A 230,686-nucleotide genomic window follows, 5' to 3' on the forward strand; every position below is an offset into this window, starting at 1 on the left:
AGACGACAGCCAAGACTTTGCATCACTCTACCGACATGCCGACACAGCCATGTACCAGGCGAAAAAACTCGGCCGTAATCGCTATCGTTTCTTCTCTCAGGGGCTTGAAAACAGCTCGCGCGCGCGCCACTTGCTTGAAGGACATATGCGCAGCGCCTTGGAGCATGGCGTCTTCGAGGTCTTCTACCAGGCTAAGTACGATGCGCAGAAAAAGAACATCTGCGGCATGGAAGCGTTGATCCGCTGGCGAAAGGCTGATGGTTCGCTGATTTCCCCGGCAGACTTCATTCCTCTAGCTGAAGAAACCGGCCTGATCGTCCCCATCGGCAAGTACGTGTTGTTGCAGGCCTGTAACGATGCTCAGCGATTACAGCTGCTCGGCTTTGCAATTCCAGTGAGTGTGAATATCTCGGCGGTCCAGTTTCGTGAAGAATCGTTTCTGGAAATGGTCAAGGATGCACTAGAACAGTCAACCCTGCCGCCGACTATGCTTGAGCTGGAGATCACCGAAGGCGTGTTGGCCCACGATATTGTCATGGCCAGCGATGTGCTGAATGAGCTCAAAGCCATGGGCGTACATATTGCTATCGACGATTTCGGTACTGGTTACTCCAGCCTCACCTACCTTAAAAGTCTGCCGATTGATGTGCTGAAAATCGACCAGAGCTTTGTCCGCGATATGCTCACTGACAGCAGTGATGCTGCAATTATTGAAGCCATAATACGAATGGCTCAAGCGCTGGGGCTTTCGTTGATTGCCGAAGGCGTCGAGGAGATTGAGCAATCGAACAAACTATTAGCCCTTGGCTGTCCAGTCATGCAAGGCTATTTGTACTGTCGGCCCATGCCCTTTAACGCGTTATGCGAATTCCTAAATACCACTGCGTCGGTCAACTCTCTTTTGACAGAGAACCAAGGCTCACACCGATAAAGGCATATTTTCCTTGAATAAAAAAAAATTTCGCCTTTCGTCTTCGTTCAGCATATTGATGGTGCTGGCTGGCGGTTTAGCACTCACGTTACTGAGCACAAGTTGGCTACAAAAAAATAATGAAACCCAAGCCCGGGCGGCGTTAGAGCAAGATAACGAATTGATCGCCGATGCGGTGGTTAGGCGCATTCGTCTCTACCAATATGGCTTGCGCGGTGCCCGCGGCGTTGTGCTGAGCCGTGGCGAGCATGGCATCACTCGTAAGCTGTTTTACAACTACAGCATTACCCGCGACTTAGATGCTGAGTTCCCCGGTGCACGGGGCTTTGGCTTTATTCGCCGAGTATCGCCACGTGATGAAGTCGAGTTTCTTCAGCAAGCTCGAAAGGATGACAAAGCTGATTTCACTATTCGCCAACTGTCCCCCCATGATGGCGAACGCTATGTCATCCAGTACATTGAGCCTGAGGCGCTTAATTTTTCGGCTATCGGCCTCGATATTGCGTCGGAAAATGCTCGCCGCGAAGCTGCATTTAATGCTTTGAAAACGGGCACCGTGCAACTTTCCGGGCCTATCACGCTGGTTCAAGCGACCGGCAAGCCGTTGCAGTCCTTTCTTATTCTGCTACCGGTTTACCGTGGCAACACCACCCCAGCCACAGAGGCCGAGCGCCTAGAGCAAGGCTACGGCTGGAGCTATGCACCTCTGATAACAGAGGAAGTACTCAAGGGTTTACCGCTAAGCACTAAGGATGTAGACCTTGGTTTGCGCGACATCACGACCCCTGAAAACCCCACCCTGTTCTATGAAGAGCATGAGCTTGACGATAACCAGACCGCCCATTTGACCAGCCGTGTAGAGCGAGATGTTTTTGGCCGACGCTGGGAAGTCGCGCTGACCGCCCACCCTGAGTTCGTCGAAAATCTCTACCAAACCTCACCGCAATTAGTTCTCGGTGTGGGTGTACTGCTCAGTGTACTGCTTGCCGCGTTGAACGCAGTTCTGAGTGCCAGCAGTTACCATCGGCGCCAGGTTGTAGCTGAACAAGCTAAGCAGGCAGCCATTGTCGAAAGCTCTAACGACGGCATCATTGGTAAAACGCTTGAAGGGACAGTCACCAGCTGGAACAAAGGAGCTGAACATATTTTTGGCTTCCGCGCCGAGGAAGCCATAGGCAAAAGTTTGCTCGAACTCATTGTGCCAAGTGAGCGTGCCCAAGAAGAAAATCATAACTTGCAGCGAATTAATGCTGGCGAGCCTATTGATCACTTTGAAACATACTGCCAGCGTAAAGATGGAAGCTTGGTCGACGTTTCGGCGGCCATTGCTCCAATCTTCAATGCTCAGGGGGTGGTTGTCGGCATATCCGAAACGATACGTGACATCACCCAGCAAAAAGCCGCCGAGACACAAATTAAAGAACTAAACGCCAGTTTAGAAAAACAGGTAGTTGCACGAACAAGTGAACTCAATGAGCTCAATCTCCTGCTCAATACCGTGCTGGATTCTGCTTCTGAGGTGTCGATTATTGCGACTGATGCTCAAGGGATTATCAGCCTGTTTAATAAGGGTGCCGAAGACCTGTTGGGCTATAGCGCTGAGGAAATGATCGGCGTGCAAACCCCTGCCCTTATCCATTTGGCAGAAGAAGTACAACAGCGTAGTGATGAACTCAGCCAACAATTCAATCAGCCCATTAAAGGCTTCCAAACCTTTGTGCATCTCGTTGAACTGGAGGGGTCTGAAGTTCGCGAATGGACCTATGTACGCAAAGATGGCGTGAGGCTGAAAGTGACCCTGATGGTAACCGCCATGTACGGAGGCACCGGCGAGTTGATCGGCTATTTAGGTATCGCGATTGATATCACCCAGCGTAAAGCGGCTGAGGCAGAGTTAGCGGCCAGCCTTGAGATGACTCGAGCTATTCTGGACACCGCGCTCAACCCGGTGGTGACCTTGGACACAGCTGGGCAGATTCATACGCTCAACCCAGCAGCACAAAAGAGCTTTGGCACTGCTCACTATGAACATGAGCATGAGCAACTGTCACTGCAGGCATTACTTAGCCCGAGTTCACGCGACCGTCTTGATGAACTAATCAAGCATGCGGCGGCAGGTGATCGTGAGCACGACAAAGTTTCGGCCGAGTTGGTCGGACAAAAAGCTGATGGTACTGAGTTCCCCATTCAGCTTTCGCTTGGCCTTATGCATGCCGACAAACAACTACTGGTCTGTGTCATTACTGATCTTAGCCAGCAGTTGCAATTGCGACGTGAGCTGCTGGCTACCCGAGATCAGCTTTTGATGGCCGCCGATGCCGCAGAGTTGGGGATCTGGTCATTGACCCTGGTCGATTACAGCGTGGTGTGGAATGAGCGCATGTACGAGCTGTTTCAACAGCCTGTATCGCTTCGTGAGACCGGCCTTACTTATGATCATTGGCTCGCTCGTGTTCACCCCGAGGATGCGCCCATGGCGGTTGCTAAGCTTGAGGCCGCTATCGCGGGTGACGGCATCTTTGATCCCGTGTTCAGAATTATTCGGCCCGACGGTACTACGCGGATTATCCAAGCCGCCGCGCGAATTGAAATTGACGGCAATGGTAAGCCGGTCAAGGTGACCGGGATCAATCGCGATATCACGACTCAACACGAGCTGGAAGCCTCCCTGCGCTTGGCTAAAGAACAAGCTGACTCTGCTAGCGCGGCCAAAAGTGCTTTTCTTGCCAATATGAGCCACGAAATCCGCACGCCGCTCAATGCGGTTCTCGGCATGTTACAGCTGGTGCAAGGCACTGAATTGAATCAGCGTCAGCTCGATTACATACAGAAAGCCTATGGTGCATCGCAGTCGTTGCTGGGGTTGCTTAATGACATTCTTGATTATTCGAAAATCGAAGCCGGCAAGCTGCAATTGGATTTACATCCCATAGAGCTAGAGCCCTTGATGTGCGACCTGGCGGTTGTACTAGGCGGTAATCATGGCCATAAAAATGTTGAGGTGATGTTTGATATCGATCCCTCGCTACCTGAGGTGTTGGTGGGCGACGCCCAGCGCTTACAACAAATCCTGATTAACCTGGCGGGTAACGCGCTCAAGTTCACCGCCGAGGGCAGCGTGATTGTAAGCCTGCGCCAGCTGGAGCGAAGCCAAGAGCAGATAAAAATCCGTATAGCTGTTGCCGATACCGGCATTGGTATCAGTGAGGAGCAGCTCAAGCGTATTTTTGAGGGTTTCGCCCAGGCAGAGGCTTCCATCAGTCGTCGTTATGGCGGCACAGGTCTGGGCCTGGTGATCAGCACCCGTCTCATCGCGTTGATGGGCGGCGAACTGCAGGTGGAAAGCCGTATTGGCGAAGGGAGTCGCTTCTGGTTTGATCTCGAGTTAGCCATCGCCGAGCCCACCCCTTTCAAGCAAGTAGTTGCCAGCATCGGGAAAAAATTGCACATCCTCGTGGTGGATGACAACGCCATGGCCCGTGAGTTGATGGCCCAGATGACCAGCGAACTTGGCTGGCATGCCGAGACCGCCAGCGACGGTAGTCAGGCGCTTGCCTGTGTTGAAGCCGCCATAGCCAAAGGGCAACCCTTCGATCTAATTTTGATGGACTTACTGATGCCCGGCATGGACGGTCTCAATGCTGCTCGTCTGGTGCGCGACTCGATGGGTGATGCACGCGCGCCTCTGGTTGTAATGGTGACTGCACATGGCCGTGAAGCGCTGGCTGATAGCCAGCAGCAAGCTGATACCCCGTTTGCTGCATTTTTGACCAAACCGGTAACCCCCAAACAACTGGCCGCGACTATAACCCGGGTGCTCAGTGGTGAGCCGGTAAGCCACATCAAACCTAACTACCAAATATCGCAACGCTTACAAGGTCTGCGTTTATTGGTCGTTGAAGACAACGCGTTAAACCGCCAGGTTGCTCAAGAATTGTTGATGGGTGAAGGTTCCGAGGTGGCGTTGGCGGAAGGGGGGCAACAGGGCATCGACAGTGTTATGAGCGCTCAAGAGCGCGGATTTGATGCCGTGTTGATGGATATCCAAATGCCCGGCATTGACGGAATTGAAGCCACCCGACTGATTCGCCAAGACAACCGGTTTAGTGACTTACCCATCATCGCGATGACGGCCAATGCCTCAGCGGCGGATCGGGAGATCTGCTTAGCAGCTGGCATGAGCGATCATATTGGCAAACCTATCGACCTAGAGAAAATGGTCGCCACCCTGCTGCATTGGACGGGGCGGCCCGCTCAGGTAATGCAGACCTATACAGAGCCCGGCGACCCGGCAACCGAAAACACCGAGGCGGTATTGCGCCGCTTTGGCGGGAACCTGAAGCTACTGCAACGCATGCTCAGCAACTTCGAGCCGGAAATGCGTAAGCAGCTAGAGCAGCTTAATGCGCATGCTGAGCAGCAGGACGTTAGCGCCGTGTTAGCGCAGCTGCACATGCTCAAGGGCAGTGCCGGCACAATGGGCGCCCAGCTGCTGGCCGATAAAGCCGCAAAACTTGAGCAGCAACTCCATCAGCTTGAGGGCACGCAAGCAGTTGATTTTTTGCTTGAGAAAAACTGGCGGGATGATTTAGTCGAGGTGTTAAACCGCAGTGTCGTGGAACTGCATAGCGCCTTTCTAATCACGGATGAGAGTAAAACCCCGACACCGGTACAGGCACCCGCAGTTAAATGGAAGGAGTCGCTGCACACTATTCTTCAGCTGATTGCAGCCGGTAACCTGAAGGCCATTGAACAAACTGAAGCCTTGCTGGGCGACATCCCACGGCAATGGCAAAGCCATTTCGCCAAGTTTTGCCAAGCCGTCGATTGCTTAGACTTTCCCACTGCAAGCGCCCTGGGTAATGAATTACTCACTCTGGCTGAAGAGGATTGATATGAGTTTCTGGATAGAACAGTACCAGAGGCGCCCAAAATTACTGGTGGTGGACGACCAGCCCATTAATATTCGCATTATCAACGAGCTGTTTCGTGCAGATTGCGACATGCATATGGCCACCAGTGGCGAGCAAGCCGTTGCAATCACCCACGCCTTGCAACCCGACCTGATCCTGCTCGACATCATGATGAGCGGAATGGATGGCTTGGAAGTATGCCGTTTATTGAAAAGTGATCACGCAACAGCCGCTATCCCGATTATTTTCATTACCGCCAAAAGCGAGGAAAGTGAAGAAGCTTTTGGCCTAGAGCTGGGTGCTGTTGATTACATCAGTAAGCCGCTCAATGCCGCGATCGTCAGGGCCAGAGTTAAAACCCATCTAACCCTCAAAGCACAGAGTGACTACCTTAAAAAATTGGTCAGCCTGGATGGCTTAACTGGTATTGCCAACCGTCGAGCCTTTGACCTGCGCCTCACTGAGGCCTGGGGCCAAGCAGCTCGCGAAGAAGAAACAGTATCGCTGCTGATGATCGATATCGACTACTTCAAACGATTCAATGATCATTTTGGCCACCTTAAAGGCGATGAGTGTTTACAGCGCGTCGCCACAGCAATCGCTGGCTCAGTTAATCGTCCGTATGACATGGCGGCACGCTACGGGGGTGAAGAGTTCGCCTGCATTCTGCCGGACACAAACCAGCAAGGTGCATTGACGCTGGCAAACGTGATACGCGCCAACATAAGTGAACTCAGGATCGCGCACCCTGCCTCTGACGTCAGTGAGCAACTCACCCTGTCCATTGGTGTAGCGAGTCTGCAACCGCGAATTGGTAGCGATTCGGCTGAGCTTATCGCCTTGGCTGACGAACAGCTCTATCAAGCCAAACACAACGGGCGCGATCGGGTACAGAGTCAAACGAATTAAATCCGTACGAGGACATTACCAACCGTTTGGCTCATAAAAACAGCGCCACAGCCCGCGATTAAACGAACGACTGTGTGCCTAACGCCAAACTGTTTGTCCGCTCTGTTTTAGTGCCCCGGCAGTTCATCCACGCAGAGCTTTTATTTGGCCATTGCGCCGGTGTTGTGGTGAATTGTTTCTGGAGGCTGACGTAAACTCGCCCTGCCGGTGGCTATGCAGTAGCAGGTCAAAAAATAATTAAGGGACTTACAAGCACATGATTACAACGCCACATACAACACCGCCTAAATCCGCCCACTGGCGGTTCAAGTTAGGCATCGCGATTATCTGTTTGATCCCCGCGTTGTGGCTTTTGGTGCCGCTGGCGGCCGCCGCAGATATGCCTGGCTCTAAGGTTGCGGCGCTCTCAGGGGCGTTGTTTATTCTTAATAAAATACTCCTGCTGCTGGTTATCACCATCATGGGCAAGGCCGGCTTCCAAGAGTTGAAGCAACACATCTATGGTTATGTGTCTTCGATGGCTCCGAGTACCGACGTTGATGTGGGGCCGGTGCGTCATCGCATTGGCGTGGTGATGTTCTGTTTGCCGTTACTTTCGTCCTTTCTCGAACCCTATGTGGATGCCCTTGCTCCGGGCCTGCGCCCCAATAGTTGGGCGTTACAGATGCTTGGCGATGCTCTGCTGGTTGGCAGTTTCTTCGTATTGGGCGGCAATTTCTGGGAGAAGCTGCGGGCGCTGTTTATTCGCTCGGCACGCGTCACTAACGCCGCCTAATCCTGCACGCGAATGTTTTCTATCAGACCGCGGCCATGCATTCTCCAGCTAACGGCAGCAGCTGCCTTTGCTCCACTTTACTTAGCGAGTCTTTATGTCTGAAGCACTTGAGCATCCTGACAACACGCCGCCAGCCCCTGCCGAGCCTCAGTCCCCTACCCCGAATCCGTTAAGACGCATTGCGTTGACGGTGGTGCTTATCGTCAGCGTGCTGTTTGTGTTGTCCATTTTGATGGAGCGCAGCACCCCTTCTACCTCACAAGCTGTGGTTCAGGGCTACGTGGTGCAGATGGCTTCCGAAGTGGGTGGGCGCGTGGTGGAAATCGCGGTGCTCGACAATGCGCGGGTAGAGGCTGGGCAGTTGCTGTACCGCATTGATCCGCAACCCTACAAAATTGCGATTGCTGAAGCAGAAGCCCGCCTCGAAGAAACGGGCCAGGCACTCGGGGCCAATACCGCTGCGGTGGATGCGGCGCAGGCTCAAACAGTGTCTGCACGTGCCCAGCGCGACAATGTGCGCGAACAGGCCCGCCGGGTCAGGCAGCTGGTGGAGCGAGGCGTGTATGCGCGGGCGCGCCTTGATGAAGCCACTGCTTCGCTGAGTTCTGCCGAAGCCGCCGTGGTTAAGGCGCAGGCGGATTTACAGCGCGCACGCCAGGAACTAGGCCCAACGGGTACCGATAACCCGCAGTTCAAACAAGCCCTGGCGCAACTTGAGAAAGCCCGACTCGATCTGGTGCGTACTGACGTTACTGCGCCTGCCGATGGTGTTATCACTAACTTGCAGCTCGCCGTTGGCCAGGTGGTCAGCGCCGGTCAACCGGCATTGACCTTTATCGACAGCGGGACCATTTGGGTTTCCGCCGCGTTCAAAGAAAACAGCCTGGAGCATGTGCAGGCCGATGACACCGCTGAGGTGGTGTTTGATGTCTTGCCCGGTCGCACCTTCAGCGCGCGGGTCGAGAGCGTGGGCTGGGGTGTTGCTCAAGCAGGCAGCAGCGCCTCCACCTTGCCCTCAGTGCGCAACCAGAGCGGCTGGGTACGTGAGCCGCAACGCTTTCCCGTACGCTTGGTGATGACGGAGCCTTACCCGAAAGGCCTGCGCTACGGTTCACAGGCCACCGTCGTGATTTATACCGGGGAAAAACCCGTGGCCAATTTCCTCGGTGCATTCACCGCACGGCTTGTTGCGCTGTTGACCTATGTCAGCTGACGCCACGGCTAACGCCTACTCGTTAGTGGATGTGGCACGCGCCAAGCGCCAAGGTTTACGCGTTGCCCTGGCGGTCACGGTAGGCTTCAGCATGGCGTTGGTAAACGGCAGCGTGTTGCCGTTTCTAGCGCCGTTGTTCGCTGCCCAGTTCTTGCTTGCAGGCTACAGCCCGCCTGGGGTACGCCAAGGGTTGGGCACCGTTGTGTTGATTTGTATTGTCGGGGCGTTGTTGGTTTTCCTGACGGGCCTGCTCGGCGAGCGTCCATTGGTTCTGCTGCCGCTGCTGTGGCTGTGCTATTTCTGTTGTTTTTACGCTCAGGGCCGCCAGATAGGTGGCGCTGGCCCAGCCTTGATGCTGGTGATTGGCATTGTGGTGCCCTTACTCGATATTTTGCAGCGTGACCTGGGTGAATCAATCGTGTGGGTTCTGGCCAAGGCCGTGAGTGTCGGCTTACTCCTCGCCTGGGGGGCTCATGCCGTATTCCCAGATCCGGGCCAAGGTGATGCAAACAGCCCCGCTTTATTACGCGCTGAGTCTGGCATCGTGACGCAACAAGCCATGGTCAGTGGTGCTATTTTGCTGGCGATCGTCACGCTCTGTTTGATCGACGCACGCCTCGCAACGGCGATGGTTATACCTATTACTGTGGCCTCTCTGCTCAGTCAACTTGAGCTTGGGATGAGCAAGCGAGCCGCGGTCGCGCTGATCGTGATCAACCTGCTCGGTGGAGTTGCGGCATCGCTGGCATTCACCTTTATCGAGTTAAGACCCAGCCTCTGGCTGGTGACACTCACCCTGCTGCTCATCAGCCTGCTGTTTGCTGGGCAGGCCGTGATGGGCACTCTGACGGGAAAGGTGTTTGGCGGTGGGCTTACGACATTTTTGATTCTCTTCGGCTTAGGCGTTTCGCCATTGCCAGGCGAAACGGCGGAGCTGTTTTCGACACGAATGGCCTATGTACTGCTCGCGGTTCTGTATGCCCTGTGCATGGCCAGCCTGTTCTGGCCCAGACCACGCAATGTCAGTTTTTAAGCGCTGTACTACTGATTCGCGCTGCACGCAGCGCCTACACTTATGGACGTTGGGCGCATTGGTTCAGCTGGTTTGCGTGCAGCTCGGTTGCCCTGCGGAATAACGAACCCCGGGGCTAACTGCAGCGTTGAACTCTTTTAACGCGGATGAGCCAATCAACAGCGGGAATTCAAACGCACTGCGATCCGTCAGATTAACTTCGATGTTCTTCAGTTCATCGCCTACACAGATGTCCATCGCAACCACTGGACGAGCTGTATACAGCTGTTTATCACCTGGTTTGCGGTCATCGGCGCGGCGTTTGATGTAGCTCATCCGCGCCAACGGCTTTTCGATAACCTGTGCTTGTTTGGGGTTTTCCATACCTAACTGGAAACGTACCCACTCACCACCATCGCGCTTGAACATTTCAATATTTTTGGCGCTTAACGAAGCGGTTTCGGCACCGGTGTCGAGTTTTGCGGGAAGGTTTAACGCCAGTTCCTGTAACGCAACCTGTTCGTGCAGACCGTAAATCTGTGGCTGGTTTGCCATCGCACCGGTTGTAAACAGCGCGGCGCAGAGTGTCACTGCAGCCGTGATCTGCTTGCGGGGTACGAAGGTAAAAATTGGCATAACGAGGCTCCGTTTCGGCTAGAAAGTGAAGCCACAGTAACGGGGCTGGCTGAACTGAACCTGAATCAGCCATGTGCACAGAAAATCGCCCCGCCACGGGTAACCGTAGCGGGGCGAGGTTTGTTGCGTTAAAGCGTTCTATCCGGTCACTTGAGATCGAAACGATCCAGGTTCATCACTTTGCCCCAGGCAGCGACGAAGTCGTGAACAAACTTCGCTTGTGCGTCATCGGTGGCGTAAACCTCTGCCAGCGCGCGCAGTTGGGAGTTCGACCCGAACACCAGATCCACCTGGGTAGCTGTCCATTTCAGGTCGCCTGTTTTACGGTCGCGGCCTTCCAGCACACCGTCAGTAGTGGACTTCTGCCATTTAGTGCTCATGTCGAGCAGGTTGACGAAGAAGTCATTGCTCAGGGTTTCCGCACGTTTACTGAACACGCCATGCGGCGTTTGGCCGACGTTGGCATTCAACGCCCGTAGACCGCCGATTAGTACGGTCAGCTCAGGTGATGTCAGCTCCAGCAGTTGCGCTTTGTCGATCAGTATCTGCGCGGCAACGTCTTCGTAGCCTTTGCGGGCATAGTTGCGGAAGCCTTCAGCGTTAGGCTCTAGCGCCTCGAAAGACTCAATATCAGTCTGTTCTTGTGTGGCATCAGTGCGACCCGGCGCGAACGGCACTACTGCATTCACACCGCCCTTCTTCGCGGCGGCTTCCACCGCTGCCGAACCGGCTAGAACAATCAGATCCGCTAAAGATACTTGCTTGCCGCCACTGGCTGAGGCGTTGAAATCCTTCTGGATGATTTCCAGTGCCGCCAGCACCTTGGCCAGCTCAGCCGGCTGATTGACCGCCCAATCCTTTTGAGGGGCCAGACGTATGCGTGCACCATTAGCACCGCCGCGTTTGTCGCTGCCACGGTAGGTGGATGCCGAGGCCCAGGCGGTGTTGACCAGCTGGCCAATCGACAGGCCCGACGCCAGTACCTTGGCTTTGAGGCTGGCGATGTCCTGTGCATCGATCAGTGCATGATCGACGGCTGGGACAGGGTCTTGCCAGATCATAACTTCAGCAGGCACCAGCGGACCAAGGTAACGAGCCCGTGGGCCCATGTCTCGGTGGGTCAGTTTGAACCAGGCGCGTGCAAACGCATCGGCGAACACCTGTGGATTCTGGTGGTAATGGCGCGAGATTTTCTCGTAAGCCGGGTCCATGCGTAATGACATGTCAGCGGTGGTCATCATCGGCGGGTGCTTAATTGCCGGGTCATGGGCATCGGGAATCAGATGCTCTGGCTTGCAATTGATCGGGGTCCATTGATGGGCGCCGGCTGGGCTTTTGCTCAGTTCCCACTCGTAGCCAAACAGCATGTCGAAATAGCCGTTGTCCCAGGTGGTGGGGTTTGGCTTCCAGGCGCCTTCGATACCGCTGGTGGTGGTGTGCACGCCGATACCGCTGCCGAACTTGTTGATCCAGCCAAAGCCCTGATCTTCGATGCTGCCGGCTTCTGGCTCGGCACCAACCAATGTTGGATCGCCAGCGCCGTGCGCTTTACCGAAGGTGTGACCGCCGGCTACCAGCGCCACGGTTTCTTCATCATTCATCGCCATGCGGGCGAAGGTTTCACGTACATCACGGCCCGAGCCAAGTGGGTCGGGGTTACCGTCTGGCCCTTCTGGGTTTACATAGATCAACCCCATCTGCACGGCTGCCAGCGGGTTCTCCAAATCACGGTCACCAGAGTAACGACTGTTTGGCTTGTCGCTGGTGGCCAACCACTCTGTTTCCGAGCCCCAGTAGGTGTCTTCTTCCGACTCCCAGATATCTGGGCGGCCACCGGCAAAACCGAACGTCTTGAAGCCCATGGATTCGAGCGCCACGTTACCGGTGAGCACGAACAGGTCTGCCCAGGACAGTTTACGGCCGTACTTTTGTTTGATCGGCCAAAGCAAGCGACGCGCTTTATCCAGGTTGCCGTTGTCCGGCCAGCTGTTCAGCGGAGCAAAGCGCTGATTGCCTGAGCTTGCACCGCCACGGCCATCATGGATGCGGTAAGTGCCTGCCGCGTGCCAAGCCATGCGGATCATCAGACCACCGTAATGGCCCCAATCGGCGGGCCACCAGTCTTGCGAGTCGGTCATCAACGCAGTGAGGTCCTTGATAACGGCATTCAGATCAAGGCTGTTGAATTCATCGGCATAGTTGAAGCTCGCCCCCATGGGGTCCGACTTGGAAGAATGCTGATGCAGAATTTTCAGATTGAGCTGGTTGGGCCACCAATCAGCGTTCTTACGTGCGCCACTCGACATACTCGTTTTGCCGGCAGCACCCGAGAACGGGCATTTCGCATCATTTGACATGACTATCTCCAGTTGAATTCACTTAACGTGTTGCACCTAGCTTGGTAGCTGGACTGAGAACGAGCCAATAGGATTTAGGTATGACCTTTATAGTAGTCGCGGTCTATAACCTTGTGGTGATAGCGGGCGGCCCGCAGACATACTGTTTGTTTGCCAGCGCTCAGCAAGATGCGCTGGCAAAGTAGCGAACGCCTGCGCTAACACAGCCGAATTTATATGGCCTTATTTCACCAACAGTGAGCGCCCATAACGTGGAAGAATCCAGCCAAACAGAAACTGCCAGCGACGCCGAAGTGCTGGCGTATATGCAACGTCAACTACGCTCCGGTCGAGTCAAACCTGGCGTGCTGGTGAGCCTGACGCAAACGGCATTCGCCGATGTCAGCCATGAGCGCATCGTGGAGTGTTTCAAGCAGTTGGACTCAACGCTGCTCAAGCGTTGAGCGCGGCGCAATCACAGGGGCAATCATGTTGGCTAAATGGCTGGTGAGTATTGGTATCGTGTTTTATGCCGTCGTGGTGCCGATTTTTGAGCTCAATGACTCCCACGTATTCAACCCCAGCTGGCAAGCACATGCGCGCTTGCATGAGGTCTGGCAGCTGGCGACCAACTGTGCGATAGGTGCGTTCTCATTCTGGCTGGTGTGGTTTAGGGCCAACCTGCACCTGAGCAGCCTGATGACCGTCTTCGTCACCGGCGGTTTTCTCGTGGCCTATGTTTTGCGCGGCGCCTACGGCGGCTCAATGCAGTTGTCCGATGGTTCGGAAAAAATGGTTCTGGGAATCAATCTAGGCTCGTTTGCCTATTCGCTGGCGATCATTCTTGCGCTGCTGGCGCTGTACCTGGATCGCTCGTCCAGGGTCAGAACTTAAGCCGACGCTTGTCGGCACAGTATCTGCCTTGGTCAATGCACCAGGCTTTTTCGGAGATTCAGATGTCCCGCGTTCCTTCACTCAAAATCCTGCTCGCCCTGATCGCCCTCGCCTGTTTTGCCATGCTCGGTGGTGCTTTACTGCTTCAGCATCTGGCCGGTTGGGAGCCCTGCACTCTGTGTATCCAGATTCGCCTGTGGTTGCTCTGCGGTGGCGTGCTCAGCCTGCTGATTCTGGCCCTAGAAGCGGCCGGTCTGCGCTGGCTAAGCCTGGTGCTGTGGCCGCTGTTACTGGCTGCTGCGGGCATAGCGGTGTATGACAACAGCCATTTGGTGCTGATCGAGACTGGCGTGTTGGAGAGTTCAAGCTGCTCGCCCTTCCCTTTCTATGCCTTCTACCTGCCTCTGCATGAATGGCTGCCCAACGTGTTTATGAGTGCCGGTGTTTGTGGGCAGAACGACTACAGCATTCTTGGCCTGTCATTCACCGTCTGGACGTTGCTGAGCGTCACTCTGCTGTTGGCATTCTGCCTGTTCACGGCCTGGCGCGCTGTGCGTCGTTAATCATCCACTCAGGCGCTTTGTCCTAACAAAGCGCCTGAGAATAAGCGGATTTCCGCCTGATTTCGGGTCGAGATGGCGACTTTCCGCCGCGCGCTGTGCGTTAAGTCACATGAGTTTGCTGAGCGTTCAAGCCCTTTAGCGCACATGCCGCTCTGGCATAAGCATTGCGATACAGCCCTGGCATTGCTCATAGCAATGCAGTGACCGCCAGCACCCGCTAGATAGCAGATATATCGCCTGGCAGGCCGTCACCACAACCACATAAGAAAAACAGGGACATCGTTATGTTTAAGTCGATCTGCGCTATCGCCGCCGGCAGCCTTCTGCTGGCGTCTACCACGCTTCACGCGGCAACCGACAAAGGGCCAATCGTGATCAAATTCGCCCACGTGGTTGCAGACAGCACCCCCAAAGGCCAAGGCGCGTTGCTGTTCAAGAAGCTCGCCGAAGAACGTCTGGGCGACAAGATCAAGGTTGAGGTCTACCCCAACTCTACGCTGTACGGTGATGCCAACGAGCTTGAAGCCTTGGCCAACAATGATGTGCAACTGCTGGCGCCGTCGCTGGCTAAGTTCGAGAAATACACCAAACAATTGCAAGTATTCGACTTGCCGTTCCTGTTTGATGACCTAGACGCCGTTAATCGCTTTCAGAAACGCGCCAAAGGTCGTCAGCTACTGCGTTCCATGGAAGACCACAACATCGTCGGCTTGGCATACTGGCACAACGGTATGAAGCAGTTGTCTGCAAGCAAAGCGTTGCGGGTACCCGGCGATGCAGCCGGTTTAAAATTCCGCATTCAACCCTCGTCGGTGCTGGAGGCGCAGTTCAACCAGCTTGGCGCAACACCCTTGGTGCTGCCTTTTGCTGAGGTGTTCGAGGCTCTGAAAAGCGGCAAGGTGCAGGGTGCTGAAAACCCCTGGTCGAATCTTTACAGCAAGCAGCTGTTCAGCGTGCAACCGTTTATCACCGAAACCAACCACGGCGTGCTCGACTACATGCTGGTGAGCAATCCGCGCTTTTGGTACGCCATTCCGCATCAGATCCGCATGGAGCTGGAAGGCATCATTGACGAAGTAACCTTTGAGGTGAACCGCCAGGCCGAAGCGGCTAACCAATCCGACCGTGCGCGCATTGCCGCGGCCACCGGGACCCAGATTATTGCCCTCAACGACGAAGAACGTGATGCCTGGCGTAAAGCGATGCAGCCGGTGTGGCAACAGTTTGAAGGGGTGATTGGCGCTGATGTGATGAAAGCGGCCCAAACGGTCAACCGCAACAAGCGCAACTGACTGCAAAGCCTGTGTAGCTGCTCACGTGCAAGCGGTAGCGATGAGTCGTGACGGGCGATTGATGAGATGTGCCCCCCGGTGGCACATCCACTACCCCGTCAAGGCGCAGTTACAGCAGGTGTCTCTGGCAAAGCGCCAGGATTGCTTTCTAACAGCTCCTGTTGCAGCCAACCGCCGCCCAGTGCAGCAATCAACTGTACGCTGGCGGTCAAACGGCTGCCGAGCAGGCTGAGATTGGTGCGCTCATTACTCAGTGCTGTCGCCTGCACGCTGACCACGCTATTGAAGTCCACAGTGCCGGCGCGGTACTGATTTTCGATCAGGCGCAGGGATTCACGAGCGGCGTCCAGCGCCTCCTGCTGCACCACGGCCTCCTGCTGCAACACACGCAGTTGCACCAGGTAGTCTTCCACCTCGCGGAAGCTATCGAGCACCGCTTGGCGGTATTGCGCCACGGTCTGATCATAAGCCGCCTCAGTGCGCTCCAGCTCTGCGCTACGCGCGCCGCCATCGAACAGGGTTAGCGCCAGCTGCGGGCCAAGAGACCAGAAGCGGTTAGGTAGATCGAACCAGTCAGCAAAGCTGCTGCCACGGTAGCCGCCGCTGGCGGAAATAGTCAGATCCGGGTACCACGCGGCTTCGGCCACACCGATATTAGCGTTGGCGGCGATTACCCGGCGCTCGGCGGCGGCGACATCCGGGCGGCGCTCCAGCAGCTGCGACGGCAAAGCCACGGGGATTTCGGGCAACACTGGAAGTTGCTCGCGCACGGCGATGCTGAGCTCGCTGGGCGGCACGCCGATCAAGACGGCAATCGCATGTTCGAGCTGTGCGCGCTGCCATTTCAGGTCGATAGCCTGAGCCTGGGTGCTTTTCAGTTGGGTAAGCGCCTGGCTGACATCTGATTTCGGCACGATGCCGGCGTTATATTGATTTTCTGTGAGTTTCAGTGAGCGCGCATAGGCTGCGACTGTGGCATCGAGCAAGCGCTGCTGATCATCCAGCACGCGCAATTGCAGGTAGTTCTGCACCAACTCCGACTGCAGGCTGAGTTTCAGTGCCGCCAGGTCGGCGGCGCTGGCCTCAACACCGGCGCGACTGGACTCCAGCGAGCGGCGCAACTTGCCCCAGATATCCAGCTCCCAGGCAGCATTCAGGCTGAGGTCATAGCTGTTGCTGATACCGCCCGTGCTGGTGGTTGTGCTGCTGGAACCACTGCCTTGGCTGCTGCGAGTGGCTCCGGCGCTGCTCGACAGGCTCGGGTAGAACGCAGCGCGTGCGCCGCGCACCAACGCGCGGGCCTGACGATATTGCGCCTCGCTGGCGGCGAGATTCTGGTTGGAGATATTCAAACGTTCGGCCAGGGCATTCAGCTCGGTGTCGCCATACAGCTGCCACCAGTTGCCGCGTTCCAGTGCATCGCCGGGCTTGGCCTGGGTCCAGCCTTCGATCTGTTTGAACTGCGCCGGAGCTTGCAGCGGCGGGCGTTGGTAGTCCGGGCCGATGGCGCAGCCACCTAATAATAAGCTGAGTGCAAGCAGCCCCATGTAGGAGCGGGCCATCCCCGCGAATGGCTTCGCAACAGAAAAGGTCTCGCGAGCATGGCTCGCTCCTACGGGCGTTGGCAGCAGAGTCATAACGGGGTTTCCAAGGCAGCGTCGGTGCGTACGCCACGCCAGCGGTTGACCCGGTGGCGCAGGCGGTCGAAGTACAGGTAGATCACTGGGGTGGTGTACAGGGTCAGCAGCTGGCTCAAGACCAACCCGCCAACAATGGTGATGCCCAATGGCTGACGCATCTCCGCGCCTTCGGCGCTACTGAACATCAGCGGTAGCGCGCCGAGAATGGCGGCCAGGGTGGTCATCATGATCGGGCGGAAACGCAACAGGCAGGCCTGGCGGATCGACTCCTGCGGGCTCAGGTGCTGCTGGCGTTCCAACTGCAGGGCCAGGTCGATCATCAGAATGGCGTTCTTTTTCACAATGCCAATCAGCAAAAACAGCCCGAGGAGCGAGATCAGGCTGAATTCGATGCTCATCAGTTGCAGCGCAAGCAGCGCGCCGACGCCGGCCGAGGGCAAGGTGGAGAGAATGGTCAGCGGGTGGATATAACTCTCATAGAGCACGCCGAGAACGATATACACCACCACCAATGCCAGCAGAATCATCCACGGCTGGTTCTGTTGAGTTTGCTGGAACGCCCCACCGGTACCGCCCAGCATGCCTTGCACCTCGGTCGGTAAACCGACCCGCGCAATGGCGTTGTTGATGGCTTGGGTGGCTTGATCGAGGCTAACGCCTTCGGCCAGGGCAAAGCCGATATTTTCCACGGCAAACTGGCCCTGGTGGCTAACGCGATCCTCTTCCAGGCTGCGCTCCCAACGCGCAAAGCTGGATAACGGCACGCGCGCACCTTCTGCTGTAATCAATTGAATCTGATCAAGCGTCTCGGGGTATTGGGCGAACTGCGGATTGATCTCCATGACCACGCTGTATTGGTTAAGGCTGTCGTAAATGGTGGAAATCTGCCGTTGGCTGAAGGCGTTGTTGAGCACCGCAGTGATCATGTTCATATCCACGCCCAGGCGCTTGGCTACATCACGGTCCACCACCAGACGAATCTGCTGCGTACCCTCAACTTCCTTCGCATCGATATCGGTCAGCTCCGGCAGTGCGCGCAGTGCTTCGCGCACCGGAGGCAGCCACTTGCGCAGCGCATCCAGATCACCGGACAGCAGCATGTATTCGTTTTCCGAGCTACGCCCTTCCCGCCCGCCGATCTGCAGATCCTGATCGGGCATCAAAAACATCCGCCCGCCTGGGACTTTTGGCACGGTCTCGCGCAGGCGGCTGATCACCGCTTGCGAGCTGATCTTGCGTTCAGTTACCGGCTTGAGACGCACGATCATAAAGGCGTTGTTGATCCCGCCACTGCCGCCGATAAAGCCGGCCACACTGTCCACCGCCGGGTCAGCCAGCACGGCGCGGCGGTAGATCTCCATTTTCGGCTGCATAACCTGAAACGACAGACCGTCATCGCCACGGATAAAACCGATCAGTTGGCCGGTGTCCTGCTGCGGCATAAAGGTTTTCGGCACGCTGACAAACAGGAAGATATTCAGTGCGATGGTCGCCAACAGGCTGAACAGCATCAGCAAGGAATGCTTGAGTGCCCAGTCCAAACCCCGCGCGTAAAACGCCAACACCCTCGTTTGCACAGCACCGCCCCAACGCTGCATGGCGCTGGGGCGGTGTTCGGAAGTTTCAGCTTTGAGCCAGCGCGCGCAGAGCATCGGCGTCAGCGTTAGCGACACCAACAAGGAAATCACGATGGCCACCGCCAGGGTGATGGAAAACTCGCGAAACAGCCGCTCGACAATACCGCCCATAAACAGGATCGAGATAAACACCGCAACCAAGGAGAGGTTCATCGCCAGTAAGGTAAAGCCCACCTCACGCGCGCCCTTGAAGGCCGCCGCCATCGGCGTCTCCCCGGCCTCGATATGCCGCGAGATGTTCTCCAGCACCACGATGGCATCGTCCACCACCAGGCCGGTGGCGATGATTAGCGCCATCAACGACAGGTTATTCAGGGAGAAATCCAGCAAGTACATCACCGCAAAGGTGCCGACCAGCGACACTGGCACCGCCAATGCCGGAATCAGCGCCGCACGCCAACGGCCGAGGAAGGCGAACACCACCAGAATCACCAGCACCACGGCGATCAGCAGGGTCTGCTCGGCCTCATGCAGGGTCGCGGTGATCACCGGCGAGCGATCCATCGCCACTTGCAACTCGATGCTGGCGGGAATCACCGCGCGCAAAGCGGGTAACTGCTCGCGAATGCCGGCGATGGTTTCGATGATATTGGCGCCGGTCTGGCGGTTGATCACCAGCAGCACGGCCTGTTCATCATTGAAAAAACCACTGTTGTAGCGGTCCTCGACGCCATCGGTGACGGTGGCTACATCGCCCAGGCGTACCGCAGCGCCATCCTGGTAGCGAATGATCAGCGGCAGATAATCGGCGGCTTTCTCCAGCTGGTCGCTGGCCTGCACCTGCCAGTGCCGCTCTGCATCTTCCACGGCGCCTTTTGGCCGTTTGGCGTTGGCCGCACTGATGCTCTGGCGCACTTCATCCAGAGCGATGCCGTACTGATCGAGCAGGCGCGGCTCCAGGGCCACACGCACGGCGGGCAAGGAGCTGCCGCCAATCTGTACTTCGCCGACGCCGCTTACCTGGGCAAGCTTCTGCGCCAGGATGGTCGAGGCCACGTCGTACAGCTGGCCTTTGTCGAGCACCTCGCTGGTCAGCGACAGCACCATGATCGGCGCCTGCGACGGGTTGACCTTGGCGTAGGTCGGCATGCTGCGCATACCGCTGGGCAACAGCTCGCGCGAGGCATTGATCGCCGCCTGTACTTCCCGGGCAGCGGCGTTGATATCTCGATCCAAGTCGAACTGAATCATGATCCGCGTGCTGCCCTGGCTGCTACGGCTGTTCATCTGGCTGATGCCGGCGATGGTGCCGAGCGAGCGCTCCAGCGGCGTGGCCACACTGGAGGCCATAATCTGCGGGCTCGCGCCGGGCAGGCTGGCCTGCACGGTGATGGTGGGAAAATCCATCTGCGGCAGTGGTGCTACCGGTAGCAGGCCGAAGCTGACGCCGCCGAGCAGCAGAATCGCCAGGCTCAGCAGCAAAGTTGCCACCGGCCGGCGGATAAAGGGCGCGGAGAGGTTCATGCCGCCCCCCTTATAGAAGACCGTTCACTTAAGACCTGCGAGTGACCTTTTTTTGTAGCCCGGATGTAATCCGGGGAAACGTATAACAGCTGGTACCGTTCCCGGATTGCATCCGGGCTACGATTCGGCCCTTTGCTTGCGATAAACACTTCGCTAGCAAGTTGGCCCTTACACACAGTACTCACGCCGCCACCCCAGCCGCGCTACGGCCACTGATGCGCCGCGACAGGCGATCAAAGTACAGGTAAATCACCGGTGTGGTGAACAGCGTCAGCACCTGGCTGAGTAACAGCCCGCCGACCATCACCAACCCCAATGGCTGACGCAGTTCGGCCCCGGAGCCGGTGGCCAGCATCAGCGGAATCGCGCCAAACAGCGCCGCCAAAGTGGTCATCAAAATTGGCCGAAAACGCAGCAGCGCCGCCTGGTAGATCGCCGCCTCAGGCGCCATGCCCTGATTGCGTTCGGCGTCGAGGGCGAAATCGATCATCATGATCGCGTTCTTCTTAACGATGCCGATCAGCAAGATGATGCCGATGATTGCAATCAGCCCTAGCTCGTTGCCGCTAATCAGCAACGCCAGCAGCGCACCAACACCGGCCGAGGGTAAGGTGGAAAGAATGGTGATCGGGTGGATATAGCTCTCGTAGAGCACCCCGAGCACGATGTACATGGTGACGATGGCCGCCAGAATCAGCAGCAAGGTGCTCGACAAGGACGCGCGGAAAGCCTCTGCCGCTCCCTGGAAGCGGCTCTGCACAGCAGCCGGAATGCCGATCTCCTGCTCGACCCGCTCGATCACCGCTACGGCCTCACCGAGCGACACACCGCTGGCCAGGTTGAACGACAGGGTTGCCGCCGGGAATTGGCCAATATGGTTGATCAGCAAGCTGGCGGCGCGCTCCTCAATCCTCGCCAGGGTCGACAGCGCGACCTGCTGGCCATCGGCGGCCTTGACGTGAATCTGCCGCAGCGCCGCCGGGCCGATGCTGCCGGCATTCTCGCTTTCCAGTACCACGCGGTACTGGCTGGCCTGGGTGTAGATGGTGGAAATTTGCCGCTGACCGAAGGCGTCGTACAGCGCGTTGTCGATGTCCGCCACACTCACACCGAGACGGCCGGCTAGGTCTCGGTCGATTTGCAGAAACACCTGTAAGCCCCGGTTTTGCAGGTCACTGGCCACGTCACGCAGCTCCGGCTGCTCGCGCAGAGCGCTGACCAGTTTGGGCACCCACGCTTCTAACAGGCTGCTATCGGGCGATTCCATGCTGAACTGAAACTGGGTGCGGCTGACTCGATCCTCGATGGACAAGTCCTGCACCGGCTGCAGGTACAGCTCGATGCCGGGAATCCGCGCCAACTCGGGGCGCAGCCGTTCGATGATCTGGCTGGCGCTGACATCGCGCTCAGCCCGTGGCGTCAGGTTGATCAGCAGGCGGCCGCTATTGAGCGTCGGATTGTCCCCATCGACACCGATATAGGACGACAGACTGGCCACGGCCGGGTCCTGCAAAACCACCTCGGCCAAACGCTGCTGGCGTTCGCTCATGGCCTTGAAGGAAATTGACTGCGGCGCCTCGGAAATGCCCTGAATCACCCCGGTGTCCTGCACCGGGAAGAAACCCTTGGGTACGGCCAGGTACAACACCACCGTCAGCGCCATCGTGCCAATGGCGACGAACAGCGTGAGCGGCTGATGCTTAAGTACCCAGGTCAGCCATACGCCGTAACGGGCGATCATGCCGTCGATCACCGCCCCGGCCGCGCGGTAGAAGCGCCCTTCTTCTTCGGGTTTTTCTGCCTTGAGTAGGCGCGCGCACATCATCGGCGTGAGGGTTAGCGACACCACCAGGGAAATCAGAATAGCTACCGCCAGGGTGATGGCGAACTCGCGAAACAGCCGCCCGACCACATCGGCCATAAACAGCAGTGGAATCAGCACGGCGATCAGCGAGATGGTCAAAGAGACCAGGGTAAAGCCGATCTGCTTAGCACCTTTAAGCGCGGCATTCAGCGGGGTTTCACCCTCCTCCAGATGCCGCGCGATGTTCTCCAGCATGACGATGGCATCGTCCACCACAAAGCCGGTGGCAATGGTCAGCGCCATCAGCGTCAGGTTATTGATGGTGAAGCCGGCCAGGTACATCACGCCGAAGGTGCCAATCAATGACAGCGGCACGACGATGGACGGAATGAGAGTCGCCGAAACCTTGCGCAGAAACAGGAAGGTCACCAGCACCACCAGGGCGATGGCCAGCAGCAGTTCGTGCTGCACACCCTTGACTGCGGCGCGGATGGTCTCGGTGCGATCGGTCAGCACACTGACCTCGACGCTGGCCGGCAAGCCCTGGGTTAGGTTGGGCAACAGCGTCTGGATACGGTCGACCACATCGATCACGTTGGCACCGGGCTGACGCTGCACGTTGACCAGTACCGCTTCGTTACGGTTGGCCCAGGCGGCCAGGCGCTGGTTTTCCGCGCCGTCGATGATGCTGGCAACATCCTTCAGGCGCAGGGCGGCGCCGTCCTTGTAGGCGAGGATCAGCTCGCGGTATTCGTCGACGGATTTCAGCTGGTCGTTGGCGTCCAGTTGCGACACCCGGGTTGGGCCGTCGAAGTTGCCTTTGGGCTGGTTGACGTTGCTGGCGGTGATCAGCGTACGTACATCACTGAGGTTCAAACCATAGGAAGCCAGCGCTTCAGGATTGACCCGCAACCGCACCGCCGGCCGCTGGCCTCCCGCGAGAGTAACCAGACCGACGCCGCTGGTTTGCGCCAGTTTTTGCGCGAGACGAGTGTCCACCAGATCGAACACTTCTGGCAGAGGCAGGGTGTTCGAGCGGATGGCCAGGGTCAGTACCGGGGTGTCGGCTGGGTTGACCTTGTTGTAGACCGGCGGCGCCGGCAGATCACTGGGCAACAAATTGCTCGCGCCATTGATCGCCGCCTGCACTTCCTGCTCGGCGACATCCAGCTTCACTTCAAGGTTGAAGCGCAGGGTAATCACCGAGGCGCCGCCTGAGCTGGTCGAGGACATCTGTTTCAGTCCGGCCATCTGGCCGAACTGACGTTCCAGTGGCGCGGTGACGGCGCTGGTCATCACGTCCGGGCTAGCCCCTGGATACAAGGTCAGCACGCGGATGGTCGGGTAATCCACTTCCGGCAACGCCGAGACCGGCAGCAGCCGGTAAGCAATCAGGCCGCTCAAGAAGATCGCCAACATGATCAGCGTGGTGGCGACCGGACGCAGGATAAACAGGCGGGAGGCGTTCATTCGGCGCGCGGCGCTCGTTTGCGCTCAGCCGTGGTCGGCTCGGTCTCAGTAGCGGCGGGTTTGTCGCTGATCACCTCGACCTTATTACCCGAACGCAGGCGATCGGTGCCTTCCTGCACCAGGCGATCACCCGGCTTGAGGCCCTGCTCAACCACCGTGACCACGCCATCGCTGGCGCCAATGCTGATGGGCGTCAGTTGAACCTTATCGTCTGCGTCTACCACATAGGCGAAGGTGCCAGTGGCGCCGAATTGCAGCGCTGCCGAGGGCATTAACGTGACGTCCTGCAAGGTCTTCACCCTGAGGCGCACGTTGACGAACTGATTGGGAAACAGCAGCTCTTCGGCGTTGGCGAAACGCGCCTTGAGCTTGATCGTGCCGGTGGCTGTATCGATCAGGTTGTCGACGCTCTCCAGCTCGCCTTCTGCCAGTTTTAGTTTTTCACTGCGGTCCCACGCCTCGACGGTGAGGGTTTCTCCGCCGCGCAGTTGTTGCACCACCGCCGGTAATTCGGCCTCCGGCAGGGTAAACATCACGGCTATTGGCAAGGTTTGCGTGATGACCACCAGCGGCAGCGCATCGCCGGAGCTGAGCAAATTGCCCACATCGGCCTGGCGAATGCCTAAACGACCACTGATGGGCGCACGCACCTGGGTGAAATCGAGGTTCAAGCGCGCGGTGGCTACATCAGCCTGCAAGCTCTTGAGCCCACCGCGGTATTGGTTAACCAAGGCTTCCTGGGTATCGAGGGTTTGCTTGGCAATCGAGTCTTCGTCATACAGCCCGCGGTAACGTTTTAGGTCCAGTTCAGCATTGCGCAGCTGCGCCTGGCGCTCTTGCAGCGCTCCTTGAGCCTGCTGCAGGGCAATTTCATATGCGCGGGGGTCAATCACTGCGAGCAAGTCACCAGCTTTAACCTGTTGGCCATCCTTAAACAGCAGCTTGACCAGCTCCCCGTCCACTCGGCTCCGTATATTCACCGTGTTGTAAGCCGTCACAGTACCCAGGGCTTTGAGCTCAACGGGAAAGTCGCCCTGGTTGACCGTCGCCACGCGCACCGGCACCGGCCCCATGTCGCCGAAACGGCCACCGCCCATTTGCGCCGAATCCGGTTTGCTCGGCCAGAACCACCACAGCAGGATGATGAGCGCGGCGAAGAGCAGCAAGCCGATCAGCCATTGGCGCGGCAGATTACGAGAACGGGTGGATAGCTGTGTATCAGGCATGGCAACGATCACTGACGTGGGAAGCGTGAACGATATTCACTATCAGCCAGCCTGCAAAGCGTCTTTACCGCCTATTTACCTTTCTCTTACGTAACTAAATATATGATCCACATATAAAAATATTCACTTCGTGGCATCTGCGGGCGCATTCGAATGCCGCGTTCATGTCATCAACGGGTTTCGGTCACGGCGAAGAGCTCAATAAGCCAGTCGATAAAAACCCGTACACGCGGGGAAAGCTGGCGATGAGGCGGATACAGCGCGGTGAGCGGTAAGTCTGGCGGCGCAAACCCAGCCAGTATCTCGTGCAAGCGCCCCTGCTCGAGCTGCTTGCGCACGTGGTAGTGGGGAACCTGGATAATCCCCAGCCCGGCCTCACAGGCGGCGACATAGGCTTCAGCACTGCTGGTGCTGATACGAGCCGGCAGCGACATCTCGACCAGCGCGCCCTCCACGATGAATTCCAGGGCAAAACAGCGCTCCGTCAGTGCCGAGAAAAAGTTCACCGCCTGGTGCCCTTGCAGCTCAGCCAGGCTGGCGGGTGTGCCGTTTTTCTGCAGATAGTCTGCACTGACACAGGTGACCTGACGCAAGTTGGCAATCGGTCGCGCAGCCAGGCGGGTGTCATGCACCTCACCGGCGCGTAAAACACAGTCAACGCCTTCGCGAATCAAGTCCACCGGGCGGTCATTGGCGCCCAGCATCAGTTCAATCTGTGGGTAGCGCTGCACGAAATCGGCCAGTGCCGGCACGATCACACGCTGGGCCAGTGAAGCCGGCAGATCGACCCGCAATTTGCCATGGGGGTTTGTTCCGCCTTCGGCAAATGCCCCTTCAAGCTCATCCAGCTCGGCGAGCAGCGCCACGCAACGCTGGTAGTAAGCCTGGCCATCGAGTGTCGGACTGACATGTCGAGTCGTGCGATGCAATAACGCCGCCCCAAGGTGGGCCTCTAACTGCTTGATCAGTTGCGTCACGGATGCACGCGGCAATGCGAGGCTGTCAGCGGCTTTACCGAAAGCTTGTAATTCAACAATGCGGGTAAACACACGCATGGCTAACAATCGATCCATGAATCACCTGATTGTTTAGATAATGCAAATAGTGAAAGACCTTTTACCCGGTTTATTCAGCGTTACTCAAGCTGCAAGCTGATTCCTCTATCTACCGATGAGGACATTTCCATGAAAACCCGTTTGCTTGGCCGCAATGGCCCTCAGCTTTCTGCCATTGGTTTGGGCTGCATGGGCATGAGTGAGTTTTATCTGGGTAACGTCGATGAGGCAGAGTCGATTGCCACCTTGCATCGGGCTCTGGAGCTGGGTCTGAACTTCTTCGACACAGCCGATGCGTATGGCCCACACAGTAATGAGCAGTTACTGGGGTGCGCGCTGGAGGGCAAGCGTCAGGACGCTTTTATTGCAACTAAATTTGGCTTGCTGCGTGACCCTGCTGATCCGCAAAAGCGCGGTGTCAGCGGCCGCCCCGAGTACATCAGGCAGGCGATTGTCGGCAGCCTAGAGCGCCTGAATACCGATTATGTCGACCTGTATTACCAACATCGCATCGACCCCAGCGTACCGATTGAAGACAGCGTCGGCGCCATGGCAGAGCTGGTGCAACAGGGAAAGGTGCGTTATCTCGGTTTGAGTGAAGTGGCCGCAGAAACACTGGAGCGCGCTCATCGCGTGCACCCGATCAGTGCGGTGCAGAGTGAGTATTCACTCTGGACGCGAGACCCAGAGCAGAATGAGGTGCTCGCCACCTGCCGTCGTTTGGGGATTGCCTTCGTGCCTTACAGCCCCTTGGGTCGGGGCTTTCTCACCGGTGCGTTTAAAAGCCCGGAGGATTTTGCTGCAGACGACTATCGGCGTTTCAGCCCACGGTTCCAGGGTGAAAACTTCACGCGCAACCTGCAATTGGTGAAACAGGTGGAAGCCCTCGCCGCCGACAAAGGTGTCAAAGCGTCGCAACTGGCACTGGCCTGGGTATTGGCTCAGGGTGATGATCTGCTGCCCATTCCAGGTACCAAACAGCGGCGTTATCTAGAGGAAAACATCGCGGCATTGGAGATCAGTTTGAGCCCGGACGAACTCGCAGCAATCAGTGCGATTTTCCCTCCACAGGCGGCGGCAGGTGAACGCTATTCACCTGAGTCAATGGCCATGCTGACCCAGTAACCCAGGTTATTTGCGCCATAAAAAAAGCGGCCGGTAGGCCGCTTTTTTATAACGTTATGCTTTTACTTGAGCACAGCCATGGCTGCGTCGTAGTTCGGCTCGTCGGCGATTTCGCCAACCAGCTCGCTGTGCAGCACCTTGTCATTTTCATCCAGTACCACAACCGCGCGGGCAGCCACACCCACCAGCGGGCCGCTGGCGATGGCCACACCGTAGTTAGCCAGGAAGTCAGCACCGCGCATGGTCGACAGGTTCACTACGTTTTCCAGGCCTTCGGCGCCGCAGAAACGTGCCTGAGCAAACGGCAGATCAGTGGAAATGCACAGCACCACAGTGTTGCTCAGCTTGCTGGCACTGGCGTTGAACGCGCGTACCGAGGTGGCGCAGGTCGGGGTGTCAACGCTTGGGAAAATGTTCAGAACTTTACGCTTGCCGGCCAAGCTGGCCAGGCTGACATCGCTCAGATCACCGGCAACCAGGCTGAACGCCGGTGCTTGTTGACCAATCTGTGGCAGTTGACCGGTGACTTCAACCGGGGAACCTTTAAGGGTGACTTGTGCCATGGAAAAAATCCTTTCAGCGAAAGTGGAGAGGGTTAACTAGTAAGGGCGCGAACCCGCCAAATGGCAAGTGCGCGCCCCATGATGAGCGGCAAGCATTGCTGACCAGAAAGTCAGACTACCCTGCCCGCCCGTACGGCACATCAATTTTTAGCGAAATAATCCTTGGTCAATTTAACTACGATCGGGCTGAGCAACAGCAGCGACAACAGGTTCGGAATCGCCATCAAACCGTTGAGGGTGTCAGCCACCAGCCAGGCGAAGTCCAACTGAGCAATTGCACCGAACGGTACTGCTACCACCCAGAGAATGCGGAACGGCAGGATCGACTTGGTGCCGACCATGTATTCCCAGCACTTCTCACCGAAGTAGCTCCAACCGAGGATGGTGGTAAAGGCAAACACCACTAGAGCGATGGTCAGAATGTAACCACCCACGCCTGGCATGGCTGATTCAAAGGCCGCCGCCGACAAAGCTGCACCGCTGACACCGCTGGTCCATACACCGGAGGTGATGATCGCCAGACCAGTCATCGAGCAGATGATGATGGTATCGATAAAGGTTCCGAGCATGCCGATCATCCCCGAACGTACCGGGCTATTGGTGGTGCCGGCCGCTTGAGCGATACCGGCAGTACCCAGGCCTGCTTCGTTGGAGAAAATACCGCGCGCCACACCAAAGCGAATCGCCGCCATCACCGCAGCACCGGCAAAACCACCGGTCGCAGCCGCTGGGCTGAAGGCATAGGTGAAGATCATTTCAAAAGCGGCTGGAATTTCTGCGGCGTTAACCACCAGCACCACGGCGGCAGCAATGATGTAAGCCACACACATAAACGGCACCAGGGTCGCGGCAACTTTACCGATACGCTTGATACCGCCCAGGATCACCATGCCAACGAAGACCATGGTCACCACACCGGTAACCCACAGCGGCACATTGAACGTGGTTTGCAGGGCGGCGGCCATGCTGTTGACCTGCACCATGTTGCCAATGCCGAAACCTGCAAAACCGCCGAAGATGGCAAACGCAGTACCCAGCCACAGCCACTTTTTGCCTAGGCCGTTCTTGATTGCGTACATCGGGCCGCCAACGTGCTCGCCGCGCTCATCCTTCTCGCGGTAATGCACCGCCAGCACCACTTCGCAGTACTTGGTGGCCATGCCGACCAGTGCGGTACACCACATCCAGAACAGCGCGCCTGGGCCGCCGAGGAAGATGGCGGTGGCAACACCGGCGATATTACCGGTACCGACGGTGGCGGCCAGGCAGGTCATCAACGCCTGGAACGGGCTGATTTCACCACTCTCGGCCTCGCCTTTCTGGCGGCCTTGCCACATTAACTTGAAGCCTGCACCGATCTTGCTCAGCGGCATAAATTTCAGGCGCAGCATGAGGAACAGACCAGTGCCGAGAATCAGCACCAGCATGGGCGGGCCCCAGACCACGCCATTGAGTTGATTAACCAGGGTGTTGACGAATTCCATGCTCTTTTCCTTATTCTTGTAGTGAACGCGAGGTGGGTACCCTTCGCTTGTCCGATTGCCGGGTAGGCATGCTGTTACACAGAAAACGCGCTGGGTCAGCACGTCTGCAAACAGTGGATCGGGCTATACCAGCCAGCACAATAACTGCCCAGTGGTCAGCGGCGGTCAGTATATGAAGACTGTGATAGGGGTTTTCACTGTTTAGATTTAAACGCTCAGACGTTTTGAGCGATGGCCGCAATTTAAACGCGAATTAAGTAGGTTAATCCAGCGCTGCCCCGCAGAAACATGGCCTAGAAATCGCGCCGATAGAATAAATCCAGCGAACTGGCCAGACCGCTGGCGGCTTCAAGATAGAGGCGTCGGCTCAATTCGTAGCGTAAAGCAACGGTATTCGCCGGCTCGAATACGCCCACGCCGTAGCGCAGGCTCAAACGCTCAGACAGGTTGCCGCTGGCCACCACTTGCGTGGCAGCTCCTGAGCCTTGGGTGTCGAGCTGAAAATCACGGATGCCTATACCCTGAGCAAGGCTGTTAACCCGTGGTGCAGTGTTCGCCATGCCCAACGCCAGTGCCGCCTGAGCTAGCATGTTGTTATCGCCCCCCTGCCCCAGCGGACGGCCCATGACCAAATAGGACAGCGCCTGTTCCTGACTCATGGCTGGCTCGGAAAACACCGTGCTGGTGGGTTGCGCCGCATTACCGCTCAAGCGTAGGCCGGCAGTCACGTCGTCGACCTGACGCACGGCTTCGATATCGAGAAACGGCTGATCGATGGGCCCGGCGAACAACAACCGCGCGCGCCGCACATCAAGACGCTGGCCATAGGCACGAAAGCGCCCTTTGTTCAGGTTCAACTCACCACGGGTGTCCAGGTCATTGCCGATATGCACACGCCCTTGAACCTCCGCGTTCAGACCGAAGCCACTGAAGGTCAGGCGCTGCTGGCCGACATCCACCTCGACATCCATGGCGATTGCTGTGGCCTGTTGCTGCTCGCTGGTTTGGCCGACCACCTGAGCGTCGCTAGAAATCTGCACCGTTGAGGGCGGCAGCTCACGCACGCTGATCGAACCGCTGGGGATCAGCACCTTGCCGGTCACCGAAAGCTGCTCATTACGCGCACTCAGGCGTAGATCCGGCGCGACTTCCAATGCGGCGTAGGGCTCCACCGTGACGGGCAAGCGACTGCCGCGCAGTTGCATATCCGCTTGCAATCCATCGGTCCAACTTACTTGGCCGTTCAGGCTGCCCTGGCCCTGCTCACCGCTGCGCCAATCAGCCTCCAGCTGCAGCTGCTCACCTTCAATTTTCGCCTGCAGTTGCAGCTGCTCGATAGTCATCGGCAGCTCGCCACCGCTTATTGCGCCACCCTGCACGCGCAGGCTGCCCTTGATCTGCGGCGCTAGCAGCCCACCTGACAAAGTGCCGGAGCCATTCAACTGCCCGGCGATACGCTCGACCCTCGGTACAAACGGGCGGGCCAAGGCCAGGTCCAAGCCATTCAGACGGAAGTTGCCGGACAGCGGCTTGCTTGCTGGGCGTGGATCTAGCTGAGCCTGAAGTGACAGCTCGCCAATGGCTGGGCCGTGTAACTCCAGCAGGCTGTCGATACGCTGCGGGCGCAGTTGGGTACTCAGGCGCAGGCTGTCGTAGGCAAACTCCAGCCACTGTTGCTGATCACGGATGCGCCAGATGCCGCTGCCGGCATCCAGCTCCAGGCTGCCATTCGGCCCGCTGGCCGGCAGATCCAGCTGCAGCCGACCGTTAAGCTGGCCCTGCCAGGCGAAGTCTTTAGGCCACCACTGCGCCAGGCTGTCCATAGGGAAGTTGCTCAGCTGGTAGTCCAGCTTGGGGTGCGGCAGCAGGCGCTGCTGCGTGCCACACAGGCTGGCATCACCAGAGCGCCAGCAATGCGCACCCAGGTTAAGCTGCCCATTGGCCAGCCGCACCAGCGTGGCCGGCTGTTGCAGGCGCCAATCCTGGCCACCGCTTTGCACCTCGCCACGGCTCAGGCTGCCGCGCCAGTTGCCTTTGTCCAATTTGCCGGCCAGGGCCAGCTGGCTTTGCAGCAAGGGGCCTTGCAGCTGCAATTCGAAGCTTTGTTGTTGCAGGTTACCGGCGGCATTGGCGGTGAGGCGGCCCAGGTTGGTTTCACCGAGCTGAATGCCCTGTGCCTCCAAGGTTAACTGGCCACGTTGAGCGCTGTTCAGGCTGGCGTCGAGTGTGAGCTGTTGCAGGCGCTGGTCGTCAAAGGCCAGGCGTTGGCCTTGCAGTTGCAGCTGACCTTGGGGGGCTTGCAGGTTGCCGGCCAGATCCAACTGGCCATTAAGCTGGCCTTGCAAGCCTGGCCAAAGCTGACCCAGTCGCGGCATCGCCAGCAGCAACTGGCCGTTCAGCTGTTGACGCAGCGTAGCTTGGCCGCTGATGCGGTTATCACCCAGGCGCACATCCAGCGCACTCAATTCGCCCTGCTCCAGGCCACCGGCAAACTTCGCCTGTAACTTGGCCGGTTGCCCGCGCAAACGGCCGGCGAGGTCGATATCGGCGTTAAGGTTGAGTTGCTGATTGATCAGGCTGCCAGAGCTGTTTAACGGACCGGCCAGACTGCCAGGTAACTCGGCCAGCCAGTAAGCCGGGTCAAGCTGACTCAACTGCAATCGCACATCCCAGCTCAGTTGCTCGGCAAACCCCAGGCTCACCTGACCTTCGGCACGACCCTGGCCGGCTTGCAGGCGCAGCTCGGGTAAATACAGCTTCTGCAGGTCACCACTCAGCGGGCTCTGCAGGCTAAAGGCGCCAGCTGGGCCATCCAACTCGGCGGCGAAATGGCCGAGGTAATTACCATCCTGATAGGCCAGCTCGCCTTTGAGCGTTTGCAGCACCACAGGCGAGGGTTGCGCCAAGGGATATAGCCGCTGCCAGGGAAAGTTCTGCCAGTTAAAGCGGCTGTCCAGGCTCAGGCCCTGCTGCCAGTCCAACTCGCCGCTCAGTTGTACCTGCTGCTCGGGGCTGGCGGTCAGGCTCAGGTTGCTGATCGTTGCGCCGTCGGCCTTGAGCAACCCCGCCAACGCCAAGGCAATTGGCCCCTCGGTTGCCGGCAGTTTGGCACTGCCGATGACCTGATAGCCGGCCTGCAAGTCGCCTTGCGCATTTAGCTCAAGCTGCTCAAGGCTCAGGCTATCTGGCAGCTCGGCGCTGGCTTTGAAGGCGGCGACCTGTAAACGCAGTTGCGCGGGCAGGTGCTCGGCTAAGGGGTGTAACCAGCCGCTTAGTTCGCCGCTCAGGTAGCCGCTGCTGCGGGCCGTGATCTGCACCCGCTCACGCAGTTCGCCTTCAAGCTGCAACGCCAGCGGCCAGGCCTGCTGTTCGGGTGCTGGTAATTGCAGTTCCCCGCTCAGCCGCAGCGGCCAGTTGCCAACGGTTTGCAGCTGACCCTGGAGCGCCAACTGCAGATCAGCAGTGTGCAGGCTGAGGTTGTCGATCTGAATGCCCTGCGCCGTCCAGCGCGCGGCCAGTTGCAAGCCTTGCAACTGCTCGACACTATTAAGCTGCAGGCTGTCGATCTGCACCTGCCCAAATTGCAGTGCCAACGGCAGGCTCAGGTCCGGCAGACTGAACGGCTCGTTGCTGGGCTGGCCATCATCGGGGAATATCAGGCTGATCGGCCCGCTGTGCAGCTGCTCGATACACAGAGTCAGACGCAGCAGGCAGGTTGGCGACCAATCCATGCTAGGTGTCATCAGCAGAACACTGTCATCGCCCTGTTGCCAGCGCAGCTGCTGTGCGCTCCAACTGCCGCCCAGGCGGCCATTGAAGTCATCTACCTGCAAACCTGGCACCTGCGCTAATAACCAGCGGCTACCGCCTTGGGTGCCTAGCAGCAGGCTTAGGCTGATAGCCAGTGCAAACAACAGCCCAAGCAGACTGAACAGCCCATAACGCAGCCCGCGCTTCACAGTTCCGGCCCCATGGAGAAATGCAGACGCACACCGCCCTGATCATCCAGCGGATGCGCCAGGTCGAGGCGCAGCGGCCCCAGCGGCGACACCCAGCGCACGCCAACGCCCACTGCGCTTTTCAGCGAGGGAATTTCCAACGAGTCGAAGGTATTACCCTGATCGAAGAAGCTCGCCAGGCGCCAGCGCTCGGTGAGGCTGTATTGGTATTCCAGACTGCTGGTAAACAGATAACGCCCGCCAATTTTGTCGCCGGCGCGGTTTTCCGGCGACAGGCTCTGGTAGTCATAACCGCGCACGCTCTGGTCGCCACCGGCAAAGAAACGCAGCGACGGCGGCACCTGAGCAAAACCATCAGATTCAGTACCACCCACCTGTACACGCCCCAGTAAACGATGGTGTTCGAACAAGGTTGTCAGCCCTTTGAGCTGAATAGAGCCGTGCAGCACATTGGCATCGGACAACAACCCTTCGGCCGCGCCAGACAGATCGAGCTGCAGGCGATAACCCTGGTTGGGGTCAATTTGATTGTCGCTGCGTAAGTAGGAATAGCTGATGCCGGGCATCAACAGCGTGCTGGTGCCGGCGTCATCGCCGAGCTCGTATTGCTCATGCCGCCACTTCAGTGACAGCACCCGCTGCCAGCCGCTGTCGAGCTTGCTGTGCCATTCCGGGCCGACGGTCAGCAAGCGGCTGCTGCTGTCGGTATCGGCCAGATCTTCGGCCTGATAGCCGCCGGCAATCCGCAGTTTATCGGTGAGTGGTGGATCAAGCGGCACGTCGTACCACAGACCGACATTCTGCCGTGGCGCCGACAGCTCAAACTCGGCGCCATAGCTATGCCCCTGTGGATTGGCCCAGTGCCGTGTCCAGTTAGCCCGTCCGCGCGGGCCTACATCGGTCGAAAAGCCCAACCCCAAGCCCATGCTGCGCGGCTTGCGCGCCTGCAGCTGAACCTGCACCGGAATCTGTTCGGCGGCCGCGCTGCCGGGGTTGGCATCCACCTGCACCGATTCGAAATAACCGCTGGAACGCAGCGCCTGGTACAACTCGGCAATCAGTGCCGAGTCATAGGGCGTATCTGCGGGGAACGGCACCATGCGCTGCAGTAACTCTTTATCAAACGGTGCGTCACCGAGAAAACTGACCTTACCCAGTTGATAGCGCGGCCCACTGAGATAGACCAGCTCGATATCGGCAAGCCCGGCTGCGGGGTCGATAGTCAGTTGTTGACGGCTAAAGCGCCCGGCGAAGAAACCATAACGCGACGCCTGGTTCTGAATTTCGCGCTTGGCCGCATCGTAGCGGCCGTGATTGAGCTGTGCCCCGCTGCGCAGCTGCGGGTCACTGGGGGTACGAAAATCGCGTAACTGCGCGGCAGGGCCTTCGACGCGCACCAGCACATGACGCAGGCGCACGGGCTCGCCAGGCTGAACACGCACGGTCAAACGCGGTGTGGCGCCTTCACGAATTTCGCTGCTGATCTGCGCCTGGTAGTAGCCCAGTGCCTGAGCGGCTTTTTCCGCCTGGCTCTCGGCCACTCGGCGAAAGCGTTGCAGGGCTTCGCCATCACGCTCACCCAAATTACCGATATGGCCCTCAATATTGCTTTTTAGCGCGTTATTGGACGGTTCAACGCGCACGCGCAACTGTGCTTCGGCCAGGGCCGTAGCACTCAATAGAAGCAGCAATAGCCCGCTGAACAGGTTGAAAAATACTGACATGTGGCGATGCTAGCACGAGCTCGTGGCCGATTTAGAGCGCCTAGCCGTGGATGAGTTGCGACTCGATGTGTACCCGCCACACCGAGCGCGCAGCGATCAGGCGCTGGCCTTGATCGCGGTTTGAGGGTTGGGGTGAAAAAATACGTGCTCGATGATCGGGCCGATGGCCACTTCGCCGATTTCTTCATAGCCCTGACGCTTGTAGAAGTCCAAGTAATGCGCGTTGCCGGTATCGAGTACCACGCCTTGTGAGCTGGCATCTTCGGCACACCAGTTGTGCAACGCCTCCAGCAGCTGTTCGCCCAGATGCTTGCCCTGGTACTCCGGGTGCACGCCCAGCAGCGGTAACACGTGGTAAGGCCCAGGCGGCAGGCAGGCGATCACCGCATCGTGATACTCCAGATAGCGTTTGGTGCATCGAAAACCGGTGGTCAGCAGCATGCGCATGCGCCAGCCCCAGCTTTCGGTGATGTCCATACGCCGTTGCGGCGGTGCGATCAATGCCATGCCCACCAGACGGTCATCAATCAGCAGGCCGATACCCGGCAGGTCTTCAGAAAAGTGCTGCTGCACCAGCTCACGCACTGTGGCGCGCACGCGCTGGTCGTAACCTGGCCGCTCGGCTTCAAACAGGTAGGCAAAGGTCGGGTCATGACGATAGGCGTGATACAGCAGAGAGCGCGCTTCACGGGCATAACCGCCATCAAGCATACGAACTTCAGCGGGGCTGTTGGGCATAGGGCTGACCTCTGTTTTTATTGGTTTATCGAGCCTTGCGCCACGTTAGCACCGCCGCCCGGTAGCCGCCACAGGCTGGTCGGCGCGCGGTCTAATCGGCTAGCATCACGGGCTATCCAACGCCTCAGTCAGGACTGCCGCCCATGAAGATCGTTTCCTTCAATATCAATGGCCTGCGTGCACGCCCACACCAATTGGCAGCGCTGATCGATAAGCACCAACCCGATGTCATCGGCCTGCAAGAAACCAAAGTCTCAGACGAGCAGTTCCCCGAAGCGGAAATCCGTAAGCTCGGTTACCACGTGTATTACCACGGCCAGAAAGGCCATTACGGCGTCGCCCTGCTCTCGCGCCAGGAGCCGCTAAGCCTGCACAAAGGCTTCCCCGGTGATGCCGAGGACGCCCAACGGCGCTTTATTTACGGCACCTTCGCCGATGCCCAGGGCAACCCAGTCACGGTGATGAATGGCTACTTCCCCCAGGGTGAAAGCCGCGACCATCCGACCAAGTTCCCGGCCAAGCAGCGCTTTTACGCCGACTTGCAGCAATTGCTGCTAAGCCAGTTCAGCCCCGAACAAGCGCTGGTGGTGATGGGTGATATCAACATCTCAACCGAGGACATTGATATTGGCATCGGTGAACCGAACCGCCTGCGCTGGCTAAAAACCGGTAAGTGCAGCTTCCTGCCGGAAGAGCGTGAGTGGCTAGCCACTCTGAAAAGCTGGGGCCTGGTCGACAGCTTTCGCCAGCTCTATCCGCAGGTGAATGACCGTTTCAGTTGGTTTGATTACCGCAGCCGTGGCTTCGAGGATGAACCGAAACGCGGGCTGCGTATTGACGTGATCCTCACGTCACAAGCGCTGCAGGCCCGTATCAAAGAGGCGGGGGTCGATTACGATTTGCGCGGCATGGAAAAACCCTCGGATCATGCGCCTATTTGGCTTCAGCTTGGCCAGTAAGCCCGGAATAGAAACCTCATCCGTATAAGTGACTGTCATATTGCAGTCACTTTTTTGTCTTATCGTCGCGGCACTTTCACTCACCCATACAAGGTGTTTGCCGCATGCTGCGCGCCCGCTCTGCTTCTGATCGTGAAACCTGGACCCGTGCCTTTAGCTTCCTGCTGCTGGGTTCTATTTGCTATGCCTTGCCCTGGTCTGTGTTCGCTGCGCTGCCCATCCCTTATGACGACAGCAGCGTGTTGCGTATTCAGGGCTCCAATACCATCGGTGCGCGGCTAGGTCCGGCCTTGGTCAAGGGCTTGTTGGAAGAACAAGGCCTGAGTGCGATTCGTATTGAAGCCGGCGCAGCCGAAAACGAGCAGAGGATCATTGGTAAGAGCGCCGATGGTCGTACGGTGAGCATTGAGGTAGCCGCCCACGGTTCGGGCACCGGCTTTACTGCACTGGCCGATGGCAGCGCCGAATTGGCCGCTTCGTCACGACCGATCAAAGACAGCGAAGCCGCCAGCCTGCAAGCGCTGGGTGATCTTAAAAGCGCCAGCGCCGAGCAGATTATCGCCCTCGATGGTCTGGCTATCATCCTGCACCCAGGCAACCCCCTCTCCGCGTTAAGCACCGTGCAACTGGCGCAAATATTTGCGGGCGAAATTACCGACTGGGCACAGCTTGGTGCACCAGCCGGCGCCATCACCTTGTACGCACGTGATGACAAATCCGGCACCTACGACACCTTTAAGGAGCTGGTGCTCAGTGCCAACGGCAAAGCTCTGGCCCCTGGCGCCAAGCGTTTTGAGTCCAGCGAAAAACTTTCCGACTTGGTCAGTCAGGACCCTAACGGCATCGGCTTTATCGGTCTGCCCTATATTCGCCAGGCCAAAGCCGTGGCAATTGCCGCCGGCGAGTCGCAGCCCATGCTGCCAAGCCTGACCCTGATCGCCACCGAAGACTATCCGCTGTCACGCCGACTGTTTTTGTACAACCAACCGGACTTGAATAATCCGTGGGCCCGCGCCCTGGTGAAGTTCGCCCACAGCCCGCGTGGCCAGGCGATTGTCGACCAGAACGGTTTTATCGCGCAGACCGTGCAGGCGGTAACAATCGCGCAGAATCCGGACATGCCGCCGCGTTACCAAGCTCTCGCCAAGGCTGCACAACGCCTGTCGGTGAATTTTCGCTTCCAGGAAGGCAGTGCCAACCTTGATAACAAAGCCTTGCGCGACATCAAACGACTGATGAGTTACCTGAATGCCCAGGATAAGTTGCGCAATAAGGTGGTGCTGGTCGGCTTTGGCGACGCCAAGACCGATCCAGCCCGTGCCGAACTGCTGTCCAAGCTACGCGCCATGGCCGTGCGCCGTGAGCTAAGCAAGCAAGGCGTGATCTTCCGCGAGATCATCGGCCTTGGCGACGAACTGCCGGTGGCCACCAACAGCGCCGATGACGGGCGGATCAAGAACCGCCGAGTGGAAGTCTGGGTGTACTGATGACGTAGCGCCAGAATGCACAAGGCCCGCTATCGCGGGCCTTGTGCTGTAGTAAGCCGGCGCTTTAGCGGCTGGCGTTCATCACTTCTTTCGAGACGTACTTACCGATCTCGAACTTGCCGATGGCCGCGCGGTGTACTTCGTCCGGGCCGTCGGCCAAGCGCAAGGTGCGCTGCATGGCGTACCAGTAGGCCAGCGGGAAGTCGTTAGAGACCCCAGCACCACCGTGAATCTGGATAGCCCGGTCGATCACCTTGAGTGCCACGTTCGGTGCGACCACCTTGATCTGGGCGATTTCACTGGCAGCGACTTTGTTGCCGACGGTGTCCATCATATAGGCCGCGTTGAGGGTCAACAGGCGCGCCATGTTGATCTCCATACGCGAGTCGGCGATCAGGTCGATATTGCCACCCAGACGCGCCAGCGGCTTGCCGAAGGCAGTGCGGTTGATCGAGCGTTCGCACATCAGTTTCAACGCGCGCTCAGCCATGCCAATGGAGCGCATGCAGTGATGAATTCGGCCTGGGCCAAGGCGGCCCTGAGCGATCTCGAAGCCACGGCCCTCACCCAGTAACACGCTGTCGTAAGGCACTCGCACGTTCTCGAACAGCACTTCGGCATGGCCATGCGGTGCGTCGTCGTAACCGAATACGGGCAACGGACGCAGTACTTTCACCCCAGGCGTGTCCATTGGCACCAGAATCATCGAATGCTGGGCATGGCGTGGTGCATCGGGGTTGGTCAGGCCCATAAAGATCATGATCTTGCAGCGTGGATCGCACGCGCCGGAAGTCCACCACTTACGGCCGTTGATCACCCACTCATCACCCTCGCGCACGGCGCTGGCTTCCATATTGGTGGCATCGGAGGACGCAACGCCCGGCTCAGTCATGGCAAAAGCCGAACGAATGGTGCCGTCCAGCAACGGCTTGAGCCATTTCTCTTTCTGCGCCTCATTGGCATAACGCACCAGCACTTCCATATTGCCGGTGTCGGGCGCTGCGCAATTGAACGGCTCTGGGCCGATCAGCGAGCTGCCCATGATTTCGGCCAGCGGCGCGTACTCGCTGTTGGTCAAACCAGCACCCAGCTCGGAATCTGGCAGAAACAGGTTCCACAGACCTTCGGCTTTAGCCTTGGCTTTCAGCTCTTCCATGACCGCAGTCGGCTGCCAACGGTCGCCTTGGTTGACCTGCTGTTCAAACACAGCTTCCGCTGGGTAGACATGGGTTTCCATAAACGCAGTGACGCGTTCACGCAGTTGCTGAACCTTGGGGGAGTAGGCGAAATCCATGGATGGCTACCTTCTGACGCTGATTTTTAGGGAATTCGGTGAGGTGCAAATGATGCTAGAGCAGGGATTAAGATTTATCTAATCTATTCTCACCGTGTATAAACATTCATCACCGATATATGATTCACTAATACCGACAACCTGCGGAGCGAGCGTGTAATGAATCTCAACAAGGTCGATCTCAACCTGTTTGTCGTCTTCGATGCCATCTACACTGAAGCTAATCTGACCCGCGCAGGGCAGATCGTCGGCATTACCCAGCCCGCAGTGTCTAACGCCCTCGCGCGCCTGCGCGAAACCTTTAATGACCCGCTGTTCGTGCGTACCGCTCAAGGCATGGTGCCCACACCGATGGCGCAGAACATCATCAGCCCGGTACGCAATGCCCTGCAGCAGCTGCGCATCTCGGTGCAGGAAAGCCGCATCTTCAACCCTGCCCAAGCCAACAAAACCTTTCGCATCAGCATGACTGACCTCACCGAGGCCATCGTTTTGCCGCCACTGTTTCAACGTCTGCGCCGCATGGCGCCGAACGTGAATATTGAAAGCATGTTGGCGCGCCGCCGTGAAACCACCAAGGAACTGGCCGCCGGTCGATTGGATTTTGCCGTGGATGCACCGCTCAACACCGATCCGCAGGTGCGCCACGTTAAGCTGATGGAAGATCGCTACGTCTGCGCCATGCGCCGTGGTCACCCCATGGCCAAGGACAAACTTAGCCTGGACGAATACATGGGCCTGACCCATATCCATATTTCCAGCCGTCGTAGCGGCTTAGGTCATGTCGACCTGGCACTGGGTCGCATGGGTATTCAGCGCAAGATCGCCCTGCGCTCGCAGCATTACTTGATGGCCACCACCGTGCTGCAAGGCACCGACATGGCCATGACCGTGCCTGAGCGCTTTGCCCGGCGTAACGACCTGCATTATGTGGAGCTGCCGATTAAGGACATGACACCGCTGGAAACCCATCTGTACTGGCACGAAAGCACCGACCAAGACCCGGCCAACCGTTGGATGCGCGAGCAGATCATCGAAATATCTCAGCAAGCCACGGCTCAGGAAAAGAAAGCCTAACGGCGAATGCGCCACGCTATTTGTGAGCAAGTAAATCGCCTGCTAGAGGCCAGCACTATGCTTCAATGACCTGGACGGCCCTGCCTTTGAAACCGCTGGCGATGAGCTCAGGTGCCGCACGAGGAACACAGCATGAATTCAATCCGGATTATCTCCATCGCCCTGATCGTGGCAGGCCTATTAGGGCTGCTGTATGGCGGCTTCAGTTACACCAAGGACACCACCGCAGTGAAGCTCGGCCCGATCGAACTCTCGGTGCAGGAGAAGGAAAGAGTCAACGTGCCAGTTTGGGCGGGTATCGGCGCCATACTCGCCGGCGGTTTGCTGTTCGGCTTTGCCGGCAGAAAGCCTTAGGCCTTCCGTTTACCCCAAGCGCTTAGCTCGGGACCGATCAGGGACGATTGTTTGCCACTTAAACTGCTATTTATCTGCGCCAAGAACCGCCTGCGCAGCCCGACCGCCGAACAGTTGTTCGCTGACTGGCCTGGCGTGGAAACCGCATCGTCCGGCGTCAATCACGACGCTGACACGCCGGTCTGCCCAGAGCTATTGGCCTGGGCGGACCTGATTCTGGTGATGCAACGGATTCATCGCAGCAAACTCACCCGCAAGTTCAAAGCTCAGTTGGGTAGCAAGCGCATCGTCTGCCTGGATATCGCCGACGATTACGCGTTTATGGATCCGGCGCTGATTGACCTGCTAAACACACGGGTACTGCGCTATTTGCCTATACAACAGCCCGCCAGCTAACCGCTTATCCCTGGTCAGCCAGCTTTCGCTTGTATTCTCGGCTCAACACTTCATGGCGTGTTGAGCTAAAAGCGCTAAGCAACTGTTTTTAAAGTGATCATGCCCCGCTAGAAATCCCCCTCACTCGGTGCTTAATTAAGTGAGTTGACTAAATGGGCTCGCAGCTTTACGTTAACGTAAAGGTAAGCAAGAGCGTTGCGCATGTCTGTCATCACCTACTCCATTTCTGAACTGGCCCGCGAGTTGGATATCACCACTCGCGCCATCCGCTTCTATGAAGAACAACAGATGCTCAGCCCTGAGCGGCGTGGCCTTGAGCGTATTTACACCGCCAAGGACAAGGTCACCCTCAAGCTGATCCTGCGCGGCAAGCGCATCGGTTTCTCCCTAGCCGAATGCAAAGAGCTGATTGAGCTGTACGACCCCGTGCACGGCAATCACAAGCAGCTACACACCTTTATGAGCAAGATCGCCGAGCGTCGTGCGCAATTGCAGCAGCAGCTTCTGGACATCGAACAGATGCAGCTTGAGCTCGATACCGCCGAGGAGCGCTGCCTCGCAGCCTTATCCGAAACCGATAAAAAACAAGTGTTTACCTCTTAAACCTAAGAACAATTAATACAGGTGGAACCATGAGCTATCCGTCCCTCAACTTCGGCCTCGGCGAGACCATCGACATGCTGCGTGACGCGGTGCGTCAGTTCGCCCAAGGCGAACTGGCTCCACGTGCCGCGCAGATCGACCGCGACAACGAGTTCCCCATGGACATGTGGCGCAAGTTCGGCGACATGGGCCTGCTCGGCATGACCGTCGCCGAAGAATACGGCGGCACCAACATGGGCTACCTGGCCCACGTGGTGGCCATGGAAGAGATCAGCCGCGCCTCGGCCTCGGTCGGTCTGTCCTACGGTGCTCACTCCAACCTGTGTCTGAACCAGATCCACAAGAACGGCACACCTGAGCAAAAAGCCAAGTACCTGCCCAAGCTCTGCTCCGGCGAGCACATTGGTGCCCTGGCGATGAGTGAGCCTAATGCTGGCTCCGACGTGGTGTCGATGAAACTGCGCGCTGACCGCAAAGGCGATCACTACGTGCTTAACGGCAACAAGATGTGGATCACCAACGGTCCGGATGCCCACACCTACGTGATCTACGCCAAGACTGACGTCGCCGCCGGTTCCAAAGGCATGACCGCCTTTATCGTCGAACGCGACGCCAAAGGTTTCTCCCGCCACCAGAAGCTTGACAAGCTGGGCATGCGCGGCTCCAACACCTGCGAACTGGTGTTTCAGGATTGTGAGGTGCCGGCGGAAAATATCCTCGGAGCCGAAGGCCGTGGCGTGGCCGTGCTGATGAGCGGCCTGGATTTTGAGCGCACCGTGCTCTCCGGCGGCCCGACCGGGATCATGCAGGCCTGTATGGATGTGGTCGTGCCCTACGTGCACGAGCGCCGCCAGTTCGGCCAGTCGATCGGCGAGTTCCAGCTGATCCAAGGCAAGCTGGCCGACATGTACGCCGGGATGAACGCGTCCAAGTCCTACCTGTACAACGTGGCCAAGGCCTGCGATCGCGGCGAAGAATCGCGCAAAGACGCCGCTGCGGTGATCCTCTACACCGCCGAAATGGCCACCAAAATGGCCCTAGATACCATCCAGATCCTCGGTGGTAACGGCTATACCAACGAATACCCGGCGGGCCGCCTGCTGCGTGACGCCAAGCTGTATGAGATTGGCGCTGGCACCAGCGAAATTCGCCGCATGCTGATCGGTCGCGAGCTGTTCAACGAAACCAAATAGCACTAACTCGTAGGGTGGAAAACCGCGAAGCGTTTTCCACCAGAGCCGGTGGATGGACAAAGCGCCATCCACCCTACGGACTGAACCGGAGCCAACTCAATGGCCATCCTGCACACCCAGATTAATACCCGTTCGCCGGAGTTCGCTGCCAACACCGCCGCGATGCTCACCCAGGTGAACGACTTGCGCGCCCTGCTCGCCCGCGTTCACGAAGGCGGCGGGGCCAAGGCCCAGGAACGCCACACCTCACGCGGCAAGTTGCTGCCCCGCGAGCGTATCAACCGCCTGCTCGATGCCGGCTCGCCCTTCCTCGAAATCGGCCAGTTAGCCGCCTACGAGGTGTATGGCGAAGACGTACCAGCAGCCGGCGTGGTGGCGGGCATTGGCCGGGTTGAAGGCGTCGAATGCATGATCGTGGCCAACGACGCCACGGTAAAAGGCGGCAGCTACTACCCGCTGACGGTGAAAAAGCACCTGCGTGCGCAAACCATCGCTCAGCAGAATCGCCTGCCGTGCATCTACCTGGTCGACTCCGGCGGCGCCAACCTGCCGCGCCAAGATGAAGTATTCCCGGATCGCGAACACTTCGGTCGCATCTTCTTCAATCAGGCCAACATGAGCGCCATGGGCATTCCGCAAATCGCCGTGGTCATGGGCTCTTGCACCGCGGGCGGCGCTTACGTGCCGGCCATGGCTGATGAAGCGATCATGGTGCGCAACCAGGCCACCATCTTCCTCGCCGGCCCGCCGCTGGTAAAAGCGGCGACTGGCGAAGTGGTCAGCGCCGAAGACCTCGGCGGCGCCGATGTGCACTGTAAAACCTCAGGCGTGGCCGACCATTACGCCGACAACGATGAACACGCCCTGGCATTGGCGCGGCGCAGCATCAGCAATTTGAACTGGTGCAAGCTCGGCGTACTCAACAAGCGCGCGCCGATCAACCCGCTGTACAACGGTGACGAGCTGTACGGAGTGATCCCGGCCGACGCCAAGCAGCCGTTCGATGTGCGTGAAGTAATCGCCCGCACCGTTGACGGTAGCGTGTTCGATGAATTCAAAGCGCTGTTTGGCGCAACCCTGGTCTGCGGTTTTGCACATATCCACGGCTATCCGGTGGCGATCCTCGCCAATAACGGGATTTTGTTCGCTGAATCGGCACAAAAAGGCGCGCACTTCATCGAGCTGGCCTGCCAGCGCGGCATTCCACTGCTGTTTCTACAGAACATCACCGGCTTTATGGTCGGGCAGAAGTACGAAGCCGGCGGCATCGCCAAGCACGGCGCCAAGCTGGTCAACGCCGTGGCCTGCGCCAAGGTGCCGAAGTTCACCGTGATCATCGGTGGCAGCTTCGGCGCCGGTAACTACGGCATGTGCGGCCGCGCCTTTGAGCCACGCTTTCTGTGGATGTGGCCGAATGCGCGCATCGGCGTGATGGGCGCCGAACAGGCTGCCGGCGTGCTGGTGCAGGTTAAGCACGAGCAAGCCGCCCGCGCCGGGCATGAGTTCTCCGCAGAGGATGAGGCCAAGCTCAAGCAGCCGATCCTCGAGCAGTACGAGCGCCAGGGCCACCCCTACTACTCCAGCGCCCGACTGTGGGACGACGGCGTGATCGACCCGGCGCAAACTCGCGATGTACTGGGCCTGGCGCTGTCCGCCAGCCTCAACGCGCCAATCGAGCCGACCACCTTTGGTGTGTTCCGCATGTGACCTGCCTATGTGGGAGGGACTTTAGTCGCGACAAGTTGAAAAGAATCGCGGCTAAAGCCCCTCCCACAAGAATTGGATAATCTTTTGAGTCAGAACTCCATGACCGATTTCACCACCATCCAGCTCGAAACAGACCCACGCGGCTTCGCCACGCTATGGCTCAATCGCGCCGACAAGAACAACGCCTTTAACGCCGAGATGATTCGCGAACTGATCCTCGCCCTCGATGCGGTGATGGCCAACAAGTCCCTGCGCTTTCTGCTGCTGCGTGGCCGCGGCAAGCACTTCTCCGCTGGCGCTGATTTAGCCTGGATGCAACACGCCGCTACACTCGACTACACCGCCAATCTGGCTGACTCGCGCGAGCTGGCCGAGCTGATGCACAACCTTTACCAGTTGAAGATCCCGACCCTGGCCGTGGTCCAAGGTGCGGCCTTCGGCGGCGCGCTGGGCTTGATCAGCTGCTGCGATATGGCCATTGGCGCCAGCGATGCGCAGCTGTGCCTGTCGGAAGTGCGCATCGGTCTAGCGCCCGCTGTAATCAGCCCCTTCGTCGTGCAAGCGATTGGCGAGCGCGCGGCGCGGCGATACGCGCTAACAGCCGAGCGTTTTAGCGGTGAACGCGCGCAAGAGCTGGGCCTGTTTGCCGAAAGCTACCCGCCTACCGAACTCGACACCCAGGTAGAAAACTGGGTCGCCACCCTGCTGCTCAATAGCCCGCAGGCCATGCTGGCCAGTAAAGACCTGCTGCGTGAAGTCGGCAGTGGCGTACTGACCCCGGCCCTGCGCCGCTATACCGAAAACGCCATTGCCCGTATCCGCGTCAGTGCGGAAGGTCAGGAAGGTCTGCGCGCTTTCCTGGATAAACGCAAACCGAGCTGGCAGGAGTAATGACCATGATCATCGTCCTTGACGCAGTGGTTATTTTCGCCCTGCGCGGCCAGCTGCTCGATAAACCTAAGCCCGCCTGGCAGGAGCCATCCGCATGAGCCTCAAGCCTATCGACACATTGCTGGTAGCCAACCGTGGCGAAATCGCCTGCCGGGTGATGCACACGGCCAAAGCCATGGGCATTCGTACGGTGGCGGTACACAGCGCCATCGATGCAAACGCGCGCCATGTGCGCGAAGCCGATGTGGCAGTAAACCTCGGCGGGGCCAAGCCGGCAGACAGTTACCTGCTGGTGGATAAGCTGATCGCCGCCGCCCAGGCCAGCGGCGCCCAAGCGATTCACCCTGGCTATGGCTTTCTTTCGGAAAACGCCGGCTTTGCCCGCGCCATTGAAGCCGCTGGGCTGATCTTTCTCGGCCCGCCTGCCTCAGCCATCGATGCCATGGGCAGCAAATCCGCCGCCAAAGCCTTGATGGACGCCGCCGGCGTACCGCTGGTGCCGGGTTATCACGGCGAAGCGCAGGATGCGCAAACCTTCTGCGACGCGTCTGCGCGTATCGGCTATCCCGTACTGCTCAAAGCCACGGCAGGTGGCGGCGGCAAGGGCATGAAGGTGGTTGAACGCGAAAGCGAACTGGCCGAAGCGCTGGCCTCGGCCCAGCGCGAAGCGCAGTCGTCGTTTGGCGACTCGCGCATGCTGGTAGAGAAATACGTGCTCAAGCCACGCCATGTGGAAATCCAGGTATTCGCCGACAGCCACGGTAACTGCCTGTACCTGAATGAGCGCGACTGTTCGATCCAACGCCGTCACCAAAAAGTGGTCGAAGAAGCACCCGCACCGGGGCTTACGCCTGAGCTGCGCCGCGCCATGGGCGAAGCCGCGGTAAAAGCCGCGCAAGCCATCGGCTATGTCGGCGCTGGCACCGTGGAGTTCCTGCTGGATGAGCGCGGCGACTTCTTCTTTATGGAGATGAACACCCGCCTGCAAGTCGAGCACCCGGTCACCGAACTGATCACCGGCCTTGACCTCGTCGCTTGGCAGATCCGCGTAGCCCGTGGCGAAGCACTGCCGATCAGCCAAGAGCAAGTACCACTGATAGGCCACGCCATCGAAGTGCGCCTGTACGCCGAAGACCCGGACAACGACTTTCTCCCGGCTACCGGCACCCTGGCGCTGTACCGCGAAGCAGCAGCGGGCCCAGGCCGGCGCGTCGACAGCGGCGTCAGTGAAGGCGATGAAGTCTCGCCGTTCTACGACCCTATGCTCGGCAAGCTGATCGCCTGGGGCGAAAACCGCGAAGAGGCACGCCTGCGCCTGCTGGCCATGCTCAAGGAAACCTGCGTGGGCGGCGTGCGCACCAACCTGACATTCCTCACCCGCGTACTGGCCCACCCGGCCTTTGCCGCAGCGGAACTGGACACCGGCTTTATCCCGCGCCATGAAGCACAACTGCTGCCACCAGTGAGCGAACTGCCTGCCGAGTTCTGGCAGTTAGCCGCCGATGCCTTCGTGCAGAGCGAGGCGCCGCAGCAGCGCCATGACGACTACCACTCTCCGTGGGCCAGTAACAACGGCTTGCGCCTGGGTTTACCGGCAGAAACCGACCTGCATCTAAGCTGCCAAGGCGAACGGCAGGTGGTGCGCCTGCGTCACGCGGCCGCCGCAACGGTGCAGTTGCACGGCGAAACGCTGTCGGTGACCTGTGATGGTTTGCGCCAGCAGCATCAGGCGATCCGTCGTGGGAATACGTTGTATCTGCACTACGCCGGCGAACTGCGCAGCATTCAGCGTTTCGATCCCATCGCCGAAGTCGAAGCCAGCCACAGCCAGCACGGCGGCCTTACCGCCCCCATGAACGGCAGCATCGTGCGGGTACTGGTCGAAACCGGTCAGCAGGTCGAAGCCGGCACCGCACTGGTGGTGCTGGAAGCAATGAAGATGGAGCACAGCATCCGCGCCGCCCATGCCGGAACGATCAAGGCGCTGTATTGCAACGAAGGCGAGATGGTCAGCGAAGGCGCGGTGCTGGTCGAACTCGACGAAGCAAACACATCGGATGACGCTGTTTAAAGGATGATCCGTGGGAGGGGCTTTAGCCGCGAGCGGTATATCGCATGTCGCGGCTAAAGCCCCTCCCACAGCCCAGTGACACCAGATCAAACCATTGCAACGTAGGATGGGTTGAGCGCAACGATACCCATCAATAGGCACAACGAGGCAGCCATGAACCTACCCAAACAAGTGCGCCTGGTCGAAGTCGGCCCGCGCGACGGTTTGCAGAACGAGAAACAACCGATCAGCGTCGCCGACAAAGTGCGCTTGGTCGATGACCTGTCCGCCGCTGGGCTGGGTTATATCGAAGTCGGTAGCTTCGTCTCGCCCAAGTGGGTGCCGCAGATGGCCGGCAGCGCCGAAGTGTTTGCGCAGATCCAACAGCAACCCGGCATTACCTACGCAGCCCTCGCCCCCAATCTGCGAGGCTTTGAGGCCGCGCTTGAGGCCGGGGTAAAAGAAGTCGCCGTATTTGCTGCTGCTTCTGAGGCCTTCTCGCAAAAGAACATCAACTGCTCAATCGCCGAAAGCCTTGAACGTTTTGTGCCGCTAATGGACGCGGCCAAGCAGCACGGTGTGCGCGTGCGTGGCTATGTCTCTTGCGTACTGAGTTGCCCCTATGACGGCAGCGTGCCGCCCGAGCAGGTCGCCAGCGTAGCTCGCGAGCTGTACAAGATGGGTTGCTACGAAGTCTCGCTGGGCGACACCATCGGTGCCGGCACCGCAGGTGCAACCCGTCACCTATTTAACGTGGTTGGCCGTGAAGTACCACGCAACTTGCTGGCCGGGCATTTCCACGACACCTACGGCCAGGCCCTGACCAATATTTACGCCAGCCTGCAGGAAGGCATCAACGTATTCGACAGTTCGGTCGCCGGTTTGGGCGGTTGCCCTTACGCCAAAGGCGCAACTGGTAACGTCGCCACTGAAGATGTGTTGTATCTGCTCAATGGCTTGGGCATCGCCACTGGCATTGATATGGACAAGCTGATCGACGCTGGCCAGCGTATTTGCACGGTGCTGGACAAAGCCAACGGCTCGCGAGTGGCACGGGCCAAACTGGCCAGCCAATAACAAGCCCACAGCGGCATGGGCGGTGTCAGGCTTTCTTTACATACTGTAAAGCCCCGCCTTCAAGCACGCTGCCGATTGCCCGAGAGCGGTGCGCGCCGGCTACAGCAGCGCGGCAGGTGTGCCAGCAAAGCCACCGCCGAGGCCCATTCACGCATCCGGCGACCCGCTAGGCTTGCAGCAATAAGCCGGCTTATCGCGCCGGCATAACAAGAACTGAGGAAGCATGATGCAACAGCCCCTATGGACGCCTTCTGCCGAACGTATTGCAGCGACGCGGATGGATGCCTTCCGGCGTTTCGTCAATCAGCGCCACAATCTGCAACTGGCCGATTACCCAGCCCTGCACGCCTGGAGTGTGGATCAGCGCGAGGTGTTCTGGCAGGCCATCGTCGAGTTCTTCGAGGTTCGCTTCAGCGGCAAAGCCGAAGCTGTATTGCGTGAAGACCCAGCCATGCCCAGCGCCAATTGGTTTCCCGGCGCCACGCTGAACTTTGCCGAACACCTGTTGCGCCGTCGTGACAACCACCCTGCCTTGGTCGCTATTGGCGAAGACGGCTCACGCGAACAACTGAGCTACGCCGAACTGGCCGCCCATGTCGCCGGCCTGCAAAAAGGCCTGCAACAAGCCGGCGTTGGCATAGGTGACCGCGTTGCCGCATTTATGCCCAACACCTGGCAAACCCTGGTCGGCATGCTGGCCGCCAGCAGCCTCGGCGCCACCTGGTCGAGCTGTTCGCCGGATTTTGGCACCCAGGGGGTGATCGACCGTTTTGGTCAGATCGAGCCCAAGGTACTGATCGCCGCTGCCGGTTACCGCTATGCCGGCAAGAACCTGGACCTGACGGCCAAGCTCAATGAAATTATCGAGCGGCTGCCCACGCTTGAACAACTACTCGTAGTGCCCTATTCCAATGCCCAAGCCAAAGCCGCCGATTTCCATTCAACGGCCAAAGTCGCGCTGTGGCAGGACTTCTACCAGGCGGGCGGCGAGCCCCAATTCACGCCCGTAGCGTTCGATCACCCGCTGTACATCCTCTATTCCAGCGGCACCACCGGCGTGCCCAAATGCATCGTTCACGGCACCGGCGGCACCTTGCTGCAGCACGTCAAGGAACTCGGCCTGCACACCGATCTGACGGCTGACGACACGTTGTTCTACTACACCACCTGCGGCTGGATGATGTGGAACTGGCTGGTTTCAGGCCTGGCCTTGGGCGCGACCCTGGTGCTGTTCGACGGCTCGCCCTTTCATCCAGACGCCGAGCGCTTGATTGATCTGATCGACGCGGAGGACATCAGCATCTTCGGCACCAGTGCCAAGTTTATTGCGGCGCTGGAAAAAGCCGGCGCCAAGCCCGGCAGTACGCATAAGCTGCAGCGCCTGAAAGCCATCCTCTCGACCGGTTCACCGCTGTCCCACGAGAGCTTCGAGTACGTCTACCGCGATATAAAAGCGGATGTTTGTCTGTCGTCGATCTCCGGTGGTACCGACATAGTGTCTTGTTTTGCTTTGGGCAACCCGGTGCTACCGGTGTGGCGCGGCGAGCTGCAATGCAAGGGCCTGGGCATGGATGTGCAGGTGTGGAACGAAACCGGCCAAGCGGTTAGCGGCGAGAAAGGCGAGCTGGTCTGCGCGCAGCATTTTCCGTGCATGCCGGTGGGCTTCTGGAAGGATGCAGACGGCAGCAAGTTCCAGGCGGCCTATTTCGATACCTTCCCCGGTATCTGGGCCCACGGTGACTATGCCGAGGTTACTCAGCACGGCGGGCTGGTGATTCACGGCCGCTCTGACGCGGTGCTCAACCCCGGTGGTGTGCGTATCGGTACAGCGGAAATTTATCGCCAGGTGGAAAAGGTCGAAGCCGTGCTGGAGTCCATCGCCATTGGCCAGGAATGGGACGACGATGTGCGCGTGGTGCTGTTTGTACGCCTGCGTGATGGTGTGCAGCTTACGGACGAATTGCAGGCGCAGATTCGCCAGGTCATTCGCAGCAACACCACACCCCGCCATGTGCCGGCCAAGATCATCGCCGTGACCGATATACCGCGCACCATCAGCGGCAAGATCGTCGAACTGGCGGTGCGTAACGTGGTGCACGGCAAACCGGTGAAAAACACCGACGCCCTGGCCAACCCGCAGGCGCTGGAGTTGTATCGCGACCTGGTGCAACTGCAAAACTGATAAAACTCAGATGCCTTTGCGCCCTGGGTCTTCAGGCGGCAGTGGCTCCTCTTCGATATCCTCCAGCGTCAGCTCCAGCCCCCACTCGCCCGCTGAAGCGGCTGGGGTTGTCGGCCGTGTCTCGGCAGCCGCTGGAGCGGGTGCCGAGGCTGCAGCGGCCTGCACCGGCGCAGCTGGATTGTCGCGATACAGTTTGAGCTTCAATCGCACGTTGTTTGCCGAGTCGGCATTTTTCACCGCTTCGTCTTCGTCAATCGAGCCATCGTTGACCAAGTCGATCAGCGCTTGATCGAAGGTTTGCATGCCGAGGTTCTTCGATTTCTCCATGATCTCCTTGATCTCGGAAAACTCGTTGCGTTTGATCAGGTCGCGAATGGTCGGCGTGCCCAGCAGTACTTCAACCGCCGCGCGGCGTTTACCGTCGATGGTTTTCACCAGGCGCTGCGAGACGAACGCTTTGAGGTTGTTACCCAGGTCGTTAAGCAGTTGCGGGCGTCGGTCTTCCGGGAAGAAGTTGATGATGCGGTCCAGCGCCTGGTTGGCGTTGTTGGCGTGTAGCGTAGAAATTGCCAGGTGGCCGGTGTCGGCAAAGGCCAGGGCATGTTCCATGGTCTCGCGGTCGCGAATTTCCCCAATAAGAATCACGTCCGGGGCCTGGCGCAGGGTGTTCTTCAGTGCAGCGTGAAAACTGCGGGTGTCCACCCCCACCTCACGCTGGTTGATGATCGACTTTTTGTGCTTGTGTACATACTCCACCGGGTCTTCGATGGTGATGATATGACCACCGCTGTTGCGGTTACGGTAATCAATCAACGCGGCCAGCGAGGTCGATTTACCCGAGCCCGTGCCGCCAACGAACAGCACCAGGCCGCGCTTTTCCATCACCGTCTTGAGCAGCACCTGCGGGAGTTTAAGGTCTTCAAACTTGGGGATGTCCAACTTGATATTGCGCGCCACAATCGACACTTCGTTGCGCTGCTTGAAGATATTGATACGAAAGCGCCCGACGCCAGCAATGGAAATAGCCAGGTTCATCTCCAACTCGCGCTCGAACTCTTCACGCTGCGCCACATCCATCACCGCGTCTGCAATATCCGCCACCTCGCCGGCTTTCAGCGGTTCAGCACTCAACGCCTTGAGCACGCCATTGAACTTGGCGCACGGCGGTGCTCCAGTCGAAAGGTAAAGATCAGACCCGTCCTGACTGGACAGGATTTTCAGCATGGCGTTGAGATCCATAAGGCGCTATCCCACAAGTTGGATGTATTACGTTAGGCCAAAATCGACCAGCCTTCCCGGGAAAATATCCAAGCCTTGAAGGCCGGCGCTAAGCGTTTGAAAATACTGGCACAATAGCCCTTCACCATACCGAGGACTGCGTCATGGCAAAGGCAATGGCCCGCCACATTCTGGTTAAAACCGAAGCAGAGGCCGCTGCGCTAAAAAAACGCATTGCCGCCGGTGAGGCGTTTGATGTGCTGGCGCGCAAATACTCGACCTGCCCGTCTGGTAAAAAAGGCGGCGACCTCGGCGAGGTGCGTCCGGGGCAGATGGTGCGCGCCATCGACCAAGTCATCTTCAAAAAACCGGTGCGCGAAGTTCATGGGCCGGTGAAAAGCCAATTTGGCTATCATCTCGTGCAGGTTTTCTACCGCGAGTAACAAGCATGATGACTGCTGAACAGGTCGCCACGTTCTGCCTGAACCTGCCGGGCGCGCGTGAAGACATCAAATGGGGTGGCGTGCGGGTGTTCTCGGTCGCCGAAACCAAGATGTTTGCGCTATTTCACCTAAGCGGCCGCGACGGCCTGGCATTCAAAGTCGATGCCGATCTGTTTCTTGGCTTCTGCGACCGGCCAGGCATCCGCCCTGCGCCTTATCTGGCCCGCGCACACTGGGTCAGCATGGCTGCGCCCTACCCGCTAAGTGATAACGAACTGCAAGCGCTGCTGACACGCTCCCATCAGTTGGTGGTCAGCAAGCTACCCAAACGCCTGAAGCTGGCCCTGTTACTCGACCCTCCAGCAGCAGATTCGTAACAACCTCGTCATGCCGATGTAACCCGCTCAACGCAGACTGCGCTGGCGCTGGTCTAGCCCACCCACCTTTCGATCATTCTCGTAGTTAACGGTGACTGGAAGACTGGCCATTCCCCTACCTGGAGGCCACCCCATGTATCGCTGCCTGCTGCCACTGCTGTGTTTCAGTACGCTTGCCCTATCCGCCCCGTCCTTTGCCCAGGCAAATCCGGATGAGCAGTTCAAACTGCTGGCACATAACGTGTTTCTGCTGCCCAGCACGATAAAACCGGGTTGGGGCCAGCAACAGCGCGCAGCGTTGATCGCTGAGGCGGCGTATATCCAAGGCCAGGATGCGGTGATTCTCAACGAGCTGTTCGATAATCCGGCGTCGAACATCCTGCTCAATGGATTAAAAAGCCAATACCCATTCCAGACGCCTGTGCTCGGCCGTAGCCGCACGGGCTGGGATGCCACTCTGGGCGCCTATTCGGATACCACGCCAGAAGACGGAGGCGTAGCCATCGTCAGCCGCTGGCCAATCGAGCAACGCGTGCAATATGTCTATAGCCAGGGTTGTGGGGCGGACTACCTGTCGAACAAGGGCTTTGTCTACATCAAACTCAATCGCAATGGACAGGCCGTGCATATCATCGGCACCCATGCGCAGGCGGCGGATACCGGCTGCCCGGATGGCAAAGGCACGGCGGTACGGGCCAGCCAGTTCGATGAACTGCAGAACTTCATCAACGCGCGCGGCATTGCCCTCGATCAGCTGGTGTTTGTTGGCGGCGACTTCAACGTAATCAAGGACAGCAGCGAGTACTACGACATGCTCGCCCGTTTGCAGGTCAACGCACCGGACAGCTATGCCGGCAGCGACACCACCTTTGATACCCAGCGCAACGGTATCGCCAACTACCAATACCCCAACCATGCTCCGGAATATCTGGATTACATCTTCGTTTCGCGCAACCACCGGCAACTGCCGTTCTGGCACAACCAGGTCCTGGATACCCCGGCGCCGCGCTGGACGGTCAACCTGGCGGGCGCGACCTGGCAATTCCAGGACTATTCCGATCACTCGCCGGTAGCCGGCTTTAGCCGCGCCGACAGCACGACGCCAACCCGCGCGAGCAAACCGCAGCAAAACCTCTACGGCGAAGTGGTCTTGCAAAGCACCAGCACCGGCAAAACCCTGCGCGCCGGCAGCAGCAAAGCCAACGACTGGGTGAAGATCAACGGCAGCGGGCTGGAACCGGAAAGCCTGTTCAGTCTGCGTAACTGGTACCACCCGGAAAGTTTCTGCATCCGCGATGGCGACTACATTGAAGTCGAATCTCGTCGCCATCCCGGCTATTGGCTCAACTGGTGGCTGGGCGGTGGCGGCGGTAACTACGCCTACTACATGAAGGCAGGCGACTCATCCAACCAGCTACGTATCGAACTGCCCAACAACAGCGGCTGCCTCAAGGATGGTGACAACATCCGCCTGCGCGACCGTGACACCGTGCGCGGCAGTGACTACTACCTGCAGAACTGGGCTTCCGGCAGCTGGAAAGAGCATCTGTACCTGTGGAGCAGCTCACCTGCCAGCGCCGAACAGTTCCGCGTGCACCTTAAGCGCCCTGCGCACTACCCGGACTGGAGTAGCAAGCTGCACTATTAATAGGCAGAAGGCGGTTGGAATAAACCGCCTTGAAACTGCACCCGCAGCCTTCAGTGATCAGCTGGGTTAACGCTGCTCAGCGTCCCCATCGCGATACAAGGCTGCCGTGTGTTCTCATCTGAGCGGTTGAAAAGCTCGGCGGTGAGCAAAGGCATTGCAACCGCCTAGGCTTTCGTCTTTTTGAACGCTCCACGCGCCGGCTGACGTTGAGAGATGCGGCTGTGGCCGGTATTGCACTAGTGTTGGTGCCGTTGCTGAGTCGCCTGGCAACACCCAAATAATGTGCCGAGAGGCGGAGTGGGCTTCCCAGCGCCCCAATTCCGACCTTCCATGTCAGCGAGCTCAACGCACAAGCATGGTTCCGAAGAACGGCTAAACCCCTTGAATAGAAACCCCGCCTGTCCCATACCCTGCCCTTTACCGGCGTAAACCGCTACAATCGCGCCCCTTTCGCGCCCGTGCGCCCGCTCAACTGGACCAAGATTCGTGATCTCCACCGCTAATATCACCATGCAATTCGGCGCCAAGCCGCTGTTCGAGAACGTGTCCGTCAAGTTTGGCGGCGGCAACCGTTATGGCCTGATCGGGGCTAACGGCTGCGGCAAGTCGACTTTTATGAAAATTCTCGGTGATGATCTGGAGCCGTCCGGCGGCCAGGTGATGCTGGAGCCGAACGTGCGCCTGGGTAAGTTGCGCCAGGATCAGTTCGCCTACGAAGAGTTCACGGTGATCGACACCGTGATCATGGGCCACGAAGAGCTGTGGAAGATTAAAGCCGAGCGCGATCGCATCTATTCGCTGGCCGAAATGAGCGAAGAAGACGGCATGAAGGTCGGCGAGCTCGAAGGTGAATTCGCCGAGATGGACGGCTACACCGCCGAGTCCCGTGCCGGTGAATTGCTGCTGGGGCTGGGTATTCCGCTGGAGCAGCACTTCGGCCCGATGAGTGAAGTCGCGCCAGGCTGGAAACTGCGTGTGTTGCTGGCACAGGCGCTGTTCTCAGACCCTGAAGTGTTGCTGCTCGATGAGCCGACCAACCACCTGGACATCAACACCATCCGCTGGCTGGAAAACATCCTCACCCAGCGCAACAGCACCATGATCATCATTTCTCACGACCGTCACTTCCTCAACAGCGTGTGCACCCACATGGCTGACCTGGATTACGGCGAGCTGCGCCTGTTCCCAGGCAACTACGATGAGTACATGACCGCAGCGACCCAGTCGCGCGAACAGTTGCTGTCCGATAACGCCAAGAAGAAAGCGCAGATCAACGAGCTGCAAAGCTTCGTTAGCCGCTTCTCGGCCAACGCCTCGAAATCCAAGCAGGCTTCCTCGCGCGCCAAGCAGATCGACAAGATCCAGCTGGCCGAGGTTAAGCCGTCCAGCCGCGTCAGCCCGTTCATTCGTTTTGAGCAAAACAAAAAGCTGCACCGCCAGGCTGTAATGATCGACAAAATGGCCAAGGGCTTCGACGGCAAAGCCCTGTTCAAGAACTTCAGCTTCCAGGTTGAAGCCGGCGAGCGCGTGGCGATTATCGGCCCGAACGGTATCGGTAAAACCACCCTGCTGCGCACCTTGGTCGGCGAACTGACCCCGGATGCCGGTAGCGTAAAATGGACCGATAGCGCGGAGCTCGGTTACTACGCCCAGGATCACGCTCACGACTTCGAACGCGACGACACCCTGTTCGATTGGATGGGCCAGTGGACCACCGGCGAGCAGATGATCCGTGGCACGCTGGGGCGCATGCTGTTCAGCAACGATGACATCCTCAAGTCGGTAAAGGTCATCTCCGGTGGTGAGCAAGGCCGCATGTTGTTCGGCAAGCTGATCCTGCAAAAGCCTAACGTGCTGATCATGGACGAACCGACCAACCACTTGGACATGGAATCCATCGAGGCGCTGAACCTGGCGCTGGAAAACTACCCAGGCACACTGATTTTCGTCAGCCACGACCGTGAGTTCGTAGGCTCTTTGGCTACGCGCATCATCGAGCTGTCGGCCAACGGCATCACCGATTTTAGCGGCACCTACGACGACTACCTGCGCAGCCAGGGCGTAATCGTCTAACCCTTGCGATAACAAAAACGCCCCGTTGCAGAGCCTGCAAACGGGGCGTTTTTGTTTGGCGCGGTCGGACTCAGGCGTAGTGGCGACTCAAAAAATCCAGTAACAGCTGATTAACCTGCCCGGCCTGCTCGTTCTGAATCCAGTGCCCGCAGTCTTTGAGCACATGCTGCTCTAACTGTGCGATGCGCTTGGGCATCTGCTTTAGGGTGTAAGCCTCCAGCGTGCCGACCGGATCCATGTCGCCGAGCAAGAACAGCGCGGGTTGTTCAATCTGCCGCTCGGCCAAGGCCTCGGTGCGCTGCCAGTTACGTTCGAAGTTGCGGTACCAGTTGAGCGCACCATAGAAACCACGGCCTTCAAAGGTTTTCAGGTACTGCGCAAAGGCGTTGGGGTCGCACCAGTCAGGCAGCGTACCAGGGTCTTGCATGCCATCGAAAAGCCCGGCACCAGCCGGTTTCTCCTGCAGAAAGTGATCCCTGGGTACAGCCGCCGAGGTGTTGTGCATCATCATGCGCAGGGTGCGCGGCAGGTCGGCATCCATCTCCGCCTCGGCGACGCCAGGTTCCTGGAAATGCAGGATGTAATGAAAGCGCTCGGCATACAGCTGGCGCATGATCTCAATGGCCGGCTGCTTGGGGCGCCCGCCAAACGGCACGGCCATACCAACAACCGCCTTCACCCGCGCCGGCTCAAGCAAAGCCAGGTGCCAGGCTATCGGCGCGCCCCAGTCGTGCCCCACCACGCACACCTCATGCTGGTCGAGCAGGTCCATGGCGGCCTGAATATCGGCGCAGAGGGTGATCACGTCATAGGCAGCAGGATCACGCGGCGCGCTGCTCTGGCCATAGCCACGCATCTCCGGGATTAGCACGCGATAACCGGCAGCCGCCAAGGGGGCGATCTGCTGTCGCCAGGAATGCCAGCACTCGGGAAAACCATGCAGCAACCAAACCGGGCGGCCCGTCACGGGACCAGCGCTGTACAGGCTCAGGTCGATACCGTTAACCGGTAGAAGGTGGTGCTCAAGTTGGTCCATAGATGCCTCCATTAGCTGAGGCCACTATGACAAAGGCGCACCCTGGGGTGCGCCTTTATTGATCTGCCGAATACAGCGTCAGCAGGTAGTTGCAGCGCTCCTGCACGCCATCACGGCTGCGCCGTGCTCCAGTCAATCCACTGCAACTGCCAGGTCGCCAGAATCAGCAAGCCAAACCCGATGCGGTACCAGGCAAAAGCGGCATAACTGTGCTTGCCAATAAAGCTGAGCAACGCCCGCACCGCAATCATGGCGAAGATAAACGAGGTGACAAAGCCTATGGCAAACACCGGCAGATCTGCGGCCTGGAATAAATCGCGGTACTTATAGCCGGAGTACACAGCAGCACCGACCATGGTCGGCATGGCCAGGAAGAAGGAGAACTCGGTGGCGGCCTTGCGCGACAAGCCGAAGAGCAAGCCGCCAATGATCGTTGCGCCCGAGCGTGAAGTGCCTGGGATCATCGCGAGGCACTGAGCGAAACCAATCTTCAGCGCATCTTGCCAGGTCATGTCATCCACGCTTTCGGCATGCACCAGGTGTTGACGGCGCTCCGCCCAGAGCATGATCACGCCACCCACCACCAGCGCCAAGGCTACGGTGATCGGGTTGAACAGGTAGTGGTGAATAAGATCGGCAAACAGCACGCCCAGCGCCACAGCTGGCAGAAAGGCGATCAGCAAGTTGGCAGTGAAGCGTTGCGCCGTGGGCTCTTTGCGCAAGCCCAACGCGATGTCGAGAATCTTGCGCCGGTATTCCCACACCACCGCGAGAATCGCCCCCAGCTGAATGATGATATTGAAAGCCATCGCCCGCTCGCCGCCAAACCCAATCAGGTCAGCCACGATGATCTGGTGCCCGGTGCTGGAAATCGGCAGGAACTCGGTAATACCTTCAACGATGCCTAAAATCAGTGCCTGTACGGCAACCCAAAGATCCATCCCAACTCCTAAATGCGTGCGTTATCAGCACGAACAGCACACATGATGATGAACCTGCGAGCGCGTCGGACTGCGACCCTGTAAAAAGGTTCCCGCTGGAAAGAAAAAATAGACAAATCACAGACTTAACCTGCGACGGCGCAAATCCTAGCAGAGAATTTGCACGCGTAGCGCATGCCGTGTGACGTTCGCACTCCCGTTACGCCAAGAAAGCCCATTGAAGACGCGCACTTAAGCATCGTTTACTCATCAACTAGCCTAAGGTCTAACGTAACGATGCACAGCTCTTGACCTATAAGAAGCGACTAAACGCCTAAGAATAAGGGAGAAACACCCCATGAATAGCCTGCGCAGCCTGCCCATCAACCGCCGCCTATGGCTGATCCTGGTGGTCGCCGTCGTCATGCTGATTATTCAGGGTGCCTGGCTACTCAAGCAGATTCATGGCGATCTGTACGCCGCCAAAGCCGAGAAAACCCAGCACGTAGTACAAAGTGCTGCCGGCATTCTTCAGCACTATCAGGGTTTGGAAACCGCAGGCAGTTTGCCCCGTGAAGAGGCGCAGAAGCAGGCGATGGAAGCCATCCGCGGGCTGCGTTACGCCGGGCAGGAATACTTCTGGATCAATGATCAGACCCCCGTGATGATCATGCACCCGACCAACCCCAAGCTTGAAGGCCAGAACCTATCAGGCTTCAAGGACCCGGACGGTAAAGCCTTATTCAATGAAATGGTCGCCATCAGCAAAAGCCAAGGAGCCGGTCAGGTGGATTACCGCTGGCCCAAACCTGGTGCCAGCGAGCCCGTGCCGAAAATTTCCTATGTGCAGTTGTTTAAGCCCTGGGGGTGGATCATTGGCTCTGGCGTTTATGTTGACGATGTTCAGGCTGAGTTTCAGGCTCAAGCGCTGAAAACCATCGCAGTCGGTCTGGTGATAGCACTGTTGATGGCCATGCTGGTTGTTGTGGTGGTGCGCAGTATTACCGGCCCTTTGCGGCATGCGGTCAGCGCCATGGCTAATATTGCCAGTGGCGACGGTGACCTGACCCACAGCCTCGACACCCATGGCAACGATGAGTTATCGGCCCTGTCCCGCCATTTCAATGCCTTCACTGACAAACTACGCCTGGTGATCAAACAGTCCCTCGACTCTGCCGGCCAACTCGATGCGGCTGCGCGCAACCTCGGCCAGGTTTCTGGCCAGGCGCAACAGCACAGCGATCAGCAGTCACAACAGATGGAGTTGGTGGCCACCGCCATCAACGAGGTGACCTATGGCGTGCAGGATGTGGCGAAGAATGCCGAGCACGCTTCAAGCGAGGTTCACGCCGCTGAAGAGCAAGCCCTGCAAGGCCAGAAGAATATCGAGGCCAGCCTGCGCCAAATCAACGAGCTGTCCGCCACTATCGATCAAGCAGTGGCGGTGATTCAGGCGCTTGCCCAGGAAAGTACGCAGATTGGCAGCGTGCTGGAAGTGATTCGCTCGATTGCCGAGCAAACCAACCTGCTCGCGCTCAACGCCGCCATTGAAGCCGCACGTGCTGGCGAACAAGGCCGTGGCTTTGCCGTGGTGGCTGATGAGGTACGCCTGCTGGCTCAGCGCACACAAAAATCCACGGCAGAAATCCAAGTGATGATCGAACGCTTGCAGGGCAACTCGGAAGCCGCAGTTAAGGTCATCAACGACAGCAGCAAAGCCTCGCAGCTGACGATCGAGCAAGCCAGCCAGGCCGGTGCCAGCCTTAACTTGATCGCCAGCGGGTTGCGCAATCTCAGTGGTTTGAATGCTTCCATCGCCAGCGCGACGCTGCAACAATCGCACGTAATCGAAGACATCAATCAGAACGTCACCCAGGCAGCCAGCCTGGCCCATAACAATGCCATGGCGGCGCAACAGTCCAGTGATGCCGGGCAGCATCTGGGTCAGTTGGCTGAGCAGTTAAATCGGTTGCTTGGACAGTTCAGGGTATGAGAAATAAATGAGCGACATGGAACATCAGGAAGTTGACCTGAGCAAACCGCAGAACCAGGACCTGATCTGGGACTTGGACAGCATCGCCCGCCGCGAGCTGGCAGAGCGTTTTATCAAATTATTCGAGAATCGCTTGTGCGTGTACTCGGAATCGACGCGCCAGCTGTACACCAACTACGATCTGCACTTCCCCAGTGACCTAGGCCGCAAGATGGTGGTGCTGCCCAACCCCTATGCCTTCCATGACACCTTGCATGGCATCGAGTCGCATGCCGTGCGCAAAACCGGACTGTGCGTGCTACCTGGCGTGGTTTTACACAAACCCGGCCTGCTGTTGACCACCATGATCAAGGAAGGCGGCCCTGCGCCGAAGACCATGCCGTTTAAACCGGCGTTAGCGCAAATCATCAGCAATCAGAAAAAAGCCGGTGATATTTTCCTGCCAATCATGATGAAAGGCGATTTGCGCGAGTTTGATCAGAAAATGCCCTACATCCATCTACACCGGCTGCAGGTCAGTCGCCTGACTCGCCTGTCGACCTTCGAACGCGACGATATTCAGCAAACCATCACGCGTAAGCTGCTTACCCTCTATCGCCAAGCCGATAGCCTCAGCTGTCATTAAAAATGACGGGGCATAAAAAAGCGGACCCTCTGTAACAAGGGCCCGCTTTTTTGTATATCAACGGCTAATAACAGTGAAATTTACTCGCTATTGCTGGCTGACCCAAAAAACTGCAGTAACGACGAAGATCACAATCAAGGCGAAAATGGCCTTGGCATCTACCACGCTGTCAGCGTTATCCGGTTCGCTGTGTTCGGTCATGGACTACCCCTCTTGTTGTGTTTATGGGTGAATCTCCAGTTGCAGTTAAGACCAGCGTGCCCGCTTACTCAAGCCATACGGCGATGTTCAGTAGCCTGCTTATCCTTTTAAGTTCTTTCCATATACTCAAACATCACTTTTGCGCATAACCCTGAGCTGGTATCTTCCGCAGCCTCCGCCAGGACTGCGCGGCCGTGCGCGCTGATAAGCTGTAAAAAGCCTGATAACAGGACATGACATGTACGTATACGACCAGTACGACCAAAAAATCGTCGAAGACCGCGTCAAGCAATACCGCGATCAAACCCGCCGTTATCTGGCTGGCGAACTGAGCGGAGAAGAATTCCGCCCACTGCGCCTGCAAAATGGCCTGTATATCCAGCGCTTTGCGCCCATGCTGCGCGTTGCCGTGCCGTACGGTCTGATGTCATCGACGCAAGTGCGCATGATGGCCAAGATCGCCCGCGACTACGACAAAGGCTATGCACACATCAGCACCCGGCAGAACGTGCAGTTCAACTGGCCGGACCTGGAAGACATCCCGGATATCCTTGCCGAGCTGGCCACCGTGCAGATGCATGCGATCCAGACCAGCGGCAACTGCATCCGTAACACCACCACCGATCAGTTCGCCGGTGTGGCCAAGGATGAAATCGTCGACCCGCGCCTGTGGTGTGAAATCATCCGTCAGTGGTCGACCTTCCACCCTGAGTTCACTCACCTGCCGCGCAAATTCAAAATCGCGGTCAACGGTGCAGTTAGCGACCGTGCCGCCATTGAGGTGCACGACATCGGCCTTGAAGCCGTGCAGAACGAGGCCGGCGAGTTGGGCTTCCGCGTTTCTGTGGGTGGCGGCCTGGGCCGTACTCCGATCGTAGGCAGCTTTATTAACGAGTTCCTGCCGTGGCAGCACCTGATCAGTTACCTCGATGCCATCCTGCGTGTGTACAACCGCTATGGCCGTCGTGATAACAAGTACAAGGCGCGCATCAAGATTCTGGTCAAGGCACTCACGCCTGCCGTGTTCGCCGAGCGCGTCAATGCTGAGTGGGCCCACCTGAAAGACGGCCCGACCACCCTGACTGACGCTGAAGTAGCGCGCGTTGCCGCACACTTTATCGACCCAAGCTACAAGGCTCTCGACGATCAGGACGCTGCTCTTAAGGCGCTGGATGCCGAGCACCCAGGCTTTGCCCGCTGGCGTCAGCGCAACACCTTTGCGCACAAAAAGCCGGGCTATGTCGCTGTGACCCTGTCGCTCAAGCCGACCGGCGTGGCGCCAGGTGACGTCACCGACAAGCAGCTCGACGTGATTGCTGATCTGGCCGATCGTTACAGCTTTAGCGAAGTGCGTAACAGTCATAACCAGAACATCATTCTGGCGGATGTCGAGCAGGCGCAGCTGTTTACCCTGTGGGGCGAACTGCGTGAGAACGGTTTCGCCACACCAAACGTGGGCTTGCTGACCGACATCATCTGCTGCCCCGGCGGCGACTTTTGCTCGCTGGCCAACGCCAAGTCGATTCCAATTGCCGAAGCCATCCAGCGCCGTTTCGAAGACCTCGACTACCTGTTCGACATCGGCGATATCGATCTGAACATCTCCGGCTGCATGAACGCCTGTGGTCACCACCATGTTGGCCACATCGGTATCCTCGGCGTGGACAAAAAAGGCCAAGAGTTCTATCAGGTATCGCTCGGTGGTAGCTCCGGCCGTGACGCCAGCCTGGCGCAGATCCTCGGCCCATCCTTCGCAGAAGCGGACATGGCGGATGTGATCGACAAGATCGTCAAGGTCTATGTCGAGCGCCGCACTGAAGAAGAAAGCTTTCTCGACACCTTCCGCCGTATTGGCGTCGACCCGTTCAAGGAGCGCGTATATGCAGCGAATCATTAAGAACGGTCAGCTGATCGATGAAAGCTGGCACCTGTTGCCCAAGGACGCCACGCTGGACGGCATCTCCAACTGCGACGACCTGATCGTGCCGCTGGCGCTTTGGGTCGAACACAGCACCGCACTCAAAGCCCGCGATGGCGGCCTGGGTGTATGGCTGGAGGCTGGTGAGGAAATCGAGGAAATCGCCGATCAGCTGGATAACTTCCAGGTCATCGCGCTGAACTTCCCAGCCTTCACCGATGGCCGGCATTGCTCCACCGCCTATCTGCTGCGCACCCGCTACGGCTACACCGGCGAAGTGCGCGCCATCGGCGACGTGTTACGCGATCAGCTGTTTTCCTACCTGCGCGTGGGCTTTGACGCCTTTGCCCTGCGTGAAGACAAAGACCCACTGGATGCCTTGAAAGCCTTTGAGGAGTTCAGTGAGGTTTATCAAGCCTCCGGTGATCAGCCGCTGCCGCTGTTCCGCCGCCGCGCCTGAACCAAGCTGACAACGCAAAAGGCCACCCCAAGGGGTGGCCTTTTTTGTTTCTCGCAACTTAGCCTAGATTGACCAGTACGCGCCCCACTTGTTTGCCCGCCAGTACTTGGGCAATCGCCGCTGGCAATTGTTCAAGCGTGACTTCGCTCACCAACGCATCCAGATCAACCTTCCACTGCACGGACAAGCGGTCCCACATCGAGGCCTTAACCACCAGTGGCAACTCAACCGAGTCGACCCCGAGAAGATTCACGCCGCGCAAGATAAACGGCAACACACTGCCCTTGAAACCCACACCGGCCGTCAGCCCACAACAGGCAACGCTGGCACCGTAGCGCAGCGACTTGACCACGTTAAACAGAATGTCGCCGCCCACACAATCCACCGCACCGGCCCATTGCTCCTTGAGCATGGCTTTGTCGGTGCCCTCTTGCAGCGTGCTGCGCAGGACAATGTCATGCGCACCCAGACGCTTGAGGTAATCGCCCTGCTCCGCTTTCCCGGTGGACGCGGCAACCTGATAGCCCAGTGTGCTCAACAACGCGACAGCAACACTGCCCACGCCGCCAGTGGCTCCAGTTACCAAAACGCTACCACCATCATTGCTCAGCCCAGCCTGCTCCAGCTTGTCCACACAGAGTGCGGCGGTAAGACCTGCTGTGCCTAACACCATGGCTTCACGCATCGATAAACCCTTGGGCCGTTTCAGCGCCCAACTCGCAGGGATGCGAATGTATTGAGCGAAACCGCCAGAGGTGTTCATGCCCAGGTCATAACCCGTGACGATCACTTCATCGCCGACGCTAAACTCAGTCACGCTGGAGGCTTCTACAACACCTGCAGCATCAATGCCCGGCGTGTGCGGAAAACTCTTGGTTACGCCGCGGTTGCCACTGGCAGACAAGGCGTCCTTGTAGTTGAGCGAGGAATACTTGACTCGAATCAGCAACTCGCCGACCGGCAAATCGTCGATCTCTCGCTGGACAATCACTTGTTCGAATTGACCCGCTGCATTCTCACGGGCTTGCAATGCACTGAACTTGCTCATGCTCTTCCTCTTTATGACGGATCGATTACCAGAAGCGCTGTTGGTTTAACCGGCTCAGCCAGTTCAGAACAAAACGATCCAGCGCTACGCTGCCCGCTAGTCCGACACGCTCCTGCAGGGTTTTCTTCTCGGCATAGTGCAAATGAAACAGCTCGGCGCTCTTCGCGCGCTCTGCCAGGTATTCGTCACTGGTTTTGAGCTCATCGACCAGCAGCTTGTCTAACGCTGCCAGGCCCAACCAAACTTCACCGGTGGCTATTTGGTCGATATCCAGCTGCGGCCGGTAGCGTGCGACAAAGCTCTTGAATAATTCATGGGTGGTTTCCAGATCTTCCTGAAATTTCTCCCGACCCTTTTCGGTGTTTTCGCCAAATACGGTCAGGGTGCGCTTGTACTCACCGGCAGTGAGTACTTCGAAATCGATGTCATGCTTTTTCAGCAAGCGATGCACATTAGGCAGCTGCGCCACCACGCCAATCGACCCCAGAATGGCGAAAGGTGCAGAAATAATCTTTTCACCAATACAGGCCATCATATAACCGCCACTGGCCGCGACCTTATCAATGCAGATGGTCAGCGGTACGCCTGCCTGGCGAATACGCGCTAACTGCGATGAGGCCAAACCATAGCTATGCACCATACCGCCGCCACTTTCCAAACGCAGCACCACTTCATCCTGCGGTGTCGCCATCGTCAGTAAAGCAGTGATCTCATGACGCAAACTGTCGGTAGCAGAGGCTTTGATGTCGCCATCAAAATCCAGCACATAAACGCGCGGTTTATGAAGACCAGCCTTCTTCTCCTGTTTAGCCGTCTTGGCTTCGGCTTTAACGGCGGCTTTCAGCTGATCTTTATCGAGCACCGCGTGCTCCATACGCTGATGCAATTGTTTGAAGAAATCATTGAGCTTATTCACGTGCAACTGGCCAGCGCTCTGGCGGCCCTTGCTGCGCAGGGCTGCGATCGTTACCAGCACCACGACAATGGCCACAACCAGGGTCACTGTTTTGGCCAAAAAGCCGATGTACTCTGCAAAAAACTCCACGTATTCCCCCTCGTCCCAATGGCAGCGCACGCCCATCAATTGCGCTGAGTAGTACCCAAGCATACCGAGGCCATAGGTTGGCGACCAGCAAGCAAGGTCTTACCATTCAGCGCATCCATACAATTCAAACAAGCGTATGTTTTTACGTTGACAGCTCTTAAGCTTCCCCATACCCTCGCGAAACTTTCACCGTACCGGAAACCAGCGGACGTGGGCAGCATCTACCTGATTCGACATGGCCAAGCCTCCTTCGGTGCCGACGATTACGATGTGCTATCGCCTATCGGAATTCGCCAAGCCGAAGTGCTGGGCGCACACCTCGCTCAACTGGGTATACGACTCGATCGCAGCCTCAGTGGCGACTTGCGTCGGCAGCAACATACGGCCAACAGTGCATTGCAGCAGTTGCGCGAGAGCGCCATCACTGTGCCGCAGTTGGAAGTTGATGCCGCATTCAATGAGTTTGATGCTGACGCGGTTATCCGCGCTCTACTCCCGGACATGCTCCTCGAAGAACCAGAAGCGCTGCATATTCTGCGCAACGCTGCGCAGAACCGCGCTGAGTTTCAACGCCTGTTCGCCAAGCTAATAGGCCGCTGGATTTCCGCAGAGCACGACAAACCTGGACTGCAGAGCTGGCAGGGTTTTGTCGAGCAGGTTCAGGGCGGTCTTACTCGCCTGCTTGAGCAAGCCGACAGTAAACAGAACATCGCGGTATTTACCTCGGGCGGTACCATCACCGCCCTGCTACATCTGATTACCGGCATTGCGCCCGTGCAAGCGTTCGAGCTGAACTGGCAAATTGTTAACACCTCACTAAGCTGCCTGAAGTTTCGTGGCAGCCAAGTGAGCCTGGCTTCCTTCAACAGCCATGTGCATTTACAGCTGTTGAAGGCGCCGGAGCTCATCACCTATCGTTGAGCTGCGGCCCACTGCACCCATACGGGCGCTAGAAAAAACCGAGAAAAAGGAAAAAATCATGAGCGTTGCAGACATCATCAATACCATGCAGTCCAAGTTCAACGCCGGTGCCGCTGCAGGCCTGGATTTGGTGTTTCAGTTCAACATCGAAGACGGCGAGAACTACGCTCTGATCGTCAAAGATGGCACCTGCGCCGTTGAGCCAGGCGACAACGCCAATGCCAGCGTGACTCTGATCATGGACACCGAAACCCTGAAAGGCATCACCAGCGGCGAAACCGACGGCATGCAAGCGTTCATGTCGGGCAAACTGCGCGCCGAAGGCGACATGATGCTCGCCATGAAATTGGGCGAACTGTTCCCGGTTTAAGCATCACGGCTACAGCAATCCCCCAAAAACCGGAGTCCTCGACTCCGGTTTTTTTATGGCGCAGCACTGGTTAACTTTGCGACTCATTGCGACTGAGCGTCCTTGCGTTTTTTGCGCTCGATAAAGTCCAGCTTCCACTGCTCCAGACCAATACGCTCAGGGTCAAGATTGGCCTCGACTCGGTGCTGGCTCTTCAGCGCGGTAATCTCAGCCGTATGCTCAAGCATAAACTGGTCAAAGCGCTGTAAAAGCTCGGTATGTTTGATGGTTGATAAGTGAAAGCTACCGCGGTTATGCGGCAGCGTGGCATCAAACACCAACGCTCCCGGGCGAGCGCGAATGTTGTCCAGGTAATGGGTGGCCACCACTACGTTGAAGTAGGCGCCGTCGGTATCCTTCTTCAAGGCCTGGCGAATCATCTGGTGCAGATCATCGCTGTAGGTCAGCTCGATCTTGCCGGCATCAATAAGCTCTTGATATCCCCAGGGCGTCCAACCATTGACCATGGCCAAACGCTTGATCTGCTCAATCGACTGACCTTGCCGTTGCGGTGCCACCAGCACGCCATCCACGTAGTTGACCACTCCCTGGCTGTAACTCAGTGCCTTGCCGGTTTTTTGCGCCTGAGCCCAGGTATCGCTGTCTGGGTACTTCAAATCCACCTGGCCATTGAGCAATGCCGGCAGCAACTCCTCAACCGGTAGCACCTTGTAGCTCAACTCCACCCCACTTTTTGCGGCGAACAGGTCAAACAGCTCACGGGCAAAGCCTTGGTACTGACCTTGCGCGTCGATGCTGTAGTGCGGCGCAAAGGCCAGTTTTTCCACGCCAATCACGTAGCTTTCAGCGCTGACACCGGTGGCACAGACAAGGGCGAACAAACTGCAGACGTGCGAGTGCTTCACAGCAAACCTCCTGGTTAGTCGTGGGATGACGCAAATATGGAACCGCCCGTAGCGGTAGGGGTGAAGTCGCGCTAGCCGCCGGTCATGCTCATAAACCGCACCACCTGCACCTGAGCATCGCTCTCGAAGTGATGGCGTTCAGGCTTGAGTTGCAGGGCATTGAGCAACGCTTCGCGCAGCCGATGGCTGTCGCCGGGATGAGTGCGCATTAGGGTTTTTAGGTCGAGGGCATTTTCGTGGCCCAAACACAGCACCAACTTGCCTTCGGCCGTTACCCGCACGCGATTACAGTCACCACAGAAATTGTGGCTGTGGGGTGAAATGAAGCCGACTTGAGTATCACTACCAACCACCCGCCAATAGCGCGACGGGCCGCCCGTGAGCTTGCTACTGCGCACCAGGGTATGGCGCTGTTCGATGCGCTCACGCACTTCATCACTGGAGCAGAATGTTTGCTCGCGCTGATGGCTGGTGATACTGCCCAGGGGCATTTCTTCGATAAAACTGATGTCCAGACCACGGGCCATGGCGAACTCGACCAAATCGAGCACTTCATCGTCGTTACGGCCCTTCTGCACCACGGTATTCAGTTTTATTTTGCTAAAGCCGGCCGCTCGCGCCACTTCAATGCCGTCGAGCACCTGATCAAGCTTGTCGCGCCGGGTAAAGGCGGCAAAGCGTTCGCGCTGTAACGAATCCAGGCTGACATTCAGACGCTTGACTCCGGCCGCGCGTAATTGCGGCGTAAGGTCGGCGAGTTGCGAGCCGTTGGTGGTGATGGCCAGGTCTTCCAGCTCTGGGCGCTGGCCCAAACGGGTGAGCAGACTGATTAGGTTTTTGCGCACCAGCGGCTCACCACCGGTAATACGGATACGTTTAACCCCAAGGCCGATAAAGGCATCGGCCACGTTATACAGTTCTTCCAGGCTGAGAATCTGCTCACGGGGGGCGAAAACCATGTCTTCGCTCATGCAGTAGGTGCAGCGGAAATCGCAGCGATCGGTAACCGATAACCGCAGGTAGGTGATGCGCCGACCGAAAGGATCAACCAGCTGATTGTTCATGGCATGTCTCCTGGAGCCCAGTGAGCCGAGACTTTTTGTTATGAATGCATAAGACGAGATAAAAACAGAAAAGTTAAATTTTGTATACAACAACCTGACCTTAAAGTCAGATAGCTCGCCAAAGCCCGCCCCGCCCGGCTTGAGCCACGCGCAAAGCCGGTGCTACCATGCCCCGCGCTGCCCAGCGACGGGCGATAGACAGAAGCACAGAGGCTTATGACCAGTATTCGCGAGCGTAACAAAGAGCTGATTTTACGCGCAGCCAGTGAAGAGTTCGCCGACAAGGGCTTTGCCGCCAGCAAAACCAGCGACATCGCCGCCAAGGCTGGCGTGCCCAAGCCCAACGTTTACTACTACTTCAAGTCGAAAGAAAACCTCTACCGCGAAGTGCTGGAAAGCATCATCGAGCCGCTGCTCGAAGCCTCTGCGCCCTTCAACCAGCCGGGCAAACCCGCCGATGTGTTGAAAGCCTATATCCGCTCGAAAATCCGCATCTCCCGCGAGCTGCCATTTGCCTCCAAGGTATTTGCCAGCGAGATCATGCACGGTGCGCCGCACCTGTCCGCCGAGCAAACCGAACAACTGAATGCCCAGGCCAAGCACAACATCTCCTGCATCCAGGGCTGGATCGACCAGGGCCTGATGGCCAAAGTCGACCCCAATCATTTGCTGTTCAGCATCTGGGCCGCGACCCAGACCTACGCCGACTTCGACTGGCAGATCTCCACCGTCACCGGTAAGCCCAGCCTCGACGAGGCCGACTATGAAGCGGCCATTCAAACCATCACCCGTCTGGTGATCAAAGGTTGTGAGATCGATGAGACCCAGGCCAGCCCCTCTGAAGAAGTCACCCGCGCGTAAGACCGAGTGCAGGCGCCCTGCCCCGCTCTAAAACTGCCATAAAAAAACGGTGAATGCCTACACAGCATTCACCGTTTTTTTATGGGTCACCACAGAACCGTAGGAGGCGCTTTAGCGGCGAGCTTTTAACCGCGATCATCGCGGCTGAAGCCCCTCCCACAAAACCGAAAAATCAGCAGCCCTGCGGTTAAAACTCATCCCACATAGCTGACCAAGGGAGGTAGGCGGTAGAGCGAAGCAGAATGGCTAGCCGCCAAGCTTTGCTCACCAGTCCTGAATCATTAGGCAGCGATACCCGCATCGGCCTTAAGCCCAACTGACTCGACCGCGCTGATTGCGCACTGCTCGTCGATGTCCGAGGTATCCCCGGTAATCCCTACCGCGCCGATCACCTCACCGCGTTCATCGCGGATCAACACACCACCCGGTGCCGGCACCAGTTGGCCGTCGGCCAGGTTGTTCACCGCACCGATAAACGCTGGGCGTTGCTGTGCATCGGCGGCGATCAAGCGCGAGCCTTTGCCCAGCGCCAATGCGCCCCAGGCCTTGCCGATGGCGATTTGTGGACGCAGCAAGCTGGCGCCGTCCTCGCGCTGCAGGCTGATCAGGTGTCCGCCGGCGTCCAGCACGGCCACGGTCAGGGGTGCGGCTGATATTTCCCGGGCGACAGCCAGTGCACGGTTACTGATGGTGGTGGCGATTTGCAGATTCAACGTACTCATGCTGGGTCTTCCTCAATGCGGATAAATCCTACGAAACGCCCAAGCCGCGCCACCTGCAGGGGTGGCTAACGGTCGCCGGGCAATCCAAAGCTCAGCGCCACTATCTCACCAGAAACAAAAAACTCAATAGTCGAATACAATCTAATAGTGTTTTGTATACAGAAAAAATTAGACAATCCCGCAAAGGATCAGGCGCCCCAGCTAAAACGCCCGTTTTAAAAGATTTCCCACTGAGCGATGACTGGGCGAGAAAACTTATTGACCAGAAGGTCAAGGCCTGAATAGAATCCAAGCCAGCTGTTTTGTATACAATCTGATAATAAACGAGGCACAAGACAATGGCCAAAATGAGAGCAATCGAGGCCGCCGTACTGGTGATGCGCCGCGAAGGCGTTGACACTGCGTTCGGCATCCCCGGCGCCGCCATCAACCCCCTGTACGCTGCACTGAAAAAAGTCGGCGGTATCGACCACGTCCTGGCTCGCCACGTCGAAGGCGCCTCGCACATGGCTGAGGGCTACACCCGCACCAACGCCGGCAACATCGGCGTGTGCATCGGCACCTCCGGCCCTGCCGGCACCGACATGGTCACCGGCCTGTACTCGGCCAGCGCCGACTCCATCCCGATCCTGTGCATCACCGGCCAAGCGCCGCGTGCTCGTATGCACAAGGAAGACTTTCAGGCCGTCGACATCACCAGCATCGTCAAGCCGGTGACCAAGTGGGCGACCACCGTGATGGAGCCGGGCCAAGTGCCGCGCGCCTTCCAGAAAGCCTTCTATGAAATGCGCAGCGGTCGTCCAGGCCCCGTGCTGATCGACCTGCCGTTCGACGTGCAGATGGCCGAAATCGAATTCGACATCGACGCCTACGAGCCACTGCCATTGGCCAAACCTGCCGCCAACCGTGTGCAGGCTGAGAAAGCCCTGGCCATGCTGAACGACGCCGAGCGCCCATTGCTGGTCGCCGGCGGCGGTATCTTCAACGCCGACGCCGCAGACAAGCTGGTCGAGTTCGCTGAACTGACCGGCGTGCCGGTTATCCCAACCCTGATGGGCTGGGGCGCAATCCCCGACGACCATAAGCTGATGGTCGGCATGGTGGGTTTGCAAACCTCGCACCGCTACGGCAACGCCACCCTGCTGGAATCCGACCTTGTATTCGGTATCGGTAACCGCTGGGCCAACCGTCACACCGGCAGCGTCGATGTGTACACCGAAGGCCGCAAGTTCATCCACGTTGACATCGAACCGACGCAAATCGGCCGCGTGTTCAACCCGGATTTGGGCATCGTTTCCGATGCCGGCGCCGCCCTGGATGCCTTTATCGCCGTGGCCAAGGAATGGAAAGCCGCAGGCAAGCTGAAAGATCGCAGCGCCTGGTTGGAATCCTGCCAGCAGCGCAAGCGCACCCTGCAGCGCAAGACTCACTTCGACAACGTGCCGGTTAAGCCGCAGCGCGTGTACGAAGAGATGAACGAGTTCTTCGGCAAAGACACCTGCTACGTCAGCACCATCGGTCTGTCGCAGATCGCCGGTGCGCAGTTCCTCCACGTCTACAAGCCACGCCACTGGATCAACTGCGGTCAGGCCGGCCCGCTCGGCTGGACCATTCCGGCAGCACTGGGTGTGGTCAAGGCTGATCCGACTCGCAAGGTTGTGGCGTTGTCCGGCGATTACGACTTCCAGTTCATGATCGAAGAGATGGCCGTGGGCGCGCAGTTCAACCTGCCGTACATCCACGTGGTGGTGAATAACTCCTACCTGGGCCTGATCCGTCAGTCGCAGCGCGGTTTCGAGATGGACTACTGCGTGCAGTTGGCCTTCGAAAACATCAACGCACCGGAACTCAACGGTTACGGCGTCGACCACGTAGCCGTGGTTGAAGGCCTGGGTTGCAAGGCCGTCCGCGTGTTCGAGCCGAATGACATCCAGGCTGCACTGGCCAAGGCCAAAGCGCTGATGGAAGAGTTCCGTGTACCGGTCATGGTTGAAATCATCCTGGAGCGCGTCACCAACATCTCCATGGGTGTTGAGATCAACGCTATCAACGAGTTCGAAGAACTCGCCGAGCGCGGTGCCGACGCCCCCACTGCGATCTCCATGCTGGATTGATGCCTCCGTAGGGTGGATGTCGCGAAGCACATCCACCAATTCCACGGTGGAAAACGCTACGCGGTTTTCCACCCTACGCAACCGAGGAATATTTTATGCCCCGTTTTGCCGCCAACCTATCCATGCTGTTCACCGAAGTGGACTTTCTGGAGCGTTTCGACGCTGCTGCCGCCGCAGGCTTCAGCGGTGTTGAATACCTGTTTCCCTATGACTTCACTGCCGAGGTCATCAAGGCACGTCTGGATGCCAATCGCCTGGAGCAAGTGCTGTTCAACCTGCCAGCCGGCGACTGGGCCAAGGGTGAGCGCGGTATCGCTTGCCACCCAGACCGCGTTGAAGAGTTCCGCGCGGGCGTGGACCAAGCCATCGCCTACGCCCAAGTGCTGGGCAATAAACAAATCAACTGCCTGGCCGGTATCCGTCCGCAGGGCTATGACTGCGCAACAGTAGAACAGACCTTCGTGGATAACCTGAAGTTTGCCGCCGAAAAGCTGCAAGCCGCTGGCATCAAGCTGGTCATGGAAATGATCAACACCCGCGACATCCCCGGTTTCTACCTGAACACCACCAAGCAGGCTCTGGCTATTCGCGACAAGGTCGCAAGCCCCAACCTGTTCCTGCAATACGACATCTACCACATGCAAATCATGGAAGGTGATCTGGCGCGTACCGTCGAGGCCAACCTGGCGGTGATCAACCATGTGCAACTGGCCGACAACCCGGGCCGTAACGAGCCGGGCACTGGCGAGATCAACTACCGCTTCCTCTTCGAGCACCTGGACCGCATTGGCTACCAGGGCTGGATCGGCTGTGAATACAAGCCAGCCACCACCACCGCTGCCGGCCTCGGCTGGATGAAAGCGCACAACGCAATCTGAGCCCCACTTTTTAGGAACACATCTCATGGCTAAAATCGGATTTATCGGCACCGGCATCATGGGCAAGCCTATGGCGCAAAACCTGCAAAAAGCCGGGCACACCCTGTTTTTCTCCGAGCATTTCGACAAAGCGCCGGCTGACCTGCTGGGCGACAACGGCATCGGCCTGGCCAACCCGCGCGAAGTGGCGCAGGAAGCCGAATTCATCATCATCATGGTGCCGGATACCCCCCAGGTTGAAGACGTACTGTTCCGCAAGGACGGCGTAGTTGAAGGCGTAGGCGCAGGCAAAGTTGTGATCGACATGAGCTCGATCTCGCCTACCGCGACCAAAGTTTTCGCCGACAAGATCAAAGCCACTGGTGCTGCCTACCTCGACGCACCGGTTTCCGGTGGTGAAGTGGGTGCCAAAGCTGCGACCCTGAGCATCATGATCGGCGGCTGTGAAAAAGCCTTCGAGCGCGCCCTGCCGTTGTTCCAAGCCATGGGTAAGAACATCACCCGCGTTGGTGGTAACGGTGACGGCCAGACCGCCAAGGTTGCCAACCAGATCATCGTGGCCCTGAACATCCAGGCTGTTGCTGAAGCCCTGCTGTTCGCCGCCAAGAACGGCGCCGACCCAGCCAAGGTGCGTGAAGCGCTGATGGGTGGCTTCGCCGGTTCGAAGATTCTTGAAGTACACGGCGAGCGCATGATCAAAGGCACCTTCGATCCAGGCTTCCGTATCAGCCTGCACCAGAAGGACCTCAACCTGGCACTGGCTGGGGCAAAAGAACTGGGCCTTAACCTGCCTAACACCGCCAATGCCCAGCAAGTGTTCAGCACCTGCGCAGCCATCGGCGGCAGCAACTGGGACCACTCGGCGTTGATCAAAGGGTTGGAGCACATGGCCAACTTCAATATCCGCGGCGAGTAAGTAACAGGTTTCAGGGCGGGGTCAGCCGCCTTGAAACAACCCTTTCGATCTGTCCGGCAGGCGGTGTCACGGCCTGCCTGCCGGGTGGGTCGATTCTAGTGCGCAGCGCCTTGCCCCAGGGCGCTGCGCACTAGAATCGAACGTGCTTCAGTAATCAAAAGTTGCTCCGGCCCTATCAAGAGAGATCGCCATGTCCATCGATCCGTCTTTCAACCCAACGTCTCTGCTGCGCGACCTGTTCGCCAGCGCCATCGACGCCGCCCACCCGCGCCAGGTTCTGGCGGATTACTTGCCGGCTGACCGCAGCGGCCGCGTCATCGTCATCGGTGCCGGCAAAGCTGCCGCCGCCATGGCCGAAGTGATTGAGCACGAATGGCAAGGTGAGGTTTCCGGCTTGGTGGTTACTCGTTACGAGCACGGCGCCAACTGCCAGAAAATTGAAGTGGTGGAAGCCGCCCATCCGGTGCCGGATGACGCCGGTGAACGCGTGGCCCGCCGCGTGCTGGAACTGGTCAGCAACCTCAGTGAAGACGACCGGGTGATCTTCCTGCTCTCCGGCGGCGGCTCATCCCTGCTCGCCCTGCCCGCTGCCGGCATCAGCCTTCAGGATAAGCAGGCGATCAACAAGGCCCTGCTCAAATCCGGCGCCACGATTGGCGAGATGAACTGCGTGCGCAAGCACCTCTCCGCGATCAAGGGTGGGCGTCTGGCCAAGGCCAGCTGGCCAGCCAGCGTGTATACCTACGCGATATCCGATGTGCCGGGCGATGAGGCCACGGTGATTGCCTCCGGCCCGACCGTGGCTGATCCAACCACCTCGGTTGAGGCCTTGGCAATTCTCGCCCGCTATAGCATCGAAATTCCCGCCAACGTGCGCGCCTGGCTGCAAGACCCGGCGTCGGAAACGGTCAAACCGGGCGACCCGTGCTTAGCGCGCAGTCACTTCCAACTGATCGCCCGCCCACAGCAATCCCTCGACGCCGCCGCCGCCAAGGCTCGTGCTGCCGGTTTGCCGGTGCTGATTCTGGGTGACCTGGAAGGCGAATCACGCGAGGTGGCCAAGGTGCACGCCGGCATCGCCAAACAGGTGGTGCTGCATGGTCAACCGATCAAGGCGCCTTGCGTGATTCTCTCCGGCGGCGAAACCACCGTGACCGTGCGCGGCAATGGCCGTGGCGGGCGTAACGTCGAATTTTTGCTCAGCCTGACCGACAGCCTAAAAGGCTTGCCTGGGGTTTATGCCCTGGCCGGTGACACCGACGGCATCGACGGTTCGGAAGACAACGCCGGGGCCATCATGACCCCCGACAGCCACGCCCGCGCCGCTGCGCAGGGCCTGAGCAGCAGCGACGAGCTGGATAACAACAATGGCTATGGCTACTTCGCGGCCCTCGATCAACTGATCGTCACCGGGCCGACCCGTACCAACGTCAACGATTTTCGCGCCATTTTGATCCTTGAGGATTCTGCCCAATGAAAGCCGACAAGAAAGTAAAAATCCTCGCCACCCTCGGGCCGGCGATCAAAACCATTGATGACCTGCGCCAGCTGGTCGAGGCCGGGGTTAACCTGTTCCGCCTCAACTTCAGCCACGGCGAACACGCTGACCATGCCGAACGTTACAACTGGGTGCGTGAAGTCGAGCAGCAGCTGAACACCCCTATCGGCATCCTTATGGACCTGCAAGGGCCAAAACTGCGCGTCGGCAAATTCGCCGAAGGCAAGGTCATGCTCGAACGCGGCCAAAACCTGCGCTTGGACCTGGACAGCACACCGGGCAACGCTCAGCGGGTTAACCTGCCGCATCCGGAAATCATCGAAGCGCTGCAACCGGGCATGAGCCTGCTGCTCGACGATGGTCGCCTGCGCCTGGAAGTTACCGCCAAGCACAGCGATGCAGTAGACACCCGCGTGATCGCTGGCGGCGAATTGTCCGACCGCAAGGGCGTCAACGTGCCGGAAGCTGTGTTGCAACTCAGCCCGCTGACCGAGAAAGACCGCCGCGACCTGAGCTTTGGTTTGGAACTGGGTGTGGATTGGGTTGCGCTGTCGTTTGTGCAGCGCCCGGAAGACATCATCGAAGCCCGCGAGCTGATCCAAGGCAAAGCCTTACTGATGGCCAAGATCGAGAAACCTTCGGCGGTGATCCACCTCGAAGAAATCGCCAAGCTGTGCGACGCGATCATGGTCGCCCGTGGCGATTTGGGTGTGGAAGTGCCGGCGGAAAACGTACCGCGCATCCAGAAAGACATCATCCGCACCTGCCGCCAGCTCGGCCGTCCGGTGGTGGTGGCCACACAGATGCTCGAATCCATGCGTTTCTCCCCAGCGCCGACGCGCGCCGAGGTGACCGACGTGGCCAATGCCGTGGCCGAAGGCGCCGATGCGGTGATGCTGTCGGCCGAAACTGCCTCCGGTGATTACCCACTGGAAGCCGTGCAGATGATGAGCAAAATCATCCGCCAGGTGGAAAGCGGCCCGGACTTCCAGGCCCAGCTCGACGTCAGCCGCCCGGTGGCCGAAGCCACCTCCTCCGATGCCATCAGCTGCGCGATCCGCCGGATCAGCACCATCCTGCCGGTGGCGGCATTGATCAACTACACCGAGTCGGGTAACTCCAGCCTGCGCGCCTCTCGCGAGCGGCCGAAATCGCCGATCTTGAGCCTGACGCCGAGCCTTAACACCGCACGCCGCCTGAGCGTGGCCTGGGGCGTGTACTCGGTGGTTAACGAACGCCTGAGCAAAGTCGAGGATGTCACCCGTATCGCCTTGCAAGTCGCGCGCACCTCGGGCTTGGCCGAAACCGGCGACACCGTGGTGATTACCGCTGGTGAACCGTTCGGGCAGCCGGGCAGCACCAACAGCTTGCGTATCGAAACCCTACGTTGAGGTTAACTGCAAACTCGTAGGGTGGATGACGCTTCACCCATCCACCAACCGCGATGGTGGATGAAAAGGCGTCATCCACCCTACACAACTGACAAATCCTGAGGTGAGCCCACAACGCTCACCTCAGCCCGGATATCCCACGCTGGCCTAGCCAGTTTCCAGGCACCGACTGCGCCCGCAGTCGGTGCCTCTTTTTTGCATGGCCTGCCATTTATGGCGGCCACCTTACGACCGTCGCTACACACCGTTAAAAATCTCTCCCGGTGATTTTGTTTATTCAGGTTTATCCGCATGTCGCCATTACCGCTGCCACCCCATGCGCTGCAAGGCTTTCGTTGTCTCCTTAACGGCTTCAGCCAGATATTTCTACAAGCCCATCCCGGCTGCGGTTTGTTGGTGCTGTTGGCCATCGCCATTGGTGCACCGCAATTACTCGGCGGCGCATTGCTCGGCGGGCTCAGCAGCACCCTAACCGCGCAGCGTCGTGGTTATGCCAAAGCGGATATCGAGCTGGGTTTGTACGGTTACAACGGTGTTTTGCTGGGCCTGCTGATCAGCCTGCAGTTCAGCTGGTCAGTCCTTGTTCCGCTGTTGATCGTGGCCAGCTCCGGGCTCTCCAGCCTGCTCTTGGTGGCCTGGATGCGGCGCATGCGTGAACAGCACTGGCTGCCCGCCTTCACCTTCCCATTTGTCGCCCTGAGCTGGCTGTTGCTGTGGCTGGCTCCCGCTTTAGAGCTGGATCTGCATCAAGCGACGTCCAGCCAGACGCAGGTGCTTGGCTGGTTCAGTGCTTTAGTCGCCATGGCGCGTGGCTTAGGCCAGGTGATCTTTCTCGATCAGCCGCTGGCCGGTCTCTGCCTGCTGTTGGGATTGTTCTTGGCCGATCGCCGCGCCGCCGTTTGGGCGCTACTCGGATCAACCGGCGGCTTGGTGCTGGCGCTGTATCAGGGCTTTGAGCAGCACAGCGCACTCACCGGTTTGTACGGCTACAACGCAGCACTTGCAGCGATTGCCCTTAGCCAGGTGCATCGCCGACTGTGGGTGCCCGTGCTGGGCATCGCCCTGGCGCTGATCCTACAACCCGGCTTTAGCGCCCTGGGTCTACCTGCGTTGACCATGCCCTTTATCCTCACCTGTTGGCTGGTGGGAGCAAGCCAACGATTGCTGCATCAAGCAGCAGCTGACTGCACTCCGCGGCCTCGTAACCAAGACAAAGGCTTGCATCGCCCCGACAAAACTCCCTAGGCTGCGCCCTAAGCAATACCGCTACGGAGCCGTAAACCACCATGGATACGCCGCAAAGCCTGCGTCAACGCATTTACACCGTCATTTTCCATACCGATACCCCAGCCGGACAGCGCTTCGATAACCTCTTGCTACTCGCCATCATGGCCAGCCTGGTGGTGGTGATGCTCGACAGTATCGACAGCATTCACCAGCAGTTCGCGCCACAAATCTCAGTGATCGAGTGGGCGTTCACTGCACTGTTCGCCATTGAATATGCCGTGCGCCTTTACAGCTCACCGAAACCCATGCGGTATGCCTTCAGTTTCTTCGGCCTGATTGATTTACTGGCGATTCTGCCTGGCATCCTCGCCTTGTTCTTTGCCGACGCTCAGTACCTGCTGATCATCCGAGTGATCCGCATGTTGCGGGTGTTTCGGGTACTCAAGCTCAGCCCATACCTGCGCCAGGCCAATTTTCTGATGACCGCACTGCGCGGCAGCAAACAGAAAATCATTGTGTTCTTCGCCTGTATCGCCACCTTGGTCACAGTGTTTGGCACCTTGATGTACGTGATTGAAGGCCCCAAGCATGGTTTTACCAGCATCCCGACCGGGATTTATTGGGCGGTGGTGACCCTGACCACAGTGGGGTTTGGCGATATCGTGCCGAAAACCGCACTGGGCCAGGCACTGTCGACCCTGATAATGATCACCGGTTATTCAATCATTGCCGTACCCACCGGGATCTTCACCGCAGAACTGGCCAGCGCGATGCGCGGCGGTGATCAGCTCAACCACGACTGCCCGGTTTGCGCAAAAAACAACCACGATCACGGCGCCGCCTTCTGCAACCGCTGCGGCAACCCACTATTCCCACGGCAAACCGAGCAAAACTGAACAGCCATAGCTCGACAATAAAAAACCGCAGCGAGCTGCGGTTTTTTATTGTCGGCATTAACCTGGAACGCCCTAACGGCGTATTAAAGGCTTTTAAGTTTTTCGCAGAAAGCTTGCTGCGCCGGCCATGATGTCATCACGGTATAACGTGTTGTACGGCCGACTTTATGGTCGCGAAAACGCAGATAAACCGGTTCAAATACACGGCGATTCAACTCAGGATGAGCTTTGCGCAAGTAGCTGTCACTCACCTGGTGATAGCGCTCTTTGCTGATAAAACGTTGAAACCAGTAGGTGTAGAAATAGCCGTGAAGAAATCCCAATGCGAAGTTCTGCTCCAGTACTTGATGGGCACAACATTCGAAATCAATCAGACGTAACTGCTTGTCCGGCCCAATCAAAATATTTTTCGGGTGCGGGTCGAGGTGACAGAAGCCTAAGGCCAACATACGGCTAAACAGCGCAAATATTTGTTCGAGTAACGCTTCGGCCTGCTCGGGATTGCTCTGCAAACGTTGGTCGACATCGCAGTGATCAGCAAAGAAATTCACCAGTAAGTATTCCTCTTTGAGGAAAAATAACCGACGTGTTCGATATCCATAAGCTGCCACACGTGGAACGAAATCAGCGGCAGGGTTAATACGTTGCAGGTTGATAAATTCGTTGGTCAGATCATGCAGGCCATAACTCTTCTTTCTACCGAAGAAGTTGGTCAGCTGCTTCTTCCAGCTGGTCAGGTGGTTGTACTTGAGCACCCACTGCTGCTCACCCTCGAGCAAGTAAACGCCACGGGTTTGTTCTAACGGGTCAAGGGTTTTGCAGTCGTGCGGCGCATCGAAAAAGCGCTGCAATGCGGCGACTAAGCCAGGCAGTTGATCACGTGCGAGTAGAAACTGATTGCGCTGTAATTTGGCCCGAACAAAGCCTTTGCTGATCGATTTGAGATGAAACATGCAACGTCCTTGTAGGTCGTTTATTACGTTCAATAACACGTAACAGGATCAAAATTCGGCGCACATTAAAACACACCGCAGACGGCCTTGATCCACCCACAACCGGCTTGCCTCACTGATTGAGTGCGCAGCCACTTTCGCAAAGACTTTAGCCGCGCCCCAGTAAACGGCCGTTAGCTGCGGTCGATGGGCGTCGAGGTCAACTCAAATGGGCTATTGCTGCGCCGTTGGTTGCGATCTTCGCGCGGGGTGGCACCGAAGAAGTTGCGGTAGGCGCTGGAGAAATGCGGGCCGGAAGAAAACCCGCAGGACAGGCCAATCTGGATAATCGACTTGCTGGTTTGCATCAGCAATTGGCGGGCTTTGTTCAAGCGCAGTTCCAGGTAGTACTGACTGGGAACGCGGTTGAGGTATTGCTTGAAGATGCGCTCCAGCTGACGACGTGACACGCACACGTGCTGGGCGATTTCATCGGTGGTCAGCGGCTCTTCAATATTGGCCTCCATCAACAGCACCGCTTGGGTCAGCTTGGGATGACTGGAGCCCAGACGGTTCTGCAGCGGGATGCGCTGGCGTTCGCCGCCTTCGCGAATGCGCTCCACGACTAGCTCTTCACTCACCGCACCGGCCAGCTCAGCACCGTGATCACGGGCCAGCAAGGCCAGCATAAGGTCGAGCACTGCCAAGCCGCCACAGGCGCTGAGGCGGTCACGGTCCCAGTCAAACAAATGGCTGGTGGCGATGACTTTAGGAAAGCGCTCGGTGAAATCATCCTGCCAACGCCAGTGCACCGAAGCGCGGTAGCCATCCAGCAAGCCAAGCTGCGCCAGCGGATAAACCCCGGCCGCTATCGCGCCGATCACACAGCCGCTGCGCACCACGTGTTTGAGCGCAGCAGACAGCGCAGCGGGCATCGGCCCCGGTGGCTCATCGGCCAGCAGAAACAGCTTCTGGCAGCCTTCGAGCTTGCCTACCCAGGATTCGCCCGGTAATCGCCAAGCATCTTCAATGGGGGCTTCGGCCTGGAGAAACACCAGCTCATACACCACCTCCGGATGAACCCGCTGGGCGACGCGCAGCGCTTCTTCGGCCAAGGCCAGGGTTAAGGGCTTGGTGGAGGGCCAAAGCAGGAAGCCAATTCGGTGGGCATTCATGGGGGCAGTTTAGGCTCTGTTGGCGATTATGGGCATAGCAAGGGTGTGTGCGACTGTTGCCACCGATTACTTGAGACTGCCCGAAAGGAATTGTTGCAGACGCTCGGATTGCGGGTTGGCTAACACCTCGCGTGGGCAGCCACGCTCTTCCACCACGCCTTTGTGGAGGAACACCAACTGGTTGGAGACTTCACGGGCAAAGCCCATTTCGTGGGTCACCACCACCATGGTGCGGCCTTCCTGGGCCAGGTCCTGCATGACTTTGAGTACTTCGCCGACCAGCTCCGGATCAAGCGCCGAGGTCGGCTCGTCAAACAGCATCACCTCAGGCTCCATGGCCAGGGCGCGGGCAATCGCTACACGCTGCTGTTCGCCACCACTCATATGCGCAGGATAAGCATCTTTTCTGTGGGCCACACCGACCTTGTTCAGGTAGTGCTCGGCCTTTTCCAAGGCATCCTTCTTGCTCATGCCGAGCACGTGCACCGGGGCTTCCATGACGTTTTCCAGGGCGCTCATGTGCGACCACAGATTGAAGTGCTGGAACACCATCGACAAGCGCGAGCGCATACGCTGTAGCTGCTTAGGGTCAGCGGCTTTGAGGCCGCCATCCTTGTTGGCCACCAGCTTGAGCTCTTCGTTATTGAGCAAAATTTTGCCGCCGTGAGGTTGCTCCAGCAGGTTGATGCAACGCAGGAAGGTACTCTTGCCCGAGCCGCTGGAGCCAATGATGCTGATCACATCACCGGCTTTGGCTGCTAGCGACACGCCCTTCAATACTTCGTGGCTGCCGTAGCGCTTGTGCAGATCCTGAACTTCAAGTTTGTACATGGTTTCCACTCTCTTGAATCAGTCGCTGAGCAAGCGACCCTGGCGAATAGGGGTACGACCGGCCACTTTAGCCAGCCACAAACCGGGCTGGGCAAAACGCAACCGCTCACGCGCATAAAGCACACCATCTGTGACGGCACAGACAGTTGTGTGGCGATCATCCAGCGGATCGATCACTTCAAATAATGGGTCGCCGGTTTTGACAGTTGCGCCCACCGGCTGCAGAAAACTCACCACCCCAGCATGCGGCGCATAGGCGTATTGAGCGCCGTCAAACGGTGTGGCATCGCAACTTTCAACGTTGGCTGGCGGCCAATCACCGGCAATCAACCCCTGTTCAGCCAGGAACGCCAGAATATGTTCAGCGCTGGCTTCGGCCTCAGGTTTGCCGGTATCGGCCATGCCGCCGAGCTCAACCGTTACTGCCAGGCAAGCCAATGGCACCGCAGCCTGGGGGAAATGCCGCGCCAACTGAACCCAGGGTAAGGCGCAAGCCTCATCGAATGAGCTGCCACCTGAATCCTCGACGGTGAGCGCCGCACCGGCCTGCAATCGTGCGGCCAACGAGCGCAATTGCGGCCACTGCTGCGGCAATAAATACAGGTGCACGGCGGCATCGAAATCACAGTGCAGGTCGAGCACTACATCAGCATCACAAGCATGTTTGAGCAGCAAACGTTGCATGCCCTGCAGCTCCGAATCAGCCGCAGGCAATGCTTCCAGGGCGGCTAGCATGGCAACGCGAATCAGCCTTACATTGCTTGGCCCGTCACTGCCCAAACAGCCTTCCAGAGCAGGCGCGATGGCGGCGGCCAGATCAAAAAAATCACGATTGAAATTCTTGCCGCTCCCCACTTCGAAGCGGCCCTGATGAGTCGCCTGAAACATCTGTCCCAGGCCAATCGGGTTGGCGACCGGCACGAGTTCGATCACGCCGGTTAAGCGGCCCTGGGCTTCCAGTTCACGCAGTCGGCGCTTGAGTTCCACCGCCACTCGCATACCTGGTAGCTCATCGGCATGTAGGGAGGCCTGGATGTAGGCTTTGCACGGGCCATGGCCGAAGCGGAACACGCTCAACCGGCGTTCAGTTCCAGGGCAACCCCAAGGCAGTGGATGATCAATACGCTGCATGCGTGATCCTCAAGCCTTGCGCGGGGCTAAGTAAGCCAGCCAGCGGCGTTCAGCCAACTTGAACAAGCGTACGAGAATAAAAGTCAGGCACAGGTAGAACAGGCCCGCAGTGATAAAGGCCTCGAACGGCAGGTAATACCGCGAGCTGACGGTGCGCGCTGCGCCGGTGATGTCGATCAAGGTGACGATCGACGCCAGCGAGGTGGTGTGCAGCATCATGATCACTTCATTGCTGTACTGCGGCAGTGCTCGGCGCAACGCCGATGGCAACAGGATGCGCCGGTACAACTTACTGCGCGACATACCCATGGCCTTGGCCGCTTCGATTTCACCGTGCGGTGTAGCCTTAAGGCTACCCGCAAGAATCTCGGCGCTGTAGGCGCTGGTGTTAATGGCAAACGCCAGGCAAGCACAGAAGGTGGCGCTGGAGAAATACGGCCAGAGGACGCTGTCACGCACCGCCTCAAATTGGGCCAAGCCGTAATAGATGAGAAACAGCTGCACCAACATCGGGGTGCCACGAATCACATAGGTGTAGAGCCAGGCTGGGAAGTTAACCAGTGGCGATTTGGAAACGCGCATCAAACCCAGGGGAATGGCCAACGCCAAACCTGCGGCCAGGGAAATCAGCAGAATTTTCAGGGTGACCAGTACACCGCCCAAGTAAAGCGGCAGGCTGTCCCAGATTACGTTGAAATCAAAAATCATCGCTGCGCTCCCCCGCTTACAGATCAGCGGCTTTAATGCCGACCGAGTAACGTTTTTCCAGGTAACGCAAAGCCAGCAATGAAACGCTGGTCAGCACCAAGTACAGCCCTGCTACGGCCAAGTAAAAGGTAAACGGCTCACGGGTAGCATCTGCCGCGCTCTTGGCTTTGAACATCATGTCTTGCAGCCCTACCACGGAAATCAGCGCCGTGGCCTTGGTCAACACCAGCCAGTTATTGGTAAAACCTGGGATGGCGAAGCGAATCATCTGCGGCACCAAGATGCGAAAGAACACTTGCATGCCACTCATGCCGTAGGCTGCACCCGCTTCTGACTGACCTTTGGGGATGGCCATAAAGGCGCCACGAAAGGTCTCCGACAGGTAGGCACCAAAGATAAAACCCATGGTGAACACGCCGGCAACAAAAGGATTGATATCAATGTAATCGTCATAGCCGAGCATCGGTGCCAGACGATTAACCAGATCCTGGCCGCCGTAGAAGATCAGCAGAATCAGTACCAGGTCGGGAATCCCGCGAATCACCGTTGCATAGGTTTCACCCAATAACGCCAGCCACTTGATCGGCGACAGGCGAAAAGCGGCCCCCAACAAGCCTAACGTGACGGCCACGGCCATCGATGTTAGCGCCAGAATCAAGGTGAGCCAGGCACCCTCTAGAATGGTCGAGCCGTAGCCGTTGAGCATGCTCTGCTTACCTTATGCAAACGCCGGGCGGCGCCTGGGAGTAAAACGAAATTACCGGGAGCAATTTTTAACGTCGCTCCGCGACGGCCAGAAGGGTGATCACTGAAAGTGGCGCAAGCTTCAGGTATAGCGCTTGCACCACTTTCAGTGAACGCGACGGAGCAAACTCAATCAGTCGCCGTAGACGTTGAAGTCGAAGTACTTGTCTTGCAGTTCCTTGTACTTGCCGTTGGCGCGAATGGCATCAATGGCGTTGCTGATCTTGTCAGCCAATTCCTTGTCACCCTTGCGCACGGCGATACCGGCGCCATGGCCGTAGTACTTCTCTTGGGTGAAGTCCGGGCCGACCAAGGCGAAATCTTTGCCGGCGTCCGTTTTGAGGAAACCTTCGTCGATATTGACCACGTCGGCCAGGGTCGCGTCTACACGGCCGGAAGCCAGATCGAGGAAAGCTTCGTTCTGCGAGCTGTAACGCACGATTTCAGCGCCGGCTGGCTCGAACTCATCGCTGGCATGACGGTCGTAGATCGACGAGCGCTGCACGCCGACTTTCTTGCCCTTGAGGTCGACCAGCGGATCGTTGATCACAGTGCCGGCCTTCATCGCCAGTTTGCCGGGGGTGTGGTAGTACTTCTTGGAGAAATCGACCGACTTCAAGCGGTCTTCGGTGATGCTCATCGACGACAGTACAGCGTCAAATTTGCGTACTTTCAGCGCGGGAATCAGGCCGTCGAATTCCTGCTCAATCCACTTGCACTCAACCTTCATCTCTTCGCACAGAGCAACGCCGATGTCGTAGTCGAAACCGCTGATGGCACCCTCAGGGGTTTTAAAGGCGAACGGTGGGTAAGCGGCCTCGATACCGATACGCAGAGGCTTAGCCTCTTCAGCCATGGCTAGCGGTGACAGCATGGACAGCGCCAGTGCGCCGAGAAGTGCAATCTTCTTCATTTTGTGACTCCTTCGAATGGGAATGGCATCAGGTGGCAGAGCGTGTCAGTTACTGCATCCAGCCTTGCATAAATTGTAGTGAGTTGCCGCCAAGCTGCGCGATACGCAGTGCATAAGCGGCTCCAGCCGGGTGAGCGGCATTCTAGCGAGAGCTCGAAAGTCGATATTTCTTCAATGCGACAAGTAGTTACAAAAGGCTCAGACGGGCACAGCGGGGATATTGACAGTCCGCGAAAAAAATGCACGGACAGAAAAGACGATTAACCACTGAGTAAAGCAATTCATGCGCCAGTTTAAATACGCGCCTTTAATTGCGGGGCCTTAGCCGCAATTTCATTGCACAGCGCGGTGGGCGTGACGTACTACTTGAGGGGAAAATGTTCCCGCACACCCCAAAAAAACGCGCGCTGTTACCGCTCAATTAGAACAGCTTGTACGGATTAACATCGATAAATCACGGCTAATAGCCCTGCCCCATGCAGCAGATCGCTTGGCGGCAGCCTTTAAAGCACAACGCCCTGCCCGGCTTGTGACCGAAACAGGGCGTTGCTTGCAGCTGTTCTAACGAGAGTTAGGCGGCCTGCATGTCGCGGTGAGTGTCGATAAGGTGCTGCACCACGCCAGGATCTGCCAGCGTGGAGATATCGCCGAGTGCATCGTATTCGGCAGTAGCAATCTTGCGCAGGATACGGCGCATGATCTTGCCCGAGCGGGTTTTCGGCAGGCCTGGGGCCCACTGAATAACGTCCGGACAGGCAATCGGACCGATTTCCTTGCGCACCCAGTTTCGCAACTCTAGGCGCAATTCTTCGGAAGGCTGCTCGCCGCCATTCAAGGTGACGTAGACATAGATGCCCTGCCCTTTGATGTCGTGCGGCACGCCAACCACGGCAGCCTCAGCAACTTTCGGGTGAGCAACCATGGCACTTTCGATCTCAGCGGTGCCCATACGGTGGCCGGAGACGTTGAGCACGTCATCGACGCGACCAGTAATCCAGTAGTAACCGTCTTCGTCACGGCGCGCACCGTCACCGGTGAAGTACATGCCCTTGAAGGTCTTGAAGTAGGTATCCACAAAGCGGTCGTGGTCGCCATACAGGGTACGCGCCTGGCCCGGCCAGGAATCGATAATCACCAGGTTGCCTTCAGCAGCGCCCTCGATCAGGTTACCGAGGTTATCCACCAGCGCCGGCTGCACACCGAAGAACGGACGGGTCGCCGAGCCCGGCTTGAGTGCAGTAGCACCCGGCAGCGGGCTGATCATGATGCCGCCAGTTTCGGTCTGCCACCAGGTATCGACAATCGGGCAACGCTCTTTGCCGACGGTCTTGTAGTACCAGTTCCAGGCCTCCGGGTTGATCGGCTCACCGACCGAGCCGAGCAGGCGCAGGCTGGAACCATCGGCACCGGCTACCGCCGCATCGCCCTGGGCCATCATGGCGCGAATCGCCGTCGGTGCGGTGTAGAGGATATTGACCTTGTGCTTGTCGATGATCTTCGACACACGGGTAATATCCGGATAGTTGGGGATGCCTTCAAACAGCAGCGTGGTCGCGCCATTGGCCAGCGGGCCGTAAACGATATAGCTGTGGCCAGTGACCCAGCCCACGTCAGCCGTGCACCAGTAGATATCGCCCGGCTTGTAATCGAACACACGCTCATGGGTCAGTGCTGCGTACAGCAGATAGCCACCGGTGGTGTGCTGTACGCCTTTCGGCTTACCGGTGGAGCCCGAGGTATAGAGGATAAACAGCGCTTCCTCGGCGCCCATTTCCTTCGGTGCGCAATGGCTGGACGCTACGGCCATCAGGTCTTCGTACCAGATGTCGCGATGCTGATTCCACTTGATGGCACCGCCAGTACGCTTGCATACGATGACTTTCTGAATGCTGCTGGTTTCCGGGTTGGTCAACGCGTCGTCGACGTTGGCTTTCAGCGCGGTTTTCTTGCCGCCGCGCAGGCCTTCGTCAGCAGTGATCACCACCTTGGATTGGCAGTCGATGATGCGCCCGGCCAGGGCCTCCGGCGAGAAGCCGCCGAACACCACCGAATGGATTGCACCGATGCGGGTACAGGCCAGCATCGCCACCACCGCCTGCGGAATCATCGGCATATAGATGGTCACCACATCGCCGCGGTGCACATCCTGGCCACGCAAGGCGTTGGCGAACTTGCAGACTTGTTCGTGCAGCTGGCGGTAGGTGATTTCCTCATGCTCGGATGGGTCGTCACCCTCCCAGATAATCGCTACCTGATCGCCACGTTCTGCCAGGTGACGGTCCAGGCAGTTATAGGACACGTTGAGGGTGCCGTCGGCAAACCACTTGATGTCGACACGGTGATCGTCGAAGGAAGTTTGCTTGACCTGGGTAAACGGCTTGATCCAGTCCAGGCGCTGAGCCTGCTCACGCCAGAAACCGTCAGGGTTGATCACCGACTGCTGGTACATGGCTTTATAGGTGGCCTCATCAGTCAGCGACTGGGCCGCCACCTCAGGGCGTACGGGATACAAGGACGCAGCAGTCATCAGAAACACCTCGATGGGTAGTTGTTGTTCTATGCCCCATTTTGTAGTCAGCAGCCTACTTTAAAGCCATTCGACCATGGTCTTAACGCTCTATGACCATGGTCTCAAGCATTTTTCAGTTCATGCCCAGCCAGTTGGGCAAGGCCATGGATACGGCCGGGATGTAAGTGATGATCATCAGGAAACCCAGTAGCAGCATCAGCCATGGCCAAGCCGCTTTCACCACGGCGGTCAACGGCATCCCGGTCACGGCTGAGGTGACGAACAGGTTGAGCCCCACCGGCGGGGTGATCAATCCGATCTCCATGTTCACCACCATGATGATGCCCAGGTGAATTGGGTCGATGCCCAGCTGCACGGCAATCGGGAAGAGGATCGGCGCGAGGATCAGGATGATTGCAGACGGTTCCATAAAGGCCCCGGCCACCAGCAGCACGATGTTCACCACCAGCAAGAACTGCCAAGGTTGCAGGCCCATCTCGATCACCCAGGCGGTGATGGTCTGAGGGATTTGCTCGGTGGTCAGTACGTGGGCGAAGAGCATGGCGTTGGCGATGATGAACATCAGCATGATGGTCAACTTGCCGGAGTCCAGCAGCACCTTGGGGCACTCGCGGATGGTCAGGTCTTTGTACACAAACAGCGCGACGAAACCGGCATAAACCGCTGCCACGGCAGCCGCTTCGGTTGGGGTGAACATGCCGGTATAGATGCCGCCGAGGATGATCACCATCAACAACAGGCCCCAGATCGCCTCGCGAGCCGAGCGCAGGAACTCACGCAGGGTGGCGCGCGGCATGGCCGGCAGGTTCATCTTCCGTGCGACGATATAGATCGCCACCATCAGCGCTACGCCCAGCAGTAAGCCCGGCACTACACCGGCCATAAACAGCTTGCCCACCGATTGCTCGGTCGCCGCGGCGTACACCACCATGACGATCGACGGCGGAATCAAGATGCCCAAGGTCCCGGCATTACACACGATGCCGGCGCCAAAGGCTTGCGGGTAACCGGAGCGCACCATGCCGGCGATGGCAATCGAGCCGACCGCCGCAACCGTGGCCGGCGATGAACCGGACAGGGCGGCGAACAGCATGCAGGCCATGACGGCGGAAATCGCCAGGCCGCCACGGATATGACCGACGCAGGCGTTGGCGAAATCGATCAAACGCTTGGCCACACCGCCGGTGGTCATAAACGCACCGGACAGCAGGAAGAACGGAATGGCCAGCAGGGTGTAGTGCTCGGAGGTTTCAAACAGCTTGATCGCCAGCGAACGCACCGAGTCCGGGCTGAACAGCATGATGGTCACCGAGCCGGCCAGGCCCAGGGAGGCGGCAATCGGCACGCCAATAAACATCAGCAAAAACAGCAGGAAAAAGAGGAACAGAATGGTCATTGCTTGTGCTCCCCGTGTTCATTGATCTTCAGCGCGTCGGCCGCTTCATCGGCCAGGCCTAAGCCGGTCTGCTCATTGCGCAGAATGCGTATAAAGATTTCAGAGAAGCGGACAAATACCATGGCGTAACCGAACGGCACGATCAGGGTGATGTGCCATTGCATGATGCCGTAGTGACCGAGGTCTTCGGCGCCAATGCCGGCAGTGAACAGGGTTTTCACCCAGTCGAAGCTGGCCACGGCTATCAGGCCGGCATAGCCCAGGCAGCACAGGCAGGCGATCAGGCCGATAGCCCGTTGGATGGGTTTACTCGCCAGTTTTACCAGCGCATCGACACCGATATGGCCTGCGGTGCGCACACCGTAGGCCAGGCCGAAGAAAATCAACCAGGCGAATAACGCCTTGGTCAGGGCAATGCTCCAGGTCATCGACTGGGCCATGCCGAGAATGCTGTCGCCAATGGCGAAGAAGAACTCACTGCTACCCTCCCAGCGATCGGCCAGGGTATAGAACAGCGTGTAGAGGTTGTTAAGGATCACGTAAATGAACGTGATGAGTGTCATCGCGACAAGGAGAAAAGCGATAAAGCCTTCCTCAAAGCGTGCCCAGACGCGCTGTAAAGCGTTCATGGGTATCTCCGTTAGGCTGTGTAGTCGGGAGGAGTTGAAGCTAACCGGACAGGGAAGCGCATCGCGTTAGATGCATGCAGCCCTCGGCGGCCAAACTTGGGGATATCAACGGCCTATGAAAGGCAGAGGGGGAATGACCACTTCGGACGACAAGTCCAAAGCGGCCAAGGATGCTATTGCTGATTGGCCGCTTTGGCCGCTTCGATCACATCGCTACCGATCTCGGCTTCAAACTTGGCCCACGCTGGGCTTACGGCATCACGCCAGGCCGTACGTTGTTCAGGCGTCAGAACGGTGATCTCAGTCTTGCCGGAGTCGACAATGCCCTGACGAGCCTCGGCATTCAGCGCTTCAGCCCGCTTATTCACCTCAACGGTGACTTCATCAACGATCAGTTCCAGCTCGCTGCGAATATCCGCCGGCAAACCGTTCCAGAATTGGCTATTGGTGATCAGCAAATAGTTGCCAATGGCGTGGTTAGACTCAGTCATGTACTTCTGCACTTCGAAGTACTTCTGCGAGTAGATATTCGACCACGGATTGTCCTGCGCATTGACTACACCCGTCTGCAGCCCCTGGTAAATCTCGGCGAAGGACATCTTACGCGGCACCGCACGCAGCGCACTGTACTGCGCAGCCTGAAGATCGGATGGTTGCACGCGGAATTTCTGCCCACGTGCATCGGCAGGCACGATCAACGGCTTGTTGGCGGTGAGTTGGCGCATGCCGTTGAGCCAGTAAGCCAGCCCGGTTATACCCTTGCTCTCCATGGATTTGAGCAATGCCTTACCCTTATCCGAACCTTGGAAACGTTGGGCGGCAGCCACATCGTCGAACAGGAACATCATGTCAAACAGCTGCAGTTGCTTGGTGTACTGCTCAAGCTTGGACGGTGCTGGGGCCAGCATCTGCACCTCGCCGAGCAACAGCGCCTCCATTTCTTTGCCATCGCCATACAACGAGGAGTTGGCATAAACCTCGACCTTAACCTTACCTGGCAGACGCTCTTCCACGAGCTTCTTAAACAGCAGTGCACCCTGCCCTTTGGGCGTGCTGTCAGCGGTGATATGGGAGAACTTGATCAAAATGGGATCGGCGGCCTGCGCCGACAATGTACCCAGTAAAGCGCAACCGACGAGCAGCCCGGCAAGGCCGCGACGGACGGATAGATACTTCATGAAGAGCTCCTGTTGTTTTTGTCTGAGCTTCGCGGGCGGATGCCTAGCGATTGAGCGGACTCTACCCCAGCGCTCCTAAGCCCTGAAATTCACATTTGAACAACTCTGCCTTCGGCATTCACGAAGGCAGATGCGCTTTCAGGCTGTTTTGCTCGCTATTGCACAGGTGCTCAAGCAACTGCTTCGCAGTCAACGAAAGACTGTCCATATGGCGCACAGCTATCTTCAGTTCGCGCCTGGCCCAAGGGTCGTGCAGCGGAATGACGCGCACGTCCAAAGCAGGCAAGTAGGTACGCACCGCCAGTTCCGGCAACACGCCAACCCCCATGCCGGTATGAATCATTCGACAAATCGCCTCGAAACTACGCACCTGAATACGCAGCCGAAGCGCGATACCTAGGTTATGGGCCGAATGCTGTAACAGGCCGTGTAGCGAGGCATCTTGTTGCAAGCCTATAAAGTCATAACCGACCGCTTCACGCAGATGAATACCCGTGCGCTCAGCCAGCGGATGATCACGCGGGATGACCAACACCAATTGATCATGGCGATAGGTGAACACTTGCAAGTCATCGGCTGACACATGCCCCGCGAATATACCGATGTCAGTCAAACCTTCGCGTACCGCGCGCAAGGTTTCACTGCTAACGCGCTCCTCCAAGTCAATCTTCACCTGTGGATGTGCACGGCTAAAACTAGCCAAGTCCTCGGGAAGGAACTCGATCACCGCTGAGGTGTTGGCATGGATACGCACATGGCCCTTAACCCCCTCGCTGAACTCACTGAGATCAGCATTGAGCTGCTCAAGATTGTTCATCATGTTGCGCGCGTGGTGCAGCAACGCATGTCCGGCCGGGGTCAATTCGACGCCTTTAGGCTGGCGATAAAGCAGTGCGATACCGAGCTGGCTTTCCAAATCGCTGACCCGCTTACTCACCGCAGCCAAGGCTAGGTGTTCACGTTCAGCGGCGCGGGTCAGGCTGCGCTCATCGGCGATTGCCACGAACAGCTTGAGAGTGATGAAGTCGATACGACGCATGCTGACGGCCTTTTGATTCGTGTTCTACGAAGCAGCAGAGCCAAAAAGACCCTGCATTGAGTCGCTACAGCATCGCACTTCGCAATACACGAAGCCTAGCTTGGCGATTGATCAATTGTTCACGCAGTACCGCTGCGCCATCCTGCCTCCCATAAGAACCAATACCGCACAGGTGCCGCAATGACACAAACAAGCACAGCTACCATGGCCCTGCAGGGCATGAAAGTGATCGAAATGGGGCAGCTCATCGCCGGCCCTTTTGCCAGCAAAATGCTCGGCGAGTTCGGCGCTGATGTGATCAAAATCGAGCCGCCAGGCGTCGGCGACCCGCTGCGCAAGTGGCGCAAGATCAAGGATGGCACCTCGCTTTGGTGGCACGTGCAGTCACGCAACAAGCGCTCACTGACCCTCAATTTGAAGGAACAAGAGGCTCAGGAGATCGTCCGCCAGCTAGTCGCTGAAGCCGACGTACTGGTGGAAAACTTCCGCCCCGGCACCCTTGAAGGTTGGGGGCTTGGTTATGAAGAGCTCAAGCGTATAAACCCGCGCCTGATCATGCTGCGCATCTCCGGTTACGGCCAAACAGGCCCTTACCGCGATCTGCCCGGTTTCGGTGTGATCGGTGAGGCCATGGGCGGTTTGCGCCACCTTTCCGGCTACCCGGGCCAGGCCCCGGTGCGCGTGGGCATCAGCATCGGCGACTCACTGTCGTCACTGTACGGCGTGATTGGCGTACTCCTGGCTCTGCAGGAACGCCAGCGCAGCGGCCTAGGTCAGGAAATCGACGTGGCGTTGTATGAGTCGGTATTCGCCATGATGGAAAGCCTGGTGCCGGAATACGACGCCTTTGGCTACATTCGCGAGCCTGCTGGTAGCGCCCTGCCCGGCATCACGCCGTCCAACTCCTACCCCTGTAACGATGGCGCCTACGTATTAATCGCCGGTAATGGCGACAGCATCTACAAGCGTTTGATGAGCCTGATCGGCCGTGATGACCTGGGCGATGATCCGCGCTTGGAGCAGAACGATGGTCGCAGCGAGCACGCCGAGATGATCGACGCGGCCATCGCCGAGTGGACCGTTCTGCGCGGACGCGACGAGGTTATCGAGGCGCTCAAGGCGGCGCGAGTGCCGGCTGGGTACCCTTACACCGCAGCTGACATCGTCAAAGACCCGCACTACCTGGCGCGCCAGATGATCGAGACCGTACAAACCAGCGCTGGCCCGCTCAAGGTACCGGGCGTGCTGCCCAAACTTAGCCGCACACCGGGGCGCCTGGGTAGCGGCGGCCCGCAACTGGGCGAGCACAGCGACGATATTTTGGCCGGCCTGGGCCTGAGCAACGAACAGGTAAACGGCCTGCGTGAACGCGGAATTATCTGAGGCACCGGCGGAAACGCCGCACCTATGTAAAAACAACAGGATTCGAACATGAGCAAGCGTCTGTACATCCAAGAAGTGGCCACTCGCGACGGTTTCCAGATCGAACCAGCGTTTGTGCCCACCGAAAGCAAAATCACCTTGATTAATCAGCTGTCGCGCACCGGTCTGGCGAAAATTGAGGTGACCTCTTTCACCTCGCCCAAAGCCATTCCTAATCTGCGTGACGCCGAAGAAGTAATGCGCAGCATCACCCGAGTGGCTGGCGTCGAATACACCGTACTGGTACCCAACGTAAAAGGGTGTGAGCGTGCCCTGGAGTGCCAGGTGGATGAAATCAACCTGGTGATGTCTGCCAGCGATACGCACGGCCTAGCCAACCTGCGCATGACAGCCGAGCAGTCGTTGCTGCAGTTTCGCGAGATCATTGAGGTCAGTCGTGGCAGTGGCGTATTCATCAACGCCTCGCTGTCGACCACTTTCGGCTGCCCCTTCGAGGGCGAGGTGGCAGACAGCCGGATCTATGAGCTGATCCAACGCCTACTGGATATGGACGTACAGGGCATAACCCTGTGCGATACCACTGGCATGGCCGACCCAGCCCAAGTTCTGCGGATCAGCAGTGAAGCACTGAAGCGCTGGCCAGAAGCGACCTTCACCGCACACTTCCACAACACGCGCGGCATGGGCTTGGCCAATGCACTGGCTGCACTGAACGCGGGTATTGAACGCTTCGACGCCTCCCTCGGCGGCCTCGGCGGCTGCCCTTACGCGCCGGGCGCCAGCGGCAACATATGCACCGAGGATTTGGTGCACATGTTTCAACGCATGGGGCTGGCAACAGGCGTAAATCTCGATGCTCTACTGAGCAGCGCCGCTCACTTACCGGAGCTACTCGGCCACGATGTACCGGGGGCTGTGCTCAAAGCGGGTAAGGCAGACAAACGTTATCCGAAGCCAAAATGGATGACTGCCGATAACGCCTGAATGGCAGTTATGACAGATCCCGGCGTCGCGCTGGGTCCAATGTCGCACACCTGATCCTGACCAAGCACCCTCACCACATGCGAGTGCGCCTCAGGATTTTTTACAGGATCTAGGGAAAATATGGAGGGGTGTTCTCTGCCCGTTTCCGCATCAGAAAAACAGGCAAAAAAAGGCGACCTCGAGGGTCGCCACCCAAAACATTCCGGGGGAGGAATGGAGAAACGCCGTATCCAACTCACGCAGGAGTGGAACCGAAGTAGTCTCCCCCAGTACAACGTTGTGAACTATTGCACCTTGGTCGTAGGTTGCGATTTGCTCGCTTGTCTACCGCTTAGCTCAACGACCCAAGGCTCCAGCCGCCGGCCAAAGGTGACCTCGGCCGCAAACAGCTTTTGCCCATTCGTATAATCACCACCTAACGACTCATCCTGTTGCGGTAAACCATCAAAGGTCGCATGCCAGCGCTGCGGTAGATGGAGGCTCTGCGCCCCAGGGGTATCGGCCGAGCCGCCAAGCTGCCAAGTCCAGCGCTGACTCTGCGGACGCGGATCCTCGCCCTTCCCCGTCCACTCGCTTGCCACGCTGCTGGCCTGCACCTCTACGATACCGCGCACAATTGCGTAGTGTTGACGGTCCGGGTAGCGCGCCCGCAACGTCTGCTGGTCCCTGCCGACATCCACCACCAACAAGCGACTGGCGCGCCGTTGCTCGTAATCCAATGCATTCGCCGCATGCACAGCCGCTTCACGCAGCTCCTTGTTGTCCGGCACGGATTTCTGTAACCGCTGGGCCTCGCCAAGCGCAGCAACCAACAACGCCACCTCACGTTGATAAGCCGGGCCATTGAGCTCCAATACCAGCAACGCATCACGGTCCAACTGGCGGCGGTAGCGCCGCACCGTTTGTTCGTTCAGCTCAGTCGGCACATCGAAGCCCAACTCCGCCATCTTCTCGGCACTGATCGACAGGTAGTAGTGGTCATCATTAACCTGGCTGGGCCAACGATAATCCAGGCGCAGCGCCAAGCTGCTGTTGTCCTTGCGCCAATAGGCGTAAGTATTGCCCAGCTCGCGCTCGGACAGTTGCAGGCGACTTTCCGCAGGCTCCTGGCGGTTCCAGGCCACACCCGCCAACACGATGGCGTTGACCACACCGATCAGCACCAGACCTGCGATCAGATATCGCGCACGAAGGCTTTTCATTGCACGCCTCCCAGCAGGCCATTGCGCCTGCGTAAACGCCGCAGTACCAACAGAATCAATACCGCACTCAGGCCCAGCATTAGGAAGAACAGGTACTTGGGCATGCTCTCCCACCACCAGTCGAATAACTTGGTGTAGAGGAAGATCACAAAGAAGCTCAGCCCGGCATTCACCACATCCGCCCACTCGCGGCGCACACCCAGCCAGATCATCAGGGCTGCGAGGATAAAGCCGCCAATATGGTAGGTATTCTCGATGTACTCAGGCGGATAGTCGAAGTAACTGCCCGCGCCCCAATGCGCTAGCACCAGTACCGGCAGAAATACCCCCATCAAGCCGAACACTCGGTAGATCACGACAAAGCCATCAAAACGGCGCTGATCGATCAGCAGCGGTAGCACGAAGATCAGCAGCGCCGGCAGGATAAAGTTCTCCGGTCGCTGGACAAAACCTAACCAGTAGATGCCATCCCAGCTGCCGATGCGCGCGGCCACAAAAGCCAATACACAAGCCAGACCAGCCGCTAACAGCAACCGCGCGCCACAGGCATAAGCCAGCAACAGCGCGTAAAGCGCCCAGGGCAGCAACGCATTGTTCGACGGGGTGATATTGAAGATCTGCCCGAGCATGACGATGTTCAGCACAAAACAGGTAAAGGCCACCAGCGCTGCCAACTTGCTGAAGTAGCCCGAGCTATCGAGGCGTTGCACCCAGAGCGTCAAACTGAACGAGGCGATGCTCGCGGTCAGCAGAATCGCCACCTGGCTCTGAGTGCCGAACAGCCCCCAGAACTGATAGAACAGGAAAAACACACTGGCCGCCAACGCCAGCGCACCGAGGAACGAAGCGATACGCATACCCAGAGACAACTGCCGAGCTTGGATGTCGTGATCGATATCGAAGGCCGCCAGATAGCGGTTGAGCAGTTGCTGCTGGTAACCGTGCAGGTTAGCCCGCTGGCTATCACTCAGGGTTAACACCTGCTCTGCCTCAAGTCGCGACAGCTCACGGTTGAAAACGCCGATGTCATCGGCACGTTGCTGGGCATCACTGCGGTTTAAGTTCAACATGGCAATCCTTGCTGCGGCCCATCAGGTCATAGGCTGACCCGCACACTCTAGCGACAAAATCTTCGCAACACATCCGGCTGCGCAACTCGAAATTACAGTGAACACCACCACCCATAACCAGCCCCACACGCATGACATCAAATAGCCAGCGCTTCTAGCAAAGCGCTCTGATGCCGACTAGAATCGCCGCCGCAGGACGCCCCCTCCCCACCTTCTGGAATTATCGTCATGGATAGACTTATGCCGCCATTCGCGCTCGGCACATGCAGCGCTAGCAGCTTGCGAAATCCCTGACGGCTCCACCCTCGTTCTTGCTTCCCCTGTCTATTAAATCAATGAGACTCGTATGAACAAAATCATCACTGCCAGCCTCGCTGGCTTGCTTGTACTGCTTAGCGGTTGCGCCACGGAACAGTCGCGCACCTTGGAAGTTGCAAAAGTAAATACCGCCAGCAGCCAGTACAGCGGTCCGCGCAGCCCGATAGCTGTAGGCAAATTTGATAACCGTTCCAGCTATATGCGTGGCATCTTCACTGACAATGTCGACCGCCTTGGCGGGCAGGCCAAAACCATTCTGATCACGCACTTACAACAATCCAATCGCTTCAATGTGCTTGACCGCGACAACCTGGCAGAGCTGCAACAGGAGTCGGGCTTCTCCAAACAAGTTCAACAGGTACGCGGGGCAAACTTTGTCGTCACTGGCGATGTAACCGAATTCGGTCGTAAAGAAGTAGGCGATCACCAGCTCTTTGGCATTCTCGGGCGCGGCAAACAACAGATTGCCTATGCCAAGGTCAATCTGAACATCGTCGATGTGCTGACTTCCGAGGTGGTCTATTCCGCACAAGGTGCGGGCGAGTACAGCCTGTCCAATCGGGAGATCGTTGGTTTCGGTGGCACAGCCAGCTATGACTCAACACTCAACGGCAAAGTACTGGATCTGGCGATTCGCGAAGCCGTGAACAATCTGGTCAGCGGTGTCGATAGCGGCGCTTGGCGCCCAGCCAAGTGAGTACGGAGAAATCGACCATGAACCTCACCCGCCCCACATTTTTTCTAGCCGCTTTGATGGCCGCAGCCACCTTAAGTGGCTGCGTGAGTCAGCCGCAGCCACTCTATTACTGGGATGGCTATCAGCAACAGGTTTACCAGCGTTTCGAAAACACCAGCAGCGCTGAAGAGCAGATTGCCGCCCTTGAAGAAAGCCTGCAAAAGGCCCGCGCCGCAGACCGTGCGCTGCCGCCGGGCTTCCACGCTCATCTTGGCATGCTGTATGCGGAGATTGGCAAAGCCGATCAGGTACAACAACAATTCGAGACCGAGAAAACTCTGTTCCCCGAGTCCGCTCAATACATGGACTTTCTTATGCGCAAATTTGCCAAGTGATCAACATGCCCTTCCCCAACCTACTTAAAGCGCTCATCGCGCTCGCGCTATCCATGTTCATAACCGGTTGTGTCACACAACAGCCCTACGATTACAGCGCGTTCAAAGAGAGCAGCCCGGCCTCTATCTTGGTTCTGCCGCCAATCAACAAGTCGCCTGATGTCAAAGCGTCCTACAGCGTTTATTCGCATATAACCCTGCCCCTGAGCGAGGCTGGCTACTATGTGCTCCCCGTTGCAGTAGTCGATGAAACCTTCAAGCAGAACGGCCTGATGAATGCCGACGAAATTCGTGAAGTTTCACCACAGAAACTTCACGAAATTTTTGCCGCCGACACCGTGCTGTATATCGATATCACCGAATACGGCAGCAGTTATATGATCATCAGCAGTGAGGTCGCGGTCGCGGCTACTGCAACGCTGGTTGATCTGCGCAGTGGCAAGGAACTTTGGAAGGGCGTCGCGCGCGCCAGCACTGCCGAACAGCAACAAAACAGCGGCGGCGGACTGGCGGGGATTTTGATCACCGCATTGGTCAATCAGGTGGTGAACACCTTGAGTGACCGCGGCCATGAAATTGCCGGCATTGCCAGCAACCGTCTGCTTTCGAGCAACCCAGTGAATGGCATTCTGCCTGGCCCAAGAGCGCGGCCAACTACGCCCCGCTAAAGCACTAACATGCCAAGTCTCTCACTGCAGTGACGGGGCTTGGCATAGTTAAACGCAGCCGCCTGGCTACGCTACTCCTTGCCAAGCCCATGCTGGCGCAGCTTATTGGCAATAGTGGTGTGCGACACGCCGAGGCGTTTGCCGAGCTGACGGCTGCTCGGGTGATCGTGGTAAAGACGTTCCAGCACCGCTTTCTCAAAGCGTCCGAGAATATCGTCCAACCCGCCCTCCACGGAAAACTCACCCAATGGCTGCGGTGCGCCGTAATCTGGCAAACGGATGTGCTCAGCCTTGACCACTCCGCCGTCGCACAGCGACACCGCCTGAAACAGCACGTTTTCCAGCTGACGCACATTACCCGGCCAGTGGTAGTGGCTGAGTTTATCCAGCACCTGCGGCGCTAACTTTGGCAACGGGCAGCCAATCTGCCGGCTGGCTTGGTCAAGGAAGTGCTCAACCAGCGGCGGCAAGCCATCCAGGCACTCACGTAGCGGCGGGATATGCAGGCTCAGCACGTTCAAGCGGTGATACAGGTCCTTACGGAACTCACCTTTGGCGCACAGTTCGGACAGGTCAACCTGGGTCGCGCACATCACCCGCACATCCAGGTAAACCTCTTCATCACTGCCGACCCGGCGAAAGCAGCCGTCCTGTAAAAAGCGCAGCAATTTAGCCTGCAGGCGCGGGCTCATTTCACCCACACCGTCGAGAAATAATGTGCCTCCGGCGGTCAGCTCCAGCAGGCCGAGCTTGCCTTCCGGTCGCGCGCCCTCGAAGGCACCTGGGCCATAGCCGAACAGCTCGGTTTCGGCCATGGATTCCGGCAACCCCGCACAGTTCAGCGCCATAAAGGGCGACTGCCCACGCGGGCTGGCCAGGTGGCAAGCGCGTGCCAACAGTTCTTTGCCGGTGCCGGTTTCGCCTTCGATTAACAACGGTGCATCCAGCGGTGCCATACGCCGCGCCTCACGCACCACAGCAGCCATGACCTTGGAACTCTGGAAGATGCTGTCGAAGCCGCGTAGCTCCTGCTTGCGCACGTTGTAGATGCGCTCACCGATGCGATCAGCGCGGTGCAAGGTCAATACCGCACCCGCCAGAGCATCGCTTTCATCGTGCTCGGTTTGCAGCGGCGCGATGTCAGCGAGAAATACATCGCCCTTCACTTTCACCCGCAGGCCATTAATCCGCGACTTGTTGGCGCGCACCAGCTCAGGCAGGTCGAAGTCCTCGGCATAACGCGACAGTGGGATGCCCGGCACCTCATCGACCCGCACACCTAACAATTGCGCCGCGCTGCGGTTGGCCGCGACGATCGAGCCGCCCATGTCGATTGACAGCACCGGAAAATCCAGCGCCCCGAGCAAGGCATTGAGTTCCAGATGACGACGCTCACTGGGCATCAGACCAACGCGCTTGACCCCAAACACGCCGGGTATTGCTTCAAATTTTGGGCGTAGCGACTGGAACTGTAAGTTGATCAGATTGGGGCAGTGCAAATAGATGGCATTGCCCTGCTCACCACCGACTTCGCCACGGGCGACGTTGATGCCGTACTCGACCAGCAGGTTGAGGATGTCGCGCAGAATGCCAACCCGGTTCTGACAATGAACTTTGATACGCATGGCAGAGCTCTGTTTAGGCTTATTACAGGCCGCACGCCGAAATTTCAGCGGTGGCGGCGGATTTGTCGTCAAGAATATGTGACAGATTAGCGCAGCCGCAAGACGATACTTCGCCACACCGCCCAACACGTAACTTAATCGTTACGAATAATCGTGCTCTTTGCTGCCACAACGCGTTATCGAGGGCTGCATAAACGCAACCACTGGCGTATTCCTAGCTCAAACACAACAACAAAGCCCCAGCAGGAGGCAGTGATGAAGAGCACGCAATACCTGGCGCGCGAACCGGACAGCAACGGCTTTATCGATTACCCAGAGGCTGAGCATCAGATCTGGAATACCCTGATCACCCGCCAGCTCAAGGTGATAGAAGGCCGCGCTTGCCAGGAATACCTGGACGGTATCGAACAGCTCTCCCTGCCCCATGAGCGCATTCCGCAGCTGGGTGAGATCAGTCAGGTACTGCAAACCACTACCGGCTGGCGCGTGGCGAGGGTGCCGGCGCTGATTCCGTTTCAGACCTTCTTCGAGCTGCTGGCCAGTAAGCAGTTTCCCGTGGCCACTTTTATCCGCACGGCTGAGGAGCTGGATTACCTCAAGGAGCCGGATATTTTCCACGAAGTGTTCGGTCACTGCCCGCTACTGACCAACCCCTGGTTTGCCGAATTTACCCACACCTATGGCAAGCTCGGCTTAGCTGCCAGCAAAGAAGAACGCGTGTACCTGGCGCGCCTGTATTGGCTGACTATCGAGTTCGGCCTGGTCGACACCCCGCAGGGCCAGCGCATCTACGGCGGCGGTATTCTTTCCTCCCCTAAAGAAACCCTCTACAGCCTCTCCACCACCCCCGAACACCAAACATTCGATCCTGTGGAAGCGATGCGCACCCCCTATCGCATCGACATCCTGCAGCCGCTGTACTTCGCCCTGCCGGAACTTAAACGCCTGTTCGAGCTGGCCCATGAAGACATCATGGGCATGGTCCAGCAAGCCATGAAACTAGGCCTGCACGCGCCGAAATTTGCGCCAAAAGCCGCTTAGCTACCTTGTAGGATGGGTATCGCTGCGTTCAACCCATCCTGCGGTTCACCTTTGACTCTTGGAGAAACCTAATGTCCCTTGCCCAAGCCCAATGCGAAGCCTGCCGCGCCGATGCCCCCAAAGTATCGGATGAGGAACTGGCCGAACTGATTCGCGAGATCCCGGACTGGAACATCGAAGTACGTGATGACCACATGGAGCTGGAACGGGTTTACACGTTCAAGAACTTCCGGCATGCCCTGGCCTTTACCAACGCAGTCGGCGCCATCGCCGAAGAAGTGGGCCACCACCCGGCGCTGCTCACCGAATGGGGCAAAGTCACCGTGACCTGGTGGAGCCATGAAATGCGTGGCCTGCACCGCAATGACTTCATCATGGCCGCGCGTACCGATGTGCTGGCGGCTGGCGCCGAGGGCCGTAAGTGAGCCATTTCGCCAATGTCGCTCGCGTTCCGGGCGACCCGATTCTCGGGTTGATGGACGCTTACCGCGCTGACCTACACCCGGCCAAGCTCGACCTCGGCGTTGGCGTGTACAAAGACGCCCAAGGCCTGACATCGATTCCGCACGCGGTAAAACTGGCCGAGCAGCGTCTGCTCGACAGTGAAACAACCAAAACCTATGTTGGCGGCCATGGTGATGCGTTGTTCGGCAGCCTGCTTAGCCAGCTGGTGTTGGGCGCGGACAATCCACTGCTGGTCGAGCGCGCCGCGGCTACGCAAACGCCTGGGGGCACCGGCGCACTGCGTTTAAGTGCCGACTTCATCGCGCAGTGCCTGCCCGGCAAAGGTATCTGGCTAAGCGATCCAACTTGGCCAATCCACGAAAGCATTTTTGCCGCTGCCGGCTTGCGCGTGGGCCACTATCCCTATGTCGGTGCAGATAATCAGCTGAATGTCGAAGCCATGCTCGCCGCGCTCAGTCATGTGCCCAAAGGCGATGTGGTGCTGCTGCATGCTTGCTGTCACAACCCTACGGGCTTCGATCTGACGCCTAGGGACTGGAAGCGCGTACTGGAAATCGTTAAGGCCCGCGACCTGTTGCCGTTGATCGACTTCGCTTACCAAGGCTTCGGCGATGGCCTGGAACAAGACGCCTGGGCCGTTCGCCTGTTTGCCAGTGAATGTACGGAACTGCTGATTACCAGCTCGTGCTCAAAGAACTTCGGGCTATACCGCGAGCGTACCGGAGCGTTGATCGTTTGCGCCCACACTGCACAGAAACTGCAGGATGTGCGCAGCCAATTGGCCTTTATCACCCGCAACCTGTGGTCTACGCCCCCCGCTCATGGCGCTGCTGTGGTGGCGACCATTCTTGCCGACAATGAACTAAAAGCACTGTGGGCAAGCGAACTGGAAGGCATGCGCAAACGTGTTGCCAGCCTGCGCTTTGGGCTGGTCGATGCCTTGCGCCCTCATGGGCTGGCCGATCGTTTCGCGCATATCGCCGAGCAGCGCGGCATGTTCTCCTACACCGGCCTAACCCCACAGCAGGTGCAACGCCTGCGCGATGAGTTCAGCGTGTATATGGTCGGTAGCGGTCGGGCCAATATGGCTGGGTTGGATGCCAATCGTCTGGATCAGCTGGCCAAAGCGATCGCCACGGTGTGCACGCCCTGAGGCATAACCCACCGCCTCGGCCCATCACGAGGCGGTGCTAGCACTATCGACCTGCAGGCTTGCTATAGTCGCAGCACGCCCATAGTGCCGAGATGCCCGTGTCCCGTTTCTCCAATATTGCCTTTCGTCTCTACCAGCGCATTGTTCATAGCCTTGCCTTTTACCCCACGCTAATTGCCGTGGGTTTTCTGTGCTTGTGCCTACTGAGCATGCGTATCGAATACCAACCCTGGATGATGACACTCAAGGACACCGTGGATGTCGGCATGGTGCGCAATGCCGATAACGCTCGCTTGATTCTCGGCACATTGGTGGGCGGCATTCTTTCGCTGATGGTGTTTAGCTTCTCCATGGTCATGGTGGTGCTCAACAACGCCAGTGCGAGCCTCTCGCCTCGGGTGATCCCTGGGTTGATCAGCGACAAAGGCCACCAGAAAACCCTAGGGTTCTATCTGGGCACCATTCTGTATGCATTACTGCTGATCACCAGTATCGAACAGAACAGCACCACTGATGTACCCAGCCTTGGCGTACTTATTTCACTGTGCTTAGGCATCGCCTGCCTGGGCCTGTTTGTGCACTTTATTCACTCGATTACCCGCTCAATACAAGTCGAGTACATCCTCAATAACCTCTATTGCACCACCTTGCACAAACTCGCTGCACGTGAGGCCAAAATGGCGTGCGTCGAAACGCTGCCCAGCTGGCCCGACGACAGCAATTGGCGAGAGGTGCGCTCCGAGCGCAGCGGGTACTTTAAAGAGCTGAACATCAGCGCGATCAACGCCATGCTCTGCGAGCACGACTTGCGCATGACGGTGATGATCCACCGGGGGTTCTTTGTGATGAGCGGTCGCCCGCTGTTCAAGCTCGATCGTGAAGTGGATGAGGACATTGCCAGCCAGTTGCTCGACTGTTTTGATTTTTTTATCGAAGAATATGCCCACACGCACTACCTGTTTGGCTGCACGCAAATCTCGGAAATTGCAGTCAAGGCCCTGAGCCCTGGAATTAATGACCCTGGTACAGCCATTACTGCGATTGACATGCTCAGCGTGCTGCTCAGCAAACGCCTGCCCTTGCCAGACCTGGATATAGCGCCACTGCCCGATCAACCACCGCGCCTATTTCATTACGAAATGAACCTCGACGAGTTACTGCTGTTGGTATTGGGGCCCATCCGCAATTACGGCTGTGCGGATGTCGGCGTATTGGTTTGCCTACTGCAAGCGTTTAAAAACTTGTTCTATCACCCACTGCGCGCGCAGCAGAAAAGCGACCTGCTTAAGCACGTCGCCAGTGTGCTGGAAACGGCAGATCAACACTTAAGCAATAGCCGCGACCGCGAAGCAATCAACCAACTGATTGAACGAATCAATCAAGTAGGCGAGCCGCCACAACGGATTGAACCCTTGGCCGTGCCGGCCAATAAGGTTTGAACTCTAAGCATTAAAAAATACTTAGCACCCTTATAAGTCGTAAAATATCTATACAAATCAATAACTTTTGAAGATATAGAGTACTGTCGTCACATTAAATACATTTGCAAATGATGGCTTTTATGCTTAGGGTAGGCCTCTATGTGGTCCTTAATTACCCCCATCAGCTCGTTGCTGGGAGGCGTTGCGTTACTCCTCCTTGGCAATGGACTGCTCAATACCTTACTGACCCTGCGTGGTGTCGCCGAAGGCTACTCCACCTCAATGCTCGGCTTGATTATGTCCGGGTATTTCGTCGGTTTTCTCCTTGGCACCTGGCTAGCGATTCCGCTGGTCCGCCGCGTTGGGCATATCCGTGCGTTTGCTTTTTGCGCCGCACTGGCCGCGATCACTGCCCTGCTGCATGTGTTGATCGTCGATCCGTGGGTCTGGTTAGGTTTGCGCGTTCTTTATGGTTTAGCGTTGGTCAGCCTTTATATGGTGATCGAGAGCTGGCTTAACGCGCAGGTACCGAACGACAAGCGCGGCCAAGTATTTGCCGTGTACATGGCGGTCAACCTCGGCGCACTGGCGGCCGCGCAGCAGTTGCTTAACCTGGCCAGCCCCAGCGACTTCGTGTTGTTCGTACTGGCGGCTATGCTGATTAGCGCGGCCTTGATGCCTATCACCTTGACGCGACAGGTGCAGCCCAGCGTACCGGACACGATGCACACCAACCTGCGCCAGATCGCCGGCATCGCCCCGCTGGCAATTGCCGCCGCCGGGTTATCAGGCCTGGCCTTGGGGGCGTTTTGGGGCATGGCACCGGTATATGCGGCGTTGAGCGGTTTCGACGCCACCGATGTCGGCTTGCTGATGAGCAGCGCGATTCTCGGCGGCGCTCTGCTGCAATGGCCGATTGGTATTTACTCGGACAAACACGACCGTCGCCTGGTGCTGTTCTGGGTAGTAGCCCTGGCAGTGGTAGTCGCGCTATTAATGAGCGTACTGCCGGCTGGCCGTCTGCTATTGGGGCTGATATTTCTCTGGGGCGGTCTGGCTTTCGCCATCTACCCCATCGCCGTGGCGCAGTTGATTGACCAATTGCACAGCGACGAAATTCTTTCAGGCTCCAGCAGCCTATTAATGGTCAACGGCATTGGCTCAGTGTGTGGCCCGCTACTGGCCGGTGTGCTGATGGAGCATATTGGGCCCCAGGCGCTGCCTCTGTATTTCGCCGTAACCCTTGGCTTGCTCGCTGCCTATACGCTGTATCGCTTACGCCATGTCAGTGATTTGGTCAGCGCACCCGCCGGGCACTTTATGCCAATGCTACGCACCAGCCATACGGTGCTAGAACTGATGCCAGACGCGCCACCCACAGATTCAACAGCAACACCCGAAGAACAGCATGATCCGGCGCAGCAGACGTCCGGATAAAAATGAAGAGGCGAACGTCGCATTGCGCAATCGCCCCAATAGCTCGTCGGCTTATGTCGGCGCGTCACTGCACCCATTTAACTGGACAGGAAGACAGCGCATGTTACTTGCCACCGATCTCGATGGAACCTTTCTCGGCGGCGATCCCAAGGATCGTTTAAATCTTTACCAAACCATCGCCGCGCACCCGGAAATTCGCCTGGCCTATGTCACCGGGCGCAGCCTGGAATCTGTATTACCGTTGCTGGCCGACCCTACGTTGCCGCAGCCAGATTTCATCATCTCTGATGTCGGCGCCAGCCTGGTGCATGGCGATACCCTGCAGCCGATCCAGCCGCTGCAAAGCGCAGTCGATGCCCTATGGCCCGGCGACAGCCAGGTTGCCAGCGCCATCGAGCGTTTTGCCCTGGAACGTCAGGACGTACCACAGGTACGTCGCTGCTCCTACTTCTGCAGCCCTGAAGAAGCAGCCAACCCAGAACTGCTGACCATCGCCGAGAGCCTAGGCTGTGACCTGCTCTACTCGGCCGAACGCTACCTGGACTTTTTGCCCAAAGGCGTCAACAAAGGCAGCAGCCTGCAAGCGTTGATCGACTGGCTGGAACTGGACCATGACCAGGTACTGACTGCCGGCGACACCTTGAATGACCTGAGCATGCTGAGCGGCCAGTTCAAGGGCGTGTGCGTGGGCGCATCCGAAGAAGGTTTGCTGCAAGCCACTCGCCAGTACTCACGGATTTTCCATGCCGAGCGCGCTGGTTGTGGCGGCATTCTTGAAGCCTTTGTGCATTTTGGTTTTCTCGGCAAACAGGGTATCGCCGCTGAAGGCAAGCAAATCGCCGAACCCGGCAAAGCCGATTTGGTGATGGTTTATCACCGCCTGCCCTATGAAGAATTTCGCGGCGCCGATGGCAAGCTGCAACGCCGCCGGCCGACGTCACCCAACGGTATCATTCCCACCCTGCTGAGCTTTTTCGGTGAGAACCGTGCCGGTTCTTGGGTGGCATGGGCCGAACATGATGAAGCCTGCGGCGAAGCGTTTGAGAGCCACACCACAGTGGACGCCGAGCGTTACCCTAAATTAACCGCTGCTCGCGTCGCGCTGACCAAAGAAGAAGTCGACATCTTCTACAAGCGTTTTTCCAAAGAGGCCTTCTGGCCGACCCTGCACACCTTCTGGGAACGTGCACAGTTCCGCGAAGATGACTGGCAGGTGTTCCTCAAGGTCAACCGCGCCTTTGCCGAACGCACGGCGCTGGAAGCCGCCGAAGGTGCCACGGTGTGGCTGCATGACTACAACCTGTGGATGGTCCCCGGTTACCTGCGTGAATTGCGTCCGGACCTGCGGATCGCCTTCTTCCACCACACCTACTTCCCGTCGGCAGATGTGTTCAACGTGCTGCCATGGCGCAAACAAATCATCGGCAGCCTTTTGCAGTGTGACTACATCGGCTTCCACATCCCCCGTCAGGTGGAAAATTTTGTCGATGCCGCACGCGGCGTGATGCCGCTGCAAACCGTTAGCCGGCAGAACTGTGCACCGCGCTTCATCACCTACGGTTGCGCCGTAGGCCTGGAGCGTATGACCACAGCTGTAGACACCGGCAGTCGGGTGGTCAAACTCGGCGCGCATCCGGTAGGCCTGGACATTAATCGCGTCAGCAGCGCCCTCGAATCACCGAAAATCAAAGAGATGATGGAGCGCCTGCGCACCGAGCTTAGCGGGGTCAAACTGATCCTCTCGGTGGAGCGCTTGGATTACACCAAAGGCATTCTGGAAAAGCTCAACGCTTACGAGCGTTTGCTGGAAGAAAATCCGGAGCTGCTCGGTAAAGTTACCTTGGTCACGGTCTGCGTACCGGCTGCCAAGGAGATGACTATCTATGACGAGTTGCAAGGGCAGATCGAACAGGCTGTAGGCCGCATCAACGGCCGTTTCGCCCGCATTGGCTGGACGCCACTGCAATTCTTCTTCCGCAGCTTGCCATTCGAAGAAGTCAGCGCCTGGTACGCCATGGCTGACGTGATGTGGATTACTCCACTGCGCGATGGCCTCAACCTGGTGGCCAAAGAGTTTGTCGCCGCGCAAGGCTTGCTTGGCGGGCGCGGCGTGCTGGTGCTATCTGAATTTGCCGGCGCAGCAGCAGAGCTTAAAGGCGCCCTGCTGACCAATCCACACGACCCGGTGGACATGGTGCAAACCTGTTATGTCGCGCTGAACATGCCCAAGGTTGAAGCGCAGGATCGCTTGCGTGAACTGTTCGATATCGTCAGCTACAACGACATTCGCCGTTGGGGGGATGAATTCCTCAGCGCGGTTGCAGACCCCGAAGCGCAGCTGGATCGAGCGCTGGGCTTGGTCGTTTGAGCTAAGCCTGCATCGCAACAGCCCGGCCCATGGCCGGGCTGTTGCGTTAAGCGTTAGCCCATCTGTGCATCAATGTTGCAATTGATCATCCAGGACACGCCAAACCGATCAGTAAACATGGCAAAGCGGGTGGCCCAGAAAGTCGGCTGCAACTCCATCTGCACCGAGCCCTGAGCGGAGAGCGCTTCGTACAGACGCTCGGCCTCTGGCACGTTCTCCACTTGCAGAGAAACCGAACAGCCTTTGATGCCCTCATACGGCATGCCCATGCCTGGGCAGGTGTCGGACGCCATTAGCAACTGATCACCCACAGTCAGGCACACATGCATGACCCGCTCATGAAACTCCTCCGGCATATTGCCCGCCTCCGGGCTGTCGCCCATGCGCATCAACTCCAAGTCGCCACCCAGGCAATCGGCGTAGAACGTGAAAGCGGCCTCACACTGACCATCGAAGGTTAAGTAGGTATGAATTTTCATCTGCACTCTCCTTGAAAGCAGCTCAACAGCCTGCTGCGCGTCGGCCCTGCTGCGTTAAAAGCAGGCTCGGATGCTCATGTACAACTCGTACACTGCGCGTCCTCGCCTACTTTTTCCTTGCATGGCTCTAGCTCGCGAGGCTGTAGAGACGCTTTGTGGTTGGTTATGAATCAAGCTGCGCGCGAATCCGCTCTTCCTGTTCACGCAACTCGGGGGTGAACTCGCTGCCGAAGTCCTCGGCTTCAAATATCTGCCGGATCTCGATTTCCGAGTCGCCGGGCATGGGGTTAGGGCAACGCTTGACCCAATCGATGCACTCTTGCAGCGAGGCCACTTGAAAGATCCAGAAGCCGGCGATCAATTCTTTAGTTTCGATAAAAGGCCCATCCGTGACGCTGCGCTGACTGCCAGAAAACCTCACGCGAGCGCCCTTAGCGCTCGGCTGCAAGCCTTCACCGGCCTGCATCACACCCGCAGCAACCAGCTCTTCGTTGTAATGCCCCATCGCCGTCAGTAGCGCCTCGCTGGGCATCACGCCGGCTTCAGAATCTTCAGTTGCTTTGATTATCACCATAAAGCGCATGCTGTTTCCCTCGCATGATTCATTGATCAGTCTGCCGTTACCGGTTTATCCGCGTGTGTATGGCAGACCGCAAACCCAAGCCTGGGTTCTATACGTTAGTCGAGCGGCGAGAGGGGCAATCGACAGGCGTGGCGAAAAAATTTAACGTGAGCCGCGTGCTGCTAGCTAGAAAACGGCAATCAACCGCCAGGGTTGAGAATGCCAAGCAGCACGGAGATTGGGTGAAACCCAACGGTACTCGGCGTTAATGAAAGCTGTCTGCTCGGCTTCGCTGTTCAACCCACGCCGCGCTAGAAATCGATCTTGCCGCGCCCGGCCTTGATCGCACCGCGCTTGGTTTTACCTTCTAGGCGGCGCTTCTTCGAGCCTAGAGTCGGCTTGGTCGGGCGCCGGGCTTTTTCAGTTTTGCCGGCGTTGCGAATCAGCTCGGCCAAACGCTCCAGGGCATCGGCGCGGTTCTGCTCTTGGGTGCGGTACTGCTGAGCCTTGATGATCACCACACCTTCGGCGGTGATGCGACTGTCACGCAACGCCAGCAAGCGTTCCTTATAGAACGGCGGCAAGCTGGACGCCTGGCTATCGAAACGCAGGTGCATCGCACTGGAGACCTTATTGACGTTCTGCCCACCCGCACCCTGGGCACGAATAGCGGTCAACTCGATTTCAGCGTCAGGGAGATGAACGCTGTTGGAAATAACCAGCATGGACAGACTTCATCGCAAGAATGGACGCGCAGGATAACGCGAACGCCCATTCACTGCCCGCCCACAGACTGCCAGCGCCCTGCCGGTTTATAGTGGCAATAACGATAACGTAACGAAGCGCGGGCAAACGGGTGGCTCCAAACACGTAGGATGGGTTGAGTGAAACGATACCCATCACACCGCCAAACGAAGCAAACTGCTCAACTCATTGAATTCAGACCAAGGAGCCGCCAATGGCCACCCTCAATTCAACAAAACTGCACATCGACATCGTCTCTGATGTGGTCTGCCCTTGGTGCGTCATTGGCTACCGGCAGCTGGCCAAGGCGCTGGACGCCAGCGGTACAGACTATGAACTGCATTGGCATCCGTTTGAGCTGAACCCCAACATGCCGCCCGAGGGTCAAAACTTGCGCGAGCACATCGCCGAAAAATATGGCGCGACGCCAGAGCAGTCACAAGAGAATCGACTGCGTATGGCCCAGGCCGGCAACGACGTAGGTTTCGAATTCAGCTTTGCCGACGACATGCGCATGCACAACACCTTCAACGTCCATCAACTTTTGCATTGGGCCGACCAACAGGGCCGTATGCACGACCTAAAGCAGGCGCTTTTCGCCGCGCACTTCACCCATCGCCGCAACCTCTCGGATAACAACGTACTGGCCGAGGTGGCCGCTGAAACAGGACTGGAGCGCACTGAGGCGCTGGCCATACTGGCAGACCAGCGCTTCGCCAACGAGGTACGCGCTGCCGAAAGCGCCTGGGTCAGCAAAGGGATTAGCAGTGTCCCAGCAGTGATCTTTAACCACCGCCACTTGGTCAGCGGAGCACAAGGAGTCGAGAACTTCACACGCATTCTCGAGCAGTTGGCAGCAGCGGAAGACTGAATAGTCACGCACTTACATAATGCTGATGTACCGCAGCCCCTTGATGATCTGCGAACCGTCTGTGGTGAGATAGCTATCGCGCGACGCCAGCATGTGTTTTTGTTTATTTTTCATCTGATCCGCTTTTTATTGGAAAACCTGAGCCTGTTATCCAAACAGCTGCGCTCGCATCATTCGTCTCGCCTGATAAAGCCCGACGAGGCCCGTAATGAGCGAACGTATTCCCGCGCAGATCATCGAAACCATCGACCCGCGCCAGCCTATCCGCCTGACGCCTTCCCAGGCTGGCGGTCCGATCCACACCCGTAGTTTCAGCGGTTATTTCCGCAATCTGCGCCTGTATGGTGCGGGTCTGTTGTTTCTGATCTTCTTCGGCACCGCCTGGCTCGACTGGGGCGGCCGCCAAGCCGTGCTGTGGAACCTGGCCGAGCACCGTTACTACATCTTTGGTGCGACTTTCTGGCCGCAGGATTTCATTTTGCTGTCGGCGTTGCTGATCATTGCCGCCTTCGGCCTATTCGCCATCACCGTGGTGGCTGGCCGCGTGTGGTGCGGCTACACCTGCCCGCAGAGCGTGTGGACCTGGGTGTTTATGTGGGCGGAGAAAGTCACCGAGGGCGAGCGTAATCAACGCATCAAGCTGGATGCCGCACCCTGGTCGCTGAACAAGCTGCTGCGACGCAGTGCCAAGCACACGATTTGGCTAGGCGTCAGCCTGCTCACCGCGCTGACCTTTATTGGCTACTTCACGCCGATCCGCGAACTCACCAATGACCTCCTACACCTGCAACTGGACGGCAGTACGCTGGTGTGGGTGCTGTTCTTTATGGCCGCCACCTACCTCAACGCCGGCTGGCTGCGCGAAAAGGTCTGCGTGCATATGTGCCCGTATTCGCGCTTCCAGAGTGCGATGTTCGACGATGACACCTTGCTGGTGGCCTACGACGTCAAGCGCGGCGAAGGCCGTGGCCCTCGCAAGAAGGACAGCGACCACAAGGCCGAGGGCCTGGGTGACTGCATCGACTGTTATATGTGCGTGCAGGTGTGCCCGACCGGTATCGATATTCGTGATGGTCTGCAGATTGACTGCATCAGTTGCGGTGCCTGTATCGATGCCTGCGATTCGATCATGGACAAAATGGACTACGCCAAAGGTTTGGTCGGCTATCACTCCGAGCGCGAGCTGCAAGGCGGCAAGACCCACTGGCTGCGCCCACGACTGGTTGGCTATGGCATTGCCCTGGTGTTGATGCTTGCCACCTTTGTCTGGGCCTTAAGCGCGCGCTCGATGCTGTCCATCGACTCAGCCAAAGACCGCAGCATGTTCCGCGAGAACCAGCTGGGGCAGATCGAGAACACCTACCTGCTTAAGGTAATCAACAAGACCCAACAGCCGCAGCGCTATGGCTTGGCACTGCTTGACAGCCCCGGCCTGCGCCTAGATGCACCGCAGCAACTGCAGCTGAGCCCTGGGGAGATTCTCGACGTGCCGGTGACCGTGGTACTGGAAAGCGAACAGGCCGAGTCCAGCACCCTGCCCGTGCGCTTCGCGATCCATAACCTGACCGATGCCAACGAACAGGCACAGACGCAGAGTATCTTTCTCTCACCACGCGGGCGCTGACAGTCGCATGGCACGGCAACTCCCCGTAGAGTGCGGTCATCTGCAGGCCGCTCCTATGGACACGATGAAACGCTACGAGAAATTCGCCGACCAGATTGCCGAACTGATCCGCAGCGGCATGCTCGCTCCGGGTGAAAAAGTACCCTCGGTGCGCCATGCCAGCCGCACTTATGGGGTCAGCCCGTCCACGGTTTTCCAAGGCTATTACCTGCTGGAAGACCGCGGCCTGATCCAGGCCCGCGCGCGCTCCGGCTATTTCGTGCGCGAGCTGGCGCGACATTCCTTGGCCGAGCCGGAGACCAGCCAGCAGCCGACGCAGACCACCGAGGTGGATGTCAGCGAGCTGGTGTTCTCGGTGCTTGCCTCACTCAAAGACCCCGGCACCGTGCCGTTCGGCTCGGCCTTCCCCAGCCCGCAGCTGTTTCCCCTGCCGCGTCTGGCGCGCTCCATGGCACAGAGCGTGCGCGATATGCAGCCGCAAGCGGTGATCGCTGACATGACCGAGGGCAACCCCAATCTGCGCCGACAGATAGCTCTGCGTTATATGGTCAGCGGTGTGATGCTGGCGCTGGAAGAACTGGTGATCACCAGCGGCGCCATGGAAGCGCTCAATCTTTGTCTACAGACGGTGACTCAACCCGGTGATCTGGTGGCCATCGAAGCGCCGGCGTTCTACGCCACGTTGCAGGTGCTGGAGCGATTAAAGCTCAAAGCAGTGGAAATCCCGGTAAACCCGCGTCAAGGGATCGACTTGGATGTGCTCAGCGAGCGCTTGGCCGGCCTGCCGATCAAGGCTTGCTGGTTTATGAGCAGCCTGCAAAACCCGCTAGGCGCGAGTATGAGCGACGACAAAAAGCGTGCGCTGTATGAGCTACTGCAACGCCATCAAGTGCCGTTGATTGAAGATGACGTGTATGCCGAACTGTATTTCGGCAGTCAGCCACCCAAACCAGTAAAAAGCTTCGACCGCGACGGCCTGGTGATGCACTGCGGCTCGTTTTCCAAGTGTCTAGCACCGGGTTATCGGGTCGGCTGGGTGGCTGGTGGCCGCTATGCCGAGCAGATCAGCCGACTCAAACTGATGACCACCATCTCGCCCTCCGTACCGGCTCAGGCCGCTTTGGCCGACTACCTGCAACACGGCGGCTATGACCGCCACCTGCGCAAACTTCGCCATGCTTTGGAAGCGCAGCAAGCTTCGATGCTGGCCTCAGCCGCGCGGCACTTCCCGGCCAGCACCAAGGTCACCCGCCCCAGCGGTGGCTACTTTCTCTGGTTCGAATTCCCCGAGCAGGTCGATGCGCTGCGCCTGTTCCAACTGGCGCTAGCCCAGGGCATCAGCCTGGCCCCAGGACCAATTTTCTCGGCTACCCGGCGCTTCGGCAATTGCGCCCGGCTGAACTACGGCCACCCTTGGGATGCGCAGAGTGAACAGGCAATGGCGGTGCTGGGTCGGATTCTCTCCTCCTTCTGATCAGCCGCCGTTGCATGGCCAGACCAGTAAGCGCTCCGCACCCACTCACCTATTCCATTCCGCACGCCGAGCTGTACAACTTAAGCACAAGCATGCCGAGCGCAGTGATTTGCATACCCACCACCTTTAAGTGGCAGCGCGAAAGCTCAAAAAAACCTTTATTTACGGGCGCTACAGCCGTTTAGCGGACTGTCTGAAAGGTCGCGACCGTTCATCGCAGATGATTGTGCAAACGACAATGACAAATTGTACAAGCAACAATACATGTATAAGTTATGCATAAGAGAGCACTCAACACATTGCAGAGCCTCCCCTTTAACGCAATAAGCCGTCGCTGCCCTGAGGGGCTAGAGGAGTCGATTTTATGCAATCACAACTGAGCATTGCGCAGCGCTTGAGCCTTGGTTTCGGTCTAATCCTGTCATTAATGATTCTAATCACACTTATTGGCGTGTTTCGTGTGAGCTTCATCGATGAAACCCTAACCGCTGTGAATGAAGGCGCCTCGCTTAAGCAGCGTTACGCCATCAACTTCCGTGGCAGCGTACATGACCGTGCCATCGCCATTCGCGATGCGGTACTGGTAGACAACGACTCTGCACTGAGCCTCCAACTGACCGACATTCAACGACTTAAAGACTTCTATCAAGAATCGGCCCAGGCCATGGATAGCCTGCTGCGCAGCCAAGCGCCAAGAGCTGCCGAACAGCGTCTGTTGAACGACATTCAGACCATCGAGCGCAGCACCTTGATCTTGACCGAGCAACTGATCAGCCTGCGCCGCCAAGGCGATACGGACGCCGCTAAAAACCTGCTGATGGAGCAAGCCTCACCGGCTTATGGTGAGTGGCTCAAGCGCATCAACGCTTATATCGATTATCAGGAGCAAGAGATCGGCCAGGATATTGGTGCGGTGCGCGAGGCCGCTGGTGGTTTTCGTTTGCTGATCTTGCTGGTCACCGCAGCGGCAGTACTGCTGAGCATCGGCGTGTCACTCATCATTATCAACAAACTGAAATCCACCCTGGGCGCAGAACCACACGAAGTCGCTGACGTTATTCAGCGTCTGGCCAATGGCGAACTCAACCAGGGCATTCAAACCAACTACCCGAATAGCGTCATGGGTGCCTTGCAGGACATGGTCAAACACCTGGCCGATACCATCACCCAAGTGCGCGGAGCCGCCAGTGAACTCACCCTGGCCTCAGATCAACTGCTGACTACATCCGACAGCAACAACCAACAGATCCGCCTGCAATCCAGCGAGGCGGAGCAGATGGCCACCGCCATCAACCAGATGGCAGCCACTGTCAATGAAGTAGCCAACTATGCCGCCAGCGCCGCCTCCGCCACCCGCAGCGCTGATCATGAAGTAGCAACCGGCAATCAAGTTGTAAGTGCTACCGCCAGCGCCATCCAGAATCTGGCGCGCACCTTGGAAAGCGCCGCCGAAAGCGTGCAGCAGGTGTCTACCGACAGCGAAAGCATTGAGAAGATCATCGAGGTGATTACCTCCATTGCCGAGCAGACCAACCTGCTCGCCCTCAACGCTGCGATTGAGGCCGCACGGGCCGGCGAACATGGCCGTGGCTTTGCCGTGGTGGCCGATGAGGTACGCTCCCTGGCCACCCGTACCCAGGACTCCACCCGGGAAATTCGCGGCATGATCGGCAAACTGCAGGAAGGTGCCGGCAAAGCCGCTGAGGTAATGCGCAATAGTCGTCAATTGGCCCAGCAGACAGTCGAACAAACTGGCCAGGCCGAAACGGCGCTCAACAAGATTCGCAGCGAAGTTACCGCCATCAACGACATGAATGCGCAGATCGCCAGCGCCTCGGAAGAACAGAGCGCTGTGGCTGAAGAGGTCAACCAGAACATCAACCGCATCCACAGCGCCACCCTGGAAACCTCAGCCGGCTCCGAGCAAGTGGCTGTTTCCAGCCGCGAACTGGCCACTCTGGCCAATCGCCTCACCGACAAGGTCAGCTTCTTCAAACTCTAACGAGCTAATAGCTCAGCATGCCTGGTCGGGATTACAACGCAAACTGACGCTACCCATTGAAATCTTTACTTGAACATTAGCCGCTGCCAAACCCTGGCCGTTCAGCTAATTTAGCCGCCTGTTTAATTCAGAGATCAGTCATGGACTCGATAACCCAGGCGGTACTTGGTGCCAGTATTCAAGGCGCACTGCTCGGCCGCTGGCAGGGGCGTAAGGCGCTGTTGTATGGCGCCATGCTCGGCACGCTGCCGGATCTGGATGTGGTTATCGATTACGGCGATGCCGTAGCCGATATGACTTATCACCGTGGATTCAGTCATTCGCTATTTGTTCTCACCGGTCTGGCGCTGCTGCTGACTTGGCTGACCCGACGCTTCCGACATAACCCCGGCTATTCATCTCATCGGTTATTTATCACCCTGTGGCTGGTGCTGATTACCCATCCGTTGCTCGACAGCTTTACCAGCTACGGCACTCAGCTGCTCTGGCCGCTGACGCCGATCCCTACCGCCTGGTCGAGCATCTTTATCATCGACCCGCTGTACACCGTGCCGCTGTGCATAGCGGTCGTGCTCGGCCTGCTTTATGGCCTGCGTGATAGGCCGCAAAGGCACCGGCTATGGCCTTGTTGGTTTCCTCGCTTTACCTGGCATCCACCCTGGGCGGCAAGTACATGGCTGAACAGCGCGTCGAGTCGCAACTGGCTATCCAAGGCATTCAGGCCGAGTCTATTTTCAGTACACCGACCCCCTTCAACAGCCTGCTATGGCGGGTGATCGTATTGGATGGAGAGGAATATCACGAAGCCTTGGTCAGCTGGTTTGACGATGCCCCGCCAGAGCTGGCACGCATTCCCCGTGGTACGCACCTGGCCGCAGCCCTGGCCGATTCACCGGCGCATGCACGGCTGGCCTGGTTTACCAATGATGTGCTGCGTTATGACCAGATCGATAATCATTTGGTGGTCACAGATATTCGCCTGGGCATGACCGGCTTTCACCCCTTCCGGTTCGATTTCGCCACCTGGCAAAACGGCCGATGGCAGCTCGCCGAGGAGGTTGAGCGGCTACCCACTCAACGCGGCGACCTGTCGCGCCTGCAATTGTTGTGGACGCGTATTTGGCAGCCCGACATCGAGGTGCCATTGGTGGCCTGGGCAAGTGAGTTGAGTCACCCTGCCCTGGCCCACGAATAGCGTGGCGACACGGTTCTGAGTGCTGACACTCAGGGCCATCACTCATGCTGCTTAGGAATGCCCTCGCGCTGCATATTTACACCGAGGTTAACCGCATAATCAGCTGCGGAACTGCGCTACCAAACCCTGCAACTCAACGCCGAGTCGAGCCAGCTCAGCGCTGGATGCCGCCGTTTGCTCACTGGCGCTGGCGCTCTGTTCGCCGATATCACGCACGCGGGTGATGCTTTCACTGATGTTTTCCGCCACTGCACTCTGTTCTTCGGCGGCGGCGGCAATCTGCTGGTTCATCTGCTCAATCGTGCTCACCGCCTGAGTGATACGACCCAGAGCGGCGCCGGCTTCACCGGCCAAGGTTACCGTGCGTTGGGTGAGGCTGCGGCTGCTGTCCATTTTTTCCACCGCACCTTTAGCCAGGCGTTGCAGGCTGCTAATCAACCCTTCGATCTCTTCGGTGGAATCTTGCGCACGTTTGGCCAATGCGCGCACCTCATCGGCGACCACCGCAAAACCACGGCCTTGCTCACCTGCACGAGCGGCTTCGATGGCGGCGTTCAAGGCCAGCAGATTGGTTTGATCCGCGACATTGCGAATCACCTCCAGCACACCGCCGATGCGCGCACTCTCCTGATTCAGCGCGGCAATGGCTTCTGCCGACTCTTCCACCTCTTTAGCCAAGCTGCCAATCTGGCTAACCGCTTGCTGCACCACTTGATTACCCTGCTGCGCTTCTTGGTCTGCGGCGCGGGCCGCCAAGGACGCCTGCTCGGCGTTTTGCGCCACTTCCTGCACGGTGGCCGCCATTTCGTGCATAGCCGTGGCGGTTTGCTCCGTTTCCATCTTCTGGCTTTGAACGCCTGCACTGGTTTGCGCGGTAATCGCCGACAGCTGCTCGGCAGCAGCGGCAATCTGGCTGACGCCACCGCCAATGTGCCCGACTAGGGTCCGCAGGCTCACGCTCATCACCTGCATGGCCGCCATCAACTGGCCCGGCTCGTCACGTCGGTCCTGCGGCAAATCGTGGGTCAGGTCGCCGGCGGCGATGCGCTGGGCAAACACTACGGTCTGCTGCAAGGGCGCAACAATCAGGCGGGAGATAATCAGCGCAGCGAGCATGCCAATAATCACGGCAGCAATACCCATGACGCCGAGCAATAGCATGGCCTGGCGGCTGTCAGCGGCCATGACTTGCTCTTGCTGGACCTTGGCTTCGTCCACCAGAGCCAACACAGCCTGGGCCCGCTCGACCATAGCGACTTCGCTTTGCTGACTCAGCTCACGTACCTGTTGGTAATTGGTAAAGGCCTGTTGATAAAGGGTCAGCGCCTTCAAGGCGGTTTCGATGGCACCTTTCTGGCTGTCGTCCAACCAAACCATCAGGCTGCGTGCCACGGTTTGCAGGTCATCGTTGATATAGGTCCATTCTTCTAAGGCTTCGGCCGAGCCATCGATGATGTACTGGCTTTCATGGCCGCGCAGGTCGAGCATGCGTTTGCTCAGGCCCGAGGCGGTTTCCGCCAGGGTCAGCGGGTCGCTGCCGCGTAGCTTGTCACCTTCCAGGCGTAATTCACGCACCGCGTCGTACATGTCTAGCTCAATCACATCGAATTGATCACGCGCCTCACCCGCTGCCTCACGCATCTGCGTACGCGCTGCGCGGGCATTATTCTGCTGTTCAACAAAGCTGTCGAACTGCTGGCGGTAGTCGTCGATCGCTTGCTGCATGCTGTTCAGACGCGCCTGATCGGCGTGGGAGGCAGCCGCCAACTGCTGGGCGACTGCGGCGCTGACCCGGTCCAGCTGTTCATGCACCTGGGCGGCCGCCTCGCTGTTCTGTCGCAGAGCGAAATCACGCTCGGCGCGGCGCGCCTGTAATACCTGCTCATCAATAGCCGAGAGACCACTGGTGCTGGCATGCCCTTCCAATACGGCTTGCACAGCCAGAAAGCCACTGCCGGTGACGGCAACCGTGAGCAACAGTACTAGGCCGAAGCCACACGCCAGCTTTTTACCGACAGACATATCTGAGAACAGACGGGCAGCAGAAGAGGACATAACAACGACTCCGTTTTTATTATCGAGCGCATCAAGAGGGCGCAATGGCGGCCCAGGCAAACACATGAACGACTGATGACAGTTTAAGCCCCGCTTTACTGCAACCCTTGCGCCAGAGGCCGGCTCACGCCTTAGATAATATCGCCAAGGTCTGAACCAGAGGCATTGGCGGTAACTCAGCGAGATAAAGCCAAAATTCGAATGCAACGTATAACTCGGCTTTTCGGCAAGTTTCCGCTGATGTTTTGTCGAGAGTGGCGAGTTATCGCCATTCGCTTCGCCTCCACGCTCTGATTCAGCACCATAAAAAAGGCGCGCGGCTTTTAACCGCGCGCCCTCTTCTATTGCTGCTCAGCTCAGCTCAGCTCAGCTCAGCTCGGCTCAGCTCGGCTGGCTTAGCGTCCGGCCAGCGCCGGCACTACCCGTGGTCGCAGCATTTCACCGAGTACCGCCAACAGACCGATGGCACCGGCGATCCAATACCACTGCGCCACCGGGTCAAACATCAACCAACCCAAAGCGTGCAGGAACACCACCATGATCAGCACCGGGCAGACGTAGCGCACCATAAACAGCCAGAGCGCATAGCCCAGCGGCGGTAGGTTCAGCTCGTCACGCATGATGTCGCTGCGCAGTGCATAGCCGGCCAAAAGCACGATAAAGATCCCGCCCAGGGGCATCATCCAACGCGACGTCAGGTAGTCCAACCAGTCGAAGAAGTTCTTGCCCATCGGCGTCCAGCCAGACATCAGGTTGAACGAGAGCATCGCCAACAGGCTGATCACCAGCAGCACTGCACCAGAAGCAGCGGCAGCCTTAAAGCGGCTAACGCCGTACTTCTCGTTGAGGTAGGCCACCGTGGCTTCGATCATGGAAATGGCCGAGGTCAACGCCGCCACCGAAACCATGGCGAAGAACAGCACACCGAAGGCCGTACCAAACGGCATCTGCTGGAACGCCAGCGGCAGGCTCATAAAGATCAGCCCAGGACCTGCGCTTGGGCTCATGCCGTTGGCGAAGATGATCGGGAAGATCGCCAGCCCAGCCAGCAACGCTACGCAGGTGTCGCAGATGGCCACGACAAATGTGGTGCGGGCGACCGACTGACCATCCGGCAGGTACGAGCCGTAGGTGAGAATCGCCCCCGAGGCCAGGCTCAGGGTAAAGAAGGCATGGCCCAGTGCAGCCAGCAGCGCTTCACCGGTAATCTTTGAGGCGTCAAAGGTAAACAGAAAATCAAAGCCGGCGCTGAAACCACCGCTGGTAAAGGCATAGCCCACCAGTACCAGCAACATCACCGCGAGGCCCGGCATCATCCAGCGCACCGCATTCTCGATGCCCTTCTGCACACCTTTGGCGACGATCCACAGGGTCAGTAGCGCCACCAGCACACTCCAGCCGCCGAGCTGCCAGGGGTTGGCGTTATGCGCTTCAAACACCCCGCCGAGAGCCTCGACACTGGTCGCGGCCAGAGAGCCGTCGAGCATTTTCACCGTATAGGCAAACGCCCAGCCGGCCACCACCACGTAGAAACACAGGATCATAAAACCGGCGAGCATGGCCATGCCGCCCACAGCCTTCCATAGTTGGCTGCCACCACTCTCTTTGACCACCCGGCTGATCGCATCAATCGGGCTGCCGCGACCGCGTCGGCCAATGGCGATCTCGGTCATCATCACCGGAATGCCAATGGCCAGGATGCAGGCCAGGTACATCAATACAAACGCACCACCGCCGTATTCGCCGGTGATGTAAGGAAATTTCCAGATATTGCCAAGGCCCACAGCGGAGCCAGTTGCAGCAAGGATAAAGCCCCAGCGTGAGAGCCAGAGGTTCTTGGGTTTTTCACGGGTCATGCGTCACCTGTTTGTTTTTATCTGTGACGAAATAGAACCCGCAGCGCTTATGGCGCGGCGGAGTGGGCAAGGCGGATCCACCTTAAACAGCGTCGGGTTGCACCTCCGGAGCGGCTTGCGCAAACGCTTGGAGGGTTTCACAGCGCGCCGTCATGGCGAGGATGCGAGGGTACGCATCAAGGTCACAGTTAAAACGGCGCGCATTATACAGCTGCGGAACCAGGCAGGCTTCCAAATATCCCGGTTGCTCACCGAGCGACAAACCACCTTCGAACGGCGCCAAACCGGCTTCGACCGCCGCCAGGCCGCTGTGCAACCAGTGCTGGTACCAGGCGTCTTTCGCAGCTTCACTCACGCCCAGTTCGCCGGTGAGGTACTGCAGCACCCGCAGGTTATTCAGTGGGTGCAGGTCACAGGCGATGTGCAACGCCAATGCCCGCACCTGCGCGCGCCGCAAAGGATCGCGCGGCAGCAGCGGCGTTTCGGGAAACACCTCGTCCAGGTATTCGAGAATCGCCAGCGATTGGGCAATTTTCACCCCGCCATGGCCTTCATCCACCAGCAGCGGCAGCAACTCTTGCGGATTCAGTGCCTTGTAAGCCGCGCTGTGCTGCTGGCCGCCATCTTTGACCAGATGCACCGGCACCTGCTCATAGGCGAGGCCTTTGAGGTTCAGCGCAATGCGCACGCGGTAGGCGGCGCTGGAGCGCCAATAGCCGTAGAGCGTCAACATGTCGGATTCCTTACGGCGCGTGGGAGTGGCTTTAGCCACGATTAACCTTGGAGACGTTGCGAGCGTCGCGGCTGAAGCCCCTCCCACGGCACCGGCTCATGTCAGTGGGTGTTGTATGGCTCTACAAGCTGATCGATCTTGCCGAACAGGCTGTGGCCGGCGGCGTCGAACATCTCGATGCGCACACGATCACCGAACTTAAGGAACGGGGTTTTCGCCTCGCCGCTCTCGATGATTTCCAACATGCGCTTCTCGGCCAGGCAACTGGAGCCGGCGCTGCGGTCGTAATTGGACACGGTGCCGGAACCGATGATGGTGCCGCTGCCCAGCGGGCGGGTCTTGGCCGCATGAGCCACCAGAGTCGGGAAATTGAAGGTCATATCCACGCCGGCATCCGGCTGGCCGAACAGCGCGTCGTTGATATGCGAGACCAGTGGCCGATGCACCTTGCCGTCGCGCCAGGTATCACCCAGCTCATCCGGGGTAATCGCCACCGGCGAGAAGCTCGACGACGGCTTGCTCTGATAAAAGCCAAAACCCTTGGCCAGCTCGCCAGGGATCAGGTTGCGCAGCGACACGTCGTTGACCAACATCAGCAGCTGGATATGCCCGGCCGCCTCGCTTGCGGTGGCGCCCATCGGCACATCGTCGGTAATCACCGCGATCTCCGCTTCCAGGTCGATACCCCAGGCTTCATCGGCCATTTGGATTGGGCTGTGCGGCGGGATAAAGCTTTCAGAGCCACCCTGGTACATCAGCGGGTCATGCCAGAAGCTTTCGGGAATCTCGGCGCCGCGTGCTTTGCGCACCAACTCCACGTGATTCACATAGGCGCTGCCATCGGCCCAGTGATAGGCGCGCGGCAATGGGCTGTGGCAAGCGGTCTGATCGAAGGCAAATGCGCCCTCCTCCAGGCCATCGTTCAGACGCTGATACACCGCCTCCAACTTGGGTTTGGCCTGCGCCCAGTTATCCAGCGCTGCCTGCAAGGTAGCGGCGACACCTGGCACTTTGACCGCCCGACTAAGGTCGCGGGAGACCACGACCAGCGCACCATCACGGCCGTGTTTGAGGGATGCGAGTTTCATCAGGATTCCTTGCCCGGCGCACGCCAGGAGTTCACGTATTCGGGGACATCGACGCTGGCAGCGGCATCGCCGACTTCCAGGGCGCGGCGCGTATCAATCATCACCGCCACTTCATCAATAAAGGTGGCGGGTGCTTCCTGGCTCTTTTTCAGTGCCTTGGGGTGCGGACCATGGGGGAAGCCGCACGGGTGCAGAGTGACCATGCCCTGCTCGATATTGTCGCGGCTGAAGAAGTTGCCACGGTGGTAGAACAGCACTTCGTCGTAGTCGTCGTTGTTGTGATAGAACGGTACCTTCAGCGCGCCGGGGTCGCTTTCCACTGGGCGCGGTGTGAAGGTGCAGATCACAAAACCGTTAGCCACGAAGGTGGTGTGCGCCGATGGCGGCAAGTGGTAACGGTGGCTCATCAACGGACGGATATCGCGCCAATTGAGCCGCACCACGGTGTTGTCACCGTGCCAGCCGACCACATCCAGCGGGTTGTACGGATAGGTCACAGTACTGATCTGGCCGCGCCGTTTGATGCGAATTTGCCAGGTTTTCTCGTCCTGCTGGGCCTTGAAGGCCTCATCGATACGCGGATGATCGAGCACCGCCGGATCGAAGATCGCCTGAGGGCCGACCAGCCCTTTGTCCGGCAGTTGATAGGCGCCATCGGTGCTTTCGATCAACAGCATAAAGGTCGGCTCATCGGACTCGATGCGCCAGGCCGTGCCGCGCGGAATCAACAGGTAATCGCCATCGCGGTAGGTCAAATGGCCGAAATCGCAGTAGAAATGCCCTGCCCCTTCATGGATAAACAACAGATCATCGCCATCGGCGTTACGCACCAAATGACGCATGGCGCCGTGGGTTTTCCACACGCGCAGCTTCACGTCGCTGTTATGCAGCGTCAGCGGCGCGGCCAGCGGGCAATCACGCTCGCTGGCAATGTCATTGAAGTTGAATGCATGCGGACGCAGCGGCCCTTCCCAGTCAATCCAACCGGTGGGCGGATGCTTGTGGTGCAGGTGCGCCGTAGGGCCGAAGAAGCCTTCGCGGCCCATCTCGCGTTCGTAGGTGCCTTCGGGAAAGTCGCAGTGCGCCTGCCGGGAGCACTCGCCTTCACGCAGGGGAAAACTGATCCAGTTACGGCTCATGGCCGGTGTCTCCTCGATACAACGCCGCTGTGGGCGAATAAAGCAAAACCGTAGGGTGGGTTAGCGGCGCTAAACGCGAAGGTGCGGATACTGCGATGCATCGGCGCCGCGTAACCCACTACTCACCTCATTGGCGCGCAACGGTGGATTACGGCGCGGCGCCATCACGCTATGCCTGCCGTAACAATAGACGCGCCTACCCCATCCTACGGTTTGCAGATCAATCCGCTTTGATCACACCGCGCTTGATCTGGTCTTCCTCGATGGACTCAAACAGCGCCTTGAAGTTGCCCTCACCAAAGCCTTGGTTGCCCTTGCGCTGAATGATCTCGAAGAAGATCGGCCCGATTACCGTGTTGGTAAAAATCTGCAGCAGGATGCCGTCATCACCCGGCGCGCCGTCGATCAGAATATTCAGGTCGCGCAGCACATCGGTGGGTTCGTCATGGCCAGCTACACGGGTGTCGACCTTGTCGTAATAGGTGCCGGGGGTGACCATGAAATCCACACCATTGGCGCGCAGTTGGCGCACGGTGGCATAGATATCTTCGCTGCTCAGGGCGATGTGCTGGATGCCTTCGCCTTGGTATTCGCGAATAAACTCCTCGATCTGCGACTTATCATCAGACGATTCGTTGATCGGGATGCGAATTTTGCCGCACGGCGCAGTCATGGCGCGCGACAGCAGCCCGGTGAGCTTGCCCTCGATATCGAAGTAGCGCACCTCGCGCAGATTAGCGATGCGCTCATAGAAGCCGGACCACACGTCCATCTGCCCGCGCTTAACGTTATGGGTCAGGTGATCGAGCTCTTTCAGGCCGACCGAGTTGTCGTTAGGCGTACGGCCTTCGATGTATTCAAAGTCGACGTCATAGATGCTCTTGTCGCCGTAACGATCCACCAAGTACAACAGCGAACCGCCGATGCCTTCAACGCAGGGAATGTTCAGCTCACCGAAGTTGGCGTGGCTGCCCACCAGTTTGGCGCCCTGAGACTCCACATAAGCGGCGGCTTGAGCAGCGTTCTGTACGCGGAAGGCCATGGCGCAGGCGCTTGGACCGTGCTTTAAACCGAATTCACGCACATGCCCAGTCGGGCTGCCATTGAGCACGAAATTGATGTCGTGCTGCTGGAACAACCAAACCTCTTTGGAGCGGTGCTTGGCGGTTTCGGTAAAACCCATGGCAGTGAACAGCTCGCGCAGCTGCTGAATGCCTTCCGGGGTCGGCGCGGTGTATTCGACAAATTCGAAGCCGTCGGTGCCAATAGGATTGTGCTGTTCGATCTTGTTCACGGCGTTCATTGCGCCTCCTCGTTGTTGTTTTGATCAACCCTGCGACAGCCCGTCGCACGGTGCGAATTGACCTCATAACAACCGAGCGCAGCCCCACTAACAAGCAGGCTCAGGGCTCCATGCCGCTGCTCAAACCACGGTGTTCGGCAAGTTTTTAATACAGGCAGAAAAACAGCGTGTTTGCTGATTACAAACGCCTGTATCGCGTAACGAAAGATTTACAAAGCGGTCGATTTAACTGCCAGGTGCAGGGCAGCAGCGCTTCTAACCTAGTTGAAACCCACAACAAATCGCGGGCATGGCCCGCTCCTACGATCAGGGTTTGTCCGTAGGAGCGGGCCATGCCCGCGAGAAAGTGTTGTTTTCGCCAGGAGCCATAGGGTGGATGACGCTTTTTTCATCCACCGCTAGATCACGCTGGTGGATGGGTGAAGCGTCATCCACCCTACTTTTGCCACAGAAGATCTCAGTGCTGCAAATGCCCATACAGCTTGGCGTACAACCCGCCATCGGCAATCAGCTGTTGATGACCTCCGTCTTCGGCGATGCTGCCGCCATCGAATACCAGCACCCGATCCGCCTGCTTCACCGCGCTCAGGCGGTGGGCGATGATCAGCGTCGTGCGGCCACGCAAGAACTGGTTGAGTGCCTGATGCAGGGCATATTCGGTGGCCGCATCCAGCGCCGAGGTGGCTTCATCAAGAATCACCACTTTTGGTTCAGCCAGCACCATGCGGGCAATGGCCAGACGCTGACGTTGACCACCGGATAAACGCACGCCGGAGCGGCCAACAATACTGTCCAGCCCCAACGGTAAGCTGCGGATGGTACCGGCCAGTTGGGCAATTTCCAGGGCGCGCCAGCAGAACTCATCCGTACGTTCACGGCCCATGCACAGGTTGGCACGTACCGTATCGTTGAACAGGGCGGGATGTTGCAGCACCACGGCGACATTCTCGCGTACTGCGTCCAGACCAATCTCTTCCTGGCTGCTGCCACCAAAGCGGATGATGCCGGCCTGCGGCGTATACAGCCCGAGCAGCAGTTGCACCAGAGTGCTTTTACCACCGCCGCTGGCGCCGACTATGGCGACCTTCTCCCCTGGCGCGATGCTCAGGTTGAGTTGGTTGAGCACCGGTTCGTCGTTGTAGGCAAAGGTCAGCCCGCTGACTTGAATGCCGACGGTGTCATGACCTTTGAACGGGTCGACACGACCTGGGTATTGCGGCTCATCTTTGCGTGCCAGCAGCTCGTTGATCCGCGTCAGCGCGCCGCCAGCCGCATAGAAGGCGTATTGCAGACTGAGCAATTGTTCGACCGGGCCAATCATAAACCACAGGTAGCTGAACACCGCGAGCATCTGCCCGATCGACAGGTCAGAGAACAGCACGGTGAGCATGGCGGCGGCGCGAAACACATCAATGCCGAACTGAAACAGCAAGCCACTGGCACGATTCGACGCATCCGTTTTCCATTGCGAGTTCACCGCAAAGTCGCGCACTTCCTTGGCGCGACCACCGAGGCGACCGAGGAAGAAGCCCTGGCGATTGCCGGCGCGGATTTCCTGAATGGCTTCGAGGGTTTCTGTCAGCGCCTGGGTAAAGCGTGAGGTGCTGTCGTTTTCCAGCTTTTTAAGGTGTTTGACCCGCTTGCCCAGCTGCACCGTGGCATAGATCACCAGCGGGTTGAACAGCAAAATCAGCAGCGCCAACTGCCAGTGCATCCACAGCAGAATCGCCGAAGTACCGGCAAGGGTGAGCATGGCCACCAGAAAGCGGCTTAGGGTCTCGCCGACAAACTTGTCCAGGGTGTCCAGGTCGGTGACCAGGTGGGTGGTCACCGTGCCGCCGCCGAGGCTTTCATATTCACTCAAGGAGATGCGTTTGAGCCGCTCGATCAGACGGATGCGGATGCGGTAAACAATGTCCTTGGACAGCCGTGCAAACAGCCGCGCCTGCACGACGTTGAAGATCAATGCGCCCGCACGCAAGCACAAGGTCAGCACCAACATCAGGCCGATATAGCCTGCGGCCGTTTCCCACTCAGTTGGTAGGAAGTTATTCATCACCTTGAGTGCGGCATCACCGTCGTTGAGCAACACCTCATCGACCAGTAACGGCAGCAGCAAGGGGATCGGCACGCTGCAAAGCGTGGCCAGTACCGCTACACAATTGGCCCAGATCAGGGCTTTTTTGTGGTGCAGCGCCAGCCGGCGGATTTCTGCCCAGCTCAAACGATCAAGCATGCTCAAGTCGCTCCAGCCACCGCGCTAGCAGCGGCTCGAGTACGTCTAAGGGTTGATAGCCATTGGTCAGCAATGCCAGCTGCCCCTTGTTTTCGGCGAGCAAGGTCGGGAAGCCGGCAATGCCCAGATCCTGCGTCCAGCTGACATCCGCCGCAGTGGCCTCGCGCTGCGCGACACTGTCAAACGCTTCGGCAAAAACGATGCGAGGAATACCGGCGCGTTCGGCCAGTTCCACCAGAACACTGGCGCGGGTCACATCCACACCTTCGGTATAAAAAGCACGCTGAATCAGCTGCGCCAGTGGCCATACCAACTCAGGAGCCAGAGAGCGCGCAGTGACCAACGCCCGGCATGCTGGCTCAGTGTCATAAACCAGGCCTTCAGGCAGACCGTCCTTGAAGTTGAACAGTTGGCCGGTACTGGCATTAACCGCCTGCCAGTAGCCCAGATAACGCACTCGCGCGGCGGCATCAATGGCGATGCTGTCGCGGCGTAAACCGCCTAGCACCAATTGCAAACCGACACCGGCGTCAGCCGCCTGCTCAGCCAAGGACTCCAGCACCGGGGCGAAGCCCCAACACCAGGAGCACATGGGGTCCATTACGTAGAGCAGACGTGCGTGCATGCTTAAACCTCGCGGGACTGTCTGGGGTTGTAACCCAATGGGTGTGGCTGGTTGCGCGCCTTGGCCAGTTCGATCTGACGCTGGCGCTCGCGGGCGCCGGTGCGGGTTTTCTCCGGCAGCGAGTCCCAGCAATGCGGGCAGCTAACGCCTGGGGTGTACAGCTCGGACTGACGATCAGCCACCGACACCGGTGTACGGCAGGCGTGGCATTGGTCGTAATCACCTTCCGTCAGGTCGTGACGCACGGTGACTCGGTTATCGAAAACGAAGCAGTCGCCCTGCCACTTGGTTTGCTCCTGCGGCACTTCTTCCAAGTATTTGAGGATGCCGCCCTTGAGGTGATAAACCTCTTCGAAGCCTTCGCCGAGCATGTAGCTTGAGGCCTTCTCGCAGCGAATGCCGCCGGTGCAGAACATCGCGACTTTCTTGTGCTTGGCCGGGTCAAAGTGCGCCTTGATGTACTCGGGGAACTCACGGAAGGATTTGGTCTTGGGGTCAACCGCGCCTTCGAAGGTGCCGATGGAGACTTCGTAATCGTTGCGGGTGTCGATCAGCAGCACCTCGGGGTCGCTGATCAGCGCATTCCAATCCTTGGGTGCGACGTAGGTGCCGACCTGCCTATTGGGGTCAACGCCCGGAACGCCGAGGGTGACGATCTCTTTCTTCAGTTTGACCTTGGTGCGGTAGAACGGCTGCTCATCACAATACGACTCTTTATGATCGATATCGGCCAGGCGCGAGTCCAGACCAAACCAGGCGAGCAAGCCATCGACCCCGGCACGGCTGCCAGACACAGTGCCGTTTATGCCCTCTTCGGCAATCAGCAGCGTGCCTTTGATGCCGTTATCGAGCATGGCTTGCAGCAGCGGCTCGCGCAGCTCATGAAAGTCTGGCAGGGAGACGAATTTATACAGCGCGGCGACAACAATTTTGTCAGTCATGTGCAGGTCCTTCAGTAGTCGCCCACGTAAAGGGCGGACTGGGATACAAAAAAACGCCGAGTTCAGGTTTATGACACCCTGACTCGGCGGCGTTGCAGTTTACGTTTGTTCAGGTGGCCCGTGTAGAGGCGAATTGCCTCAGTGGCCGCCTTTGCAGGTCGGCGATGCCGGTGCAACGCCCTGCTGCGCCCACTCGTCCGGGGTGTAGGTGTGCAGCGCCAGGGCATGCACCTGGCTCATAAAATCGCTCAGGCAGGCATACACCTTCTGGTGGCGTTTGACCGAATTCAAACCGGCAAACTGCTCGCTGACGATCACCGCTTTGTAATGGGTTTCCAAGCCACGGCTGTGCATGTGGCTTTCATCCAGCACTTCAAGGTGCTGCGGTTGCAGGCCGCCGCTGAGGATTTCCTGCAACAGGTCGATTTTTGGCATCACGGAGTTCCAATCAAGGGGTTTTCGGCGTCAGCTTGGTGGTCATTTCCGCCAGTAACTGATTGACCTTGGGCACTGCTGTTTCCAGCTTGCTCTGGGTCAGTTGCGCCGATTGCGCAGTCAGGGTTGGCATTTTTTCCAGGACTTTCTTGCCCAGCGGCGACTCGTAGAAGCGGATCAGGTCCTTCATTTCCTGCTCGCTGAAGTTACTGGTGTAAAGCTTAACCATATCCGGTTTGAGCTTGTCCCAGCCCACAGCCTGTTCAAGCGCGGCATTGGCCTGGGCCTGATAGGTTTCCAGTACAGCCTTCTCGCTCTGCGACGCATTACTCTCGGTAAAGCGTTGGGCAAACATATGCTGCACTTGGGCGTACACCGGCACAGCCAGCTTGTCAGCATGAGCCAGCAGCAGGAACCGCTCGGCGTCAGCGGCGTGGCTTTTGGCATCAGCTAGCACCTGGGCACTACCGCACGTCAGTATTAGGGCAGCGCAAAGGGCGGGTAAACGTGGCATGTACTACTCCTGAGGAAGGGAATGAGCTCTATCTGACTCAATGACCGGCATTTTGTGCCCAAGCGCTTGCCACCTCAAGCTAGATGAATGGGCCGATCAACTCACACTACAACTGTGCACTGGCGCAACATCTGCTAAAAGTCCAAAATGCCAGCACTTGCCGAGCAGACCAATGCCTGTGCATGCTCGTCAAGATAAGCCATCTTCTGCTTCAGCGTACCGATGCCCACAAGGCAGGCGCCTGCACACACATGGACGTGTCGATGAACAGCTTCACTTACCCAGAGCCCTTCGCCGCCATCGCGCTATGCGACAGTCGCGGCCAACTTAATCCGCAGGCCGTCGGCTGGTCGCCCAGACCCATGGTCGACTGTGCAATACCGGGGCATTTGGGCCGGCGCAAACGCTGGAATCACTGGTGCATCACCACGCCGCAGTGGATGCTCTCATTTACCCAAGCCGACCTCGATTACCTGGGGTATGCCGCGGCCTACTTTCTCGACCTGCAAAGCGGTCAGGCCTTCGCTTACAGTCAGTATCGCCTGTTCGGTCGCGGCTGCGATCTGCCGGACCAGCCGCAGGAGAGCCATGAGTTCAATCACCCTCGCCTGCAATTACGCGTAGCTGAACACACCGGGCGTACCCGTATCACCATCAATGCGCCGGATATTGGCGGCCAACCTCTACAAGTTGCCCTGGATATCCAGCGTCCCGCCCATTTGGATTCGGTCAATCTGGTCGCCCCACTCGGGGCAAAAAGCTTTCATGCCACCAGCCGCCAGCTGGGCCTGCCCTGTAGCGGCAGCGTGCAACTGGGCAAGCAGCAATACAGCTGCATCGCGGGACAAAGCTTTGCATCACTGGATTTCGGCCGCGGCGTCTGGCCGCTCAACAGCCACTGGACCCGTGCTGCCTTCGCTGCACCCGGTGGTATCGCCGGCAATTTCGGTGCAGGTTGGACGGATCACAGTAACCTGTCAGAAAACACCCTATGGTTTGGCGGTGAATTGCAGCACTTGGATAACCCCATTGCCATCACTCAAGCACCGCATAACCCGCTGGCCCCCTGGCAACTGCGCAGCCCGGATGACACAGTCAACCTGACCTTTACCCCACGTCAGCGCCACCGAGCCTATCGCCGACTCGGGCCGTTCTATGCAGATACGCAGCAATGGTTCGGGCATTTCGAGGGGGTTTTACGCGGCCCCGAAGGCGAGCGAGTACCCGTCAGCAATGCCCTCGGCTGGCTCGGTGAAACCCACGCCCGCTGGTAGTAAAGCCTTTAAAGTTGAACCTCTACTGATACAGAGCGACCTAAGCTGAGATACGCCCAGGCTGATAATTGCTCGCCTGGCATTCCATTTGCTGCATGCGCCACCATCAGGAGAGCCGCCATGAGCCGCACTGAAACTGACAGCCTGGGCCCAATCGAAGTACCTGATGACGCTTACTGGGGGGCTCAAACTCAGCGTTCGCTGCTCAACTTCGCGATTGGCCAGGAACGCATGCCCTTGCCGGTGGTGCATGCCCTGGTGCTGATCAAAAAAGCCGCAGCGCGAGTCAACCAGCGCATCGGTGATTTGCCAGCCGACCTGGCACGGTTGATTGAGCAAGCCGCCAATGAGGTGCTCGCCGGCCAGCATGATGAACAATTCCCCCTGGTGGTCTGGCAGACCGGCAGCGGCACCCAAAGCAATATGAACGTCAACGAAGTGATTGCCGGACGCGCCAATGAACTGGCGAGCAGCGGCCGTGGCGGCAAAAGCCCAGTGCACCCCAATGACCATGTCAATTGCGCGCAAAGCTCCAACGACAGTTTTCCTACGGCCATGCATATCGCCGCGGCCCAGGCCGTTCAGCAACAATTGCTGCCCGCTATTCGTGAGCTGCGCGAGGGGCTGCAGGAACAGGCCGAACGTCATGCCCATTTGGTCAAGACTGGGCGCACCCACATGATGGACGCTACGCCGATAACCTTTGGCCAAGAGCTGTCGGCATTTGTGGCGCAACTGGGTTATGCCGAGCGGGCAATTATCGCCGCCCTACCCGCTGTTTATGAGCTTGCTCAAGGCGGAACCGCCGTTGGTACGGGGTTGAATTCACCCCATGGTTTTGCTGAAGCCATGGCCGCGGAATTGGCCGCACTGAGCGGCCTGCCGTTGGTTAGCGCCCCAAACAAATTTGCCGCCCTGTCCGGCCACGAACCGTTGGTGGCGCTATCGGGCGCTTTGAAAACCCTCGCAGTAGCCCTTATGAAGCTTGCCAATGACCTGCGCTTATTAGGTTCAGGGCCACGTGCCGGCTTTGCCGAAGTGCGTCTGCCGGCCAATGAGCCAGGCAGCTCGATCATGCCGGGCAAAATCAACCCCACTCAATGCGAGGCATTGTCGATGCTGGCGTGTCAGGTATTGGGCAATGACACCACGATTACCTTTGCCGCGAGCCAAGGTCATCTGCAACTCAACGTTTTCAAGCCAGTGATCATTCACAACCTGCTGCAGTCGGTACGACTCCTCGCGGACGGCTGCCACAACTTTCAGCAGCATTGCATCGCAGGCCTGCAGCCCGACGCAGCGCGCATGGCCGAACATCTGGAGCGCGGCCTAATGCTGGTTACGGCGCTGAACCCGCATATTGGTTATGACAAGGCGGCCACAATTGCCAAGCAGGCTTACCAGGATGGCAGCACACTGCGCGAAGCCGCACTGCAACTTGGCTACCTGAACAATGAACAATTCGACGCCTGGGTGCGTCCTGAAAACATGCTGGGGACAGGTAACCATGAGTGAAGAAACAAAAAGCGGCGCAACGCCACTGGAAGGCGATGGTAAACGCATCCTGATGATTCTCGGCACACCAAAAAACAACAGTTTCTGCCATGCCTTGGGCGAGGCCTATGCCCAGGGCGCACGCAGCAAAGGCCATGTGGTGCGGCAGCTGAAGCTGGGCGAAATGACCTACGACCCCGTGCTGCGGGAGGGCTATGAACAAAGTCAGCAGCTCGAGCCCGACCTGCTCGAGGCGCAGCGTCAGATCCACTGGGCTGAACACCTGGTATTCGTCTACCCGGTCTGGTGGGGCGGTATTCCCGCGTTACTCAAGGGCTTCTTTGACCGCACCTTTCTACCCGGTTTCGCCTTCAAATACCGCAATCGCTCGCAGCTCTGGGACAAACTGCTCAGCGGCCGCACTGCGGACCTGTTGGTAACCATGGACACACCGCCTTGGTACTTCCGCTGGATCTACGGCGCGCCAGGGCATCGACAGATGACCCGCACCATCCTCGGTTTCAGCGGGATCAAAACCCGTCGCCTGGCCGAGTTTGCCCCCGTACGCCCCTCCTCCGAAGAACAACGCCAAAGCTGGTTGCGCCGGGCTGAAGCATTGGGCGTGCGTGCCTAAGCACAAGGCAGAACCCTTGCATTACCGGCAACGGGCACACCCATAGCAGAGCACGGTCATACTGAGAACTGTGCTGATGGCCCCACAACATCAAGCCATCGAATTGACGCCAAAAGTTAATAAATCCCGATAAAACATCACGAATACCCGGCCAAAACGACCACTTGTCGTTAACTGCAACAGAGGGGCAAACCCGGCTTAGACTGACCTCAGCAGCTCATTTTGCGGGAGACTCATTTATGTTCGGCCAACGTCATATCGACCATAACCCCGGCACTCATTACCGCAGCGAACGCGTCAGCGCGGTAAACGGTCAATACTTCTTCTCCACTCGTGAGGGCACATTGGAAGGCCCTTACTTCAATCGGCCGGATGCCGAGCGAGAGATTGCGTTCTATATCCGCCGGATGATTCAAGCCAACGAGATCATCGAAAGTCGCGCGTTCTAAGCGCCCAACCCAACCCATTAAAAAACCGCGCATCGGCGCGGTTTTTTATGAGCTTACTGCCAGCGCTGAATCAGCGCACCGCCTCGAACAACCCGGTTGCGCCCATACCGCCACCCACACACATGGTGACGATGCCGTAACGCAACTTGCGCCGCTGCAGTTCACGCACCAAATGGCCCACCTGACGCGAACCGGTCATGCCAAACGGATGGCCGATGGAGATCGAACCGCCATTGACGTTGTACTTGGCGTTGTCGATTTCCAAACGATCGCGAGCGTAGAGGCATTGCGAGGCGAACGCCTCATTGAGTTCCCACAGGTCAATGTCGGTAATGCTCAGCCCCTTTGCCTTGAGCAGCTTGGGCACAGAGAACACCGGACCAATGCCCATTTCATCCGGCTCGCAACCGGCGGCAACGAACCCACGGAAGAACGCCAGCGGCTTGAGGCCCAGCTCAATGGCTTTTTCCAAACTCATCACCAGAGTCATGGACGCACCGTCGGACAGCTGCGAAGCATTGCCGGCGGTGACCGAACCATCGTCGGTAAACACCGGCTTGAGCGCGGCCAGGCTTTCCAATGTAGTGTCGGCACGGTTGCAGTCGTCGTGGCCGACGATGCCATCAACGATGGTTTTCTCGCCAGTGGCCTTATCCTCAACCTGATACTTGACGTTCATCGGCACGATTTCATCGTCAAACAAGCCGTCAGCCTGCGCCTGCGCGGTGCGTTGCTGGCTTTGCAAAGCGTAAGCATCCTGAGCTTCACGGCTGACGTTATAGCGCCGCGCGACGATCTCGGCGGTTTGGCCCATCGGGTAATAGATACCCGGTACTTCTTTCTGCAGAAGTGGATTGAACAGGTTTTGCGTGTTCATGCTCTTCATGGTCATGGTGATCGACTCGACACCACCGGCCACAATCACATCACTGCAGCCCGATGCCACCTGATTGGCAGCAATGGCGATGGCCTGTAGGCCCGAAGAGCAGAAGCGATTAAGGGTCATGCCCGCCACGTTGGTACCCAGGCCGGACAACACCGCAACGTTACGGCCGATGTTCATGCCTTGAGCGCCTTCATTGGAGCCAGCGCCGACGATGCAGTCATCCACCAGCGCAGGATCAATGCCGGTGCGCGCCAACAATGCATTAACGCAATGAGCCGCCATGTCGTCTGGACGAGTCAGATTGAACTTGCCGCGAAAAGACTTGGCCAAACCTGTCCGTACGCTGTCAACGATCACCACTTCACGCATGCTGCACCTCATTGTTCTTGGGTTGAATTGGCAATGAGAATAAAACCGGACAATCTCACGCGGCGATGATCATTCATCAGCCGTATGCGCGACCATCCTGTAGCTCATGTAGTTGGCCACTCAGTGCTTGTCGAATGCCGCCTCAAGCGCCTCATTGATAGTGCGCAACACCTTGATCCGAGCAAAACGCTTGTCATTGGCCTCAACCAGCGTCCAGGGTGCTATTTGCGTGCTGGTACGGTCGACCATATCGCCCACCGCATCGCGGTAGAGCGGCCACTTGTCGCGGTTGCGCCAGTCTTCTTCGGTGATCTTGAAACGTTTAAAGGGGATCTGTTCGCGGGCCTTGAAGCGTTCCAGCTGGGTTTGCTGATCAATCGACAGCCAAAACTTCACCAGCACCACGCCGGCTTCACTGAGCTGTTCTTCGAAGTCATTGATTTCGCCATAGGCACGCAACCAGTCGCCTGGTGCGCAAAAACCTTCTACCCGCTCCACCAGCACCCGGCCATACCAGGAACGGTCAAATACGGTGAACTTACCTCGGGCTGGAACATGCCGCCAAAAGCGCCATAAATAGGGCTGTGCGCGCTCCTCTTCGGTCGGCGCGGCGACAGGTACGATGCGGTACTGACGCGGGTCGAGCGCACCAATTACTCGGCGAATCGCCCCGCCCTTGCCCGCTGCATCATTCCCTTCAAACACAGCCACAAGAGAATGGCGTCGCATACGTTTGTCGCGCATCAGGCTGGAGAGCCGCGCCTGTTCAAACATCAGCTGTTCGGCGTAGAGGTCTTTTTCCAAGGCCTGGGCCATATCAAGGCTGTCGAGCAGGCCACGCTCATCCAGACTGGATGTCAGCGGTGCCGCATGGGGGTGTGGCAGCGTTCGACTTTTCGCCTTCAGAGCCGCTTGCAAACCATCGAGAAGAATGCGCCCGACGGTCAGGCTGCGGTAATACTCATCCACGCCTTCCACCACATACCAGGGCGCGTAATCACGACTGGTGCGACGCAGTACGCGCTCACCGAATCGAACGAACTTGTCGTAGGTCTTTGACTGTTGCCAGTCCAACGGGCTGATCCGCCAACTGTGCAGCGGATCATCCTGCAACGACTTAAGACGCCCCTCCATCTGCGGCTTGGAGAGGTGGAACCAGAATTTAAAGATCAGCGTGCCCTCATCGCAGAGCATGCGTTCCAGCCCCAAGGTGGAGTCGATGGCCTGGTCGAGCACGGCATTCTTGATCCGTTTGTGCACCCGTGCCTGAAGCATCTGGCTGTACCAGTTACCGAAGAAGATGCCAATGCGTCCCTTGGGCGGCAATTGACGCCAGTAACGCCAGGCCGGTGGTCGCGCCAGCTCTTCATCCGTCTGCTGTTCAAAGGTATCGACCTGAATCAGGCGCGCATCCATCCACTCGTTAAGCAGTTTGACCGTCTCGCCTTTACCCGCCCCCTCGATGCCATTGATCAGGATAAGCACGGCAAAACGCCCTTGCTGCTGCAACTCATACTGCGCTTCCAGAAGCGCTTCACGCAGCGCGGGAGCTTCGGCTTCGAAGGTTTCTTTATCGATATTGCGGCCGATCTCGGCGGATTCAAACATGGCCAACTCCCTGACAATATCGTGTGAGCCTAGCGGATAGGCCGTGGCATTGGCCAAGCTATTGCGCTATTCGCTTAACGCCGGGTGATCAGCCCTTGTTTGGCTACGCGCGTCAGCTGGCGCACGGTTTCATCCAGCTGCTCGGTGGTTGGCGCCTGGATCACCGCCATATCGAAGTGATTACTGGCAAATCGCGCCAGAGATTCACCATCGTGGACAAAATTGATCAGAAAGGTCCGCGGGCCCGGCCAGCGCTTTGGCCAGCCGTCGAGATAACGCAGCAGCGTCGGCTGATGGCTGCCGCCCAGGAGGATTCTCGGATTGCGCAGGATCAGCCCGGAAGTAATCGGGGCCAGACGAATAAGCGGTTGGGGACAGTGCATCGATATGTCTCCGCCTCATTGAGTCCGCTGGGCAGCGGTGAGAGGCGACACCGAACCAGCGCTTTAGCGGAATTTCAAAGCCTCCGAAGAGTGCTTCTTAGGGCGCTGCAATCAGCAGGTAACCCGGCGCCCCGCAAGTAGCTGTTTAAATCGGCGCATGGGTCAGCATCCTAGAGAAGCCCGTACAGCGCTGTCAAGGCGCGCCACTGCAGGCTTAACTCACTACCCAAACCTTTGATTGGTGGCCCCACGACACGGCTCGTTCGCCTGGTGTTTTAAGGCTTGCATACGCGCGGCGGGGTGAGCATGTGGGGTCTACCGCAAGGCCCGCAACGTTTCACCCCGTAACAATCATTGGTTAATGCGCCTAACCAAGAACAAGCGTCGTTCGGGCGCAAGGCCCGTGGCAGAGCGCTACAGGCTGTTTTTCAAGGTACTGGCATGCTTTCTGCCCCTACCTTGGGGCTGATATATGCGCCACGGGATGGGCGTTTTGGCTGCATGGAATGCCTTTAACTGCCCGATCAACCCTAGCGAGAGCATCAATGAACAACAATAAAACTCTGCTCGCCCTCTGCATGGGGGCCGGTTTACTGGCCTCCAGCAACACTCATGCCTTCTGGTTCGGCTCCTCCGGTTATACCCAAACCAAATACCCTGTGGTTCTGGCTCACGGCATGCTCGGCTTCGACAGCATCCTTGGGGTGGACTACTGGTACGGCATCCCCGCAGCACTGCGTCGCGACGGGGCCAGCGTGTACATCACCGAAGTCAGCCAACTGAACACCTCGGAAGCCCGCGGCGAAGAATTGCTGGCCCAGGTGGAAGACATTGTTGCCATTAGCGGTAAGCCCAAGGTCAATCTGATCGGCCATAGTCATGGCGGCCCAACCATTCGTTATGTTGCCGCTGTCAGCCCCAACCTGATTGCCTCAGCAACCAGTGTTGGCGCGCCGCACAAAGGCTCCGCTGCCGCCGACTTTATCCGTCAGGTGCCACCAGGTTCGGCAGGTGAGATCTTGTTAGCCGGTATCGTTAACGGCCTCGGCACGCTTATCAACTTCCTGTCCGGCAGCTCCAGCACCAGCCCACAAAACGCCCTGGGCTCCCTCGAATCACTCAACAGCCAAGGCGCGGCGCGCTTCAATGCCAAGTTCCCGCAAGGTATCCCCACCACCGCCTGTGGTGAAGGGGCCTACAGCGTAGGTGGCGTGCGTTACTACTCCTGGAGCGGCACCAGCCCGGTGACTAACATCATCGACCCGAGTGACCTGCTCCTGGGCGCCACGGCGTTGACCTTTAAAGGTGAAGCCAACGACGGCCTGGTTGGTCGCTGCAGCTCGCGCATGGGCAAAGTGATACGTGACAACTATCGGATGAACCACCTCGACGAGGTCAACCAAACACTGGGGTTGACCAGTCTGTTCGAAACCGACCCGGTCACGGTTTACCGCCAACATGCTAACCGCCTGAAAAACGACGGCCTGTAACGGATTCGCCAAGGGCTTTCATACAGCCCTTGGCGCTTTCATGTGGTCCATCACGCCGCAACTGTTCACCCGAAGCTGCCTAACCCGAAGCAGCCTAAAGAGTGCCCGTGAAAAAACTTCTGTTGCTGTCCCCGCTGCTGTTCGCCGTATGCCTGGCTCTGGCGCTTTACCTGCAACCCATGGATATCCCCGCACAACTCGGCCTACATACGCCTCAACCTGCGCGGGTAAATACCGATACCCAACGAACCCCAGCCAACCCAAACAGCCCGCACAGTGCGGCTGAGCCACTTAAAACCCTACCCGCCTCATTCGCCGGAACCTCGGTGGACGGCGTCTTTCGCCTGGATGCCGATGGCAACCTGCTGATCAGCGAAGACATCCGACGCATCTTCGATTATTTCCTTGCCGCAGTGGGTGAAGAGCCACTGCGGACCAGTGTTGAGCGGCTACGCGCCTATATCACGGCGCAATTGCCGGCCACTGCACGGGAACAGGCCCTGGCCCTGCTCAACCAATACCTCGACTACAAGCGCGAACTGGTGCTGCTTGAACGCGACCTGCCGCAAATGGCCAACCTGGATGCCTTGCGCCAACGTGAAGCTGCCGTACGGGCGCTGCGCGCGCGCCTGTTTGATACGCAGACCCAGCAAGCGTTCTTCGCCCGCGAAGAAGCCTACAACCAGTTCACCCTACAGCGCCTGGCAATACTGCATGACAACCAGCTGGACGACGCGGGCAAAGCCTCTGCCGTCGACCAACTGCGCAACAGCCTGCCCGCCGAGATGCAAGACACGGTATTACCGCAACTGCAGAATGAACTACGCCAGCAGACCGCGCAGTTACAGGCCGCCGGCGCCAAGCCCGAGCAGATTCGCCAGCTGCGCCAGCAACTGGTCGGCGCCCAAGCCACTCAGCGGCTCGAAGTACTCGACCAGCAGCGCTTGACCTGGAAGAAACGTATCGCGCGCTACAGCAGTGATAAAGCCGCCATCGAGAACAACCCCGGCATGAGTGCCGGCGACAAGCGCGCAGCCATTGCTCAGCTGGCGGCGGAAAACTTCGATGAGCGCGAACAACTGCGTTTAGAGGCCGCCGAACAGTTGGCAGCGCAAAACAAACCACAACCCTGAAATGCAAAAAGCCCACTCGAGGTGGGCTTTTTGCAGGCTGCTGCCGAATCGTTTAACGCTTAACCGGCGATGCGCTTATCCAGCGACAACTTACCAGCACCTTCAATCATGATCGCAACACTGATCGCCAAGAGCGCCAGGGCGAACTCATAACCGTTGTTGCTCATAAAGAAGCCATTGGCCAGGTGCACAGTGGCAATCGCTACCACCATGGTCAGCGCCAAGACCGCAGCAGCTGGACGCGCCAGTAGACCGATAATCAGGGCCAACCCACCGAAGAACTCGGCGCTGCCCGCCATCAGAGCCAACAGGTAGCCTGGCGCCAAGCCAATGCTTTCCATCCACTGGCCAACCCCCTCCAAACCGTAACCGCCAAACCAGCCAAACAACTTCTGCGCGCCGTGGGCGGCGAAGGTGATACCGGCGATGATGCGCAATACGGTCAGGCCATAGCCTGCTTGAGTCGCAACAACAGATTTGATCAGAGCGTTCATGTGCAGCAGTCCTTGTAGTTGGGAGGTGATGGCGTGAAGATTAAACCAATTAACCAATATTTAAAGCCGATAAAATCGCTTTTAAGTATCGAAAATACTAATTAATTTACAGCCCCGCTCCGCGCTAACAGGTAACTTCAACGGACTGTTAAGGCTCCAGCAGATAGCGCTCGCGATCATAGGCAAGGTAGTACTTATTCACGCTATTGACATAGCTCACCACGCCCATGCCCATCTGCTCCATCGCCACCCGTTCGACCTGAAAGAACCATTGATTGGGGTTTAGGCCGCGTCTACGCGCCTCCGCACGCAGGCTTTGCACCCGTTGCGGCCCCATGTTGTAGCCGGCCAGGATAAAGGCCATGCGCTCGCGTTCGTTGAGCTGCGGGCTATTGAAGTAGTTGCGGCGAATCATTGCCAGGTACTTGGCGCTGGCCTGCACATTGTTGTCCAGTACGTTGACGTTACTAACACCGACGCTACGCGCAGCCGCCGGCGTGATCTGCATCAGCCCGGTGGCGCCACCAGCGCCTCGCGCAGCTGGATTGAGGGTCGATTCCTTGAAAGCCAATGCAGCCAGGGCCAGCCAGTCGAAATCATGCTGAGTGGCGTAACGTTGCAGTACCGGGCGCACTTTTTCCAAGCGCTGACGCTCGGTGCGGCCCAGCGGGTAATGCACTTTGTACAAGCGCCGGTAAACACGCTGGAACGCCGCATCTTGATCCGCCGGGTCACGGTAACCTTTGAGGAATCGATCAATGCTGGCGCCCAGCATTGGCGTGTCGCGACGCACATACCAACGCATGTCACCGTCGTTCGCCAATTGCAGGTGGCGGTCCAGCCGCAGCTTGGGCATCACCTTGGCCCAACGCTCGGCAATCGGTTGCTCAACCGCCGTTACGCTGAAGATACCGGCCTGGACCATTTCCAGCACATCCTCGACCGCCAGAGTCGGGTCAACCCATTCGATGATAATGGGTGAACGTTTGCTCGCGATCAGCCGCTGGTTAACGGCGCGTATTGCGTCCCCCGCCACACTGCCTGCAGGCAAGGCCAGGCTGCGCCCGGAGAGTTGCTCGAGGTTCTGGTAACGGCGGTTACCCTGTTTGGCGACGATAATCAGCGGCACATTGCTGCGAATGGCCGCACTGGCACTGAGTTTGCTGCCAGGCGGAATATTGAGAAGCTCTCCGGGGGCAACCAAATCGCCTTCACCCCGTTGCAGGGCGGCCAGCAGCTGGTCTTTGGCACGGGGAATGACTTTCAGCTTAAGCGTGCGGCCATCACGTGAGTTGCGGTTGAGGTATTGCTCGAAGGCGCGCATGCGCTGGTACTCGATGCCAATGCTCTGACCTTTGACCTCGCCAGAGCTGTTACGGCTCTGGTTAACCAGCACGCGCAACTCACCACTGCTGCGAATACTTGCCAGGTCACGGGCGGCCTTGGGCTGCTCTACTTCCAGCGGGCCAGCCACGCGCGCCACCGCTGTGCAGGACAGCAGCAATAGGCAGCAGGTGAACAGCACTCGCAACATCAAGGCTCCAGTGCAAAATTGACGGCCAGATCAATGCAGCTGCTCGTCTGAACAGGCTACGTGCAAGGCAACTGACCCCTCGCGCGGGGCGCGGAGGTTCGCACAGCCCGACCGCGGATACCAGCCAACAATCATACGCAACATCACGTACAGGCTTTAAGTAGCTGTATTTGTTGACTTTTAATCTATTCAAAAAGCTCTGCTATGCTGCCCAATCAATTCAGCAGGTAGCACCATGCAGCTCATCGACATCGGCGTCAATCTGACCCACCCAAGCTTTGCCGAACAACGCGAAGCACTCCTCGACCGCGCCTACGCGGCAGGCATCCAACAAATGCTGCTGACCGGCACCAGCCTCAATGAAAGCCAGCATGCCCTGCAGCTCTGTCAGCAGCTGGATGACAGCGCTGAGCGCTTGTTCAGCACCGCCGGCATTCATCCCCACGATGCCAGCAGCTGGAACAGTGACAGCTACGCAGAACTCAAGGCCCTGCTGGCCGCCCCCAGGGTGCGTGCAGTGGGCGAATGTGGGCTGGATTTCAACCGCGACTTTTCACCTAGGCCGCAACAGGAGCTCGTGCTAGAGCAACAGCTGGCCCTGGCGGTTGAGCTACAGCTGCCAGTATTCCTGCATGAGCGCGATGCTGATGAGCGCCTACTGGCCATCCTGCGCCATTACCGTGACCAACTACCGGCAGCCGTGGTGCATTGCTTCACGGGGGAAAAGCGCGCGCTGTTCAACTACCTGGACATGGACCTGCACATCGGCATCACCGGTTGGATCTGCGACGAACGCCGCGGCAGCCACTTGCACCCACTGGTCAAGGAAATCCCCAGAGGCCGGTTGATGCTAGAAAGTGATGCGCCGTTCCTGCTACCCCGCAGCCTGCGGCCGAAGCCTAAGAATGGTCGAAATGAGCCGGCCTTTCTCTTCGAGGTATTGCGTGAAGTGGCGCTGCACCGAGGTGAAACCGAGCAGGTACTGGCAGCCCATACCAGCGCTGCGGCTCAGGCCTTCTTCAACCTGCCTGCATTCAAGGGCGCTGCCAGCTAGCGTCCAAAAGCACGGAGCCGGCAGGCTTGTTGATAAGGATCAATAGATCCACTGTGAGGCCGGGCGATACTACTGGCACTTTGCCAAGCCTTCACCTCACACAGAGACACCAGCATGGGCCATTGGATCAGCGACCTTTCCCTGAAGTACAAATTCTGGGCCGTAAATGCCGTAGCCTTCTTTACCACGCTGCTACTGGTGCTCTATGCGCTGCATCTGGAGCAGCAGGTGCATCACGCCGCCGCCAAGCAAGCCGCGCAGCAGCAGGCACGGTTATTAAGCCAATGGTCGCCGGAGCAGGCCTTGCCGAAAGCCAACAATCTGCTGAGCTTTGCCAGCGGGCAGACGCCACGCTTGTCGGATAATCAGGGCAGTGCCCTGGCCAACGCACGCGGCTGGGTCGATTTTAATGGCAGCGCGGGGCTGATCGGTGCCGAAGTCATCGTCCGCAAAGACGGCCAACGCCTGGCCATCACCGCTTCGGCGCCGAGTCTGCTCGAGGTGTTTTTCGACCATGCACCGCGTTATGCCTTGGTCGTCGCGCTATTGATGTTGCTGTTGCTGGCGGCATCACAGTTGTTGATTCGCTTTCTGCTAAGCCACCTCAACACCCTCAAGGACGTGATGCTGCAGGTGGAAAAGAGCGGTGATCTCAGCGCCCGAGTGCCTCTGAACTGCAAAGATGAAGTGGGCCAGATGGCCAGCGCCTTCAATGCCATGCAGGCCGGCTATCAACGGGTGGTCGGTATCGTCGCTCAGTCGGCGGCGCAGCTGGATGAAGGTGCCGAACGCCTGGCCGGCAATATGCGCGATGTGCGCCAGGGCATGCTCGAACAGCAGTGTGAAACCGAACAGGCGGCCACGGCCATCAACGAGATGTCCGCCACCGTGCACCATATTGCTGAGCACACGGCCGACACCCGCGACCAATCAAAGAACGCCGAGCACCTAGCGCGCAGCGGCCAGCAGGCGGTCAACCGCGTGAGCCTGTCGATCTCCGGGCTGTCCAGCGGCGTGCAACAAACCGCGCAGATGATCGAACAGCTAGCGGTCGACAGCCAGAAGATCGGCAGCGTGGTCAGTGAGATTCATGGCATCGCCGAACAGACTAACCTGCTCGCGCTCAATGCAGCGATTGAAGCCGCCCGCGCTGGCGAAATGGGCCGCGGTTTTGCCGTGGTGGCCGATGAAGTACGCAACCTGGCCAAGCGCGTACAAGACTCCACCGACGTTATTACCCAGATGATCAACACTCTGCAAAGCGGCACCCGCGATGCCGTAGACTTTATGCAGGACAGCTCGATCAAGGCCGATGAGTGCGTAAAGCAGGCCGGTGAAGCCGGTCAGGCGCTGGTGGCGATCACCGAATCCGTGGCGCATATGCGTGAAAGCAATACACAGATCGCTGTAGCGGCGCAGCAGCAGAGCCAGGTGGCCGAAGAGATGAGCCGCGCGGTGATCCGCATCCGCGATGTCACCGAACAGACCGTCGGCCAGACTGCTCAATCGGCCGTCACCAGTGCCGACCTGGCCAGTCTCGCAGGTGAGCTGAATAAGGCTATTCGCCAGCTCAAGCTATAAGAGCTGACGCAAGACGCTTAACCGAACACAGCAACTGTCTGCCGACTGATAGCCAGCAACTCACCGGTTGGCGACCATAACGCAGCCGCCACATGACCGTAGCCATCACGGGCATGTTCGATTTGCGCGCGGTATAGGCACCAGTCCTGGGTGCTCAACTCACTCATAGGCTGAACAAATTCAATGGTCCAGGTTAGTGAGCTACCGGGGGCCGGCGCGCTCAGGTGCGGTAATACCGCAGGCGGCCAGGCATCGACCAGTGCCAGCAGGTGAGCCTCATTGGCCGGTTCGGCATTGTCTTGATCACGCAGACGCACCCACCCCCCCATGTCGCGTGACGGATTATTGGTAAACGGCATACCGCCAAACGCCCATCGCATGGCCAGGTAACGGGTAAATTCGGGGGTTACATTGGGGATATACGGCAACTCCTGGCACTCTTCCACCGCCTTGGCTTGCGGCGCAGGATCGGCCTGTACCGAGATGCGTGACTCGCGCCCGGCACCGAAACTGCCCTGCACCAGGGTCACCACCTGGCCGTCCTGTATCGCCCGCCCCAGCACCTGGCTGACTGCTTTGCCTTCGCGCAGCACTTCCACTTCGAAACTTACCGGCACATCCGGCGCGGCAGGGCCGACAAAGGTAATTGCCAAAGAACGCGGCGGACGCCCGTTCGGCACTTGAGCACGCATGGCCTCGTACACCAGTGCCGCCACCAGGCCACCAAAACTGGCACGGCCCTGCCCCCATTGCGCAGGAATCAACACCGCCTGAGGATTATCGCGCACCGCCTGGAGTAATTCGGAAAAGCCCATAACCACCTCGAACACTGAATATGCCGGTGATCTTAGGGCAAAGGCGACGACGGATGACACGACATTTCGGCCAAACAAGCCGAAGGTATAACGACTTTTCAGCCAACTCAGCTGCTGGTGCGAACAAAACCTGCGCTCAATATCTGCAGGGCCCTGTCAGCCTGCTGCTCGGCATTCTGCATCGCTGCACGCCAAGCCGGCACGCACGACTGCAAATCCACCTCCGCTTCGGCGCGCTGCAACCATTGCCAATGGTCATGCCAATCCCCCAACGCTGACTGCGCCTGTTTCAGCTGCATGCGCATACGCCCAGACAAGTCAGCCAACTGCGGATAGGCTTCGGCGGCATAGCGCAGACGCTTGACCAGCAAGCGCAGGCGGTGTCGGTCATGGGCGGGGTCAAGCAGCGCCTGCGCCAAGCGCTTGCGGTCCTTGTGCAAACGCTGCCTGATCCGCTTGTGCAGGTCGCTTAGTTGCCCGTTGCTGGCAGCCTGGCGCCACTGCTGCGGCCAGTCATCCAGCGCGCTCAGCAGCTGTGCCAACGGCGCACTGTCCAACAGTTGAAGGTAGCCCTGCTGTAGCAGTGGTTGGCGTGATTGCGCGGCGCTATCAAGCCCTTGCTGCTGCAGATAGCCCAGCAGCACCTCAAGGTCGCGGAGCGGGCCGGTCAGGCGACCCAGCTCGGCTGCGCGCTGCTGCAAGGCCTCACAAACTGCGGTCGAAGACAACGGCCGCAGTAAGCTACGCAATTGACGCAAGGCTATACGTAGATCGTGCAGGGCCTCGTCGTCAGTGCTTACCCGCAGCCTTTCACAACAGGCAAACAAGCGCATTTGTATGCGCAGTACGTGCCGCGGCACCTCATCAATCAAGCCTTGCATCGCCTCACTCCGGTGAAATCGCTCCCCAGCTTATGCGCTTACTGATTAGCCACAAGTGGCCAATGGTCGCTATGGCTCTAAACGGGTAAACCGCCAAGGCAACGCCTGCCGCAGCGCTTTCAAATGCTGACGTAACTGCTGGGCCGAAAGCTCCTGCCCGGCATACCGCTGCGCCTCGAACGCGGCCGCAAAATCAGCAATCGCCTGTGCCTGCGCTGGCATCTGCTGGGCTGCCCGCACGGCATAGTCGCGCGGTCCTTCGCCGGGTTGGCGTGGCACACCATGGCGCGCCAGTAAACCCTCGAAACGCCGGAACAGCCGTTGCTGCATATCGCGCTCACGCTGCCAGGGTTTGAACAACCAGAGTGAAAGCAAGCCGAGCAGCAGCGCCCCGCCGCCCACCAGGCCGATCACCAGCGACTGGGCATCCACCCGGCCCAGCCAGCGCTGGAGAAATTCCAGCTGCTGCTGGCTCTGGTAGCCCAACACCCAGCGCTGCCAGCCGTAATTGATATTGTCCCAGGCCAGGCGCAACTCATTCAGCCAACTGAGGTTGCGATAGCGCAGCGGGGAAAAAGGCGAGTCTTCGAGAAAGCTCTGCTCACCGGCCAGAGCCGCCTCCAGGCCCATATCGATACGTTCGGGCGCAACCTGAAAGGTCGGATCGACGCTGAGCCAACCCTGCCCCGCTTGCCAGTACTCAACCCAGGCATGGGCATCAAACTGACGCACCTGCACATAGTTACCCGCCGGGTTGAACTCGCCGCCCTGATAACCGGCGACCACCCGTGCTGGAATACCCGCCGCGCGCAATACATAGGTCATGGCCCCTGCGTAATGCGCGCAGAAGCCGCTGCGGGTTTCAAAGAGGAAATCATCGATATTGTCCTCACCCAGCGTCGGGGGACGCAGGGTGTAGGCATAGGGCTCACGATTGAAGTGGCTAAGCAGCGCCTGCACCAGTTGTTCGGGCTGCGGATGCTCGCGTTTGAGCTGCTCGGCCCAGGCGCGGCTACGCGGCTCGCCTTGCTCCGGCAACTGCAACGCACGACGAAAGATTTTCGGAGGCAGTTGCGGCTCGCGCAGCGCCTGCGGCCAGGACGTCGCCTGATATATCAGTGAGCGATCCACCGGCTGCCGGCGCTGCAGACGGAAGTCGCTCATCTGTCGAGTCTGCTCCAGCGTGGTTTGCGCCACATCCAGGGCAAATAGCCAGCGCTGTGAGCTCGGCTGCATCACGATGCTGTAACTCAGCGCCTCACCCTGTTTCTGCCACTGCGCAGCGGGGCCAAACTCGGCGTGATCGGATTGCGACCAGCGCCGCCCATCGAAGCGATCCAGGGTCAGCGCACGCCAATACAACTCACTACGCGGTGGCGTATTTCCATTGAAGCTGGCACGAAACGCCAGGGCGGCGGAGCGGCTGAGTTCGGCAATATCCGCCGGCGCCATGCTGTCAGAAAGCCCCGTAGTGGCCTTGTCATTCGGCACCGGTAATGACCACAGCGGGCCCATGCGCGGGAAGAATACAAACAGCAGCAACATCACCGGCAGCGCCTGTAGCAGCAGCCCGCCAGCCAGGCGTGCGGTCGGCCAGGGCTGATTGGCCAGGCTGCTCTGCTGCAGGCCAATCAAGGCGGCGAGCAAGGCGGTGACCGGCAGCAGGCTGTAAAACGCCATCAGCATGCTGTCATCGAACAGGTAGGCGGTGACCACCACAAAGAAGCCGAGAAAGATCAGCACCAGCGCATCACGCCGCGTGCGCATTTCCAACAGTTTGAGGACAAAAGCCGAAATCAGCAGCACCACCCCGGCATCCAGACCGATCAAGCTGCCACGGGAAAGAAACACCCCAAGCGCCGCCGCCAGCATCAAACCGCCCTTGGCCCAGGCATTCGGGTAGCGTGCCCGCATGCGGAAAATCTGAATGCGCCAGGCCGCACTGCCCAGCCACAGGCCGATGATCCACAGCGGCAAATGCGTCAGATGGGGAATGATCACCAGCACCTGCGCCACCAGCAGCCAGGTCAGGCTGATCCGTGGGATCACTGCAATACGGCTCATGCGCCACGTCCGAATAGCGCCAGAGCGCGCAGGCAGGCATCGCGATGCAGTTCGCCGCTATCGGCGCCCAGCACCTGCCCCGGCAGACTCAGGGTAAAGGGTTGCTGACGTTCGGATAACTGCAGCACCCAATGGCAAAGCAGTGACAGGCGGGTTTCGACATCACCGGCCAAGGCCTCGAAATCCAGGTACAAATCACGCCCGGTGATCGAGGCAAAGTCCTTGACCAGCAAACCCTGGCCACGGGAATAGGCTTTCCAGTGCAGGCGACGCTTGGAATCACCGGGCTGATAAGTCTTCAGGCCCTGGTAATCGTCCACACCCTGGCCATGGGGCCGACTGCCCTCTTCCTCCTGATCCTTACTGGCACCGGCGGACAGCGGCAAATCACCGGGCAAGGGACGTGGGTAAACCAGCACCCGCTGGTCCAGATCGACCCAGCTCCAGGCCACCAGAATACCCAGCGGGAAACGGCTCTCGACGCGTAGGCGACCGGGCCGCAGCCAGCCACGGTGCAGCGTAGGCAGGTTCAACGGACATTCGCTCACACCTTCAGCCGGCACATCCAGCGTCTGCAATTCGGCCGGTGGCCAACCCAGGCTGACAGCCTGATGAGGCCGCTGACTGCTTTCCAGGCGCACGCGAAAACCAGCGGGTTCACCAACAAATACCGCCGGCGCACTGCCGGCCTTGAGGATCAACCCGGCCAGATTGCGGTAGGTGTGCAAAATGGCGACGACAAACACCGACGCCAACAGAAAGGTCAGCCCGTAGGCCAGGCTGTTCTGATAATTGATCGCCGCCAGCAGCATCAACAGCAACGCCAGCATAAAGGCCGCGCCGACCCGGCTGGGGATGATAAAGATCCGCCGCTGGTTCAGGCGCACGCTGCTGGCTGCCGGAATGCGCCGGGCCAGCCAGCGGTTCCAGCGCGGTCTGAGCTGGGCGATCAAAGCGCTGGCACCTCACGCAGCAGCCACTGCACCAGGCTGCCGGCGCCGTGCCCTGCCGGGTCGGCGCGTTCACGCAAGCGATGGCCAACCACAGAGGGCAGTACGGCCTGTACATCTTCCGGAATCACATAATCACGCCCTGCGAGGAAAGCCCAGGCCCGCGCCGCCGCCAGCAGCGCCAGACTGGCTCGTGGCGACAAGCCCCAGGCGAACTGCGGTTGGCTACGGGTAGCATCAACCAGGCGCAATACGTAGTCGATCAACGCATCACTGGCGCGCACTTTCGGTACTTCGGCCTGCAGCAGAGCCAGCTCCGCGTGATCGAGCAGCGCCGGCAGGGACGGCAATAAGGAACGCCGTGAGTCGCCTAACAGCAGCGCCTTTTCCGCCGCTTTACCGGGATAACCGAGTGACAAACGCATCAGAAAGCGATCCAGCTGCGACTCGGGCAAGGCGAAGGTACCGCCCTGGCTTACCGGGTTCTGCGTGGCAATCACAAAGAACGGCTCAGGCAATGGCCGGGTGGCGCCCTCGATGGTCACCTGCCCCTCTTCCATGGCTTCAAGAAGCGCACTCTGGCTTTTCGGGGTAGCGCGGTTGATCTCGTCGGCCAGCACCAATTCAGCAAAAATTGGCCCTGGGTGGAAGATGAACTGCCCGGTGTCTTTATCGAACACTGACGTGCCAAGAATATCGCCGGGCAACAAGTCGGAGGTGAACTGGATACGCTGAAAACTCAGGCCCAGCACCTTGGCTAACGTGTGGCTGAGGGTGGTTTTACCCATACCGGGCAAGTCTTCAATCAATAGATGGCCTTGGGCCAACAAGCAGGTCAGCGCCAGGCGCACCTGAGGCTCTTTACCCAGAAGTACTTGATTGACCGTCTGCAGCACAGCGTCCAGTTTGGCGCGCATAAATCACTCCTTTAGCGATTCATGATGCTACTGCGCTCAGCTGTGACGGCATAGCTGATGGAAACCTTTACTGACGAACTTGTGAACCATTCAATTGATCCAGGCCAACACCCAACATCTTTGTGGGGTTTAGGCTAAAGGCCCGAACAGCGCTGGAACACATCGAATGCAAGCGCCATCTGGCCATGACTGGCACGCCCTGCCAGCGCAACAAAGCCTGGAACAACTCAATAGCAGCGCCCAAGGCCTGGACAGTGCTGAGGCCACCCAGCGGCTCAGCGAGCACGGTCTCAACCTGCTGCCGCAACAACAGGCCAGCGGACCGCTGAAACGCTTTGCCCTGCAGTTTCACAACTTGCTGATCTACGTCCTGCTCGGCGCCTGCCTGCTCACCCTGCTGCTGGGCGAGTGGCTCGACAGTGCGGTGATCTTTGCCGTGGTGCTGATCAATGCCCTGGTTGGTTTTGTGCAAGAGGGCAAAGCCCAGCACGCCATGCTGGCGATTCAACAGATGCTCAGCCTGGAAAGCCGGGTGCGCCGCAACGGCCAGGTGCACAGCATTGCCGCCGAACAGCTGGTGCCCGGCGACTGGGTGCTGCTGGAGGCCGGCGACCGCGTGCCCGCCGACCTGCGCCTGCTGGAGACCCGCGATCTGCGCATTGATGAGGCCGCGCTGACCGGTGAGTCCCTGCCCGTGAATAAACACCCTGATGCAGTTGCGCCAGCAGCCAGTCTCGCCGACCGCCGCTGCATGGCCTACTCCGGCACCCTGGTGAATGCCGGTAGCGCCGCAGGCGTGGTGGTGGCCACGGCCAAGCAAACCGAACTGGGCAAAATCAGCCATATGCTGGAAAACGTGGTTAGCCTGCAAACCCCGCTGCTGGTTGACATGGCCAAGTTCGCCCGCCATCTAACCCTGGGTATTCTCGTGCTGGCGCTGCTGACCTTTGCCTTTGGCGTGCTTTTGCGTGGCTACAGCGCCGAGGACATGCTGCTGGCCGCGGTCAGCCTGGCGGTAGCGGCCATTCCCGAAGGCCTGCCGGCGGTGCTGACGATCATCCTCGCCCTCGGCGTGCAGCGCATGGCCAAGCGCCGGGCGATCATTCGCAATCTGCCAGCCGTGGAAAGCCTCGGCGCGGTGACGGTGATCTGCTCGGACAAAACCGGCACCCTGACGCGCAACGAGATGACCGTGCAGCAAGTGTTTACCGCCGCACACCATTACAGCGTCGATGGCGTCGGTTATACACCGCAAGGCAGCATTCACTGCGATGACGGCCAGCTGTGCCAACTGGACGCCGCCGATGACCTGCGCGAACTGGCCCGCGCCGGCCTGCTGGCCAATAACGCCAGCTTGCGCAGCGGCGAGAACGGCTGGTGCATCACCGGCGACCCCACCGAAGCCGCCCTGCTGACCCTGGCCGGCAAGGTCGGCCTGGAGCCGCAGCATGAGGCGCGCAACCTGCCGCAGGTCGATACCATCCCCTTCAGCTCCGAGCAGCGCTGCACCGCCAGCCTGCACCATGACCATGCCCGCCATGGCCTGATTTATATGATCGGCGCCCCTGAACGTGTACTCGAATCCTGTGACCGCCAATGGCGCGACGGCCATCCCGAACCGCTCGACCCACGTCACTGGCATCAGGCCCTGGACAGCGGCGCCAGCCAGGGGCTGCGCATGCTCGGCCTGGCCATTCGGCCGCTCGGCGAACCGCAGCAGAGCCTCGACTATCAGGACCTGGACGGCGATTACGTGTTGCTCGGCCTGGTCGGCATGCTCGACCCGCCTCGCGAGGAAGCCATTGCTGCCATCGCCGACTGCCACAACGCCGGCATTGCGGTGAAGATGATCACCGGCGACCATGCCGGCACCGCCAGCGCCATTGCCCAGCGACTCGGCCTGGGCGATGGCAAACCGCTGACTGGCGCCGATCTCGACAGCCTCAGCGACAGCCAGCTGGATCAGCTGCTACCCACCACCAGCGTATTCGCCCGCACCAGCCCGGCACACAAACTGCGCCTGGTTGAACGTCTGCAAGCCTGTGGCGCGCGGGTGGCGATGACCGGTGACGGCGTCAACGACGCGCCGGCCCTGAAACGTGCCGATATTGGCATCGCCATGGGCATCAAGGGCACTGAGGCCGCCAAGGAAGCGGCACAGATGGTTCTGGCCGACGACAACTTCGCCACCATCGCCCATGCGGTCGAGGAAGGCCGCACGGTCTATGACAACCTGAAGAAGACCATCCTGTTTATCCTGCCAACCAATGGCGGCGAAGCGATGATCCTGCTGGCCGCCATTGCCCTGGGGCTGACCTTGCCGATCACCCCGCTGCAGATTCTCTGGATCAATATGATCACCGCTGTGACCCTGGCCCTAGCCCTGGCGTTTGAGCCGGCAGAAGCCGACCTGATGCGCCGCCCGCCACGTGATCCCAAGGTCAATCTGCTCAGCCACCACCTGCTCTGGCGCGTGGGGTTTATTGCGGTGTTGATGACACTGGCTAGCCTGGGCCTGTTCCTCTACACGCAGATGCTCGGCTGGAGCCTTGAAAGCAGCCGCACCCTGGCGGTCAATGCGGTGGTTGCCTGCGAAATCGGCTACCTGTTCAGCAGCCGTCGCCTAGATGGGCTGGCGAACTTTGGCCTACGCGACAACCCGATGATCTGGAGCATGGTCGGCCTGTTACTCAGCCTGCAATTGCTGCTCACCTATTGGCCGGCCATGCAGCAGGTCTTCGCCACCGCCGCCCTGCCGGCATTCGCCTGGGGCTGGTGCCTGCTGGTAGCACTGGGGGTATGCGCCTGCGTTGAAGCGGAGAAGTGGCTGTTACGGCGACTAAAACGCAGCCAGGTGCCAAGCTAAACAGAGGTCGTTTTTGCATCGATTAGTGCGGCTAGACGTGGCTAGAGGCAGCCACGTGCTCAGCCGGGGCGGCGCATCTCGAAGGTATCGCGGGTGCGGCTATAGGCCATACCGCCTAGACGTCCGACCAGATCAAGCTTATGCGCATCAATGCGACCCTGGTCATTGAGCACCGCATCGTCGATATGCGCCAACAGCACTTCGGCGAATATCAGATGGCAATTGGGCTTATCTGCTGGGTAGGGCAGAATCTGCGCCACCCGGCATTCAAAGGCCACCGCCGCGCCGGCGACCCGAGGCGGCGCTACCCGCTGTGAGGGTAGGCTGGCGATGCCGCACTGCTCGAACTCGCTGATGCCGTAGGGCAATACGGCGGCGCTGGCATTCATCGCCTCGGCCTGGGCAAAGGACACCAGCTGAATCACCAAATCACCACTGGCTTGCACATTCAGCAGGGTATCTTTCAGACCACCATCGGCGCGGTGATTGACGTTGATCATCAGAGTCGGCGGATCATCGCTGATCACCTGAAAAAAACTGAATGGGGCCAGGTTGCTGACGCCTTCAGCCGACCGGCTGGAAACCCAAGCAATCGGCCGGGGCGTGATAGTCGACGCCAGCCAGCGGTAGCGTTCGAGCGGTTCGAGCGCACTGAAATCCAGTTGCATTAACGACCGGCTCGCGATTCACGAATATAAAACCGCGCCCGCTCGGACTTCGCCGTACAACCTTTGTAGGCTTCAAACTGTTGCTGGGTTTTCGCGGCAGTAAGCAACGACAGCGCCTTGGAATAGCTCACCGTACCGGCAAAGCCTTCGGCCTTGGCCAAGTCAAGTTCGCGCCAGGCGGAGTCCAACTGATTAGCACAGCTGTTGCGGTAAGCCGTTTTACCGGCGCAGCCACTGAGCACCAGCAACAGCATGGGCAATACGATCCACAGTTTCATCAGGCCACTCCCGAAATAAGCATAGGGTTGATTCAATTTGATCGACTTCCAGATAAGCCGCCCGAGTACTGGCGACACACCAACAGATCCTAAGACGCGTTCAACAGGCAAAAGTGCCTGACGCCCCCTTAACATCATCAACAGCCTGCTCACTTAACTGAGGCTCGGCCACAACAAGCACCGCAGTCTAGCAAATCGCGCCTTGGCGGCGCGCTGCACCGCGCGTATGTTCGCTGCATAAATCGTTACGGGGACACTAGAGATGAGTAAGCGCATTGCGCTGGTATTGGGTTCCGGTGGCGCGCGCGGGTATGCGCACATCGGCGTGATTGAAGAGTTGGAAGCACGCGGTTATGACATCGCCTGTATCGCCGGCTGCTCAATGGGCGCCGTGGTGGGCGGCATCTACGCCGCCGGCAAACTCAACGAATACCGCGACTGGACGCAGAGCCTGGATTATCTGGACGTGCTGCGCCTGCTTGATGTGAGTTTCCGCCTGGGTGCGATTCGCGGTGAAAAAGTGTTCGGCAAGATTCGCGAAATAGTTGGCGACATCGACATTGAGGACCTGCGCATCCCCTTCACCGCTGTCGCCACTGACCTTACCAACCAGCAGGAAATTTGGTTCCAGGAAGGTTGTCTACACCAGGCCATGCGTGCCTCAGCGGCGATTCCAAGTTTGTTTACCCCCGTGATTCAAGGCAAACGCATGCTGGTCGACGGCGGTTTGCTCAACCCACTGCCGATCGTGCCAGTGGTGTCCAGCCACTGTGATTTGATCGTCGCGGTCAACCTCAACTCGACTCATCAGCAGCACTACGAACTGCCGATTATCGAACGCGCCCCCGCGCTCAAGGGCCGCTTTGACCTGCTGATGAGTTCACTGGGTTCACGCTTACCCTCGTTCAAACGTAAACCCGGGGAAGACGACGAACTGCTGCTACTGGAAGACAACAGCAGCCCACTGCAACCCGAGGCCATCAATCCCTGGCAGCAGAACGCCCGCGGCAGCCTGGATAAACCCGCCGCGCCGAAATCCGCCAGCGGCTCGCGTGTGGCTGACCTCAGCGGCCCTGCGTCTTTGCTGGAACTGATCAACCAGAGTTTCGAGGTGATGCAAACCTCATTGGCGCAATACAAAATTGCCGGCTATCCACCGGACATCCTGATCAACGTGCCCAAGCGCGTGTGCCGTTTCTTCGAGTTCTATAAGGCGCCGGAGCTGATCATGCTCGGCCGACAGATTGCCAGCGACACCCTGGATAAATATGAGCGTGGCGACCGTTAACGCTTGCTCTATAAGCTCGCCTCGCCAGCAGGTTAGCCTCTAGGGTTGAACATATAGATAGAAGTAAGCCTAAAAAAAAGGCCAGATGCCCTGCTCTACAGGTCATCTGGCCGCCTTTAACGCGCGCTAAAACAGTTGCTCAGCGCTGTCGTTTTTACTGCAGGCTGCTCTCAGCCTCGGGGTCGTCCAGCAGTGTTCCATCGATCGGGGCGTCGTCGCCCATACCGGCCAAACCGCCGCCGCTGCTCATGGCTAAAGCAGCGAACTGTTCAACACTCATCTGCTTGCCGTTGAACGTCACTTGGTCATTGGCGTAGTGCAGGCTGGTGCTGATGTCTTCGCCCTGGACAATGGCCAATTCGCTGGCCACCGCCATACCACTGGCCATTTCGCTCATCATGGCTGCCTGCTGGGCAATCGCTTCCTTGTCGGTTTCACCGGCAATCGCCGCCTGAACGCCAACTACATCACCGATCATGGCTTTGGATACCAGCAGTTTCGCATCCAACTGTGCGATCAACTGCTTAGCCAGTTCAGGCGCTGGCAGGTCGAAGGACGCCGGTTTGTTCAGGTCCAAGCCAAAGCTGAAACTGCTCTCACCGTTGGCGGTTTTGAACGCGAGTTTTTCCAGGGCCATGCCCGGTTTGCCAGCCAGCAGTTTTTCCAGATCGGCTTTGAACTGCGCAGTCTGCTCGTCAGTCAGCTCCGGCATACCGCTCTCACTGTCGACCTTGCCACTTTGCAGCAAGGTGCCATACAGCTCGATCATCGATTGCAGTGCAACCGCATCAAGGTTCTTCACGGTCCAGAGCATTTCTGAAGAACCGATGTCGTTGCCCTGATAACTGATCATGCCGATGTCATAGCTGTAACGCGCTGACAATTGCTGGTTGGCTTCGCTGGTTTCATCACGCTGGACAAAATCCTTGAGCAGGATGGGCGCACTCTCACCAATCTGCAGCTCGATCTGTTGCAGACGCACCTCGTTCTGCCCCAGGTAGAAATCGCTGACGCCCTTGCGGGTGTTGCTGGTGAGGTTCATGCCTTTGAACTCAAGGCGCATGCGTTCATCGGTGGACAAAGTAGAGGTCACTGTGAGGCTATCCATAACCCCACTGGCGCTGATCTTCTCGACGTTGGCACTGCTGTCAAAGTCGATTTCCAAGCCTGTGAAATCGATGTGAGTCTGTTCATCCAACGCCACTTTCAGCGGCTGCAGACGTAAGTTGCCGCTCATCGAGCGGTCGTAGCCAAGGCTGACCTGGCCTTGCAGTGGGGCACCGTCCTGGCTGGCGGCAAACCACTTCTCCAGCTCCGGGCTGCGCTCCAGCACATAATTACTGGTGGCCATGACCGGCATCAGCTTGAGAGTCTGCAAGCGTGACAGCGGGAACGGTCCATGTTCAATGCGGTCAGTAACAAACCACTCGAAGTTGCTCGGCGACTCGCCATCCAGGCTGCCGGCAAACTGGATGCGGTAGCGTGCATGGCTGCTGAACAGCTGACGCTCCAGCGAAACTAACTCGATCGTGGCGCTCAGGCCTACAGCCGGAAGGGTTTTGGCCATGTCTTCATTGGCCTGTTTGATCGAGGTTTCCAGCACGTCTGGCAGTTGCTGACCGGTGTACCAGGCACCGGCGGTGCTCAATGCGCCGAGGGCGACAATAACGCCGAGGGCGCTGCCTACAATTTTCTTCATGGCTAAATCCTGCGAGTCCGTTAGGTAGTGTGGGGCTTCCCTGCTGCTGCCGCGAAGCGCAGCAAGGCTACCACCACGGCCGCAGGCGACCAAGACACCGCCAGGGAAATTGGCCGAGAATGCCAACCGATCCAATACCTGCTCTGCGCCGCCCCTCAGCTGTGTGGCTTATCCGCAGGGTCAGTGCTGCTGAGCACAATGTTGCCAGCGGGACTGCCAACCCAATCACTCACCAGGCTATAGGCCACCGCTAACAACGTTGGCCCGAGGAACAGCCCCATAAAGCCAAACGCCAGAATGCCGCCAAACACCCCGAGCAGCACCACAATCAGCGGCAGGTTGCCGCCACGGCTGATCAGGTACGGCTTGAGGATATTGTCGACACCACTGATCACCAAGAAACCCCAGATCAGCAAGAACACAGCCATGCCCACTTCACCCTGCCAGAACAACCAGGCCACGGCTGGGCCCCAGATCAGGGGCGGCACCATGATCAGACTAAAACCAAAGGTTAGAATCCCCAGCACCAACGCACCCGGCACACCGGCAATGGCGAAGCCAATCCAGGCCAGAATGGCCTGCGCCGCTGCCGTGCCAATAACCCCATTGACCACCCGTTGCACTGTGCCGGCAACCAACTCCAGGTAATGCTCGGCACGATCACCAATCAACCGCTGCAACAGGCTTTGCGCAAACGCCGCCAAACGCGAGCCGTCACGGTAGAAAAAGAACACCAGAATCAGGCTCAGGGCCAGCTCCAGCATGCCGCCACCAACCTGGGCACTGCGCGCCAGTAACCAGTTGCCAACCTGGCCCAGGTACGGCCGGACTGTGGCGAAAAACGCGGCGCCTTGCTGATCGATTGTCAGCCACAAGCCTACCAATCGCTCGCCCACCAAAGGGATGCCAGCAAGCCAGCTCGGCGCTGGCGGCAACCCTTCGACCTCAAACCCCTTGAGCAACGCAGTGAAATCTTTGATGTGGTCCGCCAGGTTGAAACCCAGCATCACTAAGGGCACGGCGACCACCACGGTCCAGGTCAGGGTTAGCAAACCTGCAGCCAACGCCTGACGCCCACCAAGCAGGCGAGTCAACACACGCATCACCGGCCAGCTGGCAAACGACAACACCGCCGCCCAAAACAACGCGGACCAAAAAGGTGCCAACACCCATAGGCTGGCGCCCAGCAAAACGAGCAGCAATATCTGCACCAGCAGCCGATCGTTATTGGCCATTACCTAGCTCCCTGCATAACGAAAAAGGCTCTGCCACAAGGGACAGAGCCGGAAGAATTCACACGATAAGAGTAACGCTACTGGCGTCTTAGCGCAGCACGTTGAGCTGCACGCCACTGACCTCATCCTCACCCAGTTCTAAGCGGCTGGCGCGTACGCGTTGCTCAACCAACGCCTCACGCCAGGCTTCAGCCTGCGCACCACTGATGCTGACGCGCAAGGTGCTGTCGAGCCTGAGGCTACGTGCCAACAGCTCTGCCCAGGCAGCGCTAGGTTCGACCTGCTTGGGCAGGCGCAATTCACCGGTGTTTTTCAACTGCCGCTGCAAGGTTGCAGGTGTTGGTAAAACCTCGCCCAGCGCCGCATTGGCCGCCAGTAACTCAGCATGCAGGTAGGCGCGTTTGTTGCCACGGGTGATGCTGTACAGCGCCACCAGGCTGTCCTGGCGTGGCGCTGCCAGACGCATCAACGCATAGGTCTGCTCGGCATCGGAGCCATACAAGGTGGCGTTATCGAATACCGCATTAGCCCACAGGCTACTTGAGCCGCATTCACGGCCCACGCACCAGTAAAGCAACTCGGCATCCTGAGCCTGCAGCGCTGCGCGGGCTTGTGCAAACACCTCATTAGCCGTGTGGGTACGTGGTAACTCGTAGGTCACAGCATTCAACTGGCCTTGGGCAGCCACTTCACGCTCGTAGCGCAAAGTGCCGCTAATGCGTCGAATCGATCCTTGCGGATAAGTTCGCTCCTGCTCGGCAACATTCTTGAAGCTGACAATCTTGCTCCCAGCAAAACGCGGTAGCACCTCAAGATCGCTGCTACCGGCCACATCTGCCCAGGCCACGGAGCAGCTCAACAACAGACTTAGCGCGAGGCCACAACGCTTAAAGCGGCTCATTTGATCAACATCGACTGAGCGGCCTTGACGATTTTTTCGCCGTCCTCTTCGCGCTGTGGCACCAACACGCCGCGCTGCACGGCTGGGCGTGCGGCCAGCTCATTCATCCAACGCTGGAGATGTTCGAGCCCCTCGACCGAGACACCGGCCCAGTCGTGAATGCGCACCCAAGGGTAGGTAGCAATGTCGGCGATGCTGTAGTCATCGGCCAGGTACTGCGCTTCGCCCAATCGCGTGTCGAGCACCTCATAAAGACGTCGAGTTTCGCGCTGGTAGCGATCGATAGGCCCCTGCAGCTTTTCCGGAAAATAACGGAAGAACACATTGGCCTGGCCCTGCATTGGCCCCACACCACCCATTTGAAACATCAGCCATTGGATCGCTCGCGAGCGCCCTTTGGCATCGCTGGGCAGCAATTGCCCGGTTTTCTCCGCCAGGTACAGAAGGATGGCACCCGATTCAAACACCGCAAAATCGTCATTGCCACGATCAACAATCGCCGGAATACGGCCATTGGGGTTGATCTTGAGAAAGGCCTCAGCCTTTTGTTCCTGCTTGTCGAAACTCAGTGCCTGCACGTTATAAGGCAGTTGCAGCTCTTCCAGTGCGATGGACACTTTATGGCCGTTGGGGGTGGCGGCGGTATACAGGTCGATCATGCGAATCTCCGTGGCTATCGATCACACCTTTCCCCAGTTGCCTTTACCAAGTCAAGGCGCGTCCAAAAATGCTTTGAAACAGTCTGCTACCAAGCCTGCGCCTGCGTCGTCATCCAGGTGCAAGTGATGGCCTCCGGGCAGCTTTACCACATCAATGGCCAGACCCTCGACCAGCTGGTTTAGCTTGGGTTGCGCGAGCAGCATGCCTTGCTCTGCCATCACCAGTTTGGCGGGGCATTGCAGGCCGTGCACAAATGCCAGGGCATGGGCATGAGTCAGGCGCAGAGGCGATGGCAAGGTCAGACGGCTGTCGGTACGCCAGGTGTAACCGCCAGGCACCGGCATCAGGCCGCGCTGGGCGAGCAATTCTGCAGCTTCACGACTGACCGCCCCTACCCCGCGCATGCGCGCCGCCACGGCGCGATCAAACTCGGCATACACCGGTTTGCTCTTGCCGGCCAAAGCCAGTTGCGCCTTGAGTGCTTCGCCGAGTTTTTGCGGCGCCGTGTCCGGCTCACCGGTGTAAGGGATCAGCCCGTCAATTAGCGCCAAACGCTCGATACGTTCCGGCATGGCCGCCGCCAACAGCACCGAAACAATCGCCCCCATGGAATGCCCGAGCAGGGAAAAACGCTGCCAACCGAACTGTTCAGCAACTTGCAGCACATCGTGAGCGTAATCCCAGATCGCGTAACTGCCGCCGGGCGGACGGTGATCCGAATGGCCGTGGCCGGCGAAATCCAAGGCCACGATCCGCAGCCCCGGTAGCAGTGGCGCCAGCCGGGCAAAACTCGCGGCATTGTCCAACCAGCCATGCAGGGCAATCACCGGCTTGCCGTCTTCGGGACCATACAGGTGAGCGGCCAACTCAATGTGGGGCAAGCGTAGGCGTACTTCTTGAAAACCCAGGCTCATGCGCTTTGCTCGCTTTCAGGTTGACCGGCCCAACGCTGGAACAGTTTTTTCAACAGGTCTGCGGTGTCCTGCGGTCGCTCTAGGGGGAACATATGACCGCCGGGCAACGTCAGGTATTCACCTTTCGGCACACGCCTCACCAGATGGGCATGATGCGGCATAACCACCCGACTATGACGGCCGCGAACCATGGCCAGCGGCACATTAAGTTGTTGCGGTCGGCCTGGACTGGTATGCGGCACGCTGCGATAGATACTAATTTCTGTGGCCGGATCAAACCGCAGGCGCAGGTTCTTGCCCGATGCCTGCAAGCCGTGTTGCACATAGGCATCCAGGCATTCTGGGTCGAAGCGGCGAAACAGACCTTTGGCGGCGAAATAACCGCGTGCTTCGGCCAGATCGACAAACTCCTCACGTCGCCCCAGCGTGCGCCCAGCCGGGGTGATGCGGTCGATAAAGCCAAAGCGTTTGGCGGCGCGGATCACTATCTTGTCGGCCAGCGTCAGCACCGGCGAGTCGAGCATCACTACCCCTAGGTACAGATCGGGGCGCAGCAAAGCGGCATGGTAATGCAGCACCCCACCCAGCGAATGACCAACACCCCACACCGGCTGTTGATGGGCCTCAAGGTGATGGATCAGCTCATCAACCAGGTTGCTCCAGTTGTCGTTCACCGGAAAACGCGGATCATGGCCGTGCTGCTCCAGGTGTTGCACCTGGTAGTCAGGCGCCAGCGCGGCAAACAATTTGCCGTAGGTGGCCGAAGGAAAGCCGTTGGCATGGGCGAAGAACACAGACTGGGTCATGGCGGCGGGCTTATCAGAGAAGTTATGGATGATTGTCCGGCAGCCCTGTCGATGCAGCAATGACAAAACGGCCAGTGAATGACGGCACTACCGCCAATCCTGATGGGAGGCGTGCCAGCCAATGCAGTACTGGCTAATTTTGTTTGTTAGCGTTGAGCCGGGCCGTTCTCACCCAAAGGCACAATGGCCATAGTCAACCGGGAAATACAGCTGGCCTTACCATCCTCAGCACTTAAACGAATATCCCAGACATGGGTGGTACGCCCCAAGTGAACCGGGCGCGCCACGGCGGTTACCCGCCCGCTGCGCACGCCGCGCAAGTGGTTGGCGTTAACTTCCAGGCCGACGCAGTAGAACTTGCTGCTGTCGATGCACAGATGGCTGGCGGTGGAGCCCAAGGTTTCGGCCAGCACTACAGACGCCCCACCATGCAGCAAGCCGTAGGGTTGGTGGGTGCGTGCATCGACCACCATGCTCGCGCTTATCGACTCGTCATCGAAGGTTTCGAAACGAATGTCCAATTGCTCGCCGATGGTGTTTTTTAGAAAGCCATTGAGCTGCTCAAGATTCGGGGTTTGCTGCCAGAGGGCCATAATCAATCCTTCAGGGGGTGTTCCAGCCATACGCGGCCGCCACATGAATGACGGCCTCGTGCCTGATTATTCGTGCCAGAGCACCGCTTCGCTACGCTCAGTCCACTCGCCGAATCGATCAGCATAGGTGCCTTCTACTACCGCACGCTTGATCTTCAAGGTAGGCGTAAGGAAGCCGTTGTCCACTGCCCAAACCTCTTTCACCAGCACCAAACGCTGCAGGCGCTCGTGCTTGTCGAGGCTCTGGTTGACCTGTTCAAGCAGATTTTTCAGGCTGTTCTCTAACTCGCCGCGGCTACTGTTGGCGGCTTCGCTACGGCCCACATCAGAAAGCACACACAACGCCATGGGCTGGGCCATGCCATCGCCAACCACGCACACCTGTTCGATACGCGAGTGCTCACCCAGGCGATTCTCGATGGGTGCGGGGGCCACGTACTTGCCCTTGCTGGTTTTGAAGATCTCTTTGATCCGGCCGGTCAGGCGCAGGTTGCCTTGGGCGTCCTGTTCACCTTTGTCACCGGTACGCAGGAAGCCATCGGCGGTGATGGTTTCAGCAGTTTTTTCCGGGTCTTGGTAATAGCCTTGCATGGTCGCACCGCTGCGCACCTGCACCTCGCCATCCTCGGCAATCCGTACTTCAACGCCTGGACTGTTCTGACCGATCCAGCCCTGTTGGAATTTGCCAGGCCGGCAAACATGCGAGTAGCCGCAGTTCTCGGTCATGCCATACACCTCAAGCACATCCAGGCCCAGGCGCTTGTACCAATTAAGCAACGCCTCAGGCACCGGCGCCGCGCCAGACAACGCATAACGCACAGCATCCAGCCCTAACCCGACCAGCACCTTCTTACCCACAAGACGGCCGATGACCGGCAGTTTGAGCAGAAAGTTGAGCCGCTCAGCAGGCATCTTGCTGTACACGCCCATCTGAAACTTAGTCCAGATCCGCGGCACACCGAACAATACGGTCGGGCGCGCACGCTTGAGGTCTTCGAGGAAGGTTTCCAGGCTCTCGGCAAAGAAAATCGTTTGTCCTGAATAGATTGAAGCCAGTTCGACAAACATGCGCTCAGCCACATGGCACAGCGGCAGGTAAGACAGCACCCGGTCATCCTCGCCCACACCGAATAACTCAGTGGCGTGGCTGGCGGCGAAACCGAAATTGCTGAAGTGGTGCATCACCCCTTTCGGCGTGCCAGTGGTGCCGGAGGTGTAGATGATGGTGGCCAGCTGATCAGCGGCTGGCTTGGGGGTATCTTGAATGGGCGCGCAGGCTTGCAGGTCATCCCAGGTAAAGCTGAAATCGCCCTGGGGGCGCAGCGGCAGGCCGATGGTCGGCACATCCACCGGCACGCCAGGTGCCATGGCTGGCCAGTCATCCAGCTTGCCAATAAAGGCCAGCGCCGCCTCGGAATGACGCAGCACTTGACCGACTGACTCGCCAGTGAGATTGGGGTATAGCGGCACCGACACGTGCCCCGCCATCCAGATTGCAAGGTCACTGACAATCCAATGCGCGCAGTTCTTAGAAATAATCGCAATGCGGCTGCCCTGCGGCAGTTCGCGGCTACGCAGCCAGTTAGCCGCGCGGCGTGCCTGCTCGCCGACATCGGCCCAGCTCAGTTCTTGCAGCTGCCCACCCGGCAACGGCTGCACCATGTAACGTTTATTCGGGTGCCGAGCCTCGCGCTCATAAAACACCTCAAGCGGCAAACGGATTGCATGAGCCACAGGGATTCCTCCTTTGTTGTTTTTGTGGAACCAGCCAACCAAGCAAGCAATTGCTTGGTTGGACTATTCCACGCACAAAGGCGCCCCGCAAGAAGATAAATGTTTCGGTGTGTAGTGACGAATTAAGAGCCGGTTGGGTGTTTATGCACCGAGAGCCCCATCAATCCCGCGACCAGTTCGTCACCTTCAAGCAGGGCTAGGCTGGCGGTATTCATCGCTAACGATTGCTGGCGATGGCCGTGTATTAGAAAGCCCGCCAACGCACCCACTAGCGGCTGATGGGTGACCAACAACAGCTCGTCGTAGGCATAGCCATCCAGTTCCCGCAGCGCTTGACGCAGATCACTTTCAGGCGTCAGCCAGGGCACAGTCTGCCGAATACCACCAAATGCCAGCACCTCGCAGACCAGATCCGCCGTCTGTTGCGCGCGTACATAAGGGCTGACCAATACCGCACGTAACGGCCGACTCTGCAGCTGTGCTGCCGCCTCGCGCACCTGCAGCCGGCCATGGGCCGTCAGATTGCGCTCGGCATCACTGCGTGCAGTCGGTTCGGCCTCACCGTGGCGAAGCAGCCAGAGTTTCAACGCCCTGCCCTCAAGGCCGGGCTTTTCACAACTTGGGTTCTTCGTCGCGCACCGGATGAGCTGCAGGCGGAATGCTATGCGGCACCTCACCTTGCGGCGCTTGCGGGGTTGGCCAATCTGCGAACGGCCAAGGCTTTTCATCGCTATTGAAGGTACCGAAACGGCCGATCTGCGCCAGGTACTGACTCAGGCTGTCACCAAAACTCAGCAGACCCGCATTCGGCGCGCCGTAGAACAGGCGGTAACCCAGTTGCAGCAACACCACAGCGCCCAGCAGTATTTCCGCCAGCTGCCAGACAATGATAAAGATCACCATCCAAAGGATGCGCAGTAGAATCGATTCGCGCTGCAGCCCTTGATTGTCGTCACTCATGCTCATCTCCTTGCAAGGTTTAAAGGTAAGACTCAAAAACCGGTGGTGGGAATAAAGTCGACGTCGGTCTTGGGCTCTGCATTCATCAGCGCGCCAATTACCTGGTCCAACGTACGCCCCTCAAACACAATGGCATGCAACCCTGCCACCAATGGCATGTAAACATCCAGCTCCTCGGCCTTGGACTTCAACACCTTGATGGTGTTCACCCCTTCCGCCACTTCCCCCAAACGCTCGACTGCCTCTTTCAGGCTCAGACCCTCACCGAGGGCAAAGCCGACTTGGTAGTTACGGCTTTTGGCTGAGGAACAGGTGACGATCAGGTCGCCTACGCCGGCCAAACCCAGGAAGGTCATAGGGTTTGCCCCCAGCTTGACCGCAAAACGGGTCATTTCCGCCAGGGCGCGGGTGATCAACATACTTTTGGTGTTTTCGCCCATACCCATGGCGGCTGCCATGCCGGCAATGATCGCGTAAACGTTCTTCAACGCCCCGCCCAACTCGACGCCAAAACGGTCCGCGCTGGCATACACACGAAAGGTGCGGCCATGCAGTGCAGCCTGTACCTGCTGGCAAAGGTCGTCATCTTCACTGGCGACGACCGACGCGGTCAGCGCATGCTCGGCCACCTCACGCGCCAGATTTGGCCCGGAAAGCACGCCGATACGCGCGTCAGGAGCAATATCTTCAAGGATCTGGCTCATTAGCAGAAAGCTCTTCGCCTCAATACCCTTGATGGTGCTGACCAACAGCTTGCCGCTGAGTAGCCCAGAGACCGGCTGCAATACCTGGCGCAAAGCGCTGGAGGGCAATGCGACAAACACCAAATCACAAGCCTTTAATGCCGCGGCCAAGTCAGTTAACGGCTCAACACCTGAGTGAATTTTGATGCCTTTAAGGTAACGCGGGTTTTCACGGTTTTGCCGAATCGCCTCCGCTTGCTGCGGGTCGCGCATCCAGTGCAGAACGTGTTGGCCGTTCTCGGCCAGCAAATTAGCAATCGCAGTGCCGAAGCTACCGCCGCCGAGGACTGCAATAGGGTGCTGATCAGTCATAACGCATCCGTGGTAAACCATTAAAAGTGGCGAATCGCTCGCATTATACGGCGACACCGGTATGCAGCCAGCTTTTAGCAGGCTGCCAAGCACTGGCAAACCCAGGCAGCTCGGTTAACATGCAGCTTTTCAAACGCAAACAAGGTTGTGGCGTGATCGACAGCACCCAAGTCCGCCTTCGTTCTGAAGGCGCGAAAAGCCGGCCAGAGACTCAGCCCCCCGGTGTCCAGTACCTGAGTACTGTGCGCCGCAACGGAGTAGCCCGGTGATCCTGCGCCGTGGCTGGAACATCCATACCCGCACGCAACTGATTAGTGTCGGCCCCGCTCTGCTGCTGACCCTGCTGCTCACTGGTTTTTTCACCTTTGCGCGCCTGCAGGACCTGCGCCAGGAGCTCAATCACTACGGCCAGCTGATTGCCAGCCAGTTAGCCCCTGCCAGCACCTACGGGGTGATTTCTGGCAACCTCGATGTTCTCGACACCTTGCTGCAAGCCACCCTGAAAACCCCGCATGTACGTTTTCTTGAGGTGCGCGACCATACCGGCAAGATTCTCGTCTACGTTGAGCAAACACCGGGCAGTGGTCATGCCAGCAGCCAGGTTGACGTGTTCCAGGCACCGATTCACCTGCAACGTGCGCCGCTAAAAACGCCAGCCAACCAGCCATTAACCGAGGATTATCTAGGCTATGTCGTGGTGGGCATGTCCAACGATGCGTTCAGCACCCGCCAGCAAGAAATCCTGTTCAAAGCCACCCTACTCGCGCTATTTGCCCTGGCGCTGACTTTTCTTCTGGCCCGCCGCCTAGCCCGCCACCTGTCGCAACCTCTCAGTGCCATGGGCGAAGCGGTCAGCGCGATTCAGGCCGGGAATTACCAGACCACGCTGCCTGAAGTCGGCGAAGGTGAATTACAGGCCCTGGCACGGCACATCAACAACCTCGCCCACGGCCTGGCCAGTGCCAGTGAAGAGCAACAACGGGCCATGACCCTGCTGATCCAGGCGCGCGAACAGTCTGAGCTGGCCAATCGCGCCAAATCCGACTTTTTGGCGATGATGAGCCACGAGCTGCGCACCCCTATGAATGGCGTGCTAGGCATGCTGCAGCTGCTCGAAACCACGGAAATGACCCAGGAGCAGGCCGAATACGCGGCACTGGCCACCGAATCCACCGAGCACTTGCTGAAAGTCATTAACGACATTCTCGACTTCTCGCGCATCGAGCGCGGCGCATTAGAGCTGGAACGCATCCCCTTCTGCCTGCTTGATCTGCTGCAAAGCTCGATTCAGGTATTCCAGCACAGCGCCCAGCAGCGTGGCCTGCAGCTACAGCTGGAAAGCCAGGGCGGGTTGGAGTTGCTTCAAGTTCAAGGCGACCCGACGCGTATCCGGCAAATTCTGGTCAACCTGATTGGCAACGCGTTGAAGTTCACCGAAACCGGCAGCATCCGCGTGCACAGCACCTGGCAAGCGCTGGACAACCAAGTGCTGTGGTTCAGCTGCGCGGTGCATGACAGCGGCATCGGTATCTCTCCCGAGCGCCTGGAACACATGTTCGATGCCTTTCAACAGGCCGACACTTCTATTTCAAGACGTTACGGTGGCACCGGGCTCGGTTTGCCAATCGCCCGCACCCTGGCCGAACGTATGGGCGGCACTTTGCGCGCGGTCAGCCAGGAGGGCCAAGGTTCGGTGTTTACCCTCGAAGTGCCACTGCCGTTCTCACAGCAAGCGGCACCGCTTATCAGCGATACAGTATTGCCCTGCGAACAAGGCAACGGCCAACCCGTGCTATTAGTCGAGGACAATCCGGTCAACCAAACGGTTATCGAGGCCATGCTGCGCAGCCTGGGTTACCACGTCAGCCTGGTCGGAGATGGCGCACAGGCCGTGCACCAGGCCAGCCAGCAAGCTTATGCCGCAGTTCTTATGGATTGCCGCCTGCCGATCATGGACGGTTACGAGGCCACTCGGCAGATCCGCCGCCTGCCCGGTTGCACCGAGTTACCCATCATTGCCCTGACCGCCAATGCCCTGCAGGGAGACCGCGAAGCCTGCCTTGAATGCGGCATGAATGACTACCTGGCAAAGCCGTTTAAACGCGCAGATTTGCAGCGAATACTGCAACGCTGGCTACCCTCTCGACCTTCGACGGGTAGTCAAGAAGGCTCAACTGCTGCAGGCTAGAGCCATAGGTCTAGGCCCGGCCAGTAAGAGCGGAGTACAACTGTACTCACAAGGCTGTGACTTTCACCACAACGCAACAGTCTATGACTAGGCTATTGGCAGGCGCAGCAGACTGCGCCGCCAGCCAGGACGATTCACCCAGCCTTGCCGCATGGGAAACATTGAGGAGCTCGCATGACCAAACAAAACGCCTTCACCCGGGAAGAACTGCTCGCTTGCGGTCGCGGCGAACTATTCGGCCCAGGTAATGCGCAACTGCCCGCGCCGAACATGCTGATGATCGATCGCATCACTCACATCAGTGACACCGGCGGCAAGTACGGCAAGGGCGAAATAGTCGCCGAGCTCGATATCACTCCAGACCTGTGGTTCTTCGCCTGCCATTTTGAAGGCGACCCGGTGATGCCAGGCTGTCTGGGCCTGGATGCCATGTGGCAGCTGGTAGGCTTCCACCTCGGCTGGCAGGGTAATCCCGGCCGTGGCCGCGCCCTCGGTTCGGGCGACGTGAAGTTCTTCGGCCAGGTGCTGCCAACCGCCAAGAAAGTCACCTATAACATCCACATCAAACGCACCATTGCCCGCTCTCTGGTTTTGGCTATTGCCGATGGCACCGTCAGCGTTGATGGCCGCGAAATCTACAGCGCCGAAGGCCTACGGGTCGGCCTGTTCACCTCTACCGACAATTTCTAAGGGACTCATCGCATGCGTCGCGTCGTGATTACCGGCCTGGGCATCGTTTCCTGCCTGGGCAATGACAAAGAAACCGTCTCTGCCAGCTTGCGCGCCAGCAAAGCGGGCATTCGTTTCAATCCAGCCTATGCCGAAAAGGGCCTGCGTAGCCACGTCTCCGGCTCGATTGACCTGAACCTGGAAGAGCTGATTGACCGCAAAGTCTTCCGCTTTATGGGTGACGCTGCCGCCTACGCCTACCTGTCCATGGAAAAGGCGATTAGCGACTCGGGTCTAAGCCATGAGCAGGTTTCCAACCCGCGTACCGGCCTGATTGCAGGCTCCGGCGGTGCTTCCACACTTAACCAGATGGAAGCCATCGATACCCTTCGCGAGAAAGGCGTCAAGCGCATTGGCCCGTACCGCGTAACTCGCACCATGGGCAGTACTGTGTCGGCCTGCCTGGCCACGCCATTTCAAATCAAAGGCGTGAACTTCTCGATTTCCTCGGCCTGCGCCACCAGCGCGCATTGCATCGGCCAGGCGATGGAGCAGATTCAGCTAGGTAAGCAGGACATCGTCTTTGCCGGCGGCGGTGAGGAAGAGCATTGGAGCCAAAGCTGCCTGTTCGACGCCATGGGCGCCCTCTCCACCCAGTACAACGACACCCCGGAAAAAGCCTCGCGGGCTTACGACGCCAAGCGTGACGGTTTTGTCATCGCCGGCGGCGGCGGCATGGTGGTGGTTGAGGAGTTGGAGCACGCCCTGGCGCGCGGCGCGAAGATCTATGCCGAGATCGTTGGCTACGGCGCAACCAGCGACGGTTACGACATGGTCGCACCAAGCGGCGAAGGCGCTGTGCGCTGCATGCAACAGGCACTGTCTACTGTAGACACGCCTATCGATTACCTGAATACCCACGGCACCTCGACCCCTGTTGGCGACGTGGCAGAAATTCGTGGCGTACGCGAAGTCTTCGGCACCAAGGCACCCGCCATCAGCTCTACCAAGAGCTTGTCGGGGCATTCCTTGGGCGCTGCCGGCGTGCAGGAAGCGATTTACTGCTTGCTGATGATGGAAGGCAACTTCATTGCCGGCTCGGCCAACATCGACGAGCTGGATCCGGAAGTGGCTGATATGCCGATCCAGCGCAGCACGGTTGAAAACGTCAAGCTCGATACCGTGATGAGCAACAGCTTCGGCTTCGGCGGCACCAATGCCACCTTGGTCATGAAGCGCTGGGCCGGCAAGTGATGTAGTCGCTTCGCAGTAGTAAAAAGGGCGCCTTGTGGCGCCCTTTTTGGTTTCTACGCTTCAACCACGATGAAAGCTGAGGCTCTTGAGCTGAATCACCGGCACGCAACCGATCGACTAGCCCTAACGCGTAGCTTTACGACGCAAGGCCGCAGGGCTGAAGTTGGACTCATCTGGCGACGGCTTGCTGAAATCGGCGGTACCCCGCTCTTCATTATCCAGCCACTGCACGCTGTAACGGCGGGCTTGCAGGTCATGGAAGGTATCCAGAGCGGTCCATACCGTTGGCAGCTCGTAGAAGCTTTTCAGGTAGGCCATCGACACACGCCATAACTCACCACGACCATCGTACTGATCGACCACTGCCGCACCCCAGCTGTCCTCATCAAGGAACAAGGTGCGCTTGGAATAGATATGCCGTGCACCCGCTTTCAACTTGCCTTCCACCACCCACACACGGTGCAGCTCATAGCGGGTATAGGCTGGGTTAATGTGACCGGGTTTGAGCAGCTCCTCGTACTTCACATCCGGGCTGGTGACTGTGTAGTTGTTGTAGGGGATGTAGATTTCCTTCTTGCCCACTAGCGTCCAGTCGTAACGGTCTGGCGCACCGTTGTACATGTCGGTGTCATCCGCCGTGCGCAGGCCATCCGAAGATTCGATTGGCGTGTCGTAGGCCAAGGTTGGCGCCCGCCTTACGCGGCGCTGTCCTGGGTTGTAGCCCCAGGCCTGTCGCGGCTCTTTAACCTGGTCAAGCATCTCTTGCACCAGTGCGCCATTGCCTGCCAAGCGTGCTGGAGCAGTGGTAAAGGTCATGTAATAGAACAGGGTATTGTTCAACTCGCTGTCATTACTCTTGGGGTTGTAGAAGCGAAATAGCGCTTCATCTTCAGAGGTTACAAGCGAGTACTGGCCGTTGCGTTGCACCCCAGCTTCAGCAGAACGACGCACTACATAGGTACCACGGTAACGGGTGATGTGGTTCCACACTGCCTCGACGCCGCTCTGCGGAATGGGAAACGGGATGCCGCCATAAGCGTCGGCAAAACCATTGCCGCCATCGAGCAGCTTGGCGCTGGTGGCATTACTGAAGGTATTGTCATACACCCACTGCGGCGCCGAACCACTGCGATGAGTTGGGTACACCGGAATCTGAAAGCTCTCCGGGTAGAAATTGAAAAGCGCGATCTGCCCCGGCGTAAGGTTCGCCTTGTATTGTTCAAGGTTGGCCTTGGTAATGGTGAACAGCGGCTGCTCACCACCGAAGGGGTCAACATGGTGCTGGCCCGAGCCTTTGTAGCCTGCCGGAGATTGGGTCATGCCGCCCGTCCAGGCCGGTATGGTACCTGCCGCATTGCCGGCCATTTCCGCGCCCATGGGCGTCAGGGTGGTTTTTAGAGTGGCGGCTTGCTCGGCCGAAACGCCAGCCAGGCTACCGGTGCTAGCGCTGGCCAGAATTAGGGCAGTGGCCAACAGGGTGCAGTGCTTCAACATAAGGTTTCTCCAGAATTCGGGGCAGCCCGCGTGCGCAGGTCGCAGGGCTTCAGAACGAGTACTTGGCGCTCAACGAAACGTTGTCGCGGTCGCGCATCGAGTTATTGCCCCCCGCCCCGTAATACTCGGTGTACTGCAGGCCCACTTCGAAACTATTCAAGTAACTGGCATCCATTCCCAGGGTGTACGCCTTACGTCCTTCGATAAAGTTACCCGTGCGCTCCGAATTGCCCTGAAAGTCATCCTGGTAGACGACATAAGGCGACAACCTCACCCCGGCATACACATCGTTCCAGCTACCAGATAGCAGCAAGGTGTAGCCATAGCTGTCGCGGCTGATCTGATCGGAATCGCCATTTTCCGGGCTGACGTACGCCTGGTCGGCGCTACTGGCGAATTTGCGTGTACTGCCGTCGTAGGCGGTGTATTTCAAACGGCTGCCCCGGACATGCTGCGAGGCCACTTCCGCTACACCCATCACCGAGTCAAAGCTGACCAGAGGCCCAAAGTTATAGATGGTTGATAAGGCGATGTTGTAGGTCTCGGCGCGCTCGTAGTTTTCAAAAATCTGCGAGCGGCACAATGCTTTACCGGAAACTTGCGCACAGGCTGCATGGCCATCTACTGCACTGTCGAGCAGGTTGGAACCCATGACGCCCTGAGTGAGAAGATCTCCCAGCAAATCATCGGTCGCGGAAATACTGATGGGGGCATTTGGACGGTAGGCCAGCTCGCCAGAGAACGAGGCATCGCCGATCGTGGTGTTAAAGCTGAAGCCGTACATGCGGATATCTTCCACATAATCGCGGCGTGCCTCTGCATTGCCGGCCATGTCCAAGGTAGCAAGAGCGCCGGCAGCATCACCGGCAAGACTGCCTAAGGTCGCCATATCAACGCCCTGGAAGTCTTGGAGATCAATGGCAATCTGCGGTTCTTTGGCGTGGTAATTAACCAGGTAGAAACCGAACTCGGTAGAGTTCAGCTGCTCGGCCACATAACGAAAAGCCACACCAAACTGACCGCTGTCATCGGCTTCGATATCTTTGCCAATGTTGGCAACCTTGAATACCCCGGTTTCCGGGTTGAGGTAGGCATTGGGGCCTCGCGAGCCCGTGCCTAGCAGCCCCGGCACTAAATCTACAACCGTGTTGTAACCGCGCATGGCCGGCGCCAGGGCTGTTTCGGTGGTGTAAGCCGTATTGCCACCCTCAGCAAATAGATCTGTACTGCCAAAATACGTACCGGCTGGATCTAGCTGAGTCTCTTGCCATTTCCACTGATAGAACGCCTCCATCGAGAGGTTATCGGTCAGCCCCAGGTTGAAGCTTAAGGACTCCATCGGCACCAGCACTTCCTTCAATTCGGAGCCTGGCAAGTGAAACTTGGTAGCGTCTACTGGGTTAGTGGTGTTCACCCCGCCACGGTAAAACACGCCTTCCCCCCAGTTGATCACCTGGCGACCTACTTTGGCCGAAAGCGGCTTTTCATAGATATCCCAGTTGCCATACACGTAGGCATCAAGAATCTGCGCCTTGCGCCCGGCGTTATGGCGGGTGCCTTCGGTAAATTCGTTGTCGTTAGGAAAGTTCTGACTGGGGCGTTCGATACCATCGGTGGTGGAGTAGTAGTCGTTACGCTTGTCCATGATCTGGGTGTCATAGAACGCGGTACCGCGTACGAACAACCCGTAATTCTGATACCGCGCGGAAAGATCGGAAGTGGCCTTGTAGACCTCGGAAACCAGGCCGGTATCGAAGTTGCGGTTGCCGTCATCAGCGTTGATATCACTGATGTTGCCCTTGTCGCGCCCCTGCACGCGCCACATTGAGCCGTAGGACACGGTGGTATCGATGGAGCCGGTGACTTGATTATCAGCAAAGCTGAACTCTGCTGCCTGTATCGCGTTAGTCACCAGCAGCGGTAATAGCGCCAAGGCTGCACCGGCTTGCCACGGACGGAATTGCAGCTTGGGAAAGCCCACTTTCATCTTCATCAATAACACCCTTATTTGGCCAAGATTTTTGGGCAGCTCTAGGGCCACCCTGTTTTTATTCGTCTCTCGGCTGTTGTGACGTGGCGCATCAGCGACCAATACCCACAACAGAAACCCTACCGCGCCATGCAAAACTCGTATGTAAGCCAGTTAAATAATCAAGTTGGTACGATAGTACATGCAAAGTAACAAAGTGTTGCATCACTGCCAACCCGTCAACGGGAAATAACAACCGCGAGGAAAATCGGCGTAATTACGGCTGTTCTTCGCATATGAGTCAGGCAAAGCATGACCAGGTACGAGGCGCATTGCGCACCCCATAAAAGCAAAAACCCGAGGCGCATCAAGCGGCTCGGGCTGGGTAACAACGTTAGCTATCAACGCACGGTAAAGCGCTGCTCCACTAGTTTGCGATCATCCTGGAACACCATAAAGTGCCACTCTCCGGGCACCACCTCATGGGTTTCGGTGAACTCGAAGGCCATTACATCTTGCGGGGCGCCTGGGACCAGCTTTTGCGTCACCACGTACTTGTCATGCCGCACGCCTTGCGGGGTGACCACACCCGGCGTGAGGTACAGCAAGGTGAGAGGCGAATCAGCGGCCACTTTACCGACCAGGTTGTAACGCAGACCGAACTTGGTACCGAGCTTGGCCGGAATAATGTTGCCTGGCTCGATCTGCTGGTTGCTGCGGGTCAACACCCGCTCACCGGCTTGGTAATCCTGATAGTCACTGGCAAAAACGCCGTACTCGATAGGGCCTTCAACGCGCACTTCAGCCTGCGTTAGCCCACTGATCATGACGAGTGCCGCCAAAGCACTGAAACGGGTGTATTGCATATCGCGCTCCTTTTTAGATGAGCGCGAGCCTATGACACCGGTGTGACAGCGCGATGACAACCCTAATCGATCAGCTCGGCCTGCACCTTACGCGGCAACACCGCAAGGAAGTTATCGCGCGCCACCTGATGGGCAACGTCCTCTGGTAAGGCGTCGAGAAAGGCTTTGAAGCCATTCATGTAATCAGCCAAGCCATTAAATCGACCCACCACGTCGGAGCCGAGCATAAAGCGCGCGGGATAACTGCTGACCAGCTCCACCCAAGCCGGATCAGGTTTACCGTCGGCATCTAGCAGGTAGGGCTGGAGCATGGTCCACGACAGATCGACATACAGATTGGGGTATTGCTTGAGCATCCGTTTCAAGTTGGGCAAGAGGAAATCTAGCTTTTCCTGATGCCGGTGGATTTCCATGCTGGTGCCGGCATGTGCCCAGATAAACCGCACATGCGGATGGTTACGCAGCGGATCCTCGATTTCCTGCAGGTACAACGGATTACGCTCACGCTTGGAAGTGATATTGGAGTGCAGCATCACCGGCAGATCGTATTCGGCGGCCAGATGAAAAACCCGAGCCAGCGCTTCGTTGTTGGCCCGGGGAGTCTCGCCATCGATCAGCGCAGTCAAGTCGTCATGCCGGGTGAAGATCTCGCCGATGCCCTGCCACAAACCCGGATCCAGTTCGAGCATGCGACGGATGTGGGCGTCGGCATTTTTGTCATTCGGATTGAAACCCGAAAGAAACGGATGCAAACGCTTACGTTGCTCGGCAGGCACTTGCTTGTAAGCATGCGCCACCAGCACATCAGTGGCGCTGTACCAATAGGCGTCAGCATCGTCACCGGCGTAGTAACGCGGGCGCTTTGGCTCGTTCTCATGCCACTTCTTCGCCACCGGAATACCCGAGAGCATCACATGCTCGATATTGCCAGCGGCCATCTGCTCAAACAGCTCAGTCATGCCGGCGCTTTCCTGAAAGAAATCGACGTAATGCAAGTGAGCATCGCTAAAGCGATACTCGCGAGCCTGGGCCAGTGGACTTAAAACAGTGACAAGAACAGCAAGACTCAACGCAAGTCGTTTCAAACCCCAACCCTCTTGAAGACGTGAGCGCAATTGACTCACTACACTGATGTCTAGTTCACAAACCAGGATTGCTGCAATGGCTTCAGCCCCACTACACAGGCAACGAACCTGGCTAAAACGCCTGCACACCCGTCTGCTTTTTACCTTACTGTGCCTGCCAACAGCCTATGCGACAGAGCAGTTAAACTACCCGCTGCACTCTGACGGCATCGACCCTGAAACCTATGCCCTGGCGCTGCTGACGGCGGCTCTAGAACGCACACCCGGGCGCTACCAGCTGCAGGCGACACCCGTGCCCATGGCGCAAAGCCGCGCACTGCTGGCCATCGAGCATGACAGCAAAAGTGTGCAAGTGATGTGGACCATGACCACCCGCGAGCGTGAAGAACGCTTATTACCAATCCGCATCCCGATTTATCGTGGCCTGATTGGCTGGCGCGTGTTGTTACAGCGTCGCGCCGCCGCTGAACAATTGGCCACCGTGCGCACCCTCAATGACCTGAAGCGCTTTAGCTTCGGCCAGCGTCATGACTGGCCGGATACCGCTATTTTGCGCGCCAATGGTTTACAGGTCGTCACCAGCCAGCATTATCAAGGCCTGTTCCAGATGCTTGCCGCCGGGCGCTTCGATTTGTTTCCCCGTGAAGCTGTAGTGGCTTGGCAGGAGCAAACACGCGCCGCTGCAAACGGGCTGGAGCTGAGTGTCGATGAGCACCTGCTGCTGCATTACCCAACCGCGTTTTACTTCTTCACTTCGCGCAACCGGCCAGACCTGGCGAGCGACATCGAGCGCGGCCTGGAAGCGATGATTGCCGATGGCAGTTTTCAACGTCTGTTCCAGCAGTATCACGGCGCGACCTTGCGCCAGGCCAACCTACAAAACCGCCGCGTTATCGAACTGCATAACCCCGACTTGCCCCCAGCGACGCCTTTTGCTCGCAAGGAATTATGGTTTCAGCCTCAGGAGCTCAAATGATCAGTATCAGTAATGAGAAAGGCCTGTTGCAACGCATCAACATCGGTCCCCACACCCTGCACAGCGATGTATCGGTGGAGCTCGGCGGCGAAGGTGCAGCGCCTGAACCCCATGACCTGTTCGACGCGGCCCTAGGCGCTTGCAAGGCGCTGACCCTGGCGCTTTATGCCAAACAGCGCGGTTTGCCGCTGGAAGGCCTGGACGTAACGCTCAGTCGCGATGACAGCCAGGAGCGCCAAGGCATTTACCGCCTGGACGTCAAATTGACCCTGCATGGCGCACTGGATGACGCCCAGCGCCAACAACTGCTGCGCGTCGCCGACAAATGCCCTATTCACAAGCTGATGACCAGCAGCGACGTACAGGTCAACACCCGGCTAAACGAGGACCCTGCATGAACGACTTTCTGCGGATCACGCCGCGCCAGGAAGATATCTCCGGGCAGCCCATTCTGCGCCCCCTGCCCTCGGCCAAATGCCGCAGCGTCGGCCCGTTCGTATTTTTCGACCATATTCTTGAGAACACCTATCCGGCCGGCAGCGGCATGAACATTAACCAGCATCCACACATAGGCCTCTCCACCCTCACCTACCTGTTCGAGGGGCAGTTGCAACACAAAGACAGCCTGGGTTCGGATCAAGTGGTCAGCCCCGGCGAAGTCAGCTGGATGACCGCAGGCAAAGCCGTGGCACACGTCGAGCGCACCCCACATAGCCTGCAACAGAGCGGCTCACGTATGCATGGCCTGCAGGTGTGGCTAGCCATGCCCGCAGCCGATGAGCAAGGCGAACCCAGCTACAGCCATCATCCCGCTAGCAACCTGCCGCGCAGTACCAGCATGGGCGTGGACATCTGCCTGATTGCGGGCACAGGCTTCTGTCTGCAATCACCCGTGCCAGTTTGCTCGCCAACTGTATATGCCGAGATCAAATTGGCCGCTGGCGCCGCGCTACAGATACCCGCCGAACATGCCGAACGTGCGCTGTACCTGATTGATGGCGAGGCGACATTGGACGACCAACAACTGCCTTTACGCGGCCTACTGGTGCTGCCCGAAGGCGAGGCTTATACCCTCAGCGCTTGCAGCGAAAGCCACTTGGTGTTGATTGGCGGCGCGCCGATCGGCCCACGGCGGATCAACTGGAATTTCGTCGCCAGCGACCAGGCGCTAATCGACCAGGCCCGCCAACGCTGGGCCGCGCAGGACTGGCCAACAGTGCCAGGCGAGACCGCACGAATCGAGCTGCCACGCTGACCGAGAAGATTTGTTGCACTCCCGAGACATCTAAACAGCACTTGCTCGGGTATAACCCTTGGCACGCTCACACACTCAGGAACCCGGTGCATGGCGCAGCCGCTGTTTGATTACGAAAGCCATCTGGAAGCCTGTGCTCAGCAGGACGAACGCGCATTCCAGGCGCTCTACCAACAGGAGGCCGCGCAGATGCTCGGGTTGGCAATCACCTTGCTCGGCCGTCGTGATCAAGCTGAAGACTGTGTGCACGATGCCTTTGTGCAGATCTGGCGCAACGCCCAGCGCTTTCAGCGAGCTCTCGGCAGCGGTCGCGCGTGGATCTACAGCATCCTGCGCTACCGCGCGCTGAACCAGCTACGCAGCCGGGGTCGCACGGTGGAACTGGATGACGACTTTATCGAACGCGCTGCCGACGACAGCCCACAGGCCGCCGAACTGCTGGAACAACAAGGCGAACATCAGCAACTGCGCCGCTGCCTGCAGGGCATCGAACGTAATCGCCGTCACCCGATCCTGCTGGCCTTCTATCGCGGCCTGACCCATGAACAAATCGCCAACCGCCTGACCACCCCACTGGGCACCATCAAAGGCCGTATCCGCGCTGGTTTGCGCGCACTGCAGGAGTGTTTGCACGCATGATTACGCAGCAACCTGCCGAACGCCGCGCATTGATCGGCGAGTACGTCCTGGGCCTGCTCGATGAGGCCGAAGCCGCTGAAGTGCGCGAGCTAATTGAGCACGACAGCCAAGCCGCGCAAATGGCCCTGCAGTGGCAGCAACACTTTCTTGAGCTGAGCGACCAGTTGCCACCGCAGACACCCTCAACGCAACTATGGCAACGCCTGCAGGACAGCCTCGGCCTGACGCCAGCCGTCAGCCGCGTCAACAGCTGGCTGGTCTGGTGGCAGAGCCTGACCACCTGGCGCCTCACTAGCGCCGCCCTGGCCTTCGCCCTGATCATCGCCGTGCTGCCTGATCTATGGCGCACTGATACTGCCGCCAACAGCTACACCGTGGTGCTGCAAGCCCCAGGAGAGGCGGCTAAGCCAGGTTGGGTGGTGCATGTGGATGGCACTGGCAGCCTACGCCTGCAACCGCTGCTGGAAGATCAGATCCCGGCCGACCGTTCTGTACAGTTCTGGACGCTGATCGATCCGGCCATCGGCCCGCGCTCACTGGGTCTGGTCGAGCCGGGCAAGCCATTGCAACTAACCGCCGAACAGATTGGCGCCGTACAACCCGGCCAACTGTTCGAACTGACCCTGGAGCCGGCCGGAGGCTCACCAAAGGACCGGCCAACCGGCAAGGTGCTGTACATCGGTCGCGCGGTAATGGCTTCGGCCAACTGAAGCCGTTTGCAAAAAAACTGAATTTATTTTCAGGCGGCGACATCCAGACGCCAACTCATGGGTATAGCTATCAGGTGTTTCATCGAGGCACCTGCAAGGCAGACGCTATTAGGCCTTGCATCGATGCTGGATAACCTCATGAGAGAACACACATGAACAAGCTCAACGCCGTACTGACTATTGCCATTGCCACCACCACTCTAAGCCTTGCTGCCGGCACTGCCAGCGCCGCCACACTGCTGGCTTTGGGTGCCGATGGCCAGCTGTTCAAGATTGATAGCGCCACTCAGAAAGTCACCGCCAGCATGGCCACCAACAGCCCAAGTCCCCTGCGCGGCCTTGATGTGCGCCCAGCTAACGGCATGCTCTATGCGTTGGGCGGTGACAATCAGCTCTACACCCTGGACCTGTCCACTGGCGCAGCTACCAAGGTTGCCACTCTCAACAAGCAGCTGCCGAGCAGCGGTCAAGCGGTGATCGACTTCAACCCAGTGGCCGATAAGTTGCGCATGCTGGCCGCCGATGGCACCAACTTTCGCGTCAACGTCGAAACGGGTGAAGTAGTAGTCGATGGCTCAGTGGCCTATGACGCGGACGGTTCCTATAAGGGTAAAAGCGCTCAGGTTATGGCCGGTGCTTACACCAACTCCTATGCCGGCACCCAGGCTACCGCGCTGTACAACGTGGACTTGGCGAGCAGCAGCCTGATGCTGCAAAACCCGCCTAACGATGGCGTCCAGCAAGCAGTCGGCAAGATCGTCGATGGGCTGAAGGCCGCTGCAATGGACATTGCCAGCGACGGCAAAGGCGGCAACACCGCTTACCTGTTGACCGGCACCACGCTGCACACCGTTGACTTGGCCAGCGCTAAGCCAACGACGCTGGGCGATGTGGTCGGCCTACCGGGCAATATCATTGATATTGCTGTTTTGCCGGGGATGTAAGTACAACAGCGGGAAGGCCGCCCGGCCTCCCCGCTCAAACCCTACTGGCCGAAGGTTTCCGCAAATAGATCATTCATGGCTTTGAACGAACGTGCGGCCACAACCGGGTGATAAGCATTGCGCCCAGGATCATTGGCTTGTGGGTTGGTAAAGGAATGCACGGCACCGCCATAGCTGACCAACTGCCAGTCGACCTTGGCTGCTTTCATTTCCGTTACAAAACCCGCCAGCTGCTCGGGCGATACGGATGGGTCATCCGCGCCATGCAGCACCAGGACCGGCGCTTTGATGTTTTGCGCATCACGCGGGTCCGGTGTATCCAAGTTGCCATGGAAAGACACAAAGCCTTTCAGATCTGCGCCTGAGCGGGCCAATTCCAGCACGGTGCCGCCACCAAAACAGAAGCCGATCGCGCCCAGCCGCGAAATATCCAACGGCACTGACCCCGCCTGTGCCTTGAGTACATTAACCGCCGCTTGCGCACGCTTACGCATCAACGGCCGATCACTGCGCACCGTTGTAGCGGCCACCTTGGCTTCATCGGCATTAGTCGGACGAATAGTTTTGCCGTACATGTCAGCAACGAATATGACGTATGTGTCGCCAGCCAGCAGCGCGGCCTTGGTTGTCGCGTTTTCACTAACGCCCATCCAGTTAGGCACCATCAGCAGACCCGGACGCGGCGTCGTGACTGCATCGTCATAAACCACTAGGCCTTCGAACGCTTCACCGTCAATTTCATACGGCAGCGGTTTAACCACTACGGCCGCATCGGCCATACCGATCATCCCAGCACATAACAGGGGCAATAGAGTTTTCGTAGACATGGCGATTTCCTGATGGGGTTGAGCAGAACAACAACCATAGTCCGCAGTGTCCGGATGACCAAGCGCAGCAGCAGACAGCACACAGGGCAAAGGTTTCAGCCTGTTTCGCAGTTACGCTTGTTCAGCCCAGCGCTCTTTGATTTCCAGAATCGCCGGCAATTGCTGAATAAACAGCTCGACCAGTTGCGGATCGAAATGCCGACCGCTTTCCTTCTGTAACAGCGCCACGGCATCCTCCACCGACCAAGCCGCCTTATAGGGCCGCACACTGGTCAGCGCATCAAACACATCGGCAATCGCCACGATGCGACCTTCTAGAGGAATATCTTCACCAGTTAACCCATTAGGGTAACCACTGCCATCCCACTTCTCATGGTGCGTCAAGGCAATTCGCTGAGCGGTGCGCAACAAGCCTGAAGGGTGTTCGCCGATAATCTGCGCGCCGATTTCAACATGCTGACGCATCACCGCCCATTCCTGCTCATCGAGCTTGCCGGGCTTGCGCAGTACCGCATCGGGGATGCCAATTTTACCGACATCATGCATCGGTGCTGCGTTAAGCAATTCTTCGGCCGCCGCTTCGCTATAACCCGCCGCCAAGGCCAAAACCTTAGAGAAGTGGCTCATGCGGATGACATGCAGCCCAGTCTCGTTGTCCTTGTACTCAGCAGCCATGCCCAGACGTTGGACGATCTGCAAACGGGTCAGGCGCAGTTCATCCATACGTACCAGTGACAGGTGCGTGCGCACCCGCGCCCGAACAATCGGCGGACTGATGGGCTTGGTGATGTAATCAACCGCTCCGACTGCAAAGCCGCGAGTTTCATCTTCAACATCTGCCAATGCCGTGACAAAGATCACCGGAATGGCCTCTAGTTCAGGCTGAGTCTTGAGTGCTTGGCAGACCTCATAACCGGTCATACCCGGCATCATCACATCCAACAAAATCAGGTTAGGACGTTCACGTTCGACCATTTCCAGGGCCTTGGCTCCGTCCTTGGCAAATAGCAGGCGGTAGTCATCCTGCAGGATATGCCTGAGCACTTGCAGGTTGGTCGCTTCGTCATCAACCAACAGGAGCAGTGGACGAGAATCGGCTGGCGTTATCATGGTGTCTGGGCTTCCTCGTCTTGCAACTGGTTCGCCAGCTTACTTAGCCATTGCTGCGCCAGATCAAAATCAAAGTCGTCGAGGGCTCGACGCACTTCCGTCAAAGCCACTTTCTGTGGGCCACTGTGTAGCCCCTCACTAAGGTCTTGCAACGCCTGATCATCCAGCGCGCCGCGACAGAGGGTTTCCTGTAGGCGCTGCAACGCCCCACGCACTTGCTCGTAATTGAACGCGCGCGCCTCTGCAGTATCTTCAGACACTTGCGGCAACGCCTCGGATACAGCCGCCAATGCGCGCGACAACTCCTGCAAGAGACTGTGTAGATGCAGGCTCTCACGCTGACTGAACGCCTGCTCTAGCGTCATCCCAAGGCTTGCTAGATGGGTCAATGCAAGATTGCCCGCGGCACCGCGCAAGCGGTGCGCCAAATTGCGGCCAGTATCCCAATCATTTTTCTCGAGCATGGCGCTCAACTGCTCAACCAGCGCGCCCTGATCATTGAGAAAGCGCCGAATGGCCTGACTCATTTGTACAGGCCCGCCCCACAGACTTGCGCCGCGCTGCCAGTCAAACAACCCTTCAGGGGTAACCCTTGCACGCGCGTCAGCCGGCAGCGCCTCAGTAAGGCCCAGCAGGCGAGCCATTTCACCCAGCAACGCAGCCATATCAAGTGGCTTAGTAGCAAAGCCATTCATCCCCGCATCCAGCGCCGCCTGGCGATCCTGATCCAACACACTAGCGGTCAGGGCGATGATCGGTATCGCCGCTCGCTGACTGGCACTTTCCAGAGCACGAATACGTCGAGAGGCCTCCAGGCCATCGACAAGTGGCATTTGTACATCCATCAAAATCAGATCAAAAGAGGTGTTGGCGAAGGCCTCTACAGCGGCCTGACCATCGGCCACACAGGTGACCTGATGACCCAGGCGCTGCAGGTTGAGCTGTAACAGCTCCAAATTCTGCGGCACGTCATCGGCCGCCAAAATATTCAGCTCAGCCAGCACCGGCAGAGCTTGGCGTACCTGTGGTTCCAGCCGTTTTCCGGCACGCAGCGGCAGTTCGACAATAAAGCGGCTGCCTTCGCCGAGTGTACTCTCAACCCGCAGACAACCGCCCATCAACTCAACCAACTGCCGCGAGATAGTGGTGCCCAAGCCCGTGCCGCCAAAGCGCCGGCTCATCGAGGCATCGCCTGGGCAAAGGGTTCGAAGATTTTTTCTAAACGATCTGCAGCAATACCAATCCCGCTGTCTTCAACCACCAGGCGTATAGCGCCAGGCTCACCCTGTACGTGTAAACACACCTGCCCTTGGCTGGTGAATTTCACCGCATTACCCAGCAGGTTGGTCAGCACTTGCTGTAAGCGCAAGGCGTCGCCGCGATAGAACTCGGCCAGTTGCGCCGGGTAATCCAACTGCAACTGCAAGCCTTTGGCTTCGGCCCCCAAGTGCTGGGTGGCGCAAACCTGCTCGCACAACTCGCGCAGGGAGAAATCCAAGTCTTCCAGCTCAATGGCGCCGCGGTCCAGCTTAGCCGTATCGAGAATATCGTTGAGCAAGCCCAACAAAGAACGCGAGGCCTGCTGCACGGTATACAGGTGACGGCGCTGCTCATCGGACAACGGCGTGCTGATCAGCAACTCGGTGAAGCCAATGATGGCGTTCATCGGCGTACGAATTTCATGGCTCATATTGGCCAAGAAACTGCTGCGCGCGGCTGCTGCTGCCTCGGCACGATCACGAGCCGCGCGCATTTCCTGCTCCATCAGCCGCCTCGGCGTGAGGTCGGTGGCTAATTTGACCACTTTAAACGGCTTGCCATCGGCATTGAGGATCGGGTTATAGGTCGCCTGCATCCAGACCTCACGCCCACCCTGACCAATGCGCCGGTATTCACCGGCGAAGAACAGACCATTGGTCAGCCCGGCCCAGAATTGCTGGTAGTCCTCGCTGTCGACATATAACGGATCGCAAAACAGGCTGTGGTGCTGGCCAACAACCTCCGCACGCGGATAACCGAACAGGTCGAGGGCGTTGTCGTTGATATCCAGAATACAGCCTTGCAGGTCGTACTCAACCAATGCCATGGCCTTGCTGATGGCATTCACCTTGCCTTCGTATTCGGCGTTACGCAGCTTGGTTTCGGTCTGGTCGATCAATACGCCGTCGATCCAACGTGGCTCACCCTGCTCATCGCACACGGCACTGCCACTTTCCCAGATCCAGTGTTCCTTACCATCGCGATCAAACAGACGGTATTCGACGGTGTAATTGCGCCTCTGCTCGATGGCCGCCAGCACTTGTTCGGCAACCGGCTGGTAGTCATCAGGGTGATAAAGCGCTGCGATAGATTGACGCCGACTGATGAAGTCATCAGCACTCCAGCCAGTCAGCCCCTGCACCGCATCGCTGATAAACAACATGGTCCAGTCTTCATCCAGCAAACAGCGGAATGAAACCCCAGGAATATTGCTAATCAACGAGCGATATTGCTGCTCGCTCTCGCTTAGCGCCTGCTCCATTTTTTGCCGCTCACTGATGTCAGTCGCAAACACCACGAACAATGGGTGACTGCCCGAACGGGTAATGCCAATACTGATGCGAACGGGCTTTTCCTGGCCATCACAGGCGATACACAGCAACTCTTGCTCAGCCCCTGGCAGGCTGACCACACCACTTTTCAAGTACGTTCGCAGGTGCGCTTCGAATGAGTCAGCATCGTGCTCATTGAGTAGCTTGCGCATGGGCAGACCAACCATCTCCTCCGGCTTCCAACCCAACAGGCGCGTCGCCGCGCGGTTGGCTGAGCGAATAGTGCCGGTATGATCAATGGTCAGAATTGAGTCGAGCGCCGTATCGAAGATCGAGCGCAGATGCTGCTCGCTGGCACGCAGTTGCTGGCTCAGGTAGCGGTAACGTAACAAGGCATTGGCCGCGACGACGAATACCGTCAAGGCAATCGTAACCAATGAAATAGAGCTGCCTAGGTACAAGCTGTCGACCATAGCAATCGGCAGATCCGACTCAGCCGTACCGACAAAACGCGCAGCCGCCATACCGGTGTAATGCATGCCACTAATGGCCAAGCCCATGACCACAGCGCTGAGCAACAGTGCCCAGATCTCGGGTAGCCGGCCATGCAAACCGAAACGCACCCACAGGGCGAGAATTGCCAAGCCGACAGCCACCAAAATCGACAGCGCGAACATCCAAGAGTCATAGCGCAACAGTGGTGCCATCTGCATCGCTGCCATGCCGCTGTAATGCATCGCACCGATGCCCGCCCCCACCAGCACGCCACCGATGCATAACTGCACCAAGCTCAAATTGCGCCGTGCCAACAGGTTCAATGCTACCCAAGACGCTGCCAGGCTTGGCAACATCGACAGCAAGGTAATGCCCAGATCAAAACGCACCTCGGCGCACAGCTGAAACGCCAACATGCCGATAAAATGCATGGCCCAGACACCCGCGCCGAGTGCCAGCGAACCGGTGAGAATGGTGACGTGCCGCCACCAGAGCGACTCACTGTTACGGGCGACACCGGCTAACTGCAAAGCCATACCGGAGGTAAACACGGCGATGCACAGCGACATCACAACCAGCAGCGGGTCGTGACTGCTAAGCACCAGAACACTGGGATCCGCGTTGGTGATAAACAACTGATCAAGAAACTGCATACCACCCCAAGACTACATCGGTTGTGCCGCACTAATAGCGCAATGCCAGCATGATGGATAATCGTAACGTGCCTATCAATCTGTCACAAACAAAAAAGCCCGCCAATGGCGGGCTTTTCAGTGTTTCCGACGGTTAGGCCGACAGTTCGACCAACAGCTTGTTCAAGCGCTGCACGTAGGCTGCCGGATCTTTCAGATTATCCCCGGCGGCCAAGGCGGCCTGGTCGAAGAGGATGTGGCTGAGATCAGCAAAACGCGCTTCGTCAGCCTCGCCATCGAGCTTTTCGATCAGCGGGTGGCCTGGGTTGAATTCGAAGATTGGCTTGGACTCCGGCACCTTCTGCCCGCTGGCTTCGAGAATCTGGCGCATCTGCAAACCGAGGTCCTGTTCGCCAATGGCCAGAATCGCCGGCGAATCAGTCAGACGATGGGAAACTCGCACCTCAGCCACCTGCTCGCCCAATGCGGTTTTCAGCCGCTCAACCAAACCTTCTTTGGTCTTGGCGATTTCTTCCTGCGCCTTCTTGTCTTCTTCCGAGTCAAGCTTGCCCAAGTCCAGGTCGCCACGGGCCACGTCGACAAAGTGCTTACCGTCGAACTCGGTGAGGTAGCTCATCAGCCACTCATCGATACGGTCGGTGAGCAGCAGCACTTCAATGCCTTTCTTACGGAACACTTCCAGGTGCGGGCTGTTCTTCACCTGGGCGTAGGATTCGCCGGTGAGGTAGTAGACCTTGTCCTGACCTTCCTGCATGCGGGCGATGTATTCGCCCATGCCGACGCTCTGCTCACCCTCTTCGGTGCGGGTGGAGGCAAAACGCAGCAAGCCGGCGATCTTCTCCTTGTTGGCGAAGTCTTCTGCCGGGCCTTCTTTAAGCACCTGACCGAAGTTCTTCCAGAAGCTTTTGTATTCTTCTGGCTGGTTTTTCGCCAATTTTTCCAACATGTCCAATACACGCTTGGTCAGCGCCGACTTCATCGAGTCGATGATTGGATCTTTTTGCAGGATTTCGCGGGAGACGTTCAGCGACAGGTCATTGGAGTCGACCACGCCCTTAATAAAGCGCAGGTACAGCGGCAGGAAGGACTCGGCCTGATCCATGACGAAGACACGCTGCACGTAGAGTTTCAGGCCACGTGGCGCTTCACGCTGGTATAGATCAAAGGGGGCACGCGCCGGTGTATACAGCAGCGAGGTGTATTCCAGCTTGCCTTCAACCTTGTTGTGGCTCCAGCTCAGCGGGTTCTCAAAATCGTGGCCGATGTGTTTGTAGAACTCCTGGTATTCCTCGTCCTTGATCTCGGTACGCGGACGGGTCCACAGAGCGCTGGCACGGTTGACGGTTTCCCACTCAACTTCGGCGGGTGCTTCCTCGCCTTCGGCAGCTGCTTGTTCTTTCGGCAGCTCGATCGGCAGGGCGATATGGTCGGAGTATTTCTTGATGATATTGCGCAGACGCCAGCCATCGGCGAACTCGTCTTCCGCCGCTTTGAGGTGCAGCACGATGCGGGTACCACGGTCGGGCTTCTCGACAGTGGCCACTTCAAAGTCGCCCTCGCCTTTGCTCGACCAGTGCACACCTTCGCTGGCCGGGCTGCCGGCGCGACGGCTATACACATCCACTTTGTCGGCCACGATAAAGGCTGAGTAGAAGCCCACACCGAATTGACCGATGAGGTGCGAATCTTTCTTCTGGTCACCGGAGAGGTGCTTCATAAAATCGGCGGTGCCGGATTTTGCGATGGTGCCCAGGTGGGTGATCGCATCCTCACGGTTCATGCCGATGCCGTTGTCTTCGAGGGTGACAGTTTTGGCGTCTTTGTCGAAGCTGACACGGATCTTCAGCTCAGCACCACCTTCGAGCAGCTCAGGCTTGGCCAGGGCTTCGAAGCGCAGCTTATCGGTGGCATCGGAGGCATTGGAAATCAATTCGCGAAGGAAGATTTCCTTGTTCGAATACAGCGAATGGATCATCAGATGAAGCAGTTGCTTCACTTCTGTCTGGAAGCCCAGGGTTTCTTTTTGAGTTTCCACACTCATGGTCTCTAACTCCACTTTATTGACGAAGCCGCAATGCGGCGGATGTCATACAAATGGGGCCATGTTGTGGGATTTCAAGTGCTTGACTGCAGCTTGTGGCAGAACCTGTTGCGCTAGAAACCTGCAGACGCTACGCCAGTAACAGCAGCCTCCAGCGGGTCAAAACGACAAACAAGCGCAACAGATCGCAATAGGTGCTCAGGGCTCAAGCAACTCGATACGAACAATCTCTTCCGGAAGCAGGCTGTAGCTAACTTCGCCCTGCCCGCTCATGCGCTGGCGCAGGATAACCCGACCGTCATGATCAATACCCTGGAAGCGCCCTTCGGCAGTATTACCGCGCTCAGTGGCCGCACGCATGCTGAGGTTCTGATAGCGGTTGGGGCTGCGCAGTAAGCCTTCAAGGCTGAAGCGTATCCGACGATCCAGAGGCCGACTCACCCGCTCAGGAGCCGCAGCTGCAGCCGGTGCAAGTTTCTCTGCAACAGGTGGGGTAAGAACGCTGGGCAGCGGCGCAAAGCTATCAGCAACAACCTGCCAACCGCGCTTGTCCAGTTTTTCCAGCATGATGGGCAGCTGCTGCAACTCCCCGCTGATCTGTGCTTGCACATTCAGATCAACGCTTTGTAGAGGGAAATTCAGGTTACCAATGGGCTGCAACTGCACCTGACGCGTGGCAAAACGGCGCTCTAAGTAATCCTCAATGACGTGGCTGATGGTATCGACTGAATCAAACGCTCGATCCACCGTACCGTCTTGGTAGCGCAGGCCATTGCGGTACAGCTCAAGCCGGCCACTCAGCGTGGTTTTAAACTGGGGCGGCAGGACCAAGTGAAAGTCACCGACCAGTTTGTTCGGGGCCAGTGGTTGCAGATCCAGGTGTAGGGTGTAGCCACGGCTTAAACGCCGCGCCTCAGGGAGTTCCTGCTCGGGTAGCAACCAGCTGATTTCAACTTCGGGCAACACGCCTTCATCAGCGGGTAATACATCAACCCTTACCGGGCCTTTATCCACTTTCGGCAGACGAATGATCAACTCGCTCTGGGCGAAGAAGTCCTGACCTTCGCGCAAGCTCAGCACGCCATCGAGCAGTTCGGCTTGTTGCGGTGCAAAAGGTCGACCATTGAGCTCACCGCGTAAATCGATGGCCAGCTCAGCGGGCACTTGCACCTCAGGTTTAAGCCACTTGAGGCTGAGGATAGCTTCCAAACGCTGCGCATCATGGCTGGCCAATAAGGTCAACCCGACCACCAACGGAATAAACCCCAGCCCAGCCAATGCCAAAGCGGGCCGCGCCGAACGCCAGTGACGCAATACATACAGCAAGGTAAATGGCGGCAGAAAACTGGCCCAGCCCCACAGCAGGCTGGTTGCAAAGGCGCGCATTACCAGCCAGACCAAACCGGCGAGTATCAGCAGCAAGCCACCCAGAATCAGCAGCGCATCCATTCAGTATTCCTTAGCGATGGTTAAACGAGGAGTTTCCCGCAGGTTCGCAGCCCTTAAGGCTCATCAACCTTAAAATGCGCCCGCGCCGTAGCAATCGGCTCAGTCTGGCTGGTTTGCCAGGCAGTGATAGCCACGTTGGCGACCCGACGGCCCTGACGCCATACCTGGCATTGCACGAAGGTGTCACGATAATGGCCTGCACGCAGGTAATCTATCGAGAAGTCGATGATTTTCGGCAAATGTGGAATGCCCATAAACATCAGCAAATGGAGCATCGCCGAATGCTCCATAAAACCGGCGATCACACCGCCATGCAGCGCGGGTAATGTCGGATTGCCGATATTGTCCTGATTGGCCGGCAGGCGAAACACCATGTCATCGCCAAGGCGCAGACACTCGATGCCAAGCAACTTGGCATAGGGAATCAGGCTGATCAGTGGGTCGTAGTTGTTCTGTTCGTGAGCTTCGCGCACCAGCTGGTTGAGATTCAGCGTGCTCATTGGCCGCCTCCCTTAACACTGCTGGTGAGCGTTTTGCCACTGTGTGCATGTTTACCCATGCGCATAAACGCCCCGACCACATGTGCAATCGGCTCGTCAGGATTGTCCTGATAGGCATAGCCGCGGGTGAAGATGATGTTCTCAGTGACCCGATAGCACTCGGCGAAACCAAATACATCCTTATTCGGCTCGGCCGGGCGCATGTAATCGATGCGCAAGTCGAGGGTCGGGCAAATTTCGAATTCAGGCAGCACGCACACGGTGGAAATGCCACAGGTGGTATCCATCAGCGTAGTAATGGCACCGCCGTGGATCACTCCAGTTTCCGGGTTACCGACAATTTGCGGGCTATAAGGCAAACGTAGGATCAGGCCGTGCGAATCGGCGCTGTGTACGCTCATCCCCAGCACCTGGCAATGGCGTAATACCGATAAAAAACGCTGCGCCCGTTCAACAATAGGGGAATCACTCATGACTTCAGACTCAGGGGCAACTGTACAAAGGGTGAGCATGATAACCGCTGAAAGAAAGCCCGGCACCACGGCGAGAGCCTGCTGATGAGAACTACCGGGCAATTAATAGGGAACTTCGTCGATACAGTGCTGTTTAATGGCTATGCCTGCGCAATCAGGTATTGATTACTACATTACAAGGAGTACTAACCGTGCAAAAGCCATTCACCTATGCCCTGCTTCTCGCCGCCATGCTCGGCCTGGCAGCTTGCGAGAAAACCCCGGAAGACAAAGTAGAGTCGGCCAAGGAGTCCGCTGCTGAGGCCATGGAATCCATGGGTGATGCCGTTGAAGAAACCGGCGAAGCCATCGAGCAGAAAGCCGATGAAGTAATGGGCAACGAGCCAACCACTGGCGAGAAAATTCAAGACGCTGCCGATGATGCGGCTGACGGCATGGAAGATGCCGGTGATGAACTCAAGGATGCGGTTGACGGCCAATAAGCCTTTCAGCTGAAACAAAAAAGGCCCGCACATTGCGGGCCTTTTTTTATTTCTAGCCGATTAAAGCGCCGGAGTGAGCATCAGCAGCAGGCTGCATACTAAGCCCACAACCCAGACCACACTGCGCTGCCAATGCAGGTCAGCCCAATAGAAAAACAGATACAGCACCCGCGCCACCACAAACGTTACCGCCAGCACGTCCACCACAATGCCGTGGCTATTGGTCACATGGGCCATCAGCACACCAACGGCAAACAACGGAAATGCTTCAAAACTATTCAGATGTGCGGCCAACGCTCGCGCACCAAAGCCCGTCAAACGCGCTTGCTGAGCACGCGGATGGTGGTTGTCATAGCGCCCATCACCCTCCTTCGCCATGGCTTTGGCCACCGGTGCTTTGGCTATGAAAATCAATAATGCGCTGATAAAGATGCACCAGAACGGGATACTCATTCGCTTTTCTCCTTGGGCGATTCAAACGCCGGGGTTTGGGTATAGACCATCACTTCCAACACATCCGAATGAAACTCGCGGCGGTACAACACCAATACCACACCGGTGCTGACCAGCATGAAAAACCAAGGGTTGATAAACCAGGCCAGGGTCGCCATGCCGAAGTAATAGGCACGTAGCCCCTGGTTGAACTGGTTAGCCGCCATCGAAATCACCCGCGCGGTACGCTCGGCAAAGGCCTTGCGCTCTTGTTCGGTGACGTGGCGCTCACCAATCATCGGCGCAGAGCCCACTAACACGGCCGAGAAGTTGTACTGACGCATGCACCAGCTGAAGGTAAAGAAGGCGTAGACGAACACCACCCCCAGACACAACAACTTCACCTCGGACAGCTCACGACTGGCCGCCTGCACAAAGGGCAGATCAGCCAGCAGCGAAACCGCGCGATCAGAGGCGCCAAGCACGGTGAGAATACCGGCGAGGATGATCAGTGTGCTGGAGGCAAAGAACGACGCATTGCGTTCAAGGTTGCCAATCACATTGGCATCAGCGATACGGTTGTCGCGCAACAGCATGCGGCGCATCCAATCTTCACGGTACAGGTGCAATACACTCGCCAAACAGGGTGTGGTCCTGCCTTTAGCCTGGGCATAACGGGTGTATCCAGCCCAACACAACACAAACCACAGAACGGCCAGCAAATGCGGCAGGTAGTAATCACTGATCAGCATGCAAACTCCTTGTTAACCTGCGCCGATTATAGACAGGCCTGGCTTTCAGCTGGCCAACAAAAAGGCCGCTCAATGAGCGGCCTTGGGGAACCAGTGAAAGGTAAACCGCAGAACTTAGACTACGACGGTTTTCGGCGCGCCCAGCACGCGATCCACTACAGCAGCCAGAACCAAGGTCAGCAGCACCGGCCATAACCAGCCAAGGCTCTGGTCTGCTAATGGCAACTGGCTAAAGAAGCTTGGGATCAGCGCCTTGCCGCCCGCTGCGGCAATCCCGTCAACCAGACCAAACACCAAGGTCACCGTCATCACCGGGCGAAACACCCGCGGCGACGAACACCACAGATCATCCAGCAGACTCAGCGCCACCAACACGATTGCTAGCGGGTACAAACCTACCAGCACCGGAATCGAGAAGCTGATCAATTGAGTCAACCCCTGGTTAGCTACCAGCAGACTGAACAGACCGAAGGTGATCACCACCGCACGGTAAGAAACTGGCAACAGGCTGCTGAAGAACTCACCACAGGCCGTCAGCAAACCCACAGCGGTAGTTAGACAGGCCAGGGTAATCACCACGGCCAGTAGCAGGCTGCCGGCGGTGCCGAAGGTGTGCTGCACATAGGCGGTGAGAACCTGAACGCCATTCTGTGCTTCACCGGCAATCTCCTGACTGGTTGCGCCCAGATAGAACAGCGCCAGATACACCAGTGACAGACCAACTGCAGCGATCAGGCCGGCAATCACCGAGTAGCGGGTAATCAGCTTGCCATCGGTCACGCCATGGTCACGTATTGCGGTGGCAATCACGATGCCGAACACCAGTGCACCGAGGGTATCCATGGTCAGGTAGCCCTGCAGAAAACCCTGCACAAAAGGCGCGCTCTGATAATCCGGCGCAACCTGGCCGATCTCCCCTGCCGGAACCAGCAGCGCTGCGCCGCCCAATACCAACAGCGCCGCCAGCAGCACCGGGGTGATGTACTTGCCGATGCGGTCAACCAGTTGCCCAGGGTTGAGAGACAGAAACAGCACGGCGGCAAAGTAGGCCAAGGTATAGAGCAGCAACGCCGTGCTGCTATTACCACTGAACGGCGCGACGCCCATCTCGAACGACACCACCGCCGTGCGCGGCGTGGCAAACAGCGGGCCGATGGCCAGGTAAACCGCTACCGCAAATAGCACCCCGGCACGCTTGCCCAGCGGCGCGGTCAACAGCGCCATGCCACCGCCAACGCGCGCCAAGGCGACGATGGTTAGTAGCGGCAAGCCGACACCTGTGAGCAGGAAACCCAGCGCTGCCAGGCCAATATTTTCACCCGCCGCCATGCCGGCAATGGGTGGAAAGATGATGTTACCGGCGCCGAGGAACAGCGCAAACGTCATAAAACCGAGGGCCAGGAGATCCGAGCCTTTCAAACGAGTCATAGAAGGGAATACCACAGGCAGAAAGTTGGAAGTTGAAAACCGAAAGTTCCGAGGGTTTCCCGATGGATCGGGGGAAACGTCACCCAGCCGGTTAAGCGGGGCCACTGCAGCACCCTGGGCCGCTTATGGCGGAGCAGGTGCTAATAGTTGCAAGCCTAACTAAATTGACGCAGCAGCGGCACTGACACAGGTCAGGCTGTCGGGCTGGTGCAAAAAGCTGTCGCATCGGCAACAGTTCATCCCAGGCCGCAATAAAAAAGGCCACCCGAAGGTGGCCTTTTCTCAGATCAAAAAGCCTTAGGCTTTTTTCACTTCCCAACCGGTCAGCTCGGCCAAGGCCTTACCGATGTCAGCCAGGGAACGCACGGTTTTCACACCAGCGTCTTGCAGGGCTGCGAACTTCTCGTCTGCAGTACCCTTGCCACCGGAGATGATTGCACCGGCGTGACCCATACGCTTGCCAGGAGGCGCAGTAACGCCGGCAATGTAGGACACAACTGGCTTGGTCACGTTAGCCTTGATGTAAGCAGCGGCTTCTTCTTCAGCCGAACCGCCGATCTCGCCAATCATTACGATTGCTTCGGTCTTCGGGTCTTCCTGGAACAGCTTCAGGATGTCGATGAAGTTGGAGCCTGGAATCGGGTCACCACCGATGCCGACGCAGGTGGACTGACCAAAACCAGCGTCAGTGGTCTGCTTAACAGCTTCGTAAGTCAGGGTGCCGGAACGCGACACGATGCCTACTTTGCCTGGCAGGTGAATGTGACCTGGCATGATACCGATCTTGCACTCGCCCGGGGTGATAACGCCTGGGCAGTTAGGGCCGATCAGGACCACACCCAACTCGTCACACTTGACCTTGGCTTCGAGCATATCGATGGTTGCGATGCCTTCGGTGATGCAGACGATCAGCTTGATGCCGCCCATGGCCGCTTCAAGGATCGAGTCCTTGCAGAACGGAGCAGGAACGTAGATCACGCTGGCTGTCGCGCCAGTCTGCTCAACGGCTTCACGCACGGTGTTGAACACCGGCAGATTCAGGTGAGTAGTGCCACCTTTACCTGGAGTCACGCCGCCAACCATTTTGGTGCCGTAGGCAATGGCTTGCTCGGAGTGGAAAGTACCTTGCGAGCCGGTGAAGCCCTGGCAGATAACTTTGGTGTCTTTATTGATCAGGACGCTCATTATTTGCCCTCCGCAGCTTTGACGACTTGCTGAGCAGCGTCGGTCAGGCTGGTTGCCGCGATGATGTTCAGGCCGCTTTCAGCCAGAACCTTGGCGCCCAGTTCAGCGTTGTTACCTTCCAGACGAACGACAACCGGAATCTTCACGCCGACTTCTTTCACTGCGCCGATGATGCCTTCGGCAATCATGTCGCAACGAACGATACCGCCGAAGATGTTCACCAGTACCGCAGCGACGTTGCTGTCGGACAGGATGATCTTGAAGGCTTCAGTCACGCGCTCTTTGGTTGCACCACCACCTACGTCGAGGAAGTTGGCTGGCTTGCCGCCGTGCAGGTTGACGATGTCCATGGTGCCCATGGCCAGGCCAGCACCGTTGACCATGCAACCGATGTTGCCTTCCAGCGCAACGTAGTTCAGTTCGAACTTGGCAGCGTGGGCTTCACGCGGATCGTCCTGAGACGGATCGTGCATGGCGCGCAGCTTAGGCTGACGGTACATGGCGTTGGCGTCGATGTTGATCTTGGCGTCGAGGCAATGCAGGTTGCCGTCAGCTTTGATCACCAGCGGGTTCACTTCCAACAGCGCCAGGTCGTAGTCCTGGAACAGTTTGGCCAGACCCACGAAGATCTGAGTGAACTGCTTGACCTGATCACCTTCCAAGCCCAACTGGAATGCCAAATCGCGGCCCTGGAACGGCTGAGCGCCAACCAGTGGATCGATGGTAGCTTTGAGAATTTTCTCAGGAGTGTCGTGAGCGATTTTCTCGATGTCCACACCACCTTCGGTGGAGGCCATGAACACGATACGACGGCTCGAGCGATCAACAACGGCGCCCAGGTACAGCTCCTTGGCGATATCGGTGCAGGACTCGACCAGGATTTGATTAACCGGCTGACCGTTGGCGTCTGTCTGGTAAGTCACCAGACGCTTGCCCAGCCAGTTGGCAGCGAAAGCCTTAGCGTCTTCTTTGCTCTTAACCAGCTTCACGCCGCCCGCTTTACCGCGGCCACCAGCGTGGACCTGAGCCTTAACGACCCACTCAGTTCCGCCAATTTTATCGCAGGCTTCTGCGGCTTCTTCTGGGGTGGTTACCGCGAAGCCCTTGGATACGGGCAGGCCGTATTCAGCGAACAGCTGCTTACCCTGATACTCGTGGAGATTCATGCTTATCTACCGTCTTCGTTTAGGTATTGCGCATACGGTGCTGCACTTGTGGTGCCGCACCACCTGTGACTGCTTCTGGAGCAATCCGACCGAAGTTCCGCGCAGCAACCTGAGTTGTACACGGGCAGACGGCCGTGGTTCTTCTTCCTGTTGAGCTGCACCTTCACCGGTACACAACGCCGGTGAAGGCATCCGCTCAAACAAACAACGACTTAACGCTTCTTGCGGTTGGCGATGTGAATCGCATGACCATTCACCGCCAGAGCAGCTTCGTGCAGCGCTTCAGACAGCGTCGGGTGGGAGAAGACCATCATCCCCAGATCCTCGGCGCTGGTGCCGAATTCCATACCGATCGCACCCTGCTGCACCAGTTCGGCAGCGCTTGGGCCAATCACGTGGACACCCAGTACGCGGTCGGTAGTGGCATCAGCAATAACCTTGACGAAACCACCGGTATCGTTGGCTGCCATGGCGCGACCGCTAGCGGCGAACGGGAAGGTACCGACGTTGACTGCAACGCCCTCGCCTTTCAGTTGCTGCTCGGTCTTACCGACCCATGCAATTTCCGGGTGCGTATAGATGACCGAAGGAATCAGGTCATAGTTCATCTGGGCTTTATGGCCGGCAATACGCTCGGCAACCATGATGCCCTCTTCCGAGGCTTTGTGAGCCAGCATCGCGCCGCGCACTACGTCACCAATGGCGTAAACGCCTGGAACGCTGGTAGCGCACTGGTCATCAACAAAGATGAAGCCGCGCTCGTCCATGTCGACACCGCTATCGGACGCCAACAGGTCGGTAGTCACAGGACGACGACCTACCGCCACGATCAGCTTGTCGAAAACGACTTTCTGCTCGCCTTCGGCGTCCGTGTAATTAACGGTAACTTGCTTCTTCTTAACGTCTGAACCGGTGACACGAGCGCCCAGAAGAATCTTCAAGCCTTGCTTGGTGAAGGTTTTCAGCGCTTCTTTGGCGATCTGCTCGTCGGCAGCCGGGAGGAACTTGTCCAACGCTTCCAGCACTGTCACTTCTGCGCCCAAACGGGCCCAAACTGAACCGAGTTCCAGACCGATTACACCGGCACCGATCACGCCCAGTTTCTTCGGTACGCTCTGGAATTCCAGGGCGCCGGTTGAGTCGACGATGACATCCTGATCAACCGGAGCCGGCGGAATATCAATCGGCTTGGAGCCGGACGCCAGAATCACGTTTTCGGCTTCAACAATCTGCGTTTTACCATCAGAACCGGTGACTTCAACCTGCTTACCTGCCAGCAACTTGCCGTGACCTTCCAGCAGGGTCACGCCGTTAGCCTTAAACAGGCCGGCGACACCGCCAGTGAGGTTCTTCACGATATTGGCTTTACGGCCGATCATCGCAGGAACATCCATGGTCACGCCTTTGGCTTCGATACCGTGAATGGCGAAATGGTCCTTCGCCTCATAGTATTTCCAAGAGCTGTCGAGCAGCGCTTTAGACGGAATGCAGCCGACGTTCAGGCAAGTACCGCCGAGGGCAATCTTGCCCTCTTTGTCCTGGTACTTCTCGATGCAGGCAGTCTTGAGGCCGAGCTGAGCTGCTTTGATGGCCGCTACATAGCCACCAGGGCCGGCACCGATGACTACCACGTCGAATTTCTGGGTCATAACGTATTCCTTCTCGAATAAACCGGACGACCCTGGTGACAGGGCCGCCGTGGGAGAAACTGGCTTTTAGATGTCCAGCAGCAGGCGCGCAGGATCTTCCAGCAAGTTTTTGATAGTCACCAGGAAGGTCACGGCTTCCTTGCCATCAATCAGGCGGTGGTCATAAGACAACGCCAGGTACATCATTGGGCGGATCACCACTTGGCCATTGATCGCCATTGGGCGCTGAAGAATGTTGTGCATCCCCAGGATCGCAGCCTGTGGTGGGTTAACGATCGGCGTCGACATCATCGAGCCAAAGGTACCGCCGTTAGTAATAGTGAAGGTGCCGCCGGTCATGTCGTCGATCGCCAGCTTGCCGTCTTTGGCTTTCTTGCCAAAGGTGGCGATGCCGTTCTCGATTTCAGCCAGGCTCATCAGCTCAGCATTGCGCAGTACCGGCACAACCAGACCGCGGTCGCTGGACACTGCAACACCGATGTCTGCGTAACCGTGATAGACGATGTCGGTGCCATCAATCGAAGCATTGACCGCCGGGAAACGCTTGAGCGCCTCGGTAGCCGCCTTGACGAAGAACGACATAAAGCCCAGACGTACGCCGTTGTGGGTCTTTTCGAACAGGTCCTTGTACTTCGAGCGCAGCGCCATGACTTCAGTCATGTCGACTTCGTTGAAGGTGGTCAGCATCGCCATATTGGACTGAGCTTCAACCAGACGCTCAGCCACTTTGGCGCGCAGACGGGTCATCGGCACACGTTTCTCAACGCGGTCACCGGCAGCCAGCACTGGAGCAGCGGCGGCAGGCGCAGCGGGCTTTGCAGCAACTGCTGCTGGGGCATTCTTCTTGGCTTCAACAGCTGCAACCACGTCTTCTTTAGTGACGCGACCACCTTTGCCGGTGCCAGCGATGCTGTTTGGGTCGATACCGTTTTCTTCAGCGATCTTGCGCGCCGCCGGCGAGAGGATCTGGTCGTCGCCAGCAGCAGCGGACGAAGCAGCAGCGGCAGGCGCAGCGGCTTGGGCCGCAACAGCAGGTGCCGGAGCAGCAGCACCGCCTTCACTTAAAGTACCCAGCACTTCATTGCTGAGAACGGTATCGCCTTCATTCTTGACGATTTGCGCGAGGACGCCATCGGCCTCGGCCAGCACTTCGATCACTACTTTGTCGGTCTCGATGTCGACGATCAATTCGTCGCGCTTGACCGCATCGCCCGGCTTTTTATGCCATGTGGCCACGGTGCCATCGGCAACCGATTCCGGGAAAGTAGGGGCTTTGATCTCGATAGCCATTGTCTGTGGTTCCTTAAATTCGGTTTCTTCTAGCAGGCGGCCCTGTTGGCCGCCTGTTGCGCGAAGGCGTTAAACAGTAAAGGCGTCTTGCAGGAGTTTTTCCTGCTGTTCAGCGTGCAGCGATGCATAACCACAAGCAGGTGCAGCAGAGGCATCACGACCGGCGTACTCAAGGAACAGCGTTTTCTTGTGCGCTGTCGCCACGCGACGCATGTGATGCTGACTGCAGTACCAAGCGCCCTGGTTCATCGGCTCTTCCTGACACCAGACGATGTGCTTGAGGTTCTTGTAGGGAGCCAAGGCCTCATTCAAATCATCCTCTGGGAACGGATAAAGCTGCTCGATACGCACGATGGCGATGTCTTCACGACCTTCGTTCCGGCGTTTTTCCAACAAGTCGTAGTAGACCTTGCCGCTGCACAGCACCAAACGATCAACTTTCTTCGGGTCGATGCTATCGATCTCAGGAATCACCGTCTGGAACGAGCCTTCAGCCAGATCTTCCAGGGTCGAGATAGCCAATTTGTGGCGTAGCAGTGACTTCGGCGTCAATACGACCAATGGCTTGCGCAGTGGGCGAATCACCTGACGGCGCAGCAAGTGGTAGATCTGGGCAGGCGTTGTTGGCACGGCAACCTGCATGTTGTGCTCGGCGCACAGCTGCAGATAACGCTCCAAACGTGCCGAGCTGTGCTCAGGCCCCTGCCCTTCATAACCGTGTGGCAACAGCATGGTCAGACCGCATAGACGACCCCACTTATGCTCACCACTGGAAATAAATTGATCGAACACCACCTGAGCACCGTTGGCGAAGTCGCCGAACTGAGCTTCCCAAATCACCAACGATTGTGGCTGGGTAGTGGCATAGCCATATTCGAACGCCAGCACGGCTTCTTCAGAAAGGAAGGAGTCGTACAGGTCAAACTTAGGCTGAGCGGCATACAGGTTCTGCAACGGCAGATGCGTGCCGGCGTCCTTCTGGTTGTGCAATACCGCATGACGGTGCGAGAAGGTGCCACGGCCAATATCCTGACCGGTCATGCGGATCGGATGGCCTTCAAACAACAGGGTCGCATACGCCATGGTTTCGGCGTAACCCCAGTTGATTGGCAACGCGCCGACCCCCATTTTCTGGCGGTCTTCGAGGATTTTGGCAACCTGACGTTGAACCACAAACCCTTCAGGAATTTCCAATAGTTTATTGGACAACTCTTGTAAGGTTTTCAGCTCAAAGCGGGTGTCGTGACGCGCAGTCCAGGCATGCCCCAAGTACGGGCGCCAATCGACGAACAACTCTTTGTTCGGCTCTTTTACCAGACTCTTGACCACATGCTGACCGTTATCCAGCGCGGTGCGGTACTCGTCAATTTTGGCCTGCACCTCATCCGCCGACTGACGCGCAGCACCAGTCAGCACTTCAGCATAAAGCTCACGGGTGGTGCGCTGCTTGGTGATTTGCTGATACATGATCGGCTGAGTGCCGCTCGGCTCGTCGGCCTCGTTGTGGCCGCGACGGCGGTAGCAAACCAAGTCAATCACCACATCACGCTTGTACTGCATGCGGTAATCGACAGCCAGCTGGGTCACAAACAACACTGCTTCTGGATCGTCACCGTTAACGTGCAGGATCGGCGCCTGAATCATCTTCGCCACATCGGTGCAGTACTCGGTGGAGCGCGAGTCCAGCGGATTGCTGATGGTGAAGCCAACCTGGTTGTTGATCACGATATGGATGGTGCCGCCCGTTTTGAAGCCACGGGTCTGCGACATCTGGAAGGTTTCCATAACCACACCCTGACCGGCGAATGCCGCGTCACCGTGCAGGGAAACCGGCAGTACCTTCTCACCAGCTGCGTCGTTACGACGATCCTGACGGGCACGTACCGAACCCTCCACCACCGGCGATACGATCTCCAAGTGCGACGGGTTGAACGCCATCGCCAAGTGCACTTCGCCGCCAGCGGTCATCACGTTGGAGGAGAAACCCTGGTGGTATTTCACGTCACCGGAGGACAAGCCCTCGGTTTTCTTGCCTTCGAACTCGTCGAACAGGTCGCGCGGGTTCTTACCGAAGGTGTTGACCAGCACGTTGAGACGGCCACGGTGGGCCATGCCGATGACGATTTCCTTGGTGCCGTAGGAGCCGGAACGCTGGATCACTTCATCAAGCAGCGGAATTAGGCTCTCGCCGCCTTCCAGACCAAAACGCTTGGTGCCCGGGTATTTGGTGCCCAGGTACTTTTCCAGGCCTTCAGCGGCGGTTAGACGCTCAAGCAAGTGGCTCTGCATTTCAACAGAGATTTGCGGACGACCGCGTACGCTTTCCAAACGCTGCTGGAACCAGCTGCGCTGCTCGGAATCAACGATATGGGTGAACTCGGCACCAATGGTGCGGCAATATGTCTGCTGCAACGCATCGTGAATTTCGCGCAGAGTAGCCTCTTCCTTACCAATGAACAGCCCACCGGTACGGAAGGTGGTGTCCAGGTCGGCATCGGTCAGACCATAGTGATTGATTGCCAGATCAGCCGGCGCAGGACGTTGCCAAAGGCCAAGCGGATCGAGCTGGGCAGCCTGATGGCCACGCATGCGATAAGCCTGAATCAGGCGCAGCACTTCGACTTGCTTCTTCTCGTGCTCACTGCTCACGCTGCCAGCGGATACCGGCTGGGCACGACGCTGATTTTTAGCAAGCAGGACGAAATGATCGCGAACCGTGGAGTGCGATACGTCTGTGGCAGCGCTGCCGTCAGTCGGCAACTTCTGGAAGTAGGTGCGCCACTCTTCTGGCACAGCGTTGGGATCGTGCAGGTAAAGCTCATAGAGCTCTTCCACATAGGCAGCGTTACCACCGGATAGGTGGGCACTGTCCCACATGCGCTGCATCACGCTTTCTTGCATGCTTGGTCACCCTCGGTAAGGGGACACCACCGGCGAAGAAACCGCACGGCTATTCAGTCCTGAAGCAGCGACTGGTAAGCCACTACGGATCCCGCAGATAGTCCGGGCACCAGCCCGGATGCCCCTGCTGGTCGTCATATTTTTCAAAGTAGGCACCACCGCTTTGTGAGCAGCAGCCCTGGCTAAAACCACGACGCTGGGGTTGAAACCAGCGCCGCAGGTGTTACAGGTCTAGCAAACAACCGTGAATCAGGTACCGCTTTGCAGCAACATGTTGCGCACGTGACCGATGGCCTTGGTCGGGTTAAGACCTTTAGGGCATACGTTCACGCAGTTCATGATGCCGCGGCAGCGGAACACGCTAAACGGATCATCCAGAGACGCCAGACGCTCTTCTGTCTTGGTATCACGGCTGTCCGCGAGGAAACGATAGGCCTGCAGCAGTGCCGCTGGGCCGAGAAACTTGTCTGGGTTCCACCAGAACGACGGGCAGCTGGTGGAGCAGCACGCGCACAAAATGCACTCGTACAAACCGTCCAACTTCTCGCGCTCTTCCGGCGTTTGCAAACGTTCGATGGCCGGAGCCGGCGTATCGTTCTGCAAATACGGCTGCACCTTCTCGTACTGCTTGTAGAAGATGCTCATATCAACGACCAAGTCACGAATGACTGGCAGACCCGGCAACGGACGAATGACCAGCTTACCGCCTTTAAGGCCGGCCGCTGAAAGCGGCGTGATGCAGGCCAGACCATTCTTACCGTTGATATTCATACCGTCGGAGCCACATACGCCCTCACGGCAGGAACGACGGTAAGAAAAGCCCTGGTCCTGTTCCTTGATCAGCGCCAGTACATCAAGAACCATAACGTCCTTGCCACCGGTGTCGACCTGGAAGTCCTGCATAAACGGCGCAGCATCCTGCTCCGGGTTATAACGATAAACGCTTACTTGCAACAGATTGGCTTGCGACATATCGGCCACCCTTAGTAAGTACGGATCTTGGGTTCAAACGCCGGCACTGTCTTCGGCGTGAAATTGACGGCACGCTTGCTAACGCGCTTCTCACCTGGGAAATACAGGGAGTGGCACAGCCAGTTTTCGTCATCACGCTCTTCGAAGTCTTCGCGGGCATGAGCACCACGGGACTCCTTACGAGCCTCCGCAGCCACCGCAGTTGCCTCGGCAACCTCGAGAAGGTTTTGCAGTTCCAACGCTTCGATACGCGCAGTGTTAAACGCCTGACTCTTATCCGAAATCTTCACGTTCGCGATACGCTCACGCAGGTCGGTCAGCTGTTCGATGCCCTTCTGCATGTATTCGCCGGTGCGGAATACGCCGAAGTAGTTCTGCATGCAGTTCTGCAATTCTTTACGCAGCGGTGCGACGTCTTCGCCCGTGGTGCGCTCATTAACGCCAGCCAGGCGATTGAGTGACTGATCGATGTCAGTCTGCGATGCACCGCGTGCTTCTACGCCTTCTTTCAGCGCTTTTTCCAGGTGGATACCGGCGGCACGACCGAACACAACCAAATCGAGCAACGAGTTACCGCCCAGGCGGTTGGCGCCGTGTACCGATACGCACGCCACTTCACCTACAGCGAACAGCCCGTCGATGATCTTGTCGTTGCCGTTGGCATCTTGCGTGATGGCCTGACCATGAATATTGGTCGGTACACCGCCCATCATGTAGTGGCAAGTCGGGACCACAGGAATAGGCGCAACCACCGGATCAACATGAGCAAAGGTCTTCGACAACTCGCAGATACCTGGCAGGCGGCTGTGCAGCACTTCCTCACCCAGGTGATCGAGTTTCAACATCACATGATCGCCATCTGGACCACAACCGTTACCGGCGATGATTTCCTTGACCATCGAGCGCGCAACCACATCGCGACCAGCCAAGTCTTTGGCGTTGGGCGCATAACGCTCCATGAAACGCTCGCCGTGCTTGTTGATCAGGTAACCACCTTCACCACGGCAACCTTCGGTCACCAGGGTACCGGCGCCTGCAATGCCGGTCGGGTGGAACTGCCACATTTCGATGTCCTGCACCGGCACACCCGCACGCAGGGCCATGCCCACGCCGTCGCCCGTATTAATCAGGGCGTTAGTGGTGGATGCGTAAATACGACCAGCACCGCCGGTGGCCAGAACAGTGGCCTTGGCGCGAATGTACACGGTTTCGCCGGTTTCAATGCAGATGGCGATGGTGCCAACCACAGCGCCGTCCTGGTTTTTCACCAGATCGACTGCGTACCACTCATTGAGAAACGAGGTGCCAGCCTTGAGGTTGGCTTGGTACAGGGTGTGCAGCAGAGCATGACCGGTACGGTCGGCTGCAGCGCAAGTACGCGCAGCCTGCGTTGGATCATTAGGGCCTTTCGACTGACCGCCGAACGGACGCTGATAGATGCGGCCCTGCTCGGTACGCGAGAACGGCAGACCCATGTGTTCCAGTTCGAACACGGCTTCTGGACCTACGGAACACATGTACTCGATAGCGTCCTGGTCACCGATATAGTCGGAACCCTTGACGGTGTCATACATGTGCCAGCGCCAATCGTCGTTCGGATCAGCAGAGGCGATGGCGCAGGTGATGCCGCCCTGGGCAGACACCGTGTGCGAACGCGTCGGGAACACCTTGGTCACAACAGCCGTCTTATGACCGCCCTGAGCCAACTGCAACGCAGCGCGCATACCCGCGCCGCCGCCACCAATAATGATGGCGTCATATGAAAGAGTGCGAATGCTTGTCATGGATCAGTTACCCCAAAAAATCTGCACGCCCCAGGCGAAGAACGCGAACATGGCAACACCACACGCGGCCTGAAACAGAAAACGCACACCAGTCGCCCACTTACCCAGCGCCATTGGCGTCAGGTAGTCGGTGGAAATTGTCCACATACCAACCCAGGCGTGAACGCTGAGCGCCACCAAGGTCAGCAGACTGAAAATGCGCATTGCGTTATTGGAGAACAATGCATGCCACTCGGCATAACCCAGACCCGGATTACACAGAATAAAGCCGAGCAGAAACAGCACATAAACCGCGAGAATGACTGCAGACACACGCTGAGCCATCCAGTCATAAAGACCCGAACGCGAGAAATTCGTGACGTTGGTTACCATATCCACACCCCCAGCAACACGATCACGATCGTCGACACGACGAGAACGATTTTCGAGCCCAGCTTGCCGCCTTCCAGCGTCTCACCGATACCCATGTCCATGATCAAGTGGCGTACACCGGCCACCAGGTGGTAAAGCAGAGCGGACAACAGACCCCAAATCACAAACTTGGCCAGCGGGCTGGTCAAGCATTCCTGCACCTGGGCGAAGCCCTCTGCGGACGCCAGCGACTTGTCGAGGCCATATAACAAAATGGCAATACCAACAAAGAGGATGACACCGGAGATACGGTGAAGAATGGACGTGTAAGCAGTGATTGGGAGTTTGATAGTCCTAAGGTCTAGGTTTACAGGTCTTTGGCTATTCACGGCTTTTTATCACACTGAGAGCCCCTAACTATCAGGGCAAAGTTGTCGGGAGGTGCACTGGTCAGGTACCCATCACCCAAGGAGTGACAGCTACCAAAAGACAGGCTAAAGCCCTTGGTAGCTGGGCGCAGAGTATAGACAGTTAGGTTACTAATGACAATCCGAGGACCTCTGCCTAAAAGCGCATTGCACAGTGTTTATAAATCACGTAAAGGGCTGCCCACAAACACCGCAAAACACCCGCAAACCCTTCTGCCGCCTGGGTTTTCGCAAATTGACATTCGAATTTATCTCACTATAGTGGTGCGGGCCCTGCGTGGGGGGCAGTCAGATGATTTCAAGCATAACTAGGAGGCCAAACATGGCTGACAAAAAAGCGCAGTTGATCATCGAGGGCGCAGCCCCCGTCGAGCTGCCCATTTTAACCGGCACCGTTGGTCCCGATGTAATTGACGTGCGGGGCTTAACCGCCACGGGGCGTTTCACCTTTGATCCTGGCTTTATGTCCACCGCCTCGTGCGAGTCGAAGATCACCTACATCGACGGCGACCAGGGCATCCTGCTGCACCGCGGCTACCCTATTGAACAGCTGGCAGAGCAGTCCGATTACCTGGAAACCTGCTACCTGCTGCTGAACGGCGAACTGCCGAGCGCAGCAGAAAAAGCCACATTCGTCAGCACCATCAAGAACCACACCATGGTTCATGAGCAGCTGAAGACTTTCTATAACGGCTTCCGCCGTGATGCCCACCCAATGGCCATCATGTGTGGCGTAGTCGGCGCCCTCTCGGCCTTCTACCACGACTCGCTGGACATCAATAATCCGCATCACCGCGAAGTCTCGGCCATGCGCCTGATCGCTAAGATGCCGACCATCGCCGCCATGACCTACAAGTACTCCATGGGTCAACCGATGATGTATCCGCGTAATGACCTTAATTACGCAGAAAACTTCCTGCACATGATGTTCAACACCCCGTGCGAGATCAAACCGATCAGCCCGGTACTGGCCAAGGCCATGGATAAGATCTTTATCCTGCATGCCGACCATGAGCAGAACGCTTCTACCTCCACTGTCCGCCTGGCCGGCTCTTCGGGTGCCAACCCGTTTGCCTGTATCGCTGCCGGTATCGCCGCTCTTTGGGGCCCGGCGCACGGCGGTGCTAACGAAGCCGTTCTGGCCATGCTTGACGAGATCGGCGATGTATCCAACATCGACACGTTCATCGCCAAGGCTAAAGACAAGAACGATCCGTTCAAGCTGATGGGCTTCGGTCACCGCGTTTACAAAAACCGTGACCCCCGCGCCACTGTGATGAAGCAGACGTGCGACGAAGTACTGAAAGAACTGGGCATCACCAATGATCCGCAACTGGCCCTGGCCATGCGCCTGGAAGAGATCGCCCTGACTGACCCGTACTTCAAAGAGCGCAACCTGTACCCGAACGTCGACTTCTACTCGGGCATCATCCTCAAGGCGATCGGCATTCCAACCAGCATGTTCACCGTGATCTTCGCCCTGGCGCGGACCGTCGGCTGGATCTCCCACTGGAAAGAAATGCTCTCCAGCCCGTACAAGATTGGCCGTCCACGCCAGCTGTACACCGGCTACCCGCAGCGCGATATGAAGAAATAATTCAGTTCTCGCCGCACAAAAAGGCTGCCCTCGGGCAGCCTTTTTTATTGCGCAAAACAAGCCCGCTTTACGGTTGTTCAGCCAACTGACGCAGCCCCTGCAAGGTATTGAACGGCGCATCCACGACAAAGCTATTGGCTAACCAGGCCGGCACGCTGCCGCCCGGTTCGGAATGCACCTGATAGACCACTTCGATTTCGTCCTCGCGCGGCGTAAGGCTCCAGAAGCCCTCCACCTTGCTCACCCGTACAAAGCCCTGCTGCAGCGGCAAATAATCGGCAACCCCATGCAGGGCGCGGCTCACACTACCATCGGCATCACGTGTGGTGGTCACCTGCAGGATCGAATCACGCGGCTGAACCGGCCAAGGCGTATGAAAACGGCTGTAGGCCCAACTTAACTCCCCCTCATGCTTGAGCAGTTTCTGCTCGCTGCAGGCATGAATCCAGGCGCACGCCGCACTGACATCATCCTGCAAGGCCAATAACCGCGGCATATCCACCCGTATACGGGTTACGCCACGAAATGCCTGAAAGCTTGAGCCGGGAATCTGCTGCAAATAGACCTGAATCCCTGCTTCATCCTTGACCAGACGCCATTGCGCCGCCTGTGCCTCACTCATTGCCAGCACCAAGAGCAGCGCTATAAACCGCACCATCATGCCTCCATTAGCCGATAACGTTACGCCACAGTATCAGACCGCAACCGCCGTGCTCTGCTCCAGCCAGCCAATCAACTGCAGGGCCTCTGCCGTATTGCTGCCGCACACATACTCAGCGGCATGAAACGCCGAACACACCGCAGGCCGCTCAGGCTGGCCGAAAATCAGGCAGTAGTTATTCACATCCAGCTGCACGCAGCGCACACCCGCCGGCTTGCCATCGGGCATACCTGGAATGGGAGAACTGATCGAGGGGGCAATGCAGCAGGCGCCGCAACCAGCACGACAATTCATCGAAGGGAGACCTCAAAAACGGCAGGATACGAATACGGGCGCTGATCTTACTTGGCCAAGAGCGAATTTAGCAGCCCAAATGACACAGATTCAGGCCAGCGGTAGGCGCAAGCGAAACTTCGTACCCTGCCCCGGGGCGCTGCGCACCTGCAGCTCAGCCCCCAGAATATCCACGGCCAACTGATGGGTGATGTATAGACCCAGCCCGGTGCCGCCACGCCCGCGCCGGGTCGTAAAAAACGGGTCGAAGATTTTGCTCAGCACCTCTTCGCTCATGCCGCAGCCATTGTCGCTGACTTCAATCACACACTCGCGGCGCCCTCGGTCATGCTCAACACGCACCGTGATCACACCATTCATCCCCGAATCGAAGGCATGAATAAGCGCATTGTCGATCAGGTTTTGCAGAATCTGCCCCAAAGGTCCCGGGTAACTGTCGAGCTGCACGCTTGGCGGCAGCTCCAGCACCACCTGATGCTGGGATTGTTTGAGTCGGGGGGTAAACAGCAGCATGACCTCCTGCACCAACTCGACCAAATCAAAGCGGCGTCCTTCGGTACTCGCGCGGTCACTGGCCAGTTGTTTGAAAGCCCGAGTCAGCTGTGCCATGCGCGTCAGGCTTTTCAGAATGATCGCCAACCCCTCGTCATTACGTTGAACAAAGCGCTCCAGCACTGAACGTTGCAGCCCCTCACGGAGGCTTTTCTGCAAGCTTTGATTGCCTTTATCCAGGGTCGAGGCCGCCATGCTGGCGGCACCAATCGGGGTATTGAGCTCGTGGGCCACGCCGGCAACCAATGTGCCGAGTGATGACAGCTTTTCAGCCTGTAGCAAAGCACCTCGGGTGCGCTGCAACTGCTCCACCGTATCGCGCAACTCGCCGTTACTCTGCTGCAATGCCAGGCTGCTGAACTCCAACGCTAGGCGCACCTGATCACGCTCAAACTCCGCAAAACCTAGGCTTAACACACCGACCAAGCCCAGCGAGAGCATCACACCGGCGAACAACAACACCTGCCACGCCACTTGCCACTGTAAAACCTCGACCTGTTGTAGAGGCAGATGCGAAACCAGCAACCAGCGCTCGCTAACTTCAGGAGCCTGGCTACCGCGCTGATAAGGATCGAATGCATTAAATGCCCAATAACCGGCATGATCGCTGAACACCCCGCTGCGCATGGCCTGCATACGTCGCCAAGTGTTTGGAAAGCGGCTGGCCAGAGTTGCCTCAGGTCTGCCCAAGGCAAAACCCCAAGCGTCGCGCTTATCTGCGGCAAACATCCAGTAGCCTTCAGCGTCGACCAGCGTCAGGTTGTTGCCGTAACTCTTGGACACCTCAGCCAAACGCTGCAACAGCACCTGCCCTTGGTAATTCAGTATCAAGATGCCGCGCCGCTTACCCAATTTGTCAAAGATCGGCGCTGCGCTGCGCAGCGTTGGCTTGAGGGGTTGCTCGATAACCCCGGACTCTTCGTTCAGGTCAAAGCGCGACAGGTAAAATGCACCGTCTGGCAGGTTCATGGTTTCCACGAAGTAGTAACGCTGCGCCTGGTTTTGCAATTGCAACTGATCCCGCACCCGGGGCTCACCGTCACGCCAATCAATCCGAACCTGCTCGGAACCCTGCTCGTCTAACCAACGAATCTGGTCATAGACCGCGCTGCTGCGAGAGAACTCGACAAATAACTGAGTCAGGGAAGAGTGATTTTCAGCGCTGGGGTTCTTCAACACCTCGGCGAGCAAAGGCTGCTGAATCAGGAACCGTAAATTGCCACGCAGCGTTGCCAGGTGCCTGCTGAGAACACCAACTCCCTCGCTCAGGCTGTTCTGCTGATCACGCAGCAGTGGTTCAAGCCGAGCATTCAGCAGGCGGTCGTAAAGCAGTGTCATCAACACCAGAATCAACAACGCCCACGGCACGAATAACAGCATAAGGTTGCGCCTGACCGGCCGCGATAGCAGGCGGCTATCCCGGAGCTGACGCATCAGGTAGGCCGTTCCGACAGCCAGCTCAATAAATCGGCGCAGGCCATGGGCTTAGCAAACAGATAACCCTGCGCTTGCAGGCAGCCATGACTGAGAATCCAATCGGCCTGCTCTTGGGTCTCGACGCCTTCGGCAATCACCTGCATACCAACCCGTGCGGCGATCTGGATAACCGCCTCGGCGATCATTTGCTGATCACCGACCTTACCGATTTCAAGGACGAAACTGCGGTCGATTTTCAAACGGTCTGCTGGCAGCAAGCGCAGGTAGCTAAGCGATGAGAAGCCGGTGCCAAAATCATCAATCGCCACTTCAACACCCATCGCCCTAAGCGCCCGCAGCTTGGCACAGACGGTATCGAACGTACGCATGGCCACCGATTCGGTAATCTCCACCTCAATCTGCTGCGGGGCGACCCCGGCTGCCAACAAATGCGAGCTGAACCGCTCGATAAAATCATGCTGCAGCAACTGTGGCGCGGAGACGTTAACGGCCACGCGAATGTGCGGGTAGCCGGCGTCGGCCAGTTGCTTCGCCGCCTGTAAAGCCAAGCGCATTAGCAGATCGCCCAACGGCAGGATGTAACCGGTCGCCTCGGCCAGCGGAATAAAACTCAACGGCGGCACCATCTTGCCGTCCGCTTTACGCCAGCGCGCCAGGGCTTCAACACCGATGACACGACGTGTTTGCAGGTCGACCTGCGGCTGCAATTCAACGCTGATCTGCCCGGCCTCCACCGCATCGCGCAAAGCCAGCAGCATGCGATACGACTCGGCATGCGCACTTTGCAAACGGGGGTCGTAAACGCCGTGCTGATCATGACCTAGCCGTTTGGCCTGCTTGAGGGTCAGCAGAGCATCTTGCAACGCCACGCTGGCAGAGCCGGTGAAGTCGGCCAGGTGCATCGTCACACTGCTCAGGCTGTGCACCTGACCCAGTTCGTAAGGGCGTTTATGCCGGCGAAACAAGGCCACAATCTCAGCCGCATTGACCTGCGCTTTGGGGCCCAGGATGGCAAACAGGTCGTCGCGTACCCGCGCAATCAACACGTCTGTGTTGAAAGCATCACGCAACCTCTTCGCCACCAACCCGAGAATAAAGTCACCATAACCGGTGCCAAAGGCGGTATTAGCACCGGAAAAATTGTCGATATCGATCAGCACCAATACGCGCTGATCCTTAGCCTCTGACTTCAAAGTCATGTCCAACATGCGGATCAAGGCGTTGCGATTGGGGATTTTTAGCAAGTCATCCTGGTAAGCCATTTCCTCCAAACGACTGAATAATGCGACGTTATAGAGGCCTCGGCTGATGCTCGCGCTAAACACCTTGAGCAGCTCTAGCTCGGTGTCATCCAACGCCCGCGCACTGGCGATATAGCACGCGTAATCGGCGCCTGCCTGATAGCGCGGGAAAAACAATACCGTACAGTCGCTTAACCTCAGGGTCTGCTGCGCCTGTAAACATTGGCGTATAGACGCGGCAATCTGCGGTGGCTGCAAGGCCTCGATGCCGGCATCAATACAGTCAAAGAAACGGCCGCTAGCGCTGATAATGCGCACCTTAGGCTCGGCAGTCGTGTCGCTCTCATCCGCTCGCACACAGACGATACCTTCGGTCTGCAGGTTAAGCAGCGAGGTGATTTCAGAAAGAATCTTGGCCGACAGTTCGCGGGTATTTTTCGAGCAAAACAGCGCATTGCTCGACTCGACAATCATCTGCAAGCCGCGCCTGGCATTGGCTACCGCCTTGAGCTGGGAATAACCTCGCACCGCCGCTGTGAGCACCGTCAGCAGTCGCTCAGCGCTGAGCTCACTCTTGGTCCAATAATCGTTGATGTCGTAATCACGCATCACTTCATTGGCCGGCGCCAGCCCCGGCTCACCGGTCAACAGCACTACGCGGGTTTCACGGTTGCCGATCACCTCACGCAGCGCCTTGACCAAGCGCAGGCCAGCGTCTTCGGTTTCCATCACCACATCGAGCAAGACCAGGGCAATGTCGTCATGCTTAGCCAACAGCATCGAAGCTTCACGGCAGCTGAACGCTTGGACCAATTCAATGCGCCTACCCAGAAGCTCCAGCTCACTCAAGGCAAACGCGGTAGCACGCTGAAAGTCTGCATCATCATCAACCGCTAATACGCGCCACACGGGCTGGTAGGTCGTGGTTGGAAGGTCGTCGCTGAACGCAAATTGATCATCCATGATGGGGGCTCGCATACCTGGAAGAAGGAAAGCTGCGCCGAATCCTGCCTGGCTTTCAGATCAGTATAGACGGCTGCTCTGCACTGCCAGGCAAGCGCATTACATTCAACTACCTGCGTAACCGGGCAAATAAGCTCGAGGTATCCCAACGGCCACCGCCCATGCCCTGGACATCGGCATAAAACTGATCGACCAACGCCGTGACCGGCAGCTGCGCACCATTGCTACGGGCCTCAGCCAAAAGAATCGACAGGTCTTTGCGCATCCAATCCACGGCAAAACCGTGCTCGAACTCACCGGCCAGCATGGTTTTGTGGCGATTTTCCAGCTGCCAAGATTGCGCAGCGCCCTTGCTGATCACCTCCATCGCGCCCTGCGCGTCGAGGCCAGCGCACTCGGCAAAATGCAACGCTTCAGATAAGCCCTGAACCAGCCCGGCGATACAAATCTGGTTGACCATTTTGGTCAACTGACCGCTACCCGCCTCGCCCATCAGTCGGGCCATGCGTGCATAGGTTTGAATGATCGGCTCAGCCTTGGCGTAGGTCGCTGCCTCGCCACCGACCATGATGGTCAACGCGCCGTTCTGCGCACCGGCCTGGCCACCGGACACCGGTGCATCGAGAAAACCCACTTGCTGCTTCGCGGCGTAAGCAGCCAGTTCGCGGGCCACTTCGGCCGACGCGGTGGTGTGATCAATCAACACCGCGCCGGGTTGCATGCCAGCAAAGGCACCCTGCTCACCCAGTACAACGCCGCGCAAATCATCGTCATTGCCGACGCAAACCATCACAAACTCGGCACCCGCCGCCGCTTCGCGCGGAGTTGGTGCGTGGCTACCGGCATATTCGCTGGCCCACTGCACAGCCTTGGCAGCGGTACGGTTATAGACACACACCTGATGCCCGGCGCGCGCGAGATGCCCAGCCATTGGGTAGCCCATTACACCCAGCCCGATAAACGCCAGCTTTGCCATATTCACCTCTACTTTCGCGCGCCATGCACGGCACGCGTTTGTGCTTAACCCCATACCCCCGCTGCACGGCAGATACGATCCCGATGCAAGCATGCCCGCCACATGGGGCAAGCGCCAGCACAGCCACAGGGCAAAACTGTACGGACAAGCCCTGCCGCAGGCTTTACCCAAGCTCGACAGTGCTTCCATACTGCGGCACGCAAAGGAGAGCTTATGCAGCATTGGCTGGTAATCGACCTGGAGGCCACTACCGAAGAAGGCGGCTGGCCGGTCACTGATATGGAAATCATCGAAATCGGCGCCTGCGTGGTCAACGCGAATGGCCATGAAGTCGCCTATTTCCAGCGTGTTGTGCGACCCACCCGGCGTCCACACTTGACTCATTTTTGCCGTCAGCTCACACATATCACCCAGGTGGATGTCGATGCAGCCGCACCACTGGGCATTGTCTGGGCGCAATTTGAGCATTGGTTGCTGGCTCACCAACCGCTACTGGCAGGCTGGGTCAGCTGGGGCGATTACGACCGACGCCAGCTCGAACAGGAATGGCGCACCCATGGGCTCAGTAGCTACCTGAGCCAGGTCCCCCATCTAAACCTAAAACAACGATTTGCCGAAGCGCGCCAACTGCCCAAGCCTATTGGCTTGAAGATGGCCCTTAACCTGGCTGGTTTGCAGTTCCAAGGCCAACAGCATCGCGCCCTTATCGATGCGCGCAATACCGCACGGTTATTGCCGCTGGTATTGCCGGTGCAAAGCAGATGACGAAAAAAAAACGCTTGGGCATACTGGCAGGCCTTTTTATGGCCTGCTGTAGCTGGCAGCCAGCCTTTTGAATCTCCCCTTCGAGGAACTGCAGATGTTCAAGGTCAATGAATACTTCGACGGCACCGTCAAATCCATCGCCTTCGGCATGGCTGAAGGCCCTGCCACCATTGGCGTAATGGCTGCAGGCGAGTACGAATTCGGCACCAATCAGCTGGAAATCATGCACGTGGTTGCCGGCGCCCTTAGCGTCAAACTGGCGGGCAGCGAACACTGGGAAACCTTTACCAGCGGCAGCAAGTTCACTGTACCGGCCAACAGCAAGTTCCAACTCAAGGTTGCCGCCGATACCGCTTACCTCTGCGAATATCGTTAAGGTATTTGGCAGGCAAAAGACCGGCCCTGGTGGCCGGTTTTTTTATTCACATTGAACACAAGGAATGCGTCATGCCGCGCTCGACGCACGTCTCTCTGGTGGTTGTGCCGATCATCTTGCTGCTGATTGCCATGACCTCGATCCAGGGTGGTGCATCCCTGGCCAAAGGGTTGTTTCCAGCCATAGGCGCAACCGGCACCACCGCGTTGCGTCTGGGTTTGGGAGCGTTGATCCTCTGTGTATTGATGCGCCCCTGGCAGGCCAAGTTGAGCCTGAAATCCTGCCGCTCGTTGTTGGCTTACGGTTTGTCGCTGGGCGGTATGAACCTGCTGTTCTACCTTTCGCTGAAGACCATCCCCCTGGGCATCGCCGTAGCCCTGGAGTTCACCGGCCCCTTGGGCCTAGCCCTGCTGTCATCGCGACGTTTGCTGGATTTTATTTGGATTGCCCTGGCCGTTTTCGGTCTCTGGCTGCTCCTGCCCACCGGCCAAAGCGCTGTACCGCTGGACCCTGTGGGCATGGGCCTGGCCTTAGCGGCCGGCTTGTGTTGGGCGCTGTATATCGTTTTCGGGCAAAAAGCTGGGGCCGAACACGGCAAGCAGACTGTGGCCCTGGGTACCATCGTCGCGGCTCTGCTGGTGTTCCCGATTGGCCTCTGGCAAGCCGGCGGCAGCCTCTTCGCGCCCGAACTTCTGCCCATAGCCCTGACGGTGGCAGTGCTGTCCTCGGCCCTGCCCTACAGCCTGGAAATGGTCGCCCTAACCCGCCTGCCCGCCCGCACCTTCAGCACTCTGATGAGCATGGAGCCGGCGATTGCCGCGCTCTCCGGCCTGCTGTTTCTTAGCGAGCGGCTTACCCTCACGCAGTGGCTGGCAATTAGCGCCATTATCCTGGCTTCAGCTGGAACCGCGGCAACAATCAAACCAAAAGCCAAAGCGCTTCAATTAAGGGAGTAGAACCAAGCGCAAACCTGTTCTGGTGGGACGGGCTTTAGCCATGACACTTCTAATCGCGGTTAAAGCCCACCCGGCCTAGCGATTAATCAACGCTCTGCGCCTCGTTGCTGAACTGCAGCTCAGCCAAGCGCGCATACAGCGGATTATTAGCCACCAACTCCGCGTGCGTGCCAATCGCCGCAAGCTTGCCGTGCTCGATTACGGCAATCCGGTCAGCGCTTTTTACCGTGGCCAAACGGTGGGCAATTACCAAGGTGGTGCGACCTTGCATCAGGCGCGGCAGTGCTTGCTGTATCAGGTGTTCACTTTCCGCGTCCAGCGCGCTGGTGGCCTCATCTAGCAGCAGGATTGGTGCATCCACCAGCAGTGCGCGGGAAATCGCCAAGCGCTGACGTTGGCCTCCAGACAAGCCCAGCCCGGCATCGCCCAAGTGGGTTTGATAGCCCTGCGGCAACTTCATGATGAACTCATGGGCATGCGCCACTTTGGCGGCCGCCTCGACTTCGTCCAGGCTGGCATCCATACGACCGTAGCGGATGTTGTCCTCAACCGTGCCGAAGAACAGCGCCGGGTTCTGCGACACCAGGGCAAAGCTGCTGCGCAAATCGGCAGGATCGAGCTGCTGGATCGGCTGACCATCAATCAGGATGCGTCCCTCTTGCGGGTCGAAAAAGCGCAGCAGCAGATCGAACAGGGTCGACTTGCCTGCCCCGGATGTACCGACTAGAGCCAGGGTTTGCCCCGGCGCAACCTGCAGATCAATGCCGTCGATGGCAAAACTGTCCGGGCGTGAGGGATAAGCAAAACGCAGCCCTTGCAATTCAATAGCGCCTTGCACCGGCTTGGCCAACTCCACGCCATCTGCGACCGGCGCGGTGATTTCATTGCGTGCCTGCAGCAGTTCGGCGATGCGTTCGGCAGCACCTGCAGCGCGCTGTAGCTCACCAATTACCTCACTCAAGGTGCCAAATGCCGAGCCGACAATCAGGCTGTAGAACACGAAAGCCGCCAGCTCACCGCCGGAAATCCGCCCGGCAATCACATCCATACCACCGACCCAGAGCATCACGCCGACGGCGCCAAGCACCAGCACAATGACCACCGTAATCAGCCAGGCGCGCTGGGCAATGCGCTTGCGTGCGGTATCAAAGGCCGCTTCGGCAGACAGACCAAAGCGGCGCTTGTCCTCGGCCTGGTGGTTATAAGCCTGCACGGTCTTGATTTGCCCGAGCACCTCACCGACATAGCTGCCAACATCGGCGACGCGATCCTGACTTTGGCGTGATAGTGCCCGCACCCGGCGGCCGAAAATCAAAATCGGCGCGACGACCAAGGGCAACGCCATCAGCACGATGCCGCTGAGCTTGGCGTTGGTCACCACCAGCAGCACGCTGCCGCCGATCAGCATGATCATATTGCGCAGCGCCATCGACAGCGATGAGCCAATCACCGATTGCAGCAACGTGGTGTCAGCAGTCAGGCGTGACTGGATTTCCGAGCTGCGGTTGCTCTCATAAAAGCCCGGATGCAGTTCGATCAGGTGGTTGAACACCCGTTTGCGGATATCCGCGACAAAGCGCTCACCGATCCACGACACCAAATAAAACCGCGTGAAGGTGCCGATGGCCAAGGCCAATACCAGCACAAAGAACAAACCGATGGACTGCTGCAAGGCGGCCGGCGATTGCGTAGCCAAACCCTGATCGACCAACAACTTGATGCCCTGCCCCATGGACAGAGTAATGCCGGCGGTAAACATCAGCGCCAGCAAGGCGCCGAATACCCGGCCGCGATACGGCGCGATAAAACGCCAGGCCATACGCAAGGCCGTGCGCTGACGGGAAGACAGAATCGAGAGCATGCAGACTCGCTAGGGGCGCTAACGCCGATTAGTGGTGTGGCGGCTTAGGCTCGGTCTCAAGCCGCCACACCACCCAACACAGCGCTAAAGCTGCAAGATTGGTGGACAACGGATTGAACGCCTGTAGCAGTAGATGGGGGCTCATCAGCGCCACATCAAGCAGCAGAGCAATCAATAGCGCGGCAGCCAGCAAAACCGGCCAGCGCCTGTTGCGCATAAGCAGTAAGGCCCCGAGGAAGATTTCCGCAGCGCCGGCCATCCTTGCCACCCACTCGGGCGCAGGCAAGCCATGGGCCTGAATCATCGCCAGCTCATCCGGGCTTAGCCAAAGAATTTTTGGCACCAGGCCATGCCAGATAAACACCAGCGCTAAGGTGATACGCGCCACCCAGGCGACCTGACGCAGGCGCGGATCAGTCATGTAAAAAGCGTCTTTTATGATCGGCGTTCGGTAACAGACAGCTGTCATAACGACCGAACAACCGATAACGATTCAGCGCAATGCGGTCATAACACCAGTCGCGCACAGGCAGGGGGATAACCCGCAGCCACGCCATAAACCGCCATATCCCAGGCAGTTGAGCGACGATACGCAGCACCGCATCCGAACGCACATACAACGTGCCAGCTTCGACATAACCCATGGTGTCAAATCGATCAGTGGGCAGCGCAAACCAGCGCAGCAATGCTTGACCTTCGGCGGACTGCACCGATGCCAGGCGAAATTTCTGCTGCGGGTCATGGCGAATCAGAAACTTCGCCCAGCCGTTACACAGCTTGCACACGCCGTCGAACAGCACCACCCGTTCGCCGTTCTGGATGGAGGGTGGAGGCACTTGGTCGGTCATGTTCAACTCCTGCCAGCGCAGCCTTTAAACAACTGGAATGCGGTAGTGACCGGTGATTTTGAAGGCAAACAGGATGTCTTCTTCCTGAGTACCGCGGCCAATATTGTGCAGCACCAGCGGCGCCCCGCTGCTTGCTTGGCGATCACTGACGATACCAATGTGAGTGAGACCGCCGCCCAGATCCCAAGTGACGATATCACCGGCGCGGTAGCTTGATGCGTCCTGACTAAGCTGCTGACTCCAACCCTGACGCTTGAACCAAGCCATTAAGTTGGGCACACGGCGATGATCGATATTGCGATCTGGCCGCTTGAGGCCCCAGCTCTTCGGGTAAGCGGAGAAATTGGCGCGCATGTCTTCATGCACCGCCTGTTGCAAATCCAGACCCTGCTGGCGCAGCGCGCGAATCACCACATCGGTGCAGACGCCGGTACTGAGCGGCACATCGCCAAGCGGGTAGCTCAAGCGGCGATAAGCCGGGTCGTAACCCAGGGTCACGCCAACCTGACTGCGTGCATCCTGCACCAATCGCTGCACTTGGATCGGTTCGGCCACTGCCGGCAGGGCCAGCACCAGCAACATAAGTACCGTAAACAGCCTCATGGTTTGAGCGCCGGATACTGTGGCAGGTCGTCGTGTATCTCCCACCAATTGGCCCGCGAAGCGGTAAACGCATGCCAGCCAGGGCGGGCTTCCAGCTCACCTTCCAAGCTGCCGGCACGAATGCGCAATACCCCGGGCAGCTTGCTAGTGCGGCTGTAGATCGGAGAGCCGCAGCCGGCGCAGAACACCCGTTGTTTGCCGGGTGAGGACTCGTAAACCTTGAGCTGTTCGGCACCACTGAGCAGCGCAAAAGCAGATTCCTGCACTGGAATATTGGTCACGAACGCAGAGCCCTGGGCCTTACGACACTGGCTACAGTGACAGATCTGAATCGGCTCCAGCTCACCTGTAACCTGATAACGCACCGCCCCACAGAGGCAACTTCCCTGATGCATGACACGCGCCTTCAATGACCAATGGGATACAACAATTCTTCCTTATAACCGGCCCATACCCGCACCACATCAGGGAAGGCGTCATCCAACTGCACATCACCGCTATCCACCAGCAGCGGACGACCTTCCAGCGTGCCGAGCTTGCGCTTAGTAGCGACCACACGCAGATGCTCAAGGCCAATGGCGCGCAGCACCCGCGGGCTGATCTGCTGATTACCACGACCGATAATGTGCCCCTGCCCGCCAATGGCAGTTACCAGCAGCCTCGCCGGATAGCCAGTCACCAATTCATACAGCTGCGCTTCTGTTACATCACTGGCGAGCACCTGGCCGTTCTCGATCACATCAACGCCGAGCAAGGTGGTCGACAACCCAAGATTTTGCGCCAGACCATGCATAGTCGAGCCAGGGCCGAAGACGTAACGCACATCGGCCTCCCAACTGTCCTGCAGCCAATCAGCCAAGTCGCCCAGCACCAGCTCTTCGGACTCAACGCCGCCCTGCTTGACCTGCTGCACATAGCCGCCTTCCTGCGGCACTGTCAGCTCACCATACCAACGCGCCGTAACCCGGCCTTCACGCAGGGCGCTTTCATCAATATCGCGCACCTCGCCGCTGCTCAGGCGCACCAGGCCACCTTCGACCAAGCGCGCGGTCAGTTCACCGGCGGCGCGTGGGCTGATGGCATACACCCCGGATTGAATCTTCACCCCAGCCGGAATCCCCAGCACCGGTTGGCCTTCGCGCACGGCGGCGCAAATATCCCGCGCCGTGCCATCGCCGCCAGCAAATAGAATCAGTGCGACGCCGGCGTCTTGCAGCAATTCAACCGCCTTATGGGTATCGGCGGCGCTGCTTACGCCTGCCGGCAATGCACCCACTACGCGGTGAGCGAAACCCATTTCGGCCAGCAGGTCGGCGCCCATGGCGCCGGGAAAGGTGACAAATTCCACACGCTCGCGCAGCGCCAATAACTGTTCAAGGGCAATTTGCGTGCGCACGGACGCTTTAGCCGTAACGCCCATGGCCAAGGCCTGCTCAGCCATACCGTCGCTACCTTTGAATCCCGCCGGCCCGCCCAGACCCGCCAGCGGGTTAATAATCAGGCCAATATGCAAACGTCCCATCAAATCCTCTGTCGTAAATAAATAGGGCGCCCTGGCACGGTGCCTGCAGTGCTTGAACCATCCTGTGCCTTACGCCGGTTTTTTGCCGTCGCAGTTGTCACAGCGCGTTCATCTAACACTCATAAAATTGCGCTAACCGATGAGGAGACACGCCATGCAAAACCAACAGCCTAATGAGAAAAAGCAGCCACAACTGCCCGTGGGTGGCTTTGTTATCGACGCTCAGGGACGTGAAATCCCGATCACCGAAGCCATGATCCAACAGGCCTGCACATCGCTTGAGCGCGCTCAGCAACAAGCAGCCAAGAACAAATAACTACGCCAAATAACAACGCGTTGCCGGGTGGCGCTCGCCACCCTCCTACCTCTGTCCAGGCTACAAGCAACCCTGCCTTTCTGTAGGGCGGATGACGTTTTTTTTCATCCACCATTAGGCTGCGGAGGGTGGATGGATGAAACGCCCTCCACCCTACTCCTTCAACTTCGCACCCAGCGCTTGCACCAGGCGAACCAACGCCGGCGCATGGCCCTTTATGCCGACTGCCAGGCCATCAATTTCTCGGCGCATCGGATAGTGCTTGCGCAAGCCATCGAAGGCCGCGCGCCGCAGGGTGCTATCACCCTGCAAACTACGGCGCAAATCCACATCGTCGCGGCGCGGGTCATATACGGCGCGGCAAATACTGGCCAGCGCCCAATCCACCGCCGCACCAGCATCCAGGCTTATCTCGCTCAGCCAAGGCGCCGGCATCAACTGCGCCAGCTCAGTACTGGGGCTAACGCCTAGATGCTGACACAGCGCCTGATAGATCTGCGCGGTGCCGCGCAGCTTGCCGTCCAGGCTGTAGCCGGCGATATGCGGCGTGGCGATGCGGCACAAGCCGGCCAGTACAACATCCACCTGCGGCTCGCCCTCCCACACATCCAGCACCACTTGCAGGTCATTGCGCCGTGGCAACAGTTCGCGCAATGCCGCGTTATCCACCACCGCGCCACGGCTGGCATTGATCAGCCAGCTGCCGGGTTTAAGCGCGGCCAGCCGCTCAGCGTCAAATAGGTGATGGGTGACGTGTTCGCCTAACCGTTCAAGCGGTGTATGCAGGCTGATCACATCGCACTCGTCGAGCACCTGTTGCAAGCTGACAAAATCGCCGCCCTCGGCAGCCTGACGCGGCGGGTCACACACCAACACCCGCCACCCCAGCCCGCGCATCACCTTGATCAAGCGGCTGCCAACTTGGCCCGCGCCGACCACACCATAGGTGCGCGATGCCAGATCAACGCCCTGTTGCTCGGCCAGCACCAGCAAGCTGCCCAACACATAATCGACTACGCCACGGGCATTACAGCCCGGCGCACTGGCCCAGGTGATGCCTGTTTGCTGGAAGTAATCGAGGTCCAGATGATCGGTGCCAATGGTGCAGGTGCCGACAAATTTAATCTTCGAGCCGTGCAGCAACGCACGATCAACCTGGGTAACAGAACGCACCAATAGCAGGTCGGCATCGGCGACAGCGGCCGCATCAATGCCCCGGCCAGGCAAGCGACGAATCTGACCAAAACCGGCAAAGAACTCATCAAGCAGGGGAATGTTTTCGTCCGCGACTATTCGCATGGCAAGGCTCCGCAAATCAGGCCGCCATTCTAACCCTACCTGCGAAGTTGGCTAGAACACTGAGCCTCTATCGCGTGATTGCTTAAAGATGTCGTCTTTAGGATTCCTGACCTCCCCGTCAAGGCGTAGACTGCGCGGTTTCCTGACTCCCTGCTGGATGATCGTCATGCTTGCCCAAACCCGCCTGCAACGCTCCCGCACTGAACTGTGCGGCCTGCTGAAGCTGGCAACACCGATCATCATCGCCCAGCTGGCCAACACCGCCATGGGCTTCGTCGACACCGTGATGGCCGGCCGAGTCAGCCCGCAGGATCTGGCCGCCGTGGCGCTGGGCAACTCGATCTGGGTGCCGGTATTTTTGCTGATGACCGGCATCCTGCTGGCCACCACACCCAAGGTTGCCCAACGCTTCGGCGCAGGCACACACGAAGAGATCGGCCCACTGGTGCGCCAGGCACTGTGGCTGGCGCTGGCAGTCGGGGTGGGGGCGGCGGTAATACTGTGGAACGCCGAAATCGTTCTGGAATTGATGAGTGTCGATCCAGCCCTGATTGGTCCCGCCATGGGCTACTTGCGCGCCGTAGCCTGTGGCTTTCCAGCGGTCGCGCTGTACCACGTGCTGCGTTGCTACAGCGATGGCCTAGGCCATACTCGCCCAAGCATGGTGATGGGCTTACTCGGCCTGGCGCTGAATATCCCACTCAACTACATCTTCATCTACGGCAAGCTCGGCCTCCCAGCCATGGGCGGCGTGGGCTGCGGTTGGGCCACCGGGCTGGTGATGACGTTTATGTTCCTGAGCATGCTCTGGTGGGTGAAGTGGGCGCCCTTCTATAAGGCGAGCGCCATCTTCAGTCACTTCGAGTGGCCGCAGTGGCCGGTACTCAAACGCCTACTTTCGGTCGGCCTGCCGATTGGCATTTCAGTGTTTGCCGAGTCGAGCATCTTCGCCGTGATTGCCCTGTTGATCGGCGGCCTCGGTGCCACCGTGGTAGCGGGCCACCAGATCGCCCTGAACTTCAGCTCCATGGTGTTTATGATCCCCTACTCCCTGGGCATGGCCGCCACCGTGCGCGTGGGCCAGGCATTAGGTCGCGGCGAACCGCGTGAAGCACGCTTTGCCGCCGGTGTCAGCATGGCCGCCGCGCTGGGTTATGCCTGCTTTTCGGCCAGTTTGATGCTGTTGCTGCGTGAAGAAATTGCGCAGATCTACACCCCAGATACGGCCGTAATCGCGGTGGCAACAACGTTGTTGGTGTATACCGCACTATTCCAATTCTCCGATGCCATTCAAGTCACCGCCGCCGGTGCCTTGCGCGGCTATCAGGACACCCGCGTGACCATGATTCTGACCCTGTTCGCCTATTGGGGTATCGGTCTACCAGTGGGTTACGCACTGGGGCTTACTGATTTGTTCGGCACACCTAGCGGCCCGAGCGGGCTCTGGCAAGGCTTGGTGGTGGGCCTGACCTGCGCCGGCGGCATGCTCGCCGTGCGCCTGGCCAGCAGCGCGCGCAAACGCATTCGAGTCGCTAAGATGGCCTGATGAACGCCCGCCTGCTGCTCCTGATAACTGCACTTTATCTGTGCGCCTGCACGCCCCTCGATGATGGCCTGGCGCGGCAGGCTGATTACTTGCAGCGCTTGAGTAACGCTCTGGATGTTGAACCGGCAACGGCCTTCGATCCCAGCGAGTTGACCCGTTACCGCCTACCTGCCCGCCGCGAACGCCTGATCGAGATTGCCGAGCTGCGCATCAGCCTGCTTGAGCTGCTGGTCGACGTGCGTCGCTGCCCGGTTTTGCAGCAACAGATCAGCCTGCGCAACAGCAGCCTGGGCAAACAACTGACGCCCAGCAGCCGCCTGGCCTATGAAGGGGATTTGCTGCGGGCCACCGATGCCTGTGTCGAACACATACGCCGCCAGGATCAGCAAGAGTTGCTTGGCACCCTTGAGCAATTGGCGCAGGACAAACGTGGGCAATTGCCCGCAGTATTCTGGAATGCAATAAATGCCAGCCCCGAGGTCGAACGCTACCTGCGCTTTGCCGACCGAAGCCTGCCGGTGAATGCCGACGCTGACCACGCCGCCCTCAACGCCCTGGCGCAGTTGGCCGCCATCGGCAGCGCCCTGCCCAAGACGTTGCCGCCGAGTACCGCAGAGATTGATCCGTTGTTCTTTGCCCTGCACGCCAGCGACCAGGGCGGCCAGCTGATCAACAGCTTGGCCAGCCTCACCCACAGCCTCAATCAAGGCAGCCAGATGCTCGACGTTCGCCAGCAACGTCGCCCCCTCTGCCCCACGGGCAAACCGACTGCGCGCGCACGCATCGTGCAAAACATCTTCGTCAAGTATTACGCCGGCAGTCTGCAGCCATACTTGGCCCAGGTGGATCAACGCGGCCAGGTCTGGAGCGCCAGCCTGCGCACCCTCAACAGCGTGACGCAGATACCGCCAGCGACTCGGCAATATCTGCAGCAGTTGAGTGACGACAAAGCGTCGTTATGGGCGGACTTTCAGCATGCCACCGCGCGCCACGTCCGCAGCTGGCAAGACCTGCTGAACAGCTGCGGCCTAGCCCCCGGTCAGTCGGGATGGACCGGCAACACGGCCAATGCCGACCAATAAGCCTCAGACAACAACTCGCGCCCGGCCAACAGGTGCGCCAGGTAATCGGCACTGGGTAATAGCCCTTCTTGGCGAAAAGCCGGGTTGGCGATATACACCCAAGCCGGCTGCACGCCATGGGCCGTGACAATCGGCAGGCACTCGCGGCTGTAATAGATGGGCGTGCCTTCGAAGTGATCCAGCTTGGCGATCTCGCCAGCGTCTGGCAGACGATACAAAACGCCCTCCACTCGCCCCTCACGCTCATGCCGAATATTGGCGTAAGCCCGTCCGGGCGCACGGTCTGCCGCGCGTTTGTTAAAGCACAGGCTGTAACCCGGCAGATGCCCAGGCAGCGCTTCCAGCACCGCCAGGCCACGGGCCTGCATGCGCGCCGGGTTCATATTCGAGCCGTAGGCGAAGTACCAGTTCATTAATCAAGCTTCTTGCGGATCAGGTACAGATAGGTCGCGCCGTCTTCGGCCTGCTCTACCAGCTCATGACCGAGAAACACGCAGAACTTGGGGATGTCGCGACGGGTCGAGGGGTCGGTGGCAATCACCTTAAGCAGGCCGCCAGCCTGCAGGTCGCGCACCTTGTTATGCAGCATCATCACCGGCTCCGGGCAGTTCAGCCCGGTGGCGTCGAGGGTGTCATCAGGAATGGCGGTGGTTTGCAAAGACATCAATGGGCTCCAGTTGCAGGCCGCTATTCTCGCGCAAAGTTGACCCTAAGGTCATCTAGCATGTCGCGCACCAGCCAATGCTCGGCTAAACGGCACTGCCTGTAGCAATCAACACAACCTTGGATGGGCAGCCGTTGGCGGCCCCTTCAGGCAGGCTGCGCAGCGCCTACCACTCTAATAAGAACTGTCTATGCGCCTTGCTCTGTTACTCACCGCCCTGCTGCTCAGCGGTTGTGCCGCCCGTGATCAACTGCCGGACTTCAACCCCAGCGCGCAGCAGGATCTGCCGGCCACCTATTTTGACGCCGTGATCTATGGACGCGATGGCACCCGGCTGTCGGCCACGGTGTTTCAGCCCGCGCTAAAGGCAGGCGAGCAAGCGCCTGTAATCGTGCACACCCACGGTTGGGGTGGCTGGCGTATAACCAGACCGAATGGCTTTTACGGCACGCAGATGATGTCCGGCCGCGCCGCAGTCAAAGCCTGGCAAGCCGGTTACTGGGTGGTCAGCTATGACCAGCGCGGCTGGGGCGGCAGCGAGGGTGACATCGAAATGATGAACCCCGATTACGAGGTGCAGGATGCCCTGGCCGTGATCGACTGGGCCGTCGCCAATCTTCCGCGACTGAGCATGGACGGGGCGAACGATCCAAAAGTCGGCATGCTCGGCGAAAGCTATGGCGGCGCGGTGCAGCTATTGGCCTCCGCGACGGATTCGCGCATCGACGCCATTGTGCCCATCGCCACCTGGTATGACCTTAGCGAAGCCTTGGCTCCGGACAGCCACATGAAAGTCGGCTGGACCGGCGTACTGCTCAGTCTCGGCCTGTCCACCGGTTATGACTTGGGCAAGTTCGTGCAAGCGCCCTACCTTAAAAGCGGCGACGGGCACATGCGCGACAGCGTGCGCGCCGAACTCAAGGCCCACAGCCTGACCAGCTACTGCGCGCGCGGCCAGCGCCCGCAAGCCGATGCGCTGCTGATTCAAGGCATGCGCGACACCTTGTTCCCGCTCAACCAGGGCCTGGCGATTCGCGACTGTCTGCAACAAGGCGAGCGTGACGTGCGCTTGCTTGGCATGCAGGGCGGGCATATCCTGCCACCCCCCATGCAGCGTTGGAGCGGCCTGCCGCCGTTCAATAATGAAACGGTGCTGCATTGCGATGGCCGGGCAATCAACCTCTACCAGAGCATCATCAGCTGGTACGAAGACAAGCTGCGCGGCCGCAAGGGCGTGGCCGCGAGCATTCCCGATTTCTGTGTCAGTCTTGACCTGGATCGCGGGGTGGCCTTGCACGCGCTGCCAGCCAGTCAAAAAATCGCACTGCCTACCACCGTTATCCGGCCGTTTAGCAGTGGGCTGCTGCAACCGGCGCGCTTTATCCCACTGCAACAGGTACAGGCAAGTAGCGCCTTGGTCGGCGTACCGCGCGTGCACCTGGATAACGCTGAGCAACTGCCGACGCTATTTGCCGCTCTAGTCGTCAAACGGGCCAATGGCCGCAGTGAAGTGCTAAGCGAGCAGGTTACCCCGCTCAAAGGCCAAGCCAGTACTGAGCTGGCTGCCGTCAGTGCGCAGTTGCAGCCGGGGGACGTGCTAGGCCTGCGCATTAGTGGATTCAGTGGCCAGTACCTGTTCAACAGTTCCTGGCAGCTTTCCAGCAGCACGCTGCAAGGAAGTGTTGAATGGCCGCAGTTGCTGCCGTTAGAGCCGCAACTGGCCAGGCATTGAAGCTATTTGCTTAAGCGGCGTAGGTGGCAGGTGACTTCCTCACGGTCGTGATAAAGCTGCTTGCAGGCAATTGAGACCTTGATCTTGCGCTCGGCAAAGCCGTCTTCAAGGCGTTGCAACAGCCGGCGCACTTCGGCGTAGCGTTGTTTCATGGGCAGCTTGAGGTTGACCACCGCCTCACGGCAATGGCCTTCGCCGATCCAGGTTTCCAGCAAGGCGGCGCTACGGGCGGGTTTCTCGACAATGTCGCAGACCATCCAGTCCACCGGTTGCTTAGGCTTCCAGGTGAAGCCGTCCACCATCAGGTGTTGCACCAGCCCGGTGTCCATCAGGCTTTCGGCCATCGGCCCGTTGTCGATGGCGGTGACCAGCATGCCGCGCTTGACCAGCTGATAGGTCCAACCGCCGGGGGCGGCGCCGAGATCGACTCCGGTCATGTCGCCAGATAAACGCTCATCCCATTGCTCACGAGGGATAAAGGTATGCCAGGCCTCCTCTAGTTTGAGGGTCGAACGACTTGGCGCCTCACGGGGAAACTTCAGGCGCGGAATACCCATGGCCCACTGCGCCGAATTATTCACCTCAGCCATGCCGACAAACACCTCACGGCCACTTTTAAACGTCAGCAGCAAGCGCGGTTTGTGCGCATCCTCAACCAGCTTGCCGGCCTTGGTCAGGGCATTGCGCAGCGGCGCCTCGAACTTTTTGCAGAAGTTCGACAATTCCTTGCCGTCGTTGGTGTCCAGCACCTCTAGCCATAAGCTGCCGAATACTGGCGAACCTGCCAAATGAGCCAGCAGCACGCTGATGCGGTCCAGCTCCGGCAGGTCGATAAACATCCCGCGCGCCCACTGGCGCGGGAAAATCAACTGATTGAAGCGCGCGCCCCGCATCAAACGCTCGGCGCCATCGTCTTCAGTGCAGATAAATTCGGCGCAGGCGGTGTTCGGCTTGGCTTTGGCATAACCGGCAACGTCCAGGCGCGCAGCGTGTTCGGCAATTTCCGCACACACCTCATTTTCAAAACCTGGACGGCAGTGCAACAGCAAGGTATTCATCAGTGACTCTCCTCAAGGCGCGCATCATAGCCGAGTCGGGAACCCTTAACCCTGCGACCTGTCCAGTTAGAAGGCTCGCGGTTTCACCTGCGTGGTTATTTGTGCAACGCCACCGACGACCCACAGCACCGCGACAACCGATAAAACACCCTCAATGCCAACCTGCCGAACGCCCATAGATGGCGAGCCTGAGCGAGCAGGGCTAGGGTAAACACTCTGCAGCAATTAACCCGGCTTGCACCGTGGCAAGCCACAGGAGATGCGCAATGCCTTCCTTAGACAGCCTGAACAGCCGCCGCAGCCTCGAAGTTGATGGCAAAAGCTACCAATACTTCAGCCTGCCCGAAGCCGCCAAAACGCTGGGCAATATCGACCAACTGCCGATGTCGCTGAAAGTCCTGCTGGAAAACCTATTGCGCTGGGAGGACGGTAAAACCGTTACCGGCACTGACCTGCAGGCCGTGGCTGACTGGCTAGAGCACCGCCGCTCCGATCGCGAAATCCAATACCGCCCGGCCCGGGTACTGATGCAGGACTTCACCGGCGTACCTGCCGTGGTAGACCTGGCTGCCATGCGCGACGCCATGGCCAAGGCCGGCGGCGACCCGCAGAAAATCAATCCGCTGTCCCCTGTCGACCTGGTGATCGATCACTCGGTCATGGTCGACAGGTTCGCCACTGCATCTGCGTTTGAGCAGAACGTTGCCATGGAAATGCAGCGCAACGGCGAGCGCTACGCCTTCCTGCGCTGGGGCCAACACGCGTTCGACAACTTCAGTGTGGTGCCACCAGGCACCGGCATTTGCCATCAGGTCAATCTGGAGTACCTCGGCCGCACCGTTTGGACCAAAGAGGAAGATGGCCAGACCTTTGCCTTCCCCGACACCCTCGTGGGCACCGATTCACACACCACCATGATCAATGGCCTCGGTGTGCTTGGCTGGGGCGTCGGCGGCATCGAGGCGGAGGCGGCAATGCTCGGCCAGCCCGTGTCGATGCTGATTCCCGAGGTAATTGGCTTCAAACTGAGCGGCAAGCTTAAAGAAGGCATCACCGCCACCGACCTGGTGTTGACGGTCACCCAAATGCTGCGCAGCAAAGGCGTAGTCGGCAAGTTCGTCGAGTTTTACGGAGACGGCTTGGCCGAACTGCCCCTGGCGGATCGCGCCACCATCGCCAATATGGCCCCGGAATACGGCGCCACCTGCGGCTTCTTCCCGGTTGACGCGATCACCCTCGGCTATTTGCGCCTGTCTGGCCGGCCGCAGCAAACCGTTCAACTGGTCGAGGCTTACTGCAAAGCGCAGGGCCTGTGGCGTGAAGCTGGGGTTGAACCGCTGTTCACTGACAGCCTGGAGCTGGACATGGGCAGCGTAGAAGCGTGTCTGGCCGGGCCGAAACGCCCGCAGGACCGCGTCACCCTGCCCCAGGTCAAACACGCCTTCGATGACTTTATCGCCTTACAGGCCAAGCCCGAACCCGGCGCCGATGCGCGCCTGTTAAGCGAAGGTGGCGGCGGCACTGCCGTGGGTAGCGATGCGCTGATCGGCGAAGCTGACTATCAACATGACGGGCAAACCTACCGGTTGAAAAATGGCGCGGTGGTGATTGCCGCGATCACCTCGTGCACCAACACCTCCAACCCTAGCGTGATGATGGCCGCCGGCCTGCTGGCGAAAAAAGCCGTGGAGAAAGGCCTGCAGCGCAAGCCTTGGGTCAAAAGCTCACTGGCGCCGGGCTCCAAGGTGGTCACCGAATACTTCAACGCCGCCGGTTTGACGCAATACTTGGATGCGCTCGGCTTCGATCTGGTCGGCTACGGCTGCACCACCTGCATCGGCAACTCAGGCCCCTTGCTTGAACCGATCGAACAGGCCATCCAGCAATCCGACTTGAGCGTCGCCTCGGTGCTGTCGGGCAACCGCAACTTCGAGGGCCGCGTGCATCCATTGGTGAAAACCAATTGGCTGGCCTCGCCGCCCTTGGTAGTCGCCTACGCCCTGGCCGGCAGCGTGCGTATGGACATAACCCGTGAAGCCTTGGGCGAAGGCAAAGACGGCCAGCCGGTTTACCTCAAAGACATTTGGCCGAGCCAGGCGGAAATCGCCGAAGCGATCCTCAAGGTCGATACGGCGATGTTCCACAAGGAATACGCCGAGGTGTTCACCGGGGATGCCGAGTGGCAAGCCATCGAGGTGCCGCAAGCGGCGACCTACACCTGGCAGGACGATTCGACCTATATCCAGCATCCGCCATTCTTTGAAGGCATCGCTGATGAGCCGCCGCATATTGGCGATGTGCACCAGGCGCGTATTCTCGCCCTGCTTGGCGATTCGGTGACCACCGACCACATCTCCCCGGCTGGCAACATCAAGGCCGACAGCCCCGCGGGACGCTACCTGCGCGAGCAAGGCGTCGAACCAGTCGACTTCAACTCCTACGGCTCACGGCGCGGCAACCATCATGTGATGATGCGCGGCACCTTCGCCAATATCCGCATCCGCAACGAGATGCTCGGGGGCGAGGAAGGCGGCAACACTCTGCACGTTCCAAGCGGTGAGCAGTTGTCGATCTATGAGGCGGCCATGCGTTATCAGGAAGCAGGCACCCCGCTGGTGGTAATCGCCGGTAAGGAATACGGCACCGGCTCCAGCCGCGACTGGGCCGCCAAGGGCACCAACTTGCTGGGCATCAAGGCGGTCATCGCCGAAAGCTTTGAACGCATCCACCGTTCCAACCTGGTCGGCATGGGCGTATTACCGTTGCAATTCAAACCCGGAGAAAGCCGCACCAGCCTGAAACTCACAGGCAAGGAAACGATTACCATCGCGGGGCTCGACGGCGTGGAGCTGCATCCCTCGATGCCCCTGACCCTGGAGGTTCTGCGCGAAGACAACAGCCGCGACAGCGTTGAAGTGCTGTGCCGCATCGATACGCTGAACGAGGTCGAGTACTTCAAAGCCGGCGGCATCCTGCACTATGTGCTGCGCCAGTTGATCGCTGCCAAGTAAGCGCTCTGTATCCCCTGCGTTA

At 58.2% G+C, this 230,686-nt stretch carries 197 protein-coding genes and 4 pseudogenes (1 of these 201 cut by a window edge); 88 read left to right on the plus strand and 113 right to left on the minus strand.

Annotated features, from left to right (window positions below; genetic code table 11):
- The 6 genes from D8779_RS11740 to D8779_RS11765 all read left to right on the plus strand — a co-directional run.
- Window positions 1-931 carry the 3' portion of a putative bifunctional diguanylate cyclase/phosphodiesterase gene (locus tag D8779_RS11740; RefSeq protein WP_136664666.1) on the plus strand. It extends 791 nt beyond the left edge of the window, so only the last 931 of its 1,722 coding nucleotides appear in the window; the start codon falls outside the window, past its left edge; its stop codon occupies window positions 929-931.
- A 13-nt stretch (window positions 932-944) separates the two neighbouring features.
- Window positions 945-5,825: a PAS domain S-box protein gene (locus tag D8779_RS11745; protein ID WP_205895816.1), complete on the plus strand. Its 4,881-nt coding sequence runs from the start codon at window positions 945-947 to the stop codon at window positions 5,823-5,825.
- 1 nt (window position 5,826) lies between these two features.
- A complete protein-coding gene (locus D8779_RS11750; RefSeq protein WP_136664667.1) occupies window positions 5,827-6,753 on the plus strand; it encodes a diguanylate cyclase domain-containing protein in 927 nt (308 codons plus the stop codon).
- A 256-nt stretch (window positions 6,754-7,009) separates the two neighbouring features.
- The gene (locus D8779_RS11755) at window positions 7,010-7,528 is read left to right on the plus strand and encodes a transporter suffix domain-containing protein (protein ID WP_136664668.1); all 519 of its coding nucleotides are present in this window, start codon (window positions 7,010-7,012) and stop codon (window positions 7,526-7,528) included.
- Window positions 7,529-7,622: 94 nt separating this feature from the next.
- Complete coding sequence (locus D8779_RS11760; RefSeq protein WP_136664669.1) at window positions 7,623-8,741, plus strand: HlyD family secretion protein; 1,119 nt, start codon at window positions 7,623-7,625, stop codon at window positions 8,739-8,741.
- Window positions 8,731-9,774, plus strand: a complete 1,044-nt coding sequence (locus tag D8779_RS11765) for a DUF2955 domain-containing protein (protein WP_136664670.1) — start codon at window positions 8,731-8,733, stop codon at window positions 9,772-9,774. Before D8779_RS11760 ends, D8779_RS11765 begins: the two co-directional genes overlap by 11 nt.
- A 63-nt stretch (window positions 9,775-9,837) precedes the next feature.
- On the opposite strand, the gene D8779_RS11770 is transcribed toward D8779_RS11765, so the two are convergent.
- Window positions 9,838-10,389 carry an ATP-dependent zinc protease family protein gene (locus D8779_RS11770; protein ID WP_136664671.1) on the minus strand — a complete coding sequence of 184 codons (552 nt, stop codon included), beginning with the start codon at window positions 10,387-10,389 and terminating at the stop codon, window positions 9,838-9,840.
- Between the two features lie 146 nt (window positions 10,390-10,535).
- The gene (gene katG, locus D8779_RS11775) at window positions 10,536-12,746 is read right to left on the minus strand and encodes a catalase/peroxidase HPI (RefSeq protein WP_136664672.1); all 2,211 of its coding nucleotides are present in this window, start codon (window positions 12,744-12,746) and stop codon (window positions 10,536-10,538) included.
- Between the two features lie 251 nt (window positions 12,747-12,997).
- Here katG and D8779_RS11780 point away from each other — a divergent pair, with 251 nt between their 5' ends.
- From D8779_RS11780 to D8779_RS11795, 4 genes are all read left to right on the plus strand, one after another.
- Window positions 12,998-13,189, plus strand: coding sequence for a hypothetical protein (locus D8779_RS11780; protein WP_136664673.1), 192 nt, complete (start codon window positions 12,998-13,000; stop codon window positions 13,187-13,189).
- 25 nt (window positions 13,190-13,214) lie between these two features.
- Complete coding sequence (locus tag D8779_RS11785) at window positions 13,215-13,619, plus strand: hypothetical protein (RefSeq protein ID WP_136664674.1); 405 nt, start codon at window positions 13,215-13,217, stop codon at window positions 13,617-13,619.
- 62 nt (window positions 13,620-13,681) lie between these two features.
- Window positions 13,682-14,182: a disulfide bond formation protein B gene (locus D8779_RS11790; RefSeq protein WP_136664675.1), complete on the plus strand. Its 501-nt coding sequence runs from the start codon at window positions 13,682-13,684 to the stop codon at window positions 14,180-14,182.
- A gap of 284 nt (window positions 14,183-14,466) precedes the next feature.
- Window positions 14,467-15,474 (plus strand): TRAP transporter substrate-binding protein, encoded by a 1,008-nt coding sequence (locus tag D8779_RS11795; protein ID WP_136664676.1) that lies wholly within the window; start codon window positions 14,467-14,469, stop codon window positions 15,472-15,474.
- Between the two features lie 98 nt (window positions 15,475-15,572).
- On the opposite strand, the gene D8779_RS11800 is transcribed toward D8779_RS11795, so the two are convergent.
- From D8779_RS11800 to D8779_RS11820, 5 genes are all read right to left on the minus strand, one after another.
- Complete coding sequence (locus D8779_RS11800) at window positions 15,573-17,036, minus strand: efflux transporter outer membrane subunit (RefSeq protein ID WP_167492570.1); 1,464 nt, start codon at window positions 17,034-17,036, stop codon at window positions 15,573-15,575.
- 71 nt (window positions 17,037-17,107) lie between these two features.
- Window positions 17,108-20,215: an efflux RND transporter permease subunit gene (locus D8779_RS11805; RefSeq protein WP_136664678.1), complete on the minus strand. Its 3,108-nt coding sequence runs from the start codon at window positions 20,213-20,215 to the stop codon at window positions 17,108-17,110.
- Between the two features lie 181 nt (window positions 20,216-20,396).
- Window positions 20,397-23,489 carry an MdtB/MuxB family multidrug efflux RND transporter permease subunit gene (locus tag D8779_RS11810; RefSeq protein ID WP_136664679.1) on the minus strand — a complete coding sequence of 1,031 codons (3,093 nt, stop codon included), beginning with the start codon at window positions 23,487-23,489 and terminating at the stop codon, window positions 20,397-20,399.
- Window positions 23,486-24,715 carry an MdtA/MuxA family multidrug efflux RND transporter periplasmic adaptor subunit gene (locus tag D8779_RS11815; protein ID WP_136664680.1) on the minus strand — a complete coding sequence of 410 codons (1,230 nt, stop codon included), beginning with the start codon at window positions 24,713-24,715 and terminating at the stop codon, window positions 23,486-23,488. Before D8779_RS11815 ends, D8779_RS11810 begins: the two co-directional genes overlap by 4 nt.
- Before the next feature lie 170 nt (window positions 24,716-24,885).
- Entirely contained in the window at window positions 24,886-25,788 is a 903-nt protein-coding gene (locus tag D8779_RS11820) for a LysR family transcriptional regulator (protein WP_136664681.1), read from the minus strand.
- Between the two features lie 111 nt (window positions 25,789-25,899).
- Here D8779_RS11820 and D8779_RS11825 point away from each other — a divergent pair, with 111 nt between their 5' ends.
- Window positions 25,900-26,895: an aldo/keto reductase gene (locus tag D8779_RS11825; protein WP_136664682.1), complete on the plus strand. Its 996-nt coding sequence runs from the start codon at window positions 25,900-25,902 to the stop codon at window positions 26,893-26,895.
- 62 nt (window positions 26,896-26,957) lie between these two features.
- Here D8779_RS11825 and tpx read toward each other — a convergent pair whose 3' ends face one another.
- The 5 genes from tpx to D8779_RS11850 all read right to left on the minus strand — a co-directional run bounded on the left by tpx (window position 26,958) and on the right by D8779_RS11850 (window position 35,363).
- Window positions 26,958-27,458: a thiol peroxidase gene (tpx, locus tag D8779_RS11830; RefSeq protein ID WP_136664683.1), complete on the minus strand. Its 501-nt coding sequence runs from the start codon at window positions 27,456-27,458 to the stop codon at window positions 26,958-26,960.
- Between the two features lie 140 nt (window positions 27,459-27,598).
- The gene (locus D8779_RS11835; protein ID WP_136664684.1) at window positions 27,599-28,942 is read right to left on the minus strand and encodes an alanine/glycine:cation symporter family protein; all 1,344 of its coding nucleotides are present in this window, start codon (window positions 28,940-28,942) and stop codon (window positions 27,599-27,601) included.
- A 293-nt stretch (window positions 28,943-29,235) separates the two neighbouring features.
- On the minus strand, window positions 29,236-32,901 hold the full coding sequence (locus D8779_RS11840) for a translocation/assembly module TamB domain-containing protein (protein WP_136664685.1): 3,666 nt from the start codon (window positions 32,899-32,901) through the stop codon (window positions 29,236-29,238).
- Window positions 32,898-34,625: an autotransporter assembly complex protein TamA gene (locus tag D8779_RS11845; RefSeq protein ID WP_136664686.1), complete on the minus strand. Its 1,728-nt coding sequence runs from the start codon at window positions 34,623-34,625 to the stop codon at window positions 32,898-32,900. Before D8779_RS11845 ends, D8779_RS11840 begins: the two co-directional genes overlap by 4 nt.
- A gap of 96 nt (window positions 34,626-34,721) precedes the next feature.
- The gene (locus D8779_RS11850; RefSeq protein WP_136664687.1) at window positions 34,722-35,363 is read right to left on the minus strand and encodes a GNAT family N-acetyltransferase; all 642 of its coding nucleotides are present in this window, start codon (window positions 35,361-35,363) and stop codon (window positions 34,722-34,724) included.
- A 143-nt stretch (window positions 35,364-35,506) separates the two neighbouring features.
- Here D8779_RS11850 and xthA point away from each other — a divergent pair, with 143 nt between their 5' ends.
- A complete protein-coding gene (xthA, locus tag D8779_RS11855) occupies window positions 35,507-36,322 on the plus strand; it encodes an exodeoxyribonuclease III (protein ID WP_136664688.1) in 816 nt (271 codons plus the stop codon).
- Window positions 36,323-36,426: 104 nt separating this feature from the next.
- Entirely contained in the window at window positions 36,427-37,809 is a 1,383-nt protein-coding gene (locus tag D8779_RS11860) for a substrate-binding domain-containing protein (RefSeq protein ID WP_136664689.1), read from the plus strand.
- A 64-nt stretch (window positions 37,810-37,873) separates the two neighbouring features.
- On the opposite strand, the gene D8779_RS11865 is transcribed toward D8779_RS11860, so the two are convergent.
- Window positions 37,874-39,103, minus strand: coding sequence for an acyl-CoA dehydrogenase (locus tag D8779_RS11865; protein WP_136664690.1), 1,230 nt, complete (start codon window positions 39,101-39,103; stop codon window positions 37,874-37,876).
- A gap of 159 nt (window positions 39,104-39,262) precedes the next feature.
- Between D8779_RS11865 and D8779_RS11870 the strand changes: the two genes are divergently transcribed.
- The 10 genes from D8779_RS11870 to D8779_RS11915 all read left to right on the plus strand — a co-directional run bounded on the left by D8779_RS11870 (window position 39,263) and on the right by D8779_RS11915 (window position 50,633).
- Window positions 39,263-40,180: a LysR family transcriptional regulator gene (locus D8779_RS11870; RefSeq protein ID WP_136664691.1), complete on the plus strand. Its 918-nt coding sequence runs from the start codon at window positions 39,263-39,265 to the stop codon at window positions 40,178-40,180.
- 132 nt (window positions 40,181-40,312) lie between these two features.
- Window positions 40,313-40,534: a hypothetical protein gene (locus tag D8779_RS11875; protein WP_136664692.1), complete on the plus strand. Its 222-nt coding sequence runs from the start codon at window positions 40,313-40,315 to the stop codon at window positions 40,532-40,534.
- Between the two features lie 51 nt (window positions 40,535-40,585).
- A complete protein-coding gene (locus D8779_RS11880) occupies window positions 40,586-40,930 on the plus strand; it encodes a low molecular weight protein tyrosine phosphatase family protein (protein ID WP_136664693.1) in 345 nt (114 codons plus the stop codon).
- A gap of 201 nt (window positions 40,931-41,131) precedes the next feature.
- On the plus strand, window positions 41,132-41,533 hold the full coding sequence (locus D8779_RS11885; RefSeq protein WP_136664694.1) for a MerR family transcriptional regulator: 402 nt from the start codon (window positions 41,132-41,134) through the stop codon (window positions 41,531-41,533).
- Window positions 41,534-41,562: 29 nt separating this feature from the next.
- Window positions 41,563-42,726, plus strand: a complete 1,164-nt coding sequence (locus D8779_RS11890; RefSeq protein ID WP_136664695.1) for an isovaleryl-CoA dehydrogenase — start codon at window positions 41,563-41,565, stop codon at window positions 42,724-42,726.
- Window positions 42,727-42,825: 99 nt separating this feature from the next.
- On the plus strand, window positions 42,826-44,433 hold the full coding sequence (locus D8779_RS11895) for a carboxyl transferase domain-containing protein (protein ID WP_136664696.1): 1,608 nt from the start codon (window positions 42,826-42,828) through the stop codon (window positions 44,431-44,433).
- Between the two features lie 99 nt (window positions 44,434-44,532).
- Window positions 44,533-45,324, plus strand: coding sequence for a gamma-carboxygeranoyl-CoA hydratase (locus tag D8779_RS11900; protein WP_136665151.1), 792 nt, complete (start codon window positions 44,533-44,535; stop codon window positions 45,322-45,324).
- 94 nt (window positions 45,325-45,418) lie between these two features.
- Window positions 45,419-47,395 (plus strand): acetyl/propionyl/methylcrotonyl-CoA carboxylase subunit alpha, encoded by a 1,977-nt coding sequence (locus D8779_RS11905; RefSeq protein ID WP_136664697.1) that lies wholly within the window; start codon window positions 45,419-45,421, stop codon window positions 47,393-47,395.
- A 153-nt stretch (window positions 47,396-47,548) separates the two neighbouring features.
- Complete coding sequence (locus D8779_RS11910) at window positions 47,549-48,451, plus strand: hydroxymethylglutaryl-CoA lyase (protein ID WP_136664698.1); 903 nt, start codon at window positions 47,549-47,551, stop codon at window positions 48,449-48,451.
- A 226-nt stretch (window positions 48,452-48,677) separates the two neighbouring features.
- Window positions 48,678-50,633, plus strand: a complete 1,956-nt coding sequence (locus D8779_RS11915) for an acetoacetate--CoA ligase (RefSeq protein WP_136664699.1) — start codon at window positions 48,678-48,680, stop codon at window positions 50,631-50,633.
- A gap of 6 nt (window positions 50,634-50,639) precedes the next feature.
- On the opposite strand, the gene D8779_RS11920 is transcribed toward D8779_RS11915, so the two are convergent.
- The gene (locus D8779_RS11920) at window positions 50,640-51,872 is read right to left on the minus strand and encodes a PilT/PilU family type 4a pilus ATPase (protein WP_205895817.1); all 1,233 of its coding nucleotides are present in this window, start codon (window positions 51,870-51,872) and stop codon (window positions 50,640-50,642) included.
- 143 nt (window positions 51,873-52,015) lie between these two features.
- Between D8779_RS11920 and D8779_RS11925 the strand changes: the two genes are divergently transcribed.
- The 4 genes from D8779_RS11925 (at window position 52,016) to D8779_RS11940 (ending at window position 56,392) form a co-directional block, all read left to right on the plus strand.
- Window positions 52,016-52,294: a peptidylprolyl isomerase gene (locus tag D8779_RS11925; RefSeq protein WP_090253882.1), complete on the plus strand. Its 279-nt coding sequence runs from the start codon at window positions 52,016-52,018 to the stop codon at window positions 52,292-52,294.
- A gap of 8 nt (window positions 52,295-52,302) precedes the next feature.
- The gene (locus D8779_RS11930; RefSeq protein WP_136665153.1) at window positions 52,303-52,671 is read left to right on the plus strand and encodes an MmcQ/YjbR family DNA-binding protein; all 369 of its coding nucleotides are present in this window, start codon (window positions 52,303-52,305) and stop codon (window positions 52,669-52,671) included.
- Window positions 52,672-52,804: 133 nt separating this feature from the next.
- Window positions 52,805-54,319 carry a sphingomyelin phosphodiesterase gene (gene sph / locus D8779_RS11935; RefSeq protein ID WP_136664700.1) on the plus strand — a complete coding sequence of 505 codons (1,515 nt, stop codon included), beginning with the start codon at window positions 52,805-52,807 and terminating at the stop codon, window positions 54,317-54,319.
- 486 nt (window positions 54,320-54,805) lie between these two features.
- Window positions 54,806-56,392 (plus strand): ABC-F family ATPase, encoded by a 1,587-nt coding sequence (locus D8779_RS11940; protein WP_136664701.1) that lies wholly within the window; start codon window positions 54,806-54,808, stop codon window positions 56,390-56,392.
- Window positions 56,393-56,462: 70 nt separating this feature from the next.
- Here D8779_RS11940 and D8779_RS11945 read toward each other — a convergent pair whose 3' ends face one another.
- Window positions 56,463-57,428, minus strand: coding sequence for an alpha/beta fold hydrolase (locus tag D8779_RS11945; protein ID WP_136664702.1), 966 nt, complete (start codon window positions 57,426-57,428; stop codon window positions 56,463-56,465).
- Window positions 57,429-57,538: 110 nt separating this feature from the next.
- The gene (locus D8779_RS11950; RefSeq protein WP_136664703.1) at window positions 57,539-58,369 is read right to left on the minus strand and encodes an undecaprenyl-diphosphate phosphatase; all 831 of its coding nucleotides are present in this window, start codon (window positions 58,367-58,369) and stop codon (window positions 57,539-57,541) included.
- A gap of 337 nt (window positions 58,370-58,706) precedes the next feature.
- On the opposite strand from D8779_RS11950, the gene D8779_RS11955 reads away from it, so the two are divergent.
- The 4 genes from D8779_RS11955 to D8779_RS11970 all read left to right on the plus strand — a co-directional run bounded on the left by D8779_RS11955 (window position 58,707) and on the right by D8779_RS11970 (window position 63,545).
- Window positions 58,707-60,341 (plus strand): methyl-accepting chemotaxis protein, encoded by a 1,635-nt coding sequence (locus tag D8779_RS11955; protein ID WP_136664704.1) that lies wholly within the window; start codon window positions 58,707-58,709, stop codon window positions 60,339-60,341.
- A gap of 7 nt (window positions 60,342-60,348) precedes the next feature.
- A complete protein-coding gene (locus D8779_RS11960) occupies window positions 60,349-60,966 on the plus strand; it encodes a hypothetical protein (protein WP_136664705.1) in 618 nt (205 codons plus the stop codon).
- Between the two features lie 439 nt (window positions 60,967-61,405).
- Entirely contained in the window at window positions 61,406-63,064 is a 1,659-nt protein-coding gene (locus D8779_RS11965; protein ID WP_136664706.1) for a nitrite/sulfite reductase, read from the plus strand.
- Window positions 63,048-63,545, plus strand: coding sequence for a DUF934 domain-containing protein (locus D8779_RS11970; protein WP_136664707.1), 498 nt, complete (start codon window positions 63,048-63,050; stop codon window positions 63,543-63,545). The genes D8779_RS11965 and D8779_RS11970 overlap by 17 nt, the downstream gene beginning before the upstream one ends.
- 58 nt (window positions 63,546-63,603) lie before the next feature.
- On the opposite strand, the gene D8779_RS11975 is transcribed toward D8779_RS11970, so the two are convergent.
- The gene (locus D8779_RS11975) at window positions 63,604-64,593 is read right to left on the minus strand and encodes a YhdH/YhfP family quinone oxidoreductase (RefSeq protein WP_136664708.1); all 990 of its coding nucleotides are present in this window, start codon (window positions 64,591-64,593) and stop codon (window positions 63,604-63,606) included.
- 25 nt (window positions 64,594-64,618) lie between these two features.
- Complete coding sequence (gene sohB / locus D8779_RS11980) at window positions 64,619-65,638, minus strand: protease SohB (protein WP_136665154.1); 1,020 nt, start codon at window positions 65,636-65,638, stop codon at window positions 64,619-64,621.
- Window positions 65,639-65,848: 210 nt separating this feature from the next.
- On the opposite strand from sohB, the gene D8779_RS11985 reads away from it, so the two are divergent.
- Together D8779_RS11985 and D8779_RS11990 are read left to right on the plus strand one after the other, a co-directional pair.
- Window positions 65,849-66,559, plus strand: coding sequence for a histidine phosphatase family protein (locus D8779_RS11985; protein ID WP_136664709.1), 711 nt, complete (start codon window positions 65,849-65,851; stop codon window positions 66,557-66,559).
- 55 nt (window positions 66,560-66,614) lie between these two features.
- Window positions 66,615-66,929, plus strand: a complete 315-nt coding sequence (locus D8779_RS11990) for an SCP2 sterol-binding domain-containing protein (RefSeq protein WP_136664710.1) — start codon at window positions 66,615-66,617, stop codon at window positions 66,927-66,929.
- Window positions 66,930-67,012: 83 nt separating this feature from the next.
- Here D8779_RS11990 and D8779_RS11995 read toward each other — a convergent pair whose 3' ends face one another.
- A complete protein-coding gene (locus tag D8779_RS11995) occupies window positions 67,013-67,834 on the minus strand; it encodes a substrate-binding periplasmic protein (RefSeq protein ID WP_136664711.1) in 822 nt (273 codons plus the stop codon).
- A 71-nt stretch (window positions 67,835-67,905) separates the two neighbouring features.
- Window positions 67,906-68,898, minus strand: a complete 993-nt coding sequence (moaA, locus tag D8779_RS12000) for a GTP 3',8-cyclase MoaA (protein ID WP_136664712.1) — start codon at window positions 68,896-68,898, stop codon at window positions 67,906-67,908.
- A gap of 216 nt (window positions 68,899-69,114) precedes the next feature.
- On the opposite strand from moaA, the gene D8779_RS12005 reads away from it, so the two are divergent.
- The gene (locus D8779_RS12005) at window positions 69,115-69,759 is read left to right on the plus strand and encodes a TetR/AcrR family transcriptional regulator (RefSeq protein WP_136664713.1); all 645 of its coding nucleotides are present in this window, start codon (window positions 69,115-69,117) and stop codon (window positions 69,757-69,759) included.
- A 281-nt stretch (window positions 69,760-70,040) separates the two neighbouring features.
- Here D8779_RS12005 and D8779_RS12010 read toward each other — a convergent pair whose 3' ends face one another.
- The gene (locus tag D8779_RS12010) at window positions 70,041-70,481 is read right to left on the minus strand and encodes a GlcG/HbpS family heme-binding protein (protein WP_136664714.1); all 441 of its coding nucleotides are present in this window, start codon (window positions 70,479-70,481) and stop codon (window positions 70,041-70,043) included.
- A gap of 338 nt (window positions 70,482-70,819) precedes the next feature.
- Here D8779_RS12010 and gcl point away from each other — a divergent pair, with 338 nt between their 5' ends.
- The 7 genes from gcl (at window position 70,820) to D8779_RS12045 (ending at window position 79,401) form a co-directional block, all read left to right on the plus strand.
- Window positions 70,820-72,595, plus strand: a complete 1,776-nt coding sequence (gene gcl, locus D8779_RS12015) for a glyoxylate carboligase (RefSeq protein WP_136664715.1) — start codon at window positions 70,820-70,822, stop codon at window positions 72,593-72,595.
- 95 nt (window positions 72,596-72,690) lie between these two features.
- The gene (gene hyi / locus D8779_RS12020) at window positions 72,691-73,473 is read left to right on the plus strand and encodes a hydroxypyruvate isomerase (protein WP_136664716.1); all 783 of its coding nucleotides are present in this window, start codon (window positions 72,691-72,693) and stop codon (window positions 73,471-73,473) included.
- A gap of 25 nt (window positions 73,474-73,498) precedes the next feature.
- Window positions 73,499-74,389 (plus strand): 2-hydroxy-3-oxopropionate reductase, encoded by an 891-nt coding sequence (locus D8779_RS12025; RefSeq protein ID WP_136664717.1) that lies wholly within the window; start codon window positions 73,499-73,501, stop codon window positions 74,387-74,389.
- Window positions 74,390-74,579: 190 nt separating this feature from the next.
- A complete protein-coding gene (locus D8779_RS12030) occupies window positions 74,580-75,866 on the plus strand; it encodes a glycerate kinase type-2 family protein (protein ID WP_136664718.1) in 1,287 nt (428 codons plus the stop codon).
- Window positions 75,863-77,278 carry a pyruvate kinase gene (gene pyk / locus D8779_RS12035; RefSeq protein ID WP_136664719.1) on the plus strand — a complete coding sequence of 472 codons (1,416 nt, stop codon included), beginning with the start codon at window positions 75,863-75,865 and terminating at the stop codon, window positions 77,276-77,278. Before D8779_RS12030 ends, pyk begins: the two co-directional genes overlap by 4 nt.
- Window positions 77,279-77,569: 291 nt before the next feature.
- Entirely contained in the window at window positions 77,570-78,523 is a 954-nt protein-coding gene (locus D8779_RS12040; protein WP_136664720.1) for an urea transporter, read from the plus strand.
- Window positions 78,524-78,564: 41 nt separating this feature from the next.
- Window positions 78,565-79,401 (plus strand): ion transporter, encoded by an 837-nt coding sequence (locus tag D8779_RS12045; RefSeq protein WP_136664721.1) that lies wholly within the window; start codon window positions 78,565-78,567, stop codon window positions 79,399-79,401.
- An 83-nt stretch (window positions 79,402-79,484) separates the two neighbouring features.
- Here D8779_RS12045 and D8779_RS12050 read toward each other — a convergent pair whose 3' ends face one another.
- The 12 genes from D8779_RS12050 to D8779_RS12105 form a co-directional block, all read right to left on the minus strand.
- Complete coding sequence (locus tag D8779_RS12050) at window positions 79,485-80,354, minus strand: lipopolysaccharide kinase InaA family protein (protein ID WP_136664722.1); 870 nt, start codon at window positions 80,352-80,354, stop codon at window positions 79,485-79,487.
- 173 nt (window positions 80,355-80,527) lie between these two features.
- Window positions 80,528-81,508, minus strand: a complete 981-nt coding sequence (argR, locus tag D8779_RS12055; RefSeq protein WP_136664723.1) for a transcriptional regulator ArgR — start codon at window positions 81,506-81,508, stop codon at window positions 80,528-80,530.
- Window positions 81,509-81,574: 66 nt separating this feature from the next.
- On the minus strand, window positions 81,575-82,339 hold the full coding sequence (locus D8779_RS12060; RefSeq protein WP_136664724.1) for an ABC transporter ATP-binding protein: 765 nt from the start codon (window positions 82,337-82,339) through the stop codon (window positions 81,575-81,577).
- 18 nt (window positions 82,340-82,357) lie between these two features.
- Window positions 82,358-83,470 carry a succinylglutamate desuccinylase/aspartoacylase family protein gene (locus tag D8779_RS12065; protein ID WP_136664725.1) on the minus strand — a complete coding sequence of 371 codons (1,113 nt, stop codon included), beginning with the start codon at window positions 83,468-83,470 and terminating at the stop codon, window positions 82,358-82,360.
- A gap of 9 nt (window positions 83,471-83,479) precedes the next feature.
- Window positions 83,480-84,178 carry an ABC transporter permease gene (locus D8779_RS12070; protein WP_136664726.1) on the minus strand — a complete coding sequence of 233 codons (699 nt, stop codon included), beginning with the start codon at window positions 84,176-84,178 and terminating at the stop codon, window positions 83,480-83,482.
- A 16-nt stretch (window positions 84,179-84,194) separates the two neighbouring features.
- Complete coding sequence (locus D8779_RS12075; RefSeq protein WP_136664727.1) at window positions 84,195-84,884, minus strand: ABC transporter permease; 690 nt, start codon at window positions 84,882-84,884, stop codon at window positions 84,195-84,197.
- Between the two features lie 171 nt (window positions 84,885-85,055).
- Window positions 85,056-85,835, minus strand: a complete 780-nt coding sequence (locus D8779_RS12080) for an ABC transporter substrate-binding protein (RefSeq protein WP_136664728.1) — start codon at window positions 85,833-85,835, stop codon at window positions 85,056-85,058.
- Between the two features lie 571 nt (window positions 85,836-86,406).
- On the minus strand, window positions 86,407-88,362 hold the full coding sequence (gene acs, locus D8779_RS12085) for an acetate--CoA ligase (RefSeq protein ID WP_136664729.1): 1,956 nt from the start codon (window positions 88,360-88,362) through the stop codon (window positions 86,407-86,409).
- A gap of 115 nt (window positions 88,363-88,477) precedes the next feature.
- Window positions 88,478-89,761: a C4-dicarboxylate TRAP transporter large permease protein DctM gene (dctM, locus tag D8779_RS12090; protein ID WP_136664730.1), complete on the minus strand. Its 1,284-nt coding sequence runs from the start codon at window positions 89,759-89,761 to the stop codon at window positions 88,478-88,480.
- Window positions 89,758-90,390 carry a TRAP transporter small permease gene (locus D8779_RS12095; protein ID WP_136664731.1) on the minus strand — a complete coding sequence of 211 codons (633 nt, stop codon included), beginning with the start codon at window positions 90,388-90,390 and terminating at the stop codon, window positions 89,758-89,760. The genes dctM and D8779_RS12095 overlap by 4 nt, the downstream gene beginning before the upstream one ends.
- Before the next feature lie 173 nt (window positions 90,391-90,563).
- Window positions 90,564-91,568, minus strand: coding sequence for a TRAP transporter substrate-binding protein (locus D8779_RS12100; protein ID WP_136664732.1), 1,005 nt, complete (start codon window positions 91,566-91,568; stop codon window positions 90,564-90,566).
- A gap of 118 nt (window positions 91,569-91,686) precedes the next feature.
- Window positions 91,687-92,607, minus strand: coding sequence for a LysR family transcriptional regulator (locus D8779_RS12105; protein WP_136664733.1), 921 nt, complete (start codon window positions 92,605-92,607; stop codon window positions 91,687-91,689).
- A gap of 180 nt (window positions 92,608-92,787) precedes the next feature.
- Between D8779_RS12105 and D8779_RS12110 the strand changes: the two genes are divergently transcribed.
- Window positions 92,788-93,990: a CaiB/BaiF CoA transferase family protein gene (locus D8779_RS12110; RefSeq protein ID WP_136664734.1), complete on the plus strand. Its 1,203-nt coding sequence runs from the start codon at window positions 92,788-92,790 to the stop codon at window positions 93,988-93,990.
- Window positions 93,991-94,038: 48 nt separating this feature from the next.
- Window positions 94,039-94,974, plus strand: coding sequence for a hydroxymethylglutaryl-CoA lyase (locus D8779_RS12115; protein ID WP_136664735.1), 936 nt, complete (start codon window positions 94,039-94,041; stop codon window positions 94,972-94,974).
- A 284-nt stretch (window positions 94,975-95,258) separates the two neighbouring features.
- Here the strand turns inward: D8779_RS12115 and D8779_RS12120 are convergent, their stop codons facing one another.
- Together D8779_RS12120 and D8779_RS12125 are read right to left on the minus strand one after the other, a co-directional pair.
- Window positions 95,259-96,176, minus strand: coding sequence for a DUF4824 family protein (locus D8779_RS12120; protein ID WP_136664736.1), 918 nt, complete (start codon window positions 96,174-96,176; stop codon window positions 95,259-95,261).
- Window positions 96,173-97,246, minus strand: coding sequence for a DUF2157 domain-containing protein (locus D8779_RS12125; protein WP_136664737.1), 1,074 nt, complete (start codon window positions 97,244-97,246; stop codon window positions 96,173-96,175). The genes D8779_RS12120 and D8779_RS12125 overlap by 4 nt, the downstream gene beginning before the upstream one ends.
- A gap of 346 nt (window positions 97,247-97,592) precedes the next feature.
- On the opposite strand from D8779_RS12125, the gene D8779_RS12130 reads away from it, so the two are divergent.
- The 3 genes from D8779_RS12130 to D8779_RS12140 are packed head-to-tail and all read left to right on the plus strand — an operon-like array spanning window position 97,593 to window position 99,303.
- Window positions 97,593-98,261, plus strand: a complete 669-nt coding sequence (locus D8779_RS12130) for a CsgG/HfaB family protein (protein ID WP_136664738.1) — start codon at window positions 97,593-97,595, stop codon at window positions 98,259-98,261.
- Window positions 98,262-98,278: 17 nt separating this feature from the next.
- A complete protein-coding gene (locus tag D8779_RS12135; RefSeq protein WP_136664739.1) occupies window positions 98,279-98,635 on the plus strand; it encodes a DUF4810 domain-containing protein in 357 nt (118 codons plus the stop codon).
- A 5-nt stretch (window positions 98,636-98,640) separates the two neighbouring features.
- Entirely contained in the window at window positions 98,641-99,303 is a 663-nt protein-coding gene (locus tag D8779_RS12140) for a DUF799 domain-containing protein (protein ID WP_136664740.1), read from the plus strand.
- A gap of 71 nt (window positions 99,304-99,374) precedes the next feature.
- On the opposite strand, the gene D8779_RS12145 is transcribed toward D8779_RS12140, so the two are convergent.
- Window positions 99,375-100,928, minus strand: a complete 1,554-nt coding sequence (locus tag D8779_RS12145) for a sigma-54-dependent transcriptional regulator (RefSeq protein ID WP_136664741.1) — start codon at window positions 100,926-100,928, stop codon at window positions 99,375-99,377.
- Window positions 100,929-101,183: 255 nt separating this feature from the next.
- Here D8779_RS12145 and phhA point away from each other — a divergent pair, with 255 nt between their 5' ends.
- From phhA to ggpS, 6 genes are all read left to right on the plus strand, one after another.
- Window positions 101,184-101,969 (plus strand): phenylalanine 4-monooxygenase, encoded by a 786-nt coding sequence (phhA, locus tag D8779_RS12150; RefSeq protein ID WP_136664742.1) that lies wholly within the window; start codon window positions 101,184-101,186, stop codon window positions 101,967-101,969.
- A gap of 71 nt (window positions 101,970-102,040) precedes the next feature.
- Complete coding sequence (locus D8779_RS12155) at window positions 102,041-102,394, plus strand: 4a-hydroxytetrahydrobiopterin dehydratase (RefSeq protein ID WP_136664743.1); 354 nt, start codon at window positions 102,041-102,043, stop codon at window positions 102,392-102,394.
- Entirely contained in the window at window positions 102,391-103,587 is a 1,197-nt protein-coding gene (locus D8779_RS12160; protein WP_136664744.1) for an amino acid aminotransferase, read from the plus strand. The genes D8779_RS12155 and D8779_RS12160 overlap by 4 nt, the downstream gene beginning before the upstream one ends.
- Window positions 103,588-103,685: 98 nt before the next feature.
- Window positions 103,686-105,026: a DUF2254 domain-containing protein gene (locus D8779_RS12165; protein WP_136664745.1), complete on the plus strand. Its 1,341-nt coding sequence runs from the start codon at window positions 103,686-103,688 to the stop codon at window positions 105,024-105,026.
- Between the two features lie 141 nt (window positions 105,027-105,167).
- Window positions 105,168-106,445 (plus strand): MFS transporter, encoded by a 1,278-nt coding sequence (locus D8779_RS12170; protein ID WP_136664746.1) that lies wholly within the window; start codon window positions 105,168-105,170, stop codon window positions 106,443-106,445.
- 100 nt (window positions 106,446-106,545) lie between these two features.
- Window positions 106,546-108,813, plus strand: a complete 2,268-nt coding sequence (ggpS, locus tag D8779_RS12175; RefSeq protein WP_136664747.1) for a glucosylglycerol-phosphate synthase — start codon at window positions 106,546-106,548, stop codon at window positions 108,811-108,813.
- A 53-nt stretch (window positions 108,814-108,866) separates the two neighbouring features.
- Here ggpS and D8779_RS12180 read toward each other — a convergent pair whose 3' ends face one another.
- The 3 genes from D8779_RS12180 to arfB all read right to left on the minus strand — a co-directional run bounded on the left by D8779_RS12180 (window position 108,867) and on the right by arfB (window position 110,579).
- Window positions 108,867-109,292, minus strand: a complete 426-nt coding sequence (locus D8779_RS12180) for a VOC family protein (RefSeq protein ID WP_136664748.1) — start codon at window positions 109,290-109,292, stop codon at window positions 108,867-108,869.
- Between the two features lie 163 nt (window positions 109,293-109,455).
- Window positions 109,456-109,875 carry a YciI family protein gene (locus D8779_RS12185; RefSeq protein WP_136664749.1) on the minus strand — a complete coding sequence of 140 codons (420 nt, stop codon included), beginning with the start codon at window positions 109,873-109,875 and terminating at the stop codon, window positions 109,456-109,458.
- 290 nt (window positions 109,876-110,165) lie between these two features.
- Complete coding sequence (gene arfB, locus D8779_RS12190; protein ID WP_136664750.1) at window positions 110,166-110,579, minus strand: alternative ribosome rescue aminoacyl-tRNA hydrolase ArfB; 414 nt, start codon at window positions 110,577-110,579, stop codon at window positions 110,166-110,168.
- Between the two features lie 233 nt (window positions 110,580-110,812).
- Here arfB and D8779_RS12195 point away from each other — a divergent pair, with 233 nt between their 5' ends.
- From D8779_RS12195 to D8779_RS12215, 6 genes and pseudogenes are all read left to right on the plus strand, one after another.
- Window positions 110,813-111,469, plus strand: coding sequence for a DsbA family oxidoreductase (locus D8779_RS12195; RefSeq protein ID WP_136664751.1), 657 nt, complete (start codon window positions 110,813-110,815; stop codon window positions 111,467-111,469).
- Between the two features lie 208 nt (window positions 111,470-111,677).
- Window positions 111,678-113,093, plus strand: a complete 1,416-nt coding sequence (gene ccoG / locus D8779_RS12200; RefSeq protein WP_136664752.1) for a cytochrome c oxidase accessory protein CcoG — start codon at window positions 111,678-111,680, stop codon at window positions 113,091-113,093.
- Window positions 113,094-113,157: 64 nt separating this feature from the next.
- Entirely contained in the window at window positions 113,158-114,567 is a 1,410-nt protein-coding gene (gene mapR / locus D8779_RS12205) for a GntR family transcriptional regulator MpaR (RefSeq protein ID WP_136665155.1), read from the plus strand.
- Window positions 114,568-114,931: 364 nt separating this feature from the next.
- A pseudogene (locus D8779_RS21100) lies at window positions 114,932-115,447 on the plus strand (MCP four helix bundle domain-containing protein); the annotation flags it as partial.
- 417 nt (window positions 115,448-115,864) lie between these two features.
- Entirely contained in the window at window positions 115,865-116,569 is a 705-nt protein-coding gene (locus D8779_RS21105; RefSeq protein ID WP_420875606.1) for a methyl-accepting chemotaxis protein, read from the plus strand.
- Window positions 116,570-116,709: 140 nt separating this feature from the next.
- Window positions 116,710-117,764 (plus strand): annotated as a pseudogene (locus tag D8779_RS12215) (metal-dependent hydrolase).
- Window positions 117,765-117,863: 99 nt separating this feature from the next.
- Here the strand turns inward: D8779_RS12215 and D8779_RS21110 are convergent.
- From D8779_RS21110 to D8779_RS12270, 12 genes and pseudogenes are all read right to left on the minus strand, one after another.
- On the minus strand, window positions 117,864-118,745 hold the full coding sequence (locus D8779_RS21110; RefSeq protein ID WP_420875607.1) for a methyl-accepting chemotaxis protein: 882 nt from the start codon (window positions 118,743-118,745) through the stop codon (window positions 117,864-117,866).
- A pseudogene (locus D8779_RS21115) lies at window positions 118,722-119,885 on the minus strand (methyl-accepting chemotaxis protein); the annotation flags it as partial. The gene D8779_RS21110 and the pseudogene D8779_RS21115, both read right to left, overlap by 24 nt.
- Window positions 119,886-120,214: 329 nt before the next feature.
- Entirely contained in the window at window positions 120,215-121,675 is a 1,461-nt protein-coding gene (locus D8779_RS12225; RefSeq protein WP_136664755.1) for a sodium-dependent transporter, read from the minus strand.
- 82 nt (window positions 121,676-121,757) lie between these two features.
- Window positions 121,758-122,408, minus strand: a complete 651-nt coding sequence (gene maiA / locus D8779_RS12230; RefSeq protein ID WP_136664756.1) for a maleylacetoacetate isomerase — start codon at window positions 122,406-122,408, stop codon at window positions 121,758-121,760.
- A gap of 101 nt (window positions 122,409-122,509) precedes the next feature.
- Window positions 122,510-123,496: a fumarylacetoacetate hydrolase family protein gene (locus D8779_RS12235; protein WP_136664757.1), complete on the minus strand. Its 987-nt coding sequence runs from the start codon at window positions 123,494-123,496 to the stop codon at window positions 122,510-122,512.
- On the minus strand, window positions 123,496-124,635 hold the full coding sequence (locus D8779_RS12240) for a homogentisate 1,2-dioxygenase (RefSeq protein ID WP_136664758.1): 1,140 nt from the start codon (window positions 124,633-124,635) through the stop codon (window positions 123,496-123,498). The genes D8779_RS12235 and D8779_RS12240 overlap by 1 nt, the downstream gene beginning before the upstream one ends.
- A gap of 220 nt (window positions 124,636-124,855) precedes the next feature.
- Window positions 124,856-125,938: a 4-hydroxyphenylpyruvate dioxygenase gene (hppD, locus tag D8779_RS12245; protein WP_136664759.1), complete on the minus strand. Its 1,083-nt coding sequence runs from the start codon at window positions 125,936-125,938 to the stop codon at window positions 124,856-124,858.
- Window positions 125,939-126,395: 457 nt separating this feature from the next.
- The gene (locus D8779_RS12250) at window positions 126,396-128,174 is read right to left on the minus strand and encodes an ABC transporter ATP-binding protein (protein WP_136664760.1); all 1,779 of its coding nucleotides are present in this window, start codon (window positions 128,172-128,174) and stop codon (window positions 126,396-126,398) included.
- Window positions 128,167-128,799: a DsbA family protein gene (locus D8779_RS12255; RefSeq protein WP_136664761.1), complete on the minus strand. Its 633-nt coding sequence runs from the start codon at window positions 128,797-128,799 to the stop codon at window positions 128,167-128,169. Before D8779_RS12255 ends, D8779_RS12250 begins: the two co-directional genes overlap by 8 nt.
- Before the next feature lie 2 nt (window positions 128,800-128,801).
- On the minus strand, window positions 128,802-129,740 hold the full coding sequence (trhO, locus tag D8779_RS12260) for an oxygen-dependent tRNA uridine(34) hydroxylase TrhO (RefSeq protein WP_136664762.1): 939 nt from the start codon (window positions 129,738-129,740) through the stop codon (window positions 128,802-128,804).
- Window positions 129,741-129,878: 138 nt separating this feature from the next.
- Window positions 129,879-130,175, minus strand: a complete 297-nt coding sequence (locus D8779_RS12265) for a BolA family protein (RefSeq protein ID WP_136664763.1) — start codon at window positions 130,173-130,175, stop codon at window positions 129,879-129,881.
- A 13-nt stretch (window positions 130,176-130,188) separates the two neighbouring features.
- Window positions 130,189-130,689 (minus strand): DUF2059 domain-containing protein, encoded by a 501-nt coding sequence (locus D8779_RS12270; protein WP_136664764.1) that lies wholly within the window; start codon window positions 130,687-130,689, stop codon window positions 130,189-130,191.
- Between the two features lie 263 nt (window positions 130,690-130,952).
- Here D8779_RS12270 and D8779_RS12275 point away from each other — a divergent pair, with 263 nt between their 5' ends.
- The 4 genes from D8779_RS12275 to D8779_RS12290 all read left to right on the plus strand — a co-directional run bounded on the left by D8779_RS12275 (window position 130,953) and on the right by D8779_RS12290 (window position 134,540).
- The gene (locus D8779_RS12275; RefSeq protein ID WP_136664765.1) at window positions 130,953-131,963 is read left to right on the plus strand and encodes a DUF2804 domain-containing protein; all 1,011 of its coding nucleotides are present in this window, start codon (window positions 130,953-130,955) and stop codon (window positions 131,961-131,963) included.
- A 120-nt stretch (window positions 131,964-132,083) separates the two neighbouring features.
- Window positions 132,084-133,478 carry a class II fumarate hydratase gene (locus D8779_RS12280; RefSeq protein WP_136664766.1) on the plus strand — a complete coding sequence of 465 codons (1,395 nt, stop codon included), beginning with the start codon at window positions 132,084-132,086 and terminating at the stop codon, window positions 133,476-133,478.
- Entirely contained in the window at window positions 133,471-134,091 is a 621-nt protein-coding gene (locus tag D8779_RS12285; RefSeq protein WP_136664767.1) for an NAD(P)H-dependent oxidoreductase, read from the plus strand. Before D8779_RS12280 ends, D8779_RS12285 begins: the two co-directional genes overlap by 8 nt.
- Before the next feature lie 239 nt (window positions 134,092-134,330).
- A complete protein-coding gene (locus D8779_RS12290) occupies window positions 134,331-134,540 on the plus strand; it encodes a DUF6316 family protein (protein ID WP_136664768.1) in 210 nt (69 codons plus the stop codon).
- A 70-nt stretch (window positions 134,541-134,610) separates the two neighbouring features.
- Here D8779_RS12290 and D8779_RS12295 read toward each other — a convergent pair whose 3' ends face one another.
- The 3 genes from D8779_RS12295 to D8779_RS12305 form a co-directional block, all read right to left on the minus strand.
- Window positions 134,611-135,795 carry a thiolase family protein gene (locus tag D8779_RS12295; protein WP_136664769.1) on the minus strand — a complete coding sequence of 395 codons (1,185 nt, stop codon included), beginning with the start codon at window positions 135,793-135,795 and terminating at the stop codon, window positions 134,611-134,613.
- A 120-nt stretch (window positions 135,796-135,915) separates the two neighbouring features.
- Window positions 135,916-137,403, minus strand: a complete 1,488-nt coding sequence (gene pap / locus D8779_RS12300; protein ID WP_136664770.1) for a polyphosphate:AMP phosphotransferase — start codon at window positions 137,401-137,403, stop codon at window positions 135,916-135,918.
- 74 nt (window positions 137,404-137,477) lie between these two features.
- Window positions 137,478-137,786 carry a class I SAM-dependent methyltransferase gene (locus D8779_RS12305; protein WP_136664771.1) on the minus strand — a complete coding sequence of 103 codons (309 nt, stop codon included), beginning with the start codon at window positions 137,784-137,786 and terminating at the stop codon, window positions 137,478-137,480.
- A 545-nt stretch (window positions 137,787-138,331) separates the two neighbouring features.
- Here D8779_RS12305 and D8779_RS12310 point away from each other — a divergent pair.
- The gene (locus tag D8779_RS12310) at window positions 138,332-139,276 is read left to right on the plus strand and encodes a triacylglycerol lipase (protein WP_136664772.1); all 945 of its coding nucleotides are present in this window, start codon (window positions 138,332-138,334) and stop codon (window positions 139,274-139,276) included.
- 107 nt (window positions 139,277-139,383) lie between these two features.
- Complete coding sequence (locus tag D8779_RS12315) at window positions 139,384-140,409, plus strand: lipase secretion chaperone (RefSeq protein WP_136664773.1); 1,026 nt, start codon at window positions 139,384-139,386, stop codon at window positions 140,407-140,409.
- Window positions 140,410-140,468: 59 nt separating this feature from the next.
- On the opposite strand, the gene D8779_RS12320 is transcribed toward D8779_RS12315, so the two are convergent.
- Together D8779_RS12320 and D8779_RS12325 are read right to left on the minus strand one after the other, a co-directional pair.
- On the minus strand, window positions 140,469-140,903 hold the full coding sequence (locus tag D8779_RS12320) for a DoxX family protein (protein ID WP_136664774.1): 435 nt from the start codon (window positions 140,901-140,903) through the stop codon (window positions 140,469-140,471).
- Between the two features lie 148 nt (window positions 140,904-141,051).
- A complete protein-coding gene (locus D8779_RS12325; RefSeq protein WP_136664775.1) occupies window positions 141,052-142,437 on the minus strand; it encodes an MltF family protein in 1,386 nt (461 codons plus the stop codon).
- A 235-nt stretch (window positions 142,438-142,672) separates the two neighbouring features.
- Here D8779_RS12325 and D8779_RS12330 point away from each other — a divergent pair, with 235 nt between their 5' ends.
- From D8779_RS12330 to D8779_RS21125, 3 genes and pseudogenes are all read left to right on the plus strand, one after another.
- Window positions 142,673-143,491, plus strand: a complete 819-nt coding sequence (locus D8779_RS12330; RefSeq protein WP_136664776.1) for a TatD family hydrolase — start codon at window positions 142,673-142,675, stop codon at window positions 143,489-143,491.
- 549 nt (window positions 143,492-144,040) lie between these two features.
- A pseudogene (locus D8779_RS21120) lies at window positions 144,041-144,202 on the plus strand (HAMP domain-containing protein); the annotation flags it as partial.
- A gap of 114 nt (window positions 144,203-144,316) precedes the next feature.
- Complete coding sequence (locus D8779_RS21125; protein WP_420875608.1) at window positions 144,317-145,072, plus strand: methyl-accepting chemotaxis protein; 756 nt, start codon at window positions 144,317-144,319, stop codon at window positions 145,070-145,072.
- Window positions 145,073-145,089: 17 nt separating this feature from the next.
- On the opposite strand, the gene D8779_RS12340 is transcribed toward D8779_RS21125, so the two are convergent.
- The 5 genes from D8779_RS12340 to D8779_RS12360 form a co-directional block, all read right to left on the minus strand.
- A complete protein-coding gene (locus tag D8779_RS12340; protein ID WP_136664778.1) occupies window positions 145,090-145,887 on the minus strand; it encodes an acyl-CoA thioesterase in 798 nt (265 codons plus the stop codon).
- 107 nt (window positions 145,888-145,994) lie between these two features.
- A complete protein-coding gene (locus D8779_RS12345) occupies window positions 145,995-146,768 on the minus strand; it encodes a CHAD domain-containing protein (RefSeq protein ID WP_136664779.1) in 774 nt (257 codons plus the stop codon).
- 69 nt (window positions 146,769-146,837) lie between these two features.
- Window positions 146,838-148,832: a transglutaminase TgpA family protein gene (locus D8779_RS12350; RefSeq protein ID WP_136664780.1), complete on the minus strand. Its 1,995-nt coding sequence runs from the start codon at window positions 148,830-148,832 to the stop codon at window positions 146,838-146,840.
- Entirely contained in the window at window positions 148,829-149,785 is a 957-nt protein-coding gene (locus D8779_RS12355) for a DUF58 domain-containing protein (protein ID WP_136664781.1), read from the minus strand. Before D8779_RS12355 ends, D8779_RS12350 begins: the two co-directional genes overlap by 4 nt.
- A complete protein-coding gene (locus D8779_RS12360; RefSeq protein WP_136664782.1) occupies window positions 149,782-150,699 on the minus strand; it encodes an AAA family ATPase in 918 nt (305 codons plus the stop codon). Before D8779_RS12360 ends, D8779_RS12355 begins: the two co-directional genes overlap by 4 nt.
- Window positions 150,700-150,865: 166 nt before the next feature.
- On the opposite strand from D8779_RS12360, the gene D8779_RS12365 reads away from it, so the two are divergent.
- On the plus strand, window positions 150,866-153,565 hold the full coding sequence (locus D8779_RS12365; RefSeq protein WP_136664783.1) for a cation-transporting P-type ATPase: 2,700 nt from the start codon (window positions 150,866-150,868) through the stop codon (window positions 153,563-153,565).
- A gap of 59 nt (window positions 153,566-153,624) precedes the next feature.
- Here the strand turns inward: D8779_RS12365 and D8779_RS12370 are convergent, their stop codons facing one another.
- Window positions 153,625-154,233: a flavin reductase family protein gene (locus D8779_RS12370; RefSeq protein ID WP_136664784.1), complete on the minus strand. Its 609-nt coding sequence runs from the start codon at window positions 154,231-154,233 to the stop codon at window positions 153,625-153,627.
- On the minus strand, window positions 154,233-154,511 hold the full coding sequence (locus D8779_RS12375) for a hypothetical protein (protein ID WP_136664785.1): 279 nt from the start codon (window positions 154,509-154,511) through the stop codon (window positions 154,233-154,235). Before D8779_RS12375 ends, D8779_RS12370 begins: the two co-directional genes overlap by 1 nt.
- 262 nt (window positions 154,512-154,773) lie before the next feature.
- On the opposite strand from D8779_RS12375, the gene D8779_RS12380 reads away from it, so the two are divergent.
- Window positions 154,774-155,799 carry a patatin-like phospholipase family protein gene (locus D8779_RS12380; RefSeq protein ID WP_136664786.1) on the plus strand — a complete coding sequence of 342 codons (1,026 nt, stop codon included), beginning with the start codon at window positions 154,774-154,776 and terminating at the stop codon, window positions 155,797-155,799.
- 154 nt (window positions 155,800-155,953) lie between these two features.
- On the opposite strand, the gene D8779_RS12385 is transcribed toward D8779_RS12380, so the two are convergent.
- The 11 genes from D8779_RS12385 to D8779_RS12435 form a co-directional block, all read right to left on the minus strand.
- Window positions 155,954-157,498, minus strand: coding sequence for a YdgA family protein (locus D8779_RS12385; protein WP_136664787.1), 1,545 nt, complete (start codon window positions 157,496-157,498; stop codon window positions 155,954-155,956).
- 155 nt (window positions 157,499-157,653) lie between these two features.
- On the minus strand, window positions 157,654-158,733 hold the full coding sequence (locus D8779_RS12390; RefSeq protein WP_136664788.1) for an AI-2E family transporter: 1,080 nt from the start codon (window positions 158,731-158,733) through the stop codon (window positions 157,654-157,656).
- 88 nt (window positions 158,734-158,821) lie between these two features.
- Window positions 158,822-159,634: a DUF4892 domain-containing protein gene (locus D8779_RS12395; RefSeq protein ID WP_136664789.1), complete on the minus strand. Its 813-nt coding sequence runs from the start codon at window positions 159,632-159,634 to the stop codon at window positions 158,822-158,824.
- Entirely contained in the window at window positions 159,631-160,293 is a 663-nt protein-coding gene (locus tag D8779_RS12400; protein ID WP_136664790.1) for a glutathione S-transferase family protein, read from the minus strand. The genes D8779_RS12395 and D8779_RS12400 overlap by 4 nt, the downstream gene beginning before the upstream one ends.
- A gap of 51 nt (window positions 160,294-160,344) precedes the next feature.
- The gene (locus D8779_RS12405; protein WP_136664791.1) at window positions 160,345-161,208 is read right to left on the minus strand and encodes an alpha/beta fold hydrolase; all 864 of its coding nucleotides are present in this window, start codon (window positions 161,206-161,208) and stop codon (window positions 160,345-160,347) included.
- Window positions 161,205-162,014 carry an alpha/beta fold hydrolase gene (locus D8779_RS12410; RefSeq protein WP_136664792.1) on the minus strand — a complete coding sequence of 270 codons (810 nt, stop codon included), beginning with the start codon at window positions 162,012-162,014 and terminating at the stop codon, window positions 161,205-161,207. The genes D8779_RS12405 and D8779_RS12410 overlap by 4 nt, the downstream gene beginning before the upstream one ends.
- Window positions 162,015-162,160: 146 nt before the next feature.
- Window positions 162,161-162,607, minus strand: coding sequence for a hotdog fold thioesterase (locus D8779_RS12415; protein WP_136664793.1), 447 nt, complete (start codon window positions 162,605-162,607; stop codon window positions 162,161-162,163).
- Window positions 162,608-162,673: 66 nt separating this feature from the next.
- The gene (locus tag D8779_RS12420) at window positions 162,674-164,341 is read right to left on the minus strand and encodes an AMP-binding protein (protein WP_136664794.1); all 1,668 of its coding nucleotides are present in this window, start codon (window positions 164,339-164,341) and stop codon (window positions 162,674-162,676) included.
- A 122-nt stretch (window positions 164,342-164,463) separates the two neighbouring features.
- Window positions 164,464-164,928 carry a phosphohistidine phosphatase SixA gene (gene sixA, locus D8779_RS12425; RefSeq protein WP_136664795.1) on the minus strand — a complete coding sequence of 155 codons (465 nt, stop codon included), beginning with the start codon at window positions 164,926-164,928 and terminating at the stop codon, window positions 164,464-164,466.
- A 25-nt stretch (window positions 164,929-164,953) separates the two neighbouring features.
- On the minus strand, window positions 164,954-165,301 hold the full coding sequence (locus tag D8779_RS12430) for a DUF4389 domain-containing protein (RefSeq protein ID WP_136664796.1): 348 nt from the start codon (window positions 165,299-165,301) through the stop codon (window positions 164,954-164,956).
- A gap of 32 nt (window positions 165,302-165,333) precedes the next feature.
- The gene (locus D8779_RS12435; protein WP_136664797.1) at window positions 165,334-166,356 is read right to left on the minus strand and encodes an NAD(P)H-dependent glycerol-3-phosphate dehydrogenase; all 1,023 of its coding nucleotides are present in this window, start codon (window positions 166,354-166,356) and stop codon (window positions 165,334-165,336) included.
- A 265-nt stretch (window positions 166,357-166,621) separates the two neighbouring features.
- Between D8779_RS12435 and D8779_RS12440 the strand changes: the two genes are divergently transcribed.
- The 3 genes from D8779_RS12440 to fabB all read left to right on the plus strand — a co-directional run bounded on the left by D8779_RS12440 (window position 166,622) and on the right by fabB (window position 170,467).
- Window positions 166,622-168,544 (plus strand): ATP-binding protein, encoded by a 1,923-nt coding sequence (locus D8779_RS12440; protein ID WP_136664798.1) that lies wholly within the window; start codon window positions 166,622-166,624, stop codon window positions 168,542-168,544.
- A gap of 174 nt (window positions 168,545-168,718) precedes the next feature.
- Window positions 168,719-169,234, plus strand: a complete 516-nt coding sequence (gene fabA / locus D8779_RS12445) for a 3-hydroxyacyl-[acyl-carrier-protein] dehydratase FabA (RefSeq protein WP_136664799.1) — start codon at window positions 168,719-168,721, stop codon at window positions 169,232-169,234.
- A 12-nt stretch (window positions 169,235-169,246) separates the two neighbouring features.
- Complete coding sequence (gene fabB, locus D8779_RS12450) at window positions 169,247-170,467, plus strand: beta-ketoacyl-ACP synthase I (RefSeq protein WP_136664800.1); 1,221 nt, start codon at window positions 169,247-169,249, stop codon at window positions 170,465-170,467.
- 123 nt (window positions 170,468-170,590) lie between these two features.
- On the opposite strand, the gene D8779_RS12455 is transcribed toward fabB, so the two are convergent.
- The 4 genes from D8779_RS12455 to D8779_RS12470 form a co-directional block, all read right to left on the minus strand.
- Window positions 170,591-171,961 carry a DUF1329 domain-containing protein gene (locus tag D8779_RS12455; RefSeq protein WP_136664801.1) on the minus strand — a complete coding sequence of 457 codons (1,371 nt, stop codon included), beginning with the start codon at window positions 171,959-171,961 and terminating at the stop codon, window positions 170,591-170,593.
- A 49-nt stretch (window positions 171,962-172,010) separates the two neighbouring features.
- Window positions 172,011-173,954 (minus strand): DUF1302 domain-containing protein, encoded by a 1,944-nt coding sequence (locus D8779_RS12460; protein ID WP_136664802.1) that lies wholly within the window; start codon window positions 173,952-173,954, stop codon window positions 172,011-172,013.
- A 377-nt stretch (window positions 173,955-174,331) separates the two neighbouring features.
- The gene (locus tag D8779_RS12465; protein ID WP_136664803.1) at window positions 174,332-174,796 is read right to left on the minus strand and encodes a DUF3859 domain-containing protein; all 465 of its coding nucleotides are present in this window, start codon (window positions 174,794-174,796) and stop codon (window positions 174,332-174,334) included.
- Between the two features lie 62 nt (window positions 174,797-174,858).
- A complete protein-coding gene (locus D8779_RS12470; RefSeq protein WP_167492571.1) occupies window positions 174,859-175,881 on the minus strand; it encodes an amidohydrolase family protein in 1,023 nt (340 codons plus the stop codon).
- 76 nt (window positions 175,882-175,957) lie between these two features.
- Here D8779_RS12470 and D8779_RS12475 point away from each other — a divergent pair, with 76 nt between their 5' ends.
- The 6 genes from D8779_RS12475 (at window position 175,958) to D8779_RS12500 (ending at window position 180,405) form a co-directional block, all read left to right on the plus strand.
- On the plus strand, window positions 175,958-176,857 hold the full coding sequence (locus D8779_RS12475) for a substrate-binding periplasmic protein (protein ID WP_136664804.1): 900 nt from the start codon (window positions 175,958-175,960) through the stop codon (window positions 176,855-176,857).
- Window positions 176,854-177,255, plus strand: a complete 402-nt coding sequence (locus D8779_RS12480; protein WP_136664805.1) for an OsmC family protein — start codon at window positions 176,854-176,856, stop codon at window positions 177,253-177,255. Before D8779_RS12475 ends, D8779_RS12480 begins: the two co-directional genes overlap by 4 nt.
- Complete coding sequence (locus D8779_RS12485; RefSeq protein ID WP_136664806.1) at window positions 177,252-178,112, plus strand: pirin family protein; 861 nt, start codon at window positions 177,252-177,254, stop codon at window positions 178,110-178,112. Before D8779_RS12480 ends, D8779_RS12485 begins: the two co-directional genes overlap by 4 nt.
- Window positions 178,113-178,202: 90 nt before the next feature.
- Window positions 178,203-178,751: a sigma-70 family RNA polymerase sigma factor gene (locus D8779_RS12490; protein ID WP_136664807.1), complete on the plus strand. Its 549-nt coding sequence runs from the start codon at window positions 178,203-178,205 to the stop codon at window positions 178,749-178,751.
- Entirely contained in the window at window positions 178,748-179,461 is a 714-nt protein-coding gene (locus D8779_RS12495) for an anti-sigma factor (RefSeq protein WP_136664808.1), read from the plus strand. Before D8779_RS12490 ends, D8779_RS12495 begins: the two co-directional genes overlap by 4 nt.
- Window positions 179,462-179,613: 152 nt before the next feature.
- The gene (locus tag D8779_RS12500) at window positions 179,614-180,405 is read left to right on the plus strand and encodes a DUF4394 domain-containing protein (protein WP_136664809.1); all 792 of its coding nucleotides are present in this window, start codon (window positions 179,614-179,616) and stop codon (window positions 180,403-180,405) included.
- 41 nt (window positions 180,406-180,446) lie between these two features.
- Here the strand turns inward: D8779_RS12500 and D8779_RS12505 are convergent, their stop codons facing one another.
- The 8 genes from D8779_RS12505 to D8779_RS12535 form a co-directional block, all read right to left on the minus strand.
- The gene (locus D8779_RS12505) at window positions 180,447-181,232 is read right to left on the minus strand and encodes a dienelactone hydrolase family protein (RefSeq protein WP_136664810.1); all 786 of its coding nucleotides are present in this window, start codon (window positions 181,230-181,232) and stop codon (window positions 180,447-180,449) included.
- Between the two features lie 111 nt (window positions 181,233-181,343).
- On the minus strand, window positions 181,344-182,342 hold the full coding sequence (locus D8779_RS12510) for a response regulator (protein ID WP_136664811.1): 999 nt from the start codon (window positions 182,340-182,342) through the stop codon (window positions 181,344-181,346).
- Window positions 182,339-183,523 carry a response regulator gene (locus tag D8779_RS20815; protein WP_240789726.1) on the minus strand — a complete coding sequence of 395 codons (1,185 nt, stop codon included), beginning with the start codon at window positions 183,521-183,523 and terminating at the stop codon, window positions 182,339-182,341. The genes D8779_RS12510 and D8779_RS20815 overlap by 4 nt, the downstream gene beginning before the upstream one ends.
- Window positions 183,520-186,021 (minus strand): PAS domain S-box protein, encoded by a 2,502-nt coding sequence (locus D8779_RS12515; RefSeq protein ID WP_240789727.1) that lies wholly within the window; start codon window positions 186,019-186,021, stop codon window positions 183,520-183,522. Before D8779_RS12515 ends, D8779_RS20815 begins: the two co-directional genes overlap by 4 nt.
- 133 nt (window positions 186,022-186,154) lie before the next feature.
- On the minus strand, window positions 186,155-188,062 hold the full coding sequence (htpG, locus tag D8779_RS12520) for a molecular chaperone HtpG (protein ID WP_136664812.1): 1,908 nt from the start codon (window positions 188,060-188,062) through the stop codon (window positions 186,155-186,157).
- Between the two features lie 198 nt (window positions 188,063-188,260).
- Window positions 188,261-189,511 (minus strand): MFS transporter, encoded by a 1,251-nt coding sequence (locus D8779_RS12525; protein WP_136664813.1) that lies wholly within the window; start codon window positions 189,509-189,511, stop codon window positions 188,261-188,263.
- A 53-nt stretch (window positions 189,512-189,564) separates the two neighbouring features.
- On the minus strand, window positions 189,565-190,011 hold the full coding sequence (locus D8779_RS12530) for a PaaI family thioesterase (protein ID WP_136664814.1): 447 nt from the start codon (window positions 190,009-190,011) through the stop codon (window positions 189,565-189,567).
- Entirely contained in the window at window positions 190,008-190,484 is a 477-nt protein-coding gene (locus D8779_RS12535) for a PaaI family thioesterase (RefSeq protein WP_136664815.1), read from the minus strand. Before D8779_RS12535 ends, D8779_RS12530 begins: the two co-directional genes overlap by 4 nt.
- Before the next feature lie 191 nt (window positions 190,485-190,675).
- Between D8779_RS12535 and D8779_RS12540 the strand changes: the two genes are divergently transcribed.
- Window positions 190,676-190,966: a hypothetical protein gene (locus tag D8779_RS12540; protein WP_136664816.1), complete on the plus strand. Its 291-nt coding sequence runs from the start codon at window positions 190,676-190,678 to the stop codon at window positions 190,964-190,966.
- 60 nt (window positions 190,967-191,026) lie between these two features.
- Here the strand turns inward: D8779_RS12540 and D8779_RS12545 are convergent, their stop codons facing one another.
- From D8779_RS12545 to sdhC, 12 genes are all read right to left on the minus strand, one after another.
- A complete protein-coding gene (locus tag D8779_RS12545; RefSeq protein ID WP_136664817.1) occupies window positions 191,027-191,419 on the minus strand; it encodes an MAPEG family protein in 393 nt (130 codons plus the stop codon).
- On the minus strand, window positions 191,416-192,150 hold the full coding sequence (locus D8779_RS12550; RefSeq protein ID WP_136664818.1) for a DUF599 domain-containing protein: 735 nt from the start codon (window positions 192,148-192,150) through the stop codon (window positions 191,416-191,418). The genes D8779_RS12545 and D8779_RS12550 overlap by 4 nt, the downstream gene beginning before the upstream one ends.
- Window positions 192,151-192,264: 114 nt before the next feature.
- On the minus strand, window positions 192,265-193,578 hold the full coding sequence (gene brnQ / locus D8779_RS12555) for a branched-chain amino acid transport system II carrier protein (protein WP_136664819.1): 1,314 nt from the start codon (window positions 193,576-193,578) through the stop codon (window positions 192,265-192,267).
- A gap of 297 nt (window positions 193,579-193,875) precedes the next feature.
- Window positions 193,876-194,763 carry a succinate--CoA ligase subunit alpha gene (sucD, locus tag D8779_RS12560; protein ID WP_136664820.1) on the minus strand — a complete coding sequence of 296 codons (888 nt, stop codon included), beginning with the start codon at window positions 194,761-194,763 and terminating at the stop codon, window positions 193,876-193,878.
- Window positions 194,763-195,929 (minus strand): ADP-forming succinate--CoA ligase subunit beta, encoded by a 1,167-nt coding sequence (sucC, locus tag D8779_RS12565; protein WP_136664821.1) that lies wholly within the window; start codon window positions 195,927-195,929, stop codon window positions 194,763-194,765. The genes sucD and sucC overlap by 1 nt, the downstream gene beginning before the upstream one ends.
- Window positions 195,930-196,141: 212 nt before the next feature.
- Complete coding sequence (gene lpdA / locus D8779_RS12570) at window positions 196,142-197,578, minus strand: dihydrolipoyl dehydrogenase (RefSeq protein ID WP_136664822.1); 1,437 nt, start codon at window positions 197,576-197,578, stop codon at window positions 196,142-196,144.
- Between the two features lie 66 nt (window positions 197,579-197,644).
- The gene (odhB, locus tag D8779_RS12575; protein ID WP_136664823.1) at window positions 197,645-198,868 is read right to left on the minus strand and encodes a 2-oxoglutarate dehydrogenase complex dihydrolipoyllysine-residue succinyltransferase; all 1,224 of its coding nucleotides are present in this window, start codon (window positions 198,866-198,868) and stop codon (window positions 197,645-197,647) included.
- A 69-nt stretch (window positions 198,869-198,937) separates the two neighbouring features.
- On the minus strand, window positions 198,938-201,769 hold the full coding sequence (locus tag D8779_RS12580; RefSeq protein ID WP_136664824.1) for a 2-oxoglutarate dehydrogenase E1 component: 2,832 nt from the start codon (window positions 201,767-201,769) through the stop codon (window positions 198,938-198,940).
- Between the two features lie 249 nt (window positions 201,770-202,018).
- The gene (locus tag D8779_RS12585) at window positions 202,019-202,726 is read right to left on the minus strand and encodes a succinate dehydrogenase iron-sulfur subunit (RefSeq protein ID WP_136665157.1); all 708 of its coding nucleotides are present in this window, start codon (window positions 202,724-202,726) and stop codon (window positions 202,019-202,021) included.
- Between the two features lie 26 nt (window positions 202,727-202,752).
- Entirely contained in the window at window positions 202,753-204,525 is a 1,773-nt protein-coding gene (gene sdhA / locus D8779_RS12590) for a succinate dehydrogenase flavoprotein subunit (protein WP_136664825.1), read from the minus strand.
- A 3-nt stretch (window positions 204,526-204,528) separates the two neighbouring features.
- The gene (gene sdhD, locus D8779_RS12595) at window positions 204,529-204,897 is read right to left on the minus strand and encodes a succinate dehydrogenase, hydrophobic membrane anchor protein (protein WP_136664826.1); all 369 of its coding nucleotides are present in this window, start codon (window positions 204,895-204,897) and stop codon (window positions 204,529-204,531) included.
- On the minus strand, window positions 204,891-205,265 hold the full coding sequence (sdhC, locus tag D8779_RS12600; RefSeq protein ID WP_136664827.1) for a succinate dehydrogenase, cytochrome b556 subunit: 375 nt from the start codon (window positions 205,263-205,265) through the stop codon (window positions 204,891-204,893). Before sdhC ends, sdhD begins: the two co-directional genes overlap by 7 nt.
- A 361-nt stretch (window positions 205,266-205,626) precedes the next feature.
- On the opposite strand from sdhC, the gene gltA reads away from it, so the two are divergent.
- Window positions 205,627-206,901, plus strand: a complete 1,275-nt coding sequence (gene gltA / locus D8779_RS12605) for a citrate synthase (RefSeq protein ID WP_136664828.1) — start codon at window positions 205,627-205,629, stop codon at window positions 206,899-206,901.
- A 67-nt stretch (window positions 206,902-206,968) separates the two neighbouring features.
- Here gltA and D8779_RS12610 read toward each other — a convergent pair whose 3' ends face one another.
- The 5 genes from D8779_RS12610 to D8779_RS12630 all read right to left on the minus strand — a co-directional run bounded on the left by D8779_RS12610 (window position 206,969) and on the right by D8779_RS12630 (window position 213,079).
- Window positions 206,969-207,559 (minus strand): START domain-containing protein, encoded by a 591-nt coding sequence (locus tag D8779_RS12610; RefSeq protein WP_240789728.1) that lies wholly within the window; start codon window positions 207,557-207,559, stop codon window positions 206,969-206,971.
- A gap of 36 nt (window positions 207,560-207,595) precedes the next feature.
- A complete protein-coding gene (locus D8779_RS12615; RefSeq protein ID WP_136664830.1) occupies window positions 207,596-207,856 on the minus strand; it encodes a YkgJ family cysteine cluster protein in 261 nt (86 codons plus the stop codon).
- Between the two features lie 90 nt (window positions 207,857-207,946).
- On the minus strand, window positions 207,947-209,788 hold the full coding sequence (locus D8779_RS12620) for a sensor histidine kinase (protein ID WP_167492572.1): 1,842 nt from the start codon (window positions 209,786-209,788) through the stop codon (window positions 207,947-207,949).
- Window positions 209,789-209,841: 53 nt separating this feature from the next.
- The gene (locus D8779_RS12625; RefSeq protein WP_167492573.1) at window positions 209,842-212,049 is read right to left on the minus strand and encodes a putative bifunctional diguanylate cyclase/phosphodiesterase; all 2,208 of its coding nucleotides are present in this window, start codon (window positions 212,047-212,049) and stop codon (window positions 209,842-209,844) included.
- Window positions 212,050-212,158: 109 nt separating this feature from the next.
- Window positions 212,159-213,079 (minus strand): NAD(P)-dependent oxidoreductase, encoded by a 921-nt coding sequence (locus D8779_RS12630; RefSeq protein ID WP_136664833.1) that lies wholly within the window; start codon window positions 213,077-213,079, stop codon window positions 212,159-212,161.
- Window positions 213,080-213,238: 159 nt separating this feature from the next.
- Here D8779_RS12630 and D8779_RS12635 point away from each other — a divergent pair, with 159 nt between their 5' ends.
- The 3 genes from D8779_RS12635 to rhtA all read left to right on the plus strand — a co-directional run bounded on the left by D8779_RS12635 (window position 213,239) and on the right by rhtA (window position 215,122).
- Window positions 213,239-213,790, plus strand: coding sequence for a 3'-5' exonuclease (locus D8779_RS12635; protein WP_136664834.1), 552 nt, complete (start codon window positions 213,239-213,241; stop codon window positions 213,788-213,790).
- Between the two features lie 94 nt (window positions 213,791-213,884).
- A complete protein-coding gene (gene ppnP, locus D8779_RS12640; protein ID WP_136664835.1) occupies window positions 213,885-214,166 on the plus strand; it encodes a pyrimidine/purine nucleoside phosphorylase in 282 nt (93 codons plus the stop codon).
- Between the two features lie 71 nt (window positions 214,167-214,237).
- Window positions 214,238-215,122 carry a threonine/homoserine exporter RhtA gene (rhtA, locus tag D8779_RS12645; protein ID WP_136664836.1) on the plus strand — a complete coding sequence of 295 codons (885 nt, stop codon included), beginning with the start codon at window positions 214,238-214,240 and terminating at the stop codon, window positions 215,120-215,122.
- A gap of 82 nt (window positions 215,123-215,204) precedes the next feature.
- Here rhtA and D8779_RS12650 read toward each other — a convergent pair whose 3' ends face one another.
- The 6 genes from D8779_RS12650 to D8779_RS12675 are packed head-to-tail and all read right to left on the minus strand — an operon-like array spanning window position 215,205 to window position 219,956.
- Window positions 215,205-216,983, minus strand: coding sequence for an ABC transporter transmembrane domain-containing protein (locus D8779_RS12650; protein WP_136664837.1), 1,779 nt, complete (start codon window positions 216,981-216,983; stop codon window positions 215,205-215,207).
- 28 nt (window positions 216,984-217,011) lie between these two features.
- Window positions 217,012-217,404 (minus strand): DoxX-like family protein, encoded by a 393-nt coding sequence (locus D8779_RS12655; RefSeq protein ID WP_136664838.1) that lies wholly within the window; start codon window positions 217,402-217,404, stop codon window positions 217,012-217,014.
- Entirely contained in the window at window positions 217,397-217,831 is a 435-nt protein-coding gene (locus D8779_RS12660) for a thiol-disulfide oxidoreductase DCC family protein (protein WP_136664839.1), read from the minus strand. Before D8779_RS12660 ends, D8779_RS12655 begins: the two co-directional genes overlap by 8 nt.
- Before the next feature lie 24 nt (window positions 217,832-217,855).
- Complete coding sequence (locus tag D8779_RS12665; protein WP_136664840.1) at window positions 217,856-218,434, minus strand: DUF1287 domain-containing protein; 579 nt, start codon at window positions 218,432-218,434, stop codon at window positions 217,856-217,858.
- Window positions 218,431-218,829 carry a GFA family protein gene (locus D8779_RS12670; RefSeq protein ID WP_136664841.1) on the minus strand — a complete coding sequence of 133 codons (399 nt, stop codon included), beginning with the start codon at window positions 218,827-218,829 and terminating at the stop codon, window positions 218,431-218,433. The genes D8779_RS12665 and D8779_RS12670 overlap by 4 nt, the downstream gene beginning before the upstream one ends.
- Before the next feature lie 11 nt (window positions 218,830-218,840).
- Window positions 218,841-219,956 (minus strand): ATP-NAD kinase family protein, encoded by a 1,116-nt coding sequence (locus D8779_RS12675; protein WP_136664842.1) that lies wholly within the window; start codon window positions 219,954-219,956, stop codon window positions 218,841-218,843.
- 139 nt (window positions 219,957-220,095) lie between these two features.
- Here D8779_RS12675 and D8779_RS20555 point away from each other — a divergent pair, with 139 nt between their 5' ends.
- Window positions 220,096-220,272, plus strand: coding sequence for a PA1571 family protein (locus D8779_RS20555; RefSeq protein WP_338109867.1), 177 nt, complete (start codon window positions 220,096-220,098; stop codon window positions 220,270-220,272).
- A 153-nt stretch (window positions 220,273-220,425) separates the two neighbouring features.
- Here the strand turns inward: D8779_RS20555 and pdxB are convergent, their stop codons facing one another.
- Window positions 220,426-221,571 (minus strand): 4-phosphoerythronate dehydrogenase PdxB, encoded by a 1,146-nt coding sequence (pdxB, locus tag D8779_RS12680; RefSeq protein ID WP_136664843.1) that lies wholly within the window; start codon window positions 221,569-221,571, stop codon window positions 220,426-220,428.
- A 166-nt stretch (window positions 221,572-221,737) separates the two neighbouring features.
- Here pdxB and D8779_RS12685 point away from each other — a divergent pair, with 166 nt between their 5' ends.
- Complete coding sequence (locus tag D8779_RS12685) at window positions 221,738-223,117, plus strand: MATE family efflux transporter (protein WP_136664844.1); 1,380 nt, start codon at window positions 221,738-221,740, stop codon at window positions 223,115-223,117.
- Window positions 223,117-224,199 (plus strand): DUF3080 family protein, encoded by a 1,083-nt coding sequence (locus tag D8779_RS12690; RefSeq protein ID WP_136664845.1) that lies wholly within the window; start codon window positions 223,117-223,119, stop codon window positions 224,197-224,199. The genes D8779_RS12685 and D8779_RS12690 overlap by 1 nt, the downstream gene beginning before the upstream one ends.
- Here the strand turns inward: D8779_RS12690 and D8779_RS12695 are convergent.
- On the minus strand, window positions 224,157-224,612 hold the full coding sequence (locus D8779_RS12695) for a gamma-glutamylcyclotransferase family protein (protein WP_136664846.1): 456 nt from the start codon (window positions 224,610-224,612) through the stop codon (window positions 224,157-224,159). The two genes, D8779_RS12690 and D8779_RS12695, sit on opposite strands and share 43 nt — an antisense overlap.
- Window positions 224,612-224,863 carry a sulfurtransferase TusA gene (gene tusA, locus D8779_RS12700; RefSeq protein WP_136664847.1) on the minus strand — a complete coding sequence of 84 codons (252 nt, stop codon included), beginning with the start codon at window positions 224,861-224,863 and terminating at the stop codon, window positions 224,612-224,614. Before tusA ends, D8779_RS12695 begins: the two co-directional genes overlap by 1 nt.
- Before the next feature lie 190 nt (window positions 224,864-225,053).
- Here tusA and D8779_RS12705 point away from each other — a divergent pair, with 190 nt between their 5' ends.
- Window positions 225,054-226,595 carry an alpha/beta hydrolase family protein gene (locus tag D8779_RS12705; RefSeq protein ID WP_136664848.1) on the plus strand — a complete coding sequence of 514 codons (1,542 nt, stop codon included), beginning with the start codon at window positions 225,054-225,056 and terminating at the stop codon, window positions 226,593-226,595.
- A 2-nt stretch (window positions 226,596-226,597) separates the two neighbouring features.
- Here D8779_RS12705 and rlmM read toward each other — a convergent pair whose 3' ends face one another.
- Window positions 226,598-227,653, minus strand: a complete 1,056-nt coding sequence (rlmM, locus tag D8779_RS12710) for a 23S rRNA (cytidine(2498)-2'-O)-methyltransferase RlmM (protein WP_136664849.1) — start codon at window positions 227,651-227,653, stop codon at window positions 226,598-226,600.
- 266 nt (window positions 227,654-227,919) lie between these two features.
- Here rlmM and acnA point away from each other — a divergent pair, with 266 nt between their 5' ends.
- Window positions 227,920-230,664 carry an aconitate hydratase AcnA gene (gene acnA / locus D8779_RS12715; protein WP_136664850.1) on the plus strand — a complete coding sequence of 915 codons (2,745 nt, stop codon included), beginning with the start codon at window positions 227,920-227,922 and terminating at the stop codon, window positions 230,662-230,664.
- Window positions 230,665-230,686: the final 22 nt, after the last annotated feature.

This window comes from Pseudomonas leptonychotis (assembly GCF_004920405.1).
GTDB lineage: Bacteria > Pseudomonadota > Gammaproteobacteria > Pseudomonadales > Pseudomonadaceae > Aquipseudomonas > Aquipseudomonas leptonychotis.

What these genes read in the sequence shown, in the direction of transcription:
- rlmM (WP_136664849.1), bottom strand. Translation starts at nt 227,653, where the DNA reads ATGAATACCTTGCTGTTGCACTGCCGTCCAGGTTTTGAAAATGAGGTG.
- pdxB (WP_136664843.1), bottom strand. Translation starts at nt 221,571, where the DNA reads ATGCGAATAGTCGCGGACGAAAACATTCCCCTGCTTGATGAGTTCTTT.
- D8779_RS12460 (WP_136664802.1), bottom strand. Translation starts at nt 173,954, where the DNA reads ATGAAGATGAAAGTGGGCTTTCCCAAGCTGCAATTCCGTCCGTGGCAA.
- D8779_RS12320 (WP_136664774.1), bottom strand. Translation starts at nt 140,903, where the DNA reads ATGAACGCTCTGATCAAATCTGTTGTTGCGACTCAAGCAGGCTATGGC.
- D8779_RS12170 (WP_136664746.1), top strand. Translation starts at nt 105,168, where the DNA reads ATGTGGTCCTTAATTACCCCCATCAGCTCGTTGCTGGGAGGCGTTGCG.
- D8779_RS12130 (WP_136664738.1), top strand. Translation starts at nt 97,593, where the DNA reads ATGAACAAAATCATCACTGCCAGCCTCGCTGGCTTGCTTGTACTGCTT.
- D8779_RS12515 (WP_240789727.1), bottom strand. Translation starts at nt 186,021, where the DNA reads ATGCAGTTTCTTGATCAGTTGTTTATCACCAACGCGGATCCCAGTGTT.
- D8779_RS12250 (WP_136664760.1), bottom strand. Translation starts at nt 128,174, where the DNA reads ATGCTTGATCGTTTGAGCTGGGCAGAAATCCGCCGGCTGGCGCTGCAC.
- D8779_RS12500 (WP_136664809.1), top strand. Translation starts at nt 179,614, where the DNA reads ATGAACAAGCTCAACGCCGTACTGACTATTGCCATTGCCACCACCACT.
- D8779_RS12410 (WP_136664792.1), bottom strand. Translation starts at nt 162,014, where the DNA reads ATGACCCAGTCTGTGTTCTTCGCCCATGCCAACGGCTTTCCTTCGGCC.
- tusA (WP_136664847.1), bottom strand. Translation starts at nt 224,863, where the DNA reads ATGTCTTTGCAAACCACCGCCATTCCTGATGACACCCTCGACGCCACC.
- D8779_RS11895 (WP_136664696.1), top strand. Translation starts at nt 42,826, where the DNA reads ATGGCCATCCTGCACACCCAGATTAATACCCGTTCGCCGGAGTTCGCT.
- D8779_RS12195 (WP_136664751.1), top strand. Translation starts at nt 110,813, where the DNA reads ATGGCCACCCTCAATTCAACAAAACTGCACATCGACATCGTCTCTGAT.
- D8779_RS12180 (WP_136664748.1), bottom strand. Translation starts at nt 109,292, where the DNA reads ATGAAAATTCATACCTACTTAACCTTCGATGGTCAGTGTGAGGCCGCT.
- D8779_RS11910 (WP_136664698.1), top strand. Translation starts at nt 47,549, where the DNA reads ATGAACCTACCCAAACAAGTGCGCCTGGTCGAAGTCGGCCCGCGCGAC.
- D8779_RS12615 (WP_136664830.1), bottom strand. Translation starts at nt 207,856, where the DNA reads ATGAATTGTCGTGCTGGTTGCGGCGCCTGCTGCATTGCCCCCTCGATC.
- D8779_RS11950 (WP_136664703.1), bottom strand. Translation starts at nt 58,369, where the DNA reads ATGGATCTTTGGGTTGCCGTACAGGCACTGATTTTAGGCATCGTTGAA.
- D8779_RS12270 (WP_136664764.1), bottom strand. Translation starts at nt 130,689, where the DNA reads ATGCCACGTTTACCCGCCCTTTGCGCTGCCCTAATACTGACGTGCGGT.
- D8779_RS11825 (WP_136664682.1), top strand. Translation starts at nt 25,900, where the DNA reads ATGAAAACCCGTTTGCTTGGCCGCAATGGCCCTCAGCTTTCTGCCATT.
- D8779_RS12545 (WP_136664817.1), bottom strand. Translation starts at nt 191,419, where the DNA reads ATGAGTATCCCGTTCTGGTGCATCTTTATCAGCGCATTATTGATTTTC.
- D8779_RS11975 (WP_136664708.1), bottom strand. Translation starts at nt 64,593, where the DNA reads ATGAGCAAGTTCAGTGCATTGCAAGCCCGTGAGAATGCAGCGGGTCAA.
- D8779_RS12580 (WP_136664824.1), bottom strand. Translation starts at nt 201,769, where the DNA reads ATGCAAGAAAGCGTGATGCAGCGCATGTGGGACAGTGCCCACCTATCC.
- D8779_RS12135 (WP_136664739.1), top strand. Translation starts at nt 98,279, where the DNA reads ATGAACCTCACCCGCCCCACATTTTTTCTAGCCGCTTTGATGGCCGCA.
- D8779_RS11875 (WP_136664692.1), top strand. Translation starts at nt 40,313, where the DNA reads ATGAATTCAATCCGGATTATCTCCATCGCCCTGATCGTGGCAGGCCTA.
- D8779_RS11810 (WP_136664679.1), bottom strand. Translation starts at nt 23,489, where the DNA reads ATGAACGCCTCCCGCCTGTTTATCCTGCGTCCGGTCGCCACCACGCTG.
- phhA (WP_136664742.1), top strand. Translation starts at nt 101,184, where the DNA reads ATGAAGAGCACGCAATACCTGGCGCGCGAACCGGACAGCAACGGCTTT.
- D8779_RS12235 (WP_136664757.1), bottom strand. Translation starts at nt 123,496, where the DNA reads ATGAAACTCGCATCCCTCAAACACGGCCGTGATGGTGCGCTGGTCGTG.
- D8779_RS12290 (WP_136664768.1), top strand. Translation starts at nt 134,331, where the DNA reads ATGTTCGGCCAACGTCATATCGACCATAACCCCGGCACTCATTACCGC.
- D8779_RS12665 (WP_136664840.1), bottom strand. Translation starts at nt 218,434, where the DNA reads ATGAGGCTGTTTACGGTACTTATGTTGCTGGTGCTGGCCCTGCCGGCA.
- D8779_RS12310 (WP_136664772.1), top strand. Translation starts at nt 138,332, where the DNA reads ATGAACAACAATAAAACTCTGCTCGCCCTCTGCATGGGGGCCGGTTTA.
- D8779_RS12255 (WP_136664761.1), bottom strand. Translation starts at nt 128,799, where the DNA reads ATGCACGCACGTCTGCTCTACGTAATGGACCCCATGTGCTCCTGGTGT.
- D8779_RS12240 (WP_136664758.1), bottom strand. Translation starts at nt 124,635, where the DNA reads ATGAGCCGTAACTGGATCAGTTTTCCCCTGCGTGAAGGCGAGTGCTCC.
- moaA (WP_136664712.1), bottom strand. Translation starts at nt 68,898, where the DNA reads ATGAACAATCAGCTGGTTGATCCTTTCGGTCGGCGCATCACCTACCTG.
- D8779_RS12095 (WP_136664731.1), bottom strand. Translation starts at nt 90,390, where the DNA reads ATGAACGCTTTACAGCGCGTCTGGGCACGCTTTGAGGAAGGCTTTATC.
- htpG (WP_136664812.1), bottom strand. Translation starts at nt 188,062, where the DNA reads ATGAGTGTGGAAACTCAAAAAGAAACCCTGGGCTTCCAGACAGAAGTG.
- D8779_RS12275 (WP_136664765.1), top strand. Translation starts at nt 130,953, where the DNA reads ATGAACAGCTTCACTTACCCAGAGCCCTTCGCCGCCATCGCGCTATGC.
- D8779_RS11790 (WP_136664675.1), top strand. Translation starts at nt 13,682, where the DNA reads ATGTCCCGCGTTCCTTCACTCAAAATCCTGCTCGCCCTGATCGCCCTC.
- trhO (WP_136664762.1), bottom strand. Translation starts at nt 129,740, where the DNA reads ATGACTGACAAAATTGTTGTCGCCGCGCTGTATAAATTCGTCTCCCTG.
- D8779_RS12105 (WP_136664733.1), bottom strand. Translation starts at nt 92,607, where the DNA reads ATGCGTCGTATCGACTTCATCACTCTCAAGCTGTTCGTGGCAATCGCC.
- dctM (WP_136664730.1), bottom strand. Translation starts at nt 89,761, where the DNA reads ATGACCATTCTGTTCCTCTTTTTCCTGCTGTTTTTGCTGATGTTTATT.
- fabB (WP_136664800.1), top strand. Translation starts at nt 169,247, where the DNA reads ATGCGTCGCGTCGTGATTACCGGCCTGGGCATCGTTTCCTGCCTGGGC.
- D8779_RS12185 (WP_136664749.1), bottom strand. Translation starts at nt 109,875, where the DNA reads ATGCGCTTTATGGTGATAATCAAAGCAACTGAAGATTCTGAAGCCGGC.
- ppnP (WP_136664835.1), top strand. Translation starts at nt 213,885, where the DNA reads ATGTTCAAGGTCAATGAATACTTCGACGGCACCGTCAAATCCATCGCC.
- D8779_RS12455 (WP_136664801.1), bottom strand. Translation starts at nt 171,961, where the DNA reads ATGTTGAAGCACTGCACCCTGTTGGCCACTGCCCTAATTCTGGCCAGC.
- D8779_RS12635 (WP_136664834.1), top strand. Translation starts at nt 213,239, where the DNA reads ATGCAGCATTGGCTGGTAATCGACCTGGAGGCCACTACCGAAGAAGGC.
- fabA (WP_136664799.1), top strand. Translation starts at nt 168,719, where the DNA reads ATGACCAAACAAAACGCCTTCACCCGGGAAGAACTGCTCGCTTGCGGT.
- D8779_RS21125 (WP_420875608.1), top strand. Translation starts at nt 144,317, where the DNA reads ATGCTCGAACAGCAGTGTGAAACCGAACAGGCGGCCACGGCCATCAAC.
- D8779_RS11770 (WP_136664671.1), bottom strand. Translation starts at nt 10,389, where the DNA reads ATGCCAATTTTTACCTTCGTACCCCGCAAGCAGATCACGGCTGCAGTG.
- D8779_RS11930 (WP_136665153.1), top strand. Translation starts at nt 52,303, where the DNA reads ATGACTGCTGAACAGGTCGCCACGTTCTGCCTGAACCTGCCGGGCGCG.
- D8779_RS11805 (WP_136664678.1), bottom strand. Translation starts at nt 20,215, where the DNA reads ATGAACCTCTCCGCGCCCTTTATCCGCCGGCCGGTGGCAACTTTGCTG.
- D8779_RS12405 (WP_136664791.1), bottom strand. Translation starts at nt 161,208, where the DNA reads ATGAGCCTGGGTTTTCAAGAAGTACGCCTACGCTTGCCCCACATTGAG.
- D8779_RS12495 (WP_136664808.1), top strand. Translation starts at nt 178,748, where the DNA reads ATGATTACGCAGCAACCTGCCGAACGCCGCGCATTGATCGGCGAGTAC.
- D8779_RS11900 (WP_136665151.1), top strand. Translation starts at nt 44,533, where the DNA reads ATGACCGATTTCACCACCATCCAGCTCGAAACAGACCCACGCGGCTTC.
- D8779_RS12120 (WP_136664736.1), bottom strand. Translation starts at nt 96,176, where the DNA reads ATGAAAAGCCTTCGTGCGCGATATCTGATCGCAGGTCTGGTGCTGATC.
- D8779_RS12485 (WP_136664806.1), top strand. Translation starts at nt 177,252, where the DNA reads ATGAACGACTTTCTGCGGATCACGCCGCGCCAGGAAGATATCTCCGGG.
- D8779_RS11795 (WP_136664676.1), top strand. Translation starts at nt 14,467, where the DNA reads ATGTTTAAGTCGATCTGCGCTATCGCCGCCGGCAGCCTTCTGCTGGCG.
- D8779_RS12350 (WP_136664780.1), bottom strand. Translation starts at nt 148,832, where the DNA reads ATGAGCCGTATTGCAGTGATCCCACGGATCAGCCTGACCTGGCTGCTG.
- D8779_RS12065 (WP_136664725.1), bottom strand. Translation starts at nt 83,470, where the DNA reads ATGCAGCGTATTGATCATCCACTGCCTTGGGGTTGCCCTGGAACTGAA.
- D8779_RS12280 (WP_136664766.1), top strand. Translation starts at nt 132,084, where the DNA reads ATGAGCCGCACTGAAACTGACAGCCTGGGCCCAATCGAAGTACCTGAT.
- mapR (WP_136665155.1), top strand. Translation starts at nt 113,158, where the DNA reads ATGAAACGCTACGAGAAATTCGCCGACCAGATTGCCGAACTGATCCGC.
- D8779_RS12660 (WP_136664839.1), bottom strand. Translation starts at nt 217,831, where the DNA reads ATGACCGACCAAGTGCCTCCACCCTCCATCCAGAACGGCGAACGGGTG.
- D8779_RS12360 (WP_136664782.1), bottom strand. Translation starts at nt 150,699, where the DNA reads ATGCGCGCCAAACTGGACGCTGTGCTGCAGACGGTCAATCAAGTACTT.
- D8779_RS12050 (WP_136664722.1), bottom strand. Translation starts at nt 80,354, where the DNA reads ATGTTTCATCTCAAATCGATCAGCAAAGGCTTTGTTCGGGCCAAATTA.
- D8779_RS12505 (WP_136664810.1), bottom strand. Translation starts at nt 181,232, where the DNA reads ATGTCTACGAAAACTCTATTGCCCCTGTTATGTGCTGGGATGATCGGT.
- D8779_RS12345 (WP_136664779.1), bottom strand. Translation starts at nt 146,768, where the DNA reads ATGCAAGGCTTGATTGATGAGGTGCCGCGGCACGTACTGCGCATACAA.
- acnA (WP_136664850.1), top strand. Translation starts at nt 227,920, where the DNA reads ATGCCTTCCTTAGACAGCCTGAACAGCCGCCGCAGCCTCGAAGTTGAT.
- D8779_RS12610 (WP_240789728.1), bottom strand. Translation starts at nt 207,559, where the DNA reads ATGGTGCGGTTTATAGCGCTGCTCTTGGTGCTGGCAATGAGTGAGGCA.
- D8779_RS12265 (WP_136664763.1), bottom strand. Translation starts at nt 130,175, where the DNA reads ATGCCAAAAATCGACCTGTTGCAGGAAATCCTCAGCGGCGGCCTGCAA.
- D8779_RS12155 (WP_136664743.1), top strand. Translation starts at nt 102,041, where the DNA reads ATGTCCCTTGCCCAAGCCCAATGCGAAGCCTGCCGCGCCGATGCCCCC.
- D8779_RS11970 (WP_136664707.1), top strand. Translation starts at nt 63,048, where the DNA reads ATGCAGCGAATCATTAAGAACGGTCAGCTGATCGATGAAAGCTGGCAC.
- D8779_RS11750 (WP_136664667.1), top strand. Translation starts at nt 5,827, where the DNA reads ATGAGTTTCTGGATAGAACAGTACCAGAGGCGCCCAAAATTACTGGTG.
- D8779_RS11925 (WP_090253882.1), top strand. Translation starts at nt 52,016, where the DNA reads ATGGCAAAGGCAATGGCCCGCCACATTCTGGTTAAAACCGAAGCAGAG.
- arfB (WP_136664750.1), bottom strand. Translation starts at nt 110,579, where the DNA reads ATGCTGGTTATTTCCAACAGCGTTCATCTCCCTGACGCTGAAATCGAG.
- ccoG (WP_136664752.1), top strand. Translation starts at nt 111,678, where the DNA reads ATGAGCGAACGTATTCCCGCGCAGATCATCGAAACCATCGACCCGCGC.
- D8779_RS12625 (WP_167492573.1), bottom strand. Translation starts at nt 212,049, where the DNA reads ATGGATGATCAATTTGCGTTCAGCGACGACCTTCCAACCACGACCTAC.
- D8779_RS11835 (WP_136664684.1), bottom strand. Translation starts at nt 28,942, where the DNA reads ATGGAATTCGTCAACACCCTGGTTAATCAACTCAATGGCGTGGTCTGG.
- D8779_RS11760 (WP_136664669.1), top strand. Translation starts at nt 7,623, where the DNA reads ATGTCTGAAGCACTTGAGCATCCTGACAACACGCCGCCAGCCCCTGCC.
- D8779_RS12365 (WP_136664783.1), top strand. Translation starts at nt 150,866, where the DNA reads ATGCAAGCGCCATCTGGCCATGACTGGCACGCCCTGCCAGCGCAACAA.
- D8779_RS12025 (WP_136664717.1), top strand. Translation starts at nt 73,499, where the DNA reads ATGGCTAAAATCGGATTTATCGGCACCGGCATCATGGGCAAGCCTATG.
- D8779_RS12080 (WP_136664728.1), bottom strand. Translation starts at nt 85,835, where the DNA reads ATGAAGAAGATTGCACTTCTCGGCGCACTGGCGCTGTCCATGCTGTCA.
- maiA (WP_136664756.1), bottom strand. Translation starts at nt 122,408, where the DNA reads ATGTTGACGCTCTACGGCTATTGGCGCTCCAGCGCCGCCTACCGCGTG.
- D8779_RS12030 (WP_136664718.1), top strand. Translation starts at nt 74,580, where the DNA reads ATGTCCATCGATCCGTCTTTCAACCCAACGTCTCTGCTGCGCGACCTG.
- D8779_RS12295 (WP_136664769.1), bottom strand. Translation starts at nt 135,795, where the DNA reads ATGCGTGAAGTGGTGATCGTTGACAGCGTACGGACAGGTTTGGCCAAG.
- pap (WP_136664770.1), bottom strand. Translation starts at nt 137,403, where the DNA reads ATGTTTGAATCCGCCGAGATCGGCCGCAATATCGATAAAGAAACCTTC.
- D8779_RS11765 (WP_136664670.1), top strand. Translation starts at nt 8,731, where the DNA reads ATGTCAGCTGACGCCACGGCTAACGCCTACTCGTTAGTGGATGTGGCA.
- D8779_RS11870 (WP_136664691.1), top strand. Translation starts at nt 39,263, where the DNA reads ATGAATCTCAACAAGGTCGATCTCAACCTGTTTGTCGTCTTCGATGCC.
- D8779_RS21105 (WP_420875606.1), top strand. Translation starts at nt 115,865, where the DNA reads ATGGCAGCCACTGTCAATGAAGTAGCCAACTATGCCGCCAGCGCCGCC.
- D8779_RS12125 (WP_136664737.1), bottom strand. Translation starts at nt 97,246, where the DNA reads ATGTTGAACTTAAACCGCAGTGATGCCCAGCAACGTGCCGATGACATC.
- gcl (WP_136664715.1), top strand. Translation starts at nt 70,820, where the DNA reads ATGGCCAAAATGAGAGCAATCGAGGCCGCCGTACTGGTGATGCGCCGC.
- D8779_RS12525 (WP_136664813.1), bottom strand. Translation starts at nt 189,511, where the DNA reads ATGGATGCGCTGCTGATTCTGGGTGGCTTGCTGCTGATACTCGCCGGT.
- brnQ (WP_136664819.1), bottom strand. Translation starts at nt 193,578, where the DNA reads ATGACTCGTTTGAAAGGCTCGGATCTCCTGGCCCTCGGTTTTATGACG.
- D8779_RS12465 (WP_136664803.1), bottom strand. Translation starts at nt 174,796, where the DNA reads ATGCAATACACCCGTTTCAGTGCTTTGGCGGCACTCGTCATGATCAGT.
- xthA (WP_136664688.1), top strand. Translation starts at nt 35,507, where the DNA reads ATGAAGATCGTTTCCTTCAATATCAATGGCCTGCGTGCACGCCCACAC.
- D8779_RS12480 (WP_136664805.1), top strand. Translation starts at nt 176,854, where the DNA reads ATGATCAGTATCAGTAATGAGAAAGGCCTGTTGCAACGCATCAACATC.
- D8779_RS12435 (WP_136664797.1), bottom strand. Translation starts at nt 166,356, where the DNA reads ATGACTGATCAGCACCCTATTGCAGTCCTCGGCGGCGGTAGCTTCGGC.
- D8779_RS12705 (WP_136664848.1), top strand. Translation starts at nt 225,054, where the DNA reads ATGCGCCTTGCTCTGTTACTCACCGCCCTGCTGCTCAGCGGTTGTGCC.
- D8779_RS12530 (WP_136664814.1), bottom strand. Translation starts at nt 190,011, where the DNA reads ATGAGCACGCTGAATCTCAACCAGCTGGTGCGCGAAGCTCACGAACAG.
- D8779_RS12630 (WP_136664833.1), bottom strand. Translation starts at nt 213,079, where the DNA reads ATGGGGTTAAGCACAAACGCGTGCCGTGCATGGCGCGCGAAAGTAGAG.
- sdhD (WP_136664826.1), bottom strand. Translation starts at nt 204,897, where the DNA reads ATGGTAACCAACGTCACGAATTTCTCGCGTTCGGGTCTTTATGACTGG.
- D8779_RS12415 (WP_136664793.1), bottom strand. Translation starts at nt 162,607, where the DNA reads ATGGCCCTCTGGCAGCAAACCCCGAATCTTGAGCAGCTCAATGGCTTT.
- D8779_RS12140 (WP_136664740.1), top strand. Translation starts at nt 98,641, where the DNA reads ATGCCCTTCCCCAACCTACTTAAAGCGCTCATCGCGCTCGCGCTATCC.
- D8779_RS11905 (WP_136664697.1), top strand. Translation starts at nt 45,419, where the DNA reads ATGAGCCTCAAGCCTATCGACACATTGCTGGTAGCCAACCGTGGCGAA.
- pyk (WP_136664719.1), top strand. Translation starts at nt 75,863, where the DNA reads ATGAAAGCCGACAAGAAAGTAAAAATCCTCGCCACCCTCGGGCCGGCG.
- D8779_RS11960 (WP_136664705.1), top strand. Translation starts at nt 60,349, where the DNA reads ATGAGCGACATGGAACATCAGGAAGTTGACCTGAGCAAACCGCAGAAC.
- rhtA (WP_136664836.1), top strand. Translation starts at nt 214,238, where the DNA reads ATGCCGCGCTCGACGCACGTCTCTCTGGTGGTTGTGCCGATCATCTTG.
- gltA (WP_136664828.1), top strand. Translation starts at nt 205,627, where the DNA reads ATGGCTGACAAAAAAGCGCAGTTGATCATCGAGGGCGCAGCCCCCGTC.
- katG (WP_136664672.1), bottom strand. Translation starts at nt 12,746, where the DNA reads ATGTCAAATGATGCGAAATGCCCGTTCTCGGGTGCTGCCGGCAAAACG.
- D8779_RS11915 (WP_136664699.1), top strand. Translation starts at nt 48,678, where the DNA reads ATGCAACAGCCCCTATGGACGCCTTCTGCCGAACGTATTGCAGCGACG.
- D8779_RS12110 (WP_136664734.1), top strand. Translation starts at nt 92,788, where the DNA reads ATGACACAAACAAGCACAGCTACCATGGCCCTGCAGGGCATGAAAGTG.
- hyi (WP_136664716.1), top strand. Translation starts at nt 72,691, where the DNA reads ATGCCCCGTTTTGCCGCCAACCTATCCATGCTGTTCACCGAAGTGGAC.
- D8779_RS12650 (WP_136664837.1), bottom strand. Translation starts at nt 216,983, where the DNA reads ATGCTCTCGATTCTGTCTTCCCGTCAGCGCACGGCCTTGCGTATGGCC.
- D8779_RS12685 (WP_136664844.1), top strand. Translation starts at nt 221,738, where the DNA reads ATGCTTGCCCAAACCCGCCTGCAACGCTCCCGCACTGAACTGTGCGGC.
- D8779_RS12475 (WP_136664804.1), top strand. Translation starts at nt 175,958, where the DNA reads ATGGCTTCAGCCCCACTACACAGGCAACGAACCTGGCTAAAACGCCTG.
- D8779_RS12285 (WP_136664767.1), top strand. Translation starts at nt 133,471, where the DNA reads ATGAGTGAAGAAACAAAAAGCGGCGCAACGCCACTGGAAGGCGATGGT.
- D8779_RS11820 (WP_136664681.1), bottom strand. Translation starts at nt 25,788, where the DNA reads ATGGATCGATTGTTAGCCATGCGTGTGTTTACCCGCATTGTTGAATTA.
- D8779_RS12535 (WP_136664815.1), bottom strand. Translation starts at nt 190,484, where the DNA reads ATGAGTGATTCCCCTATTGTTGAACGGGCGCAGCGTTTTTTATCGGTA.
- ggpS (WP_136664747.1), top strand. Translation starts at nt 106,546, where the DNA reads ATGTTACTTGCCACCGATCTCGATGGAACCTTTCTCGGCGGCGATCCC.
- D8779_RS12060 (WP_136664724.1), bottom strand. Translation starts at nt 82,339, where the DNA reads ATGTACAAACTTGAAGTTCAGGATCTGCACAAGCGCTACGGCAGCCAC.
- hppD (WP_136664759.1), bottom strand. Translation starts at nt 125,938, where the DNA reads ATGAACGCCGTGAACAAGATCGAACAGCACAATCCTATTGGCACCGAC.
- D8779_RS11845 (WP_136664686.1), bottom strand. Translation starts at nt 34,625, where the DNA reads ATGTCAGTATTTTTCAACCTGTTCAGCGGGCTATTGCTGCTTCTATTG.
- D8779_RS12690 (WP_136664845.1), top strand. Translation starts at nt 223,117, where the DNA reads ATGAACGCCCGCCTGCTGCTCCTGATAACTGCACTTTATCTGTGCGCC.
- tpx (WP_136664683.1), bottom strand. Translation starts at nt 27,458, where the DNA reads ATGGCACAAGTCACCCTTAAAGGTTCCCCGGTTGAAGTCACCGGTCAA.
- D8779_RS12070 (WP_136664726.1), bottom strand. Translation starts at nt 84,178, where the DNA reads ATGATTTTTGATTTCAACGTAATCTGGGACAGCCTGCCGCTTTACTTG.
- D8779_RS12695 (WP_136664846.1), bottom strand. Translation starts at nt 224,612, where the DNA reads ATGAACTGGTACTTCGCCTACGGCTCGAATATGAACCCGGCGCGCATG.
- lpdA (WP_136664822.1), bottom strand. Translation starts at nt 197,578, where the DNA reads ATGACCCAGAAATTCGACGTGGTAGTCATCGGTGCCGGCCCTGGTGGC.
- D8779_RS11865 (WP_136664690.1), bottom strand. Translation starts at nt 39,103, where the DNA reads ATGGATTTCGCCTACTCCCCCAAGGTTCAGCAACTGCGTGAACGCGTC.
- D8779_RS12340 (WP_136664778.1), bottom strand. Translation starts at nt 145,887, where the DNA reads ATGGGCTTTTCCGAATTACTCCAGGCGGTGCGCGATAATCCTCAGGCG.
- D8779_RS12005 (WP_136664713.1), top strand. Translation starts at nt 69,115, where the DNA reads ATGACCAGTATTCGCGAGCGTAACAAAGAGCTGATTTTACGCGCAGCC.
- D8779_RS12305 (WP_136664771.1), bottom strand. Translation starts at nt 137,786, where the DNA reads ATGCACTGTCCCCAACCGCTTATTCGTCTGGCCCCGATTACTTCCGGG.
- D8779_RS11860 (WP_136664689.1), top strand. Translation starts at nt 36,427, where the DNA reads ATGCTGCGCGCCCGCTCTGCTTCTGATCGTGAAACCTGGACCCGTGCC.
- D8779_RS12390 (WP_136664788.1), bottom strand. Translation starts at nt 158,733, where the DNA reads ATGGCCAATAACGATCGGCTGCTGGTGCAGATATTGCTGCTCGTTTTG.
- D8779_RS12550 (WP_136664818.1), bottom strand. Translation starts at nt 192,150, where the DNA reads ATGCTGATCAGTGATTACTACCTGCCGCATTTGCTGGCCGTTCTGTGG.
- D8779_RS11850 (WP_136664687.1), bottom strand. Translation starts at nt 35,363, where the DNA reads ATGCCCAACAGCCCCGCTGAAGTTCGTATGCTTGATGGCGGTTATGCC.
- D8779_RS12510 (WP_136664811.1), bottom strand. Translation starts at nt 182,342, where the DNA reads ATGATAACGCCAGCCGATTCTCGTCCACTGCTCCTGTTGGTTGATGAC.
- D8779_RS12490 (WP_136664807.1), top strand. Translation starts at nt 178,203, where the DNA reads ATGGCGCAGCCGCTGTTTGATTACGAAAGCCATCTGGAAGCCTGTGCT.
- D8779_RS11885 (WP_136664694.1), top strand. Translation starts at nt 41,132, where the DNA reads ATGTCTGTCATCACCTACTCCATTTCTGAACTGGCCCGCGAGTTGGAT.
- D8779_RS12675 (WP_136664842.1), bottom strand. Translation starts at nt 219,956, where the DNA reads ATGGGACGTTTGCATATTGGCCTGATTATTAACCCGCTGGCGGGTCTG.
- D8779_RS11755 (WP_136664668.1), top strand. Translation starts at nt 7,010, where the DNA reads ATGATTACAACGCCACATACAACACCGCCTAAATCCGCCCACTGGCGG.
- D8779_RS12225 (WP_136664755.1), bottom strand. Translation starts at nt 121,675, where the DNA reads ATGACCCGTGAAAAACCCAAGAACCTCTGGCTCTCACGCTGGGGCTTT.
- D8779_RS12010 (WP_136664714.1), bottom strand. Translation starts at nt 70,481, where the DNA reads ATGAGTACGTTGAATCTGCAAATCGCCACCACCATCAGTAACCGTGCA.
- D8779_RS11815 (WP_136664680.1), bottom strand. Translation starts at nt 24,715, where the DNA reads ATGCCTGATACACAGCTATCCACCCGTTCTCGTAATCTGCCGCGCCAA.
- D8779_RS12100 (WP_136664732.1), bottom strand. Translation starts at nt 91,568, where the DNA reads ATGAAGTATCTATCCGTCCGTCGCGGCCTTGCCGGGCTGCTCGTCGGT.
- D8779_RS12400 (WP_136664790.1), bottom strand. Translation starts at nt 160,293, where the DNA reads ATGATCGACCTGTATACCGCCGCCACCCCCAACGGCCATAAAGTGTCC.
- sucD (WP_136664820.1), bottom strand. Translation starts at nt 194,763, where the DNA reads ATGAGCGTCCTGATCAATAAAGACACCAAAGTTATCTGCCAGGGCTTC.
- D8779_RS12045 (WP_136664721.1), top strand. Translation starts at nt 78,565, where the DNA reads ATGGATACGCCGCAAAGCCTGCGTCAACGCATTTACACCGTCATTTTC.
- D8779_RS12075 (WP_136664727.1), bottom strand. Translation starts at nt 84,884, where the DNA reads ATGCTCAACGGCTACGGCTCGACCATTCTAGAGGGTGCCTGGCTCACC.
- D8779_RS12375 (WP_136664785.1), bottom strand. Translation starts at nt 154,511, where the DNA reads ATGAAACTGTGGATCGTATTGCCCATGCTGTTGCTGGTGCTCAGTGGC.
- D8779_RS11920 (WP_205895817.1), bottom strand. Translation starts at nt 51,872, where the DNA reads ATGGATCTCAACGCCATGCTGAAAATCCTGTCCAGTCAGGACGGGTCT.
- D8779_RS12115 (WP_136664735.1), top strand. Translation starts at nt 94,039, where the DNA reads ATGAGCAAGCGTCTGTACATCCAAGAAGTGGCCACTCGCGACGGTTTC.
- D8779_RS12430 (WP_136664796.1), bottom strand. Translation starts at nt 165,301, where the DNA reads ATGAGTGACGACAATCAAGGGCTGCAGCGCGAATCGATTCTACTGCGC.
- argR (WP_136664723.1), bottom strand. Translation starts at nt 81,508, where the DNA reads ATGAATGCCCACCGAATTGGCTTCCTGCTTTGGCCCTCCACCAAGCCC.
- D8779_RS11800 (WP_167492570.1), bottom strand. Translation starts at nt 17,036, where the DNA reads ATGGCCCGCTCCTACATGGGGCTGCTTGCACTCAGCTTATTATTAGGT.
- D8779_RS12380 (WP_136664786.1), top strand. Translation starts at nt 154,774, where the DNA reads ATGAGTAAGCGCATTGCGCTGGTATTGGGTTCCGGTGGCGCGCGCGGG.
- D8779_RS12670 (WP_136664841.1), bottom strand. Translation starts at nt 218,829, where the DNA reads ATGCATCAGGGAAGTTGCCTCTGTGGGGCGGTGCGTTATCAGGTTACA.
- D8779_RS11945 (WP_136664702.1), bottom strand. Translation starts at nt 57,428, where the DNA reads ATGGACCAACTTGAGCACCACCTTCTACCGGTTAACGGTATCGACCTG.
- D8779_RS12040 (WP_136664720.1), top strand. Translation starts at nt 77,570, where the DNA reads ATGTCGCCATTACCGCTGCCACCCCATGCGCTGCAAGGCTTTCGTTGT.
- odhB (WP_136664823.1), bottom strand. Translation starts at nt 198,868, where the DNA reads ATGGCTATCGAGATCAAAGCCCCTACTTTCCCGGAATCGGTTGCCGAT.
- D8779_RS12145 (WP_136664741.1), bottom strand. Translation starts at nt 100,928, where the DNA reads ATGCGTATCAAAGTTCATTGTCAGAACCGGGTTGGCATTCTGCGCGAC.
- D8779_RS12620 (WP_167492572.1), bottom strand. Translation starts at nt 209,788, where the DNA reads ATGCTGTTATTCGTGCCGTGGGCGTTGTTGATTCTGGTGTTGATGACA.
- sph (WP_136664700.1), top strand. Translation starts at nt 52,805, where the DNA reads ATGTATCGCTGCCTGCTGCCACTGCTGTGTTTCAGTACGCTTGCCCTA.
- D8779_RS12370 (WP_136664784.1), bottom strand. Translation starts at nt 154,233, where the DNA reads ATGCAACTGGATTTCAGTGCGCTCGAACCGCTCGAACGCTACCGCTGG.
- D8779_RS20555 (WP_338109867.1), top strand. Translation starts at nt 220,096, where the DNA reads ATGAGGAGACACGCCATGCAAAACCAACAGCCTAATGAGAAAAAGCAG.
- D8779_RS12395 (WP_136664789.1), bottom strand. Translation starts at nt 159,634, where the DNA reads ATGAGCCGCTTTAAGCGTTGTGGCCTCGCGCTAAGTCTGTTGTTGAGC.
- D8779_RS12330 (WP_136664776.1), top strand. Translation starts at nt 142,673, where the DNA reads ATGCAGCTCATCGACATCGGCGTCAATCTGACCCACCCAAGCTTTGCC.
- D8779_RS12655 (WP_136664838.1), bottom strand. Translation starts at nt 217,404, where the DNA reads ATGACTGATCCGCGCCTGCGTCAGGTCGCCTGGGTGGCGCGTATCACC.
- sucC (WP_136664821.1), bottom strand. Translation starts at nt 195,929, where the DNA reads ATGAATCTCCACGAGTATCAGGGTAAGCAGCTGTTCGCTGAATACGGC.
- D8779_RS20815 (WP_240789726.1), bottom strand. Translation starts at nt 183,523, where the DNA reads ATGAGCCGGCGCTTTGGCGGCACGGGCTTGGGCACCACTATCTCGCGG.
- D8779_RS11965 (WP_136664706.1), top strand. Translation starts at nt 61,406, where the DNA reads ATGTACGTATACGACCAGTACGACCAAAAAATCGTCGAAGACCGCGTC.
- acs (WP_136664729.1), bottom strand. Translation starts at nt 88,362, where the DNA reads ATGACTGCTGCGTCCTTGTATCCCGTACGCCCTGAGGTGGCGGCCCAG.
- D8779_RS11785 (WP_136664674.1), top strand. Translation starts at nt 13,215, where the DNA reads ATGTTGGCTAAATGGCTGGTGAGTATTGGTATCGTGTTTTATGCCGTC.
- D8779_RS11955 (WP_136664704.1), top strand. Translation starts at nt 58,707, where the DNA reads ATGAATAGCCTGCGCAGCCTGCCCATCAACCGCCGCCTATGGCTGATC.
- D8779_RS21110 (WP_420875607.1), bottom strand. Translation starts at nt 118,745, where the DNA reads ATGGCGGCCATGCAGGTGATGAGCGTGAGCCTGCGGACCCTAGTCGGG.
- D8779_RS12385 (WP_136664787.1), bottom strand. Translation starts at nt 157,498, where the DNA reads ATGAAGAAAATTGTAGGCAGCGCCCTCGGCGTTATTGTCGCCCTCGGC.
- D8779_RS11890 (WP_136664695.1), top strand. Translation starts at nt 41,563, where the DNA reads ATGAGCTATCCGTCCCTCAACTTCGGCCTCGGCGAGACCATCGACATG.
- D8779_RS12325 (WP_136664775.1), bottom strand. Translation starts at nt 142,437, where the DNA reads ATGTTGCGAGTGCTGTTCACCTGCTGCCTATTGCTGCTGTCCTGCACA.
- sdhA (WP_136664825.1), bottom strand. Translation starts at nt 204,525, where the DNA reads ATGACAAGCATTCGCACTCTTTCATATGACGCCATCATTATTGGTGGC.